Source organism: Pokkaliibacter sp. MBI-7 (assembly GCF_029846635.1).
In the GTDB taxonomy this organism is placed as follows: Bacteria; Pseudomonadota; Gammaproteobacteria; order Pseudomonadales; family Balneatricaceae; genus Pokkaliibacter.
The window spans coordinates 4,033,358-4,264,043 of record NZ_JARVTG010000001.1 but is presented as its reverse complement, the minus strand read 5'-3'; the positions used below and the strand labels follow the sequence as shown (position 1 = coordinate 4,264,043).

General features: G+C 55.4%; 202 protein-coding genes, 19 tRNA genes and 2 pseudogenes (2 of these 223 cut by a window edge). 110 read left to right on the top strand and 113 right to left on the bottom strand.

The features are described 5' to 3' along the window. The 4 genes from QCD60_RS18835 to QCD60_RS18820 form a co-directional block, all read right to left on the bottom strand. Positions 1-456, bottom strand: partial view of a hypothetical protein gene (locus QCD60_RS18835; RefSeq protein WP_279787748.1) — the 5' portion only. It extends 423 nt beyond the left edge of the window; 456 of the gene's 879 nt are visible here — the first part of the coding sequence; its start codon is at positions 454-456; the stop codon falls past the left edge of the window. A 353-nt stretch (positions 457-809) separates the two neighbouring features. After that, positions 810-1,862, bottom strand: coding sequence for a DUF4340 domain-containing protein (locus QCD60_RS18830; RefSeq protein WP_279787747.1), 1,053 nt, complete (start codon positions 1,860-1,862; stop codon positions 810-812). Then, positions 1,859-4,765 (bottom strand): Gldg family protein, encoded by a 2,907-nt coding sequence (locus QCD60_RS18825; protein ID WP_279787746.1) that lies wholly within the window; start codon positions 4,763-4,765, stop codon positions 1,859-1,861. The genes QCD60_RS18830 and QCD60_RS18825 overlap by 4 nt, the downstream gene beginning before the upstream one ends. After that, positions 4,755-5,717: an ABC transporter ATP-binding protein gene (locus tag QCD60_RS18820; RefSeq protein WP_279787745.1), complete on the bottom strand. Its 963-nt coding sequence runs from the start codon at positions 5,715-5,717 to the stop codon at positions 4,755-4,757. The genes QCD60_RS18825 and QCD60_RS18820 overlap by 11 nt, the downstream gene beginning before the upstream one ends. 359 nt (positions 5,718-6,076) lie before the next feature. On the opposite strand from QCD60_RS18820, the gene QCD60_RS18815 reads away from it, so the two are divergent. Further along, positions 6,077-6,451, top strand: a complete 375-nt coding sequence (locus tag QCD60_RS18815; protein ID WP_279787744.1) for a hypothetical protein — start codon at positions 6,077-6,079, stop codon at positions 6,449-6,451. 101 nt (positions 6,452-6,552) lie between these two features. Then, the gene (locus QCD60_RS18810) at positions 6,553-7,080 is read left to right on the top strand and encodes a DUF411 domain-containing protein (protein WP_279787743.1); all 528 of its coding nucleotides are present in this window, start codon (positions 6,553-6,555) and stop codon (positions 7,078-7,080) included. Between the two features lie 79 nt (positions 7,081-7,159). On the opposite strand, the gene QCD60_RS18805 is transcribed toward QCD60_RS18810, so the two are convergent. From QCD60_RS18805 to QCD60_RS18795, 3 genes are all read right to left on the bottom strand, one after another. Continuing rightward, the gene (locus tag QCD60_RS18805) at positions 7,160-7,792 is read right to left on the bottom strand and encodes a LysE family transporter (protein ID WP_279787742.1); all 633 of its coding nucleotides are present in this window, start codon (positions 7,790-7,792) and stop codon (positions 7,160-7,162) included. 261 nt (positions 7,793-8,053) lie between these two features. Continuing rightward, on the bottom strand, positions 8,054-9,133 hold the full coding sequence (locus QCD60_RS18800; RefSeq protein WP_104156273.1) for a tartrate dehydrogenase: 1,080 nt from the start codon (positions 9,131-9,133) through the stop codon (positions 8,054-8,056). Between the two features lie 153 nt (positions 9,134-9,286). Next, positions 9,287-10,009, bottom strand: a complete 723-nt coding sequence (locus tag QCD60_RS18795) for a GntR family transcriptional regulator (RefSeq protein WP_104156274.1) — start codon at positions 10,007-10,009, stop codon at positions 9,287-9,289. Positions 10,010-10,266: 257 nt separating this feature from the next. Here QCD60_RS18795 and QCD60_RS18790 point away from each other — a divergent pair, with 257 nt between their 5' ends. Together QCD60_RS18790 and QCD60_RS18785 are read left to right on the top strand one after the other, a co-directional pair. Further along, positions 10,267-11,334 carry an aromatic ring-hydroxylating dioxygenase subunit alpha gene (locus tag QCD60_RS18790; RefSeq protein ID WP_279787741.1) on the top strand — a complete coding sequence of 356 codons (1,068 nt, stop codon included), beginning with the start codon at positions 10,267-10,269 and terminating at the stop codon, positions 11,332-11,334. Positions 11,335-11,345: 11 nt separating this feature from the next. Further along, the gene (locus QCD60_RS18785) at positions 11,346-12,299 is read left to right on the top strand and encodes a PDR/VanB family oxidoreductase (protein WP_279787740.1); all 954 of its coding nucleotides are present in this window, start codon (positions 11,346-11,348) and stop codon (positions 12,297-12,299) included. A 116-nt stretch (positions 12,300-12,415) separates the two neighbouring features. Here the strand turns inward: QCD60_RS18785 and QCD60_RS18780 are convergent, their stop codons facing one another. Next, positions 12,416-13,996, bottom strand: a complete 1,581-nt coding sequence (locus QCD60_RS18780) for a tetratricopeptide repeat protein (protein ID WP_279787739.1) — start codon at positions 13,994-13,996, stop codon at positions 12,416-12,418. Positions 13,997-14,219: 223 nt separating this feature from the next. Between QCD60_RS18780 and QCD60_RS18775 the strand changes: the two genes are divergently transcribed. Continuing rightward, entirely contained in the window at positions 14,220-15,143 is a 924-nt protein-coding gene (locus QCD60_RS18775; RefSeq protein ID WP_279787738.1) for a histone deacetylase family protein, read from the top strand. An 82-nt stretch (positions 15,144-15,225) separates the two neighbouring features. Here the strand turns inward: QCD60_RS18775 and thiI are convergent, their stop codons facing one another. From thiI to QCD60_RS18705, 14 genes are all read right to left on the bottom strand, one after another. Next, the gene (thiI, locus tag QCD60_RS18770) at positions 15,226-16,689 is read right to left on the bottom strand and encodes a tRNA uracil 4-sulfurtransferase ThiI (protein ID WP_279787737.1); all 1,464 of its coding nucleotides are present in this window, start codon (positions 16,687-16,689) and stop codon (positions 15,226-15,228) included. A gap of 173 nt (positions 16,690-16,862) precedes the next feature. Beyond that, a tRNA-Arg gene (locus QCD60_RS18765) sits at positions 16,863-16,939 on the bottom strand. Positions 16,940-16,982: 43 nt separating this feature from the next. After that, a tRNA-Arg gene (locus tag QCD60_RS18760) sits at positions 16,983-17,059 on the bottom strand. 42 nt (positions 17,060-17,101) lie between these two features. Then, positions 17,102-17,178, bottom strand: a tRNA-Arg gene (locus QCD60_RS18755). A gap of 26 nt (positions 17,179-17,204) precedes the next feature. Beyond that, a tRNA-Arg gene (locus tag QCD60_RS18750) sits at positions 17,205-17,281 on the bottom strand. Between the two features lie 27 nt (positions 17,282-17,308). Further along, positions 17,309-17,385, bottom strand: a tRNA-Arg gene (locus tag QCD60_RS18745). Between the two features lie 49 nt (positions 17,386-17,434). Continuing rightward, positions 17,435-17,511: transfer RNA gene (locus QCD60_RS18740), tRNA-Arg, on the bottom strand. Between the two features lie 6 nt (positions 17,512-17,517). Continuing rightward, positions 17,518-17,607 (bottom strand) — tRNA-Ser (locus QCD60_RS18735). Between the two features lie 50 nt (positions 17,608-17,657). Next, positions 17,658-17,855, bottom strand: coding sequence for a carbon storage regulator CsrA (gene csrA, locus QCD60_RS18730; RefSeq protein ID WP_104156280.1), 198 nt, complete (start codon positions 17,853-17,855; stop codon positions 17,658-17,660). A 214-nt stretch (positions 17,856-18,069) separates the two neighbouring features. Further along, complete coding sequence (locus tag QCD60_RS18725; protein ID WP_279787736.1) at positions 18,070-19,305, bottom strand: aspartate kinase; 1,236 nt, start codon at positions 19,303-19,305, stop codon at positions 18,070-18,072. A 74-nt stretch (positions 19,306-19,379) separates the two neighbouring features. Further along, the gene (gene alaS / locus QCD60_RS18720; protein ID WP_279787735.1) at positions 19,380-22,013 is read right to left on the bottom strand and encodes an alanine--tRNA ligase; all 2,634 of its coding nucleotides are present in this window, start codon (positions 22,011-22,013) and stop codon (positions 19,380-19,382) included. Positions 22,014-22,234: 221 nt separating this feature from the next. Further along, the gene (locus QCD60_RS18715; RefSeq protein ID WP_279787734.1) at positions 22,235-22,747 is read right to left on the bottom strand and encodes a regulatory protein RecX; all 513 of its coding nucleotides are present in this window, start codon (positions 22,745-22,747) and stop codon (positions 22,235-22,237) included. Between the two features lie 2 nt (positions 22,748-22,749). Beyond that, positions 22,750-23,787, bottom strand: coding sequence for a recombinase RecA (gene recA / locus QCD60_RS18710; protein WP_279787733.1), 1,038 nt, complete (start codon positions 23,785-23,787; stop codon positions 22,750-22,752). Between the two features lie 88 nt (positions 23,788-23,875). Then, positions 23,876-24,376, bottom strand: a complete 501-nt coding sequence (locus QCD60_RS18705; RefSeq protein ID WP_279787732.1) for a CinA family protein — start codon at positions 24,374-24,376, stop codon at positions 23,876-23,878. A gap of 190 nt (positions 24,377-24,566) precedes the next feature. Here QCD60_RS18705 and mutS point away from each other — a divergent pair, with 190 nt between their 5' ends. Together mutS and fdxA are read left to right on the top strand one after the other, a co-directional pair. Then, positions 24,567-27,152 (top strand): DNA mismatch repair protein MutS, encoded by a 2,586-nt coding sequence (gene mutS, locus QCD60_RS18700; RefSeq protein ID WP_279787731.1) that lies wholly within the window; start codon positions 24,567-24,569, stop codon positions 27,150-27,152. A 42-nt stretch (positions 27,153-27,194) separates the two neighbouring features. Further along, a complete protein-coding gene (gene fdxA / locus QCD60_RS18695; RefSeq protein ID WP_279787730.1) occupies positions 27,195-27,518 on the top strand; it encodes a ferredoxin FdxA in 324 nt (107 codons plus the stop codon). 132 nt (positions 27,519-27,650) lie between these two features. On the opposite strand, the gene rpoS is transcribed toward fdxA, so the two are convergent. From rpoS to rpsB, 25 genes are all read right to left on the bottom strand, one after another. Continuing rightward, positions 27,651-28,625, bottom strand: a complete 975-nt coding sequence (rpoS, locus tag QCD60_RS18690) for an RNA polymerase sigma factor RpoS (RefSeq protein ID WP_279787729.1) — start codon at positions 28,623-28,625, stop codon at positions 27,651-27,653. A gap of 87 nt (positions 28,626-28,712) precedes the next feature. After that, positions 28,713-29,567 (bottom strand): peptidoglycan DD-metalloendopeptidase family protein, encoded by an 855-nt coding sequence (locus tag QCD60_RS18685; protein ID WP_279787728.1) that lies wholly within the window; start codon positions 29,565-29,567, stop codon positions 28,713-28,715. Then, complete coding sequence (locus QCD60_RS18680) at positions 29,567-30,493, bottom strand: DUF368 domain-containing protein (RefSeq protein ID WP_279787727.1); 927 nt, start codon at positions 30,491-30,493, stop codon at positions 29,567-29,569. The genes QCD60_RS18685 and QCD60_RS18680 overlap by 1 nt, the downstream gene beginning before the upstream one ends. A 26-nt stretch (positions 30,494-30,519) precedes the next feature. Next, positions 30,520-31,155, bottom strand: coding sequence for a protein-L-isoaspartate(D-aspartate) O-methyltransferase (locus QCD60_RS18675; RefSeq protein WP_279787946.1), 636 nt, complete (start codon positions 31,153-31,155; stop codon positions 30,520-30,522). A gap of 108 nt (positions 31,156-31,263) precedes the next feature. Next, on the bottom strand, positions 31,264-32,301 hold the full coding sequence (locus tag QCD60_RS18670) for a tRNA pseudouridine(13) synthase TruD (RefSeq protein WP_279787726.1): 1,038 nt from the start codon (positions 32,299-32,301) through the stop codon (positions 31,264-31,266). Beyond that, the gene (ftsB, locus tag QCD60_RS18665) at positions 32,298-32,582 is read right to left on the bottom strand and encodes a cell division protein FtsB (protein WP_104156291.1); all 285 of its coding nucleotides are present in this window, start codon (positions 32,580-32,582) and stop codon (positions 32,298-32,300) included. The genes QCD60_RS18670 and ftsB overlap by 4 nt, the downstream gene beginning before the upstream one ends. 209 nt (positions 32,583-32,791) lie before the next feature. Beyond that, a complete protein-coding gene (eno, locus tag QCD60_RS18660; protein WP_279787725.1) occupies positions 32,792-34,087 on the bottom strand; it encodes a phosphopyruvate hydratase in 1,296 nt (431 codons plus the stop codon). A gap of 137 nt (positions 34,088-34,224) precedes the next feature. After that, the gene (locus QCD60_RS18655; RefSeq protein ID WP_279787724.1) at positions 34,225-35,853 is read right to left on the bottom strand and encodes a CTP synthase; all 1,629 of its coding nucleotides are present in this window, start codon (positions 35,851-35,853) and stop codon (positions 34,225-34,227) included. Between the two features lie 169 nt (positions 35,854-36,022). Continuing rightward, positions 36,023-37,375 carry a tRNA lysidine(34) synthetase TilS gene (gene tilS, locus QCD60_RS18650; protein ID WP_279787723.1) on the bottom strand — a complete coding sequence of 451 codons (1,353 nt, stop codon included), beginning with the start codon at positions 37,373-37,375 and terminating at the stop codon, positions 36,023-36,025. 13 nt (positions 37,376-37,388) lie between these two features. Further along, the gene (locus QCD60_RS18645) at positions 37,389-38,342 is read right to left on the bottom strand and encodes an acetyl-CoA carboxylase carboxyltransferase subunit alpha (RefSeq protein ID WP_279787722.1); all 954 of its coding nucleotides are present in this window, start codon (positions 38,340-38,342) and stop codon (positions 37,389-37,391) included. 106 nt (positions 38,343-38,448) lie between these two features. Next, on the bottom strand, positions 38,449-41,937 hold the full coding sequence (dnaE, locus tag QCD60_RS18640; RefSeq protein WP_279787721.1) for a DNA polymerase III subunit alpha: 3,489 nt from the start codon (positions 41,935-41,937) through the stop codon (positions 38,449-38,451). Between the two features lie 75 nt (positions 41,938-42,012). Next, positions 42,013-42,612, bottom strand: a complete 600-nt coding sequence (gene rnhB / locus QCD60_RS18635) for a ribonuclease HII (protein WP_279787720.1) — start codon at positions 42,610-42,612, stop codon at positions 42,013-42,015. Continuing rightward, complete coding sequence (gene lpxB / locus QCD60_RS18630) at positions 42,603-43,757, bottom strand: lipid-A-disaccharide synthase (RefSeq protein WP_279787719.1); 1,155 nt, start codon at positions 43,755-43,757, stop codon at positions 42,603-42,605. The genes rnhB and lpxB overlap by 10 nt, the downstream gene beginning before the upstream one ends. Next, positions 43,757-44,527: an acyl-ACP--UDP-N-acetylglucosamine O-acyltransferase gene (gene lpxA / locus QCD60_RS18625; protein ID WP_104156299.1), complete on the bottom strand. Its 771-nt coding sequence runs from the start codon at positions 44,525-44,527 to the stop codon at positions 43,757-43,759. The genes lpxB and lpxA overlap by 1 nt, the downstream gene beginning before the upstream one ends. Positions 44,528-44,529: 2 nt before the next feature. After that, on the bottom strand, positions 44,530-44,988 hold the full coding sequence (gene fabZ / locus QCD60_RS18620; protein ID WP_104156300.1) for a 3-hydroxyacyl-ACP dehydratase FabZ: 459 nt from the start codon (positions 44,986-44,988) through the stop codon (positions 44,530-44,532). Then, positions 44,975-46,036: a UDP-3-O-(3-hydroxymyristoyl)glucosamine N-acyltransferase gene (lpxD, locus tag QCD60_RS18615; protein WP_347950212.1), complete on the bottom strand. Its 1,062-nt coding sequence runs from the start codon at positions 46,034-46,036 to the stop codon at positions 44,975-44,977. The genes fabZ and lpxD overlap by 14 nt, the downstream gene beginning before the upstream one ends. A gap of 12 nt (positions 46,037-46,048) precedes the next feature. Next, positions 46,049-46,555: an OmpH family outer membrane protein gene (locus QCD60_RS18610; RefSeq protein WP_279787718.1), complete on the bottom strand. Its 507-nt coding sequence runs from the start codon at positions 46,553-46,555 to the stop codon at positions 46,049-46,051. Positions 46,556-46,572: 17 nt separating this feature from the next. After that, a complete protein-coding gene (gene bamA, locus QCD60_RS18605) occupies positions 46,573-48,933 on the bottom strand; it encodes an outer membrane protein assembly factor BamA (protein WP_279787717.1) in 2,361 nt (786 codons plus the stop codon). 41 nt (positions 48,934-48,974) lie between these two features. Then, positions 48,975-50,321 (bottom strand): RIP metalloprotease RseP, encoded by a 1,347-nt coding sequence (rseP, locus tag QCD60_RS18600; protein ID WP_279787716.1) that lies wholly within the window; start codon positions 50,319-50,321, stop codon positions 48,975-48,977. Positions 50,322-50,469: 148 nt separating this feature from the next. Further along, the gene (locus tag QCD60_RS18595; RefSeq protein ID WP_279787715.1) at positions 50,470-51,273 is read right to left on the bottom strand and encodes a phosphatidate cytidylyltransferase; all 804 of its coding nucleotides are present in this window, start codon (positions 51,271-51,273) and stop codon (positions 50,470-50,472) included. Next, positions 51,266-52,033: an isoprenyl transferase gene (locus QCD60_RS18590; RefSeq protein ID WP_279787714.1), complete on the bottom strand. Its 768-nt coding sequence runs from the start codon at positions 52,031-52,033 to the stop codon at positions 51,266-51,268. Before QCD60_RS18590 ends, QCD60_RS18595 begins: the two co-directional genes overlap by 8 nt. 57 nt (positions 52,034-52,090) lie before the next feature. Then, positions 52,091-52,648 carry a ribosome recycling factor gene (frr, locus tag QCD60_RS18585; protein WP_279787713.1) on the bottom strand — a complete coding sequence of 186 codons (558 nt, stop codon included), beginning with the start codon at positions 52,646-52,648 and terminating at the stop codon, positions 52,091-52,093. Positions 52,649-52,666: 18 nt separating this feature from the next. Next, positions 52,667-53,401, bottom strand: coding sequence for a UMP kinase (gene pyrH, locus QCD60_RS18580; RefSeq protein WP_279787712.1), 735 nt, complete (start codon positions 53,399-53,401; stop codon positions 52,667-52,669). 87 nt (positions 53,402-53,488) lie between these two features. Further along, entirely contained in the window at positions 53,489-54,349 is an 861-nt protein-coding gene (tsf, locus tag QCD60_RS18575; protein ID WP_279787711.1) for a translation elongation factor Ts, read from the bottom strand. A gap of 94 nt (positions 54,350-54,443) precedes the next feature. Beyond that, positions 54,444-55,190 carry a 30S ribosomal protein S2 gene (rpsB, locus tag QCD60_RS18570; RefSeq protein WP_104156310.1) on the bottom strand — a complete coding sequence of 249 codons (747 nt, stop codon included), beginning with the start codon at positions 55,188-55,190 and terminating at the stop codon, positions 54,444-54,446. A gap of 324 nt (positions 55,191-55,514) precedes the next feature. Between rpsB and map the strand changes: the two genes are divergently transcribed. From map to dapD, 5 genes are read left to right on the top strand one after another with little or no spacing between them, the layout of a single operon-like run. Continuing rightward, on the top strand, positions 55,515-56,288 hold the full coding sequence (gene map / locus QCD60_RS18565) for a type I methionyl aminopeptidase (protein ID WP_110185777.1): 774 nt from the start codon (positions 55,515-55,517) through the stop codon (positions 56,286-56,288). A gap of 19 nt (positions 56,289-56,307) precedes the next feature. Beyond that, positions 56,308-59,004, top strand: a complete 2,697-nt coding sequence (locus QCD60_RS18560; protein WP_279787710.1) for a [protein-PII] uridylyltransferase — start codon at positions 56,308-56,310, stop codon at positions 59,002-59,004. Between the two features lie 5 nt (positions 59,005-59,009). Continuing rightward, a complete protein-coding gene (dapC, locus tag QCD60_RS18555; RefSeq protein ID WP_279787944.1) occupies positions 59,010-60,212 on the top strand; it encodes a succinyldiaminopimelate transaminase in 1,203 nt (400 codons plus the stop codon). Positions 60,213-60,258: 46 nt separating this feature from the next. After that, complete coding sequence (locus QCD60_RS18550; RefSeq protein ID WP_279787709.1) at positions 60,259-60,603, top strand: ArsC family reductase; 345 nt, start codon at positions 60,259-60,261, stop codon at positions 60,601-60,603. 60 nt (positions 60,604-60,663) lie between these two features. Then, entirely contained in the window at positions 60,664-61,701 is a 1,038-nt protein-coding gene (gene dapD, locus QCD60_RS18545; RefSeq protein WP_279787708.1) for a 2,3,4,5-tetrahydropyridine-2,6-dicarboxylate N-succinyltransferase, read from the top strand. Between the two features lie 46 nt (positions 61,702-61,747). Here dapD and QCD60_RS18540 read toward each other — a convergent pair. Beyond that, a pseudogene (locus QCD60_RS18540) lies at positions 61,748-62,738 on the bottom strand (transposase domain-containing protein). 237 nt (positions 62,739-62,975) lie between these two features. On the opposite strand from QCD60_RS18540, the gene QCD60_RS18535 reads away from it, so the two are divergent. From QCD60_RS18535 to QCD60_RS18515, 5 genes are all read left to right on the top strand, one after another. Continuing rightward, on the top strand, positions 62,976-64,568 hold the full coding sequence (locus tag QCD60_RS18535; RefSeq protein ID WP_279787707.1) for a methyl-accepting chemotaxis protein: 1,593 nt from the start codon (positions 62,976-62,978) through the stop codon (positions 64,566-64,568). 86 nt (positions 64,569-64,654) lie between these two features. Then, positions 64,655-65,431, top strand: a complete 777-nt coding sequence (locus QCD60_RS18530) for an ATP-binding protein (RefSeq protein ID WP_279787706.1) — start codon at positions 64,655-64,657, stop codon at positions 65,429-65,431. Positions 65,432-65,434: 3 nt separating this feature from the next. Then, on the top strand, positions 65,435-66,571 hold the full coding sequence (dapE, locus tag QCD60_RS18525) for a succinyl-diaminopimelate desuccinylase (protein WP_279787705.1): 1,137 nt from the start codon (positions 65,435-65,437) through the stop codon (positions 66,569-66,571). A 1-nt stretch (position 66,572) separates the two neighbouring features. Continuing rightward, positions 66,573-66,839, top strand: coding sequence for a hypothetical protein (locus QCD60_RS18520; protein WP_279787704.1), 267 nt, complete (start codon positions 66,573-66,575; stop codon positions 66,837-66,839). 1 nt (position 66,840) lies between these two features. Further along, entirely contained in the window at positions 66,841-67,206 is a 366-nt protein-coding gene (locus QCD60_RS18515; RefSeq protein ID WP_279787703.1) for a hypothetical protein, read from the top strand. 112 nt (positions 67,207-67,318) lie between these two features. Here QCD60_RS18515 and QCD60_RS18510 read toward each other — a convergent pair whose 3' ends face one another. Further along, positions 67,319-67,753 (bottom strand): DUF3010 family protein, encoded by a 435-nt coding sequence (locus QCD60_RS18510; protein ID WP_110185786.1) that lies wholly within the window; start codon positions 67,751-67,753, stop codon positions 67,319-67,321. 314 nt (positions 67,754-68,067) lie between these two features. Here QCD60_RS18510 and QCD60_RS18505 point away from each other — a divergent pair, with 314 nt between their 5' ends. Then, complete coding sequence (locus QCD60_RS18505) at positions 68,068-68,499, top strand: acyl-CoA thioesterase (protein WP_279787702.1); 432 nt, start codon at positions 68,068-68,070, stop codon at positions 68,497-68,499. A gap of 81 nt (positions 68,500-68,580) precedes the next feature. On the opposite strand, the gene QCD60_RS18500 is transcribed toward QCD60_RS18505, so the two are convergent. Then, a complete protein-coding gene (locus tag QCD60_RS18500) occupies positions 68,581-69,690 on the bottom strand; it encodes an AraC family transcriptional regulator (RefSeq protein WP_104156322.1) in 1,110 nt (369 codons plus the stop codon). Positions 69,691-69,730: 40 nt separating this feature from the next. Further along, on the bottom strand, positions 69,731-70,771 hold the full coding sequence (gene rsmC / locus QCD60_RS18495; protein ID WP_279787701.1) for a 16S rRNA (guanine(1207)-N(2))-methyltransferase RsmC: 1,041 nt from the start codon (positions 70,769-70,771) through the stop codon (positions 69,731-69,733). Between the two features lie 470 nt (positions 70,772-71,241). Here rsmC and QCD60_RS18490 point away from each other — a divergent pair, with 470 nt between their 5' ends. The 5 genes from QCD60_RS18490 (at position 71,242) to QCD60_RS18470 (ending at position 76,005) form a co-directional block, all read left to right on the top strand. Continuing rightward, positions 71,242-71,646, top strand: a complete 405-nt coding sequence (locus QCD60_RS18490) for an EF-hand domain-containing protein (RefSeq protein WP_279787700.1) — start codon at positions 71,242-71,244, stop codon at positions 71,644-71,646. Between the two features lie 573 nt (positions 71,647-72,219). Beyond that, on the top strand, positions 72,220-72,438 hold the full coding sequence (locus QCD60_RS18485; RefSeq protein ID WP_110185792.1) for an EF-hand domain-containing protein: 219 nt from the start codon (positions 72,220-72,222) through the stop codon (positions 72,436-72,438). Between the two features lie 263 nt (positions 72,439-72,701). Continuing rightward, positions 72,702-73,997 carry a HAMP domain-containing sensor histidine kinase gene (locus QCD60_RS18480; RefSeq protein WP_279787699.1) on the top strand — a complete coding sequence of 432 codons (1,296 nt, stop codon included), beginning with the start codon at positions 72,702-72,704 and terminating at the stop codon, positions 73,995-73,997. Between the two features lie 59 nt (positions 73,998-74,056). Continuing rightward, entirely contained in the window at positions 74,057-74,599 is a 543-nt protein-coding gene (locus tag QCD60_RS18475; protein ID WP_279787698.1) for a hypothetical protein, read from the top strand. Positions 74,600-74,640: 41 nt separating this feature from the next. After that, the gene (locus tag QCD60_RS18470) at positions 74,641-76,005 is read left to right on the top strand and encodes a sigma 54-interacting transcriptional regulator (RefSeq protein ID WP_279787697.1); all 1,365 of its coding nucleotides are present in this window, start codon (positions 74,641-74,643) and stop codon (positions 76,003-76,005) included. Positions 76,006-76,069: 64 nt separating this feature from the next. Here the strand turns inward: QCD60_RS18470 and QCD60_RS18465 are convergent, their stop codons facing one another. Further along, complete coding sequence (locus QCD60_RS18465) at positions 76,070-76,936, bottom strand: MurR/RpiR family transcriptional regulator (RefSeq protein WP_110185796.1); 867 nt, start codon at positions 76,934-76,936, stop codon at positions 76,070-76,072. 345 nt (positions 76,937-77,281) lie between these two features. On the opposite strand from QCD60_RS18465, the gene zwf reads away from it, so the two are divergent. From zwf to eda, 3 genes are read left to right on the top strand one after another with little or no spacing between them, the layout of a single operon-like run. Continuing rightward, a complete protein-coding gene (gene zwf, locus QCD60_RS18460) occupies positions 77,282-78,757 on the top strand; it encodes a glucose-6-phosphate dehydrogenase (RefSeq protein WP_279787696.1) in 1,476 nt (491 codons plus the stop codon). Beyond that, on the top strand, positions 78,750-79,439 hold the full coding sequence (gene pgl / locus QCD60_RS18455; protein ID WP_279787695.1) for a 6-phosphogluconolactonase: 690 nt from the start codon (positions 78,750-78,752) through the stop codon (positions 79,437-79,439). Before zwf ends, pgl begins: the two co-directional genes overlap by 8 nt. Before the next feature lie 37 nt (positions 79,440-79,476). After that, complete coding sequence (eda, locus tag QCD60_RS18450; protein ID WP_279787694.1) at positions 79,477-80,136, top strand: bifunctional 4-hydroxy-2-oxoglutarate aldolase/2-dehydro-3-deoxy-phosphogluconate aldolase; 660 nt, start codon at positions 79,477-79,479, stop codon at positions 80,134-80,136. 95 nt (positions 80,137-80,231) lie between these two features. Here eda and eutC read toward each other — a convergent pair whose 3' ends face one another. The 9 genes from eutC to QCD60_RS18405 all read right to left on the bottom strand — a co-directional run bounded on the left by eutC (position 80,232) and on the right by QCD60_RS18405 (position 83,620). Then, positions 80,232-81,089 carry an ethanolamine ammonia-lyase subunit EutC gene (gene eutC / locus QCD60_RS18445; RefSeq protein ID WP_279787693.1) on the bottom strand — a complete coding sequence of 286 codons (858 nt, stop codon included), beginning with the start codon at positions 81,087-81,089 and terminating at the stop codon, positions 80,232-80,234. A 47-nt stretch (positions 81,090-81,136) separates the two neighbouring features. Further along, positions 81,137-82,519 carry an ethanolamine ammonia-lyase subunit EutB gene (locus tag QCD60_RS18440; protein WP_279787692.1) on the bottom strand — a complete coding sequence of 461 codons (1,383 nt, stop codon included), beginning with the start codon at positions 82,517-82,519 and terminating at the stop codon, positions 81,137-81,139. Positions 82,520-82,925: 406 nt separating this feature from the next. Next, positions 82,926-83,001, bottom strand: a tRNA-Lys gene (locus QCD60_RS18435). 33 nt (positions 83,002-83,034) lie between these two features. Beyond that, a tRNA-Ser gene (locus QCD60_RS18430) sits at positions 83,035-83,122 on the bottom strand. Positions 83,123-83,177: 55 nt separating this feature from the next. Continuing rightward, positions 83,178-83,253, bottom strand: a tRNA-Lys gene (locus tag QCD60_RS18425). Between the two features lie 17 nt (positions 83,254-83,270). Further along, positions 83,271-83,346, bottom strand: a tRNA-Lys gene (locus QCD60_RS18420). Positions 83,347-83,372: 26 nt separating this feature from the next. Further along, a tRNA-Lys gene (locus QCD60_RS18415) sits at positions 83,373-83,448 on the bottom strand. A gap of 1 nt (position 83,449) precedes the next feature. After that, positions 83,450-83,525, bottom strand: a tRNA-Asn gene (locus QCD60_RS18410). A 7-nt stretch (positions 83,526-83,532) separates the two neighbouring features. After that, positions 83,533-83,620, bottom strand: a tRNA-Ser gene (locus QCD60_RS18405). A 342-nt stretch (positions 83,621-83,962) separates the two neighbouring features. On the opposite strand from QCD60_RS18405, the gene QCD60_RS18400 reads away from it, so the two are divergent. From QCD60_RS18400 to QCD60_RS18375, 6 genes are all read left to right on the top strand, one after another. Next, positions 83,963-84,379: a PaaI family thioesterase gene (locus QCD60_RS18400; protein WP_279787691.1), complete on the top strand. Its 417-nt coding sequence runs from the start codon at positions 83,963-83,965 to the stop codon at positions 84,377-84,379. Positions 84,380-84,534: 155 nt separating this feature from the next. Beyond that, positions 84,535-84,894, top strand: a complete 360-nt coding sequence (locus QCD60_RS18395) for a DUF2470 domain-containing protein (protein WP_279787690.1) — start codon at positions 84,535-84,537, stop codon at positions 84,892-84,894. Between the two features lie 228 nt (positions 84,895-85,122). After that, the gene (locus QCD60_RS18390; protein ID WP_279787689.1) at positions 85,123-86,145 is read left to right on the top strand and encodes a nucleoid-associated protein; all 1,023 of its coding nucleotides are present in this window, start codon (positions 85,123-85,125) and stop codon (positions 86,143-86,145) included. A 103-nt stretch (positions 86,146-86,248) separates the two neighbouring features. Continuing rightward, positions 86,249-86,758 carry a histidine phosphatase family protein gene (locus QCD60_RS18385; protein WP_279787688.1) on the top strand — a complete coding sequence of 170 codons (510 nt, stop codon included), beginning with the start codon at positions 86,249-86,251 and terminating at the stop codon, positions 86,756-86,758. Positions 86,759-86,846: 88 nt separating this feature from the next. Continuing rightward, on the top strand, positions 86,847-87,611 hold the full coding sequence (locus tag QCD60_RS18380; RefSeq protein WP_279787687.1) for a sulfite exporter TauE/SafE family protein: 765 nt from the start codon (positions 86,847-86,849) through the stop codon (positions 87,609-87,611). Next, positions 87,602-88,582 (top strand): AEC family transporter, encoded by a 981-nt coding sequence (locus tag QCD60_RS18375; protein ID WP_279787686.1) that lies wholly within the window; start codon positions 87,602-87,604, stop codon positions 88,580-88,582. The genes QCD60_RS18380 and QCD60_RS18375 overlap by 10 nt, the downstream gene beginning before the upstream one ends. 76 nt (positions 88,583-88,658) lie before the next feature. On the opposite strand, the gene QCD60_RS18370 is transcribed toward QCD60_RS18375, so the two are convergent. Further along, positions 88,659-88,892, bottom strand: a complete 234-nt coding sequence (locus tag QCD60_RS18370) for a hypothetical protein (protein ID WP_133251215.1) — start codon at positions 88,890-88,892, stop codon at positions 88,659-88,661. A gap of 298 nt (positions 88,893-89,190) precedes the next feature. On the opposite strand from QCD60_RS18370, the gene rarD reads away from it, so the two are divergent. Both rarD and QCD60_RS18360 read left to right on the top strand, forming a co-directional pair. Next, positions 89,191-90,099: an EamA family transporter RarD gene (gene rarD / locus QCD60_RS18365; protein WP_279787685.1), complete on the top strand. Its 909-nt coding sequence runs from the start codon at positions 89,191-89,193 to the stop codon at positions 90,097-90,099. 33 nt (positions 90,100-90,132) lie between these two features. Beyond that, positions 90,133-90,762: a hypothetical protein gene (locus QCD60_RS18360; RefSeq protein WP_279787684.1), complete on the top strand. Its 630-nt coding sequence runs from the start codon at positions 90,133-90,135 to the stop codon at positions 90,760-90,762. A 110-nt stretch (positions 90,763-90,872) separates the two neighbouring features. Here QCD60_RS18360 and QCD60_RS18355 read toward each other — a convergent pair whose 3' ends face one another. Genes QCD60_RS18355 through hemA form a run of 5 tightly spaced genes read right to left on the bottom strand, consistent with a single transcriptional unit; the run spans position 90,873 to position 95,365 of the window. Then, the gene (locus QCD60_RS18355) at positions 90,873-91,316 is read right to left on the bottom strand and encodes a CoA-binding protein (RefSeq protein WP_279787683.1); all 444 of its coding nucleotides are present in this window, start codon (positions 91,314-91,316) and stop codon (positions 90,873-90,875) included. Between the two features lie 39 nt (positions 91,317-91,355). Beyond that, a complete protein-coding gene (locus QCD60_RS18350; RefSeq protein ID WP_347950211.1) occupies positions 91,356-92,126 on the bottom strand; it encodes a molybdopterin-synthase adenylyltransferase MoeB in 771 nt (256 codons plus the stop codon). Between the two features lies 1 nt (position 92,127). Beyond that, complete coding sequence (gene prmC / locus QCD60_RS18345) at positions 92,128-92,988, bottom strand: peptide chain release factor N(5)-glutamine methyltransferase (protein ID WP_279787942.1); 861 nt, start codon at positions 92,986-92,988, stop codon at positions 92,128-92,130. 8 nt (positions 92,989-92,996) lie between these two features. Then, positions 92,997-94,085, bottom strand: a complete 1,089-nt coding sequence (prfA, locus tag QCD60_RS18340) for a peptide chain release factor 1 (RefSeq protein ID WP_279787941.1) — start codon at positions 94,083-94,085, stop codon at positions 92,997-92,999. An 11-nt stretch (positions 94,086-94,096) separates the two neighbouring features. Further along, positions 94,097-95,365, bottom strand: a complete 1,269-nt coding sequence (gene hemA / locus QCD60_RS18335; protein WP_110189831.1) for a glutamyl-tRNA reductase — start codon at positions 95,363-95,365, stop codon at positions 94,097-94,099. 545 nt (positions 95,366-95,910) lie between these two features. Here hemA and QCD60_RS18330 point away from each other — a divergent pair. The 15 genes from QCD60_RS18330 (at position 95,911) to QCD60_RS18260 (ending at position 106,710) form a co-directional block, all read left to right on the top strand. Further along, positions 95,911-97,446, top strand: a complete 1,536-nt coding sequence (locus tag QCD60_RS18330; protein ID WP_279787682.1) for a tetratricopeptide repeat protein — start codon at positions 95,911-95,913, stop codon at positions 97,444-97,446. Beyond that, positions 97,433-98,038 (top strand): lipoprotein insertase outer membrane protein LolB, encoded by a 606-nt coding sequence (gene lolB / locus QCD60_RS18325; protein WP_279787681.1) that lies wholly within the window; start codon positions 97,433-97,435, stop codon positions 98,036-98,038. The genes QCD60_RS18330 and lolB overlap by 14 nt, the downstream gene beginning before the upstream one ends. A gap of 315 nt (positions 98,039-98,353) precedes the next feature. Then, positions 98,354-99,295 carry a ribose-phosphate pyrophosphokinase gene (locus QCD60_RS18320; protein ID WP_104156392.1) on the top strand — a complete coding sequence of 314 codons (942 nt, stop codon included), beginning with the start codon at positions 98,354-98,356 and terminating at the stop codon, positions 99,293-99,295. Between the two features lie 95 nt (positions 99,296-99,390). Then, on the top strand, positions 99,391-99,972 hold the full coding sequence (locus tag QCD60_RS18315) for a 50S ribosomal protein L25/general stress protein Ctc (RefSeq protein WP_104156348.1): 582 nt from the start codon (positions 99,391-99,393) through the stop codon (positions 99,970-99,972). 14 nt (positions 99,973-99,986) lie between these two features. Continuing rightward, positions 99,987-100,574 (top strand): aminoacyl-tRNA hydrolase, encoded by a 588-nt coding sequence (gene pth, locus QCD60_RS18310; RefSeq protein ID WP_279787680.1) that lies wholly within the window; start codon positions 99,987-99,989, stop codon positions 100,572-100,574. Positions 100,575-100,654: 80 nt separating this feature from the next. Continuing rightward, on the top strand, positions 100,655-101,755 hold the full coding sequence (gene ychF, locus QCD60_RS18305; protein ID WP_279787679.1) for a redox-regulated ATPase YchF: 1,101 nt from the start codon (positions 100,655-100,657) through the stop codon (positions 101,753-101,755). A gap of 235 nt (positions 101,756-101,990) precedes the next feature. Then, a complete protein-coding gene (gene pstS, locus QCD60_RS18300) occupies positions 101,991-103,043 on the top strand; it encodes a phosphate ABC transporter substrate-binding protein PstS (RefSeq protein WP_279787678.1) in 1,053 nt (350 codons plus the stop codon). 168 nt (positions 103,044-103,211) lie between these two features. After that, positions 103,212-104,147: a phosphate ABC transporter permease subunit PstC gene (pstC, locus tag QCD60_RS18295; RefSeq protein ID WP_279787677.1), complete on the top strand. Its 936-nt coding sequence runs from the start codon at positions 103,212-103,214 to the stop codon at positions 104,145-104,147. Continuing rightward, positions 104,144-104,977 carry a phosphate ABC transporter permease PstA gene (pstA, locus tag QCD60_RS18290; RefSeq protein ID WP_104156353.1) on the top strand — a complete coding sequence of 278 codons (834 nt, stop codon included), beginning with the start codon at positions 104,144-104,146 and terminating at the stop codon, positions 104,975-104,977. Before pstC ends, pstA begins: the two co-directional genes overlap by 4 nt. 2 nt (positions 104,978-104,979) lie before the next feature. Further along, on the top strand, positions 104,980-105,789 hold the full coding sequence (pstB, locus tag QCD60_RS18285; RefSeq protein ID WP_243410261.1) for a phosphate ABC transporter ATP-binding protein PstB: 810 nt from the start codon (positions 104,980-104,982) through the stop codon (positions 105,787-105,789). Between the two features lie 455 nt (positions 105,790-106,244). Further along, positions 106,245-106,319: transfer RNA gene (locus QCD60_RS18280), tRNA-Gln, on the top strand. A gap of 4 nt (positions 106,320-106,323) precedes the next feature. Then, a tRNA-Met gene (locus QCD60_RS18275) sits at positions 106,324-106,400 on the top strand. A gap of 35 nt (positions 106,401-106,435) precedes the next feature. After that, a tRNA-Gln gene (locus tag QCD60_RS18270) sits at positions 106,436-106,510 on the top strand. 5 nt (positions 106,511-106,515) lie between these two features. Beyond that, positions 106,516-106,592 (top strand) — tRNA-Met (locus tag QCD60_RS18265). A 43-nt stretch (positions 106,593-106,635) separates the two neighbouring features. Next, a tRNA-Gln gene (locus QCD60_RS18260) sits at positions 106,636-106,710 on the top strand. Between the two features lie 158 nt (positions 106,711-106,868). On the opposite strand, the gene QCD60_RS18255 is transcribed toward QCD60_RS18260, so the two are convergent. Continuing rightward, positions 106,869-107,192, bottom strand: a complete 324-nt coding sequence (locus tag QCD60_RS18255; protein ID WP_279787676.1) for a DUF1820 family protein — start codon at positions 107,190-107,192, stop codon at positions 106,869-106,871. A 251-nt stretch (positions 107,193-107,443) separates the two neighbouring features. On the opposite strand from QCD60_RS18255, the gene miaB reads away from it, so the two are divergent. From miaB to QCD60_RS18205, 10 genes are all read left to right on the top strand, one after another. Beyond that, positions 107,444-108,793 (top strand): tRNA (N6-isopentenyl adenosine(37)-C2)-methylthiotransferase MiaB, encoded by a 1,350-nt coding sequence (gene miaB, locus QCD60_RS18250; protein ID WP_279787675.1) that lies wholly within the window; start codon positions 107,444-107,446, stop codon positions 108,791-108,793. Between the two features lie 77 nt (positions 108,794-108,870). Further along, a complete protein-coding gene (locus QCD60_RS18245) occupies positions 108,871-109,899 on the top strand; it encodes a PhoH family protein (RefSeq protein WP_279787674.1) in 1,029 nt (342 codons plus the stop codon). Continuing rightward, entirely contained in the window at positions 109,896-110,369 is a 474-nt protein-coding gene (gene ybeY, locus QCD60_RS18240; RefSeq protein WP_279787673.1) for an rRNA maturation RNase YbeY, read from the top strand. The genes QCD60_RS18245 and ybeY overlap by 4 nt, the downstream gene beginning before the upstream one ends. 11 nt (positions 110,370-110,380) lie before the next feature. Further along, on the top strand, positions 110,381-111,226 hold the full coding sequence (locus QCD60_RS18235) for a transporter associated domain-containing protein (protein ID WP_104156357.1): 846 nt from the start codon (positions 110,381-110,383) through the stop codon (positions 111,224-111,226). Positions 111,227-111,333: 107 nt separating this feature from the next. After that, a complete protein-coding gene (lnt, locus tag QCD60_RS18230; protein WP_279787672.1) occupies positions 111,334-112,875 on the top strand; it encodes an apolipoprotein N-acyltransferase in 1,542 nt (513 codons plus the stop codon). Between the two features lie 222 nt (positions 112,876-113,097). After that, positions 113,098-114,828 (top strand): transporter substrate-binding domain-containing protein, encoded by a 1,731-nt coding sequence (locus QCD60_RS18225; RefSeq protein ID WP_279787671.1) that lies wholly within the window; start codon positions 113,098-113,100, stop codon positions 114,826-114,828. Beyond that, positions 114,825-116,252, top strand: a complete 1,428-nt coding sequence (locus QCD60_RS18220) for a sigma-54 dependent transcriptional regulator (RefSeq protein WP_279787670.1) — start codon at positions 114,825-114,827, stop codon at positions 116,250-116,252. Before QCD60_RS18225 ends, QCD60_RS18220 begins: the two co-directional genes overlap by 4 nt. A 334-nt stretch (positions 116,253-116,586) precedes the next feature. After that, positions 116,587-117,867, top strand: coding sequence for a dicarboxylate/amino acid:cation symporter (locus tag QCD60_RS18215; RefSeq protein WP_279787669.1), 1,281 nt, complete (start codon positions 116,587-116,589; stop codon positions 117,865-117,867). Positions 117,868-118,292: 425 nt separating this feature from the next. Next, positions 118,293-119,705 (top strand): mannose-1-phosphate guanylyltransferase/mannose-6-phosphate isomerase, encoded by a 1,413-nt coding sequence (locus QCD60_RS18210; protein WP_279787668.1) that lies wholly within the window; start codon positions 118,293-118,295, stop codon positions 119,703-119,705. A 387-nt stretch (positions 119,706-120,092) separates the two neighbouring features. Beyond that, a complete protein-coding gene (locus tag QCD60_RS18205; protein WP_279787667.1) occupies positions 120,093-121,148 on the top strand; it encodes a GGDEF domain-containing protein in 1,056 nt (351 codons plus the stop codon). 88 nt (positions 121,149-121,236) lie between these two features. Here QCD60_RS18205 and QCD60_RS18200 read toward each other — a convergent pair whose 3' ends face one another. From QCD60_RS18200 to QCD60_RS18190, 3 genes are all read right to left on the bottom strand, one after another. After that, on the bottom strand, positions 121,237-121,542 hold the full coding sequence (locus QCD60_RS18200; protein WP_279787666.1) for a hypothetical protein: 306 nt from the start codon (positions 121,540-121,542) through the stop codon (positions 121,237-121,239). Continuing rightward, positions 121,511-121,801: a methyl-accepting chemotaxis protein gene (locus tag QCD60_RS18195; protein ID WP_279787665.1), complete on the bottom strand. Its 291-nt coding sequence runs from the start codon at positions 121,799-121,801 to the stop codon at positions 121,511-121,513. Before QCD60_RS18195 ends, QCD60_RS18200 begins: the two co-directional genes overlap by 32 nt. 78 nt (positions 121,802-121,879) lie before the next feature. Then, complete coding sequence (locus tag QCD60_RS18190; RefSeq protein WP_279787664.1) at positions 121,880-122,791, bottom strand: AraC family transcriptional regulator; 912 nt, start codon at positions 122,789-122,791, stop codon at positions 121,880-121,882. Positions 122,792-123,284: 493 nt separating this feature from the next. On the opposite strand from QCD60_RS18190, the gene QCD60_RS18185 reads away from it, so the two are divergent. The 10 genes from QCD60_RS18185 to QCD60_RS18140 all read left to right on the top strand — a co-directional run bounded on the left by QCD60_RS18185 (position 123,285) and on the right by QCD60_RS18140 (position 134,105). After that, positions 123,285-124,565: a sugar ABC transporter substrate-binding protein gene (locus QCD60_RS18185; protein WP_279787940.1), complete on the top strand. Its 1,281-nt coding sequence runs from the start codon at positions 123,285-123,287 to the stop codon at positions 124,563-124,565. 459 nt (positions 124,566-125,024) lie between these two features. Further along, positions 125,025-125,834 (top strand): sugar ABC transporter permease, encoded by an 810-nt coding sequence (locus QCD60_RS18180; RefSeq protein ID WP_279787939.1) that lies wholly within the window; start codon positions 125,025-125,027, stop codon positions 125,832-125,834. Positions 125,835-125,853: 19 nt separating this feature from the next. Continuing rightward, on the top strand, positions 125,854-126,684 hold the full coding sequence (locus QCD60_RS18175) for a carbohydrate ABC transporter permease (RefSeq protein ID WP_347950230.1): 831 nt from the start codon (positions 125,854-125,856) through the stop codon (positions 126,682-126,684). Positions 126,685-126,694: 10 nt separating this feature from the next. Then, positions 126,695-127,798: a sn-glycerol-3-phosphate ABC transporter ATP-binding protein UgpC gene (gene ugpC, locus QCD60_RS18170; RefSeq protein ID WP_279787663.1), complete on the top strand. Its 1,104-nt coding sequence runs from the start codon at positions 126,695-126,697 to the stop codon at positions 127,796-127,798. A 148-nt stretch (positions 127,799-127,946) separates the two neighbouring features. Continuing rightward, complete coding sequence (locus tag QCD60_RS18165) at positions 127,947-129,419, top strand: mannitol dehydrogenase family protein (RefSeq protein ID WP_279787662.1); 1,473 nt, start codon at positions 127,947-127,949, stop codon at positions 129,417-129,419. Positions 129,420-129,715: 296 nt separating this feature from the next. Beyond that, complete coding sequence (locus QCD60_RS18160) at positions 129,716-130,369, top strand: HAD family phosphatase (RefSeq protein WP_279787661.1); 654 nt, start codon at positions 129,716-129,718, stop codon at positions 130,367-130,369. Positions 130,370-130,508: 139 nt separating this feature from the next. Next, positions 130,509-131,468, top strand: coding sequence for a transaldolase (gene tal, locus QCD60_RS18155; protein ID WP_279787660.1), 960 nt, complete (start codon positions 130,509-130,511; stop codon positions 131,466-131,468). Between the two features lie 83 nt (positions 131,469-131,551). Next, a complete protein-coding gene (gene xylB, locus QCD60_RS18150; protein WP_279787659.1) occupies positions 131,552-133,027 on the top strand; it encodes a xylulokinase in 1,476 nt (491 codons plus the stop codon). A 525-nt stretch (positions 133,028-133,552) separates the two neighbouring features. Continuing rightward, on the top strand, positions 133,553-133,696 hold the full coding sequence (locus QCD60_RS18145) for an entericidin A/B family lipoprotein (RefSeq protein WP_279787658.1): 144 nt from the start codon (positions 133,553-133,555) through the stop codon (positions 133,694-133,696). 274 nt (positions 133,697-133,970) lie between these two features. Next, positions 133,971-134,105 carry an entericidin A/B family lipoprotein gene (locus QCD60_RS18140; RefSeq protein WP_324768304.1) on the top strand — a complete coding sequence of 45 codons (135 nt, stop codon included), beginning with the start codon at positions 133,971-133,973 and terminating at the stop codon, positions 134,103-134,105. 74 nt (positions 134,106-134,179) lie between these two features. Here QCD60_RS18140 and QCD60_RS18135 read toward each other — a convergent pair whose 3' ends face one another. Both QCD60_RS18135 and QCD60_RS18130 read right to left on the bottom strand, forming a co-directional pair. After that, positions 134,180-134,749, bottom strand: a complete 570-nt coding sequence (locus tag QCD60_RS18135; protein WP_279787657.1) for a glutathione S-transferase N-terminal domain-containing protein — start codon at positions 134,747-134,749, stop codon at positions 134,180-134,182. A 113-nt stretch (positions 134,750-134,862) separates the two neighbouring features. Continuing rightward, on the bottom strand, positions 134,863-137,334 hold the full coding sequence (locus tag QCD60_RS18130) for a methyl-accepting chemotaxis protein (RefSeq protein WP_279787656.1): 2,472 nt from the start codon (positions 137,332-137,334) through the stop codon (positions 134,863-134,865). 515 nt (positions 137,335-137,849) lie between these two features. Here QCD60_RS18130 and QCD60_RS18125 point away from each other — a divergent pair. Then, complete coding sequence (locus tag QCD60_RS18125; RefSeq protein WP_279787655.1) at positions 137,850-138,785, top strand: LysR family transcriptional regulator; 936 nt, start codon at positions 137,850-137,852, stop codon at positions 138,783-138,785. A gap of 242 nt (positions 138,786-139,027) precedes the next feature. Here the strand turns inward: QCD60_RS18125 and QCD60_RS18120 are convergent, their stop codons facing one another. Beyond that, the gene (locus tag QCD60_RS18120; protein WP_279787654.1) at positions 139,028-139,306 is read right to left on the bottom strand and encodes a hypothetical protein; all 279 of its coding nucleotides are present in this window, start codon (positions 139,304-139,306) and stop codon (positions 139,028-139,030) included. A 189-nt stretch (positions 139,307-139,495) separates the two neighbouring features. Here QCD60_RS18120 and QCD60_RS18115 point away from each other — a divergent pair, with 189 nt between their 5' ends. The 5 genes from QCD60_RS18115 to QCD60_RS18095 all read left to right on the top strand — a co-directional run bounded on the left by QCD60_RS18115 (position 139,496) and on the right by QCD60_RS18095 (position 145,473). Then, positions 139,496-140,494, top strand: a complete 999-nt coding sequence (locus tag QCD60_RS18115) for a TRAP transporter substrate-binding protein (protein WP_279787653.1) — start codon at positions 139,496-139,498, stop codon at positions 140,492-140,494. Between the two features lie 134 nt (positions 140,495-140,628). After that, positions 140,629-141,186: a TRAP transporter small permease gene (locus tag QCD60_RS18110; RefSeq protein WP_279787652.1), complete on the top strand. Its 558-nt coding sequence runs from the start codon at positions 140,629-140,631 to the stop codon at positions 141,184-141,186. 1 nt (position 141,187) lies between these two features. Then, complete coding sequence (locus QCD60_RS18105; protein WP_279787651.1) at positions 141,188-142,483, top strand: TRAP transporter large permease subunit; 1,296 nt, start codon at positions 141,188-141,190, stop codon at positions 142,481-142,483. A 40-nt stretch (positions 142,484-142,523) separates the two neighbouring features. Continuing rightward, the gene (locus tag QCD60_RS18100; protein WP_279787650.1) at positions 142,524-143,339 is read left to right on the top strand and encodes a putative hydro-lyase; all 816 of its coding nucleotides are present in this window, start codon (positions 142,524-142,526) and stop codon (positions 143,337-143,339) included. Positions 143,340-143,592: 253 nt separating this feature from the next. Then, the gene (locus QCD60_RS18095) at positions 143,593-145,473 is read left to right on the top strand and encodes a methyl-accepting chemotaxis protein (RefSeq protein WP_279787649.1); all 1,881 of its coding nucleotides are present in this window, start codon (positions 143,593-143,595) and stop codon (positions 145,471-145,473) included. 16 nt (positions 145,474-145,489) lie between these two features. Here QCD60_RS18095 and QCD60_RS18090 read toward each other — a convergent pair whose 3' ends face one another. Next, positions 145,490-146,584 (bottom strand): NAD-dependent epimerase/dehydratase family protein, encoded by a 1,095-nt coding sequence (locus QCD60_RS18090; RefSeq protein ID WP_279787648.1) that lies wholly within the window; start codon positions 146,582-146,584, stop codon positions 145,490-145,492. Between the two features lie 171 nt (positions 146,585-146,755). Between QCD60_RS18090 and QCD60_RS18085 the strand changes: the two genes are divergently transcribed. Then, a complete protein-coding gene (locus QCD60_RS18085; RefSeq protein ID WP_279787647.1) occupies positions 146,756-147,658 on the top strand; it encodes a LysR family transcriptional regulator in 903 nt (300 codons plus the stop codon). Here the strand turns inward: QCD60_RS18085 and QCD60_RS18080 are convergent. Further along, entirely contained in the window at positions 147,643-151,308 is a 3,666-nt protein-coding gene (locus QCD60_RS18080) for a hydantoinase B/oxoprolinase family protein (protein WP_279787646.1), read from the bottom strand. The genes QCD60_RS18085 and QCD60_RS18080 overlap by 16 nt on opposite strands. Before the next feature lie 165 nt (positions 151,309-151,473). Between QCD60_RS18080 and QCD60_RS18075 the strand changes: the two genes are divergently transcribed. Together QCD60_RS18075 and QCD60_RS18070 are read left to right on the top strand one after the other, a co-directional pair. After that, entirely contained in the window at positions 151,474-152,406 is a 933-nt protein-coding gene (locus QCD60_RS18075; RefSeq protein WP_279787645.1) for a LysR family transcriptional regulator, read from the top strand. A gap of 398 nt (positions 152,407-152,804) precedes the next feature. Beyond that, positions 152,805-153,245 carry a GNAT family N-acetyltransferase gene (locus QCD60_RS18070; RefSeq protein ID WP_279787644.1) on the top strand — a complete coding sequence of 147 codons (441 nt, stop codon included), beginning with the start codon at positions 152,805-152,807 and terminating at the stop codon, positions 153,243-153,245. 318 nt (positions 153,246-153,563) lie between these two features. Here QCD60_RS18070 and QCD60_RS18065 read toward each other — a convergent pair whose 3' ends face one another. Further along, positions 153,564-154,640, bottom strand: a complete 1,077-nt coding sequence (locus tag QCD60_RS18065; protein ID WP_279787643.1) for a TIGR04552 family protein — start codon at positions 154,638-154,640, stop codon at positions 153,564-153,566. Between the two features lie 253 nt (positions 154,641-154,893). On the opposite strand from QCD60_RS18065, the gene QCD60_RS18060 reads away from it, so the two are divergent. Continuing rightward, positions 154,894-156,006, top strand: a complete 1,113-nt coding sequence (locus QCD60_RS18060) for an MltA domain-containing protein (protein ID WP_279787642.1) — start codon at positions 154,894-154,896, stop codon at positions 156,004-156,006. 8 nt (positions 156,007-156,014) lie between these two features. Further along, positions 156,015-156,125, top strand: a pseudogene (locus QCD60_RS18055) (Txe/YoeB family addiction module toxin); the annotation flags it as partial. A 39-nt stretch (positions 156,126-156,164) separates the two neighbouring features. Here the strand turns inward: QCD60_RS18055 and QCD60_RS18050 are convergent. Next, positions 156,165-156,545 carry a VOC family protein gene (locus QCD60_RS18050; RefSeq protein WP_279787641.1) on the bottom strand — a complete coding sequence of 127 codons (381 nt, stop codon included), beginning with the start codon at positions 156,543-156,545 and terminating at the stop codon, positions 156,165-156,167. Positions 156,546-156,610: 65 nt separating this feature from the next. Continuing rightward, positions 156,611-158,074 carry a patatin-like phospholipase family protein gene (locus QCD60_RS18045; RefSeq protein ID WP_279787640.1) on the bottom strand — a complete coding sequence of 488 codons (1,464 nt, stop codon included), beginning with the start codon at positions 158,072-158,074 and terminating at the stop codon, positions 156,611-156,613. 543 nt (positions 158,075-158,617) lie between these two features. Here QCD60_RS18045 and eat point away from each other — a divergent pair. Both eat and QCD60_RS18035 read left to right on the top strand, forming a co-directional pair. Next, complete coding sequence (gene eat / locus QCD60_RS18040) at positions 158,618-159,988, top strand: ethanolamine permease (RefSeq protein WP_279787639.1); 1,371 nt, start codon at positions 158,618-158,620, stop codon at positions 159,986-159,988. 235 nt (positions 159,989-160,223) lie between these two features. Further along, the gene (locus tag QCD60_RS18035) at positions 160,224-162,191 is read left to right on the top strand and encodes a RecQ family ATP-dependent DNA helicase (protein ID WP_279787638.1); all 1,968 of its coding nucleotides are present in this window, start codon (positions 160,224-160,226) and stop codon (positions 162,189-162,191) included. Positions 162,192-162,213: 22 nt separating this feature from the next. On the opposite strand, the gene grxB is transcribed toward QCD60_RS18035, so the two are convergent. Then, entirely contained in the window at positions 162,214-162,864 is a 651-nt protein-coding gene (gene grxB, locus QCD60_RS18030) for a glutaredoxin 2 (protein WP_279787637.1), read from the bottom strand. A gap of 368 nt (positions 162,865-163,232) precedes the next feature. On the opposite strand from grxB, the gene QCD60_RS18025 reads away from it, so the two are divergent. Then, positions 163,233-164,351, top strand: a complete 1,119-nt coding sequence (locus QCD60_RS18025) for a 5-methyltetrahydropteroyltriglutamate--homocysteine S-methyltransferase (RefSeq protein WP_104151689.1) — start codon at positions 163,233-163,235, stop codon at positions 164,349-164,351. 131 nt (positions 164,352-164,482) lie between these two features. Here QCD60_RS18025 and QCD60_RS18020 read toward each other — a convergent pair whose 3' ends face one another. The 3 genes from QCD60_RS18020 to QCD60_RS18010 form a co-directional block, all read right to left on the bottom strand. Further along, positions 164,483-165,760, bottom strand: a complete 1,278-nt coding sequence (locus QCD60_RS18020; protein WP_279787636.1) for an MFS transporter — start codon at positions 165,758-165,760, stop codon at positions 164,483-164,485. Between the two features lie 544 nt (positions 165,761-166,304). Further along, positions 166,305-166,955 (bottom strand): gamma subclass chorismate mutase AroQ, encoded by a 651-nt coding sequence (gene aroQ / locus QCD60_RS18015; protein ID WP_279787635.1) that lies wholly within the window; start codon positions 166,953-166,955, stop codon positions 166,305-166,307. A 134-nt stretch (positions 166,956-167,089) separates the two neighbouring features. Continuing rightward, a complete protein-coding gene (locus QCD60_RS18010) occupies positions 167,090-168,505 on the bottom strand; it encodes a PLP-dependent aminotransferase family protein (protein ID WP_279787634.1) in 1,416 nt (471 codons plus the stop codon). A 584-nt stretch (positions 168,506-169,089) separates the two neighbouring features. Between QCD60_RS18010 and QCD60_RS18005 the strand changes: the two genes are divergently transcribed. Together QCD60_RS18005 and QCD60_RS18000 are read left to right on the top strand one after the other, a co-directional pair. After that, positions 169,090-170,097 (top strand): 1-aminocyclopropane-1-carboxylate deaminase, encoded by a 1,008-nt coding sequence (locus QCD60_RS18005; RefSeq protein WP_279787633.1) that lies wholly within the window; start codon positions 169,090-169,092, stop codon positions 170,095-170,097. 126 nt (positions 170,098-170,223) lie between these two features. Beyond that, positions 170,224-170,982 carry a hypothetical protein gene (locus tag QCD60_RS18000; RefSeq protein WP_279787632.1) on the top strand — a complete coding sequence of 253 codons (759 nt, stop codon included), beginning with the start codon at positions 170,224-170,226 and terminating at the stop codon, positions 170,980-170,982. 85 nt (positions 170,983-171,067) lie between these two features. On the opposite strand, the gene QCD60_RS17995 is transcribed toward QCD60_RS18000, so the two are convergent. The 3 genes from QCD60_RS17995 to QCD60_RS17985 all read right to left on the bottom strand — a co-directional run bounded on the left by QCD60_RS17995 (position 171,068) and on the right by QCD60_RS17985 (position 174,329). Next, positions 171,068-172,318, bottom strand: a complete 1,251-nt coding sequence (locus QCD60_RS17995) for an FAD-dependent oxidoreductase (protein ID WP_279787631.1) — start codon at positions 172,316-172,318, stop codon at positions 171,068-171,070. 109 nt (positions 172,319-172,427) lie between these two features. Next, positions 172,428-172,781 carry a RidA family protein gene (locus QCD60_RS17990; protein WP_279787630.1) on the bottom strand — a complete coding sequence of 118 codons (354 nt, stop codon included), beginning with the start codon at positions 172,779-172,781 and terminating at the stop codon, positions 172,428-172,430. A gap of 48 nt (positions 172,782-172,829) precedes the next feature. Then, entirely contained in the window at positions 172,830-174,329 is a 1,500-nt protein-coding gene (locus QCD60_RS17985) for an amidase family protein (protein ID WP_279787629.1), read from the bottom strand. A gap of 186 nt (positions 174,330-174,515) precedes the next feature. Here QCD60_RS17985 and QCD60_RS17980 point away from each other — a divergent pair, with 186 nt between their 5' ends. After that, the gene (locus QCD60_RS17980) at positions 174,516-175,427 is read left to right on the top strand and encodes a LysR family transcriptional regulator (protein ID WP_279787628.1); all 912 of its coding nucleotides are present in this window, start codon (positions 174,516-174,518) and stop codon (positions 175,425-175,427) included. 45 nt (positions 175,428-175,472) lie between these two features. Here the strand turns inward: QCD60_RS17980 and QCD60_RS17975 are convergent, their stop codons facing one another. The 9 genes from QCD60_RS17975 to QCD60_RS17935 form a co-directional block, all read right to left on the bottom strand. Next, positions 175,473-177,002, bottom strand: coding sequence for an ABC transporter substrate-binding protein (locus QCD60_RS17975; protein ID WP_279787627.1), 1,530 nt, complete (start codon positions 177,000-177,002; stop codon positions 175,473-175,475). Between the two features lie 138 nt (positions 177,003-177,140). Further along, positions 177,141-177,896 carry an HAD family hydrolase gene (locus QCD60_RS17970; RefSeq protein ID WP_279787626.1) on the bottom strand — a complete coding sequence of 252 codons (756 nt, stop codon included), beginning with the start codon at positions 177,894-177,896 and terminating at the stop codon, positions 177,141-177,143. After that, positions 177,871-178,890 (bottom strand): diphosphomevalonate decarboxylase, encoded by a 1,020-nt coding sequence (mvaD, locus tag QCD60_RS17965; protein ID WP_279787625.1) that lies wholly within the window; start codon positions 178,888-178,890, stop codon positions 177,871-177,873. Before mvaD ends, QCD60_RS17970 begins: the two co-directional genes overlap by 26 nt. Continuing rightward, complete coding sequence (locus QCD60_RS17960) at positions 178,871-179,812, bottom strand: GHMP kinase (protein WP_279787624.1); 942 nt, start codon at positions 179,810-179,812, stop codon at positions 178,871-178,873. Before QCD60_RS17960 ends, mvaD begins: the two co-directional genes overlap by 20 nt. Next, positions 179,796-180,788, bottom strand: a complete 993-nt coding sequence (locus QCD60_RS17955) for a mevalonate kinase (protein ID WP_104151677.1) — start codon at positions 180,786-180,788, stop codon at positions 179,796-179,798. Before QCD60_RS17955 ends, QCD60_RS17960 begins: the two co-directional genes overlap by 17 nt. Then, the gene (locus QCD60_RS17950) at positions 180,785-181,957 is read right to left on the bottom strand and encodes a hydroxymethylglutaryl-CoA synthase (RefSeq protein WP_279787623.1); all 1,173 of its coding nucleotides are present in this window, start codon (positions 181,955-181,957) and stop codon (positions 180,785-180,787) included. The genes QCD60_RS17955 and QCD60_RS17950 overlap by 4 nt, the downstream gene beginning before the upstream one ends. 18 nt (positions 181,958-181,975) lie before the next feature. Next, positions 181,976-182,998 (bottom strand): type 2 isopentenyl-diphosphate Delta-isomerase, encoded by a 1,023-nt coding sequence (fni, locus tag QCD60_RS17945; protein ID WP_279787622.1) that lies wholly within the window; start codon positions 182,996-182,998, stop codon positions 181,976-181,978. Further along, on the bottom strand, positions 182,995-184,035 hold the full coding sequence (locus QCD60_RS17940; RefSeq protein WP_279787621.1) for a hydroxymethylglutaryl-CoA reductase: 1,041 nt from the start codon (positions 184,033-184,035) through the stop codon (positions 182,995-182,997). The genes fni and QCD60_RS17940 overlap by 4 nt, the downstream gene beginning before the upstream one ends. 159 nt (positions 184,036-184,194) lie before the next feature. Further along, entirely contained in the window at positions 184,195-184,539 is a 345-nt protein-coding gene (locus QCD60_RS17935) for a tryptophan synthase subunit beta like protein (RefSeq protein WP_279787620.1), read from the bottom strand. A gap of 683 nt (positions 184,540-185,222) precedes the next feature. Here QCD60_RS17935 and QCD60_RS17930 point away from each other — a divergent pair. The 4 genes from QCD60_RS17930 to QCD60_RS17915 all read left to right on the top strand — a co-directional run bounded on the left by QCD60_RS17930 (position 185,223) and on the right by QCD60_RS17915 (position 191,226). Then, positions 185,223-186,569 carry a L,D-transpeptidase family protein gene (locus QCD60_RS17930; protein WP_279787619.1) on the top strand — a complete coding sequence of 449 codons (1,347 nt, stop codon included), beginning with the start codon at positions 185,223-185,225 and terminating at the stop codon, positions 186,567-186,569. Further along, complete coding sequence (locus tag QCD60_RS17925; RefSeq protein WP_279787618.1) at positions 186,566-188,065, top strand: M14/M99 family metallopeptidase; 1,500 nt, start codon at positions 186,566-186,568, stop codon at positions 188,063-188,065. The genes QCD60_RS17930 and QCD60_RS17925 overlap by 4 nt, the downstream gene beginning before the upstream one ends. Before the next feature lie 241 nt (positions 188,066-188,306). Continuing rightward, positions 188,307-189,326 carry a Fe(3+) ABC transporter substrate-binding protein gene (locus QCD60_RS17920; RefSeq protein WP_279787617.1) on the top strand — a complete coding sequence of 340 codons (1,020 nt, stop codon included), beginning with the start codon at positions 188,307-188,309 and terminating at the stop codon, positions 189,324-189,326. Positions 189,327-189,555: 229 nt separating this feature from the next. Continuing rightward, on the top strand, positions 189,556-191,226 hold the full coding sequence (locus tag QCD60_RS17915; protein WP_279787616.1) for an iron ABC transporter permease: 1,671 nt from the start codon (positions 189,556-189,558) through the stop codon (positions 191,224-191,226). A 117-nt stretch (positions 191,227-191,343) separates the two neighbouring features. Here QCD60_RS17915 and QCD60_RS17910 read toward each other — a convergent pair whose 3' ends face one another. Together QCD60_RS17910 and ampD are read right to left on the bottom strand one after the other, a co-directional pair. Continuing rightward, positions 191,344-192,384 (bottom strand): ABC transporter ATP-binding protein, encoded by a 1,041-nt coding sequence (locus tag QCD60_RS17910; protein WP_279787937.1) that lies wholly within the window; start codon positions 192,382-192,384, stop codon positions 191,344-191,346. A 72-nt stretch (positions 192,385-192,456) separates the two neighbouring features. Next, positions 192,457-193,029: a 1,6-anhydro-N-acetylmuramyl-L-alanine amidase AmpD gene (ampD, locus tag QCD60_RS17905; protein ID WP_279787615.1), complete on the bottom strand. Its 573-nt coding sequence runs from the start codon at positions 193,027-193,029 to the stop codon at positions 192,457-192,459. Positions 193,030-193,266: 237 nt separating this feature from the next. On the opposite strand from ampD, the gene nadC reads away from it, so the two are divergent. From nadC to QCD60_RS17885, 4 genes are all read left to right on the top strand, one after another. Continuing rightward, entirely contained in the window at positions 193,267-194,109 is an 843-nt protein-coding gene (gene nadC / locus QCD60_RS17900) for a carboxylating nicotinate-nucleotide diphosphorylase (RefSeq protein ID WP_279787614.1), read from the top strand. A gap of 274 nt (positions 194,110-194,383) precedes the next feature. Next, on the top strand, positions 194,384-195,640 hold the full coding sequence (locus QCD60_RS17895; protein ID WP_279787613.1) for an acetate kinase: 1,257 nt from the start codon (positions 194,384-194,386) through the stop codon (positions 195,638-195,640). Next, positions 195,637-197,778: a phosphate acetyltransferase gene (gene pta, locus QCD60_RS17890; protein ID WP_279787612.1), complete on the top strand. Its 2,142-nt coding sequence runs from the start codon at positions 195,637-195,639 to the stop codon at positions 197,776-197,778. Before QCD60_RS17895 ends, pta begins: the two co-directional genes overlap by 4 nt. Before the next feature lie 355 nt (positions 197,779-198,133). Continuing rightward, the gene (locus QCD60_RS17885; protein ID WP_104151662.1) at positions 198,134-198,490 is read left to right on the top strand and encodes a phasin family protein; all 357 of its coding nucleotides are present in this window, start codon (positions 198,134-198,136) and stop codon (positions 198,488-198,490) included. A gap of 537 nt (positions 198,491-199,027) precedes the next feature. Here the strand turns inward: QCD60_RS17885 and QCD60_RS17880 are convergent. The 7 genes from QCD60_RS17880 to QCD60_RS17850 all read right to left on the bottom strand — a co-directional run bounded on the left by QCD60_RS17880 (position 199,028) and on the right by QCD60_RS17850 (position 207,418). Continuing rightward, positions 199,028-200,251 carry a M20 family metallopeptidase gene (locus tag QCD60_RS17880; RefSeq protein ID WP_279787611.1) on the bottom strand — a complete coding sequence of 408 codons (1,224 nt, stop codon included), beginning with the start codon at positions 200,249-200,251 and terminating at the stop codon, positions 199,028-199,030. Positions 200,252-200,397: 146 nt separating this feature from the next. Beyond that, positions 200,398-201,819: a M20 family metallopeptidase gene (locus QCD60_RS17875; RefSeq protein ID WP_279787610.1), complete on the bottom strand. Its 1,422-nt coding sequence runs from the start codon at positions 201,817-201,819 to the stop codon at positions 200,398-200,400. A gap of 135 nt (positions 201,820-201,954) precedes the next feature. Continuing rightward, positions 201,955-202,788 (bottom strand): ATP-binding cassette domain-containing protein, encoded by an 834-nt coding sequence (locus QCD60_RS17870; protein WP_279787609.1) that lies wholly within the window; start codon positions 202,786-202,788, stop codon positions 201,955-201,957. Then, entirely contained in the window at positions 202,788-203,780 is a 993-nt protein-coding gene (locus QCD60_RS17865; RefSeq protein WP_279787608.1) for an ABC transporter ATP-binding protein, read from the bottom strand. The genes QCD60_RS17870 and QCD60_RS17865 overlap by 1 nt, the downstream gene beginning before the upstream one ends. 27 nt (positions 203,781-203,807) lie before the next feature. Further along, complete coding sequence (locus QCD60_RS17860) at positions 203,808-204,716, bottom strand: ABC transporter permease (RefSeq protein ID WP_279787607.1); 909 nt, start codon at positions 204,714-204,716, stop codon at positions 203,808-203,810. Between the two features lie 11 nt (positions 204,717-204,727). Further along, positions 204,728-205,645 (bottom strand): ABC transporter permease, encoded by a 918-nt coding sequence (locus QCD60_RS17855; protein WP_279787606.1) that lies wholly within the window; start codon positions 205,643-205,645, stop codon positions 204,728-204,730. 222 nt (positions 205,646-205,867) lie between these two features. Further along, entirely contained in the window at positions 205,868-207,418 is a 1,551-nt protein-coding gene (locus QCD60_RS17850; protein ID WP_279787605.1) for an ABC transporter substrate-binding protein, read from the bottom strand. Positions 207,419-207,619: 201 nt separating this feature from the next. Between QCD60_RS17850 and QCD60_RS17845 the strand changes: the two genes are divergently transcribed. The 9 genes from QCD60_RS17845 (at position 207,620) to madM (ending at position 216,963) form a co-directional block, all read left to right on the top strand. After that, positions 207,620-208,546 carry a LysR family transcriptional regulator gene (locus tag QCD60_RS17845; protein ID WP_279787604.1) on the top strand — a complete coding sequence of 309 codons (927 nt, stop codon included), beginning with the start codon at positions 207,620-207,622 and terminating at the stop codon, positions 208,544-208,546. Between the two features lie 788 nt (positions 208,547-209,334). Next, positions 209,335-210,996, top strand: coding sequence for a malonate decarboxylase subunit alpha (mdcA, locus tag QCD60_RS17840; protein ID WP_279787603.1), 1,662 nt, complete (start codon positions 209,335-209,337; stop codon positions 210,994-210,996). Positions 210,997-211,008: 12 nt separating this feature from the next. Next, on the top strand, positions 211,009-211,911 hold the full coding sequence (locus QCD60_RS17835; protein WP_279787602.1) for a triphosphoribosyl-dephospho-CoA synthase: 903 nt from the start codon (positions 211,009-211,011) through the stop codon (positions 211,909-211,911). After that, a complete protein-coding gene (gene mdcC / locus QCD60_RS17830) occupies positions 211,911-212,228 on the top strand; it encodes a malonate decarboxylase acyl carrier protein (RefSeq protein ID WP_279787601.1) in 318 nt (105 codons plus the stop codon). The genes QCD60_RS17835 and mdcC overlap by 1 nt, the downstream gene beginning before the upstream one ends. Beyond that, positions 212,221-213,930: a biotin-independent malonate decarboxylase subunit beta gene (locus QCD60_RS17825; protein WP_279787600.1), complete on the top strand. Its 1,710-nt coding sequence runs from the start codon at positions 212,221-212,223 to the stop codon at positions 213,928-213,930. The genes mdcC and QCD60_RS17825 overlap by 8 nt, the downstream gene beginning before the upstream one ends. Further along, positions 213,930-214,700: a malonate decarboxylase holo-ACP synthase gene (locus QCD60_RS17820; RefSeq protein WP_279787599.1), complete on the top strand. Its 771-nt coding sequence runs from the start codon at positions 213,930-213,932 to the stop codon at positions 214,698-214,700. The genes QCD60_RS17825 and QCD60_RS17820 overlap by 1 nt, the downstream gene beginning before the upstream one ends. Next, positions 214,694-215,599, top strand: coding sequence for a malonate decarboxylase subunit epsilon (locus tag QCD60_RS17815; protein WP_279787598.1), 906 nt, complete (start codon positions 214,694-214,696; stop codon positions 215,597-215,599). Before QCD60_RS17820 ends, QCD60_RS17815 begins: the two co-directional genes overlap by 7 nt. A 185-nt stretch (positions 215,600-215,784) precedes the next feature. Continuing rightward, entirely contained in the window at positions 215,785-216,189 is a 405-nt protein-coding gene (madL, locus tag QCD60_RS17810; protein ID WP_104151644.1) for a malonate transporter subunit MadL, read from the top strand. Between the two features lie 9 nt (positions 216,190-216,198). Next, the gene (gene madM, locus QCD60_RS17805) at positions 216,199-216,963 is read left to right on the top strand and encodes a malonate transporter subunit MadM (protein ID WP_279787597.1); all 765 of its coding nucleotides are present in this window, start codon (positions 216,199-216,201) and stop codon (positions 216,961-216,963) included. A gap of 154 nt (positions 216,964-217,117) precedes the next feature. Here madM and QCD60_RS17800 read toward each other — a convergent pair whose 3' ends face one another. After that, positions 217,118-218,032: a DUF1444 family protein gene (locus QCD60_RS17800; RefSeq protein ID WP_279787596.1), complete on the bottom strand. Its 915-nt coding sequence runs from the start codon at positions 218,030-218,032 to the stop codon at positions 217,118-217,120. Here QCD60_RS17800 and QCD60_RS17795 point away from each other — a divergent pair. Further along, positions 218,031-219,281 carry an IS4 family transposase gene (locus QCD60_RS17795; RefSeq protein WP_279782765.1) on the top strand — a complete coding sequence of 417 codons (1,251 nt, stop codon included), beginning with the start codon at positions 218,031-218,033 and terminating at the stop codon, positions 219,279-219,281. The genes QCD60_RS17800 and QCD60_RS17795 overlap by 2 nt on opposite strands. 210 nt (positions 219,282-219,491) lie before the next feature. Here the strand turns inward: QCD60_RS17795 and QCD60_RS17790 are convergent, their stop codons facing one another. Beyond that, complete coding sequence (locus QCD60_RS17790; RefSeq protein ID WP_279787595.1) at positions 219,492-219,944, bottom strand: GNAT family N-acetyltransferase; 453 nt, start codon at positions 219,942-219,944, stop codon at positions 219,492-219,494. 81 nt (positions 219,945-220,025) lie between these two features. Continuing rightward, positions 220,026-220,955: a LysR family transcriptional regulator gene (locus QCD60_RS17785; RefSeq protein ID WP_279787594.1), complete on the bottom strand. Its 930-nt coding sequence runs from the start codon at positions 220,953-220,955 to the stop codon at positions 220,026-220,028. A gap of 129 nt (positions 220,956-221,084) precedes the next feature. On the opposite strand from QCD60_RS17785, the gene QCD60_RS17780 reads away from it, so the two are divergent. The 3 genes from QCD60_RS17780 (at position 221,085) to QCD60_RS17770 (ending at position 222,550) form a co-directional block, all read left to right on the top strand. After that, the gene (locus QCD60_RS17780; protein WP_104156534.1) at positions 221,085-221,360 is read left to right on the top strand and encodes a DUF1778 domain-containing protein; all 276 of its coding nucleotides are present in this window, start codon (positions 221,085-221,087) and stop codon (positions 221,358-221,360) included. Continuing rightward, on the top strand, positions 221,357-221,854 hold the full coding sequence (locus tag QCD60_RS17775; protein ID WP_279787593.1) for a GNAT family N-acetyltransferase: 498 nt from the start codon (positions 221,357-221,359) through the stop codon (positions 221,852-221,854). Before QCD60_RS17780 ends, QCD60_RS17775 begins: the two co-directional genes overlap by 4 nt. A 150-nt stretch (positions 221,855-222,004) precedes the next feature. Next, positions 222,005-222,550, top strand: a complete 546-nt coding sequence (locus QCD60_RS17770) for a redoxin domain-containing protein (RefSeq protein ID WP_279787592.1) — start codon at positions 222,005-222,007, stop codon at positions 222,548-222,550. A gap of 80 nt (positions 222,551-222,630) precedes the next feature. Here QCD60_RS17770 and QCD60_RS17765 read toward each other — a convergent pair whose 3' ends face one another. From QCD60_RS17765 to QCD60_RS17750, 4 genes are all read right to left on the bottom strand, one after another. Beyond that, complete coding sequence (locus QCD60_RS17765) at positions 222,631-224,238, bottom strand: inorganic phosphate transporter (RefSeq protein ID WP_279787591.1); 1,608 nt, start codon at positions 224,236-224,238, stop codon at positions 222,631-222,633. Positions 224,239-224,356: 118 nt separating this feature from the next. Next, complete coding sequence (locus QCD60_RS17760) at positions 224,357-224,773, bottom strand: hypothetical protein (RefSeq protein WP_279787590.1); 417 nt, start codon at positions 224,771-224,773, stop codon at positions 224,357-224,359. Continuing rightward, a complete protein-coding gene (locus tag QCD60_RS17755) occupies positions 224,773-225,801 on the bottom strand; it encodes a DUF2157 domain-containing protein (RefSeq protein ID WP_279787589.1) in 1,029 nt (342 codons plus the stop codon). Before QCD60_RS17755 ends, QCD60_RS17760 begins: the two co-directional genes overlap by 1 nt. Before the next feature lie 70 nt (positions 225,802-225,871). Next, a complete protein-coding gene (locus tag QCD60_RS17750; protein ID WP_279787588.1) occupies positions 225,872-226,411 on the bottom strand; it encodes an MOSC domain-containing protein in 540 nt (179 codons plus the stop codon). Positions 226,412-226,597: 186 nt separating this feature from the next. Between QCD60_RS17750 and QCD60_RS17745 the strand changes: the two genes are divergently transcribed. Beyond that, entirely contained in the window at positions 226,598-227,038 is a 441-nt protein-coding gene (locus tag QCD60_RS17745) for a VOC family protein (protein WP_279787587.1), read from the top strand. A gap of 18 nt (positions 227,039-227,056) precedes the next feature. Here the strand turns inward: QCD60_RS17745 and QCD60_RS17740 are convergent, their stop codons facing one another. Continuing rightward, complete coding sequence (locus QCD60_RS17740; RefSeq protein WP_279787586.1) at positions 227,057-227,965, bottom strand: LysR family transcriptional regulator; 909 nt, start codon at positions 227,963-227,965, stop codon at positions 227,057-227,059. A gap of 232 nt (positions 227,966-228,197) precedes the next feature. On the opposite strand from QCD60_RS17740, the gene QCD60_RS17735 reads away from it, so the two are divergent. Further along, on the top strand, positions 228,198-228,956 hold the full coding sequence (locus tag QCD60_RS17735) for an SDR family oxidoreductase (protein WP_104156726.1): 759 nt from the start codon (positions 228,198-228,200) through the stop codon (positions 228,954-228,956). 173 nt (positions 228,957-229,129) lie between these two features. Further along, entirely contained in the window at positions 229,130-230,386 is a 1,257-nt protein-coding gene (locus QCD60_RS17730; RefSeq protein WP_279787585.1) for an MFS transporter, read from the top strand. Between the two features lie 26 nt (positions 230,387-230,412). On the opposite strand, the gene QCD60_RS17725 is transcribed toward QCD60_RS17730, so the two are convergent. Then, positions 230,413-230,686, bottom strand: the final stretch of a protein-coding gene (locus QCD60_RS17725) for a winged helix-turn-helix domain-containing protein (RefSeq protein WP_279787584.1). It continues 398 nt past the right edge of the window; the window shows 274 of its 672 coding nt (coding positions 399-672); its start codon lies off the right edge, out of view; it ends in the stop codon at positions 230,413-230,415.

Here is a 230,686-nt window from a genome sequence, read left to right as displayed (position 1 = left end):
CAGATTGCCAAGCCTTCCTAAAGAAACCAGAAGTTTTTGTATCGGGATAACTTCCTCTGAGAACAACTTTTTGCGACGGATTGCGTTTGATAAATATGGTATTTGGAAAGCCAGAGAACTTACCAGTTCATTTCCGAAGCTAAGCTTTTTCCTATGAACAGCAATCCTTAACGCTACGTCAATGCCTGATATTGATTCAATTAATTTTGAGTCGGAAACTAGATCTCTTACTCTCTCGAACAGCTGCTTGTCTATAGGTCTTAGAAACGATTGAAATTCATGTATCTTCGGCTCGAAGCTTCTTAGATGTGGTGCGGCTTTTTCATAACTCTCCCATTTTGAAACTTTTTTCATTCCAAAGGTTAGGATTTCATCTTCCCGTGCGGCGAACTCGGTAAAAAACTCTTCTAGTGAGTCAACGTCCTCTTTAAATGTATCAAGATCTGAATAGTTCACGGATGTTCCTTGATCGTTTAAAAGTAGGTTAATGAGGTCTACGACCTCATGACAATTATTAAAAGGTATACCTTTTAACAAACCTTATCTAAAAAAACAGCAACGTAAAATTCTGATTTTAAAAGAAAAGGTAAATCAACCAACGCAAAAGCGATTCACTAAAAAGGTATTTTTATCAACAACTGGCCATCCAAAAGGTATACCTTCTTCCAGATTTTTCAAGGATGAGGCGCTCGACATGGTGATACCTCCCCATAAGGCATTCAAAACAGATATAAAACAAAGCCCCGCTACATTGCTGTAGCGGGGCTTTGTGGTTTTAGCGTCAGTTAAACGCTGGACCGATCACATCATCAATTAGCGCTCTGGGTCGCGGCTCCACTGTCAGGTGAGGTGACTGCCGGAGCAGCGGGAGCCAAAGCGGCAGGCGCAGCAGGTGTGGCTGCTGCCGTTGCCGTACCGCTGCTGTCCGTCGCTGCGGCGGCGTTGGCTGGCGCGGCCTTTTCCAGCTTGCTCAGGTCTGGCTGTTTGAGCAGATTTGCCGGATAGGTGCTGACCTTGAACCACTGCGGCATATCATCGCGGCGGGCATACCAGTCATCCCCACTGGGGCGGAACTGGTAGTGATAGGCCTTGTCTTTCACCGCTAGCGTGGCGACAAAGCCGTCTTTGGACTGGCTCAGGGTCGCAGCCAGTTTGTCATCCGCCAGCCCGATCACCATCAGCTCTTTCAGCTCGTTAACCAGCTCGTCCACCTTGGGATTGTCGAGGCTGACAGTGGGCTGATCGGTCACCTGCCAGTTGCCCTTGAGGAACTCAAGATTCAGCCCCGGCAGCGTCACCATGGTCGGCTGCGCGGTGACTTTCAGCAGGCTTTTATCCAGCCAGTCGTGGGCATCCGCCGGCGCCTGATAGGCATTGAAGCTGATGTTCATGATGTCTTTATCGCCCTCACGGCGGCCGTAGATCTGGCCGTAATGGGGCGAGGTGCCAAGGTACACCACGGCCTCGTCGGTATCGCCTTTCTTCAGCTCGACCTTACGCTCGAAGCCTTTTTCCGCCACTTTGAAACGGGTTGCCGCTTCGTCGGTGGTGGCTGAGGGCCAGGCGGGCTTCTCCGACACCAGAGTGTCGATCACTTCCTGTATCTGATGCTCATCAGCGGGCAGGTTCAGCTCCTTGACGGTCCAGTGTTTGTCTTTCAGCAGCAGATGGGTGCTCTGCTTGCCATCACTGACCACCAGCTGATCAATATCAGCCGCTTTGAAACTGAGCCAGGGCTTGTTGCCTGCGGCGTTGCTGTCTGGCCAGTAGCTGGCCACGACCAGCCCGGCCTGCACCAGCATGACCAGTGCCAGCCCCGGGACCAGCAGACTTCTTTTCGATGAAGAGGCGGTCTGTTTCATGCTTTTCCTCCCAGCAGCAGGGCCTGATGGCGTGCCAGACGACGACGGCTGCGCACCCGAACGATGGCGAAGATGATCACAACACCCGCCAGCGCCAGGAAGTAGTTGAAGTATTCCAGCTCCTGACGACCGGTATCATCCATCGCGGGCAGTGTGTGGCTGTACTGGCTGCGGGCGCGAATGGCCATCAGGCCGTCTTCTTCCACGCTCCAGTCGACGGCGTTCTGCATGGCATCCACCGAGTTCATGTAGGTGCTGCCGTTGGCGGAGCCGAGCAGCTGCATGACCTGATCATCAAGCAGATGGTTGGAGGCGAAGACGATCAGGCGGGCCGACTCGGGCGAGCGGGCAATAATGCCGCTGAACACCGGTTTGTCCTGCTTGCCCTTGCCGTCTTTGCTGGCTGTGTCAGCTGGCGTAGCGGCGGCAGGTTTGGCGGCAGCGGCCTTGTCATCCTGCTTCAGCAGCGGGTTGTCCTTGTCGGCATAGTAGGAATCGAAGCTGCCGGTGATGGCCACCGCCAGATCTTCGCTGCTGCGCTTGCCTTCCGGTGTGAAGGGAATCGCCTGTCCGCCCTGCACCCGTGGCAATACCTGGGTTTTGTCAGACAGCCAGGATTCCGCCGAGCTGTGCGCCAGCACCGCCACCTTGCGGCTCTGGTTGAGCTTGCTGTCGATACTGATCGGCGATGCCCAGGGGAAGGTCAGCTGTGGCAGGCCTTCGGTGACGGGCACTTTGGCGTCCATGGCACCGGGGCGTACATCGACGAAGTAGGGATAGTTCATCATCACCCATTCCTGCACCTGCATACCACCCAGATCACGGTTGACCGGCATGGGGAACGGCGAGTTATGGGGGTCCATTACCAGACTGGGTTGAATGGTGACGCCATAGTGCTTCAGCCAGTCTTCCAGACCGGAAGTATGTTTGCTGGCTTTCAGGCCGTTCTGGTCGATGCTGATCTCATAGGGTGAGGTGGCCAGCATCACGGTGCCGCCCTTCATCAGGTACTGGTCGATGGCGAAACGCTGCTTGTCGGTCAGGCTGTCAGGCGCCATCACCAGCAGGGATTCTGCTTCGCTCGGTACGATGCCGTCTTTGAGGTCGGTGGGGATGACGTTGTAGTTTTCACTCAGGTGGCTCTGCAGCTGTTCAAAGCTCAGCCCCTGCCCGGTCATCGGGTTCATCGGGGGGGTGACCAGCGCCACGCTGTGCATCAGGCCGCTGCCGAAGTGTTTCACACCCGCTTCCAGCATCTGTTTGATGCCCTGATCGTTGAGGTTTTCCGGCAGCTGTAGCGGCATGCCCTGCTTGCCGTCATCCAGCGTCAGGTAGAAGTAGAACGGCGTGGTATTGAGCAGGCTGGCCATCATCGGCTTGAAGCCCCACTGCTGTTCCATCTTCTTCGCCACCGACGGGTCAGAGTTGGGGTCTACCCAGTGGATGTTGAGCTTGCCATCGGCCTTTTTGCTGGCGTCCTGCAGCTGCTTCTGCAGATCGGCTTTGAAGCCCGCCAGTTCTTTCGGCAGGGCGTTATCCGCGGAGACATAAGCGGTCAGATTCAGCGCATGCGGCAGGCTGGAATACAGGTCGCCCTTGGTCTGATAGGCAAACAGCACACGCTTGATGGCGCGGGTGATGTCGTACTCAGGGTTACGCAGCTGCACCTGAATATCGCCCTGGCCCTGCTTGATGTCGATCAGATCCTTGTAGCTCAGGGTCTGGAACTCGCCACCGTAGCTCACCACCAGATTGAAGTAGGCATTCACCACCGAGGCCTGATAACGCCCGGACACCTGGAAAGGCACCGGCTTGATGCCGTACTGGCTGGCCGCATCATTGGCTGCCTGCTGATCTTCGGTGGGATCGATCTCCACCACTTTGACCTTGCCCTTACCGGCAATCTGATACTCGTTCAGCAGGTCTTTAATCTGCGGCACCAGCGGCGCCAGCAGCGGATGGGTGTTCTTGCTGAAGTAGGCTTTGATAATCAGCGGCTCGTGCAGGCGTGACAGGTAGTCATAGCTGGCTTTGCCAAGGGAGAAACGCTGGCCCTGAGTGACGTCAAGACGCAGTGAGGTCAGCGGTGCCATCCAGATATTCACCAGCAGCAGGTTGATCACCACCAGCGCCGTACCGCGACGCCACAGCGCATGATGCTGGTAGCTGCCAGTTGCCGCCCAGCGCTCGCGCTCCAGCCCCCACAGGTTGAGGCCGAGGAAAATCACGATCAGGCTCAGGTAGTAATACAGATCACGGGCATCCAGCACCCCACGGGCAATGGACTCGAACCGTGAGCCGGTGCCGATGGCTTTGAAGATGCTCGCCAGCGGCTCGCCCACCCAGTCGGTCAGGGTTGGGGTGCCGATCAGATACAGCACGCCGCCAATCAACGCGGTCAGCATCAGGCTGACGATCTGGTTCTGGGTGTGGGCACTGATAAACAGACCCAGCGCCAGATACGTACCGCCCAGCAGCAGCGTCGCCAGATAGGCCGCCCATACCGGGCCCCAGTCGATGGGCGAGAGCATGTTGACGGTCAGGGGCAGCGGCAGGGTCAGCACCAGTGCCAGCGCCAGCAACAGCAGGCAGGCAAAGAACTTGCCCAGCACAAACTGCCAGTTGGCCACCGGCAGGGTATGCACAAACTCGAGGGTGCCGGTGCGCCGCTCCTCACTCCACATGCGCATGGTCAGAGCTGCCGACAGGAAGATCAGCAGGACCGGCATCCACTCAAACAGCGGCCGCACATCAGCGAGATTGCGGGCAAAGAAGGCTTCGCCCCAGAAGAACACAAACAGGGTGACCGCAGCGAACGCGGCCAGAAACAGATAGGCAATCGGCGAGGCGAAGAACTGCATCAGCTCCTTGCGCACGATGGCCCGAATCGCATTAGGCTGCATGGCTGACCTCCTCCGTCTTGTTCACTTCACGGAACAGGCTTTCCAGATCACGACGCTCGGGCGTCAGGCCGTAAAGAGCCGCACCCTGCTCTACCAGCCGTTGCGCCACCTGCGCCGCCAGCCCTTCAGCCTGCGATATGGGACTGTGATGCGTACCGGCAAAAGGCAGACGATAGCGGTGATGACCATTGCTCTCGCCCAGATGCTGATCAGCGGCAAACTGCACGCCGTTCAGCTGTTGCTGCTGCCACTGGGCCGGGGCCATGGAGGTAGTCACCAGCAGGGCTGTCGACTGGTGCAGATGAGACAACTGTTCATCGAGTATCAGCTCACCCCGGCGCATCATCAGCACCCGATCACAGATGGCTTCGACTTCCTGCATGATGTGGGTCGACAGCACCACGGTGGCATTCTTCGCCAGATTTTTCAGCAGATGGCGCATGGCCTGCGTCTGCTGGGGGTCGAGGCCGTTGGTGGGCTCATCCAGAATCAGTAATTTGGGGTTGTGCAGAATGGCCTGCGCCACGCCGACGCGCTGTTTGTATCCGCGCGACAGGGTGTGAATGGGAGAAAGGACCTTGTCTTCCAGCTCGGTATCCCTGATCGCCCGGCGCACGGCGGCGATGGCATCCGCCCCTTCAAGGTGGCGCAGACGCGCGGCATAGAGCAGGTAATCAGCGACGGTCAGATCAGGGTAGACCGGCAGGTTTTCCGGCAGGTAACCGATCTGCGCCTTGGCCTGATCGGGGGCGTCATCAAAGGCCTGCTGATTGAACCAGATCTGGCCATCGGAGGGTTCCAGATAGCCGGTGATCATCTTCATGATGGTGGTTTTCCCGGCTCCGTTATGGCCCAGCAAACCAACGATTTCCCCATGACCTATTTGGAACGACACATCGTTGACCGCGACAAAATCGCCGTACCGACGTGACAGGTGCTCGACCTTTATCACCACAAAACTCCTTATGACTGAGGCTGTCGGCCTGACTGCCACTGTCGATCTGATGACAGCAGTGCGGCCAACTCGTATTTGTTGTTGATCTCTGGTCTGCCTGCATTACCCGAACAGAGGGTGGCAGCAGGCGTTCACGCTGGCTTTAGAGAGTGGCCGAAAGGTGCAGTTCCGCAGGGGCAACAGACTGAAAAAAAGGTCAAGAAGCGTCATCAAACTGCGGTGCGAATGGGCACAGAAGGAGGATTTTTGCGCAGCGAATGGGGACAAATCATGATCTGGCACAACCCTCGGTAATAGACCTCAGCGCAAGGGTTGGCTAGATTAGCGGCTGGCGTTTTCAGACAGCAGGACTCCCGGTGAAAGCAGTCTTACGGACATTATTCAGATCAACATGGCTGGTCAGCCTGTGCCTGATGCTGGCGTTTGTGCTTGCTTTCCCCCTGCCCCAGACGGCAGCTATGCAGAATATGACGCTGCACGTCGTCAGCACGGGCTGCCCGAACCAGGCAGACTGCCATCCGGCACCCTGTACCTCCGCCGACAGCCGCACGCTGCCGTGCAGTCAGATGCCATTAATGACGGACTGCTGCGCTCACGGTTTGGTGGCGCTGCCCGTGCTGTGGCAAACCGCCAGCCCGCCCCCCGACAGCCCTCCCAAACCGCGTTACCACGAAGGCACAGTGTCACTGATACTGGCGGTGCCGCAACGGCCACCCACTTTTACTTCCTGATTAAACGCACTTGCTCGGCCCCATGACTTTGTTTACCGCACAGGTACAGGTGACATTCACCATGCCTCACTGCATCGTCATTTTTTGATCAGGAAATTGTTATGTCACTTCACAAACTGTCCGCTCTGACCTCCGCCGCCGCACGCCGCACACTGCAGCGCCTTGCCGTGATCACGCTTACCAGCCTGCCGGTAGTGGCCTGGGCTGAAGCCGTCCAGCTTGAGGTATTTAAAGATCCCCAGTGCGGGTGCTGTCAGGCGTGGCTGAAACACATGCAGGGTTTCAGCGCTGCCAACAGCCCGCTCACCTTTGCAGTCACGGTGAATGGATCAGCCGATCTTTATGCCACCAAAGACAAGCTGGCGATTCCGCCCAAACTGCGCTCATGCCATACCGCGGTCGAGACAGACAGCGGCTATGTGTTTGAAGGCCATGTGCCGGCGCCGGTCATGGCGCGCTTTCTGGCGGAAAAGCCCGATGCCAGAGGGCTGGCTGTGCCCGGTATGCCGCTGGGTAGTCCGGGAATGGAAATGGGTGAGCGCTTTCAGCCCTATTCGGTTTATCTGCTGAAGAACGATGGCACCGCGGAGGTGTATGCCCGGATCGAGACGGCGGCACAGCAGTACTGATGTAGCGCAGCACGCCGTAGCGTACTGACGTGACCAGCAAAGACCGCAGGAAGCGGTCTTTGCTGAATGCAGGCAGTACTCAGCGGCTGCTGATAAGATGGAGGCCGAAGCCGAGGAAGATGGTACCGGCACCCCGCTCGATCCAGCGCTTGCCGCGCAGGTAAGCACGGGCAAAACGGGGTGAAGAGAACAGCGTTACCACCAGCGCGTACCAACTCAGGCTGATACTGACCATCAGCGCGATGGCAATGGCGCCCAGACTGAGTGACGGATGTGGCGGCAGTACAGAAGCAAACAAACTGCTAACGAAGATGGCCGATTTAGGGTTGGCCATATTGGTCAGCAACCCGCGCACTGCGTTCTCCCGCATTCCCGGTGTGATTGCAGGCGCATCCTCCACCAGCACCATCTTCACGGGATTCACACTGGCTTTGATCATGCGCCAGCCCATGTACAGCAGGTACACGCCGCCCCCCACCTTCAGCGCAACAAATAGCCAGGGCACGGCGACAAACAACAGCGTAACGCCGAGAAAGCCGGCCATCCCCCAGATCAGCGTCCCTGTTGCGATGCCCAGCACCACCGCAAGGGCCTGCTTTTTACCCTGTGCGGCACTGGTGTGAGCCACTACCAGAAAATTAGGACCGGGAGTTATCACTGCAATACTCCACAGGGTGATCACCCCGATCAACACCGTCAACAGGCTGCTCATAAGGACACCAGCGCAAGATAAAGGGAGGAAGGTTGAGCACCGAAGTATAGAGGGAGCTGGCGGTACGGGGCGGATATTTTACCTGAGAGCCGATATTTCAGCTCAGCGAGCCTGTTCGCTGTCTGAGGAACATCCAACATGCAGCCCATCTGTTAGTGGTGGCACAGGTATCCAGACAACACTGGATACCCGGCACATCGACATCGGCTACAAGCGGCGTACGTTGCTCATACACCTGCCGGAAACCCGACTACGCTACTTTCAGATACGCTCGGCGATAGCTTTGCCTACGCTGGTGGTGTCGGCGTCACCACCCATATCGGGCGTACGCGGGCCTTCCACCAGCACCGCTTCGATGGCCTCAATGATGACGTCATGGGCCTGACGGTAACGCTCATCACCATTACCGATAAAGTCCAGCATCATCGCTCCTGACCAGATCATGGCGATAGGGTTGGCGATATTTTTGCCGTAGATATCAGGTGCAGAACCGTGCACAGGCTCAAACAGAGAAGGCAGATTGCGCTCCGGGTTGAGGTTGGCAGAAGCCGCGATACCGATGGTGCCTGCCACTGCCGGGCCCAGATCAGACAGGATGTCACCAAACAGGTTGGAAGCCACCACCACATCAAAGCGCTCGGGGCTGAGGACAAAACGCGCCGCCAGAATATCAACGTGATAGCTGTCCTGACGTACCTCGGGATACTGACCCGCCATGGCGGCAACGCGCTCATCCCAGTAAGGCATGCTGATGGCCATGCCATTGGATTTGGTCGCAGAGGTCAGGTGTTTCTTCGGACGGCTCTGGGCCAGCTCGAAGGCATACTTGAGAATGCGGTCAACCCCTTTGCGGGTGAAGGTGGACTGCTGAATAACGAACTCACGGTCCGTGCCTTCAAACATGCGACCACCGACGTTGGAATATTCGCCTTCGGTGTTTTCACGCACTACATAAAAGTCGATGTCTTCCGGCTTACGATTAGCCAGCGGGCAGGGCACGCCGGGCAGCAGACGCACAGGACGCAGGTTAACGTACTGATCGAAGCCGCGGCGGAACTTCAGCAACGAATCCCACAGGGAGATATTGTCAGGCACCACGTCCGGCCAGCCCACCGCACCGAAGTAGATGGCATCAAAACCGCGTAGCTGCTCGAACCAGTCATCGGGCAACATCTTGCCGTGAGCCAGATAGTAGTCCGCGCAGGCCCAGTCGAAGTGGCTCCACTGCAGCTGAATGTCAAAGCGTGCGGCGACCTTGTCCAGTACGCGCAGCCCTTCGGGCATCACTTCCTTACCGATACCGTCACCGGCAATCACCGCGATCTTGTGCACCTTGCTCATGGATTTACCCCTGATGAATGACTGCGAACGGCTGGTGTCAGCATCGCTGCACTCTCTTCCAGCCAAGTGGCCGCATCATAGAGCAAAGTATCTGAGCGCCACACCCGTGCAGCGCTTATGTGGTCATAAATGACAATTATTGGATCCAATTATTTATTTTTGTTCTTCGCGCTGAATGACCTTGATGCTGTCTGCCATTCCCGCCGTAGACGCAAATACTTCGGCATAACGCAGCGTGGCGTTGGCATGTTCGCGCATGATCGCCTCCGCTCTTGCCCCCTGACGACTGAGCAGCGCATCAAATACCGCATGATGCTGCATATGGGCAAAGTTAAAACGCCGGAATTCCCGACGCATATCATTGCTGTCCACTGCCAGCGCACTGACCGAGGCAAAAGGCAGATGTTCGTTACGCGCCAGCGCCATGGAAACAGCCGGGTTACCGCTGGCCTCAATGATCTGCTGGTGAAAGCGCAGGTTCAGATCGTGGTAGACATCCAGATCCTCCTCGGTGACATAACCTTTTTCAAACAGCTGATCACCGTCATCCAGACATTGTCGCAATACCGCCACCGATTCAGCAGACAACCCGCGCTCCGCGGCCTGCCGTGCAGCCAGCCCTTCCAGCACACCGCGCACTTCAACCGCACCGGCAATACTTTCCGGGCTGATTTCGCGCACGGTATAGCCACGCGCCCCTGCCTTGACCAGCAGCCCTTCCTGCTCCAGCGTCCGAAAGGCAATACGTACAGGCATACGTGATACGCCCAGCGCCTCGGCGGTGGGAATCTCCGCCACACGCTCACCTGCGGCCAACTCGCCCGAAGCAATCATCTTGCGCAGCGTAATCAGTGCATGCTGACCGGCCTTGCTCATCCTCTTTCTCCCTTCACTGCAGCCATCCGGCACCAACACCGACGGCCTGTAAGCCATAGCAGATGCGCCGCAGTGTAGCACAGCCATTGCCGGCATCCGGGGCACGGATAGGCAGGTTACAACGCCCGCCCTTTATCCGCGCACGCCCACAGCGAACATCTTTTGCACAAAAAACATTTGACGCCAGCCGGGTTACAGCCATAAATTGGATCCAATAAAACCTTAAGCATAACTATAACAATCCGAGGATCACCGTGATGTTCCCCAAAAATACCTGGTATGTTGCCTGCACCCCCGATGAAGTGACCGATAAACCCCTTGGTCGCACCATCTGTAATGAAGCTATCGTTTTCTATCGTGGCCATGAAGGCAAAATCGCTGCCGTTGAGGATTTCTGCCCGCACCGCGGCGCACCGCTGTCACTCGGCTTTGTACGTGATGGTGAGCTGGTGTGCGGTTACCACGGCCTGGTGATGGGCTGCGATGGCCACACCCAGTCGATGCCCGGCCAGCGCGTCAGAGGCTTCCCCTGCAACAAGGTCTATGCCGTCGAAGAGCGTTATGGATTCATCTGGGTGTGGCCCGGCGAGGCAGCACAGGCTGACCCGGCGCTCATCCCTCATCTTGAATGGGCCGTCAGTCCGCAGTGGGCTTATGGTGGCGGGCTGTACCACATCAATTGCGACTATCGCCTGATGATCGACAACCTGATGGACCTGACCCATGAAACCTATGTGCATGCCTCCAGCATCGGTCAGAAAGAGATCGACGAAGCCCCGGTCAGCACCAAGGTAGAGGGTGAAATGGTCGTGACCAGCCGCTACATGGAAAACATCATGGCGCCGCCCTTCTGGCGTGCCGCTCTGCGTGGCAACGGGCTGGCTGACGATGTACCGGTCGACCGCTGGCAGATCTGCCGCTTCACCCCGCCCAGCCATGTTCTGATTGAAGTCGGTGTGGCTCATGCCGGTAACGGCGGCTACGAAGCCGATGCCAGCTTCAAGGCCAGCAGCATTGTGGTGGACTTCATCACGCCGGAAACGGAGACCTCCATCTGGTACTTCTGGGGTATGGCCCGCAACTTCAGACCCGAAGATCAGCAGCTGACCGATACCATCCGTGAAGGTCAGGGCAAGATTTTTGCCGAAGATCTGGAGATGCTGGAGCGCCAGCAGCAAAACCTGCTGCGCCACCCCGAACGTAATCTGCTCAAGCTCAATATTGATGCAGGCGGTGTACAGTCACGCAAGATCATCGACCGCTGGCTGGCTGCTGAGCAGAGCGCACTGATTGCTACCGATAAAGTCGCCGCAGGTCAGGTTTGAGGAGCAGCATCATGATCGATGTACGCGTGAGCCTCTGTGCCGACGAGGCAGCGGATATTCGCCGCTTTCAGCTGGAGCCTATCAACAGCACTGCCCTGCCCGCCTTTACTGCAGGCGCCCATATCGATGTTCACCTTCCCAATGGTCTGATCAGGCAGTATTCACTGTGCAATGCTGACAGTGAATACCATCGCTATGTTATTGGCGTACTCAACGACCCCGCTTCGCGTGGCGGCTCCAAAGCCATGCATGAGCTGATCAACCAGGGTGATGTGATCCGTATCAGCGAGCCACGCAATCTGTTCCCGCTGGCCGGACAGGGCAAACGCCATCTGCTGTTTGCTGGCGGCATTGGCATCACGCCTCTGCTGAGCATGGCTGAGCACCTGCACCGCCATGATCAGCCGTTTGAACTGCATTATTGCGCGCGTAGCAGTGAGCGCATGGCTTTCCGGCAGCAGCTGCAGGAGGCCGACTTTGCCAGCCGGGTGTATCTGCATTTTGATGATGGCGATGCGCAACAAAGGCTGGATGCGGCACGATTACTTGCCACACCCGATACTGACACCCACCTGTATGTCTGCGGCCCGGGCGGCTTTATGGAGCATGTGCTGAGCACCGCGCGCCAGCAGGGCTGGCTGGAAAGTCAGCTGCATCGTGAGTACTTTGCAGCCACTCCGGTTGATCACGATGCCGATGGCAGTTTTGAGGTGGAGCTGCAAAGCAGCGGCGTGGTCTATCAGATTCCGGCAGAGCACAGCATCGTGCAGGTGCTGGAAGCGGCAGGTGTTGATGTAGCGGTGTCCTGCGAACAGGGCATCTGTGGCACCTGCCTGACCCGCGTACTGTCTGGAGAGCCTGATCACCGGGATATGTTTATGACCGATGAAGAGCATGCAGCTAATGACCAGATGACGATTTGCTGTTCACGCTCGCGCAGTTCACGACTGGTACTGGACTTGTAACAAACGGGCTGAGCGACAGAAAAAAAGTCAGCCTGCTATTTCAAACTCACACCCTTGCCAGATATTTGCCCAAGCCGGATATCTGGCCTTTTCACCTCTCTGCAGTTATCGGGGTGCTAGACCACTTCCCACAACAACTCACCGAGCGAACCCGGGGGATATTCTTCCAGCTGCAAATCAGCCACCTGTTTGAGATAGTCCAGCCGCTCCTGCTGACTGGCTTCGAGACGTGATTTCTCGACAGTCCGCAAGAACTGTCTGGCCATCTGCAGTCGCTTGTCACGCTGGTAGGAGGAGTCGCGTATGGCTTCCAGATACAGCTGCGCCGCATTGAGCAGCGCGTCAGTATGATCAGGCTGCTCACGCAGAATCTGAGTGAAATACTGCATCGCCTTACCTAGCTGACCACTCTCGTAGGCATGGCAGCCATGCTGCAGATAGGTATCGATCCTTGGGTTGGTGAGCAAAATAGCTGGATCAGAAGGGACGTTCTGCAGCCAGCGCATGGGAGTTTCGCCTGGCTGCTTCCACACGTCGAGCTGATCCAGCTGCACACCCTGTTCGTCCGCCAGCACCCGTGCTTCATCATGGAACTTTTCTGCCAGCTTGGGCTGTCTGGCACCCTGATAGAAGTTGCCACGCATAAAAGCGGATTCGGCAGGCAGCAGAGGATCTTTTGGAAAGAAGCGGCTGGCCTTTTTCAGCGCAAGATCAACTTCTTTCTCTACCTCCTGCCAGCCCGCAAGGCCAGCCTCGACCTTACAGCGCCCGACATCAACCAGCTGTAGAAACGGCCCTTTGGACTCATAAACCGACCCTTTGCCCAGATTGATGGCCTTGTTCAGGGCAGGCTCAGCAATTTCCCACTCCTGCCCCAGATAGGCACAATAACCAAGGCGCTGATAACGCAACACGTTGTAAGGGCTGAGTGTGGTGGTTTGCTGCAGAATATAGCGAGCCTTGAAGTAGTCCCCTCGCGCCATTTCGATTTTGATGACCATGTCGTACGCCGCTAGCAGCAGCGGGTTCTGACAAATCAGCTCACCCAGTATCTCCAGCGCCTGATCGTACTCGCGTTCCTGCGACAGGCAGAAGGCCTGCATAATGACCGCCTCACGACGATGATACTGGGTATACACCCGCGAAAAGACCCGGGCAGCCTGAAAGTACCGCCGATGCGCCATCAGGATCCGCCCCTTTAGCAACTGGGCCGCACAGTAATAGGGATTGGCAGGCTCGAAGTGATCACAGAGATTGAGTGCCTCTTTGACATTCTGCACCCGCAACTGATGCCAGATCGGCTTCAGTGCAATCTGACGCGCATCCAGGGCGTCCAGACGGCGCTTGAGATCCTGCGCTGAGAAAGGTTTGGTGAGGATATCGTCGGGATAGTTATCGATAGCATGGACAATCAGGTCACGGGAAGTATCACTGACCAGTAGTACCCATGCCGTACTTTCCGGCAGGATTCCCTGATAACGCGCCTCTTCCAGCAACTGAATGCCCGTAACTTTGTCGCTGTCATTGTGACTGATAATGATGAAGTCGTAAGGCTGATGCTGAATATGACTGAGCAGAGCGGCGGTCGGGGCCAGTGTTTCCAGATGGTCGATACCCAGGCTGCGTAACATGCTCTTCATGGTAAAGCGCATATTGCCGCTGCTATCGACAAACAACACCTTTTTCTTATCCAGCATCAAGTCAGCCCTATTTGTGGTCTACATCCTTACCGGTCGCCATTTACCGCGGCAGACATCAGTCAATCTGCCACACCATATCGGCGGCAAACGGCAGGACTTTGATAAAAGCAGCACCCTGCTTTCATTACTCCGCATTTGCCTGCCGGCACTGTGCGACTTAATGGCTAAGGTACGCCGTAGCAAGTTTCGCTAAACTGGCAAAAAAAACAGGGCACGCCCAATGAGCACTGCGTTTATCAGCCATACCGACTGCGAGCTGCACGACCTCGGCCCAGACCATCCAGAGAGCCCAATCAGGCTGAAAGCCATCATGCATCAGCTTAATCGCTCCGGTCTGCTTGGCCAGCTGCAAACTCATAATGCCGTTCATGTTCTGCCAGAGCAGATATTGCTGGCACATACACCACTACATGTACGCCGTCTGGAACTGAAACTGCCGCAGGAGGGTGTGGTCTGGACCGACGATGACACTGCGCTGTGCCCAAAATCCCTGCATGCAGCAAGTTTAGCCGCAGGTGCCAGTATCTTGGCAACAAACCGAGTACTGTCTGGCAAAAATCGCAACGCTTTTTGCGCCATCCGCCCACCTGGGCATCATGCGGAGCACAATCTGGCGATGGGCTTCTGCTTCTACAACAACATTGCCATCGCTGCACTGCATGCCCTGCAGCACGAAGGCATAAACCGGGTAGCTATCGTTGATTTCGATGTGCATCAGGGCAACGGTACCGTCGATATCTTTAAAGACAATCCAGCCGTGCTGTTTTGCTCCACCTTCCAGCACCCTTTTTATCCGGGTCGTTATAACGATCTTGAGCGCGCGAATATCATCAATTGCCCCCTCCCCGCCTTTGCCGATGGCGAAGCGTTTCGTCGCACCTTTTCAGAAAAGTGCCTGCCCGCTCTGGAGGCTCACGCTCCTGACATGATCTTTATCTCGGCAGGCTTTGATGCGCACTGGAATGACCCGATGGCGGATATGCGCCTGAATGAAGAGGACTATCTGTGGATCACTCGTCAGCTGGTAGCACTGGCTGACAGGTATAGTAAAGGGCGCATCGTGTCGATTCTGGAAGGCGGCTACAACCCAACAGCACTGGCCTATTCGGTGCAGGCCCATCTGGAAGGGCTGCTCGGCGGCTAATAGACGTCAGAAAGCAGGCATACACTCAGCAGAAACGAAAACGGGAAGCCTGAGCCTCCCGTTCTAATTACAGGCAATCGTATTACTTGCTGCCGTAAACCCCTACGTTGACATGGCCTGCATCGTGTAAATACAGCGCATGCAGCTTGCTCATAACACCGCGGTCACAATAGAGCAGGTACTGCTGCTCCTGATCCAGCTCAGGGAAGCGCGTACTGAGCTGATAGAATGGAATATGCACCACCTCAGCATCCAGTGTCAGCGGAGACTTCTCCTGCTCCGTCGGATGGCGAATATCGATCACCACCGCATCTTCTTTTGCCTCGAACTGATCCAGTTCAGCCTGAGGTTTTAGATCCTTCAGCACCTGATCAATCTTTAGCACCTGAGAACGTTCGATTGCCCGGCGGATCACTTCCATATCCAGCTTGGCTTCTTCCTCCAGCACCTTGTCAGGACGCGCCTTAACAGTGGGCCGGTCAGAAATGACACCGCAGTACTCCGGCATGGAAGCTGCCATATCAAAGGTGCCAATAGCCTTGGCCTGATTGATGATATCCTGCTTGTCAGACACGATCAGCGGACGCACCACCAGACGCTCACTGGCATTGTCGATGATATTGAGGTTAGTTAGGGTCTGACTGGACACCTGCGCAATGCTCTCGCCAGTGACCAGCGTGTTAACGTGCAAACGAGAAGCCACACGGTTACCGGCCCGCATCATCATTCGCTTGAGAATAACCCCCATCAGCGAATGATTGACTTTGGTCAGAATCTCGGCCACCACCTCATCAAAGGGAACAGAGACAAAGTAAACCTTGGCCACGGAACCGTATTGCTTCCAGATATGATGCGCAATCTGCCGCACACCGATCTCATGTGCTGAGCCGCCAAGATTGAAGAAGCAGAAGTGCGTTTTGCAGCCACGCTTCATGGTCAGATAGGTTGCCACAGCAGAATCGAAGCCACCGGACATCAGCGACACCACATCTTCCTGTGACCCTAGTGGGTAGCCGCCCATGCCAGGCTCACGCTCGGTCTCGATAAAGACCTTCTGGTGGCGCACTTCCAGACGCACCTGTACGTCAGGACAGCGCAAATCAACAGAACGCGCCTCGGTTAACTGCATCAGCGCACCACCCAGATGCCGCTCCCAGTCCAGCGAGGAGAAATCATGCTGACCCACGCGACGCACTCGCATGGCGAAGCTCTTCCCTTTCAGACGCTCACTGTTTGCAGCCACCAGATGAGGAATAATCTCCTCGGCGGTGGTCAGCGGGAACTCCAGCACCTGCTGGAAATAGGCAATACCGGGATTACGACGCAGGATGTCCCGCGCGTCCTCAGCAGTGATGGCCGGGTTGTGAATCAGTATCTCAATATAGTCCCAGTGACTGAGCACTTCCGTCCCGGCACCTTGAGCGACCTGCTCGCCAAGATCCTTGAACTGAATACGCAGATTGGAAGCCAGACGCTTACAGAAACGCTGACGTACAGAGCGACTTTTGATGGTGATTTCAGGGAACAGCTTGACGATGAACTTCATGGTATCGAGGCAGTATCTGGTTAAAAAAGCGGCACATTGTATCAGGCTTGGACGTACCTGACAGCCCAAATTAACAAGTTCAAAGGATAACCAAAAAAACCTGCCAAGGCTTAACCGCACAACATCTAATACAGTTCAAAAACAAGAAAAATAAGGAGGGCACAAAAGAGGAGTGGCGCGCTCGAGAGGATTCGAACCTCTGACCGCCTGGTTCGTAGCCAGGTACTCTATCCAGCTGAGCTACGAGCGCGCAACGTATAACGATGTATAACAGACAGATCAAGATGATGAAGTGGCGCGCTCGAGAGGATTCGAACCTCTGACCGCCTGGTTCGTAGCCAGGTACTCTATCCAGCTGAGCTACGAGCGCACAACGATATCACATTGATGTAACACTACACATTCACACTGTTGGCGCGCTCGAGAGGATTCGAACCTCTGACCGCCTGGTTCGTAGCCAGGTACTCTATCCAGCTGAGCTACGAGCGCGCTGCAGTGTAAAACATTTTCAGTTATGGCGCGCTCGAGAGGATTCGAACCTCTGACCGCCTGGTTCGTAGCCAGGTACTCTATCCAGCTGAGCTACGAGCGCAACACGATAACTGAGACTTGCTTGAGATGGCGCGCTCGAGAGGATTCGAACCTCTGACCGCCTGGTTCGTAGCCAGGTACTCTATCCAGCTGAGCTACGAGCGCTTCAAACTCAAACAAAAAAGGTTTGCTTAACTTCTGCAAACCTTGCACATGGCGCGCCCGAGAGGATTCGAACCTCTGACCGCCTGGTTCGTAGCCAGGTACTCTATCCAGCTGAGCTACGGGCGCTTTGTGTGGCGGAGAGTGAGGGATTCGAACCCTCGATAGAGTTTCCCCTATACACCCTTAGCAGGGGTGCGCCTTCAGCCACTCGGCCAACTCTCCAAACAACGCGGCGAATATTACCGCATTGATTTTAAAAAGAAAAGAAATTTTTACGATTCAGAGGAGCCAGATTCCTGATCCTGTTTTTCTTTCTGAATACGTTGATAAATCTCTTCTCGATGAACAGACACATCCTTAGGTGCATTGACGCCAATGCGCACTTGGTTGCCTTTTACGCCCAAAACGGTAACGGTGACATCATCACCAACCATCAGGGTCTCACCTACGCGACGGGTAAGAATCAGCATCTCCGTTCTCCTTACTTGTTTCCTCTGCCATGCGGCTTAGCTCCAGCTCCCGCATTGATTAGACTTAGCTATCGATCCAGACAACTTCAAGCCTAGATGCGGGCATGGAATTGTATGCAGGCCACGCTGACACTGTGAAGTAAAAAACCCCACATTTTTGTAGTGCAGCGTTAACCTGCGTAACGAAAATGCTGACTCGTGATAACAAAAAGTATTATTCAGCGATGGTGTCGACTTTATCCAGCTCAAAGGCTGAGTGCAGTGCGCGAACCGCCAACTCCAGATACTTCTCGGCGATAACAACCGAGACCTTGATTTCAGAGGTGGAAATCATCTGGATATTGATCCCTTCATGAGCCAGTGCAGCAAACATCTTGCTGGCCACACCTGCATGAGAGCGCATACCTACGCCGACAATAGATACTTTAGCGATCTTGTTGTTACCGCTCACTTCTCGAGCACCCAATTCAGCACAAATACGCTGCAGGATGTCTTTGGTCTTGTCGAAGTCGTTGCGGTGAACAGTAAAGGTGAAATCGGTGGTCTGATCGGCAGCCACGTTCTGCACGATCATGTCGACTTCAATATTGGCATCGCTCACGGGCCCAAGAATCTTGTAGGCCACACCGGGGATATCAGGCACACCCAGAACAGTCAACTTGGCCTCATCACGGTTAAAGGCAATACCGGAAATGATAGGCTTTTCCACAGTGTCTTCTTCCTCTAAGGTAATCAGGGTGCCAGGGCCATCCGCAAAACTGGAAAGCACACGTAGCGGTACATTGTATTTGCCGGCGAACTCAACGGAACGAATCTGCAGCACTTTCGAGCCGAGACTGGCCATTTCCAGCATTTCTTCGAAGGTAATCTTGTCCAGACGACGGGCCGTATCCACCACACGAGGGTCGGTTGTATATACACCGTCAACATCAGTATATATCTGACACTCATCAGCCTTGAGCGCAGCAGCCAGAGCAACACCGGTAGTATCTGAACCACCACGCCCAAGCGTGGTAATACTGCCGTTGTCGTCCACACCCTGAAAGCCAGCAACGATGACGACTCGACCTTCCGCCAGATCCTGACGAATGCGCTGATCATCAATATGCTGGATTCGCGCCTTGCCATAGGCACTGTCGGTGCGGATTGAAACCTGGGCGCCGGTGTAGGAGCGGGCAGGCACACCACGCTTCTCCAACGCAATAGCCAGCAAGCCAATAGTGACCTGCTCGCCGGTCGACATAATCACATCCATCTCGCGAGAACTGGGCTCGTCGGTAATCGACTTGGCCAGCTGAATCAGACGGTTGGTTTCACCAGACATGGCCGAGACAACGATAACCAGATCATGTCCCTGCTCACGGAATCCTTTTACCTTTTCGGCAACTGCCTCGATGCGCTCCACTGAGCCCACCGAAGTGCCGCCGTACTTCTGCACATACAATGCCATTTTTTTAGTTTTCCCCAACAGGAATGGCCGGAATAAATTCCGGCCTTTTCTTCACAGTTCTAGCAATCGCAACCTCAAAGCTGCGATTCAATCCATTGGGCCGCGTCAATCAGCGCCGCTGGCAAGGCATCAATCTGAGTACCACCACCCTGAGCCATGTCAGGACGGCCACCACCTTTACCTCCAACCTGCTCAGCAACGCGGCGAATCAGGTCGCCAGCTTTAACCTTTGCGGTCAACTCCTTGGTCACCCCAGCTACCAGACTGACCTTGTCATCTTCAACGACAGCCAGCAGCACCACTCCATTACCCAATTTATTTTTCAGCTGGTCCAGCAGATCGCGCAGGGATTTGGACTCGACGCCTTCAACCTGGGTAACCAGCACTTTGGCGCCCTTGATTTCACGTACACTGTCCAGCAGCTCATTCCCTGCGTTCGCAGCCAGACGACGTTTGAGTTGATCCAACTCACGCTCAAGCTGACGATTGCGCTCAACCAGGGCTTCAACCTTATCCAGCACAGCGTCACGGCTACCTTTCAGCATTGAACCCAGTCTGCGCAGAGTTTCTTCACCTTCCTCCACGTAACTAAGGGCTTCTTCACCAGTGACAGCTTCAATACGGCGTACACCTGCAGCAACACCGCCCTCCGACAGAATACGGAAAACAGCGATGTCACCTGTACGTTTGACGTGCGTACCGCCACATAGCTCAAGAGAGAATTGCTCCTCACCTTCACCCATGCTGACAACCCGAACCTCGTCATCGTATTTCTCACCAAACAAGGCCATCGCACCCGCGGCTTTTGCCTCATCGATGTTCATCAGGCGAGTCTGCACTTCTGCGTTGGCACGCACCTCAGCGTTAACCAAATCCTCGATACGACGCAGCTCTTCAGGCTTGACCGCTTCAAAGTGACTGAAGTCAAAGCGCAAGCGGTCAGGAGCAACCAGAGAACCTTTCTGCTGCACATGCTCACCCAGCACTTTGCGCAGAGCGGAGTGCATCAGGTGTGTCGCGGAGTGATTCAGCGCTACAGCCTGACGACGTGCTGCATTGACATGGGTAACAACCTTGCCGCCTACAGCCAGACGCCCTTCGACCAGCACACCATGATGAAGGAAGAGTTTGCCTTCCTTGGTCGTATCCTTGACCTCAAAACGGCCATTTGACCAGGCCAGATAGCCAGCATCACCTACTTGACCGCCGGACTCGGCGTAGAAAGCGGTGTTATCCAGCACCACAACGCCGGACATTCCTGGCTCCAGTGCATCAACGGTTTCGCCGACTGCCAGCAAGGTCACCACATTGCCTTCATCAACCAGCTGGGTATAACCATTGAAATGCGTTTCACCTTCCAGCTTCAGCGCCTGATTATAGTCAACACCAAACTGACTGGCGGCACGAGCGCGCTCACGCTGAGCCTCCATTTGCTGCTCGAAGCCATCCATATCCAGATCGTAACCACGCTCACGGGCAACATCCGCAGTCAGGTCAACAGGGAAACCATAGGTGTCATACAGACGGAAAATAGTTTCGCCCGGAATAACTGCGCCTTCCAGTCCCTCGATGGCCTGTTCAAGTAAGCGCATACCCTGGTCTAGCGTCTTGGCAAACTGCTGCTCTTCCTTGAAGATCAGCTGTTCAACATGAGCCTGCGCCTTGGCAAGCTCCGGATAGGCAGAGCCCATTTCCGCAACCAAAGGCGCAACCAGCTTATGGAAGAAAGGCTCAACGGCACCGAGCTTGTGTCCGTGACGGATAGCCCGTCGCATGATACGGCGCAACACATAACCGCGACCTTCGTTGGAGGGCACAACACCATCAACAATCAGGAAGGAACAAGATCGGATATGATCTGCAATCACTTTCAATGAGTGACTCTTGGTGTCCGTAGTACCTGTTACCTGCTCGACAGCAGCCAGAAGGTTCTGGAACAGGTCAATCTCGTAGTTTGAGTGAACATGCTGCATAACGGCAGAAACACGTTCCAGACCCATGCCAGTGTCTACGGATGGGCGAGGCAATGGATGCATCACCCCATCAGCAGTACGGTTGTACTGCATGAATACCACGTTCCAGATCTCAATGTAGCGATCACCATCTTCCTCGGGGCTGCCGGGAGGGCCGCCAGCCACATCAGGGCCATGATCATAGAAAATCTCAGTGCAAGGGCCGCATGGACCAGTGTCTCCCATCGCCCAGAAATTATCTGAAGCATAGGCAGCGCCCTTGTTGTCACCAATACGTACAATCCGCTCGACGGGAACACCGACCTGCTTGGACCAGATCTCATACGCCTCGTCGTCACTGGCATAGACTGTTACCCAAAGCTTTTCCTTGGGCAGATTCATCCATTCAGGGGCAGTCAGAAACTCCCAGGCAAAATGAATGGCGTCCTGTTTGAAATAGTCACCAAAGCTGAAGTTACCCAGCATCTCAAAGAAGGTATGGTGACGCGCGGTGTAGCCTACGTTTTCCAGATCATTGTGCTTTCCACCAGCACGTACGCAGCGTTGCGAAGTGGTGGCACGAGAGTATGAACGGGGATCAGTACCCAGGAACACGTCCTTAAACTGAACCATACCCGCGTTGGTAAACAACAAAGTAGGGTCATTAGCGGGAATAAGTGAACTGCTAGGGACAATTTCATGCCCCTTACTCTTGAAATACTCAAGAAATGCTTGGCGGATTTCTGCGCTCTTCATATATCTGCCTAAAAGAGAAACATCGGCTATCAGTGATCAGCCAGCATCATGACGGCGTTGAGGCCGCCTCACCATCCTGCTTTGGTTGGCCTAGTGCGCTGGGCGGTACTTAGCGGGTTAGTATATCGAGGTAGATCAGGATTAAAACAGCTGGAGCGGAAATAGGGGGAGTTTTTAAAAACGGTGCTAAACAGGGCCAGATATGAGCATAAGCATATTACTCACTCATCCCACTCGTTGATTTTTAGTGCCTGTAACGCTTGCTGCTGCGTAAAGCCACGATAGAGCAGAAAGCGTAACTGCCTGGCCTTTTCTTTAGGTGTATCAGGTAACGCGTCACCAAAGCGACGTGACCTTACTTGCCGGGCTTGAGCAAACCAGTCCAGCTCATCTTCCACTTCATGTAAGGCATCGGTAGAGAGCACTTTGTGCTTCAGATCGGCCTTGATACGTTGCGGCCCCTGGCCTTTGGCAATGCCCACCCTGACCGTCGATGCAGATACCCGGTCGTCATTGAGATAACCGAGCTCCTCTAGCCGAGTCAGCACCGCCGCAATCTGCTCCGCGTGTTTCTGAACATCTTCTTCATGGCCGAAGCTTTCTGAAGAAGTATCTTGATGTTCACGCAAGGGTTTACGGAGAAAACTCTGTAGCCGCCGCTGCAACTCGGCGCGACTATAGTCACGCCGAGACAGCAGAGAAACAGCTTTTTCCAGCAAAGAAGAGGATTGCACAATCACGCTTCGTCTTCAGCACTTACCTCAAAATCAGCAGCTGCATTATTAGGCACGTTCAGCAGACGCTCGCGCAACAGCGCTTCCAGTTCCTGTGCAATTTGAGGGTTGTCTTCCAGGTACTTGCACGCATTGGCCTTACCCTGCCCGATCTTATTGCCCTGGTAGGCATACCATGCGCCGGACTTCTCAACCAATCCCTGCTGCACACCAAGATCGACAACCTCACCCATACGATAAATGCCTTTGCCGTACAGAATCTGGAAATCTGCCTGGCGGAACGGTGGTGAAACTTTGTTCTTAACGATTTTTACCCGGGTTTCGTTGCCTACAACTTCATCGCCTTGCTTGATAGACCCCGTACGGCGAATATCCAGACGCACAGAGGCATAGAACTTCAAGGCGTTACCGCCTGTTGTAGTCTCAGGGTTACCGAACATAACACCAATTTTCATACGAATCTGGTTGATGAACACCACCAGGCAGTTAGCGTTCTTGATGTTTCCGGTGATTTTACGCAGCGCCTGAGACATCAGACGTGCCTGCAGCCCCATGTGAGAGTCACCCATTTCACCTTCAATCTCAGCCTTGGGCACCAAGGCTGCGACAGAGTCAATGATGATCACATCAACTGCGTTAGAGCGAACCAGCATGTCAGCAATTTCAAGTGCCTGCTCACCTGTATCAGGCTGGGAAACCAACAGATCATCAACGTTTACGCCAAGCTTTTCTGCATAGATAGGATCAAGCGCATGCTCAGCATCGATAAAAGCACAGGTCTTGCCCTGACGTTGAGCCTGAGCAATGACAGACAGCGTCAGCGTAGTCTTACCAGAGCTTTCAGGACCGTATATTTCGACAATACGACCATACGGCAAGCCACCAATCCCCAGTGCAATATCCAGCCCCAGCGATCCTGTGGAAACTGCAGGGATCGCCTCACGTGGCTGATCGCCCATACGCATAATGGCACCTTTGCCGAATTGGCGCTCGATCTGTCCCAACGCCGCCGTCAGTGCACGCTGCTTGTTCTCGTTCATTACGTTTTCACCCGGAAAGTACTGTATATATAGTCAGCATTATTCCACACTTTTCTCAAAGCGCAAGCCAGAATTCTCTTCCCTGACATCACTCCCCATCCAAATGCTCTACCAGAACACGTAACGCGATTTCTACCGTTTGCCGACGCACCTGCCGTCGATCACCAGGGAACATATAAACCTCAGCCCAGTGCTGCTCACCATCAGCCCATGCAATCCACACCGTACCCACAGGCTTTTCATCACTACCGCCATCAGGCCCTGCAACACCACTGACAGCAACAGCATAACGCGCACCACTGCGCACCTGCGCGCCTTTGACCATAGCCAACACGGTCTGTTCACTGACAGCTCCCTCATGCTCCAGTACCGCTGAAGGAACAGCCAGAAGCTGCTCCTTAGCCGCATTGGCATACGTTACCCACCCAAAGCCAAACCAGCGTGAACTACCGGGCAGCTCCGTCATGGCTTGAGCAATACCACCACCGGTACATGATTCTGCCGTAGCCACAAAAGCCCCCTGCGCTAAAAGCCGTAACGCTAACTGCTCAACCAATAGCTCGGTTGGTGAATGCTGAGAACATGACATAGCGCCTACTCCTGTCCTTACTTGGTTATGCCTGAACATGGCGTAATCTCGCTTAAAAACAAGGAGGAACAGACACTTACCCTGATTGCCTCAGGATCAAAGTAGAGGTCAGCAGTTCATTTAAGTAGAATCTCGCTGTTCGACATTTCCCTTTTTGGGTATCCACCAGAGACAACAGCCTGCTAAGACTATGACTGCACAGAACTCTACAGCTCAGCACACACCCATGATGCAGCAATATTTACGCATAAAAGCAGAGCACCCTAATGAACTGCTGTTTTATCGCATGGGTGACTTCTATGAGCTGTTTTACGATGATGCCCGCCGCGCAGCCAGGTTGTTGGACATCACGTTAACCGCTCGCGGCCAGTCCGCTGGCGAGCCTATTCCAATGGCAGGCATTCCCTACCATGCCGCTGAAGGCTACGTCGCACGCCTGGTACGTATGGGCCAATCCGTTGTGATCTGCGAACAGGTAGGCGACCCGGCCACCAGCAAAGGGCCTGTAGAGCGCCAGGTTGCTCGTATTGTTACCCCAGGCACTCTTTCCGACGAAGCCTTTCTGGAAGATCGCCGCGACAATTTATTGGTAGCAGTGTTCAGCCACGATGGCCGGTATGGTATCGCCGTGCTGGATGTGAGCAGTGGTCGTTTCAGTGTCATCGAGGTCACTGGAGAGGAGGCACTGCAAGGGGAAATGGAGCGCATCAATCCCGCAGAGCTACTCTTGTCTGAGGATCAAAGCTGGCCAGAGTGGCTGAGCAAAAGGCGTGGCGTGCGTAAAATGCCGCCATGGCACTTCGAGCTTGATACAGCTTTACGTCTGCTCAACACCCAGTTTGGCACTCGAAACCTGGAGGGCTTTGGCTGTGCTGACCTCACTCTGGCTCTCGCCGCAGCGGGTTGCCTGCTGCAGTACGCCCGGGACACCCAGCGAACCGCCCTCCCTCATATTCGCGCCATTTCCTCTGAAAACCGTGAAGACAGTGTCATTCTGGATGCATCGACGCGGAAAAATCTGGAGCTGGAGCGCAATCTTAACGGTGGCAACGAGAACACCTTAGCAAGCATTATTGATCAATGCTGCACACCGATGGGAAGCCGCATGCTACGGCGCTGGCTACATCGGCCATTACGGGACCTTGGCCGCCTGACAGCGAGACAAGAGTCTATCCAACTACTGTTGGATACTTGTTTATGGCAGGCAACCCAGGACACTCTGCGCCCGATTGGTGACATGGAGCGCATTCTGGCAAGGGTCGCATTACGCAGCGCCCGCCCACGCGATCTTGAAAAGCTCAAGATGAGCCTCGCGCAACTGCCGATATTGCAGCATGAACTTTCTCAGGTGGAGAGCGGACTGCTGCATCAACTGGCGTCCGCCATTGGCACCTTCCCTGATCTGGAGAAGCTGCTGCAGCAAGCCGTCATTGAAAATCCGCCAGTCGTCATCCGTGATGGCGGTGTCATAGCCCCGGGTTTTGACAGTGAGCTGGATGAGCTACGTGCACTGAGTGAACACGCCGGTGATTTTCTGCTCAAATTGGAACAGCAAGAGCGTGATCGCACCGGCATCAATACCTTAAAGGTGGGTTATAACCGAGTTCATGGATATTACATCGAGATTGGCCGTTCACAGTCGGATAATGTTCCAGCCAACTACATCCGTCGTCAGACGCTGAAAAACGCCGAGCGCTTTATCACACCCGAGCTAAAAGCATTTGAAGACAAGGCCCTCAGTGCCCGCAGCCGCGCGCTGGCCAGAGAGAAGGACCTCTACGACCAGCTGCTGGAGACGCTGAATGAGGATCTGGGCCAGCTGCAGGATGCGGCAATGTCACTGGCCGAGCTGGACACCCTGACCAATCTGGCTGAGCGCGCTGAAAGCCTGAATTACTGCCGCCCAAACCTCAGTCATGACAGTAGCCTGCACATCGTTGCTGGTCGTCATCCGGTAGTGGAGAGCGTGTCCTCAACGCCCTTTGTCGCCAATGATCTACGCTTGGATGAACAACGGCGAATGCTGATCATCACCGGCCCCAATATGGGCGGTAAGTCTACCTATATGCGCCAGACTGCCCTGATTGTACTTCTCTCCCACATTGGCAGTTTCGTTCCGGCGCAGCAGGCTGAGATTGGTCTTGTTGACCGGATATTCACCCGCATGGGTTCATCGGATGATCTGGCAGGTGGCCGTTCTACCTTCATGGTGGAAATGACAGAAACAGCGAACATTCTCCACAACGCAACTCGTTCCAGCCTGGTACTGATGGATGAGGTTGGCCGTGGCACAAGCACCTTCGATGGTTTGTCTCTGGCCTGGGCAGCAGCAGAGTGGCTGGCAAGCCGTCAGGTACTCACCCTCTTTGCCACGCACTATTTTGAGCTAACCGCCATGGCTGATGACTTCGAGCATGTTGCCAATGTGCACTTAACTGCAACCGAACACCATGACAGCATCATCTTTCTGCACAGCGTGCAGGAAGGTCCAGCTAGCCAGAGCTACGGCATTCAGGTCGCCAAACTGGCTGGGGTACCAGAGCCCGTCATTCGTCAGGCCAGAGAAAAGCTACTGGCTCTTGAAGGCTTGCAAAAACCGACATTGATCAGCATGACTCCAACGAAAGCTGCTAATCATCCGCTACAGGGCGACATGTTCGCAGCCCTGCCAAGCATAGTGGAAGATGCTATTTCCAAGCTGGATCCTGATGCCTTGACACCTCGTCAGGCACTGGAGCAGCTATACCAATTAAAGGCCCTACTAACCTCAGGTTAGCCACTAGAAGGCCAGATTACTGAACCGTTAGCGAGACTGACCATGACCTATGTCGTCACAGAGAACTGCATCAAGTGCAAATACACGGACTGCGTTGATGTCTGTCCAGTAGATTGTTTCTATGAAGGGCCCAACTTTCTGGTAATACATCCTGATGAATGTATTGACTGCGGCCTGTGTGAACCTGAGTGCCCTGCAGATGCTATTTTTTCTGAAGATGATCTGCCGAAAGACCAGCTCGCCTTTGTCGATCTCAATGCCGAGCTGGCAGAGGTCTGGCCAAATATCTCTGCTCAGAAAGAGCCCCTGGCAGATGCCGATGAATGGAAAGGGAAACCTGGAAAGCTTGACTTACTTGAACGCTGAGAATGTCGATAGCTGACAGTCAGCGATTAGCAATAAAGACGGTTGTCTGGCACAAAAATCTCGACAAGCATTCCTGCGCATTTAAGTAAAAAAGAAGGCCGCATAAGCGGCCTCCTGTTTACTCATATGGCTTCAGGCGAACAGATCGTCTCCGTGCAGCCCCTGACGCTCAACGATATCTCGTAGCCGTCGTAGTGCCTCAACTTGAATCTGGCGTACCCTCTCACGGGTAAGACCAATCTCTTTACCCACCTCTTCCAGAGTACTCATTTCATAGCCACGAAGCCCGAATCGACGTGCTAATACTTCACTTTGCTTTTCAGGCAACAGCGACAACCACGTTTCGATAGAACCATGCAGGTCTTTCTGCTGTAACCACGACTCAGGATCAGCAGCCTCCTGATCGGCCAGTGTATCCAACAGGGGCTTATCTGAGTCAGGCGCCATGGTAGAGTCTACTGACGTGACTTTCTCATTCCAGCCCAGCATACGCTCCACATCCTCAACAGGCTTGTCGAGATGCACCGCAATCTCTTCGGCTGTGGGTTCATGATCTAACTGATGAGCCAGTTCACGGGCAGTACGCAGATAGATGTTGAGTTCTTTCACGACGTGGATAGGCAGACGTATTGTGCGGGTCTGATTCATGATCGCCCGTTCTATCGTCTGGCGAATCCACCAGGTTGCATAGGTAGAGAAGCGGAATCCACGCTCTGGATCAAACTTTTCGACAGCCCTGATTAACCCCAGATTGCCCTCTTCAATAAGATCCAGCAATGTCAGGCCACGGTTCAGATAACGTCGGGCAATCTTCACGACAAGACGCAAGTTGCTCTCGATCATGCGCTTTCGCGAAGCTTCACACCCACGCAGTGCTTTGCGGGAGAAAAATACCTCCTGCTCAGCGGTCAGCAAGGGCGCAAAACCAATTTCGTTCAGGTATAGCTGAGTAGCATCGAGTTGCTTCTTGCTACTACGAGAAGTACTGAGCTCCGGGGGTAAACCCAACCCAGTGTACTCTTCTCCGCTATCCACATCGTCCGTCAGCGCTTCCAGCTCCATTTCCTGGACATCTAATATGTCCATTTCCAGATCTTTCTCGATCATCGGCTGCCACCTTGGAGTTGTTATTATTGGCCCCTGAGCATCAGGATGGATAGCGAAAGACTAACAGCTGTAGAAAAAATAGCCAGCCTAACGTTTGGGCAAGTAACTCAGTGGATTCACCGGTTGCCCATCCTGCCTGATTTCAAAATAAAGCATGCCTGACTTAGCTTCTGACTGCCCCATTTCAGCAATCACATCACCACGTTTGACCTTCTGCTGTTCACGCACAAGGATCTTCTGGTTATGTGCATACGCGCTCAGGAACTCCTGATTATGATTGATAATTACCAGATTGACGTACCCTCTGAGCCCGTTACCCGCGTACACAACCACCCCATCTGCAGCGGCACGCACCGGACTCCCCGCAATTCCTGCAATATTTATACCCTTGTCGCTATTACGATTTTGTGAAAAGGTGCTGACCACCTTACCAGACACAGGCCATTGCCACGTGAGACCGCTCTTGCTGGTCGCGGTTGGACGATCATCACCGGCAGCCACGCTGATGGCACGTGAGGGTGACGTTTTACTGCTACCGACCGTACTTCCCTTGCTACTTTTCTCCACATCTTTGCTACTACTGGTTGATCCTGAAATACCTGTGGAGGTTGAGGCTAGTGGCCGAACAGTAGTGCTTTGTACTCGACTGCCTGACTCTGCACTCACCAGCGTTGACCTGTTCAACTGTAACGTCTGTCCAGGATAGATAGTGTACGGTGCCGGTATGCTGTTCTGACGTGCCAGCTCCTTGTAATCACGACCATAGCGATAGGCGATTGAGTACAGAGTCTCGCCTGTCTTGACCACATGTTTACCGGCAACATCACCCGCATGAGCACGGGCAGAAAGATCGCTGACTGGTGCATATTTGCTGTTGCTAGAGCAGCCTGCAAGCAGCATCAACATCACCAGTACCAAACCTCTTATTGCTATGTTAGACATCAACCACGCGCCTCCTGAACAGAAGCGGCTCTGGACAATCCCAAAACAACCATCACTCCCAGCAACATCAGAGCCAGCACCGCAAACGTCATCGGGGCCTGGCCCGTCAACCCTTGATAAGAGTGAGGCAATACACTGTCTTGTAATAAAGGCACAGACTGACCATGACTATCGAGCCGATAGGCCCGGGTAATCTTCCATGGCCACACTTTCCCTAACGAACCCACCATAAAGCCCGTCAAAATCGCCAGAGTCATTGCACGATAATGTTGCAAGCACCAGCTGAGCACACGTGAAAAGCCCATTAATCCGGTAACGCAACCACAGACAAAGATTAAGAGCGTCGAGAACTGGAGCTGTTTAACCGCCGACAGGACGGGTTGATAGAGTCCTAAAATAAGCAATATGAAACTGCCAGAAATGCCGGGCAGGATCATCGCGCAGATGGCTATCGCACCACCAATAAACAAATTGAACGAGGTTGGAGGCATAGAAAATGCAAAACCCTGAGTTAATATCCAGCCCAGCAGTACACCCAGCACGAGACTCAAAAGTGTGTCAGTACGCCAACGCTCAACTTGACGCGCAATTAGCAGGCAAGATGCCATGACCAGACCAAAGAAAAAGCCCCAGATCAATAGAGGATAAAATTCGAGCAACCAGCTAATACCTTTGGCCAGAGTCAGAATACTGGTCAGTATTCCCGCTAGCAGTACTGCCAGAAATGAACCATTCGCTTCTCGCCAGGTGACCAGCACCCCTTTGCGAAATAGTGAGAAAAACAGACGCGGATGGATATTGCGAATGGTCAGCAGTAACTCTTCATAGATACCGGAAATAAAGGCAATCGTTCCACCAGAAACACCGGGAACAACATCTGCCGCCCCCATAGCCATGCCCTTGAGAAAAAGAAAAATACGTTCCATAAAAGGGATTCATTCCATTAGATCAATTAGCGTAGACGGCCCTTGAGCAGAGGCACAAATCGAACAGGTTCCAGCATTTCTTCATGATATTGGTCTTGCTGACGACGGATACGCCGCAGTGACTGCGCCTCCTGCCCTCCAACCGGAATAACCAGTACGCCACCTTCCGCCAGTTGAGCCAGAAGCTCGTACGGTACCTGCTCAGCGGCGGCAGTCACCAGAATTGCATCGTAGGGGCCTTTTTCTGGCCATCCGACTGTACCGTCCGAGTAACGAGGAAATACATTATAAACTTTCAACTGTTGCAGACGCTTGCGGGTCCGCTCATGCAAGGGGCGGATGCGCTCAAGAGTGTATACATGTTCTGCCAGAGCGGCCAACACGGCACTCTGATAGCCTGACCCGGTTCCGACTTCCAGCACCCTTTCCATTCTTCTGGCCCCCAGAATAAGCTCTGTCATTCTGGCGACCACATAAGGCTGGGATAAAGTCTGCTGATAGCCAATTGGCAGTGCGGTATCTTCATAGGCACGATGTGCCAAAGCCTCATCGACAAAAAGGTGCCGTGGGATGCGAAGCATCACATCTAACACCTCCTGGTCGCTTATCCCCTGCTCCAGCAAGCGAGCAATCATTCGCTCGCGAGTTCTGGCAGAGGTCATACCAATACCATCCAACTGGAAATCAGTCACTCCTACTCCTGAATACAGATCATTGGGCCCAACTACAGACATCTTTGACAGCATTCATACCGAGAACGCTAGTGAAAATTATCCAGCATCCGACTGAGCATGCACAACGCACAATTCACGTATCACCGAGGTAGCAAAACCACCACGGGGCAAGCTGAAAGACAGACTCAGGCGGTCATCCCTCAGATCAGACTGGACGTTAACCGGACGCAACTGTAGCGCTCGTCGCTCATGGTGAAGACCGAAAGACTCAAGACCGGTACACCAGGCTAGCCATGGCGATATGACGTCCTGCTCAAATGACTCACAGACACTGCGGCATCCGTATCCCTTACCCCATAGCGGCCCCGTCGGCCCCACTTGTCCCATTGCACACGCACTCAGCAACCCCTCACTGACCTGCTCGACAATAGAGACCGTATTGTTCGCCTGATCATAAACAGCCTCACCCGACAACAGCGTAGTCCAGGAGCCAGCAGCTATGCGCTCGCTCAGTACCTGATTAAAAATAAAACTCCGCGCTGTAGATAGAAACAACCCGCGCTTATAAGGTGATAATCGATCCAGCTCCCCCGCAAATAACCGCTCAACCATCTGCAGGTTATAGCCCTCTCGCCCAAAGCGCTGCTCACCAAAATAATTCGGAACACCTTCAAGGCCAATGCGTTGCAAGCGCTCTGCTAAGGAGCCCACCTCACCTCTCAACTGATGCAGGTGAATCTCAAAATGATTGCGTAGATGCATCCCACGTTTCAGCTTACGACTGTGACGCACACAGCGCAGGATACGCATGTTCTCGTGCTGAAAGCCTGCTATATCTGGCATGCTTTTGCCAGGCAGATGAAGACTGAACCACTGACTAGTCCGAGCATTACGATCCTTCATGCCTGAATAGCTGACAGCACGCAGCGGCAACTTGAGCCACTTGGCTAATACTCGTGCAGCATCATCTGTATTGAGTTCCCGTTTTTCAACCCAGACATAAAGGTGTTCGCCCTGCCCTTCAGGCTCAAACCCCAGCTCCTCAATAACTACAAAGTCCTCAGGAGAAACTTTAAGCTGCCCCTGCACTGCTGGCATCGATACGGCATAGCGCCAATCAGGTAACAAACTCATGGCTGCTTTTCTGGCTCCAACAACAAATAATAGGTCTCACCTTCCCGAATCATGCCCAACTCACTGCGTGCCCGCTCTTCAATGGCAGCCATACCTTGTTTGAGATCATCCACTTCAGCTTCGAGTAAATTGTTACGATGTTCCAAACGCTCGTTAAGTTGCCGCTGCTGCTGTATAGAGTCTTTCAGAGCCCAGAGGTCCGGCAAACTCCCCTCTCCCCACCAGAGTCGATATTGCAATCCTGCACAGAGCAGCAACAGGACAAGTACCAGACGCTTCATTTGTTTCGCTTCCCACTGTGTTCATTAGCGCTACGAACACCTCATGCTGCCCTTTATCCAAGCCTGAACAAAGAAGCAGGACAAAATAAAGCCTTATGCTAACCAACCCCCAACCTTCAGGGAAGTAAGTTCCCACTGTCAAGTTGCAGGTAACCGTTTTGAGAAAGCAAAAAAGGGGAGCTGAGCTCCCCTTTTTAATTCAATCAGGCTTATGCCTGACCTTTGATCTCTGAACGACCGCGATAAACAGCTTTGTCGCCCAGTTCTTCCTCGATACGCAGAAGACGGTTGTACTTGGATACACGATCAGAACGGCACAAAGAACCTGTCTTGATCTGCCCGGCAGCGGTACCCACTGCCAGATCAGCAATAGTGGTGTCTTCAGTCTCACCTGAACGGTGAGAGATTACTGCGGTATATCCAGCCTCTTTGGCCATTTTGATCGCATCAAGCGTTTCAGACAGCGAACCGATCTGGTTGAACTTGATCAGAATGGAGTTGCCGATACTCTTCTCAATGCCTTCTTTCAGGATCTTGGTATTGGTTACAAACAGGTCATCACCAACCAACTGAACGCGGGTACCAATCTGTTGGGTCAGAATCGCCCAACCTGCCCAGTCAGACTCATCCAGACCGTCTTCGATAGAAACGATAGGATATTTCTGCGACAGATCATCCAGATAGTTCACGAAGCCCGCAGAATCAAAGGTCTTACCTTCGCCAGAAAGCTGATACTGACCATCTTTATAGAACTCAGAAGAAGCACAGTCCAGCGCCAGGGTGATGTTGTCACCCAGCTGATACCCAGCGCGGGCCACCGCCTCCTGAATGACAACCAGCGCTTCTTCGTTGGAACCCAGATTAGGCGCAAATCCACCCTCATCACCGACCGCAGTATTCAGGCCGCGCTCAGACAAGACCTTTTTCAGGTTATGGAAAATCTCTGCACCGTAGCGCAGTGCTTCAGCAAAGCTTGGAGCGCCTACAGGCTGTACCATGAACTCCTGAATGTCCACGTTGTTGTCAGCATGTTCTCCACCATTGAGGATGTTCATCATAGGTACAGGCATGGAGTACACACCAGGGGTACCGTTAATATCGGCGATATGCTGATACAGCGGGATATTCCTGGCGGCAGCCGCTGCTTTGGCACATGCCAGAGAAACAGCCAGAATAGCATTGGCGCCAAGGCGGGCTTTGTTCTCGGTCCCATCAAGGGCCAGCATGATGTTATCGATTTCACGCTGATTCACCGCATCCTTGCCCAGCAAGGCTGCGCGAATTTCAGTGTTGATACCCTTCACTGCGGTAAGAACACCTTTGCCTAGATAACGGCTCTTATCGCCATCACGCAGCTCAAGCGCTTCGCGCGAACCAGTCGATGCGCCAGAAGGGGCACAGGCACTGCCAACAGTGCCACAGGACAGAATTACATCCGCTTCGACAGTGGGATTGCCGCGGGAATCCAAAACTTCACGTGCTTTGATATCGACGATTTGAGTCATACCAATCTCTGCTCCCTGTTAAAAGGTGGCTGATAAAATCCGGGGGATGCTCACTCTATGAGTTCCCGGCAAAGTTGTCGAACCAGTCCGATACAGCCTGCCCCAGAGGTTATACCTCTGGGGAGCCCGTTAGTATTTTATTGTTTGTCCGAATAGTCCACCGCGGCCTGGATGAAACCTGTAAACAGCGGATGACCATCGCGAGGAGTAGAGGTGAACTCAGGGTGGAATTGGCAGGCCACAAACCAGGGATGATCAGGCACTTCAACCACTTCGACCAACGCGCCATCCATTGAGCGACCGGAAATGGTCAGACCTGCATTGGTCAAACGACCCAGATAGTTATTGTTAAATTCGTAACGATGACGGTGACGTTCACTAATGACATCGCTACCGTAGCATTTGTAAGCCTGAGTACCTTCAAGTAGACGGCACTCCTGACCACCCAGGCGCATGGTGCCGCCCAGATCAGAGCCCTCGTCACGCATCTCGACTGAACCGTCTTCTGCGACCCATTCAGTAATCAAAGCAACAACGGGATGTGGCCCTTTGGGTTTGAATTCAGTGCTGTTGGCGCCTTCCAGCTTGGCAACGTTACGGGCAAACTCGATAACCGCTACCTGCATTCCCAGACAGATACCTAGGTAGGGTATACGGTTTTCGCGGGCAAACTGCACAGTACGAATCTTCCCTTCCACACCACGCTCACCGAAACCACCAGGAACCAGGATCGCAGATACGCCTTCCAGACAGGTGGTGCCTTCACGCTCCACCTGTTCAGAGTCGATATATTTGATGGTAACTTTAGTATTCGCATGCAATCCAGCGTGCTTGATCGCCTCGATCAGGGACTTGTATGCGTCCAGCAGATCCATGTACTTCCCAACCATAGCGATGGTGACCTGATGAGCTGGGTTTTGTTCACGATCCACCACCCAATCCCATTCACGCAGATCTGCTTCACCACAGCCCAGGCGGAACTTATCAACCACGATTTGATCAAGCTTCTGCTCATGCAGCATGCGCGGGATAGCATAAATACTGTTGGCATCAGGCAGACTGATAACAGCACGCTCTTCGACGTTGGTGAACAGAGCGATCTTGCGGCGCTCGGGTGCTTGAATAGTCACCTCAGAACGGCACACCAGAATATCCGGCTGAATACCGATTGAGCGCAATTCTTTCACCGAATGCTGAGTCGGTTTCGTCTTAGTTTCGCCTGCGGTGGCGATATAAGGCACTAGGGTCAGGTGCATGAAAAGTGCTCGTTCGCTACCCAGTTCCACACGCAGTTGGCGAACGGCTTCCAAAAATGGCAGAGACTCGATATCACCGACAGTGCCACCAATTTCCACCAGCGCTACGTCGGCACCTTCGGCACCATCAATAACCCGGCGTTTGATTTCATCGGTAATGTGAGGAATAACCTGAACGGTCCCCCCCAGATAGTCGCCGCGACGTTCCTTACGCAATACGTGCTCGTAAACACGCCCTGTCGTGAAGTTGTTCCGTTGCGTCATATGGGTACGGATAAAACGCTCATAGTGACCAAGATCCAAGTCAGTTTCCGCACCGTCGTCGGTGACAAATACTTCACCGTGCTGGAAGGGGCTCATGGTACCTGGATCCACGTTGATGTATGGGTCCAGTTTGAGCATGGTCACCTTGAGACCTCGAGCTTCTAGAATCGCGGCCAAAGAGGCAGAGGCAATGCCTTTCCCCAATGAGGACACGACGCCGCCCGTGACGAAAATATAGCGCGTCATTGAAAACCTGTACGTTTCTGCGTTGTGGGAATAGAGAGGTGACGATGATGTCATCAAGATGGGACGTCAGGATAACAGAACTGCCTCATCCCAACAATGGCAGAATCCCGTCAGACTGAAGCACAATCGAGATGGCCAGCATCTTTATGGTGCAAATATAGACTGCGACTCAGGTGTGTTCACGCTGCCACGTTAACCACCAGCCGCACTCGTCCGCCTGAGCGACCCACCCCTGAGCAGGATGCGTTGCCACTGCCACCAGCTCATCGTCACAATACAGCAAAGGTATCAGCGCTCTTTCCCAGGGAGGAATACCACGCCCCTGCATATAGTGCTTCAGGCTCACCTTGTGCGTGGCGCCTGACGGTTGCCACGACTCCCCCCCCTGACGAAAACGAACTTCCCAGCTCGCCTGAGGATCAGCACGTACACCACGGCCCTTTACATCACTCACAATCAACTCGCCGTAGGGTAAAGGTGTTCTTGCTTGCAGCACACAACTTTGCGGAAGAGACAGATTTTCCAGCCACTCGGGAACGAAATACAGCCGCTGCCGATATCGACGCAATTGCCAGCCTTCCCAGCTCAGCTGCGGCTGTCGATCATCAGCGGCATCAACAAACTGTGACAACTTCGCTTTGACAGAGACAGGGGGCGGCAAAGCACCACGGTCCAAAAACCAACAGCGCAGCACATTAAACTGTCTGGACTGACTCAACTCAGCCCATGCAGGCAGCGCCAACGACAAATCAGCCGCTAGCCAGCCACACTGACGCATATCCAACTCCGCCAGTTCCTGCAGTAAGGATGAAGCCTCATCACAGGCTTCTATCGATCGCCGTAAACGAGCATTCAAAGATGGCCAGCGCTGCGTCAAACGAGGCATAACCTGATGACGCAGATAATTACGGTCATATACTTCTGAAGCATTGCTCGGATCTTCTATGGGCTCCAGTTGCCACTGACAGGCATACTCTTCAAGCTGCCGGCGCTCAATATGCAACATCGGCCGCACCCAATACACCCCATCACTAGCACGTACCTCAGCCATCGCAGCCAACCCCGTCGGGCCACTACCACGCATCAGTCTCAGCATAAGGGTTTCACTTTGGTCATCGGCATGCTGCCCTAACAACAGCACGTCACCCGAGTTGGCGTGAGCACTAAAAGCAGCATAGCGTGCATGACGAGCACCGGCCTCAACGTTTGCTGTGGGCAAAACAGCTATGCGAAAAGCGCGATAGATAAAACCATAGCTAGCGGCCAAGCGAGCCACCTGAGCCTGCCAAGCGTTAGCCCCTGCCTGCAGACCGTGATTAACATGCCAGACCTCGACCGGGCAAGGTAGGCCACCACTGCTGGCAAGGCGCCAGGTTAGATGCAGCAACACCTGTGAATCCAGGCCACCGCTAACTGCTATGACCAACCTGCGAGGGGCCAGATGCTTTAGCCCCACCAGAAGCCCTTGAGGTTCCACAGTCTGCCAAGATGAAAAAAGCCGGGCAGACCCGGCTTTTTTCATGGAGATAAGAAGATTATTCGAAAGAGCCAAAATTCATCAGCCGCTCATAGCGCTGCTCCAGCAGCTCTTCCTGCGTCAGCCCCCGCAGCTCGCCCAAGGTTTCCTGCAAGGCCAGCTTGAGATTAGCTGCCATCAGACGAGGATTACGGTGACTGCCACCCAGTGGCTCATCAATCAAGCGGTCAACGAAACCCAACTCCTGAAGACGACCCGCAGTCATCCCCATTGCCTTAGCGGCTTCCGACGCCTTCTCTGCACTTTTCCACAGGATAGAAGCACAGCCTTCAGGAGAAATAACTGAATAGACAGAATATTCCAGCATCAGCAGGCGGTCACACACACCAATAGCCAGAGCGCCACCAGAGCCCCCCTCACCAATAACAGTAGAAATGATTGGGGTATTGAGACGCGACATCACCGCAAGATTGAAGGCGATGGCCTCACTCTGCCCACGCTCTTCTGCGTCAATACCAGGCCAGGCTCCGGGAGTGTCGATAAAGGTCAGGATGGGCAGATTAAACCGTTCAGCCATTTCCATCAGACGCAATGCTTTGCGGTATCCTTCAGGGCGAGGCATACCGAAGTTGCGACGTACTTTCTCACGAACGTCACGACCTTTCTGTTGGCCAATAATCATAACCGGCTCATCGTCCAATCGTGCAATGCCACCAACAATCGCAGCATCGTCAGCGAAGTGACGGTCACCATGCAGCTCATCAAAATCAGTAAAAATGTTCTTGATGTAGTCCAGCGTGTAAGGACGTAGAGGATGCCGTGATAACTGGGTTATCTGCCAGTCACTCAGGTTGGAAAATACCTGCTCTGTCAGGCTGGCGCTCTTTTCTTCCAGCTTGGCAATCTCTTCTGTGATGTTGAAGTCATTGCTGCTGCTCACCAGACGCAGTTCGTCGATTTTAGCCTGAAGATCAGCAATAGGCTGTTCAAAATCCAGATAGTTTGGGTTCATTACTCGTTTCCGCTAATGCAGCCAGCCCCTTGGGGCGTCAATAATGGCTGCCTACCATACGCTTTTCTTGCCTGGGAGTCGAGACACCCCGACCCGTTCAAAATTTTCAACGATAGACCAGTTTTACTGACTGTTTACCCAGCTGAGACGTCAGGGATAACAGCAGTTCATCCGCTACTTTTACTCGCCAGCTCTCACCACAAACCACAAAGGCCTCAGCTTCCTGCTGCTTGTAATGGATACGAATCTGGTTGCCTTCCTGATCCCGATAGGGAGCAAGCATGGCTTGAATCGCTTGTATCTCACGAGCCTGCAGTCCTTCACAGGACAGCTTGAGCTCAAGATGCTTGGCATGTCGGGCCCGTGCCTCCTCGATAGAGAGCAAACGCTTGGCACGAACACGCAAACCGCCACTGAAGTCATCCTGACTGACATCACCTTCAATCAGAATGACAGCATCCTTACCTAACACTTCACGATGCTGATGATAGAGTTCACCAAACACCGATACCTCTACCCTGCCAGTACGGTCATCCAATGTAACAAACGCAAGGGTTTCCCCCTTTTTGCTTTTCATTGTTCGAACCCCTACCACCAGCCCGGCAAGCAACTGACTTTCACGACTGGGTTTCAGGTCTGCCAGGCGCACTTTGACCATGCCTTTGAGTTCATGCTCATAAGCATCAATAGGATGTCCTGTTACGAATAGCCCCAACGTATCTTTTTCACCATTCAGGCGTTCCTTGTCGGGCCACTCCTCCAATGACAAATAGCTGGAGTACAGGGTGTTGTGATCATTGGCAGCAATCACATCACCAAAAAGATCAAACACACCACTGTCAGAGTTACGTGCCTGCTGATCAGCAGCCTGCAGAGCATCACCAATGGCAGCCCACAATACCGCTCTGCTCGGACCAAGTTTGTCCAGCGCGCCAGAGCGAATCAACGCCTCAAGTACTCGCTTATTAAGTTTCTTCGCGCCGACCCGCTCACAGAAATCAAACAGGTCAGTGAAAGCCCCGCCACTCCGGCGCGCCTCCACAATAGCTTCGATAGGTCCTTCCCCCACCCCTTTTATCGCACCCAATCCGTAGACGACCTCACCCTTGTCATTCACGGTAAACATGAAGTCGGAAGCATTCACGTCGGGCAACACCAACGCCAGCTTCATGTTGCGGCATTCCTCTATGAGAATGACGACCTTATCCAGGTTATGCATATCCGCAGACAACACTGCGGCCATGAAAGGTGCGGGGTAATGACGCTTTAACCAGGCAGTCTGGTAGGACACCAGAGCGTATGCTGCAGAGTGAGATTTGTTAAAGCCGTAGCCAGCAAACTTTTCTACAAGATCGAAGATGTTACCCGCCAGATCCAGGCTTATATTATTGCTGGCACAACCATCAAGAAATACCGAGCGCTGCTTGGCCATTTCTTCCGGCTTTTTCTTACCCATCGCACGACGCAGAAGATCCGCACCACCCAGCGTGTACCCCGCCATCACCTGCGGGATCTGCATCACCTGCTCCTGATAGAGGATGATGCCGTACGTAGGCTCAAGTACGGGTTTGAGCGACTCCAGCTGGTAGTCCGGATGGGGCCAGGCCAGCTCTGCCCGCCCATGCTTACGGTTGATGAAGTCATCCACCATGCCAGACTGCAGAGGACCCGGGCGGAACAACGCCACCAGGGCGATGATATCTTCAAAGCAGCTGGGGAGCAGACGCTTGATCAGCTCCTTCATCCCTCGCGACTCCAGCTGGAATACTGCCGTGGTATCACCTCGCTGCATCAGCTTGTAGGTTTCGCCGTCTTCTAGATCGATACGGGCAATATCCAGAGGTGCCTTGCCCTGCTTGGCATGGATGGCATTGATTGTCTCCAATGCCCAGTTGATGATGGTCAGCGTACGCAGACCAAGAAAGTCAAACTTGACCAGTCCCGCCTCCTCAACATCGCCTTTGTCATATTGAGTGACGAGCCCAGAACCATCAGCTTCACAGTAAAGCGGGGCAAAATCCGACAACTTGGTGGGCGCTATAACCACCCCACCCGCATGCTTACCAACATTTCGGGTAATACCTTCCAGTTTGTAAGCCATTTCCATGATTTCTTGCGCTTCTTCGTCACCATTAACAAAGTCACGCAGCGCTTCCTCTTGCTCCCAAGCCTTTTTCAGGGTCATCCCCACCTCGAAAGGAATGAGCTTGGACAGCTTATCGCCAAGGCTAAAAGGCCGCCCCTGCACACGAGCAACATCTCGCACCACCGCTTTGGCTGCCATTGTACCGAAGGTAATAATCTGCGATACCGCGTTACGCCCATAACGGTTAGCAACGTAGTCGATAACCCGGTCTCGATTATCCATACAGAAATCGATATCGAAGTCAGGCATGGAGACACGTTCGGGATTGAGAAAACGTTCGAACAGCAGATCATATTTCAAAGGATCAAGATCGGTAATTTTCAATGCATAGGCAACCAGCGACCCTGCACCCGAACCACGACCTGGCCCAACCGGAATACCGTTGTCCTTACCCCATTGAATAAAGTCCATAACAATCAGAAAGTAACCGGGAAAGCCCATCTGATTGATGGTATTAAGCTCAAAATCCAGCCGTTCGACGTAAAGCTGCTTTTTCTGTGCATACTCTGGGTCATTGGCATCCAACAGACTCTGAAGACGCCATTCCAGACCTTCGTGAGAAATACGCGAGAAAAAGGAGTTAATGGTCTCCCCTTCAGGAATCGGGTAGTCCGGCAGGAAGTAAGTGCCGAGTTGAATATCGATATTACATCGACGAGCAATGGCCACACTGTTCTCCAACGCCTCAGGCAAATCAGCGAACAACTCGGCCATTTCATCTGCACTGCGCAGATATTGTTGTTGTGAATACAACTTTGGTCGCCGCGGGTCGGCCAGCGTCATACTCTGGTTGATACTGACGCGCGCTTCATGCGCCTCAAAGTCATCTTCCTTGATAAATACCACATCATTGGTCGCCACTAACGGCACCTGGAATTTCTCAGCCAGCGCCACACAGGCGTGCAAGCAATTTTCCTCGCCCTTACGTCCGGTACGCTGCACTTCGAGATAAAAACGGTCAGCAAATACACCTAACCAGAACTGCAACATGCGCTCCGCATCAGCCTGCTTGCCAGCATTCAAGGCGATACCGATTTCGCCGTATGCACCTGCCGATAACGCAATCAGACCCGCATTCTTCTCTGCCAGCCATTCGCGCTTGACTATGGCAATCCCATTCTGCTGATTAAGCTGGAAGCTCTGAGAAATCAACTCCAACAGATTGGCGTAACCCTGCTTATTCTGGATCAATAACAGCATACGAGCAGGAGGTTCACCCGCTACCTCAGCCTCAAGCCAAATATCACAACCACAAATCGGCTTGATTCCCGCCCCTTTGGCAGCTTTGTAGAATTTGACGAAAGCGCAGCCATTGGAGCGATCAGTCAAGGCAACAGCAGGCATCCCCTTGTCCCTGGAGGCATTGACCAGATCCTTGACCCTGACCAAACCATCAACAAGGGAAAATTCTGAGTGAACACGCAGATGCACAAATGCCGGTGTAGTCATGACTAGCCTTGATTATGTTCTGAGTAAAAGAAAGAGAGTATATCGCTGAAACAGTGCGGCAGGCCTAAATGGCCTCTACGGCAGCGTATCCGACAAGAGTTTTTTCACGGGAGCAAAGCTGCGCCGATGTAAAGCCGTAGGGCCGAGGGCTCTTAACGCTTGCAAATGACTGACTGTGGGGTAGCCTTTATGCTGTTCTAGCCCATAGCCAGGGTAGGTTACTGCCCACTCTTTCATAGCTCGGTCACGACTGACTTTTGCCAGAATAGAGGCAGCACTGATCGCTTCGACCTTAGCATCACCACCGACGACAGCCTCACAGGGAATATTCAGTTGAGGGCAGCGATTACCATCAACTATGACATAGTCAGGCTTGATGTGCAGAGCGGCAATTGCACGCTGCATGGCAAGCATAGTGGCATTGAGAATATTCAGCTCATCAATTTCTGCAACCGATGCAGAAGCGATAGCGTAGCTTAACGCGTCGGCACAAATCTGCTCATAAAGCCGCTCACGTCGCCCTTCACTCAGTTTCTTTGAGTCCGCCAGACCGGCAATTGGCTTGTTGGGATCAAGAATAACGGCGGCGGTCACTACATCACCAAATAAAGGACCACGCCCCACCTCATCAACACCAGCCACTAAACCACCAGCAAAGATCATGCTCATCTGCATAGCGTGCCTCTCTCGATCATTAACCTCTCGATCGTGTCTGCAGCGGTCTCCCCCCCGCCTGCTCGCAGCAGATGATGCAAGGCGGTGAACTCCTCTCTCAGCGGGCCAGAGGAAGGCTCTCTGAGCATGGGCAAAAGCTGTTGAGCGATGCGATCAGGCGTTACTTCATCCTGAATCAACTCAGGCACCAGACGTTTACCGGCCAGCAGATTAGGCAAACCGATGTGTGCAACCTTGACCATTCTGCGCGCAATACAATAAGTCAGAGCAGCCAGACGGTAGGCAATGACCATAGGTCGTTTATAAAGGGCAGCCTCCAGAGTCACTGTCCCGGATGCCACCAGAAGGGCATTGGATGCAGCCATGCACTGAGAGGCCTGCGCCGTCGCACAGATCCACTCGTCAGGGAAGCCAATGGCGCGCAGCTCTGCCTCGCGTTTCTCATTGGCAGGCACCAATACCACTTGCAACTCCGGCAGTTGTTCCTGGCAGAGCCTGGCAGCTTGAATAAAGGTCTCACCCAAACGCTTGACTTCACCACCACGGCTGCCTGGCAATACACCTAATACAGGTCGTTCAACACTCAACCCAAGCAAAGCACGAGACGATGCCTGATCCACAGTCAAGGGAATCTGCTCTGCCAAAGGATGGCCCACATAGGTAACGGGAATATCTGAACGCTTGTAAAAATCAGCCTCGAAAGGCAGAAGTGTCAGCATGTGATCAACAGCCTTGGCAATTTTCTTCAGCCGCCACTGTTTCCATGCCCACACTGAAGGGCTTACATAATGAACAGTGAGAATTCCTGCCTGACGCAGCACAACCTCTAAACCGAGATTAAAGTCAGGTGCATCGATACCCACAAAGACGTCTGGCGGATTTGCCTGCCAATGGTCGCGTAAGCGATTGCGCGCCCGAATCAGACTAAAAAGATGTGGCAAAACCTCAATCAGCCCCATGACACTCAGAGCTTCCTGAGGATAGAGGCTTTTAAGACCCGCACTGAGCATTCGCGGACCACCGATACCTTCGAACTCGGCATCAGGAAAGCGCTTGATAAGAGCTGACATCAAGTCAGCTCCGAGAATATCACCCGATAACTCGCCCGCCAGAATTGCAACGCGCAAAGGTCGAGAAACCGACATCAACGGGCAATGCCACGACTTGCTTGTTGCAATGAATCCAGCAGTAGCTGTATTTCAGGACAGTCAGCTGTCATTGACTGCAACTCGTCCATGGCCTTATCGAGTGTATTACCTTGACGATAGATAATTTTGTAAGCCTTGCGCAGAGTCTTCAGCGCTTCGTCCGAAAACTTACGCCGCTTCAAGCCTTCCACATTTATGCCATGAGGCTGCAACGGATTTCCGCTCGCCATGACATAAGCAGGCACATCTTTCAGTACCAGTGAGCAACCACCAATCATGGCATGGGCGCCAATGCTACAGAACTGATGCACTCCCGCCATTCCGCCCAGGATCGCCCAGTCACCGACCTTCACATGCCCCGCAAGCCCCACCGTGTTAGCCAGGATAATATTGCTTCCTAACCGACAATCATGAGCTACATGCACGTAAGCCATCAAAAGATTGTCATTTCCCAGCTCGGTCAGGCCTTCATCCTGAACGGTACCACGATGCAGCGTGCATCCCTCGCGGATGACATTGCGGTCACCGATGATCAATCGAGTTGGTTCACCCCGATACTTCTTGTCCTGGCACTCCTCACCAACGGACGAGAATTGAAAGATCTTGTTATCCTTACCGATGTGACACGGCCCCTTGATAACAACATGTGAGTGAATAACTGTACCTGAGTCTATGGTGACATCAGGTCCGATATAAGACCAAGGACCGACCTCCACATCGGAAGCCAGCTGTGCCTTTGGATCAACGATGGCTTGAGGGTGAATCAAAATCAGACTTCCCTTACCGCGCAAGTAATAACAGTAGAAGCAACTTCTTTGCCTTCTACCAGTGCAAAACACTCAAACTTCCAGATATTACGCTTCACCGATAACACTGAAGCATTGAGTTCCAGACGATCCCCTGGCACCACCGGTCTCTTCAAACGCAGCTTTTCGGTTCCGACAAAATAATAGATCGCACCATCCTCAGGCCGTTTATCAATCATTTTGAAACCGAGAATACCGGCCGCCTGAGCCATCGCTTCAATAATCAGCACCCCAGGCATGATGGGATGATCTGGAAAATGGCCATTAAAGAAAGGCTCATTGATGGTTACATTCTTATAGGCGCTAATGCGGCTACCAACAAGTTCACCATCTTCAGAGGGAATAATTTCAACCACTCTATCCACCAAAAGGAAGGGATAGCGATGGGGGAGAAACTCCCGAATCTCGTTAATTTCCATCATCGAGTGAACCTTTATCTTCAGAATTAGAATGCAGCTTTTTTTCCAGCTGCTTAACCCGCTTGGCAATATCATCCAGATTACGGAACCGCGCTACGTTCTTGCGCCATTGCGCATTTGTAGTCAATGCAGTACCGGAGGAATACACGCCAGGCTCACGTATCGATGCACTGACAAGGCTCATCCCGGTGATATGAACGTTATCACCAATTTCCAGATGCCCTGCGACACCCACTCCACCACCCAGGGTACAGTGCTTTCCAATAATGGCACTGCCTGCTATGCCAACACATCCGGCGATGGCAGTGAAGTCACCAATCTGAACGTTGTGCGCAACCTGGACCTGATTGTCAACCTTGACACCATTACCCAACCGCGTCGGCTCGAGAGCACCGCTATCAATAGTGGTATTGGCGCCAATTTCTACATCATCGCCAATTTCAACACCGCCCAGTTGAGCAATCTTGATCCAACGTCCCTGATGGGGTGCAAAGCCAAAACCATCAGAACCGATGACTGCACCACTGTGAACGAGAACTCCATTACCCAGTCTTACATTGGAATAAAGAGTGACTCGTGCCATCAGATGGCACCCATCACCAATGATGCTGGCAGTCCCCACGAAGCATCCTGCCCCGATGATGGTGTTCGCACCAACCACCACAGCTTCACCAATAACAACGTTAGCGCCTATCGATGTGCTAGGGTCAATACTTGCACTGCTAGCAATCACCGCACTGGGATGAATACCGGCAGGAGGATTAACATCCGTGACAAACCAGTGAGAAATACGTGCATAACCAAGGTAAGGATTGGCCAGAACCAGTGCATTAGTTGGACATTTTCCTAACAAATCCTGTCCAATAATGACGGCACCAGCATGAGTATCCTGCAAATCTTTGGCGTATTTGGAGTTAGCTAGAAAGCTGAGCTGGTCGGCTTTAGCGTTACGGAGAGTAGCCAGCCCCCGAATAGGGAGCTGGCTGTCACCATGAAGATCAGCCCCAAGATGGCTGGCGATCTCACCAAGAGTGAATGTTTTTGAAATCAAACGCAGGTCCCGTTATTTGGACTTATTCAGCAGATCAACCAAGGTCTTAGTCATGTCTGCATCAGGCGCAACATAGACAGTGCCCTGCTTGTTAAGAATGACCTTGATATTCTTCTGATCAATCATCTGACGAATGAGTTTATCCAGCAAAGCCCGGTTATTATCCAAAAACTCCTGCTGGCGATCTGCTCGGCCGGACTGAACCTTTTGCTGCAGAAAGCGATACTCAGAGACCTTATCCTGCAACGACTGCTCCGTTTTGCGGCGGTCAGTGTCTTTCATCACTGAACCATCCTTCTGCAGCTGCTGCTGACCAGACTGAATATCACGAGCCAATCTTTCCAAGCGTCCTTCGCTATCAGAAAACTCTTTATCCAACCCTTTCATGAATGTCTTGGCGCGCTCGGAACTGAACAATGCCTGAGGCACGTCCAGTACAACCACATCAATTGCATGCGCAACAGATGCCAGAGACAGACCCATACCTACGAGCATGGCACTCGCCCAGGTCTTCATCATTTCACTCCTTTAAAAAATCAGAATGTTTGCCCCAGAGAGAACTGGAAGCTTTGCTTACGGTCACCGTCTTGCGCATTCAATGGCTGGGCAATGACAAATGACAGAGGTGCAAATCGCGTGAGCCACACAACCCCAACACCTGTTGAGTAACGAATATCGCCCAGATCAATATTCCTGCTGCAGCTGGAATCAATGCTGCGATCGCACTTCGTATCGTAGACGTTACCTGCATCAAGGAAGAACAGACTACGGATAGAGCTCTTATCTTCAAAGTAAGGAACAGGGAAAATGAACTCTGCGGTACCAGCCACTTTCACGTTACCGCCTACAGCATTACTGCTGGTATCGGAGCCATCACATGGAGAATCCGTTCCCTCGATACATGGGGTACCCTTGGGTCCAACAGATCCGGTCTTGAAACCACGCAATGAGCTGATACCGCCTAGATAGTAGTTCTCATAGAATGGCAGCTTGGTCTCTCCACCATAACCATCACCGTAGCCCAAGTTGGTGCCCAAGTGTACGGCATAGCCTTTCTGACCGATGGGCCAATAAATGTCGCCCTTGTAGCCAAGTTTGTAATAGTCGAGCGTACTACCCGGCAAAGCCACATCGAGACCAGCACGCTGGTAAGTACCATCTGTAGGCATCAGGGTGTTGTTCAGGCGGTTACGATTCCAGGCGACGCTGCCCAAGAATTCGTTATAGCTGTCACCGTAATTATCCACGTACTTGATAATTTCACGGATCGGAGAAGAGCCAAGATCAATACCTACTTTTTCATAGCCAATGGTGCCAGAAATATTGGAGTCTTCATCCAGAGGATAACCCAGTGTCATATTGGCACCGATCTTACTCATCTGGTAGTCACTGACATCTTCTTGGTCATAATCAGTTTTACGATAGTAAACACTGAAGCCTCGCGACACGCCATCGACCGTATAGTAGGGATCCAGATAGTCGATACTGTAGTCAGTGCGCACAGAAGAACGGGTCAAAGAGAAGCTTACTTGATTACCTGAGCCCAGGAAATTTTTCTGTGATACGTCAAAGCCAAAGATAAGCCCTTCACCCTGCGCAAAACCAACAGAGGCTGACAGAGATCCTGATGCCTGTTCTACCACAGAATAGTTCAGGTCAACCTGATCTGAAGTATTGGGCACGGGCGCCATATCAAGGTTAACTTCAGAGAAGTAACCAAGGCGTTCCAGGCGCTTCTTCGACTTATCAACCAGATCAGTATTGACCGGGGCCGCTTCCATTTGCCGCATTTCACGACGCAGCACTTCGTCAGCCGTCACGGTGTTACCTGTGAAGTTGATACGTCTTACATAAGTGCGAGTTTGTGGATCAATGAAATAAGTGACATCGACCGTTTTGCTATCGTCATGAACTACCGGCACAGGGTTAACGTTTGCGAATGCAAAACCATCATGCCCCAAACGGCCCTTCAAACGATCCACATCTTCAGTAATGGTTTTCCGGGAGAACAACTCACCGGACTTAACCTCTACCTGCTGCTCCAGCTCAGCCTGCCCCAGGCTCAGGTCCCCCTCGAGTGACACCTTGCCAATGTTGTACTGCTCACCTTCACTGACATTAATTGTGATAAACACACTCTTTTTGTCAGGACTAATAGAGACCTGTGTAGATTCGATATTGAAATTTACAAAGCCACGATCCTGATAGTAGGAACGTAAGCGCTCCAGGTCGCCTGAAAGCTTCTCCCTTGAGTACTTATCATCATCAGTAAAAAAGGACAGCCAGTTACTGGTGCTCAACTGAAACTGCTTAAACAGTTCATCCTTACTAAAGTGTTTGTTTCCCACGATATTGATGTGAGAAATCTTCGAGACGCTACCTTCCTTGATCTTGATATTAATTTTGACACGGTTATTGGGAGCATCTTCAACGGAAGCGGTTACCTTCGCCCCATATCGACCTTGAGCAAGATACTGCCGCTCTAATTCAGCCTGAATTCTGTCCAGCGTTGCACGCTGAAAAATTTCACCTTCTGCCAGGCCCTGTTTCTTCAGACCATCCTTCAATGCATCTGTCTTGAGGACCTTGTTACCTTCTATATCGAGCAAACTGATGGCTGGACGCTCTTTGACGGATACGAAAAGAACGTTGTTTTGACGTGATATATCAACATCCTGATAGTTGCCAGTAGCAAAGAGACTGCGGATCGCAGAAGCCACCCGGCTATCATCTATCGTGTCACCGATGCTGATGCCCATAGCAGAAAAAACGTTGCCCGGGGCGAGGCGCTGCAGCCCTTCGAGCTTGATGTCTTGAACTTTGAATGTGTCAGCCCACAACGCTGTAGACACCCCTAAACAGGCGCCGAAAACCAAAGTGTGTACTAGTCGCTTCATGCTAATCCAGGGCTTCATTGCTCAATTAAATGAGCGCCATATTACAAACGCATCAAATCATTGTACAGAGCCAGCAACATGACGCCGCCGAGCACCACCATACCAAAGCGTAAAGAAATCATCTGCACGGTGTCAGATACAGGCTTACCCTTAACCATTTCTGCCAGAAAAAACAGCAGATGACCGCCATCCAGCATAGGAATTGGCAACAGGTTTAGTACACCAAGACTAATACTCAGATAGGCGAGGAAGGAAACAAAACTCTCCAGCCCTGACGATGCAGATGCACCCGCAACCTTAGCGATAGTAATCGGCCCACCAAGACTTTCTACGGACATCAAGCCTGAAACCAGCTTTCCTACTGATGCAACCATCAGACTGACCATTTCTGACGTTTTGTGAAACGCTTCAGTAAATGCATCCACGACACCGTAATGAATGGTTCGCTTTATCGCATCAGGCCAGACAGGAACCTGTGGAGCAGCTCCAATGTAACCAATCACCCTACCATCGACGTCACTGTTCTTGCTATGAGGTGTCAATATCAAACCGAGCTGCTGTACACCTCTCATCAGGGCGACTTGCATCGACTGGTCAGGATGCCTCTGCACGATATCCACCCATTGGCTCCAGCTGGACACAGCCTCACCATCAACACTCAGAATTTTGTCTCCTACCTTCAGGCCTGCTAACTCAGCAGCTTGCCCCGGCACCACTTCGCCAATAACAGAGTCCCAATGTGGTCGCCAAGGTAACATACCGATACCATTTAACAGATCCGGCTCAGCCTCTTTTGCCAGCCATTGTTCAATAGGCAGCTGATAGTGAATACTCTTGCCATCGTTCGTTTTCACATCCAGAGCTACGCTGGTAGTTTCCCCTATCAGCGCAGCTAACCGGGTATTTACCTCTTCCCAGCTTCTGACAGCATGCCCATCAATAGCAGTTATTTCTGCATTTACTGGCACCTGTACCAACGCTGCAGGCGAACCCGAAACCACCTCTCCAATCACTGGCACAATGGTCTGAACACCGACAACGAACAGCCACCAATACACCAGTACCGCAAAGATGATATTGATCAATGGACCGGCAGCCACAATGGCGAAGCGCTGATAAACACTCTTGGTGTTGAAGGCTAGCGAACGCTCGGACTCCGCAACCTCTCCTTCACGCTCATCCAGCATACGCACATAACCACCCAGAGGAATGGCAGCGATACAGAACTCAGTACCATGACGATCATGCCAGCTAAACAAAGGCTTTCCGAACCCGACTGAAAAGCGCAGCACTCTGACTCCGCAGCGACGAGCAACCCAGAAGTGTCCATATTCGTGAATTGTCACCAGGATACCCAAGGTGACTATCAGGGCGATCAGATTCGTCATCGCTCAACCTCTAAGAACCATTACCTACCAGACAGATTTGAGCACCCAATACTGCAACTGGGCGAAAACCGACGAAAAACATCAAAAAACCATCCACCGGACTACATTGAGGTGAGAAAAGCTTCAAGCTTACCTGTGCAGTAAAAGATCAAACCCACCCAAGTGTCCAGATGGCAAAGACATAGCATGGCAAAGCAGCACACAAACTATCAATGCGATCCAGAATACCGCCATGACCAGGCAGCAACTTGCCGCTGTCTTTCACTCCCGCTGCTCGTTTGCACATGCTTTCAAGCAGATCGCCCAGTATAGATACCAGCACAATCGGCATACTCAGCACCCACAATGAAGCAAAAGACAGAGGCAATACAGACAAGGAAGAAAATACGGCAGCTAGCAGACTAACTGTCAGAAAAGCACCGGCAGCGCCCTCAAGGGTCTTACCGGGGCTAACCTGAGGTGCGAGCTTGGTCTTCCCGAAACGTTTCCCGGCAAGATAAGCGCCGGTATCAGCCCCCCAAACCAAAAACAACAAATAGACCAGCCAGGAAGCAAAATTGGCTACCGCATTAAGCCAGACCATAGCCACCCATAGAGGAACAAGCACCCACCAACCGATCAAGGCCATGGATCGCCTGGTATGCCAGCTTTGGGCTTGCGGATAACGAACAACCCAGTAAGCCGCAATCAACCAGAACAATACACCGGGGAGCAACAACCATACTTGTACACTCGACAACAGACTGAGCAGAACAAGGCTCCCGCCAATCGCCGCTATGTAAACACAACGGTCGCGCAAATCGCGCATACCCGCCAAAGAACTCCACTCCCAGGCACCGAGCACAACAACCAAACCGGTGAATAACTGAAAGCTCAAGCCATGTAGAAAAAACAATCCCCAGAAGACGATTGGGATCAGACACAACGCAGTAATTAAACGAGTCTTAAACACCTTTCATGGCCTCTACTTGCTCAGTAGTATGGCCAAAGCGTCGCTGGCGCCCAGAGAAGTCAGCAACCGCTTCCAGCAGTTGTTTCTCACGAAAGTCAGGCCAGAGCGTTGGTGTAAAGTAGAATTCCGTATAAGCCATTTGCCACAACAAAAAGTTGCTGATGCGCTTTTCACCACCCGTACGAATGCACAGATCCGGGGCTGGCAGATCCCCCAAGCTCACAGCTGAGTTAAAAATATCTTCTGATATATCGTCACACGCCAACTCGCCAGCCTGAACCTGAGCGACTAACTTCTTGCATGCATTAACGACATCCCATTGACCGCCATAGTTGGCAGCCACAGCAAGAACCAGCCCAGTGTTATTGCAGGTTAATGCTTCTGCGCTATCAATTAGCTTGTTAAGCTGCACACCCAAGCGCTCACGCTCACCTACAACTCTGAGCCTGACATTACTCTTGTGTAACTTTTTAACCTCACGCTCAAGCACATACACAAAGAGTGACATTAACGCATTGACTTCATCTTCTGGCCGTCGCCAGTTTTCACTGCTAAAAGCAAACAGCGTCAGCACTTCGATGCCATGCTTGATGCAGGTATCAATGACTGCACGGACTGACTTTACTCCTGCCTTATGACCTGCCACTCCCGGCAGAAAGCGTTTTTTTGCCCAACGATTGTTTCCATCCATGATTATGGCTACATGACGAGGGACTGTACTCAGGGCAACTTCCTTAGACATAGAGAATACGACACTCATGCACTGCATCGTTTGCAGCGTTATGGGTTTGGGGCCAAGCGAACTCGGCCCTCACCATCAGATCGCCATCAGATCCGCTTCTTTCGACTCGAGATGCTTATCAACATCAGCAATGTATTTGTCGGTCACTTTCTGGATAGCTTCCTCAGCACGACGCTGATCGTCTTCGGAGATTTCTTTCTCCTTGAGCAGATCCTTGATCATACCATTGGCATCACGACGCACATTACGTATGGCGACACGTGCATTCTCTGCTTCCTGACGCGCCTGCTTGATGTAAGTCTTGCGCGTCTCTTCAGTCAATGGAGGCATAGGCACACGAATAACGTCACCCGAAGTATTCGGATTGAGCCCCAAATCAGAACGATAGATCGCCTTCTCGATTTCCGGGACCAGCTTTTTCTCCCATGGGGAAATCAGAAGGGTACGGGCATCTTCAACAATGACGTTAGCCACCTGGCTCAACGGGGTATCAACACCGTAGTAACTTACTCGTACCACATCCAGAATCGCTGGCGTTGCACGGCCAGTACGAATCTTGTTGAACTGGCCTTCTAACGACTCGATGCTTTTCTGCATGCGCTGCTCAGCATCGCGCTTGATATCTTCAATCATTATGGTCTCCCGACTTGGTTAACGCGCCACACTGATAAGGGTACCCTCAGGCCCCCCAGTCACAATGCCAGCCAACGCTCCAGGCTTGTTCATGTTAAATACCCGAACAGGCATGTTGTGATCGCGCGTCAAACAGATAGCTGTAAGATCCATCACGCCTAACTGACGTTCAAGAACTTCATCATAGGTGAGAAAATCGTATTTGGTAGCGGCTGGGTCTTTTACCGGGTCAGCTGTATAGACACCATCAACCTTGGTTGCCTTTAGTACCACATCTGCTTCAATTTCAATACCACGCAAACAGGCGGCAGAGTCGGTGGTAAAAAACGGATTGCCTGTGCCCGCAGCAAAGATAACCACATCCCCCTGCTTGAGAGCACGAATAGCACCACGGCGATCATAATGATCGACCACACCGCTCATAGGAATAGCAGACATGACTCGGGTAGCTATATTTGAACGCTCCAGAGCGTCGCGCAGAGCCAGAGCATTCATCACTGTTGCCAGCATCCCCATATGATCACCGGTCACACGATCCATTCCGGCAGCATCTAATGCCGCACCACGGAACAAGTTCCCGCCACCTACCACTAATCCTACCTGAACGCCGATCCCGATTAACTGGCCCACTTCCAGCGCCATGCGATTAAGCACTTTAGGATCAATACCAAAGCTCTCATCCCCCATCAGGGCTTCTCCGGAAAGCTTCAGCAGAATACGTTTATATTTGGCTTGATTCTTTTCGGTGGCCATAAGGTCGAGCTCCAGAATACAGATATGTGGTATACACCATATAGACAAAACCGCCGACAACAGTCGGCGGTTTAAACAGAAGCTGAATTACTTCTTCAGCTGTTCAGCAACTTCCTGAGCGAAGTCTTTCTTTTCGACCTCGATACCGTCGCCTACTTCGAAACGCACAAAAGACACCACTTCAGCGCCAGCCTGTTTGGCCAGATCACCCACGGTGACTTCTGGGTTCTTAACGAAAGGCTGGTTGATCAGACTGCTTTCAGCCAAGAACTTCTGAATACGGCCCTGCACCATTTTCTCAATGATTTCTGCAGGTTTGCCAGACTCCTGAGCCTGAGCGGTAAAGATTTCTTTCTCTTTCTCGATCAGCTCTTGAGGCATATCAGCAGGTTTGACGACCTGAGGGTTGGAAGCAGCAACATGCATTGCTACGTCTTTTGCCAGCTCAGAGTTACCGCCTTTCAGTGCAACCAGAACAGCGATACGGTTGTTGCTGTGAACATAGCTGCCAACCACATCAGATGCTACCTGTGCTGCGCGGCGCACACTGATGTTTTCGCCAATTTTCTGAACCAGAGCAGAACGATCGCTTTCCAGTTCACCTTCCATCAGCGCAGCCACATCAATCTGCTTGTCACTGAAGGCTTTGCCCACAACCTTGGCTGCGAAGGCAGCGAAGTTGTCATCGCGAGCAACAAAGTCAGTCTCAGAGTTAACTTCAACCACTACAGCGTAAGTGTTGTCATCAGACTGTTTAACTACAACCACACCGTCAGCAGCAGTACGACCGGCTTTCTTGGCCGCTTTCAGGGAGCTGGACTTGCGCAGGTTGTCGATTGCCAGATCGATGTCGCCATTGGCCTCTACCAGTGCAGCCTTGCACTCCATCATGCCCAGGCCAGTGCGCTCACGCAGTTCTTTCACCAGAGAAGCAGAAATAGCTGCCATGTCGGATATCCTCTTAAAATGATCTTGAACGGGTATCAGCTTTCAAAAAAGGGGAGCACTGCTCCCCTTCTTTAACGTCAACTCAGTGAATTACTTACTGAGCTGCCGCTTCTGCGTCTTCGCTGACTTCAACGAATTCGCCTTTGTCGCCATCGGCGTTCTGCGCTACAGCTTCCAGTACGCTATCAGCCATTGACTTAGCGTAGATTTCAATTGCACGCAGGGCGTCATCGTTACCCGGAATTACGTAGTCAACGCCAGCAGGATCACTGTTGGTATCAACAACACCAATTACAGGGATACCCAGCTTGTTAGCTTCCAGAACGGCATTGCGCTCGTGCTCAACGTCGATAACGAACAGGGCATCAGGCAGACCACCCATATCCTTGATACCACCGATAGACAGCTCAAGCTTGTCCATCTCACGGGTACGCATCAGGACTTCTTTCTTGGTCAGCTTGTCGAAAGTACCGTCCTGTTTCTGTGCTTCAAGTTCACGGAAACGACGAATGGACTGACGGATGGTCTTGTAGTTGGTGAGCATGCCGCCCAACCAACGATGGTTTACGTAAGGCATACCGGCGCGGGTAGCTTCCTGCTTGATAACTTCAGCAGCTGCACGCTTGGTACCAACGAACAGGATCTTGTTCTTTTTACCAGCCATTTTGGCAACAACATCCAGCGCATCATTCAGCATGGGCAAAGTATGCTCCAGGTTGATGATATGGATCTTGTTGCGAGCCCCGTAGATGTATTTGCCCATCTTGGGGTTCCAGTAGCGAGTCTGGTGACCGAAGTGTACACCTGCTTTCAGCAGGTCGCGCATGGTAACTTTTGCCATGATTTTTCCTTTAGATGTTAGGGTTAGGCCTCCATGTACCCCAGTCTCCGACCCTTTTCAGGGCACCCTCGGATGCTGTGTCGGCACATGTGTGATTTAACACTGTTGATGTTTAAAATTGCTCCCGCAACATATGCATATCGGGGGTAGCCACTTTAAGCGCCGGTGTTATACCACAAAACCCTGTCCAGCAAAAGTTACACGGCAATTTTTCCCGTTGCTGCAATCTGTGTACAATGGCCAACGTCCTTAACTCCCTGCCCGATAGCCGCAGAATGCCATCGACACTGGGGAGTCTTTCGCTATGGAGCCAGACCCAGCCTCATGACTGTCAAGATTAAAACCCCGGAAGAAATCACCAAGATGCGTGTTGCCGGCCGCCTGGCCGCAGAAGTTCTGGAAATGATAGAACCCCACGTTCAGCCCGGAGTAACGACGGATGAATTAAACCGTATCTGTCATGACTATATTGTGAATGAGCAACAGGCAATTCCGGCTCCACTGAATTACCATGGCTTCCCCAAATCCATCTGCACCTCTGTGAACCATGTTGTGTGCCATGGCATCCCCAATGACAAACCCTTGAAGCAGGGTGACATCATTAATATCGATATTACTGTCATTAAAGATGGATACCACGGCGATACCAGTGCGATGTTTCACGTCGGCAAACCTATACCACACGCTCAGCGCCTGACTGATATCACCAAGGAATGTCTGTATATCGGCATTCGTTTGGTCAAACCCGGCGCACGTCTGGGCGATATTGGCCATGCCATTCAGCAGTACGCTGAAAGCAATCATTATTCCGTGGTACGAGAATACTGTGGCCACGGCATCGGGGCTGAATTCCACGAAGACCCACAGGTACTGCATTACGGCAAGCAAGGCACCGGGGTCGAGCTCAAGCCCGGGATGATCTTTACCATTGAGCCAATGATTAATGCTGGAAAGCGTCATGTGAAGCTGTCAAAAAAGGACGGCTGGACGGTAGAAACCGTTGACCGCCGTTTGTCTGCACAGTGGGAGCACACCCTGCTGGTGACAGATACTGGCGTGGAAATTCTGACCCTGCGCAAGGATGAAACCGGCATCTAAGCCTTTTTGGGAGACAACTATGGCTCTGCCTGTGGACAGTTATCCAGACGATACTGAGCTTTTCGATGTCGCTGCTTTCCGTGAGGATCTGGGACGTACCCGTCACAGTATTCCTCTGTTTAAGAAAGCCATTGAGCACGCTAAATCAACGCTGGACCACCGTTTTCGCGAACACCACAACATTCGTCGCCTGATCAACGGCAGAGCCTGGTTCATGGATCAGTTGTTACGCCAGGCATGGGCCTGGCATCAACTGCCTGAAGACGATGATATCAGCCTGGTGGCTGTCGGTGGTTACGGTCGGGGCGAATTACACCCCTGCTCCGATATTGACCTGCTGGTGCTGATGGACGATGAGCTGGATGCCAGCAAGTATGAAGAGTCCCTTGCCGCCTTTCTGACCTTTCTATGGGATATCAAGCTGGCAGTAGGAAGTAGCGTGCGCACCGTGTCCGAATGCTACAAACAGGCCAGAGATGATCTGACCATTGCGACCAACCTGCTTGAAGCCCGCACACTGATTGGCCCTGCAAGTCTCAGGGTAGAAATGCAGGAGAAGGTTACCTCTGAGGATGCATGGTCATCGCGAGCCTTTTTCAAGGCCAAGTGCGAAGAGCAACGGGCTCGCTACGAAAAGACCCAGCAAACTGGCTACAATCTGGAGCCGAATATCAAAAACTCCCCCGGTGGTTTGAGAGATATCCAGACTATTGGCTGGGTAGTCAAGCGACACTACGGCGCCGAGTCCCTGAGTGAGCTGGTCAGCCATGGCTTTCTGACGGTGAAGGAGCTTGAGAGCATCAACCAGGGCCTGGAGTATTTGTGGACTGTTCGCTATGCCCTGCACATGTTTACCGGTCGGGAGGAAGACCGCCTGCTGTTCGACTATCAACAGACGCTGGCGACCTTTTTCGGTTATGAGAATGCACCCGGCTCACTGGCCATTGAGCAGTTCATGTGCAAGTACTATCGAGTTGCAGGCTACTTCGCCGAACTGAATGACCTGTTGTTACAGCATTTTGAAGAAACTATCCTCACGCAGGAAGCAGAAGATACCGTCATCCCCCTCAACAACCGCTTCCAGATTCGTAATCAGTACCTCGAAGTTACCCACGACAAGATATTCCAGTATTACCCCTTTGCCATGATGGAGCTGTTTGTCTTGCGCGCCCAGCATCCGGAAGTGCAGGGAGTGCGAGCAGCGACCATTCGTCTACTGCGCCAGCACCGTCATCTCATCGATGACAAGTTCCGTGCCGACATCCGCAATACCAGCCTGTTCATGGAGCTATTACGCAGTCAGGAAGGCGTCTCCACGGAACTCAATCGCATGCGCCGCTATGGTATACTGGGCCGCTATATTCCCTCCTTTAACGATATTATCGGACGCATGCAGCACGACCTGTTCCATGTCTACACGGTCGATGCTCACACCATGAAAGTGCTACTGATGATGCGGCAGTTCCGCCATCCAGAGGTAGCAGACCGCTTCCCCATCGTATCCAGCCTGATTCACAAACTACCCAAGATTGAATTGCTCTATCTGGCCGGACTTTTTCACGACATAGGCAAAGGCCGGGGCGGCGATCACTCGGAACTGGGAGCACAGGATGCACTGGCCTTCTGTCGTCGCCACAAGCTGCCCAAGTGGGACACCGCTCTGGTTGTCTGGCTGGTCCGCCATCACCTGCTGATGTCGATGACTGCACAGCGTCGCGACATTTCCGACCCGGAAGTGATCAAGCATTTCGCCATGCAGGTACGCGACCCCATCTATCTGGACTACCTTTTTGTACTGACCGTGGCTGACATTAATGCCACCAACCCTAATCTCTGGAATTCCTGGCGGGCCGCGTTACTACGCCAGCTGTTCTCCGATGCCAAGCACATGCTGCGCAAGGGGCTGGATGAGCCGATCAATATTTCTGAGCTGATTGAAGACATCCAGAAAGATGCAATGGAGGGACTGCAACAGCAGGGGCTGGATGAAGTCGCCGTCAATCGTCTGTGGCGTTTACTGCCCAATGAGTACTTCGTAAGGGAAAGTGTACGCGACATCATCTGGCACACAGAGGCCATCCTCAATCATCTGGACCAGACCCGGCCACTGATCCTCATTCGCGAAACCACCAGCCGTGCCCATGAAGGCGGCACGCAGATATTTATCTACACCCTGGATCAGGATGACCTCTTTGCTGCGACCACTGCAGCACTATCGCAACTGAATCTCAACATTCACGATGCACGCATCATCACTTCGCGCGATGGCTTCAGTCTGGATACCTTTATTGTCCTGAATGAGGACAACCAGTCTCTGGGCCATGCTCCCCAGCGTATCAGCCAGATCAGAAGCTATCTGGAAGAAGTACTGTCAGCACCTGATGAGTTCCCTGACATCGTCCGCAAGCGTGTGCCACGGCAGTTCAAACATTTCACCATGCCGACCCAGGTGCACATCAGCGATGATGCCAACAACAAGCGGACGGTGCTGGAGGTCATATCTCCTGACCGCCCAGGCCTGCTGGCTACCCTCGGTAAAATTTTCTACGACTTCGACGTATTTGTGCAGACCGCTAAGATCGCCAGCATGGGCGAACGTGTAGAAGACGTATTTTTTATTACCACGCAGGAAGGCAAGCCGCTGGAAGACCCCACACAGCGCGATGCCCTGCGCGCAGCCATCTGTCAACAACTCGATGAACTGGCCCAGATCTGAACATGATGAATCCCCATCTCCAAGACCTTCAGCCTTATCCCTTTGAGCGCCTGGCAGCGCTCAAGGCCGGAACGACACCGCCCACTCACCTGCGTCATATCGCACTGTCCATCGGTGAGCCCAAACACGCCGCACCGGCGATGGTTGAGCAGGCCATGATTGATGCCATTAGCGGGCTGTCTGTCTACCCTACTACCAAGGGGCTTCCAGAACTGCGCCAGGCCATTGCCAGCTGGCTGCAACGTCGCTTCAAGCTGACTGAAGGCAGTCTGGACGCTGAACGTCATATTCTGCCCGTCAACGGCACGCGGGAAGCGCTGTTTGCCTTTGCCCAGGCATGCATTGACAGCAGCCAGCCTGAGCCACTGGTACTCAGTCCCAATCCTTTCTACCAAATCTATGAAGGTGCAGCGTTCCTGGCTGGGGCAAAACCTTACTTCCTTAACTGCACCGCAAAAAACCAGTATAACCCCGATTACGACGCCATTCCTGCAGAAATCTGGCAGCGTTGTCAGCTGCTGTTTCTCTGCACACCAGGCAACCCCACTGGCGCAGTAATGAAGCTGGAAGACTTCGCCCGCGTGCTGGAGCTGGCTGATCAGTATGATTTTGTCATCGCCTCGGATGAGTGCTATTCGGAAATTTACTTCGATGAGCAGCAGCCTCCGATGGGGTTACTGGAAGCCTGCGCCAAACTGGGCCGTCACGACTACAGCCGCTGTGCCGTTTTTCACAGTTTGTCCAAACGCTCCAATCTGCCAGGACTACGCTCCGGTTTCGTCGCCGGAGATGCCGAACTGATGACAGCTTTCCTTCGATACCGCACCTATCACGGCTGTGCAATGCCGGTGCAAGTGCAGCAGGCCAGCATCGCTGCCTGGGATGATGAGCTGCATGTCGAACAGAATCGCGACCTCTACCGCCACAAATTTGACGCAGTGCTGGATATTCTCGGCGACGTGATAACAGTCAGTCGCCCAGACGCAGGATTCTACCTGTGGCCGCAGGTAGCCGGTGGGGATGATGAAGCTTTTGCACGCGACCTGTTCAACGAGCAGCATGTCACTGTCCTGCCTGGCCGCTATCTGTCTCGCGAAGCAGATGGTATACCCGGCGCAGGCCACGTACGTATGGCACTGGTGGCTACACTGGAAGAATGCGTGGAAGCGGCGCAGCGTATCCGCCGTTTTGTTGAGTCACGCATCTAAAAAAATAGCCAGCCACTGACCAAATGTCATGACACAGGACTTACCGATGATCACCCTGTACGGGATCAAAAACTGCGACACCATCAAGAAGGCTCGCAAATGGCTGGAAGCCCGGCAGCTGGACTATCGCTTTCATGATTACCGGGTGGATGGCCTGACCCAGGAACAACTGACAAGCTGGTGTGATGAGCTGGGATGGCAAGCGCTGCTAAACACTCGTGGCACGACCTGGCGTGGACTCAGTGACGAACAGAAAAGCGATATGGATAGCCAACGGGCGATTGCACTGATGCTGGAACAGCCTGCATTAATCAAACGCCCTCTGCTGGATACGGGCAGCAGCCGTCACCTCGGATTCAAAGAAGCAGACTACGCTCAGTGGCTGGGCTGAGTCAGCCCTCACTGAAGCCTTACCGTTTTTAATCACAATGACAGATATAGGAGATACACCATGAGCACATCCCACCTCGCCCTTGGGATTGGTATCGGCAGCCAGTCTCAGGCAGGAGCCTGGCTGGAAGTGTTCTACCCCTATCCCCTGCTGAATCCCACCGCTGCACTGGTGGATGTATTCAAGCACCAGCTGGGATACGAGGGTGGCAATCAGGTGATTGCTCTGGATAAGGACAGCATTCCAGCCCTGGCGACTGCCCTGACCCAGGCAGAATATGAGCAGATGGCGGAACTGCTGGCCATCAGCCAGGACTCAGAACAGCCACTGGTAGTCACTATTCTGGAAAGCGATACAGCCCCTGCCAGCCTGGCTGAGGTGTACCTGAAGCTGCATTTACTGTCGAACCGTCTGGTCAAACCACACCAGCTGAATCTGACTGGCATGTTTGGCCTGCTGCCCAACGTTGCCTGGACCAACCAGGGTCCGATCGCTCTGGACGAGCTGAATGCTCGTCGCTTGCAGGCGCGTCTGAAAGGTGAATGGCTGACGGTAGTCTCCGTCGACAAATTCCCGCGCATGGCAGATTACGTCGTCCCTGCTGGCGTTCGTATCGGTGATGCAGACCGTATTCGTCTGGGCGCACATCTGGGCGAGGGTACGACCGTGATGCATGAAGGCTTTGTCAATTTCAATGCAGGCACTCTCGGCACCAGCATGGTCGAAGGCCGTATTTCTGCAGGGGTGGTCGTTGGCAAAGGCTCAGATCTGGGTGGCGGCTGCTCCACCATGGGCACCCTGTCCGGTGGTAACAATGTGGTGATCTCTGTCGGTGAAAACTGCCTGCTGGGCGCCAATGCCGGCCTGGGCATCCCACTGGGTGATCGCTGCACTCTGGAAGCCGGCCTGTATCTGACCGGTGGCTCGAAAGTCACTCTGCTGGATGACCAGGGCCAGGAAGTCAAAACCATCAAGGCGTCTGAGCTGGCAGGGCAATCTGACCTGCTGTTCCGTCGCAACTCACAAACCGGCCGCATCGAGTGCAAGACCAACAAGTCAGCCATTGAGCTGAATGAAGCGCTGCACGCACACAACTGATCGGTATAACAGACGCACGAAACGGGGCCAGACGGCCTAATGCCAGTCAGTTAAGCTGACTGGCATTTTTATTTCTGGTCGGATACTTGGACGGCTTGGGCTTGACCACCCGTGGATAACTGCGATCCTCACGCCGATGAGGCAGGACGTAGTGCATGACCAAAGCCTGTAGTTCAGCCAGATGGCGAGGGATGCTGCCTGGATGCTTCAAAGAGACCCGTTCAAGAAGCCCAGGATCGCCCAGGCGCAAGCGGTGAAACTCATTTCGCAGGGGTAGATGCCAGGGCAGTGGCGACTCATTTCCAGCATGTGATAACGCAGCAGGTTGTACCCCAGCAGTACGCCCCACAGTTCTTGTTCAATCATCTCCGGCGTCTTACTGCGCAGTGTGTAGTGACCCGCGAGCATGCCTTGCTTCATTTCTCGATAGCCCAATTCGATTTCCCAACGCTGGCTGTACAGATCCACGATGTCGTCGGGCGGGAAGCGCAGAGGATCGATCATCGAGGTCAGTACCTGCCGCATTTTGCCCTTGATGGTCTTGCCCTATAGCGTGTCTGGCAGCTCGGGCCATTGTTTGCGCGCCTGCGGCGTGATCTTTAGCGAGACGATGGCATCTTGACGGCCTAACTTGCGCAGCACCTCGTATTGAGCCCCTCCTTGCGCAGCAGCAGGAGCCAATGGCGCTGGCATGCCAGCGTTGTTGAGTCAGGAAAAAGACTTCTCGCACCGCAGCTGTCCAAGCGCTGGCGACCTTGCACGATGGCACTGGGCGCTACCCATGGCCTCTTGCCCAGGCAGCATGATGTCCATGCGACTCGCGGCATCCCAGGCTGTCATCCGGCGAAACAACGCCATGGCGATCACGCACCCGATCATGGTTTCAAGAGGGAGGCGTCGTTTACGCAAAGTCGCCACTCCCGCCGTTTCCAGTGCGGTGCTGATCCGCTCTGGATCAAGCAGCGCCCCAGCTCGTCAAGGAAGTGAGTAGCAGAAGCCGCTTCGTGAGTCAGTGCCAGGGCGCAGGAAAGTCGCATAAAAAATCCGATGCTCAAAACAAGCATCGGATTTTCGCTTCAGGGCGCAGGAGGTCAAGCTGTAGGGCTTAACTGACTGGCATTAGCCAGACGGCCCCGTTTTTCTTTTCTCTTCAACTCAACACTTACCCGGCATCACAATGCCCGCCCTAGGTCTACTTTACAGTTTCTGCCATCTCTTTTAAGTTCACCCCTTAGTGAACTCCATTCACAAAAACAACAATGAGATCGCTCTAGATGAAACTGGCACATAAGGTAGGTATTAGTTACTTGCTCATCGGTCTGGCCCTGCTCACTGCCTGCGGTATCGGCATTTGGGTAGGCAAATCACTCAGTCAGGCGCTGGATTACGTTACTGGCCCTGCTCGCGACCATGCTGACCACCTCACTCAGGGCAGCCTCTCCATTCAACGGCAGACAATTGCTCTCTATCGACTGCTGCTCGAACCTGATGACCCCGACGCACTGCAACAGCTGAAGGAGGCCAGCGACAGTGCAGAGCAGGCATTGAATGCGGTCTTTGCCAACGGCTTTCTCAGTCCGGATAAGGCCAAGCAACTGGATACGCTGCTGACCACTTACCGCCACTCCCGAGATAGCTGGCTTGATCAGCGCTTTATGGGCGCCGTGGCTGATGGATTATTCAACGATCTGAGCGACCAGTCCCTGCATCTGCTAGGCGCACTCAATGCACTGCAACAGGACAGCCAGGCAAAGGTAAATACCTACACATCCACCCTGCCGGGCATCAAAACTCTCAGCCAATCGATTCTCTGGGGTAGCCTTCTGGCAGGTATCGCCATCATCCTGCTGAGTTACTGGTTTGTCACCTCCTCGGTAGTAAGACCGGTATTACTGACCACCAGGGAGCTACAAAAGCTCAATACTGACGATGCCGACCTCACCATTGCCCTGGCGCCCAAGAGTAAGGATGAGATCGGTCAGCTGGCCCTGGCTTTCAATGGCTTCGTCAGCCGCATACACCAGCTGGTGAGCCATATGCAGACCACCATGGCCGAGGTGATAAGCGCGAACAGTGAAGTCAACGAGCACAGCGTACAGACTCAGCAGCGGCTACATGAACAACATGCCTCCATCGCCGATACGGCCCATGCCGTCGTTGAAATGAGTCAGGGTATCGAGCAGATCGCTAACAATACCGGTCAGGCTTCCGCAGCCGCAGACAGTGTCCGCACTGCGGCACGTCACGCCGAAAACCTCACGCGACAGACGATTGTCACGATGCGCGAACTCGAAGGCGAAATCGAGACTGGCGAAAGTGTCAGTCAGCAGCTATCCAGGGAAGGAGACAGCATCCGCTCCGTCCTTGATGTCATTCGTGGTATTGCCGAACAAACCAATCTGCTGGCACTGAATGCAGCCATTGAAGCGGCCAGAGCCGGAGAGTCCGGACGAGGCTTTGCGGTCGTGGCCGATGAAGTACGCACCCTTGCCAGCCGGACTGGGGATTCAACACAAGAGATCGAAGACATCATTCAGCGTTTGATAAAAGGTATGGAGGATACTCGTACCGCCATGGAACGCAGCCGCAGCTGGGCACAAAAGGGTGTTAACAACGTGGATGATGGTGCTGGTGGATTAGGTGACATTTTGTCCAATGTGGAAAGCATTCATAGTATGAATGTGCAAATTGCCAGTGCGACCGACCAGCAGAATCAGGTCAGTCAGGCCATCAGCCAACGCCTGAGCCATATCCGTCAGTTATCAGAGCAAACTCAGGTCATGATGGAAGCCGCGCGCCATAAAGAGCAGACCGTCACCCAGAAACTGCGAGCGCTGGGAAGTGAACTCAATCAGTTTGTGACCTAGGACGCTGCATTCAAACCGACTGGTAGGCCAAGCGGCTGGCCTACCTCGGTTCAGCTCAGTATGATGGGGCACTGAAGGAGAGCCCCATGTCATTCGTCAACTGGAAAACTACCTACGCGGCTGTATGGCGCGTCCATACTCATCAGTTGCGGCCCATCAGTCGGCTCGATCCTGTTCGTCTGACGTCCTTGCTTGGTGTGGAACGTCAGAAGCAGGCACTTCTGAGCAATACTCAGCACTTTCTGCAAGGAAAGCCCAGTAACCATACGCTGCTATGGGGTTCCAGAGGGACCGGAAAATCTTCACTTATCAAAGCGTTACTTAACGAACTGGCCCCACAGGGGCTCAGAGTCGTGCAGGTCGACAAAGAGGACTTACTGTGGCTGCCGGAAATTCTTGATCTGCTGGAAGCCGAACCCTATCGCTTCATCATTTTCTGCGACGACATGTCATTTGAAGAAGGTGAAGTGGGCTACAAGCCACTGAAATCCATATTGGAAGGCGGACTGGAACTCCCTCCTGAGCACGTGCGCATCTATGCCACCTCCAACCGACGTCACTTGTTACCTGAACACATGTCAGACAATCAACAGACTCAGGTCGTGGATGGAGAGATCCACTACGCCGATGCGGTTGAAGACAAGATGGCCCTTTCAGACCGATTTGGCTTGTGGCTGTCCTTTTACCCAGCCAGCTGGGACACCTACTTCACCATGGTTGATCAGCTGTTTGGGGACGTTAACGCTGACCGATCAGCGCTGCACCAGACAGCCCGCCTGTTTGCAATGGGGCGAGCCAGCCACAGTGGACGCACCGCCAAGCAGTTCTATCAACATTACCTCGCCACTCTGCAAGATAGTTGAGCAATGACCACACTCTCCCCCACTTTAACCCTGGCTGCCGAGCTGATTCGCCGCCCCTCCGTGACACCTGAAGACTTTGGCTGTCAGGAGCTGATGATTGAGCGCCTGCAGGCGCTGGGCTTTCAGATCGAACGTCTGCGTTTTGAAGATACCGATAACTTCTGGGCCCGCCGTGGCACGGAAGGCCCTCTACTGTGCTTTGCTGGCCATACCGATGTTGTTCCTACCGGCCCACTGGAAAAGTGGGACAGCCCACCTTTCGAGCCCAGCTTCCGGGATGGCTATCTGTATGGCCGTGGTGCTGCCGATATGAAAGGCAGCCTGGCAGCCATGATCACGGCTGTTGAACGCTTTATCGATCACCATCCTGACCACAAAGGCTCTATTGCATTCCTGATCACCAGCGATGAGGAAGGCCCCTTTATCAATGGCACGGTGCGAGTGATAGAAACCCTCGAAGCACGTCAGGAAAAGATCACCTGGTGTATAGTCGGAGAGCCATCCAGTACAGAGAAGGTGGGTGACATCATTAAGAATGGCCGTCGCGGCTCTATCAGTGGCCATCTCCAGGTCAAGGGGATTCAGGGGCATGTTGCCTACCCGCACTTGGTGGACAATCCCATTCACAAAGCCGCGCCTGCACTAGCTGAACTGGCACAGACCCAATGGGATAATGGCAATGCCTTCTTCCCTCCCACCAGTTTCCAGATTTCCAACATTCATGCTGGTACAGGCGCTACCAACGTGGTGCCCGGTGAAGTAGACGCCCAGTTTAACTTTCGCTTTTCCACTGAGAGCACAGCAGAACAGCTGCAACAGCGCACCGAGGCAGTGCTGAACAAACACGGTCTGGATTACCAGTTAAAGTGGACCTTGAGTGGCCACCCCTTCCTGACAGCCGAGGGTGATCTGGTTGCCGCCTGTGTCGAAAGCATCAAAGCCGTTGCAGGCTATGACACTGAGCTATCCACTTCAGGCGGTACCTCTGACGGCCGTTTCATAGCACCAACAGGCGCTCAGGTTGTCGAGCTCGGCCCGGTCAATGCCACCATTCACAAGATCAATGAATGTGTTCGCAGCAAGGACCTCGATACGCTGTCTGACCTGTATGAGAATATTATGGCGCGGCTTTTAAGCTGATATGACCATACTGGCTTCCTGGCTCGACACCATCAGGGCACGCAGTGAACAGCCATTGCGCTACCTGATCAGAATGCTGGTCGGAGCCCTGCTATTCTTTCCCGGGGTCGCAATTCATATCGTGGCCCCCTGGTTCCACCTGCCACCTCAGACAGAGTACTGGGTGGGCACGGTGGGCATTGCCGCTGCAGTCATCGGAGGGCTGATCGCTTTGAGTGGCTACCTGATGATTTTGCTGATTTGGCTAGTACGTTTTCTGGACACCTGATATGCCCCGACATCCTGACATAGAAATCTATGTAAAAAATGCCTCCGTTGAGAGCATCCGCTCCTGGCTGGAACAGTGCTTTGGCGAGCTGCCACCGTTTAAGAAACGTGGTGACAGTCAGCACACCAAGGTTCAGGGCATTCCGATCACTGTTGTAGAGCGGGCAGCCGGCAAGGAGTTCACCAGCATTTGGTTTGACTCGGCAGCCACTCCCTGGGAAACCGACCTGGATTGCGCCAAAGAAGCCAGCAAGGTGCTGTCTTGCCAGGTGCGCTGTATTCGCAGTGGCTGGGAAGAGCAGCAAGATCCAGATGAATGGTGGAAGGTGGATGATGATGAAGTCACAGCCATCCTCTGGAAAGGCTGATCGACGAGTTATCCCCACTTAGGGTTGATAGTCTTGTGGAAAAGCTCAGGAAAAAGCCTGAAAGCCACGTGGCATCAGGCTTTCCACTGCTGACCGAGAAATACTCAATGTATTACTCGGTACCTGCCAGCTGCTTATTCAGCCAGGTATAGGCAGCAAGAAATGCTTCTTTTTGAAAGCGCTTGACCCCAATATCCTGTTCATTTACCGGAAAGCGACTTAAAACACTCTTGATGTCGCTGGGTTCTAACAGCGTTGAGTTCAAATTTTCAATCAGCTGAATAGCCGTTTCCATTTTAAAGGTCGCCCCCTCTCCAGCAAAACGCCCCTTGTGTGGACGACTGATCATGGCGACATGATCGACCTTGTAATCCTCAATCAGCTTGGCAAAGGTGAACTGGAAATGACGGATCCCCTCAGCGTTGGCATCATCTTTGAGCGTGATCCGATTGGTACGGCAGGGCAACCAGTGAAACAGTCCACGATCACGCTCCAGCAGTGCCACAATGGCCTCACCACCTTTAAACTCAACTCCACAAACGCGCATAAGCACCTCTTCCAGAATAAGGCGTTCATTCTACTGATATCCGCCTCAGACCTCACCTGCACTGCCATCTTATCCACAGAAAATCTGGACAACTCTGTGCACAAGACAGTAATAGCGAGCAGAACATCTAGATTCCGGTTGTTCTGCAAGGCAGGAATACTTTAGTCTAAGCCGCGCAAAATCGGGCTAATGCAGCACCCTGAGCAGCATCTGTACAGACACGTTGTCTGAGTGCTGCTTTTTCAACCATCTTCAAGCCTGACAATACGATGCATCACTACCACCCCGAATCGTCCTATAAACATAAGGTAAGAATGATGGTTACGCCTCACTACATGATCACCACAAGCGTACGCGACTATGAATGTGACATGCAGGGCATAGTGAACAACGCCGTTTATCAGAACTATATGGAGCACTGCCGCCATGAGTTCATCAAACAAATAGGTTTAGACTTCGCAGAACTGACCCGAGCTGGTATTCATGTTGTTGTTGCTCGTGCCGAGCTGGACTATCTGGCCCCGCTTAGCAGTGGAGACGAGTTCACGGTTGCACTCAGGGTTGCGCGCCAGGGCAGGATTCGAGTCATCTTCGAGCAAGCAATTCATCGTACGTCTGACAATAAACTAATGGTAAAAGGCCGCTTCACCTGTGCAGCCATGACAGCCAATGGACGCCCCTGCAGAGACACCACGCTGCTGACTCCTCTGCTAGCCATCGCGGACGATGCAACTGATGCCAGCTAGTCTCCCGCACAGCAAAAAGGGCGCATGAGCGCCCCTTTTTTCTTAGTCCGGCTTACTGAACGCAGATCTCAAACAACTACATCAGGACATCGCTTCCATCACATCAACCTGCTGTCCACGAGCAGGAGTCCATTTGCGTCTTAACTCCCGCGGACTCATATCCATCCATGCCCGCGTAAAGCGGCTCAGACCATTCTGACTTTGAAATCCTAACTGGCTGCTCACCTTGATAAGAGGGATGTCCGGATTGGTGAATAACACTCTGGCACGATGGCGGCGCACGTTTTCCAGCAAATCCTGAAACAACAGGTCTTCTTCTGACAACTTGCGCTGCAATGAACGGGGACTCATGTACAGCTGCGCTGCTACATACTCCAGAGTCACTTTCTTCTGCCCCAAGCCTTTGGCAATGATTAGCTTAACCTTCTGCCCCAGCGCCACGGGTGAGGAGTCAGAAATGAACCGCCGGAGCTCTTCACCCTGCCCTTCAATGTAGGAATACAGTGGCTTGGTCGCCTCCTCCACGCTGTAGCGCAGCGCAATCCGAAAACCATCGGCGACAACAGGAGCTGCAAAAAACTCCTCATAGCGAGGGAACATGGCCTTATTGTAATGGACGACCTGAACAGGCTTGATGGGTGAAGCAGTTACAAACCGGCTCAGGGTTACGATGGTAGACAGATTAGCGTCCACCAACGCGGTGGATATGCTGTCAAAGTCCTGATTAGGCACCAAGCCAATTTCTACATAGTCGGCGGTCTGCTCGATCGCAACCTCACCCAGATTACAAATACGATGAAAATTATCACCATAGGCCTGTAATGCCTTGAGCAGGTTGGACTGAGATAACACTTCCAATGACAGACTATTGAAGCTCATGGGGTGAAGATGGAGCCCCACCAACAGGCCGAAGTCAGGATGAGTCTTTTCTACTTCCTTGCATAACAGCCTCAACCGTTCAGCATCCATCACTGCGGTTGGGCAACTGAGATCCTCTTCTTTCAGTTGGAAACGAGCAAAGAGTTCACTGGCATTTATTCCCAGGCTTAACAGTGTTCTGAATACACATGCAACCCAGGCTGAATTCACATATTCACGCATAGTTATTTGCCTAACTGTAAAATTCATCTTAGGCCAAATGTTGAGCCTTTCCTGGCGACCAGCCTCGTTACTTGATATCCCATTGTTCATCCCTGAACGCTGTCTAACACCGCAACATTGGCGTTAACTGTTACCCCCTGGCTGAATACACCTTGAACTTCGTTGTTTCAGCCACAACGGCAACACGCTTGAACTGCTCCTGCAACCATCCTTCATAGGGAAGATGCGCGTTGGCGACCACTTCAAGCCAGCCGTCATACACGATCTTTTTTCGAGCCTGCGCAATCAGCTCGGTCACTGCACGATAATCCGTCTTGATTCCCGTGTGAAACGGCGGATTACTCAGTACCACCTTGAATCGCCCTTCGATATCCGACCACGCATTACTCGGATACACCAGCGCTTCTATGCCATTTTGAGCCAGTGTGCGCCTGGCGCTTTCCAATGCCAAGGCACTCACATCAATTAATTCGATGTCCAGCTGCGGATTTCGTCGTTTTGCAACTGCCCCAATAATGCCTGCTCCGCAGCCAAAGTCCAGAACACGACCTTGCTCTGGCAACTTCATATTCGGCAGTAATAACGCTGTACCCTCGTCTAATTCACCAAGACTGAATACGCCCGGTAGACTTACAACCTGCAATTCGGTGTCGTCCAGGACAACACTTGAATAATGCAACCAACTCTCGATATCAAAAACAGGAAACGCCCGATCCACTGTTACTCTGTATAGAGTACAGCGTCGCGCGTTGTCCAGTTTACTTAGTTCGATTTCATGGTCCTCAAGGAGAATCTTGGCCGCACTTTTCACGCCTTCCTGATGTTCTCCCACGATCCAGAGCTGCCGTCCGGCATCCATGTGACTTAACAGCATGCTCAATAGCATACGTGCCAGCTCTTTTGACTTGGGCCAGTACAACAAAACATCAGCATTGTCTGGCAGCTCATTAGCAACAGCAGCAAAATGGCTTTGAAAGCCTGCCTGCTGCAATTCGCTATGAACGCGAAAATCCTGCGAGAAAAAATGCAGAACCGTATCTGCGCTCCATGGTTGCCATACTCCTATCTCTGGAGCATTGACCACCAGCAGTGATGATGACGCTTCGAATACAGAAAGATTGCGAGAGATAACCTGGCTCACGGGCAACCAGGTACTTGCAGCTGAGTTCATTCAGTTTCCTGTCAACGGGGATAGCTTAATTGACAGCTGGTGACGTCCATCAAAATAACCTCACCCGCTGCCTGAGCAGTATAACGGCGATACCTTGCATGTGCTGAATTTATGACTAGTCGCTTTTAGCTGCGTGTCGCCAATTAATGACACTTTAAATGGCTGAAACTACTGGTCGTCGCAAATCAGCAACAACGGCAAAACCTTGTCGTTGTTGCTACGGACTGAAATCATCAGCATCCCTCAGTTAAAGATGTCTCTATTTAGCGACACTTTCATACCTATCCAGGGGGAAAATTTCCCTCTTCTCTTAACTCACACGAAAAAAATCAACTAAACCATTGTTTTTAAATGATTTTTAAAAAGATGGCACGGGGTTTGATATATACTCTGTGACGCAACCGCAAATGCGGTGCTGGGCAAGAAGGCTTCATCCTAAACCGACTGCCACAGCCACCCCGGAAGTCTTCTTGTCCAGCAGCGTCACACATTCTGCGATCATGCCTGTTGTCGAGCACTTATACGAAAGTAGCTCCAGCTCTGAGCGAGCTGGCAAGAGCGTGACAAGCAATGAACATTTGAAAGAACGTGAGAACCGCGCCATGACACGCACAGGTATTTATACAGGTGTTGGTATCCATTTGGTGGTCTTGGTCGCACTGCTGCTTCTGTTAATACCGTTTCGTCAGTCAGATGCCAGCACTGTGATTGAGGATCTCTTTGACCAGCTGGATAGCAATTATGATGAACAGTTACAACCTGCAGAGGCTGCACAGCTGCCGGGTCTGAAAGCAGCGTTCTCACAACTGGACAAAAACAACAGTAAAACGCTGGACCTTAGTGAGTTTAAGCAACTCAAGCAGCTTCGGTCTTGAGCACATAAGTGTTTTGACAATTCATCCAGCCAGGGTTGGCTGGAGAGTCAAATGATCCCACAGGATTGTGGGACCAGGCAGGAAGCTCAACAAGGATGATACCTGACCTACGATTGTTGAGGACGCCAACAGGGAGAGACAAGCTCATCGTAGTGCTAACGTATTTGCTACGTCTGGATGCAGGATGCAGAGCCTCTGCATGAGGTGAGGAAAAGGACAGGCATTTCCAATAAAGGAGCTCAAAGCAATGGATTGCCGGCACTGGTTTTTGTCAGGGAAGCAAAGCCAGTTGCAAGCAGGAGGTGATAGTCATCCAACATCACCAGCAGTTCACGGACGAACAGGTCAGGATGACCGCGTCAAGGATGTAGAGATCCAAGAAGGATCAGACCAGCCGCTATGGACAGAGGCTGGTTGGCATCTCCAGCAAGGTGTCCGGCCGCAATGCGTATTGCTTTCCCCTTCAGGATGAAAATGCATTACGTATGGCCGGGTTGCCTTTTTGTCATGTATTACGACTCCTGAAGGTCGTGACAGAAAGCAGTAGAACCTCAGCGAAAGGACCCTGCACAGATGAAGAAAATCAGTCTGCTAGCCTTGTGTCTGGTGGTTTCCGGTACGGCTAATGCCCTTGGAAACGAGGCATTCAATCAGGTCGATGAAGACCAGAACGGAACCATCAGTGTCAGCGAGGCCCAAATCAACGAAGCCCTCAGCCTCCAATTCGCCGAGCTGGATGTGAATCAAGACGGTGTTTTGAGTGCTGAAGAGTTTGCAAATTTTCAAAGTTAAGACCGCTTCGTACTCCTTACGGGTATGAGCCACGATCTTAACTGAACATTGTTATTTTCATCATGCTGACTAAGCTAAGGCATCCTCCCCGCCTCCTCACAGTGAGCTTTCGCCCCTCGATGCCTGCCACGTCCACTGTTAGCCGTCACTGGCGCCCGAGAACACTACTCCAGCTCGTGTTGCTGGGTTTTGTACTGGTTACAGCACCTCTCCTGTACCTGATCTATGAAACCACCCACTCATTAGACACTGTTGCCAGTCGGATGCAGCAGTACAGTCAGGAAGCACTGTCGACGACTCAAAGGGGTCAACAACTGGTCAGCCTCTCCATCGAACTGGAGCGCACGGCACGACAGTTCCAGGTCGTCCGAGCCGACAGCCTGCACACCTTGTTTTCACAACAACTGGACCGTTTCAGAAACTTGCTGGAGCTACAACATCAGCAGGCAGATATTGGTGGCTTGTACCAGGAGCTGGAACAACTGCTTGTCCCATTGCCTGACCTTGTGAGTGGCCAGGATACTGCCAACGAGCTTGATACTGTCTTGACCCAGATTGATAACAAGACTGAACAGCTACGCGACAGCGTGGATAAACTGGTTAATCAGCGTCTCGATGAGCTTAACCACTTTAATGAAGACACCCGGACTCACCTGTTGCTTTCCTCAACCCTTCTGCTCGCTCTCAGTCTGGTGCTGATGATCATGAGTGGTCTGGTCATTACCCGCCCCGTTCGCCGTCTGGAGAAAATGATCACACTGCTGGGAGAAGGTAAGGCCCTTCCTTCCAATCGGATTGGAGGCCCGGCAGAGCTGGCTAATCTTGGCGGCAAACTGCACTGGCTGGATCAACAACTTGCATCCCTCGAACAGCAGAAAAAGCAATTTCTGCGGCACATGTCACACGAACTCAAAACGCCGCTTGCCAGCCTGCGTGAAGGCGCTGATCTATTGGGGGAAGGTGTACTGGGAGAGCTCAACACCTCGCAGCAAGAGGTTGTGGAGCTGATGCAATATAACAGCCAGCAACTACAGCGTCTGATAGAGCAACTGCTGGACTACAACATGCTCCATCAGAATTTGCCAATGGCAGTGAGTGCGTGTGAACTGCCCACTCTCATCAAGGAAGTAGTCACACTGCATCAGCTGAGCGTGCAACAGAAGCAGATCCACCTGCAAACCCAGGGCGATGCTCTGAGCTGGCCAGCCGACCGGCACAAGTTGCAACGCTGCCTCGACAATCTGATTTCCAATGCCATCAACTATGGCGCACGGGAAGGTCAGATATTGGTTGCCTGGCAAACAATCAACAACCGGCTGATCATTGACGTCGCCAATACCGGTCAGGCCATAGTTGCTGCGGAACGAGCTCGTATCTTTGAACCCTTCTATCAGGGACAGTCTCAACGTCTGGGGCCGTTGAAAGGCTCTGGAATCGGTTTGAGTGTCGCCAGAGACTGCATAGAAGCCCATGGCGGCAGTCTTACCTTGCACGACCTCCATGGCTTTGATGTATGCTTCCGTATCGAACTGCCAGAGTCTGAACACCTCGCGGTGTAATCTTCCTGACCGGCCCTGCGGCCGCTCCTCTCGGACTCAGCCCAGCAATGGACTAGACCATGATTAACAAAGCCATCCCTCTGGTACTGAGCATACTTGTGCTTGGTGGGTGCCAGACCATGCAACAAAAAACGGCCAGTAGTGGTAGTGGCTGTCGATTAAGCGGCGCTGGGAGCAGCTGTGCAGCACAGGAAGTACAGCAACTGCTGCACATTCAGCGCCAGCTCAATGTAATGACATATGTCGAAAGAGAGCGCTGGTTAAAGAAACAGGGCCAGAAACAGCCCTGGCCAGCGCCTGTACTGGCGGTTGTTGCCTACACGTCAACGGATGCTACGCTGGAACAGCGGCAAAAGGTCGCTGGTCTGATGCAAAAGCTGCCCCCGAATCTGAGCTATGACAGCCGCAGCCTGCTGAATCTGATGAGCGAGAGTAATCAGCAGCAGCTTGCATTGATCAGAATGCTGCAAAAGAGCCAGAAAAATAATGATCAGCTGCAAAGCCAGATATCGGACCTTGAAGGCAAGATCAAAGCCCTTACTGCAATCGAGGAAAAACTGGCTCCCAATGAAGCCGTTGGCAGTGGCAATACCAAGCCCTGACAGCCCGCGCCATAACCCTACTTAATTTCGACACTTAACTCATGAGCCTGAACGGACCAATACTTCTCGTCGACGACGACCCCAGCCTGCTTAAGCTGCTCACAATGCGCCTTAATGCCAGTGGCTACGAGGTGATCAGCACCGAGCACCCTACGGAGGTCATGGGGCTGATTGAAAGCCGCCATCCACAGGTGGTAATTTCCGATCTGAAGATGGATGAGATGGATGGCCTGACCCTGTTTGGCCATATTCAAAAACGCCACCCCACGCTTCCCGTAATATTATTGACCGCCCATGGTTCCATTCCAGAGGCTGTCAGTGCAACCCAGCAAGGCGTATTCAGCTTCCTGACCAAACCCATTGATAAGAACGCCCTGCTGGAAACCCTTGAGAAAGCCTGCTCCCATTACAGCACCCCCGACGCCAGCGAAACCTGGCGCGCAGCCATCATCACACAAAGTCCACTGATGGAAACACTGCTGGAGCAGGCAAAACGGGTAGCAGAGGCAGATGTCAGTATTTTGGTCAGTGGCGCCAGCGGCACCGGAAAGGAGTTGATGGCGCAAGCCATTCATCTGGCCAGCCCCCGCAACAAGAAACCCTTCATCGCGATCAACTGCGGTGCCTTACCTGAACAATTGCTGGAGTCGGAGCTCTTCGGCCACGTGAAGGGCGCCTTTACTGGTGCCGTTACCCATCATGAAGGGCTGTTTCAGGCCGCTCATGGTGGCACGCTTTTTCTGGATGAAATAGGCGACATGCCCTATCCGCTGCAGGTCAAACTGCTTCGCGCCCTGCAGGAACGGCAAATCCGCCCGCTGGGCAGCACCAAGGCCGTCGATATAGACGTCCGCATAGTGTCTGCCACTCATCGCAACCTCAAGGCAGCCATTGAAGCCAAGGAGTTTCGCGAAGACCTGTTCTATCGGCTCAATGTCGTCAATCTGCGTCTGCCATCACTACGTGAGCGAGCAGAGGACATCCCGTTACTTGCACGCTACCTGCTGCAACGAGCAGCCAGCGGCCACAGAAGTTACGTCAAAGGCTTCTCTCCCGACGCCCTGGCCCTGTTGAGCTGTGCCTCCTGGCCCGGCAACGTACGGCAGCTGGTCAATGTCGTTGAACAGTGCGTCGCCCTGACCTCTACACCGATGATTACCGAGGGGCTGGTTTCTCAGGCGTTAGCCGAACAGGCCGAGAGTTTTCCTTCATTCATTGAGGCAAGAAATCAGTTCGAGCGTAACTATCTCATCAAAGTGCTGAAGCTGACCGAAGGCTCGGCCAGCCAGGCTGCCAAAATTGCACAACGCAATCGCACGGACTTCTACAAACTACTGGCACGTCATGATCTGGAGCCTGCCGACTTCAAGCCGGGCGGAAGCCAGCATCAGCCATTGCCGGACTAGTCAGGGAAGCAGAAAACAAGGAACATCAGCCCTTGCGGTTACCAAGGGCTGAGAGCAGGAGGAATTAGTCTTCGCTGGGATAGCGAGTATCTTTCAAACTGTCTTTGATCTTCTTCAGATGGGCATGGAAATCAACACCACGGCGGAGTATCACCCCTGTAGAAAGTACGTCCAGCATCGCCAGATGCACGATGCGAGAACTCATCGGCATATAGATATCGGTGTTCTCATCCGGTGAAACCGGTAACGACAGGGTACACTGCTTGGCCAAGGGAGAGTCAGGCGTGGTAATCCCCAGCACCGTTGCACCTGTTTCACGCGCAATCTGGGCGATCTCTACCAGCTCACGAGTACGCCCTGTATAGGAAATGATGACGATCATATCCCCACGATGAGCCGCAGAAGACACCATGCGCATCATCAGAACATCGTCATAGGCGGAAACAGGAATGTTGAAACGGAAGAATTTATGCTGTGCATCATATGCCACAGGACCAGATGCTCCCAGACCAAAGAACATGATCTGCTTGGCCTGGATCAGGTAATCCACCGCCTTATTGATCATGGTTGGGTCCAGCCGCTGTCGGGTATGCTCAAGCGCCTGTACGGTGGCTGCGAAGATTTTGTTGACATACTCTTCCGGCCCGTCTTCCGATTCTACATTCTGCCCGACATAAGGCGTGCCACTGGCCAGGCTTTGCGCCAGTTGCAACTTGAAATCGGGGAATCCTTTGGCGCTGAAACTACGACAGAAGCGGTTTACCGTTGGCTCGCTGACACCCGCCGCCTGTGCCAGTGTGGCAATGCTGGCACGCGTCGCTGACTGCGGATCTTTGAGTATGACTTCAGCTACCTTACGCTCGGAGCGATTCAGAGACTCCAATCTGGATCGGATGGCTTCCAGCAGATTGGAAAAGTACGGGGAGTGCATGCTTGGCTTTACCTGCAGACAAGTGTTGAACGGCCTGTACCACTAACTCTGTACCACGAAGGAACTTGATACACAGCAATTCAAACCTATTCAGTAAAGTTGATGAGTTGAAACCCCGCAATTGCTGAATCGATTCTTCTTGCTGACAAGTACCCGCAGAGGACAACGAAATGACACAAAACTGCAAGGATAATACTCGCTGAAACAGTTTTTGACCACTTGGGGCAAGCGTCAAGTCTGGCTTTCAAATGTTTTTTTAGTAAAATTACTAAACTATTTTTGAAATACAGGCTTGGAAAGCGCTATCAGCCCGTTTATAAGCTAAAAATTACTACTTGGTGCCATATGACAGTGAACAGCCAACACGCCTGCAACCTAGCCCTTTTTGGTGCCATGGGAGATCTTTCCCGGCGCAAACTTCTCAAAGCACTTTATTATCTGGATCGCGCGAACCTGCTTCACGCCGATACCCGCATCATTGGCCTGGCCCGCAATCCACTGGATGATCAGGGCTTCAAAGAGGTCGCCATAGAAAACCTCCAGCGCTTCATCCCTACCAGTGAACTGGACGATACCATCCTGCAGCGCTTTGTCGCCCGCCTCAGCTACATAGCGTTAGATATGACCGAAATTACCGGCTATCAGCTGCTGGCTGACCACATTGCCGCTGACAGCAAGCCCATGGTTGCCTATATGGCCACACCACCCAGTGTGTTTGGTGATATCTGTGCCAACCTGGACAAGGTCGGCCTTGGTCAGCTCCCCAATCGTATCGTTCTGGAGAAGCCGCTGGGCAAGGATCTCGCATCCTCACAGGAAATCAATGACAAGGTTGCTGAGCACTTCAAAGAGCAGCAGATCTACCGCATCGATCATTACCTGGGCAAAGAAACCGTACAGAACCTGATTGCCCTGCGCTTTGCCAACAACCTGTTTGGCTCGCAGTGGAACCAGAATCATATCGACCATGTACAAATCACCGTGGCGGAAGAGGTCGGGGTTGAAGGTCGCTGGAGCTACTACGACAAATCCGGCCAGATGCGCGATATGATCCAGAACCATCTGCTTCAGCTGCTCTGCCTGATTGCCATGGATCCGCCCTACGATCTGTCAGCTGACAGCATCCGCGACGAAAAACTGAAAGTACTACGCGCACTCAAACCCATGACTGGCGAGCGACTGTCGCAAAACTCCGTGCGCGGCCAATACGTAGCAGGCACCCAGCATGGCAAAGCCGTTCCTGGCTATCTGGAAGAAGAAGGCGCCAATCTGCAGTCCACCACCGAGACCTTCGTTGCCCTGAAAGCCGAAATAGGCAACTGGCGCTGGGCTGGCGTCCCCTTCTACCTGCGTACGGGCAAGCGCATGCCCTCCAAGGTATCGGAAATCATCATCCAATTCCGCCAGCAGCCGCACTATATCTTTGCCCCCGACCAACGCAACATCGCCAGCAACAAACTGATCATCCGCCTGCAACCGGATGAAGGCATGACACTGCAGATTGCCACCAAGGATCAGGGCCTCGACAAAGGCATGCGCTTACGCAGTGGCCCACTGGAACTGAACTTCTCTGAAGCCTTCAAGCAGGATCGTATCCCTGATGCCTATGAACGCTTGCTACTGGAAGTCATGCTGGGCAACCAGTCCCTGTTCGTGCGACGCGATGAAGTTGAATACGCCTGGCGCTGGGTTGATCAGATCATTCAGGGTTGGGAAAACTCCAACGAGCCGCCGAAAAAATATCAGGCAGGCACCTGGGGGCCCGTGTCTTCCATTGCCCTGATCAGCCGTGATGGCCGGAGCTGGAACGAAGATGCGTAATTACTTTGCCAACCGTTTTCATGAGTTCAATGATGGCGAAGCGCTGGCAACAACCCTGAGCCATCGCATAGCTCAGGAACTCAGCAACAGCAGCACTCCAAGCCTGGCAGTCTCAGGCGGGCGTACTCCCACCAGAATGTTTCAGGCATTGGCAGAACAAGAATGCTGCTGGCCTGACACACTGGTGACTCTGGTGGATGAGCGCTGGGTCAACGAACAGCATGCTGATAGCAATGGTGCGCTGGTACGTCGCCATCTACTGCAACAGCAGGCTGCTGCAACCACCTTTCTTCCGCTGTATCAGAGTGGTGAACAGGTCAGCGCTCAGGCCGCTATTGAAGAAACGCTCAAGCAACTGCCCGCGACACTGGATGTAGCAGTACTCGGCATGGGCAATGACGGACATACCGCCTCGTTGTTTCCCGAGGCAGAGCAGCTGGCAGCAGCGATGGATATGCAACAATCTGCCCGCAGCCTGTTTGTTCAGCCCCCCACAGCCCCTCATTTGCGACTAACCCTGAGCCGGGCCTACCTGAGTGCCAGCAAGACACTGATATTGCACATCCAGGGTGAAGACAAGCTTGCCACGCTACAACAGGCTCTGGCAGAAGGTGACGAGATGGCCATGCCCATTCGCGCCTTTTTGCCCCTCCCCCAATTGGAAATCTACTGGTGTCCCTGAGGACCCCTCGTAGCCACCCTAACAAACACAGGAAGCCATGATGACCACTCAGACTACCAGTACCATCAGCCAGCAGATCGACTCGCTGTGCGCGCGCAACCCTATCATCCCGGTAATTGTCGTTGAACAGGCTGAGCAGATTCTGCCCCTGGCTCGCGCCCTTCAGGCGGGAGGCATTACAATTCTTGAGATCACACTGCGCTCAGATGCAGCGCTGGACGCCATTGCACTAGCCAAGAGCGAACTGGAAGGAATTACTGTCGGGGCAGGCACCGTCGTCAATGAAAAGCAGATGGATCAGGTTCTGGCAGCAGGAGCTGAGTTTATTGTGACACCTGGCCTATCCGTGGACCTGCTGAAAAGCGCCAAAAGCCGCAATGTGCCCTTCCTGCCCGGCGTAGCCACCGTGTCGGAAATCATCATGGGTCTGGATGCAGGCTTTGACCGCTTCAAGTTCTTCCCTGCTGAAGCAGCCGGTGGCCTGCCCTTTATCAAATCCCTGCATGGCCCATTTTCACAAGTGCGCTTCTGCCCGACCGGCGGCATTGGCCTGCACAACTACCTGGACTACCTCAAGCAGCCCAACATCATGGCAGTAGGTGGCAGCTGGGTTGTACCGAATGACGCCGTCAAACATGGCAACTGGGAACGTATTACTGAAATCACTCGTTCGTCACTAGTACCACTGCAGAAGTAAGAACCTTACTACTGCCTCACAACACTCAGGCCCTGCATATGGGTCTGAGTGCTTTTCAGCGAACCTGAAAATAACGCCCCTCCCTGACCCAGCAACTATTCCTTTGGCAACAGGAAATTCCTGTTTACAGAGGTCAGTATTTGAGCAGGCTCCACCTCGCTCTCGTCTTTCAATTGCACTCCCGACAATCCGCGACGATTCGCTTCCAGCAACAAATACATCAATTTCCCACAAGCCTGCTCATAGCTCAGACCCGCAGGACGAATATTAGAAATGCAGTTACGCGCAGCATCTGTCAGCCCGACCTTTGGCGCATAGGTAAAGTAGATACCCAGACTATCTGGCGAGCTCAGACCAGGGCGCTCACCAACCAAAAGCACCACCGTTCTGGCTCGCAGCACTTCCGCCACCTCATCCCCAACAGCCACTCTGCCCTGTTGCACCAGAACAACCGGCGCCAGGGTCAATCCGGATTGATCAAAGGCCGCAGCCAGACGGGAAACCATGGCAGCACTGTGCGCCTGAACAGCCTGAGACGACAGACCATCAACAATCACGATAGCCACATCCCATAGCCGCTCATCAGCCCCCAATACACCCTCATCGACACCTTCAGCGATCAGGGCGGCCGCAACTCGCTGCTCCAGCACACTGACCGATTCAGCATTCAACCTTCTTCCCCAGTCAGGCCGTTGCAGATACACCAGACGATTGTGAGCCCTGCTCTGCACCTGCAGCGATTCAAGCCCTGCTGAGGCTAACTGCCTCTGAAGTAACGCCATATCTAACGGCAGATGCACCGCATCTCGCGCTCGCGCATGATCAAGCTGAAACGCCAGTAATGCAGCGGTCGGCACACTGGTTCCAGCACGCCCAAGCGCAATGCGCGCATCAGTAAACTGACGCAAGTTAGACCACGCATTAACCACGACGGATGATTCCTGCTCACTCATTCAAGCCACTACCCTTTATAACCAATGCATTCCATCAAAACTGACCGTTATTGAACCTGGAGATGAGCAAAGGCAGCAGGTAACTGCACCCCACTCAACAGGCGGCCACGGTCATCAAAAATGCCGTTTCGCATCAACCAGGACTCGAACTCAGGAGCCGGACGCAACCCCAGCACTTGCCGTACGTAGAGGGCATCATGAAAAGAGGTAGTCTGATAGTTCAGCATGATGTCATCAGAGCCAGGTATGCCCATGATGTAGTTGATACCTGCCACTCCCAGCTGAGTCAGCAACATGTCCATGTCGTCCTGATCCGCTTCTGCATGATTGGTGTAGCAAATATCACACCCCATCGGCAGCCCCAGCAGCTTGCCGCAAAAATGGTCTTCCAACCCGGCGCGTATAATCTGCTTGCCGTTGTACAGATATTCAGGACCAATAAATCCAACCACAGTATTGACCAGTAATGGCCTGAACTGACGTGCCACAGCATAAGCACGCACCTCGCAGGTTTGCTGATCAACGCCGTGATAAGCATTGGCAGACAGTGCACTCCCCTGACCGGTCTCGAAATACATCAGGTTGTCGCCAATCGCACCTCTCTTCAATGACAACCCGGCTTCGTAAGCCTCCTGCAAAATACTCAGGCTCACACCAAAGCTGGCATTCGCCGCCTCGGTACCAGCGATGGATTGAAATATCAGATCTACTGGGGCTCCTCGGTTTATCGCTTCAATGTGAGTGGTTACATGGGTCAACACACAGGATTGTGTGGGAATGCGGTAGTGCTGAATGACCTCATCCAGCATGCACATAAGGCGCGTCACAGCCTGATAGTTATCCGTGGCAGGATTGATACCGATGACCGCATCACCATTGCCATACAACAGGCCATCCAGCAGCGTAGCAGCCACACCAGAGGGATCATCAGTCGGGTGATTCGGCTGCAGCCGGGTGGACATACGCCCTTTAAGACCAATCGTGTTGCGAAACCGAGTTACCACTTCACACTTGCGCGCGACCAGAATCAAATCCTGTACACGCATGATCTTGCTAACTGCCGCCACCATCTCAGGTGTTAAACCTGGCGCCAGCGCATTCAAAACATGAGAATCTGCGGCATCGGATAGCAACCAGTCACGGAAGCCACCGACGGTAAGGTGCGCCACCCTGGCAAAAGCCCCCGCATCATGACTATCGATAATGAGCCGCGTGACCTCATCTTCTTCATAGCCAATCACCGTTTCATGCAGAAAGGTTTTCAGCGGCACATCCGCCAGCGCCCATTGCGCAGCTGCTCGCTCCTGAGCATTCTCTGCAGCCAGCCCTGCCAGGACGTCACCAGAGCGCAGCGGAGTTGCCTTTGCCAGCAGAGTTCTGAGATCCGCAAAACGATATCTCATTGAACCTAAATCCAGCTGATACGCCATACCCCTGCCTCGACTTAGTTTGAAAACCAGGTACAAAACGCACCTGATAGCGACTGAAGCCTTTCAATCTCTATGCCATAGGGGAATAAAACACGCAGTGACAGGAAAACACTCTCAGCAAACTACACGGAGGAAATAACAGGAGGTACAAATCACGATTCTGTAGATGCGTGAGCACAATAGGGACACCAAACAGGCCGGTAGCGGAGACATAACAGAAGAGAGCAGGCATTCAATACAGGAGAATGCCCCATTTAGCCCAACAAAACGTTTTAAGCAATGCACAGAGAAGAAACGGCGCAGACTGTGATGCACCATAAAGACTCAATTGCGAGCATGCGAAAAAATTCAGATGGCAGTAGAGGAGAATATATAAGAGATGAAATACAGCTTGGTGAGTAGCAAATGGTGGGTCGTGCAGGACTCGAACCTGCGACCAATTGGTTAAAAGCCAACTGCTCTACCAACTGAGCTAACGACCCATCTAAGAAACACCTGAAGGTGCTATTTGGTGCTGGCGGAGGAAGTGAGATTCGAACTCACGGAGCTGTTACACTCGGCGGTTTTCAAGACCGCTGCCTTAAACCACTCGGCCATCCCTCCCCGTCCACTGATCGAGTTTTCACTAAGGCAAACGGCCTTGTTACTTGCTCTTGCATGGTGGGTCGTGCAGGACTCGAACCTGCGACCAATTGGTTAAAAGCCAACTGCTCTACCAACTGAGCTAACGACCCTAAACGAGGGTTCATGATGGTGGGTCGTGCAGGACTCGAACCTGCGACCAATTGGTTAAAAGCCAACTGCTCTACCAACTGAGCTAACGACCCATGCATGCATGAGAAAAAATAAAAAATGGTGGGTCGTGCAGGACTCGAACCTGCGACCAATTGGTTAAAAGCCAACTGCTCTACCAACTGAGCTAACGACCCATGGCTCCCCGAGCTGGACTCGAACCAGCGACCAACGGATTAACAGTCCGCTGCTCTACCGACTGAGCTATCAGGGAACATCGGTGGCGGAGGAAGTGAGATTCGAACTCACGGTGGGTCTCCCCACGGCGGTTTTCAAGACCGCTGCCTTAAACCACTCGGCCATCCCTCCGTTTCGACGGCGCACATAATAATGATTTGACCGGCTGAGTCAATACTAAATATATGTTTTTGCGAATCTTTGAGACTCACAGCCACACACTTCAGATACCGCACCGCAATAAGTGCAGGGACTTCAACAGCCATCACATCTCATGTGACATCTCAAGCGAGTAGGAAAATCTAGCTGATTCATCACCAAGTGCAAGTCTTTTCTTCCCGGCAGCACCCACTCGACAATAGTCGTCTTTCCGCTACGGCAGATCACTCACTAATGTGTATAAACAATAACGGCGTAAGCAGCCCACTCTATGAGTGCTGAACACTCGCAATAACAATAAATGGAAATCACATCATGCTGCACTGGGCATCTGCTGAAGAGCTGAACCAATACTTACTGGCTTTATTCGATCATCCGTATGGCGACGTTATAGCACTCACGCATCACCACGCCACGATGAAAATGCGGACAGATCATCGCCACACACGTCCTGGTAACACTGTTTCAGGACCAACCCTGATGGGACTGGCGGATGTTGCTTTTTATGCCGCATTACTGGGCGCTATTGGACCCGCTCCATTAGCAGTAACCACCAGTCTGAATATCAACTTCATGCGCAAGGCTGATGCAGGCAGCGCTATCATTGCTGACGCAAAGTTGTTCAAGCTGGGCAAGCGTCTGGCCGTAGGTGAAGTACTTCTGCGCAATGAAGATCAACAGGAGTTGATCGCCCATGTCACGACCACCTATGCAATCCCTCCAAACCGCTGAGACACACAACACACGACAACCACCAACTTTTTTACCTGAACCTTTTGTGGTAGAAAACAGCACCACATTATTAGTGCTGAAAATGGGTCAGCACGCACCAGTTGGCATAAGCCGGATCCAATAAGGGATGCCCCATGACAAGGATGACTAACTAAATGATGAACATATCAACTTCACTCAGCACTGCGCTCAGCCAAAGTATCGTGGAGCACATGAACAAGGATCACAAACAAGCGCTGGCTGACTATGTGAGGGCATATAGTGAATATCAGACCTTTGATGATGTAGAGATGGTGGCGATACACACCCGCCATATTGATCTTGAGATAGTCACGGGAGAAGGCAAAGTAGCAGTGGCCATTCCCCTCCCCGAAAGTGCCAATGATGTGAGCAACGCCCGGCAGGCGTTGGTCATTCTGGCTCACGAGTCACGACGCACTCTCGCTAAACGTGCACAGACCAAGCAAGAAGCTGACGTCTCATCCTCTGCACTTGAGCAGGATAACAACAGTTAAAAGCCGCCCAACACACATGCCGGGAGCAACGCTCTCGGCTGCACAACCTCCTGCCATGCATTTAAAACGCCCAATCGATACAAAACCCTCTCTCAAAAAGCTGCACAGCGCTACGCGCTTCGATTATTCTTTCGCTCTAGCTCCATCGTCTCAGTGCAGTAGAGATCGAGCACAGCGCTCGAATAATGATCTATAGTTGTTACCCCATCTCAAGCTCAGGATCTCACCTTGGCCGTACGTCACCTGACATTACACGCATTCCAAAAACCCGAAGAGGGCGAAACCCAGCTCATGCCGCGTCAGGATGCAATAGCCTCCTCACCCTCGGTAGAAACACTGGTGACAGAACTTAATCGCCAGTTACTTGCCAAGGCTGGCCGGCACTATGGTTGTTTTCAGAAGGACAGCGAACTTTACCCTTTTTCGCGCTGGCTCAAAGAACACCAGCAGGGTGGTCTGGAGTTTATGAAGCTGACCTATCAGGCGCTCAGCTTGTTCAAACGGGAGCTGGATCAGTCTGACCTCAGCGTACAAGGCTATCTGCTATTTGCTTTTTATGAGCAACCTACCTCTGAACACTTTCTAATCGCCCTGCTTCACAATGCAGATGCAATGGCCATTAATGATGAACTGGAGATCACTCCAGCTCATTATTTAGACCTGTCCAAGGTTCATCTGGCAGCCAGCATTGACCTCACCGCCTGGAATGAAGACTCCCAGCGTTATATCTGCTTCACTCAAGGAAAGTCACAACGCCGACTGGCAGAGCATTTTGGCCATTTTGTTGGCTGCCTTCCGTCAGTTGACCGCTCAGAACAAACCGAAACCCTGCTGGAGCAGGTAGCACAGTTCAGCCAGCAATTACCCGCAGAGCAGCAACTGGCCTGCAGAGAGGCCGTATATGAATACTGCATTGAGCAGGAAAAACTGGCAGAACCGGTACGCCTGAACGAACTGGCTAAGGTCATCAAACCAGAAGCACCAGATAGCTTCACTGACTTTGCCCAAAGTCAACCCCTGCCCCTGCCGGATGAAATTCTGCCGGAGAAGTCGACCCTGAAGCAGCTAGTGCGCTTTCATGGCCGCAGCATGGATTTGCAACTCAGCTTTTCAGCGTCGCGACTGGGCAAAGACATTGAGTACAAGGCCGATACCGACACCCTGATCATTCAGGGGCTGCCCGAATCTATCAAAGCGCAACTGCGACGTTATGCGTTAAATGAGTCAGCACCCGCAGGCGACAACGACTGAGACGGTGGTGGATGATACAGGAGGCTCCACATTGCCTTCCTGTATCACTCCTATTCACTTTGCCATATCCATCCATTTCTAAGCATCAGCAAGAGGCAGCACCATGAAGTTGTTGACCCTAATGCGTCACGCCAAATCCAGTTGGGATGAAGCTGGTTTACCAGATCACCTGCGCCCACTGAATAAACGTGGTCGACGTGATGCACCAACGATGGCGGCTCGACTATCAAGCTATGGCATCCGGCCCGATCTGCTGTTGAGCAGCGACGCCGTGCGCTGCCAGATGACGCTGGAATCACTGCTGGACCATTTGCCATGGGCGGGCATTGCACTGACTCAGGAGCACCGCCTTTATGAATGCAGTGGTGAAGATATTCTCGATGTGCTGAGTGAACAGAGTGACGAAGCAAAACATATTTTCGTGCTTGGCCATAACCCCGGCCTGCAACAGGCCTTTGAACAACTTAGCGAACATCGAGCTGAGAAGTTCCCTACCAGTGCTGTCATCAGCCTGACCTTGTATATCGAGCAATGGCACAAAATCCGCACCGGGTGTGGAGAGGTCACCCTCTATGACGCCCCCAAATTAGCGCTGCCTACGATCATTCAATAAAAGATGCAAACCCGAACACTGTCTTAACCAGAGCCTGGGCTCGCACTTATTCTTTGACCAAACAAGTTGTCGGCGGGCTCTTATATTCATGATCAATCAAGTGCTTACAGATCCGTTCTTTTACTATTGCGCCGTTCCCGCCGTCATCATTTTTGGCATTGCCAAGGGAGGGTTTGGTGGCACGTTGTCTATTATTGCCGTACCACTGATATCCATCGCAGTAACGCCCGCTCAGGCTGCCGCCATAATGCTGCCCATCCTCTGTGTGATGGATCTGATGGCAGTGAAGGCCTACTGGCGCGAATGGCATACGGCCAACCTGCGTATACTCCTACCCGCCTCTCTGGCAGGAATCCTGTTGGGCACTGTTACATTCAGCTATCTGAGCGAAGCACACATACGTATTCTGATTGGCACTATTGCACTCAGCTTTGTTGCACACCACTGGCTGAAACAACAAAACAAAGATGCACTGCCAGTCAATGCCTGGAAGGGGCGCCTGTGGGGATGTATTGCAGGATTCACCAGCTTTGGCATTCATGCAGGAGGACCACCACTGAGCGTTTATCTGCTACCGCAACGCCTGCCTCCCCGTCAGTACATGAGTACATCATCCATCTTTTTTATTTTTACCAACTATATCAAGGTACTGGCGTTTCTCTGGCTAGGTCAGCTCAATGCCACTAACCTTGCGACCTCCCTGATACTCTTACCCTTGGCCCCCGTTGGCATCTGGCTTGGCTACTGGCTGCTCAACAAAATCAGTCAGGCAGTGTTCTACCGAATCATCTTCTATTTTCTTTTTGCTACGGGTATCAAGCTAATCTACGAAGGAATGCTGCATTGGCCATAATTCCCGCTTCAGCCAACGGCGACTCTCTGTATTGGAGCACCCTGCTGTTTACCGGCAAGATGGTCGCCCCTATTTTCATTCTGGTGTTTATTGGCGCCCTGCTAAAGCGTATCCGCGTCATTGATGAGAGCTTTATCAATACCGCATCCAGACTGGTATTTATGCTGTGTCTGCCCATTCTAGTCTTTTTCAGCATCAGCCAGACTGACATCAAAGCGGTTTTCAACCCCGCCACACTCGCCTTCTCTGGCATATCAGTCACACTTACATTTCTCGCTCTCACAGGATGGAGTCGCTGGAAAAACTATCCGCCAGAAGACCACGGCGCCTTTGTACAAGGTGGCTTTCGTAGTAACTACGGCATTATCGGCTTGGCCATGAGCCACAATCTCTTTGGCCAGTCGGGGCTGGGACAGGCATCCGTTGTTCTGGCTCTGGTTATCCCACTGTTTAACATTCTTTCCATCGTAGCCTTGTCGTCATCACAGAATGGCGTACAGCAATGGCGGCATACTGCACTCCACATCCTGAAGAACCCATTAATCATTGCCACCTTACTCGCCCTACCCTGTTCGGCTATGGGGTGGAGCCCTCCAGAGGTAATCAGCCAGACAGGCCACGCGCTGGGCAGCATGACACTCCCACTTGCACTACTGACGATTGGCGCCTCGCTGAATCTCAGGGATCTTCGCTCCTCATCGCGCCTGACCCTGTACGCTTCTGCAGCGAAGTTAATCTGGATGCCACTGGTGTTTACACCTTTAGCCTGGGCTGCAGGTTTCGATGGAGAGGCAGTGGCTATACTGTTCATCATGCTGGGATGCCCAACTGCAGCAGCAAGCTTTGTTATGGCGAAAAGCATGGGGGCCAATGCCAAGATGGCAGCCAGTATCATCCTGGTCACCACACTGGGCTCGATTATTAGCCTGAGTAGTGGAATCTATCTACTGAGATTGTGGGGACTTATCTAGCGGATCTGAATACAAGACTGATACAGGCGGGAGATCAAGGAGAGAGGGGATTAACACCTGCTCGCTGAACTGGCGCTCAGGCGGCCAGTTCAGAAAGAGACTTATCGAGAGCTTCGACTGCTTTTAACTCAAGAGCGTTGAGACGCAGGGTATCGTTACACTTGCTGATCTTGTAACGGCGCTCCAGGCGTTCGATGACTCCCAGATAATCACGATCCTGGTCGCCCAGACGAGACTCCAGATGAAGCAGACGAACACGGTGGCTAATTTCCATCGCATGATGGAGAGGGGATTTCAATTCTTGCAACATAAACACCTCCAAGTGTCTGTAGTTTTACTGTCCCTGGTCCCATTTCAAACCAAAGGGACGAAATCGACTATATCATAGGCTTTCAGGCTGTCGACAACATTTATGAGATTGACCCATTAGAAAAACTGTACGCTCAGACCACGTTCCACAGTTAACGTAACGTTATCCGATGAAGCTAATGTGACAGGACGCACCGTTCTATTTGATCCGGCAGACCCACATTGCAGCGTCTCTTATAGTAGTCCGTACGTGCACATCCTCCCTTGTAAGGCCAGCGCCTCTCAACAACGAGACCAACATGAATAATGACCTACGCCAGGGCCACCTGTTTGCTTTAGCTGCCTTTGGTATCTGGGGCACCTTTCCCATTTTTTTCAAACATATGAGCACCGTCCCGGCGTGGGAGATACTGGCTTATCGCATTAGCTGGTCCATGGTACTGCTGGTCGCATTTTTAGGTCTTACCCGACAGCTCAGCTCCGTCTTCGGCATCGTATTTAACTTGTCGCAGAGTCGCTGGCTGTTCTGTTCTGCATCTTTGATAGCCGTCAACTGGGTAACATTCATCTGGGCAGTCAACGATGCCCGTATTCTCGAAACCAGTCTGGGGTATTTCTTTACCCCTATCGTTAACATTCTTATCGGGCTGATTTTTTTCAAAGAAAAACTACGGGCCTTGCAGTGGTTAGCCGTACTACTTGCTACCTTGGGGGTGGGGTATCAGGTCGCCATGCTCGGCCACTTACCATGGATATCCTTGACGCTGGCACTGAGCTTTGGATTTTATGGCGCCATTCGCAAGCAGACGACGGTGAGTGCGATAAATGGTCTGACCATTGAAACACTACTCCTCTGCCCTTTTGCCCTTGCCTATCTGGGCTGGTTAGCGCTGGAAGACAACCTCAGCTTCAGCATGAGCACACCTGCGCTAGACCTGCTGCTGATCTCGACCGGCCTGGTCACCATACTGCCGCTCATTTGGTTTGCGGCAGCCGCCCGCAGACTTCCTATGACAACCATTGGCTTCTGGCAATACACAACTCCGACGATCACCATGCAACTGGCTATATGGCTGTACGATGAGCCTTTTGATCAGCACAAGCTGATACCATTTCTGTTTATCTGGACTGGCCTGGTGATCTTTTCTTTTGATTCTGTGAGCTTTAGCCGTAAGCAGCGTCAATGGCAAGCTCAAACAGCGCGCTGATCATTCTTCGTAATACACAGTGATTAACACCCAATGAAATGGCCCTGGCAGAAAAACTTTGAACTGTCCCCGTTTATTCAGGCGCTTGTGGAGGACAACACAGAGCATGCCAGCAAGCAGTGGCAGCGCTTACCTTCCCCATTCGAGCTGGTAACGGATGATCAAAGTGCAGCAGAACTGATTTTTGTAGAGGGAGCCCTCCAGTGTGCAGCGTTATTGCTACACAGCCACGTTCCCAACGTGGATCAAGGCAATCAACTGGCGACCTCTGCTCTGTGTGCGAAGCGACACCGTGTCGAACTGGTTACGCTATTACTAAAGCACACGTTTGACCTGGAGCTGACCCCTGATGGCCAGCCATGGCCATTAGCCTGCCTGACAATGGCTCCTGCAACTGATCATATGTTGCTGCTAAATCGTCTGCAGCAATATGGAATTGACTTGAATGTTCGTACCAAGGCAGGCGACACCCTGCTGGACCTCGCTATCAAGTCGGCACGCCCCGAACTGGTCAGGCACCTGATTGATAGTGGTATGACTGCCGATGCCATTGGTAAATGGGTAGATAGAGAGTCACTGACATCTGAACAGCAGTCGACACTACAATTGGCGCGTCGCTGCCTGGAGGACTTGCGTATTCGCAAACTGATGCTGGGAAGGTAAAGAGCGAGGCTCGCTGACGACAAGCACACAGACAAGATGCGCCTGCAGGCTCCTGCCTGGCATTACTCCACACCATGCCAGTCAGGAGTCTGTAACATCAGCACAGAAAACTAGTAGACACCCAAGCGCAGGCGCTCATATTCAATCTTGGGGCAGCGATCCATGATGACACGCAACCCCTCTTCCTCAGCCCGGGATGCTGCCCCCTGATTGACCACGCCGAGCTGCATCCACACGACGCGGGCATTCGCTGCGATAGCTTCATCTACCACCTCAGCTACCGCCTCCGAACGACGGAACACATCCACCATATCAATAGGCTCTGTAATATCCTGCAAAGAAGCGACGACTGGCTCACCAAGAATAGATCTGCCCGCCTCATTGGGATTCACCGGGATCACCCTGTAACCTTTGTGCAGCAGATATTTCATCACTTGATGGCTTGGTCGCTCGGGATTAGAACTGGCTCCCACCACTGCAACGACGTTTACTTCTTCCAGAATGTCGCGAATAAAATCGTCGTCGTATTTCAGGTCGTTAAGCGCGCCCGTCATGGGGTCTCTCTCCTGTGATCACACGCTTGGTTAAAATTATCAGGCGCCAGCTTCAGCGCAGACGGGGCAATGTGGATCCCGCCTTAATGCCAAAGAACGCCATTGCATGGTAAACGCATCAAGAACGAGCAGACGCCCCCTCAAAGAGGTCCCGCCCCCAACAATAAGCTTCAGAGCCTCCATGGCCTGAGTACAACCTATCATTCCCACCAGTGGTGCTGCGACACCGCTGTCAGAACAGGTGAGTTGCTCATCATCACCTGCCTTGTACAAACATTGATAGCAAGGACTTCCCGCTTTTGCCAGGAAAACGCTAACCTGCCCTTCCCAGCGGATCGCTGCACCCGAAACAAGCGGTTTTCCTGCAGCAACACAAGCCCGATTGAGCGCAAAACGAGTCGTAAAGTTATCCGAGCAGTCAATCACCACATCCACCTTATCAACCCACTGTGCCATCTCCGCCGGCTCCAGACGCTGCTGCAGCGCTGTAACTACTACTTCAGGATTCAGCCGGAGCAATGCCCGGCGGGCGGATGCCACCTTGGCCAAACCAAGACTGTCCTCACCATGCAGCACCTGTCGCTGTAAATTACTGGCCTCGACAACGTCATCATCTACCAGCACCAGCTCACCAACACCCGCTGCCGCCAGATATTGCGCTGCGGGGCATCCAAGCCCCCCCAACCCTACTATCAGCACCTTGGAAGATAGCAGCCGCTCCTGCCCTTCCAGATCAATACCTGGCAGCATGATATGCCGGCTATAACGCAGTAGTTGCTTATCAGACAATTCCATCAGCTCTTTTCCCACATCAGCTGGAGCCTGTGCTGACCACCACAGATTGCTCGCCACACCAGCGACCACCGGTCACCCGGTCATTGCCGCCCAGATCCTGCCAGCTTTGCACCGAAGAAAAACCTTTCTGCCGTAACAGAATCTGCACAGATTCAGCTTGCTGCCAGCCATGCTCCAGCAGTATCCAGCCGCCATCGGTCAAATAACCGGGCGCACGATCAACAATACAGGTTATATCAGCAAGCCCCCGATCAGCCGCTACCAACGCCGAATGTGGCTCAAAACGTACATCGCCTTGCAACAGGTGAGGGTCATTACTATCGATATAAGGAGGATTACTGACGATAAGATCAAAGGCGCCACTCACTTGGGCATACCAGTGGCTGAGCAGAAAGGCCACGTTCAGCTGTAAGCTCATGGCATTTTTCCGTGCCAGGGCCACCGCTTCAGGAAGCCGATCAACACCCGTCACCTGCCAGCCCGGCCGTTCCGAAGCCAGAGCCAGAGCAATAGCGCCAGTGCCTGTTCCCAGATCAAGAACCCGAGCTTGCGTGGCTGACAGTTGCGACAGAGCAACCTCCACCAGCGTCTCGGTATCAGGACGTGGAATCAAGGTCGAAGGCTCAACGCTGAGAGGCAGTGACCAGAACTCCCTTACTCCCATGATATACGCCACAGGCTCGCCGTACTGGCGGCGTTCGACAGCCCTCTGGTACTGCGACCACTGCGTATCCGACAACTGCAGATCATCAAACGCACGCAAATAAGCACGATTGCGTCCCAACACCCAGGCCAACAGCACCTCAGCATCGGCCTGAGGGCTTTCACCTTCGCTCAGAGCCACTCTGGCCCACCTGAGTGCATCAGCAATGTTCAACGTACTGTTCAACTCTGCTCAGCCAGACTGGCTAACAGTTCCGCCTGATACTCATGCAGCAAAGGCTCAATAACGGAATCCATTTGCCCTCCCACAATCTCATCCAGACGATAGAGCGTGAGGTTGATGCGATGATCTGTAACCCGCCCCTGCGGGTAGTTGTAGGTACGGATACGTTCCGAACGATCACCGCTACCTACCAGACTTTTACGCTGATCAGCCTGCTCGCTGGCCTGCTTGTCGACCGCCGACTGTTTAAGGCGGGCCGCCAGCAAGGCCATCGCTTTGGCACGGTTTTTATGCTGTGAGCGCTCATCCTGACATTCGACTACCACGCCCGAAGGGATGTGGGTTATACGTATAGCAGATTCCGTCTTGTTAACGTGCTGCCCACCCGCTCCGGACGCGCGGTAGGTATCAACACGCAGGTCGGCAGGGTTAATCTCGATATCCCCTACCGCATCCACTTCTGGAAGAATCGCAACCGTGCAGGCAGAGGTGTGAATACGTCCTTGTGATTCTGTAGCAGGTACACGCTGTACGCGGTGGGCCCCAGACTCAAACTTCAGACGTCCATAGACATTCTGGCCAGCAATTCGAGAGATGACCTCTTTGTAACCACCATGCTCACCATCGCTGGCACTAACGATTTCAATCTGCCAGCCCTGCGTTTCCGCATAACGGGAATACATGCGAAAAAGATCGCCCGCAAAAATTGCCGCCTCGTCGCCACCGGTTCCTGCACGTACTTCAAGGAAGATGTTATGTGTATCGTTCGGGTCCTTGGGCAACAGCAACGTTTGCAGCTCACCTTCCAGACCTTCGATATTGGCTTTGGCGCCTTTCAGCTCTTCCTCTGCCAACTCACGCATGTCAGCATCCGCATCCTTGAGCATCGCCTCGGCTTCGCGAGCATCGCTCTGCACCTGCTGGTAGCGACCAAAGGCCTGGGCCAACTCTTCCAGTTCAGCATATTCACGCGAGTAGTTACGAAACTTCTGCTGGTCAGCAATGACACTGGCTTCACTGAGCAGTGCAGCAAGCTCTTCATAACGTTCAACCAGACCTTCCAATCTGGCCAAAATAGAGGGTTTCAACATAGGAGGGATCAATCATCCGCTTGAGAGTTGGACAGGCCGTAAAGTCGACGAGCCTGCACCAGTAAATCGGTTCGGCCTTCAGCGCTGGCTTTTTTCAGCTCAACGCTAGGCGTATGGATAAGTTTATTTGTCAGCCCGCGTGCCAGATGCCGCAAAACATCTTCTGCATTCTGTCCGCGCTGCAGCTGGCGCAGCGCCTTCTCTATTTCCTGATCACGCACCACTTCAGCCTGCTGACGGATATCCATCAACGTCTGCACAGCATCACGTGCGCGCAACTGCTCGATAAAATGCTCAATACCCTGAGCGATCAGCAGCTCCGCCTCTTCTGCAGCGCTCTGACGTGCTTTTACTCCTTCATCAATGACTTGCTGCAAATCATCGACGGTATACAGATAGACATCTTCCAGCTCGCCGACCTCGGGTTCAATGTCCCGAGGGACAGCAATGTCCACCATAAACATCGGATTGTAACGGCGCTTCTTCAATGCACGCTCTACCGCCCCCTTCCCAAGAACAGGTAAAGGACTGGCCGTTGAGGCAATCACAATATCAGCTTCGTGCAGGTACTCGGCCAGCTCCGCGAGGGGGATAGCACGACCATCCAGCTCTGCGGCAAGAGCCTGACCACGACTTAAGGTTCGATTGGCGACGGTAAGTTGAGTCACTCCGGCCTCACGCAGGTGCCGACCAACCAGTTCGATGGTTTCTCCGGCACCGATGAGCAGTGCCCGGGTATCAGCCAGATCAGCAAAAATGCGCTGAGCGAGGCTAACAGCGGCATAGGCAACCGAGACGGGATTTTTACCGATATCCGTCTGAGTACGTACCTGCTTGGCCATGTTGAAGGAGTGCTGGAACCAGCGGTTCATCTGCGCACCAAGACAACCGGTACGCTGGGCAGCAGAGAACGCGTCTTTCAGCTGTCCGAGAATTTGTGGCTCGCCCAAAATAAGCGAATCCAATCCACAGGCTACTCGCATCATGTGACGAACAGCTTCTCGATCCCAGTGAATGTATGCATTCTTCATCAGCTGTTCGACGCTGACGTCGTGATAGCGGGCCAGCCACTCAAGCACTGTCCGCCCTTCATGCAGCGGCGCCACACCATAGACTTCAGTGCGGTTGCAGGTAGACAAAATGGCTACTTCACTGAGCGCACCGTCTTTGCGTGCGCGTACCAGCGCCTCATCCAGCTCATCAGGAGAGAATGCCAGTTTTTCACGGACGTCTACCGGGGCAGTTTTGTGATTAATGCCGAGAGCCAATAACGCCATAGATTGCTGCATAACGAAGGTACGCCACTCAGAATGCTTCGTGATCCGGATCGATGACTGCACCAGAATCAACTACAACTTGCTCACCCACAGTGAGCGTTTGTGCCAAGTTGTGCCGCCGGTGAGCCGGTTTCACAAGTATGGCGCAATAGCACAGCGGTTGCCGTGAATTAAATCAACGATATGAATAGATACTTTCTATCTATCTGCCGGATACTGACCTGACAGATCAGCCCTCGTCCGTCACCAAGACACATAAAGAAACAGACCGGTAACAGCCGACGCGTGATTTCCCTTGTGAGCCTGCCAGCGATAACGCAATATACAGGAAACCTCGCCCGCCAAGGGCTGCCTATTGTAACCAACCCGCCTTATTCACAACAGACTCCATGCCAAGATCAGCTTATTTAATAGCCTGCCTGCTGAGTATTCTAAGTGGCTGTGCAGTGAAAACCAGCGCGCCTCAGTCGGCAGCTCCGGCAAATAAAGCAGATGATATCGCTGCGACCTCCCCTATATATCCGCTCTTGCTAGCTGAATTTGCGGTGCAACGCGACCAGCCCGACCTGGCATACCGGCAATATCAACTACTGGCAGAAAAGTATCGCACCCCGGAACTCGCTGAGCAGGCCAGCTACCTCGCTCAATATCTGGGAAACGCAGAAGATCTTTCCAAGTCGGCGCAGCTTTGGCACGACATAAACCCCGACTCTCGCGTTGCCAGTAATTTACTGCTAGATAGCCTGTTCCAGACCAAACAGTACGCTGAAGTATTCTCCACACTCAACAAGTTCGACTGGCGCAGCAACAATGCAATGTACTCATTGTTACTTGGCCGTGTCGAACAGCTGGACCAAGGGGACATTGAAGCCTTTGCTCAGGCCTTGCGCCCACAACTGCAACAGCACCCGCGCAACCCGTTCTACCACCTGAGTACCGCCCTGATTGCCCGGTATCAGTTGCGCTGGCAAGGTGCAGAGGATGAAGTCAATGAAGCCCTGCATCTAGCTCCCTCGCTACAACAAGCGATCGTACTCAAGGCAGACTTACTGTTTCGCCAGCGAAAGTTCACTGAAACCACCCGTTTTCTGAGCCAGGCCAATAAGGCACATCCTTCACCTCAACTACAGGACATGCTGGCTCGCGCCTACCTTGCCGACAACAAGGCCAAGAAGGCATTGCCTGTACTGCAATCCCTGATCAAGGAGCAGCCAGACAATCTCGAGGCACGGTTCACGCTTGGCCGTACCCAGATTCAGCTGGCGCGCTATAAAGACGCCCAGAACAGTTTTCTGGAGCTATGGGACATGGCACCTAACCGTTCGCCTGTGGCCTTCTATCTTGGCTACCTCGCCGAACTGCAAAAGGATCAGGACAGCGCCATCGATTACTACCAGCAGGTGACGCGTGGCGATGAACTCATTACCGCCCAGAGTCGACTGATTGTGCTGCTGAGTGGCAATGGGCAGGATGATCAGATTCCTGCCATGTTGAAGCAGGCACGCAAGAACAATCCTGATCAGGCAGCCCAGCTGTTCGAGTTAGAGGCTGAGTGGCAATCTAAAAAGCTGGATTATGCAGCTGCACGCCAGGCGTATGACGAAGCACTCAAGCTTGACCCAAACAATCCACAGCTGCTGTATAACCGTGCAATGCTCGGGGACAAAGATGGCAATCTGGAGGCAATGATTGCTGACCTCGAGGCGCTGATTGCCCTTGAGCCAGACAATGCACAAATCCTGAATGCACTGGGCTACACCCTTACCGACCGCACCGCACGCCATAATGAAGCTTTACAGCTACTGTTGAAGGCTCATACCTTGCAACCCGATGACCCAGCCATTCTCGACAGTCTGGGGTGGGTCTATTACAACCTGCAACGCTACGATGAAGCCGAAGATTACCTGACCAAAGCCTACGGAGCCTTCCCCGACCCCGAAGTGGCCTACCACTATGGTGCTGCACTGTGGCAACAGAGCAAGCCCGATCAGGCACTGCGCATCTGGCGCAAGGCACTGCGCAGCAAGCCTGACTACTCCCCGATCCGCGACATCATGGAGCAATACGGTGTCCAGCCTTAATCCCAACGCTGTCAAATATCTCGGCATTGTTACTCTGGCGCTACTCCTCAGCGCCTGTGCCAGCACCAGCCGACTGAGCTTTCAGCCAGAACCCAGTACCGCCTGGCGCCAATCTCTCAATCAGATGGACAGCTGGCAACTGGAAGGCAAGGCAGGATTAAAAAGCAAGGAAAGCTACAACACCCTGACCGTCAACTGGACGGAACAGGGTGACTCCTATCAGGTCAAAATGACAGGCCCCATGGGTCAGGGCCAACTGAGTCTGGAAGGCACCCCTCAACAGATACTGCTAACCACCCCGCAAGGACGCTATGTGTCGGATGATCCCCAGGCGCTACTACGCCAGCATACAGGCTGGCCGATCCCGCTGACTCAGCTGACTTACTGGATCAAGGGCACCCCTGCACCAGGCAAAGTCAAAGGTTCACTGTACGATGAACAAGGTCGCCTGCTCAGCCTTGAACAAGCCGGATGGCGGCTTGACTATCTGGAGTTCCAGCAACAGGGGCAGGCTTGGCTGCCACGCAAGCTCACCGTCAAACGGGATGATCTGGAACTTAAACTGGTTATCAAACAATGGCAGGTAAACTGAATAATTCCGGCTGATCAATTGACAATCACACCCCCTTTATGGACAATTTCCGCGCCTTTTTATAGGGGGTATGGCCACGCGACGTTCAACACAGAACGGTCGAGAGCAGCCAGACTGCTGTGGACAGGGGTGAAGTGAACTCCAGCTGCTTGCGGCTAGTTAATCAAAGAGTGCGCCTCACGGTCAGACATTTCTTGTCGAGCAGCACTGCTCACAAAGATAACGTACTGACAGTAAGTTCAGTCAATTATGAGAACCACTCCACCCATGAACGGGCCAAGGTATCCAACATCCTGCCAGCGTGAAGGTATCAGCGTGTCAAAACTAATGGTCTTTACCGGGAACGCCCATCCGGAACTTGCCCGCAAGGTCGTCGATCAGTTGTGCTTGCCTCTGGGCGATGCCGATGTCGGCCAATTCAGTGACGGCGAAATAGCGGTCCAGATCAACGAGAACGTTCGCGGCAAGGATTGCTTTATCATCCAGCCCACCTGCGCCCCTACCAACGATAACTTGATGGAACTGGTGATGATGACTGACGCACTGCGTCGTGCATCAGCTCAGCGTATCACTGCTGTTGTTCCTTATTTCGGCTATGCCCGTCAGGATCGTCGCCCTCGCTCAGCTCGTGTACCTATCAGTGCTAAAGCCGTTGCAGACATTCTCTCCGGCGTGGGTGTAGATCGCGTTCTGACCGTTGACCTGCATGCCGAGCAGATTCAGGGCTTCTTCGATATTCCTGTTGATAACGTATTCGGCTCTCCCGTACTGATTGAACACATCCAGCGTCAAAATTACGAAAACGCTATTGTCGTTTCTCCTGACGTAGGTGGCGTAGTGCGTGCCCGTGCAGTTGCCAAACAGCTGGATTGTGATCTGGCCATCATCGACAAACGCCGCGAGAAGGCTAACGTTTCACAGGTCATGCACATCATCGGTGACGTAAAAGACCGTACCTGCATCCTTGTTGATGACATGTGCGACACAGCAGGCACCCTTTGCAAGGCAGCTGCGGCCCTTAAAGAGCACGGCGCGCACAAGGTCATTGCTTACGCTACTCACCCTGTGCTGTCTGGCCCGGCCATCGATAACATCAACAACTCTGTACTGGACAAACTGGTTGTCACCGACACCATTCCTCTGACTAAAGCCGCGTCCAGCAGCAAAAAAATTGAACAGCTGACGCTGTCGCACATCCTTGCCGAGGCAGTGCGCCGCGTTTGCAATGAAGAATCCATCAGCGCCATGTTTCGTTGATTCAACCAACAGGCGCTGATTTCGCCCGCAAGGGCAAACAACAGCCAGGCACTGGTCGCGGTCGTCTGGCTGTTTAATTTTATGTTGAGGTAAAAATGAGCAACTACGTACTGAATGCAAAAGCACGCGAAGTAGCAGGAAAGGGTGCGAGCCGCCGCCTGCGTCGCCTGGACGACACTGTTCCTGCCATCGTTTACGGCGGTTCAGCTGAGCCCACCAGCCTGACCATCGACCATGATGAGCTGCTGCACCTGACCGAAGACAACCAGTTCTTCAGCAGCATCATCAACCTGAACGTTGATGGCAAGGAAGAGCGCGTGATCATCAAGGATCTGCAACGTCACCCTGCCAAGCCTGTACTGCTGCACGCTGACTTCCAGCGCGTTACCAACGGCCGTACCATCACCATCAAAGTACCTGTTCGCTTCGAAAACGAAGCTGCCAGCCCAGCTTCCAAAGTAGGCGGCAAGGTATTCACTCTGGTGAGCGAAGTTAAGGTTGTTTGCAAACCTGAAAACCTGCCCGAGTTCGTAACTGTTGACCTGAGCAACGTTGAACTGGGTCAGAACCTGTACCTGTCTGACATCACCTGCCCTGAAGGTGTTGAAGTGGCTGCCCTGCGTCTGGGTAAAGACCACAACCAGGCTGTTGCTCGTGTTGTTGCCAAGCGTAAGTAAGCGCTGAATCAGCAATGAGTGACAAGGTTCAACTTATTGTCGGGCTGGGTAATCCCGGTGCGCAGTATGACAGAACCAGGCACAATGCTGGCGCCGACCTTGTGTCGGCGCTTGCGTCTTTATGCCATGCAGAAATGCGCCACGAATCCCGCTTTCACGGCCAATACGCCAAAGCCAACTGGCAGGGGCAGTCCCTACACCTGTTGATCCCAACCACTTTCATGAACTTGAGTGGACAAGCCGTACAGGCGCTCTGCTCTTTTTATAAGCTACCGCCAGAAGCGGTACTGGTTGTTCATGATGAGCTGGATATACCACCCGGTCAGGCGCGCTTCAAAAAAGGTGGCGGCCACGGTGGTCATAATGGTCTGAAAGATATTATTAGCCGCTTCGGTGGCAATCGGGAATTTCATCGTTTACGCATCGGCATTGGCCACCCCGGCCATGCAGGCATGGTTGCCGGTTTCGTACTGACCAAAGCCCCCCAAGCAGAGCAACAGCTGATAGAGCAGGCCAGCGATGCTGCCCTCTCTGCCTTGCCATTGGCCCTTAGCGGCGACTGGTCTAAGGCCATGAATCAGCTTCACGCATTCAAACCCTAGGGGCATCCCCGAATCAGCTAGCTATCTGGCTGGCCCATTCTGGGATACTCCTGATGTAAATGAGATAACAGGAACGCATTATGGGATTTAACTGTGGCATCGTCGGCCTGCCCAATGTCGGCAAGTCAACCCTGTTCAACGCCCTGACCAAATCAGGCATCGCAGCGGAAAACTTCCCGTTCTGCACCATTGAACCGAACTCAGGCATTGTCCCCATGCCTGACCCCCGCCTCGATGCGCTGGCCGCCATTGTCAATCCACAACGCATTCTGCCTACCACCATGGAGTTTGTAGACATTGCGGGCCTCGTTGCGGGCGCGTCCAAAGGTGAAGGCCTGGGTAACAAGTTTCTGGCCAACATTCGCGAAACCGATGCCATCGCCCACGTAGTACGCTGCTTTGAAGATGACAACGTGATCCACGTTGCCAACAGCGTTGACCCCAAGCGCGATATCGAGATTATCGACCTTGAGCTGATCTTGGCCGACCTCGACAGCTGTGAAAAACAGCTACAGCGCGTAGTGCGCGCTGCCAAGGGCAATGACAAAGAGGCTCTGGCCCAGAAGGCTCTGCTGGAAAAGCTGATCCCTCACTTCAACGAGGGCAAACCTGCCCGCAGCCTGCTGAAAAATTTGAGCGATGACGAAAAGCGTCTGGCAAAAACCTTTCATCTGCTGACGACCAAGCCGGTGATGTACATCGCCAACGTTGCCGAAGATGGCTTTGAAGATAACCCGCTGCTTGACGTGGTACGCGCCATTGCAGAAGAGGAAGGCGCTGTCGTGGTCCCGGTCTGCAACAAAATCGAAGCCGAAATTGCTGAGCTGGATGACATCGAAGAAATGCAGATGTTCCTTGAGAGCATGGGCATGGAAGAGCCGGGGCTGAACCGCGTCATTCGTGCAGGTTATGCTCTTCTCAACCTGCAGACTTACTTCACTGCCGGCGTTAAGGAAGTACGCGCCTGGACCGTCAAAGTAGGTGCGACCGCCCCGCAGGCGGCTGGCGTCATTCATACTGACTTCGAAAAAGGCTTTATCCGTGCCGAAGTCGTGGGCTATGACGACTTTGTCCAGTTTAAAGGCGAGCAGGGGGCCAAAGAGGCCGGCAAATGGCGCCTTGAAGGCAAGGAATACATCGTCAAAGATGGCGATGTAATGCATTTCCGCTTCAACGTCTGATCCTTCCCAGAGCCATACCTTTCTTACAAAGCCGCGAATTTCGCGGCTTTGTAGCATCCAGACTTCCCGCAAGCCTCCCCTTCTCCCTTTACGTCCACCAGGCCAACCCCACAAACTTTTTTGTGTGACAGCCAGTGTCATATTGCCGTCACATTTCCGCGTTAACTTAAGCGCACTCCAGAGAGAGATGAACTTCCAGTTCGCTTTAAACCCAATCCAACCAAGGTGACGGCAGATGAACAAACTCCTCAATGGCTTACTGCTGGCTAGCACTGTAGTAATCGCCCCGATGTCCTACGCTAAAGTAGATACCATCAACGGTGCAGGCGCTACTTTCCCCTATCCGGTATATGCCAAGTGGGCTGAGGCTTACAACAAGGCCGAGGGAGTCAAACTGAACTACCAGTCCATCGGTTCTGGTGGCGGTATCAAACAGATCAAAGCTAAAACCGTAGATTTCGGCGCTAGCGATGCTCCTCTGACCAAAGAAGAACTGGATCAAGCTGGTCTGGCTCAGTTCCCTGCAGTAATGGGCGCCATCGTTGCTGTAATCAACGTTAAAGGCATCGAAGCTGGTCAACTGAAGCTGAGCGGTCAGCTACTAGCTGATATCTACTCCGGCAAAGTCAAAATGTGGGACGACGCTGCTATCGCCTCTCTGAACGAAGGCGTCAAGCTTCCTCACATGCCTATCTACACCGTGCACCGCTCTGACGGTTCAGGTACCACTTTCAACTTCACCGACTATCTGGCTCGCGTAAGCCCTGAGTGGCAGAAAAACGTTGGCGTAGGTAAAGAAGTAGCCTGGCCGAAAGAAGCTCAGCAACTGGGCGGCAAAGGTAACGAAGGTGTTGCCAACTTCGTAAGCCGTACTCCTGGCTCAATCGGTTACGTTGAATTTGCCTATGCAAAATCCAACAACCTGACTTACACCCAGATGGAAAACAAAGCTGGCAAATTTGTTAAGCCTGAAATGGCTGCGTTCCAGGCCGCTGCTGCTAACGCTGACTGGACCAACGCTCCTGGCTTCCACCTGATCCTGAACGATCAGCCTGGTGATGCTTCCTGGCCAATGACTGCTGCCACTTTCATTCTGGTTTACAAGCAGCAGGATGATGCAGCCAAAGGCGACGCAGTACTGAAGTTCTTCGACTGGAGCTTCGCTAACGGTGACCAGGCTGCTGAAGCGCTGGACTACATCCCCATGCCTGACAGCGTCGTCAAGATGATCGAAGACATGTGGAGAAACGACGTCAAGGACACCCAGGGAATGGCTGTTTACAAGTAATGACGTTGAGACGGCTGGGTAGCACGGCTTGACCTTGCCACCCAGCAACTATCGGGAACAGCTGTCAGCACCCTGAAAAGTGCCTGGTGGCGTTCCCTTTACGCGTTTAACTGACAGCAAGAAGTGCCCCAGGCAACGGAGCTGTAAAGACTACAGGTGAACTATCCAATGTCTACGCTGGTAATGAAATCGAGATGGCACAGCGATACGCTGTTTCAACGTGCCTGCTGGTCCAGCGCGATACTGATCGGCGTCCTGCTGGTATCCATCCTGATATCCCTGCTGCATGGTGCCTGGCCTGCACTGGAAAAATTTGGCTTCGGTTTTTTGCTCAGTACTGAGTGGAACCCTATTACCAGCGAATACGGCGCCGCTAATGCCCTGTACGGCACTCTGGTTTCTTCCTTTATTGCTATTCTTCTGGCTCTGCCTTTGAGCCTGGCCATTGGCGTATTCCTCACTGAACTGGCTCCTGCGTGGATGTCACACTCAGTCGCTGCCGCTATTGAATTGCTCGCAGCAGTACCCAGTATCATTTACGGTATGTGGGGCCTGTTTGTCTTCGCCCCCTGGTTTTCAGAACATTTCCAGTTGTGGGCACTCGATGCCTTTTCAGAGGTTCCTGTACTGGGCCTGCTTTTCAGTGGTCCTCCCATGGGTGTAGGTCTGCTGACCTCCGGCATCATTCTGGCTTTCATGATTCTGCCTATTCTTACCGCATTGATTAAAGAAGCCCTCTCCACCATCCCTAACGTCATGCGCGAAGCCAGCTACGGCATTGGTGCCAACCGTTGGGAAGTCACCTTCTTCGTACTACTTCCTGCCGTCCGCAGCGCCATCTTTGGTGCAGTTATTCTGGCTCTCGGCCGCGCCCTGGGCGAAACCATGGCAGTTACCTTTGTGATTGGTGGCGCCCAGGATATGAACACCTCACTGTTTATGCCTGCCACATCGGTATCCGCCACCATTGCCGAACAGTTCAACGAAGCCACCAATGACATGCATATCTCTTCACTGCTGGCACTCGGTCTGCTGTTGTTTGTTATCACTTTCGCAGTCATGGCGGTCGCCCGCATCCTGATGCGCAAGAGGAAGCTGTCATGAGACTAAGACGTAAAATCACCAACATGGTGTTTCAGCTGGCATGCATGTTCGCCACCATCATTGGCCTCAGCGTACTGGTTGCGATCCTTTACACTCTGGTCAGCAAAGGGCTGGCCGGAATGCAGTGGTCTCTCTTTACCGAAATCACTCCCGGACCCGGTAGTGAAGGTGGCCTGGCCAACGCCATGCTGGGCAGTCTGATCATGACCGGTATGGGCATTCTGATTGCGGCCCCTATCGGTGTCATGGGCGGCACCTGGCTGGCAGAGTACGGTGCCAACAGCAAGGTTGCCTCCACCATTCGCTTCCTCAACGGCATGCTGATGAGCGCTCCCTCCATCCTGATCGGCTTGTTTGTCTATGAGATGGTTGTGATCAATATGGGCCACTTTTCCGGCTGGGCCGGTGCCATCGCACTAGCCATCATTGCCTTGCCCGTCATTATCAGCACCACAGAAGAAATGCTGAAGCTGGTACCCACCAGCCTGCGTGAAGCGGGCAGCGGCCTGGGTGCCCCGAAATGGAAAGTCGTTACTCTACTGGGCTATCGCGCTATCAGCACCGGTCTTGTAACCGGCATTCTGCTGGCCATCGCCCGCATCAGCGGCGAGACTGCCCCGCTGCTGTTCACCTCAATGAATAACAGCTTTATGAGCCTTGATCCCAACCAACCAATGGCAAACCTGCCGGTGACGATTTACCAGTTTGCCATGAGCCCGGACGAGACGTGGAACCAGCTTGCCTGGTCAGGTGCTCTGTTAATCACCCTGACCATACTCGCCCTGAACCTCTCTTCCCGTCTGCTGCCCCGCCTGGCAAAAAGGAGATAACAATGAGCCACGTTGCTTACATGAACCCTGCTGAAGTTGTTGAGACCGATTCACTGACTCGCCGTATGGACGTTCAGGGTCTGAACTTTTATTACAACCGCGGCGCTCAGGCATTGCGTGATGTAAACCTGCCCATCTACAAGAATCGTGTTACCGCCATGATCGGACCATCAGGCTGCGGCAAGTCCACCCTGCTGCGCTGCATGAATCGCATCTATCAGCTGTACTCCGGCCAGTTCGCCGAAGGCAAGATCATGCTGGACACAACCAACATTCTTGATGGCTCCATGGATATCAACGAACTGCGTTCCAAGGTCGGGATGGTGTTCCAGAAGCCCACGCCTTTCCCCATGAGCATCTATGACAATATCGCCTTCGGTGTGAAGCTGTATGACAAATTGTCTAAGCGCCAGATGGATGAGCGGGTAGAGAAAGCCCTGCGCCAGGCACACCTATGGGAAGAGGTGAAAGAAAAGCTGCATCAGGACGCCAGCAGCCTGTCAGGTGGCCAGCAGCAGCGCCTGTGCATCGCCCGCACCGTGGCCCTGCAACCTGAAGTTATCCTGATGGATGAACCCACCTCAGCACTGGACCCCATTGCGACTCAGGCTATTGAACAGCTGATCGAGCAGCTGCGAAATGACTATACGATCGTTATCGTCACTCACAACATGCAGCAGGCTGCACGCATCTCCGACTACACCGCCTTTATGTATCTGGGTGAGCTGGTGGAGTTTGATGAAACCCACAACATTTTCAGCAACGCCCGTGAGCAACGTACCCGTGACTACATTGCCGGATCATTCGGCTAAGTTGCACTGACGCACTCACTCCCCTCAATGGCCGCATCAGAGTCCTTCTATGCGGCCATGTTATTTTTGGACTGGCCTCTTTGGTGCACGCCAAATTTTATCAGCGTCTCTCAGCCCTGTTTTGAGAGCGCATGTCCGTTATAAGTTCATGCTGTAGAACCTCTCCGACACAAAACCACCGCCATCCTTCACCCACTCAAACCATCAGGTATACACCGACCCGATGAACAACAGCTCGGGGCAATCTATTGAATTACTTGCCATTTCTCTCTGGCGAGAGGTTGACAACAGATAAAGGAACAGGAATAATTCGCGACCTCGAAACACGAGACAGCAACAACAAGCATCATCATTGAAGTAGATTCTTGTTCCAGCAGTCACGAGTGATGCAGAAAACAGATAAATCCTAGACTTTGATTTTTCTAAACTTTCTGTATAATGCGAGTCGCTTTTGAAGGGGTGTCGCCAAGTGGTAAGGCAACGGGTTTTGATCCCGTCATTCGTAGGTTCGAGTCCTTCCACCCCTGCCATGATGGCTATGTAGCTCAGTTGGTTAGAGCGGAGCATTCATAATGCTTAGGTCGTTGGTTCGAATCCGACCATAGCTACCATTACAAAAGCAGTATTGTATTAGAGATGTCCAAGTAGGGGTGTCGCCAAGCGGTAAGGCAACGGGTTTTGATCCCGTCATTCGTAGGTTCGAGTCCTTCCACCCCTGCCATAAATGGCTATGTAGCTCAGTAGGTTAGAGCGGAGCATTCATAATGCTTAGGTCGTTGGTTCGAATCCGACCATAGCTACCATGGACAGCAATATAATACGTCACTATAGTAAAGGCCCTGTTGCAGGGGTGTCGCCAAGTGGTAAGGCAACGGATTCTGATTCCGTCATCCGTAGGTTCGAGTCCTTCCACCCCTGCCAACCTTTATCCCATCTGATAGAACTCTTCTTTGCCTTCCTGAATTACCTACCTATCCATCCAAGCCCTTAGCCAAGTTTCCTAATTTATTAGAATAACGAATAACTGCGTCATGCAGCAAAGGGCAGCAAGTCTTTACCGCCCAATCCACGCTTTAACATCAATCTGATTTACTGGGAAAAGGCATGCCGGGAAACGCTGTAACACTGCCCTTGCTATCACGCATTTTGGCCACTCCCTCTTTTTGCACTTCATCGATCCGAATAATGGAATGCATGGGAATGTAGCTTCGCTTTACCTCACCAAACTCTGCCTTGAGCTTCTCCTCTGCCGGATCTACAAGCATCTGGCTTCGCTCTCCAAAGATAAAGCTCTCAATCTCGATAAATCCCCAAAGATCACTCTGCCCGACACTGCGAGCAAAGACTTCGTATATCTTGTCCTGATTCTGAAAGATAACCTTGTAGATCCTGTCTTTTGTCATACCTGCCACAAGCAATCAAAGGGCTGAAGAGGAAAGCTGCCTGATACCAGGCCAGCCCCGCATTATAGCCAGACAGATCCGGCAAAACAGCCAAGCTACACCTGCCTGTCTGGCTGAGGTATAATCTGCCGATTTTCGGAGCCGCCCCACCCCGCTATTACAGTACGATACGTGCTGACCTGGGTGCTGCTTAATCCCGGCCCAAGGCTGCTCTTAAACCGTATTACCCTGTCGAGGGTTTCAGGTAATCCATGTCCAAAAAGGTTTTTATCCAGACACACGGCTGTCAGATGAATGAGTACGACTCTTCCCGCATGCTAGACCTGCTGCGAGAGAGTCATCAGATGGAAGTCACCGACAATCCCGAAGAAGCGGACCTGTTGCTTCTCAATACCTGCTCCATTCGCGAAAAGGCGCAGGATAAGGTTTTCCATCAACTGGGTCGCTGGCGCAAGCTGAAAGAAAAGAACCCCGAATTGCGTATTGGTGTTGGTGGCTGTGTCGCCAGTCAGGAAGGCCAGGCTATTCGCGATCGCGCGCCTTTCGTCGATATCGTCTTTGGCCCCCAAACCCTGCACCGCTTGCCGGAAATGGTAGATGCCACTGTGCAGTACCATATGCCACAGGTAGATATCAGCTTCCCCGAGATTGAAAAATTCGACCGTCTGCCCGCCCCCAAAGTGGAAGGTGCCGAAGCGTTTGTTTCCATCATGGAAGGCTGCAGCAAATACTGCACATTCTGCGTCGTCCCCTACACCCGTGGTGAAGAGGTCAGTCGCCCGGTACAGGACGTACTGGCTGAGATCATTCATCTGGCCGAACAGGGTGTGCGCGAGGTCAACTTGCTGGGTCAGAACGTTAATGCCTATCGCGGTGCAACTGCGGATGGCGACACTGCCGATCTGGCCGAGCTGCTGCATTACGTCGCTGCCATTGATGGAATTGACCGCATACGCTACACCACCTCCCATCCAGTGGAGTTTTCCGAGTCCCTGATCGAGGCTTACGAAACCATCCCCGAGCTGGTCAGCCATCTGCATCTGCCCGTTCAGAGCGGTTCTGATCGCATTCTGGCATTGATGAAACGTGGCCACACTGCACTGGAGTACAAATCCAAGCTGCGTCGCCTGAAAAAGATTCGCCCGGACATCAGCTTCTCCTCAGACTTTATTGTTGGCTTCCCCGGTGAAACAGAAGCTGACTTTGAAGCCACCATGAAGCTGATCCAGGATATCGGCTTTGACCTGTCATACAGCTTCGTTTATAGCCGCCGTCCCGGCACACCGGCATCTGACTATGCCGACGATGTCCCTGAAGAAGTAAAGAAACAGCGCCTGCTTATTTTGCAGCAACGCATCATCCAGCAGACCATGGACATTTCCCGCAAGATGGTGGGCAGTGTGCAGCGTATTCTGGTCAACGGCTACAGCAGAAAAGACCCAGGCCAGATGCAGGGCCGCACCGAGAACAACCGGGTGGTCAACTTTAACTGCACTAACCCTGACCAGATTGGCAAGTTTGCTAACATACGTATCGAACAGGCCCTGCCTAACTCTCTACGCGGAGTCCTGGTTGATTCAGAGCTCGATACGCTTCATTAAACGGTCATACTGCATCTCACTGAACCGGCTGCAATCATGATTGCAGCCCCCTCAATCGCCATCGAGGACTACCCCTTTTGACTACTGAGCTACGCGCCACTATCGCCTTCGACCTCAGTCCTGAACATCCCGAATACCTGGCTAACTTCAGCGGCCAATTCGATGAGCACCTCAAGCTGATCGAAAAACGCCTGGGGATCTCCATCCACAATCGCGCCTATCACTTCGAGCTGAGCGGTGAACCTCGTGCTCTCCATGCTGCAGAAAAAATGATGCAGCAGATGTATCGCGAAGCGGCCAACGATATCGTCATCACCCCTGATATGGTTCATCTGTTCCTGCAGGAAAGCGGCATTGAAACAGCGAGTTACTCCGACAAGGATGCTGCTGACGACGAAGGTGAAGTCTTCATCCGCCTGCGCAAAATGCTGATCAAGCCCCGTGGTATCAATCAGCAGGAATACGTGCGCTGCATTCGCCGCAATGACATCAACTTTGGCATTGGCCCTGCGGGTACCGGCAAAACCTATCTGGCCGTAGCCTGTGCGGTTGATGCACTGGAACGAGAAGAAATCAGCCGTATCCTGCTGGTACGTCCTGCCGTCGAAGCAGGCGAAAAGCTCGGCTTCCTGCCCGGTGATCTGTCACAGAAAATCGACCCTTATCTGCGCCCGCTGTATGACGCGCTGTACGAAATGCTGGGTTTTGAGAAAGTAGCCAAGCTGATCGAGCGCAACGTCATTGAAGTGGCACCTCTGGCCTATATGCGTGGTCGTACCCTGAACCACTCATTCGTCATTCTGGACGAAAGTCAGAACACCACCCGTGAGCAGATGAAGATGTTCCTGACCCGTATTGGTTTTGGCTCCACCGCGGTCATCACCGGTGACATCACCCAGGTTGACCTGCCCAAGGGCACACCTTCAGGTCTGCGCCATGTACTGGATGTACTGGATGAGGTGGACGGTATTTCCATCACCCGCTTCGTCTCCAAAGACGTAGTGCGCCACCCGCTGGTACAACGCATCGTCGAAGCCTACGACAAGTGGGAAAAGAACAATGTCACCGAAAATAAATGGCCAGCCAGCGAGAGCAAACGGGTATGAACGCCATTCTCGATATCCAGCGCGAAACCACCAGCCTGCAGCTGCCTGCCGATGACGACCTCCAGCTCTGGGCAGACAATGTACTGGCCTCGCAGCCTGAGCCCCTTGAGCTGACCATTCGTATTGTTGATGACGAAGAGAGTCGTAATCTGAACTTCACCTATCGGGGGAAAGATAAGCCCACTAATGTCTTATCTTTCCCGTTTGAAGCACCGCCAGAAGTTGAGTTATCTTTACTCGGCGATTTGGTGATCTGTGCTCAGGTAGTGGCTGATGAAGCGGAGGAACAGCACAAGCCGCTGTTCCACCACTGGGCACATATGGTCACCCACGGGATTCTGCATCTGCTGGGATATGACCACATTGAAGATGACGATGCAGAAGAAATGGAAGGGCTGGAGCGCACCCTGCTGGCCAAGCTGGGCATTCCTGATCCCTATGCCGATGACCATGGCATTTTGGATAACTGACGAGAACCTCTATGCAAGAAGATCGATCGGAGAGTAGTAAGTCCTGGCTGGAACGTCTGGCGCAAGCCTTTTCAGATGACGGTCCCCAGGACAGAAAAGAACTCCTCGAAGTGTTACGCAACGCCTGCCGTGAACAGATTCTTGATCACGATGCGTTGCAGATTATTGAAGGCGCCATGCGCGTAGGCGACCTTCAGGTGCGGGAAATCATGATTCCCCGCTCGCAGATCTCTTTCGTCGAAATCGACGAGCATTGGCGCAGCTTCCTCCCGCGTATTATTGAGACGGCCCACTCCCGCTACCCGGTGATTGGCGAAAGCGTCAACGACATCAAAGGCATTCTGCTGGCGAAAGATTTGCTCAAATGTCTGCTGGAAGATGGCGGTCTGGATGGGCTGGACATGAACAGCATCCTGCGCCCGGTTACCGTTATTCCCGAAAGCAAGCGTCTGAATGTGCTGCTCAAAGAGTTTCAGGATAGCCATCACCACATGGTCATCATCGTTGACGAATACGGTGGTACGGCAGGTCTGGTGACCATTGAAGACGTACTGGAGCAGATCGTCGGTGACATCGAAGACGAACACGACGCCGATGACCCCGAAGAGGTCCATATCAAGTCGATGGGCAACTCGCAGTTTCTGGTGCGCGCCCTGACACCAATCGAAGACTTCAACGACTTTTTCAAGACCGAACTGGAAGACGATGAGTACGATACCATCGGTGGCATCATCACCCAGCTGTTTGGTCGTCTGCCACGCCGGGATGAAGCGGTGGAAATGGCAGGTTTCAACTTCAAGGTCTTGAGCGCAGATAATCGCCGTATCCGATTGCTACAGGTCACCCCTGTTCGCTGACAGACAGGCGCTTTATCATACGCTGCTCAACCAGAGGCCGGAATTCCGGCCTTTCGACTGTCTGACACATCCACTTTATTTCTTTTCAACCACAGAGTGCCCCGGCGATGTCGCTCCATCAGTCTCCATCAGAAACTCGCTCCGCCAGCCCTGATCTGTCCAGTTTCTGGGGCAGCCTACTGGCCCTGATTGCTGGCGCCGTCTATCCGCTGGCATTTGCGCCATTAAACTGGTGGCCAATCGCCCCTTTGGCTGTGGCCGCATTTTACCTGTGCATGCAGCACAGCCAGACAGCCAGACAGGCTATGTGGCGCGGCTGGTTATTCGGCTTTGGCCTGTTCGGCGTTGGCACCTCCTGGGTCTGGATCAGCATGCACCGCTACGGAGATACCTCCGTTGCCTTAGCCACCCTGCTGACGGCCCTGTTTTGTGCTGCACTGGCCCTGTTCTTTGTTATTCAGGCGGCGCTGCATCACCGTATCGCCAGGAACCCACTATGGGCCTATCTGGGCTTTCCTGCCGTCTGGGTGGTGGGTGAGCTGATACGCACTTATCTGCTGACCGGTTTCCCCTGGCTGCTGCTGGGTTACAGCGGCCTGGATACGCTCTGGCAGGGCTGGTCTCCGGTGCTTGGCGTCTATGGCATAAGCGCCCTCTTTGCACTGGCTGGTGTCGGTCTTGCCAAGCTGATTCAGCCTGAAGACAGCGATCGTCGCCTGCCAGCCATTCTGGTCATCGTTATTCCCGCTCTGCTTGGGCTGCTGCTGTTTACCCTGCAATGGACCCAACCCACCACTCAGGCGCCACTCAAGGTGATGCTGGTGCAGGGCAATATTGAGCAGAACGCCAAGTGGCACCCTGACTCGGCCATGCCGACCATCGAACGCTATGAAACCATGACCCAGAAAGCCTGGTCTGGTCCGGCACTGGTGGTGTGGCCAGAGACGGCGATCCCTGCCCTGCTGAATGATGCCTACAGCGTGATGACACCTTTCGCCGATGATCTCTATCAACGTCAGTCGGCCCTGATCTCCGGAGTCATGACCCGTGTCGAGAAAGAAGGCACGCGCAGCTATCACAACAGTCTGGTGGTACTGGGCGATGGCCTTGGGCTCTATCACAAGCGACATCTGGTGCCTTTCGGTGAATATGTGCCTCTTGAATCAGTATTACGTGGCCTGATCGCCTTCTTTGACCTGCCCATGTCACAATTTAGCAAAGGCGATCTGAACCAGCCGGAACTGACGGCCATGGGCCACAAGATCAGTGCCAGCATCTGCTATGAGGTGGCCTACCCAGATCTGATGCGCCGCAGTGTAGGCGATGCGGATATGTTACTGACGGTCAGCAATGACACCTGGTTTGGTGGTTCGTTTGCCCGTTACCAGCATTTGCAGATGGTACAGATGCGTGCGCTGGAGGTTGGCCGTCCCATGGTGCGAGCCACTAACGATGGGATGACGGCCGTTATCGATCATCAGGGACGCATTACTCAGCAGCTGGAGCCTTTCCGTGCTGGCGTGCTGACCGAAGAGGTACAGGGTTATGAAGGTCAGACCCCCTATATGCGTTGGGGTGACTGGCCACTGATCATACTGTCGGTACTGCTGACACTGGCAGGTATGCTGGTGCGCCGTCGGCAGGCGTAATAGGCGGTCACACTGAGTGACCCGCCAAGAAAATCATGGGACCGTTGTGGTCCCTTTTTATATCCCGTCGCAGCAGGCCTGCACTGGATAACAGCGGAGGACTCCGAAGTACTGTCGCTTCATCGCAGCAGCCGCAACCATTCCCACCACATCGCCACTCAGCAGTGTATAGTGTGACCACTCCCTGACTTTGCACCGACAGCCTGCATCGAGATTATTTGCGTGCCCGCTCCCCGTTCCGCTTCTTCCCCTGCTACCGTCATTCGCAGGTTGCGACCGACCCTGCTTTTCCTGCTATGTCTGTTGTCCTGGTTGCCTGCCAACAGTAATGCTGCCCGCAACGATACCCAGATCATCGTCATCGGCGGTGACTACGACTACCCACCCTATGAGTTCCTGAACGATCAGGGCGAACCTGATGGCTATAATGTCGAACTGGCTCACGCCATTGCCGATGTGATGGGCATTCGTGTCCGTATTGAGCTGGGGGAATGGGACAAAATGCGTGACGCCCTGCTGGATGGTCGCATTGATGCGCTGGAAGGAATCTCGATCTCGCCTCAGCGCGAGCAGCGTTTCAGCTTTGCCCCACCCCATGCCATCATTCATCAGTCCATCTTTGCCCGCAAAGGGGCACCCGATATCGACAGCATCGAAGAGCTACGCGGCAAGGAAGTCATAGTACAAAAAGGGGGGGTTATGGATGACTACCTCCATACCCACAACATCGGTGCGTTTATCATCCCGGTTGCCACCCATGCCGGCGCCCTGCGTATGCTGGCTTCAGGCAAAGGTGACTACGCGCTGGTAGCCAATGTCCCCGCGCTGTACCTCAGCAAGCAACTGGGCTTAAGCAACATCGTCCAGGTAGCACGCCCCTTTCAGGCTCAGCAGTACGGCTTTGCTGTGCGCAAGGGCAATGAGGAAATGCTGGCTGTCTTCAGTGAAGGACTGGCTATCCTGAAGAACACCGGAAGACAGCAGGAAATCTACAACCGCTGGCTGGGGCCTCTGGAGGCTCCCGGTATTGCCTGGAAACGCTGGGGCCAGGGGGCAGCCATCGTTTCATGCGTGCTGCTGCTGATTCTCGGCGGCACCGTCATCTGGAACCGCATGCTGCGCAGGCAAGTGGATAAGCGCAGTGCCGAACTGCGGCAACACCAGCAGCAACTGATTCAGGCGGATAAGCTCAAGTCACTGGGTGTACTGGTTTCGGGTGTAGCCCATGAAATCAACAACCCCAGTGCCCTGCTGTTACTCAATATCCCCATTCTGCGTGACGCCTGGCAGGATGCCGAAGAGCTACTGGAACAGCACTACGCTGAACACGGCGACTATCTGCTGGCAGGTTTGCCGTATTCACGCATGCGCGACGAAGTTCCGCTGCTGCTGAAAAACATGGCCGACAGCGCCGAGCGTATCAAACGCATCGTCGATGATCTCAAGGACTTTGCCCGTCTAGATCCTCAGCAGTTACAACCGGTGGATATTAATACCATGGTAGCGACTGCCATCCGGCTGGCCGATACGACTCTGCGCCGTTCTACTCAGGTATTTGAGGTTCAGTACGATCCTGATCTTCCCTCCATTCAGGGCAGTGAACAACGACTGGAGCAAGTAGTTATCAACCTGATTCTCAACGCCTGTCAGGCCCTGACTGATCGCCATCAGGCAGTCAGCGTCAGTACCCGACTCGCCAGCGATGGTCAGCAGGTACAGATCTGGATCAACGATCAGGGCCGCGGTATCGCCGCCGAGCATCTGCCGCAGCTGACTGATCCCTTTTTCACCACCAAACGAGAACAGGGTGGCACTGGCCTTGGCCTGTCGGTATCCAGCGGTATTGTTCAGGCCCATGGCGGCAGCCTGAGTTTTACTTCCACTCCGGGTCAGGGCACACAGGTGTGCCTGAGCCTGCCGATTCCCACTCACGCAACGGAGGCCGCCGCATGACTGCAACACCCCACCCAGGCTTCAGCATTTTGCTGGTTGATGACGAGCCGGCCTTTTTGCACAGTCTGAGCCTGACACTGGAACGCCAGGGCATCACCAACCTGTTGCGCTGTGACGACAGCCGTCAGGTCAGCACTCTGATGCAGCACCAGCACATCGGGCTGGTCATTCTCGACCTGACCATGCCACATCTGTCTGGGCGCGAGGTGCTGAGCTGGTTACGGGAAGAGTATCCGGAGGTCAATGTCATCATCCTCAGCGGCCTCAATCAGGTGGAAACCGCCGTGGATTGCCTGCGTATGGGTGCCTTTGACTATTTCGTCAAAACCGCCGAGCAGGACCGTCTGCTGGAAGGCATCAAGCGCGCCATCCAGATGCAGGAACTACGGCAGGAAAATCAGGCCCTGCGGCAAGTGGTCTTGCACGACACCCTGCAGCAACCTGAGTGCTTTGAGTCCATTATCACTACCCATCCCAGTATGTGGGCGGTGTTTCAATATCTGGAATCGGTCGCACGCAGTCGTCAGCCCATTCTGATCAGTGGCGAAAGCGGTGTCGGCAAGGAGCTGATCGCACGTGCCGCCCATGCCGTCAGCCAGCGTCGTGGGCCACTGGTAACGGTCAATGTGGCAGGTCTGGATGACAACGTGTTTGCTGACACACTCTTTGGTCATCAGCGTGGTGCCTTTACCGGGGCAGACAAGGCCCGTCCCGGACTGGTGGAACAGGCGGCAGAAGGCACGTTGTTTCTTGACGAAATTGGTGATCTCAGCCCCGCCTCACAGGTCAAGCTGCTGCGCCTGCTGCAGGAAGGAGAATACTATCCGCTCGGTAGCGACCGTGCCAAACAGTGCCGGGCGCGGGTGATCGTCGCCACCCATCAGGATCTGTCCGCCCGTCAGTCTGAAGGACGTTTCCGTAAGGATCTGTACTATCGACTGCGCACCCATCAGGTTCATATTCCGCCGCTGCGGGAGCGGCGCGAAGACATCCCGCTGTTACTGGAACACTTCCTCACTCTGGCGGCCGATGACCTGGGCCGCAATGCACCAGCGCTGCCGCAGACGCTGGCGACCCTGCTGCAGGGCTACAGTTTCCCGGGAAATATCCGTGAACTGCGCGCCATGGTCTATGACGCCATCAGTCAGAATCGCAATGCGACGCTGGAGCTGGATACCTTCCTGCAGGCCATGGGCGTCGAACCTTCACCGCTGATCGCCCCCGTCACACTACGCAAGACCGCGGTGTATTTCGACCCGGATCAGCCATTGCCATCACTACAGGGAATTACTGACCTGCTGGTAGAGGAGGCAATGCAACGGGCCAACCGCAACCAGTCTCTCGCCGCAAGGCTGATTGGCGTCTCCCAGCCCGCCCTCAGTAAACGGCTGAAAAAGCAGCGGGACGGTGACGGTGACGCCTGAACTCCCCCACTTTCACAACCTATAACCAGCGTTATAGCTATAACGCTGGTTATAACCCCGCACATTCCCGTGATAACAGGGGTTATGACCCGCCGCCACTACCTACCTGAACACGCCCCCCTTTATTGGCTATAACCAAAGTTATATTTCCAGCTTAAAGAAATAAAAATAAATTCAATAAATTCAATAAGTTATATAAATACAACCTTGGCATTGGCCTTGCTCTAAGAGATCACCTGCTGTTCGCCAGTGGCTGCGGTTCGTCCGCACTGACAAACCCATCGGCGGACCGTCAAGATGCCCATCTGATAACAATTAAGAGAGATGAGACCTCATGAGTGATGTGATGCACGCCTCTGCCCTGGTGGACAAACCCTCCATGGCGCTCTGGAAAAAAATCGTCATCGGCATGGTGGCCGGTATGATCCTCGGTGTATTCCTGGGCCCTCAGGCTGAATACCTCAAACCCATTGGCACCCTGTTCATTTCAGCTATCAAGATGCTGATTGTGCCGCTGGTGTTCTGCTCTCTGGTGGTTGGCGTCACCTCCATGAAAGACAGCCGCAAAATGGGCCGTGTCAGCCTCAAGGCTTTCACCATTTATCTGCTGACCACCGCCGTCGCTGTTGCGATAGGTCTGGTACTGGGTGCAGTATTTGAGCCCGGAAGCGGTATCCATATGACCGCCAGTGCCGCCGCACAGGAAGCCAAAGCTGCACCAAAACTGGTGGATATCGTGCTTGGTCTGATTCCCACCAATCCGGTGGAATCACTGTCTTCAGGCAATATTTTGCAGATCATCGTATTTGCCATTGGTCTGGGTTTCTCTCTCAACCTGATCGGCGAACACGGTGAACCCGTCGTCAAGGTATTCAATGGTTTCGCTGAAGCCATGTATAAGCTCACCGAGCTGGTGATGAAGTTTGCTCCCTACGGCGTATTCGCCCTGATGGCCTGGGTAGCTGGAAAATACGGCATCGACGTACTGCTGCCTCTGATCAAGGTGATCGCCGTGGTCTATGTTGGCTGTCTGCTGCAGATGCTGCTGGTATACACCGGTGCCATCACCTTTATTGCCCGCCTGAATCCACTGCCTTTCCTGAAAGGCATTCTGGATGCCCAGACCATCGCCTTCACCAGCACCAGTAGCTCAGGCACCCTACCAGTCAGCATGCGTGCCGCCGAGGAGAAGCTGGGTGTGTCCAAGGGAATTGCCGGTTTTGTATTGCCCATGGGCGCCACCATCAACATGGACGGCACAGCAATCTATCAGGGCGTAACAGCACTATTTATTGCTCAGGCCTATGGTATCGACCTGTCCATGAGTGACTACATCACCATCATTCTGACCGCCACGCTGGCTTCCATCGGCACCGCCGGTGTGCCAGGTGCAGGCCTGATCATGCTGTCACTGGTGCTGTCTACTGTAGGTCTGCCACTGGAAGGTCTGGCTATCGTTGCCGGTATCGATCGTATTCTGGATATGGCACGTACGCTGGTAAACGTCACTGGCGACCTGATGGTGTCAGTGCTGGTCGGCAAGAGTGAAAAAGAGCTGGACGAAACCGTCTACTACGGTCAGTCAGAAAACCAGGCTCAACGCACCAGCCGCTAGTCTCCTGTGCACAAGGCAGTGACCTTAAACCACTGCCACAGTTTTTCGGCCCCGATTCGCCCATCCCTCTCCGATGGCGTGGATCGGGGCCGAATCTATTTCTACAAATAGCTTGCTCAAACTACGGATGTGATCGTTACGCTTTGCACTCTGTTTCTGGGCAACATGCAAAGAGTTTGTCTCCGAACCCACCGAGCCGCTAAGCTGCTGGCTCCAGAGTGGCTATTAAAGCCAGCCACGCGAGAATGGATCTTGTACAAGTCATGACAGGCAGATTTACTTGGTCACTGATGCTACTAGCCAAATACGTCATAATTTTTCGCTGATCACTCAAGTACGTTCCAGCTTGTGGACTAAAGCAGTTGTGAACAACACATTGTGATCTGAAGACCTTGATATCAGCCATCACCTATAGAGATTTTTCTATGATTATTCCCGTCGTTATGGCTGGGGGCTCCGGAACTCGCTTATGGCCACTTTCGCGAGCACTCCATCCCAAGCAATTTCTAGCTCTTCATGAGCAGGAAACGATGCTTCAGGCAACCATAAAGCGCTCAGAGCCTCTTTCCAGCTGCTCGCCTATTGTCATTTGCAATGAAAACCACCGTTTCATCGTCGCGGAGCAACTGAGACAGCTAGGTAAGCAGGGCGTAATTCTGCTGGAACCAGCAGGACGAAATACCGCACCAGCTATTGCCATTGCCGCTATACATGCAGTCAAAAACCAGAAAGATACCGATCCATTGCTTCTGGTTCTGGCAGCCGACCACGTTATTCAGGATGAAAAAGCCTATACCGAAGCAATACTGTCAGCGCTGCCGTTAGCCAATAACGATCAGCTGGTCACCTTTGGTATCGTGCCCACCGAGCCACATACTGGCTACGGATATATCAAGGGCGGACAAGCCACCGAGCTGAATACTGGCTATAAGGTTGATCGCTTTGTCGAGAAACCCGACGCAGAAACTGCTCAAGCGTACCTTGCCTCTGGTGAGTATTACTGGAATAGCGGTATGTTTCTGTTCAAGGCCAGTATCTATCTGGCAGAGCTCCAGCGTCACCGCCCGGATATTTATCAGGCCTGTATCAATGCCTGTTCAGCGACGACTACGGATCTGGACTTTATTCGCTTGGACAATGAGGCTTTTATGGCTTGTCCGGATGACTCCGTCGACTACGCCGTAATGGAAAGGACAGACAAAGCCGTTGTAGTCCCGATGAATGCTGGATGGAGTGATGTCGGCTCCTGGTCTGCACTGTGGGATATAGGTAACAAGGATCCTCAAGGCAATGTCGTACGTGGTGATGTACTAACTGAAGCCTGTCACAACAGCTTTCTCTTCAGTGAAGATAAACTGATTGCCGCCATCGGCATTGAAGACATTGTAGTGGTGGATACCCCTGATGCCGTCATGGTTGCCCACAAGTCCCAGGTTCAGGACGTGAAGAAAGTCGTCGCAAAGCTGCAGAAGCAGCAGCGTTCCGAAGGCACCATTCATCGAAAGGTATACCGCCCCTGGGGAAGCTACGACTCCATTGATACGGGTGCACGGTTTCAGGTTAAACGGATCGTGGTCAAACCTTCCGCCAAACTGTCTGTGCAGATGCATCACCATCGTGCAGAACATTGGATTGTCGTCTCTGGCACTGCCAAAGTGACAATAAACAGCCACGAGACGTTACTCACAGAAAACCAATCCATATACATCCCCCTCGGGGCTGTGCATGCACTGGAGAACCCCGGCAAGATTCCGCTGGAGCTAATCGAAGTTCAGTCAGGCAGCTACCTTGGCGAAGACGATATTGTTCGTTTTGAAGATAAATATGGCAGGGCATAACGGCCATCATCCCTCTATGGGCACAGTCAATGTGCCCATATTCCTTCTCGCTCCATAACCGAGAGCAGTCGACAGCGGTTTTACCCGGCTATGAGCAGCAACTTGCCGGGGAGTCCACCCCACTGCTCCGCGATATCAGCTTTGCGCCAATAATGGCCACAATTGCTCTGGGTATTCACTCCACAGTGGATTTCAACTTACAAATCCCAGCCAATGCAGCTACATTCCTTACTATTCTTGCGTTGTCCTGGGTGGCGTTGTACACCCGGGCGGGAGATAGTCGGTTGGCAACCCGCACTGCCGAAGAACAGTCTCGCTGACGGCCTGGGAGCCTGTATTCGCTCACCACTGCCACAGCAGAGATGCAGTGAATCAAGAGTAGAGAACGTGCCCCCTCATTTGTCCAAGATTACTCTGAGTAATGACGCCGCTGAGATTGATCACCTGCGTCGTGCCTACACCCTGATGTTTGTCAGCTACATCGCGGCAGCCATTATTTTTGTCTACGGCGTCCGTCATATCTATGACCAGCAGATGCTGCTGGCAGGCATCCTGATTTGCAGTGCGCTGGCCTTCCTGCTCAACATCGTCGTGTTTCACCTTAGCCGCCGCATAGACCGTGCCTGTCTGGTACAGAGCGTGCTGGTGTCAGTCTTCGTACTGGTACTGGTATATCAGGGCGGCTTTCGCAATACCGCGCTGTACTGGGTCTATCCGTTCCCGATCATTCAGTTTGCATTACTGGGTGCGCGCCGCGGCGCCTTACTCAATCTCGGCCTGACGCTGGTACTCGCACTGTTTCTCAAATTTCCGGAATGGACTATCGCCAAATATCGACCGGAAGAGACCAGTCGCTTTATCTCCTCCATGCTGACCGTGATCTGTGTCGGCTGGATCAGCGAATACTTCCGCGCCCGCAGCCATCACAAGATGACCGCGTTACAACGCGATCAGCAAACGCTGGCCTATACCGATTCGCTTACTGGCTTGCTGAATCGCCGCTATATCGATGTCGACCTGCCTGCACAACTGCAGGACAATCCGGATAATTACTTCCCGATGACGGTAGTGATGCTGGATATCGACCACTTCAAAGAGGTCAATGACAGCTTTGGCCATGATGCTGGCGACGGTGTGCTCCGTACGGTCAGTCAGCTGTTACGGACCGGTACACGGTCGGAAGATATGGTTGCCCGTTATGGAGGCGAAGAGTTTATTTTCTTTATGCCTCATACCCAGCTTAATGACGGGCTCAAGCGTGCCGAGTTTCTGCGTCAGCAGCTGGCTCAGCAAGCCTTCGCCCTTGGCTCTGTAGCACGCCACATCACAGCCAGTTTCGGCGTGGCAACCTGCCACTCCCCATCCAATCTCAAGTCCACCATTCAGATGGCAGACAAGAATCTCTACGAAGCCAAGCGAGCCGGGCGCAACTGTGTTCGATGAGTGGCCAGCTTCTTTTCCTGGCAGGCAGCAGCACTTGCTTGTTGTGATGGGTGCGGCTGCCCTGAAGGCATAACCAGACCGCCTCCTGTTAAGCTACTTTTCGCTGCATTTCCTTACTGACCTGAAAACTGCCAGACAGCTGATGCAATCGTGAAGCCGTGACCTTCACCTGATCTGAACTGGCATGCAGTGAGCGAATGGCCTTGCCCATGGACTGCGTCGCCTGTGCTACCTGCTGCGCCTGACGTCCATGTTCCTTACTGTTGACGCTCATCTGCTGAATGATGACGAACATCTGCTCGACGGACTGATACAGATGGCAGTTATCCGCCGACCCTGTCTCCGCCAGTTGCAGCTGCCGGTCAACGTCTTCCACGTCCGTGCTCGCCGGCACGCGCCGCCTCAATGGCGGCGTTTAGCGCCAGCAGATTGGTCTGGCTGGTGATATCACTGATCAGAGACACCATCCCGGCAATTTCCGCCGCCCGGCTGTTCAGCGCCTGCACGCTATTGGCGGAGTTTTGCACGATGTCGCGAATCTGCTGGGTGCCGTTGCTGACGGTATCGAACTGCTGACGTGCCTGTTTCACCACTTCTTCCATGCTCTGCTTCATTTGCGTGGCGGTCACTGCAGCGGTATCGATTGCGTTCATCACGACAGCGGAGATAGCACCATTCAAGTACGGTGACTGATGAGAAAATCACAACCGTAGCGAGACTACCTGAGGGGCTCAGGAAACATGGCTCCACTTGTCGGAACCGCGCTCATAGGCTTCCCGCCGGTAATCTGACGGGGTCATGCCCTTGCTGGCGAAGAAGCGCCGGTTGAAGTTGGAGATATTGTTGAAGCCAGCTTCAAAACAGATATCCGTGATCGCCGTATCACTGCGACTCAACAGCTCACAGGCTTTGCTGATGCGCAGGCTGGTGACGAACTCGATAAAGCGCCGCCCGGTCGCCTGACGGAAGAACTTGGAAAAGTAGGTAGGCTTCATGCTGACATGGTCGGCAACCTCTTCTAGGGTCACATTGCGCATGTAGTGATCAAAGATATAGTTCACCGCCAGATTCAGCCGCTGAATGTTCTTCTCCCCGGTGACCAGCAGATAGTCGTTACTCGACAGCAGGTGGTATTCCCCGGTGTCCGCCAGCAGCTCCAGCAGAATGAAAAACAGTGAAAGCCGCGTCACGCCCTGACTTTCAGCTATCCGATAAATCAGTTGTTTGGCCTCGCTGACCGTGTTCTTGCCGTAAAACTCGATACCGTACTGCGCTCTTTCCAGAAGCGGAGTAAAGCTGTGCATTTCCGGGAAGGCACCTTGCGCGGTGGCAATCAGCTCATCGGTAAAATTCACCACCCGGTCGCGCCTGTCGACCTGTTCGCCCTCTTCCACCTGACTGATCCAGTTATGGGGCAAATTCGGCCCAGTGAGGATCAGATTGCCGGGGTAAAAGTTACCGATGTAGTCACCGACAAATACCTTGCCGGAACTGGCGGTAATCAGGTGCAGCTCATATTCCCTGTGGTAATGCCAGCGCACCAGGGGATGAGGAAAGCCATGTTCACGATACAGCACCCGGCTGGCTCGCTGCTCATCGATCAGCTCATAGGAGGGATCAGCTGCACGGAGGGGATGGGGCATAGATTCAACCTCAGCAATACCGCAGTGGTACATGCTCTTCATGTTGTTCTTGTTGTCGCTCCACACTACCGCTGAGCCTTCATCACAACCAATACTTTTGTGCCTCTGACCTCTACTTTTTTGCAGAAGCAAAAAACGGTGATATGACCACTTTTATCCCACAGGTTTCAACACATAGCCGATAACCTGTTGTTATTCATAAAAATTAACCCGAAAACTGCAGAAACGCCTGCAACCATCAGTGCAAAAAAGTATCAATAATTGGTGGATTAGTTATTTGTTTTCGTACAGGTCAACGGCTGTAATACACAGGCCAACACTCTCCTGGCACTCGCTGACAGCGCAACACTGCGGCGACACCAACAGGTAAAACAACGATAAAAACAACACTGGCTCAGAGCACTGCTCTCAGGGTCGGTTGAGGAGTGAAACTCGTATGAAAGCTAACAGCCTGAAACTGCATCCGCTTTTTGCTGCCCTGATTTCCGGCGGCATGCTGATGGCCGCGCAACATGCATCTGCCGCCACCACCATTACCATCGGCACCGTCAACAACGGTGACATGGTGCGTATGCAGGGTCTGTCAAAGGAATTTGAAACGGCTCATCCAGACATCAAGCTGGACTGGGTCGTTCTGGAAGAAAACGTACTGCGCCAGCGTCTGACCACCGACATTGCCACCAAGGGTGGTCAGTTCGACGTGGTGACCATCGGTATGTACGAAACCGGTCTGTGGGGTAAGAAAGGCTGGCTGACGCCCATCACTGATCTGCCCAAAGACTATGACGTCGACGATATCTTCCCGTCCGTACGCGATGGTCTGTCAGTCGACAACAACCTCTATGCCCTGCCCTTCTATGCGGAAAGCTCCATGACCTATTACCGCGCTGACCTGTTCAAGGAAGCTGGCCTGAGCATGCCCGAGCAGCCCACCTGGGATCAGATCAAGGGCTTTGCCGAGAAACTCAGCCACCCGGATAAAGAGCAGTACGGCATCTGTCTGCGTGGCAAGGCAGGCTGGGGTGAGAACATGGCGCTGTTCACCACCATGGTCAACAGCTTCGGTGGTCGCTGGTTCGATGAGCAGTGGAAGCCCGAGTTCACCACCGCGCCCGAGTGGAAAGAAGCCCTGAGCTTCTATGTTGATCTGCTGGGCAAATACGGCCCACCCGGTGCTTCAACCAACGGTTTCAACGAAAACCTGGCACTGTTCAACAGTGGCAAATGCGCCATGTGGGTTGATGCGACCGTCGCTGGCTCCTTCGTGACCGATAAGTCTCAGAGCAAGGTATCTGACAACGTGGGCTTTGCCTTTGCCCCTCATCAGACCACCGATAAAGGTTCACACTGGCTGTGGGCCTGGTCGCTGGGTATCCCTGCCTCCTCGAAGAAAGTCGATGCGGCCAAAACCTTTATTGAGTGGGCAACCTCCAAAGGCTACAGCAGTCTGGTCGCTAGCAAGGAAGGTATTGCCAATATTCCTCCCGGCACCCGCTTCTCCACCTACAGTGCAGAATACAAAGCCGCTGCGCCTTTTGCCCAGCTGACCCTGGACTCCATGCAGAGCGCCGACCCCATGGACTCCTCTGCCAAGCCGATTCCCTATGTCGGTGTTCAGTACGTCACCATTCCTGAGTTCCAGGCCATTGGTACCCAGGTTGGCAAGCTGGTCTCCGGTGCGTTGGCAGGTCAGATGAGCATTGACAAGGTACTGGAAGATGCCCAGACCTCGGTCAGCCGTGACATGAAACGCGCAGGTTACATCAAGGACTGATGCGGGCCAGCCCCGGGTGAATACCGGTAGCCGCCATCCATCAGCAGGCAACGCGAAGCGGTGAGCAGACCCCTCACCTAGCCCGTGATCAATCACTGACAGCCATGCATTCGTCAGGCTGACCGCTTCGCCAACACCGGCTGCCCTGCTGCCGGTTTCACGTGGCCGGGGGAGGTAACTCCCCCAGGCTTTCAGACAATAAAAGACGCCCCTGCCATCCTGCCCGACGCGCCATCACCGACCTCCGCGCCATGCGCCCAGTCAGCGATGACACCGTCACAGCCCCGGCAGCCAGACGTCAGAATAATGATAAGAGTCAGGTCTATGAATACTACCAGTCTGGACTCCAGAACGACGCAGCAGCCCGAAGACAAGGCCCGTCAGGGCGGTGTCTCCCGCTACGAAAACCGGCTGCGCCTGGCTACGGTCTCTCCTTCGGTACTCTTGCTGCTGGTCTGGATGATCGTGCCGCTGGCGATGACCATCTACTTCTCCACCATTCGCTACAACTTGCTCTATCCCGGTGAAAACGACTTTGTCGGCCTGGAAAACTTCTATTACTTCATCACCGACGCGGGCTTTCTCGCCGGTGCCGCCAACACCCTGATTCTGGTCGGCAGCGTATTGCTGATCAGCGTGGTGCTGGGCGTACTGATTTCAGTTCTGGTGGATATTGACTTCTGGGGGCGCGGCCTGGTCCGCGTCATGTTGATATCCCCGTTTTTTATCATGCCAACCGTCAGCGCGCTGGTCTGGAAGAACCTGCTGCTGCACCCGGTGTCCGGTATTTTCGCGGCGATCTGGCGCTTCTTCGGTGCCACGCCGGTGGACTGGTTCACTCACTATCCGATGCTCTCCATCATCATGATCGTGTCGTGGCAGTGGCTGCCCTTCGCCATCCTGATCCTGATGACTGCCATGCAGTCACTGGATCAGGAACAGAAAGATGCCGCCCGTCTGGACGGTGCCGGCCCGCTGGCGATCTTCTGGCACATCACGCTGCCTCACCTGTCACGGCCTATCGCCGTCGTGGTGATGATCGAGACCATCTTCCTGCTGTCGGTATTTGCCGAAATCTACACCACCACCAGCGGTGGCCCGGGCTATGAAACCACTAACCTGGCCTACCTGATCTACAACCAGGCGCTGCTGCAGTTTGACGTCGGTATGGCCTCTGCCGGTGGTCTGATTGCCGTGGTGATTGCCAATATCGCTGCCTTCGTGCTGATCCGACTGATCGGCAAGAACCTGACCGACAAAGCCAGCTAAAGGAGGGACGATCATGATGCTGACGCTGAAACAAACCCGTCAATTACGTACCTTCCTGCTCGGCCTGCTGGCCTGGGCAGTAGGTCTGATGATGTTCTTCCCGATTTTCTGGATGATCCTCACCAGCTTCAAAACCGAACTGGCCGCTTTCGCCTCGCCACCTGAGCTGATCTTCACTCCGACGCTGGAGAACTACGTCGAGATCCAGCAGCGCAGTGGCTACTTCAGCTTTGCCTGGAACTCCGTTGTGGTGTCGTTCGGCTCAACCATTATCGGCATGCTGATCGCGGTGCCTGCCGCTTACTCTATGGCCTTCTATGAGAGCAAGCGCACCAAGAGCACCCTGCTGTGGATGCTGTCGACCAAGATGCTGCCGCCGGTCGGGGTACTGATGCCCATTTACCTGCTGTGCAAGAACACCGGCCTGCTCGATACCCGCACCGCGCTGGTGATCATCTATACCCTGATCAACCTGCCAATCATGGTGTGGATGGTGTACTCCTTCTTCAAGGAGATTCCCAAGGACATTCTTGAAGCAGCTCGTCTGGACGGTGCCACACCGCTGCAGGAAATCAGCCGCGTACTGCTGCCCATCAGCAAAGGCGGTCTGGCCTCCACCATGCTGCTGTCGCTGATCCTCAGCTGGAACGAAGCTTTCTGGTCACTCAATCTCACCGCCTCCAAGGCTGCACCCCTGACAGCACTGATTGCCTCGTACTCCAGCCCCGAAGGGTTGTTCTGGGCCAAGCTGTCCGCCGTCTCCACCCTGGCCTGCGCACCGATCCTGATCATCGGCTGGCTGAGTCAGAAACAACTTGTCCGCGGCCTGTCTTTCGGCGCAGTGAAGTAAGGAATTCATCATGGCAGATCTGAAAATAAGAAAACTGAGAAAAGTCTTCGACGGCCTGGAAATCATCAAAGGCGTCGATCTGGACATCAACGATCACGAATTTGTGGTGTTTGTCGGCCCGTCCGGCTGCGGCAAATCGACCCTGCTGCGGTTGATCGCCGGGCTGGAAGAGGTCACCAGCGGCACTATCTCCCTTGATGGTCGCGACATTACCGACGTCACCCCGGCCAAGCGTGATCTGGCCATGGTGTTCCAGACCTACGCGCTCTACCCCCACATGTCAGTGCGCAAGAACATGTCGTTTGCGCTGGATCTGGCGGGCATCGACAAGAGTGAAGTGGAAGCCAAGGTACAGGATGCCGCCCGCATTCTCGAGCTGGGCCATCTGCTGGAACGCAAGCCCAAGGCGTTGTCTGGCGGTCAGCGTCAGCGCGTCGCCATTGGCCGCGCCATTGTGCGCAACCCCAAGGTGTTCCTGTTTGACGAGCCACTGTCCAACCTGGATGCCGCCCTGCGTGTGCAGATGCGTCTGGAGCTGGCACGTCTGCACCATGACCTCAATGCCACCATGATTTACGTCACCCATGACCAGGTCGAAGCCATGACCCTGGCCGACAAGGTGGTGGTACTCAACGGCGGTCGTATTGAGCAGGTCGGCTCCCCCATGGAGCTGTATCACAACCCGGTCAACCAGTTCGTCGCAGGCTTTATTGGCACACCAAAGATGGGCTTCCTCGACGCCCGGGTGATGAGCACAGACAGCCAGTCAGTCACCATCGAGCTGGCTGCAGGCACGCGCTTGCAGCTGCCCATCAGCGGTGCTCGCGTCAGCGCTGGCAACAAGGTGACGCTGGGTATTCGCCCTGAGCATATCGAAGTGGTCAAAGCCAGCGACAGCGCCTTCCAGGTTGAGATGGATGTCACCGAGCATCTGGGCAGCGACACATTCTGCTACGTGCGCACCAGCTCAGGTGAAACGCTCACCGTGCGCGCTCCCGGCGACTTCACCGGTGAGTTCGGCCAGCGCGTCGGTCTGGCACTGGATCTCAACCACTGTCATCTGTTTGACGAAAGTGGCCTGACCATCCCGAAACTGAATCAGCGCGCCGCCTGACCTGAAGGCGGCTGGCCACCCCAACCGCCGGTACCTAACCCGTTTCCAGCAGCCACCTCCTGACCGGCATAACGGCAGGGGTGGCAGCCGCTCGTATTCAGATTCAACGCAGCACTGCTGCATGAACCGCTATGACAGGATTTGCATCATGAAACTCAACGCAGCCAATCTGCAGCAACTGCCCGCCAGCGTCGGCCAGCCTGGCTATGTACGCGATGACATTCGTCAGGGAATCGTTCACGTCGGCGTCGGCGGCTTCCACCGCGCCCATCAGGCCGTCTATACCGACCTGCTGCTGAAGCAGGGTAAAGCCCGTGACTGGGGCATCTGCGGTGTCGGCCTGCGTCCGGAAGACCGGGGTATGCGCGATGCGCTGGCCAGTCAGGACTACCTTTACACCATGGTCGAACTGGGTGACAGCGATGACACCGAGATCAAGGTGATCGGTGCCATTCAGGACTTCATTCTGGCCCCGGAACAGCCTGAACAGCTGCACGCCAGACTGGTGGATGCCGACACCCGTATTGTCTCCCTGACCATTACCGAAGGCGGTTACTGCGTTGATGACAGCACCGGCGAGTTCAATGCCGGACTGCCGCAGATTCAGCATGATCTGGCTAACCCAGACACCCCCGCCACTATCTTCGGCTATCTGGCCAAAGCCCTGCGCCAGCGTCGTGATCAGGGCATTCCCCCCTTTACCATCATGAGCTGCGACAACCTGCCACATAATGGCGATGTCACCCGCAAGGCCGTGATTACCTTTACCCGCCTGCTGGATGCCGAGCTGGCTGACTGGATCAATGCCAATGTGGCTTTCCCCAATGCCATGGTTGACCGCATCACGCCGATGACCAGTGCAGAACACCGCCAGCAGCTGCAGGATAAAACCGGTGTCGACGATGCCTGGCCCGTAGTCTGCGAACCCTTTATTCAGTGGGTACTGGAAGACAGCTTCTGCAATGGCCGGCCGCAGTGGGAGGAAGTCGGAGTGCAGTTCACTGATGACGTAACGCCCTATGAGCACATGAAACTGAAACTGCTCAACGGCAGCCATCTGGCGCTGACCTACCTCGGCTATGTGCAGGGCTATCAGTTTGTGCATGAAGCCATGCTTGACCCGCTGATCGAAAAGTTTGTCCGTGACTTCATGGATATCGACGTGACCCCTCAACTGGCGCCTGTTCCCGGCATCAATCTGACGGACTACAAACAAACCCTGATCGACCGTTTCTCTAACCGCGCCATCTGCGACCAGCTGGCACGTACCTGTTCCGACGGCTCGGCCAAATTCCCCAAATACATCATGCTGACCGTCAATCAGCTGCTGCAGGAAGGTAAACCGCTGGACCGTGTGGCACTGATCATCGCCAGCTGGGCGTGGTATCTGAAAGGAGTCAATGAGCGTGGCGAAAGCTATCGTATCCCTGATCCCCGTGCTGACTTTATGCAACAGCAGGTGCAGGACGACGCCAGCCTGACCCAGCGTTTTCTCGGTGTGGAAGATATCTTTGGCAAGGCACCGCTGGCTTCAGCGGAGTTTGTCGCCGCGTTTGAGCGGGCACTGAACAGCCTGCGTGAAAAAGGCGTACAGGCCACCCTGCGCGACTATGTCGCCTGATAAAACCACATCCTTCAGGGTGCAGGTTAGCAGCACTTCGCTGCTCATCTGCCCCCTGAGCGGTTATCCATTTTCACTTTGGCGTTATCAATTTCGCTCTCACCGGCACACTGGATACACTCCGACAACAGCCTGATCAGCCCGTTCCCGGATATTTTCATGTAGCATAGGCACCTTAAACTTTAGTCTTGCAGACTGTCTGACAGCCTGCGGATGCCTGCTGGCAACGCCAAGCCACTTGGTGATGCCAGTCAGAGCCTAGCTGCACGCCCATCTGGAACATAAAGGATCTGAGGATGTTTGCGATTTTTGATATGGACGGCCTGCTTATCGACTCCGAGCCACACTGGCTGGCGGTCGAGCAGTCAGTGGTGAAGCGTCACTACGGGCTGAACATAGACGACGATACCTTTCGCTCCATGCAGGGCATGAGCACCCTCAATATCGGCCAGCGCCTGAGTGAGCTCTACCCCACCGCCTTTATCGAGCCGGAAGTATTCGTCAAACAGATTCTCGACAATATGCGCCCTCGTCTGCCGCAAGTGCAGCTGATGCGCGGTGCCCGCGAGATGATGAACTATGTGGCAGATCGTGGCTTCTCCATCGCCATCGCCTCGTCATCACCGCTGGAGTTTATTCAGGAAATTGTGCGCCAGAACCGATTTGCCGTTGATGTACTGGTTTCAGGTTATGAAGTTCCTCACTCCAAGCCCGATCCCGCCGTATTCCTGCTGGCTGCCGAGCGCCTGCGCGCTAAGCCCGAGCAGTGCCTGGTCTGGGAAGATTCGGTCAATGGCGTGAAGGCAGGTAAAGCGGCAGGAATGACCGTGGTTGCCATTCCCGACCCCCATACCCCCTGGCCAGAGGCATTCAGTATTGCTGATTACAAACACGACTCGCTGTACGCCAGCCTGACTGCGCTGAAAAGCAACGCCTATACTCTCGGCTGAGAAACCTTATTACTCAGCCGGGACGGGCCACTCTGAGAGCCGGATAACCCTCAGGCTCTCAGATCGTCAACACGCGTTCATGTCAGCAGTTGTCGTACGGTGAATCCCCTTCTCCGACCTGTTGAGGACATGCCGCCCCATGACATCTCTGCTTGCACAATTGAAAGCCCACACCGTAGTGGTGGCCGATACCGGCGAACTCAGTGCCATCCAGCGTTTCCAGCCCGAAGATGCCACCACCAACCCCTCCCTGATTCTCAAAGCCATTGCCGCCGGTCAGTACCCGGAATTGCTGAGCGCTGCCATCGCGCAGGCCAGACAGTTGAGCGATGACCTACACCAGCAGCTCCAGCTGGCCAGCGACCGGCTGGTGGTTGCCATGGGTGTTGAGATTCTCAGGCACGTCCCCGGCCGGGTCTCCACCGAAGTCCCCGCACGGCTGTCTTTTGATACCGCCGCCACCCTGAGCAAAGCCCGTGAACTGTGTCAGCTGTATCAGCAGGCTGGCATCCCCCGCGAGCGCATCCTGATCAAGATCGCCTCCACCTGGGAAGGCATTCAGGCCGCGCGGGTGCTGGAGCAGGAAGGCATCCAGTGCAACCTGACGCTGATCTTCAACTTTGCTCAGGCCCGCGCCTGCGCCGAAGCCGGGGTATTCCTTATTTCTCCTTTTGTCGGCCGCATTCTGGACTGGCACGTTAAGCAGCAGCCACACCAGCACTTCCCCCCCACCACCGAGCCAGGTGTCGAGTCCGTCAAAGCCATCTACCAGTTCTTCAAAAAACATGACTATCGCACCGTGGTAATGGGCGCCAGCTTCCGCAATGCAGGTGAGATCCTCGCCCTGAGTGGCTGCGACCGTCTGACCATCAGTCCGACACTGCTGGAAGAACTGGCCGCACAACAGGGTCAGGTGCCGCGGGCACTGCAGGACAGCGGTGAACGCGCGCCGCGTCCGGTGGCACTGGATGAGGCCAGCTTCCGCTGGCAGATGAATGAAGATGCCATGGCCACCGAAAAACTGGCCGAAGGTATCCGCGTGTTCCATCAGGATCAGTGCAAGCTCGACGCCCTGTTGCGTCAGGCCCTGCTGAACTAGCAGTCGCCGGGACAGGCAGTATTGGCCCCTGTCGGCTCTGCCGCGGGGGCTCGGCATACACAGACAGAATAAGAAGGCAGGCTATGTATCTCGGAATTGATTGCGGTACTCAGGGTACCAAGGTAGTGGTGCTGGACGCCGAACAGGGCGTATTGCTAGGCGAAGGCTACAGCCCCCATGAGCTGATCAGCCTCAATAATGGCCGGCGCGAACAGCACCCCCAGTGGTGGACTGAGGCACTGGTCAGGGCCTACGGGCAGGCCATCGCTCAGGCAGGTATCAACCCACGGCAGATTGCCGGTATCGGTGTCTCCGGCCAGCAGCATGGGCTGGTCACCCTCGACAGCCACGGCGAGATACTGCGCCCGGCCAAACTCTGGTGCGATACCGAAAGTACCGCAGAGAACAACGAGCTGCTGGACTATCTGGGCGGTGCCGACGCCGCTCTGCAACGCCTGGGGCTGGTGATCGCGCCCGGCTATACCGTCTCTAAGCTGCTGTGGATGAAACGTCACTTCGCCGATGAGTTCAGCCGTATCGCTCATATCCTGCTCCCCCATGACTACCTCAACTACTGGCTGACAGGCACGTTTTGTGCGGAATACGGCGACGCCTCAGGCTCGGGTTACTTCGATATCCGTCAGCGTAACTGGGATACGGCGATCCTCGATCACATCGACGGTGACGGCCACCTGCGCGCCGCTCTGCCAGCGCTGATTGAATCCCATCAACCGGCGGGCGTGGTCAGAGCGGAAGTCGCCGAACTGCTGGGGCTTGGCACAGGCGTGGTGGTATCCAGTGGTGGCGGTGACAACATGATGGGCGCCATCGGTACCGGCAATATCCGTCAGGGCATCATCACCATGAGTCTGGGGACGTCCGGCACCGTCTATGCCCATAGCGACAAGGCACTGGTCAGCCCCAATGCGGGCGTGGCGGCGTTCTGCTCATCAGCCGGTGGCTGGCTGCCGCTGATCTGCACCATGAACCTGACCAGTGCCAGCAGTGCAGTACAGAAGCTGTTCCAGCTGGATATTGCCGGCTTCAACGATTGCCTGCAGCAGGCGCCTGTCGGCGCTGAGGGCATCATCATGCTGCCCTTCCTCAATGGCGAGCGCGTCCCCGCCCTGCCGCAGGCCAGCGCCAGCCTCCTTGGCCTCAACAGCCTCAATCTGACGCAGGCCAACCTGTGCCGGGCGGTGGTAGAAGGCACCACCTTCGGTCTGCGCTACGGGCTGGACCTGCTGCGTGATGCCGGCCTGCAGGGCGATACCATTCGTCTGATTGGTGGCGGAGCCAAAAGTGCACTGTGGCGCCAGATCGTCGCCGATACCATGAATGCCCGTGTGGTCTGTCCGGTGATTGGTGAAGCCGCAGCACTGGGCGGCGCCATTCAGGCGGCCTGGTGTGTCAGCGGTGAAAGCCTGACGGCCCTGACCGAGCGTTGCGTACAGGTGGATGACAGCAGTGAGAAGCTGCCCGTTGCCACCGATGTCGCAGCCAGCGAAGAGGTCTATCAGCGCTATCGACAGGCCTTACAGCAATTGCACGGCGTGTAATCGGGACGGCTTGATTGCGTGATGGAAAGGTGTGGTGCAGAAGGTGCAGTTCGTATCTCACCACACCCTACGGCAGGCCGATATATACCGGGAAAAGCACCATGCACCCGATCAACAACGTAGGGTGCGCTGAACGAAGTGAACCGCACCTGAACCACACCTTTGCCCCCCCTCCCCCTCGAAAAGCCCCTTATCACACGCTACCTAGCAGACCTCACGCCGTTAGCAAGCACTGACTGCAACCAGAATTTGCAGAGCCTTTCGGATCTTTTTCCATGTTTTACAGCTCAGGGGGCTACGCTTGTGTTTTCCCCATCACAGACCGAAATACAGAGTTAACGATGCGTGTCGTGCTGGCGTTTCTCCCGCTGTCAGCTTCTCCCATAGTCATTGCGCCGTGAGGACGATCACCAAGCGATGACAGCGAGCCGCAGGACAGGCATCACACCAAGAATCCTCTTGGCCGGTGGCTAACCGCTAACAGCCACCTTAGCAAGAGCACACTAACGAACAAGGAACAGTACGATGAAAAAACTAATGGCTCTGATGATGACTCTGATGCTGGGTTTTGGCCTGGCGGGTTGTAACACCATCTCTGGTGCCGGCAAGGACATAGAGAAAGGCGGCGAAGCGATTCATAACTCCGCCGAAGATAATAAAACCTACTAAACGGTCATTGAGCGGTGGCCTGACCACCGCCACAAGGTCGCCTCCTGAACGCATCGCCCGGCTTGTGCCGGGCGTTGTTGTTTCTGCCCGCTTTAACAATCTCGCCGCCGGTCCTGAGCAACTAAATCCCTGCACAAAGGTCATATTCAAGTAAGCCGCGGTGGCAGAGTTGTTCTGTTTCATCCGCCCTGCCTATAATCGGCCATCACCCGATACAACGGCAGACGGCGCTACCGTCTGGTTGTTTAGCACCAAGAAATAGGAATCTGCACCGATGATGAGAAAAGGCCTGCTGGTAATGATGACGCTGTTGCTAGGTTTAAGCCTGTCCGGTTGTAACACCATGAGCGGGATCGGCAAGGATATTCAGAAAGGCGGTCAGGCCATCGAGAAAGCAGCAAAAAGCTGATCGGCCAGAACGTAGAAACAAAAATGCCAGTGTGAGTTCACACTGGCATTTTTTATTGCTGACCCATCCCGCACTCAGCGCGGGCTGGTCGCCTGTACATCGGCGCGCTGATAGGCCTGCTCCACAAAGCCCAGCAGGGCCGGGTAAGGGCTGAGATCAGCCACTTCGCGGAACAACGTCCAGTCCAGCATGCACAGCAGGCAGATCGCCGGGTAATTCCACTGAGCAAACTGACCAGCGATCACCTGCCGCTCAAGCTCGGTCAGGGTCGAGGCAATGCGCTCATGCTGCAGATTGAACACCAGCACATCCTGATGGGTATCCAGCCCGGAGCGGTTACCGGCCTGGAACAGCAGAATCAGCGAATCATTAACCGTTTCCACCAGCGTAATCTGGTTTTCTTCATCCCAGCTCAGTGCAGGCAGCCCCAGCTTGCTGCTGATATAGCGGGAAATAATGCGTGAATCATAGATGGTCTGCTCGCCATCCTGCAGCAGCGGGATTTTCAGCGCCGGATTAGCCCTGCGCAGGGCGTCACGCCCTTCGGCATAGATATTCAGGTCGACGAACTCAAACAGGGTATCCGCCAGCAGTAAACGTGAACGACGCACATAGGGGGAAGTCGAAGAACCGATCAGTTTCATTACCATGCTCCGCAGCAGGATTGACCAACCTCAGGCCCTGCTCACCATGCTCGCTCCCGGACAGGCGGGAGCAGGCACTTTCTGAGCAGGCAGAGCATACCCTTTGTACGCCCTCAGGCCGTCGATTTAGCCTTCCCCTTCTGCCGGCTGTCAACGCTTGCCTTCTTCGCTTTATTCGCTGCGGCTACCCGCTTGGCCTCTTCCTCTTCGGCACGCAGCTTGTTGCGGCGCTGGGTTGACCAGTTGTCGTCGGTCACTTTGAAGCGTTTGATCAAATCCATCAGCTTGTCGCCGAGCTTCTTCACGTCCTGACCAACGGTGCTGGCCTGTGCACTTCGCAGCTGCGAGCTTTCGAAGCTGGCATTCATCTGCTCGTATCGGTCGGTCACCTGCACAAAATTGTGCTGCTGCTGCTCGATGGCCTGGCCGATGCGATCCACCCGCTCGGAGATCAGATACATCGCCTCCGTCACCGAGCGCAGCTTGGCGGTGGCTTCATCCACCTGCGCGTTGGATTTGTCGGCGTTGGCCTTACCGCTCTCCATCAGCGTGACCACCGAGCGGGTACCGGTCTGAATCGCCGTTACCATCTCCGTGACCTCGTTGGTGGACTGACGGGTTTTCGAGGCCAGTGAGCGTACTTCGTCCGCCACCACAGCGAAGCCGCGGCCTGCTTCACCTGCCCGTGCAGCCTCAATGGCCGCGTTGAGTGCCAGCAGGTTGGTCTGCTCGGCGATGCCGTTAATCACGTCGATCACCGTGGCAATGCGGTCGGTATCACCTTTCAGACTGGCGATGGCCTGCACCGCCTGCTCGATATTGCCGGACAGACTGGCCATGGCGCGCGAGACGTCGCCCACCACCTTCTGACTGGCCTCTACCACCTGATTACCCGCTGACGTCGCCTCACTGATACCGCTCAGTTCAGTATCTACTGTGCGGGTGGACTCATTGGTCTCCAGCAGGCAGTGATTTACCGCTTCAGCCTGCTGTTTCTGCTCATGGGTCGCGTCAACCAGATGGGTGTTCACATCGGCCAGATCCTGAGAAATCGGCACCAGACGCACCACCGATTTGAGTACAGAGGAAAAGGTATTGTCGATGTGGGTGATAAAGTCATTGATCCCCTGCGAAAGCTGCGCAATTTCATCACGGCCTTTAACTGGCAGACGCTGGGTCAGATCGCCCTCGCCCTGCGCAATGTCGTTGACAGTATCAATCATCAGCTTCAGCGGACGGGTCATGACGCCGGCAAACAGCCAGCCCATAAGAGTGCCGGCCGCCAGTGCACAGAGGCAGGCAATCACAGCATCCAGCAGAATGGTGTGGCGCAGCGCTGCGATGGGTGCAAAAGCCTCACTTTCATCAATCTCACTCATGATGACCCAGTTCAGCCCATTCAGGTTCAGGGATTTGTAGGCTGACAAGACCGGCACACCGCGATAGTCAGGGAAGATATCAAAGCCGCTGTTACCGCCGAGAGCCTCGTTAACACCTTTGGTATTCACCGTCTGCAAACCGATGGTTGTGTTTTTCTGATCCAGCTCATCGAGGGTCGAGGCCGCGGTGCCCAGACTGCGCATGGTGTTGAGATAGCCCGATTTGTCTTCAATGAGGAAACGTCCGTCACTGCGCATCAGTTTGTCCGGGCCGACCAGATAGGTTTCGCCTGAATCGCCAAGGCCAGTGGTTTTCCACTCATGGTTGTGGGTCATAACCGCATTGATACGGTCAACCGGCAGCTGGAAAATCAGCACGCCTACCAGCGTCTTGCCGTCATAAATGGGAGAGGAGGCAAAGGCGGCAGGCGCATTGTAGGAAGGCAGATAAGGCTTGAAGTCAGACATGTAGAACTTGTCTTTGTCACCCAGCGCCATCGCGCCCTTGAACGCCTCGCCCAGCCCGGTACTGGCGTAGGGGCCGGTTTTCAGGTTAGTGGTGAAGTCCAGCTCCTTGAAAACGGTGTAAACCACATCACCCGCCGGGTTAACCAGAAAAATGTCGTAATAGCCAAAATGCTGCTGATAGGCGTGAATAGCGGGGTGGTATTTGCTGTGCAGCTGAGCATAGGGGTTGTCTTCAGCAGGCTTGTCCATGCCGTCTTTCTGCCCCAGAGGCGCAGGGTTATTGCTGATAAAGAGGTACTGCAGCGGCACACTCTGCTGGGCGGTTTGCTGCAGAATGGCATCCGGATTGGCACTGTGGCCCTCGTTCATGCCTTTGAATTTGGCATCAAACTGCTGCTGGTAGTACTGCTGCACACTGTTGGTGCGCTTGCTCATTTCATCGGCAGACAAGGATTTATTGTAGTCAGTGAAGGCAGCACTCAGCTCCTTCATGGCCTCAACGATCATCAGATTGCCTGAATAGGTGACCACCTGATCATCAATATTCCTGAAGTAGTTCTCGATGGACTGTGCCGTGGCATCACGCACCGCGGTCAGTTTCTGCTGAGCAGCGTCTCGCAGCGCTCTGGCCCCCTGATCGAGAGCAATGCTGCTGAGTACGATACTGACGATCAGAGTGGGTACAAAAGCGAGAAAGGTGCCCAGTAACCCGACCTTGCCGCGAATAGAGAGTCTCATCCAAACGTTCCCCATAGATGTCCACCGACGCCTGGAGCCGAAGGCTTGCAAATTCATGGCCAACACGCCATTGCCTCCAGCATCTGAATCCACACTATAGCCATGATGTTGAACAAAAAAACCATCGCCCGGGAGTGGTGGTTCAGAGGTTCGACGATCTGACGCCTTCTGTCGTTAGACGTTGGTATATCACACCCGCATCACCCGCCCGGCTGCCTCCAGCCATAGCTCGGCGAACGCTGGCACAGGATGGGGGAGACTGCCTTTCACAGTGCACCAGGCGCTGCATTCAAACCGCTCTCAGTTCGTACAACGCAATGAGATTCGTGCCGCATTAAAGGTATAGACGCAGCCTGCTGGAAGCTCCACTTTTTACCATCAATTCAGCCGCCGGATAGTGATCTGCACCGGCCCGATAGCAGTTAGCCATGCAGCCCGGCAACATCAGCGGCTTCACCTCATCGCTGCAAAGGCAGTACAGTCTGCTAACAGATCAACCATGAGACAGTACCGCGATGAACTTCAAACGGCTGGAAACCTTTGTCTGGGTTGCCACTCTGGGCAGCTTCCGCAAAGCGGCAGAACGTCAGTACACCACCCAGCCTGCGATTTCCTCCCGTATTCAGGCGCTGGAAGAAGAGCTGGGGGTAAAACTGTTCGAGCGCGACGGCGGCCCGGGTCCGGTCGCGCTGACAGCCAAGGGCAAGGAGCTGCTGCCCTACGCGGAAAAGCTGATCTTCATGGCCGACCAGTTCCAGCAGCGTGCCAATCAGTCAGCGGCCTTCAGCGGCAATCTGCGTCTGGGGGTATCGGAGACCATCGTCCACACCTGGCTGCCAGACTTCCTCAAACAGTTGCATCAGGAGTTCCCCGAGCTGGATGTGGAAATCACCGTCGATGTCACCAGCACCCTGCGCGGCGCTCTCCTCGACCATTCCCTTGATCTGGCCTTTCTGATGGGGCCTATTTCCGCGCCGGGCATCAGCAATCACGATCTCAGCACCTTTCCGCTGGAATGGGTTGCCAGCCCTGTCCTTGAGCTGCCCGACCGTACCCTGCAACTGGAGGAGCTGGTGCGCTGGCCGATCATCACCTACGCCCGCAATACCAGACCCTATGCCGAGATCAATCAGAAGTTCCGTGAGCTGGATGATCAGCCCGCGCGCTTCTTTTCCTCCTCATCCCTCGCTGCCTGCCGTCGCCTGACGCTGGATGGTGTCGGCATTTCCACCCTGCCGCAGGTGCTGGTGGCCGATGAGCTGCAGTCAGGCAGTCTAAAACGCCTGTCTGCCGTGTGGACGCCCAGCGCCCTGCATTTCACCGCCTCTTACCGCAGTGACCCGTACAATCCGATTGCCGAAGTCGCCACTGAACGCGCCGTTGCCCAGGCCACCCAGTTCGCCCTGCAGGCTGCCCTGCCCGTCCCCGCTGCCAGCCAGACAGGCCGATAAAAAAATTTTATCGGCTTAGGAAAAAAATGGTGATTAGACAATTTTTGCCACGACGCTAATTTATAGAAAACGCAATAAGCCGCAAAAGCCCAATGCGAATAGCCATAAAAACCCCATAACATGAACAATACAAAGAAATAAAAAACAGAATAAAAAGCTGATCAAACTCATATCGATTCAATATCGATAATAAATAAGCGCAGCAATAACATTGACTGCCGGCCATTATAATTGATCAGCCATCATGCCCACCCGAAGGGGAAAAATAACAATTTACAAATAACAGCAAGGTTATCTGCCATCTTGCCTGCACTATCACCGCTGTATCTGCACCCACCGGCTGCCTCTGCCATGCCCGGTGCCGCTACTGCATGCTGATACTCAGGCATAAGCAGGCCATTGCGCCCCACACCACCCATTACAGGTGGTGACGTCACCAATAAAAAACCGGTCGGTATTGGCGTTGCATCAATACCGGCAAATAAAACATCGAGGGCAAGACATGAATCACTCCAATCCATTGGTCCGTATTTTTATCCATTGCAAAAGCCGTTTTATAAAAAATAAAAGCCCTTCTCTCAATAGTGCCTGACAACCTATGCCATTTCGCCTTGTGCAAAAAATTCCACAAAACGAAAAAAAACCTGCCCGATTTTTCACATATCGCGGCACAGGTGGTTTTGCCACCGCAGTATTGAGGAAAGAGCAAAATGAAACACGCATTGGTAAACGTACTGGGTAAGCACCTGCTGGCGTTGTCTGTCGCCGCCACCCTGAGCTACAGCGTCAGCAGTCAGGCTGCTGACAGCTGGGATATGGCCCTGGCTTACCCGGCCTCCAGCTATCAGACGCAGATGGCCGAAAGCTTCGCTAAAGAAGTCGGTGATAAAACCTCAGGTCAGCTCACCATTGCCACCCATCCCAACGGCTCCCTGTTCGGCGGTGGCGAAATCTTCAGTGCCGTGCGACGCGGTCTGGCTCCCATCGGCGAACGCATCATCTCCGCCCTCGGCAATGAAGACCCACTGTTTGAAGTGGATGCCCTGCCGTTCGTCGCCAGCAGTTTCGACGCCTCATGGAAGCTGTATCAGGCCTCCAAACCCCGCCTTGAACAAGTGCTCGATAACAAAGGTCTGAAGCTGCTGTACTGCATCCCCTGGCCACCTCAGGGTCTGTACATGAAAAAGCCCATCAACAGCATCGATGACATGAAGGGCGTGCGCTTTCGTACCTACAACCCGATGACCAACAAGCTGGCCGCGATGATGGGAGCCGCACCCACTCAGGTGGAAGTGGCGGAAGTGGCGCAGGCCTTCGCCACCGGCGTGGCCGACAGCATGCTGTCGTCTGCGGCAACCGGCATCGACACCAAACTGTGGGAATACGTGGGCTACTGGTATGACGTCAAAGCCTGGCTGCCCAAAAACATGGTGTTCGTGAACAAGAAGGTCTGGGACAAGCTGCCTGCTGACACTCAGTCTGCGGTGCTGCAGGCCGCTGCTGACACCGAAAAAGCCGGCTGGGACAAGGCCCGTCAGCTGACCGCGCAGTATCAGCAGGAGCTGCAGACCAACGGGATGCAGGTAGTTACCCCATCCCCCGAGCTGGAACAGGGCTTTGAGCACATCGGTAAGGAGCTGCTGGATGACTGGCTGAAACGCTCCGGGCCGGATGGTCAGGCCGTGATCGACGCTTATCAGAAGATGTAGACCCCACCGTCACGGCAGACATCACCACCGTGACGGCCGCCGTACCGCTGTCATATTGACGGGCGTCGTAACTGTCTGAGAACGGGTGTGGCCACAGGCCACCCCGTGCATAGCAACGTCAGGAGAAACAGACCATGCGCTGGCTGTGTCGGGTTCAGTCCCTTCTTGAATATCTTTATCGTGGCAGCGGTGTCCTCGCTGCCCTTTGTCTGGTGGCCATGGCCCTGTGCGTCGTCGCCAGCATCACTGCCCGCCTGCTTAATCTCTACATCGGTGGCATCACCGAGTATTCCTCTTATCTGATGGGCGCCTGTAACTGTCTGGGGCTGGCGTACGCCTTCCGTAACAACGCCCATATTCGCGTCACGCTGGTGGTGGAGCGCTGCCCCGCCCATCTGCGCCATCTGATCGAAAGCGGCTGTCTGCTGTTTGCCAGTGCAGCCGCCAGCTATCTGGCCTGGTACATGGCGGAGCTGTCTTATATGTCATGGGAGTTTGGCGAAGTCAGTGAAGGCGGTGATCAGCTGCCCCTGTGGATACCGCAGGCGGTGACTGCCGTCGGCGCCCTGATGCTGGCCATCAGCGTCATTCACAGCACCGTGGAACAGCTGCTTGAGCAATGGCTCGGCCTGCGTCTGCCCGGTCACGACACCCGACAAGACGGCGAGCTGTCGCTCGCGCACGGAGGCTGACATGAACGAAGCCCTGCTGACCGGCGTGTTTCTGCTGGCCCTGTTCTTCCTGCTCGGCTCCAGTGTCTGGGTTGCCTTCAGCCTGCTCGGCTGCGCCGTGGTGGGTATGGAGATGTTCACTCATCGCCCGGTGGGCGAATCCATGGCCATGACCATCTGGGGGGTGAACTCTTCCTGGACCCTGACCTCGCTGCCGCTGTTTGTGTGGATGGGCGAAATCCTGTTCCGCTCCAAACTGTCAGAATCCCTGTTCAAGGGCCTGACGCCACTGATGAGTCGTCTACCCGGCGGGCTGCTGCACGTCAACGTCGCCGGGTCGGCCATTTTTGCAGCAATCTGTGGTTCATCCGCCGCCACCGCCGTCACAGTGGGCAAGATGTCGATCCCCGAGCTGCGCCGCCGCAATTATCCCGAGCACATGATCGTCGGCACGCTGGCCGGCGCGGGGACGCTGGGCCTGCTGATTCCACCGTCGATCACCCTGATCATCTATGGCGTGACCGTTAACGAGTCCATCGCCAAGCTGTTTATGGCCGGCGTGCTGCCGGGGCTGATGCTGGCGGCGCTGTTCATGGGCTATGTGGCCCTGGTGGCATGGCTCAAGGGTGATCAGAGTGAACGTGAGCAGAGGGTCTACAGCCTGAAAGACAAGCTTAAGGGCGGCGTCCAGCTGCTGCCGGTGTTCAGCCTGATTCTGGTGGTCATCGGTTCGATCTACAGCGGTGTGGCCACCGCCACCGAATCGGCGGTGCTGGGGGTAGCCGGTTCCCTGCTGATGGCCGGGCTGCAGGGCAGCCTCAGCTGGGACAGTTTCCGTCAGTCGCTGATGGGGGCAGTGCGTACCAGCTGCATGATCGCCTTTATCCTGATGGGCTCAAGTTTTCTGTCGCTGGCCATGGGCTTTACCGGCCTGCCGAAAAATCTGGCGGAAATCATCGCCAGCTGGCACCTGTCGCCGCTGATGCTGATCGTCATTCTGACTCTGTTCTATATCGTCATGGGCTGCTTTCTGGACGGTATTTCGTCCATCGTCCTGACCATGGCGGTGATTGAGCCGCTGGTACGTCAGGCCGGTTTTGACATGATCTGGTTTGGTGTCTATCTGATGCTGGTAGTGGAAATGGCACAGATCACCCCGCCAGTGGGCTTCAACCTTTTTGTACTGCAGGGCATGACCGGCCACGACATGGGATTTATCGCCCGTGCGGCCTTCCCCATGTTTTTGCTGATGATTCTGGCCGTCGTTCTGCTGGTCTGGTTTCCGGGCATCGCCACCGTGCTGCCTGCGGCCATGTAGCGGCCTGCTGCCCGATTAACATCACCATTGAGTAAACACCATGAGCCATCTCAACGACTCCGCTGCTGCCCCCGCCGCCCTGCTCAGTTCACAGCAACTGCGCCAGCGCTGCCGCAGCGGTGAACACCAGATCACCACCAGCGGTTATGCGCTGGGCTATGCGCAGGCCAATCTGGTGATCCTGCCGCAGCAGTACGCCAGTGACTTCCTGCGCTTTTGCCAGCTCAACCAGAAAGCCTGTCCGCTGCTGTACGTCAGTGAACCGGGGCAAACCGATGCACCACCGCTGGGCCGTGATATCGATATCCGTCGTGACACCCCGCGCTACCGCCTGTATGAACAGGGCGAATGCCGGCGCGAGCTGACCGACATCAGTGAACTGTGGCGCGATGATCTGGTGACCTTCTACATCGGCTGTTCCTTCTCCTTCGAGGAAGAGCTGATCAGCGCCGGTGTACCGGTGCGCCATATCGATCATCAGCGCAATGTGCCGATGTACCTGACCAACCGGCCGCTGCAGGGGGCAGGCCCGTTTCAGGGCAACATGGTGGTGTCGATGCGCGGTTTCAGCCCGGCCAATGCCATCCGTGCCGTACAGATCACCAGCCAGATGCCCAAAGTCCACGGTGCGCCGGTGCATCTCAGCGCCCCAGAGCAGCTGGGCATTGCCAACCTGCAGCAGCCCGAATTCGGCGATGCACCGGTGCTGGAAGACGGCGACATCCCGGTGTTCTGGGCCTGCGGTGTCAGCCCGCAGGCCGCACTGATGAATGCCCGCCTGCCCTTCGCCATCACCCACAGCCCGGGGCACATGCTGGTGACGGATCTGCCCAACAGCCAGCTGCGTTTTGGCTGAACGTTGCACGCGCAACGTTGAAAGACTGAAGCGCATCGCAGACGGGTAATCACCGTCTGCGACCCGATTGTTAACATGCCAGATACACAAGACACAAAAACGAAACACAAAACTGAAATAGCGTTCCGGTGATTTACAAGTCGCTTAGGAAGTCTACTTGGCTTACCTCCTGTGTTCGTGTATCACCTGATGGATTATTCGTCGCTTCATTTCCCGCTGATGCACTACCTGATGATCTCATTGAGGAGCTAACGTGTTCGCTTTGTCCTGGAAGCAGAAATTCTGGCTGCTGATAACCATTACACTGACCGGGCTGGTACTGATTTCCGCCTCCGGTTTCTGGGGCCTGAGCAAGGTGTCCAGTTCCTATGAAGAGCGTTACAAGGCCAAGGGCTACGCCAGCGATGCCCAGCAGCTGTCGAACCAGTGGATGCATCTGGTCAATCAGGCCACCGCGCTGACCAGCGACAACATGGCCGACTACCAGAGCCGCCTCAACAGCCTGAAAGACACCGCCGTGGCACTCGCCAGCCATGCCAGCGACCTCAATGATCAGGCTGTCGCCAGACAGGCCAGCGATATTGCCAGCAGCGTCAGTGACTATGCCGATCTGCGCTCACAGTGGCTGAGCACCCGCCAGCAACTGGGGATGACCCCCTTCGAAGGCCAGCGTAAGGCACTGGATCAGGCCGCGGGCGGACTGCAGCAAATGTCACTGAGTATCATCAAGCCCTACATCGATGAAGCGGTCTCCAACCAGCGTGACTATATCTCGACCATGAGCCCGGCCTATGCCGAGAAAGTCGAGAAGGCACTCAACGACCTGCACGATCAGATCAAGAAGCTGAGCTGGGAAGACACCAAGATCGGAGAAGGCTACAACGCCTACAAAAGTGCGTTCGACCAGGCCGATACCACCATCAAGGCCATTGTCGTTCTGGAAGAGCAGCTGACGGCCAGGGGTGACAAACTGCTGGCCGACATCGAGCAGCAGAACAACGATCTGGAACAGGGCATCATCAACCGCACCTCCACTCAGGCCGTTAACGCCCGTCAGTCGGCGTACTGGCAGATGGGTATCATCTCAGCGGTGGTGGGTCTGATCATTCTGCTCGCCCTCAGCCAGATTTCCCGCACGCTGGTGCGCCAGCTGAACAACGTCATTACCCAGCTCAGCGAGGTGGCCGCCGGTAACCTGACGGCCAACCTCAAGCTCAGCAGCAACAACCGTGATGAGTTCACCCAGCTTGGCAGCGCGTCCAACCGCATGACGCAAGATATCGCCGGGGTGATCCGTCAGGTGATTGATGGCAATGAGGAGCTGATGCGCCTGCATGATCACCTGAGCCATGCCATGCAGCAACTGGCGGAAAACAGCCAGCAGGTTGAAGCCCAGACCGAACAGGCCGCCTCGGCCACCCAGCAGATTTCTGCCACCGTCAACGAAGTGGCACAACGCACCTCTGACGTCAGTCAGGCTACCCAGCAGGCCACCCAGTCGGCCCGCTCCGGCTCTGAAGTCATCGTCAGCAGCGTTGATTCCATGCGCCAGCTGTCGCAGCTGATTCAGCACACCAACCAGCAGGTCGGTCTGCTCGGCCAGTCCAGCGGCAAGGTCATCGGTATTGTCGACGTGATCAACAGTCTGGCGGACCAGACCAACCTGCTGGCACTCAATGCGGCCATTGAAGCCGCACGGGCCGGTGAGGCCGGGCGCGGTTTCTCGGTGGTAGCCGATGAAGTGCGTTCGCTGGCGCAGAAGACCATGGATGCCACCAGCAACATCGACAGCATCATCAAGGAGTTCAACAGCCAGACCAAAGAAATGGCACGGCTGATGGAAAACGGCCTGACGCTGGCGGCAGAGGGTGAGCAGAATGCCGGACAGGTGGCACAGGCCATCGGTGACATCACCCGCTCCATTGAAACCCTGGCGACCGAAATGGATCAGGTGGTCGTCGCGGTTGAAGAAATCTCCGCCACTACCGAAGACATCGCGGGCAAGATGGAACACATCCATATCCATACCAGTGAAACCAAGACCCTGCGCACTAATCTGGATGAACACACCCGCAATCTGGAGCGTCAGGCCAGTACCATGCAGGCCACGTCGCAACGCTTCCGTCTGGCCTGATCCGCCTCCGTGCAGGTCATACCGTCCCCGTCGCCTCCCGGCGGGGATGTTCGATACAGCCCAGCCCCTCCAGGGTGACTGCCATCGCCTGTTGCAACGGTGTATGGGGCTCAGCCCCCAGCTCCGCCAGCAGCCGGTCATTAGGCATCCGCACCGCCTGCTGCCACAAATGCCGCATCTCATACAGATCGCGCATACGCCTGACAAAAGGCGATGCCAGCCGCAGCACCCACCAGGGGAACGCCTGCACCGGTAACGCAGGCTGACCACTGACCGCTCTGACCGCGTTAAGCAGTTGCATACCGTCCTGATCCCAGTGGCCCTGCATATGAAAGCAGGCAAACGGCGGCAGCACCGCTTCTCGCTCCAGCAATGCCGTCATAGTGGCCGCAACATCCGGCAGATAGGCCCACTGATGGCCCACTCCCGGGTCAGTCAGACGCCACAGTCGCCGGACAGGTTTACCAGCCTGCAGAATCCCCTGAGCAAACCAGCTGCTGTGGCTGCGGGCGCCAAAGAAATCACCCGCTCTGACAATCAGCACCCGACAGTCACCGCGTTCGGCAGCGGCCTGCAGACGCCGCTCCATTTCCACCCGGATAGCCCCCTTGGCAGTGCGCGGTGCCACGGGCGTCCCTTCATCCAGCACACGGCACCCCTCTGCCTGCTGCAGCGGCAGGCCGAAGTTGTAGATAGTGCCGGGCAACAGCACGCGGGCGTTAACTGCGCGGGCCGCCTGCAGGGTGCTGTCCAGCATCGGCAGCACCCATTTGTCCCAGTCGCGGTAGCCCGGCGGATTGACCATGTGAGCAATCACCTGCACCTGAGCCGCTGCTGCCAGCACGGCGTTGCTATCCATGGCATCGCCGGCAATCCATTCCACTGCACTGGCATCCGCCACGGTCGCCAGCCACTGCGGCGCGTGCCGGCTGAAGGCACGTACCCGCCAGCCGGCCTGCAGCAGCGCCAGACACAGCTCACTGCCTACCCCGCCGGCGGCACCGATCACCAGTGCGGTTCGGCGGCTCTGGCCGAGCGTCGCGTCACGCTGAACAGGGTTGGCGGCCCGCTGCGGCGGGATGAAAGGAGAAGAATCGCTGGCAGTGATCATGGGATAGCCCTCGCGCTGGTTACTCTGGGCCACCACTGTAAGACGGCAGATGCACATTAAAAATTGCCGAAAAACCTTCATCTGCTATACAGAAATGTTTAATCAACCCAGATGTGGCTGTGCCACACTTCAGCCTGCCCGTGATCCTTGTTGTGTTTTATCCGGATAGCCATGACCGAACCCGACCCCGACTGGAACCATTACCGCAGCTTTCTCAGTGTGCTGGAGCACGGCTCGCTGTCGGCGTCGGCCCGTGCGCTGGGGCTGACCCAGCCGACACTGGGCCGGCATATCGATGAACTGCAAAAACGCCTCGGGCTGGTGCTGTTTACCCGCTCCAGCAGTGGCCTGATCCCCACCGCGGCGGCACTGACGCTGCGCCCCCATGCCGAAGCGCTGCGCTCGGCCACGGCAGCCATCGCCCGCGCAGCCACCGGCATAGGTGATGGCATACGCGGCGTGGTGAGGATTACCGCCAGTGAAGTCATCGGCGTAGAAGTGCTGCCGCCGATCCTGACCCGCCTGCGTCAGCAGCACCCTGACCTGCAACTGGAACTGGTTCTGAGCAATCAGTTGCAGAACCTGCTGCAACGGGATGCCGATATTGCCGTGAGAATGGTGGCCCCGACGCAGGAAGCGCTGATCGCCCGGCGTATCGGCCAGATTTCGCTGGGCCTGCATGCCCATCGCGACTATCTGCACCGCATGGGCACGCCCGCCTCAATCAGTGAGATGAAGCCACCCCATGTGCTGATTGGCTTCGATACCCTGACGGAATATTTGCGCGGGCTGCTCAGGCAGTATCCGCAGATTGATCCGCAGCAGTTCAGCTTTCGCTGCGACAGTGACGTGGCTCAGCTGGCGATGATTCGGGCCGGGTTTGGTATCGGCTTCTGTCAGATCGGCATTGCCCGCCGTGATCCGTTGTTACAGCGGCTGGATGCCGGGTTTGAGGTGCCGCTGGACACCTGGGTGGCGATGCATGAAAACCTGCGCGACAACCTCGCCTGCCGCCTGACCTTTGAGGCGCTGGCGGCAGGGTTGCATCAGTACATCAGTCAGACCGCGCCATAGCCGCCACCTCCCGGCGTCTCGATCACAAAGACATCACCGGCCTGCAGCTCCACTGAGTCGGCGTGACGCAACCGCGTCACCCGGCCATCCGCACGCTCCACCCAGTTACGCCCGGACGCCCCTGCCGCTCCGCCGGCCATCCCGAAGGGCTGGGTGCTGCGGTTGTTGGACAGAATCGAGGCGGTCATTGGCTGCAGAAAGCGGATGCGCCGGGTTCCGCCGTCACCACCGCACCAGCGCCCCTTACCGCCGGAGTTTGGCCGGATGGCAAAGCTCTCCAGCCGTACCGGATAACGCCACTCCAGAATTTCCGGATCGGTCAGCCGTGAGTTGGTCATATGGGCCTGCACCACGCTGCAGCCGCTGAAACCCTCACCCGCACCCGTGCCCCCGGCGAGGGTTTCATAGTACTGATACTGGCTGTTGCCGAAGGTGAAGTTATTCATGGTGATCTGGCTGGCGGCCATAATCCCCAGCGCACCGTAGAGTGCATTGGTGACACACATGGAGGTTTCGACATTGCCGGCCACCACGGCTGCCGGATAGCAGGGGTTGAGCATTGATCCTGCAGGGATGATAACCTCCAGCGGCTTCATGCAGCCGGCATTGAGCGGGATGTCGTCTTTCACCAGAGTGCGGAACACGTACAGCACCGCCGCCATGGCAATGGCCCGCGGCGCATTGTAGTTGCTCGGCAGCTGTGCCGAGGTGCCGGTGAAGTCGATCACCGCACTGCGGGCTGTCTGATCAACACGAATGGCCACCTGAATCTGCGCACCGTTATCCAGCGTCAGGGTGTAACTGCCGTCCTTCAGCGCACTGATGACCCGGCGTACCGCTTCTTCGGCGTTGTTCTGTACGTGGTCCATATAGGCCCGCACCACCGCCAGCCCGAACTCCTCGACCATGCGCCCCAGCTCCTGCACGCCCTTTTCATTGGCGGCAATCTGTGCGCGCAAATCCGCCATGTTCTGCGCCGGGTTACGTGACGGATACGGGCCGGACTGCAACAGTTCGACCGTTTCCTGCTCGCGCAGGCGCCCGGCTTCCACCAGTTTCCAGTTACTGATGCGCACCCCTTCCTCATCAATGCTGACCGAGGTCGGCGGCACCGAACCGGGGGTGATCCCGCCGACATCAGCATGATGGCCACGGGAACCGACATAGAACAGGATCTCGTCGCCATGGCGGTCAAACACCGGGGTGACGACCGTAATGTCCGGCAGGTGGGTACCGCCCTGATAAGGATCATTGAGGGCGTAGACATCACCTGCACGCATCAGCCCGTGATTCTCGCGAATGATGGTCTTGATCGATTCGCCCATGGAGCCCAGATGCACCGGCATATGCGGCGCATTAGCAATGAGGTTGCCAGCGGCATCAAAGATGGCACAGGAGAAGTCCAGCCGTTCCTTGATATTGACCGAGAAGGCGGTGTTCTGCAGGCGCAGCCCCATCTGTTCGGCGATGCTCATGAACAGGTTATTGAAGATCTCCAGCATCACCGGATCCGCATCCGTGCCCATCGCCTGACGTTTGGGCAGCGGCTGCACACGCCGCAGCAGCAGATGGTTGTGCTTCGTCACTTCGGCCTGCCAGCCCGCCTCGACAATGGTGGTCGTCACCGGCTCGGCGATAATGGCCGGGCCGTCGATCCGATCACCGGGGCGCATGTCCTCCCGTCGATACAGCCCGGTGCTGTGCCAGGCTCCGGCACTGAACATCTGCACCTGATCATGGGCCTGTAATCCCCCTGCCCGCTCAGGCAGCTGGTCAAAGTGCTCCACCGGCGCATCAGACAGCCCCAGCACTTCGACAGAAAGCGCCTCGGCAATCAGCGCTTTGTCGGGCATCAGGAAGGCATAACGCTGACGATAGGCCTGCTCGAACTGTGCAGTCATCTGTTCCAACGTGCCGAAACTGACCTGCAGCGCATTGTCAGTGCCGGCGTAGCGCAAGTGCACATGGCGGACTTCTTCCAGCCGCCCGGCACTGACTCCCTGCCGCTGCAACTCGCTGCGACCATCGGCAGCCAGCCGGTCAAGCTGATGGGCCATATCCTCCAGCGCCGCTGCGGTCAGCGCCACCTCCAGCGCCTGCTCGCGGATCACACTCTGGTTCGCCAGCCCCATGCCATAGGCTGACAGCACCCCGGCCAGCGGATGGGCAAACACACGGCTCATACCGAGGGTATCTGCCACCAGACAGGCGTGCTGGCCACCGGCGCCACCAAAGGTCGTGAGCACATAGCGCGTGACATCATGGCCACGCTGCACGGATATCTGCTTGATGGCGTTGGCCATGCTGCCAACCGCAATCTGCAGGAAGCCTTCGGCCACCTGCTCAGCACTCTGGCGTTTGCCTGTCGCACGAAAAACCTCATCAGCCAGCGCACTGAAACGCTCCACCACCACCTCACGGTCCAGCGGCAGATCAGCCTGCGGGCCAAACACCCTGGGGAAGTACGCCGGCTGAATCTTGCCCAGCATGACGTTGCAGTCCGTCACTGCCAGTGGCCCGCCACGACGATAGCTGGCCGGCCCCGGATTGGCCCCGGCCGACTCCGGGCCCACACGATAACGGGCACCATCAAACTGCAGCACCGAGCCACCACCGGCAGCCACCGTATGGATGCTCATCATCGGCGCCCGCATGCGCACCCCGGCCACCTGCGTTTCAAACTCGCGCTCATATTCACCGGCATAGTGCGACACATCGGTCGAGGTACCGCCCATATCAAAGCCGATGATGCGCTCGAAGCCGGCCAGTTCGCCGGTTCGCACCATGCCCACGATGCCCCCGGCTGGGCCGGACAGAATGGCATCCTTGCCCTGAAAACGATGGGCATCGGTCAGGCCGCCACTGGACTGCATAAACTGCAGATTGACGCCCGGCATCTCCGCCGCCACCTGCTCCACATAGCGACGCAGAATCGGCGACAGATAGGCATCCACTACCGTGGTGTCACCACGCGATACCAGCTTCATCAGCGGGCTGGCCTGATGCGAGGTGCTGATCTGGGTAAAGCCCACTTCCCGCGCCAGATCAGCGATCAGCTGCTCATGATCGGCATAGCGATAGCCATGCATCAGCACGATGGCGATGGCCCGGTAGCCCTCGGCATAGGCGGCATGCAGATCGGCCAGCGTTCGCTCGCTGTTGAGCGGGGTGACAGGTTCACCGTGGGCGCCCACCCGCTCCTGCACTTCGACCACCTTGTGATACAGCCGCTCGGGCAGCAGTACCTCCAGATCAAACAGCCGGGGCCGGTTCTGATAGGCAATGCGCAGCGCATCGGCAAAGCCTTCGGTGATAAACAGCACGGTCTTCTCGCCCTTACGCTCAAGCAGCGCGTTGGTGGCCACCGTAGTGCCCATCTTCACCGCTTCCACCTGCTCAGGGGTGATCGGCTGGCCGGGTTGCAGCCCCAGCAGATAGCGGATGCCCGCCACCGCCGCATCACGGTACTGCTCGGGGTTTTCCGACAACAGCTTGTGCGTCACCAGCGTGTTATCCGGGCGGCGGGCGACGATATCGGTAAAGGTGCCACCGCGGTCGATCCAGAACTGCCAGCGGCCTGAGCCCACGGCACCAGCGGGTTGTTGAGATGCAGCGGCAACAGCGGAAATATCAGCCTGCAGAGTCGTCATCACGGTTCACCTGTTCGCAATCAGGAAGGGGTGCCCTGCCAGCGATCAGGCGCTGTAGCGGCACGGTCACTGACACCCTATTACGAATAAAAAATGAACGTTAACGAGATTTTATAGCCACCCTTGTTTATATTTCCTTAACACAAATTACCCGCTGGTTGCGTCATGAATACCCGCTTTCTGGAAACCTTTGTCACCCTGGCCGAGCTGCGCAACTATCGCGCCACCGCCCGCGCCCTGCATGCCACGGCAGCGGCCATTTCACAGCGGATCAGGGGGCTGGAAGACGAACTGCGCACTGAGCTGATTGACCGCAGCAGCAAGGAGTTCCGCCTGACTGCACAGGGTGAATACCTGCTGGGCCATGCCCGTACCGTGCTCCATGCAGTGGCCTCACTGAAAGCCGCCGCCCAGCAGGACAACCCGGTACAGGGGCAGCTGCGGCTGGGGGTAATCGAGACGGTCGTTCACAGCTGGCTGGCGGGGGCGATGAGTCTGCTGGCGGAGCGCTATCCGGCACTGGAGGTGGCGCTGACGGTGGATGTCAGCCGCGTACTGCATCAGCGCCTGCTGGAGGGCGACGTGGATATGATTGTGCGGGTCGACAGCGTCGAGCACAGTGATTTGCAGACCACCGCGCTGGCACTCTACCCGGTACGCTGGATTGCCCGTCACGATCTGTTCGACAGTCGCGATGGCCTGATCCGGCAGGTACTGGCACGCCCCATTCTGACCTTTGAACGCGGTACCGCTCCCCAGCGCGCACTGGAAGACACCCTGCTACGACTGAGCCAGCAGGAAAACCTGCCCTTCAGTCAGGTGCGGATGACCTGCTCACCCTCGGTGGCAGCCATGGTACAGCTGGTGAGGGATGGTTACGGCGTCGCGGCCATTCCCGCTCTGTTTGTGCAGCAGGCGCTCAGCAGCGGCGAGTTTGTCGAGCTGGCGCTGGCGGCACCACTGCCCCCCATTATTGTCAGCCTGTGCCATCGCCATGATGCCGACCTCCGGGTGATTTCCGCCGTACAGACCCTGCGTGACAGCTGCCGCGCCTATGCCGAACGGGTGAATCCACAGTGGATGGAGTGGTTGGGGTGAGCTGCAAATACAACATCAATCTTACCTGCCAGGTATAAGCGCCACTGCCTGCCTGATACGCGCCTTTTAGCCGATGTGTTAAGGGAACAGGAAACAGGGTGAAGACTCTCCAGCCCGCTAAAGCCAGCTTGCAGCAACAAGCATGATGGGGCTTTTCTAACAGGCTGTTGAAAAACGTTATCGAGGCAGCCGAGACAAGGAAATACCCCGAGGGCACAAGAAACAGGCGAAAAAGCGGAGTTTAGTGGACTAAATGAGCATTTTGAGCCTGTTTTTGACGCGGTATTCGGCAACGCAGATAGATTTTCAACGACCTGCTAAGAGGTGACAACATTACCTGTACCACCGAATTCAGGCTTAATATCAAATCACCTTATTTCACAGGCAGCTGTATCAATATGCAAATTAGAAAAGCCACCACGTCAGATATAAAACTTCTTGCCGAGTTGATGATGCAGTTCAATGCTGAAGAATCCATCATCAATAGTCCCAGCCAGGTATCAGCAGCCATTTCAAGCGCTTTCCTTCACCCGGAATTGGTGAGCTCGTATATCGCGCACAGTGCCGGCACAACGATTGGTTATATTAATGTTACTTACACCTATAGCTTTGAATTTATGGGCATTGAGGTAGCTATTGATGAGATTTTTATTCTGCCACAACACCGCAGATCAGGAGCCGCTTCCAGATTAATATCTCAAATCGAGTCCGAGGCTAAAAAGCTGGGTGCAGTCGTTATAAGCGGTGATATTGCAGATAACAAACCATGGCTAAAAAGCTTCTATGTACGAAACGGCTTTTCGATGGCTGCTTATCGTCCCTATTACAAAGCGTTGTAAAAACCATGTACCTTTCTGGTCTTCTTTTTCCTCGCTAAATAGCGACTACTGCTCAATTGGATGCAACAGATATTCAAATTCCTGGAGGTTGATAGCTCTTTTACTCCAATAATTAAGCATTTAAATGCCAGAGAATGCACACCTATGCTTGCAGAGACTAAACAGCGTCTGGACAATCATTTCGAAGCAACCGTCGCCGCCACTAATGCGCTTGCAGGAAGAGACCTTGGGTTGGACTAAGCCTGTTGAGACAACGCTCTGTCCGTGAGGCTCGTTCCCGATACTGAACAGGAACGAGCATCTCTGTGAACCGTGATGTCAGTGGCTGACATCCACCGTCGGAAAATGCCCGAACAGGCGCTGCCTGACCCGGCCCATCTGCCGGGCTTCGTAGGCATCGTGGGTGGCTGCCCCCTGCCCGGTGGCCTCCAGTGAATTAGCATCCAAAACCTGAATTTCATAGGGATAGATACACCGCCGACCGCTGGGCATACGCAAGATCAACCGCTCAACGAATTTGAACATGCGGAAAGTGCGGTCACTGAAAGGATTATCCCGGCTACCCTCCTGCCCCAACGACTCGCTGGCGGATTCGACGATATAGGATGAGCTGATGCCGTACAGACGGTGGATTTCATCCAGCTCCGCCAGTGAGTTGCGGGTGCGCTCCGGCAGCTGGTTGGCGAGCATGATGATGGCACGGCTGCGCAGAAACTGGATCAGCAGCACGGCAGAGAAAATATCGTGCGTCACCAGCCGCACTCCCAGCCGGTCAAACACTTCCGAGGCCAGATTGCCCGGCTTGTGCAGCAGTTTGGTCATGATCCGCTCAAAGGACTTTTCCTCCTTGATGCGAAACTCCACCAGCGGAATCTTGCAGCGTTCGTCACCAATCCATTGCTGCCCCTGTTGCTCAAACAGGAACGGCAGATAGCGTGAACGTATGCTGTCCAGAGCAAACCGATGGGCTTCCTGATCTTCACTGAACAAGGCATGGGTGGCACAGTGCATCACCTTGAGCAGTACACAAGGCCAGTTTGGCCAGGGGTGATTGCCCGGACGGGAAGCCTCCACCAGCAGGGTTTCGATCGGCATGGAACGATAGGGCTCCGGCACCCGCTCAAGGTGATGCCAGGGTAATACCCATTCATCAAGGTAATTAATGGCGCGCTCATGGATCAGCATCATCCATTGACGGTCTTCCTGCGTGTCGCTGTTAAAGCCATAAGCAGACAGAAAACGCACAGCAGCATCGGTATCCGCCAGCTGCAGCTGACGCAGATCCACCACTGAACGGCCACCTATCAGGGGCTCAAGCATTTCCCAGGGAATTTCCAGCTCCGCTGCACTGCTCAAGCGCGGAACCCATTCGGGTCCTGAATCCCGTTTTGCCATCTGAACTGTCCATTGTGATGAGTTTGCTGGTGGCAGTATCGATACCCCTACTTTCCACCAGTCCATTGCTAACCATGGTAGCCCGCCTCTGATCAGTCAAGCATTTGTCGGCTTGAACCCTCCGGCAAAGCTCGTCATAGTGCTCGGGCCCGTTCTCAGTTACGCCACATTTATCCCCTGTTTCAGGGTCGACATTGACGGGCTGGCGTATTTTTCGAGCAACCAATTGAGCAACACGTCTTCAGGGTCCGTTATGCCTTTCAGCCTGCCCGGCATCGTTATGGGTCTTGTTCAACTGTTTATCGCCCCCAGTGCCCATAGCCTGCCTTCCACACTGCCCGGTATCAGCCGGGACAACCTGCCTCTGGCGGTGCAAACCTATCTGCACAGCTGCGATAAATACCGCGAACGTGGCAATGGCAAACCTCTGGGCGTTGCAGGTGACCGCCAGTTTTCCGGTCAGCAGTTCCAGCTGTATCAGCAGTCCTGCCAGCGCGCCCATGAGCTGATGAACAAACGGGCCAGCCACAAGGAGTGGCTGACCTGGCTGGATCAGTACTTCGTGGCCATCCCCATGCAGTCGAGCCAGCGCCATCCGATGCTGACGGCGTATTACGAGCCCAGCCTTCCCATCAGCAAGAAGCCAACCAGCACCCTGAACTGGCCTATTTACGCCCTGCCTGCCCAATGGTCGTCTGGGCAGAGCCCTGACCGTCAGGCCATTGAAAGTGGCAAGGTGGCGCAACTGCGCAGTCAGGTGCTGTATTACACCGACCGCTGGTCAGCCTTTGTGCTGCAGGTACAGGGTAGCGGTACCGGCGTACTGGCCAACGGTGACGAAGTGCGTTTTGTCTACGCGGGCACCAACAACATGCCCTATACCTCCATCGGCAAGGTACTGGTGGATCGTGGCGAGATCAGTAAGGAAGAGATTTCCATGCAGACCATCAAGGCCTGGATGGCAACGCACACCCAGCCTGAGCAGGACGATGTGTACTGGCGCAACAAGCGCATGGTGTTTTTCTCTGTCGGCAAAGACCCGCAAGGAGTAAAGCGGGTCGGCCCTCCCGGCGCCATGAACCTGACGGCAGGCCTGACGCCCTATCGCAGCGCCGCCCTCGACTGGCAGCACTTTATCCCCGGTCTGCCAGTGTTTGTCAGCGGCACGCTGGGCAATGGCAAGAAGGTGCAGCAACTGGTGATCGGCCAGGACCGTGGTGCCGCCATCACCTCTAATGTGCGCATGGATCTGTTTATCGGTGCAGGCAATGATGCCGAGGAAATCGCCGGGCTGACTCAGGATGATCAGGTACAGCTGTGGCGACTGGAACTGCGCACGGACTATCCCAGCAAGAGCAAGCGCTAACGGGGTAAGAGCATGGCCTCGCAGGCTACTGGTCGAGGCGTATCAACGATGAACATCGCCTTGTCTACAAGGTGACAGAAGATAGCCTGCTTATTGCTCAGCTGCGTTATCACTACTGACAACAAGGGCCACCGCTGTACCGTGGGCCCTTTCCCATCTCATGCGGCCTTCTGCCGGAACTGAATAATATTGCCCTCCGGGTCCCAGCCATCCAGCACCCGAAAGTCTCCAAATCGCCATTCGGCCTGAACTGGCTTAGCTCCGCCTCCTGTTGCTACCGCTGCCTCTCTGACCCGTTGCAGGTCATCAACAATAAATATCGGTTTGATGGCCACATCCTGTCGCGGCAGCGGCTCATGAACAACGGGCAGCGCCCGGGTTAGCGGGGTGGAAAGCACCACCACCTCCATGCCGGGGGCAATGACTATCCAATAGTCGTCGTGCTGCTCGCTGATCTGTCCTGCCAGTACCGCCTGATAGAAGCGGCTCACGCCTGACAGGTCTCGCGCATAAACCACCAGTGCATTTATCAAGCTCACAGGGACTCCCTCCGGTTACCATCGTGTTGCCCTGACAAAGACGAACAGCAAAGGCGGATCTTTGGTTACCCCCCTGAATGCCCCGCTACCCTGAAACAATCCACTTCGACAAGACCGGATTTGACCTTATGGCAGCTGGCACTTTTCTGTCTGGGGCGCAGGCTTTTCCATGGGGCATGCTCCAGTGCGGCACGCATATCACGCAGCCCGGCAGCCCGGCGATCTGCAATGGAGGTACGGCTGAATTCGGCATCACTGCTGGCAATCTCATCGGCCCCCGGACAGTAGGTGATATGGACGATATCCAGTGAGTGACCAAACTTCAGATAGCGCGCCAGATGCACCGGGACCTCATGAGGGACACCCGCCTGTTGCAGGCTCCTGCACATATTCAGCTCGTGAGTGACGCGTGTAATTTCCGCCGCACTGCGGCTGGCGTACTGAATCTGTTTCTGCCGCCAGCTGACCTCATCCATGGTGGTCGGTGCCGCGCCTTCTGCACTCCACAGATCAACCATAAAAACCAGCAACGGCCGGTCTGGCAGATTTTTCAGGATGGCCTCCAGTGGTGTGTTGGAAACACAACCGCCATCCCAGTACCACTGGCCCTCGATCTCTACCGCCGGGAAGCCAGGTGGCAGGGAACCACTGGCCAGCACATGCTGCGGGGTGATCTCCTGCTGCCAGTTATTGAAGAACGTCAGCTCCCCGGTGGTGACATTGGTCGCCCCCAGACTGAGCAGCACGCCTTCTTCCAGCGCACAGGCAGGTGTGGCGTCATCGCTGTCAGTCAGCGCTGGCTCGGGCGTCAGAAAGTGCTGATTGATCAATTCAAAATTGCTGAGGGCCTGCAGGGTTTCCAGCAACGGTGCCGTATCGTAAAACCCGGCCTGACTGGCTGTCAGATCATTCAGGAGCCAGGGGTTGGGAAAGCGTGGCGTGAAGAAGTTAGGCTGGCCGAAACAGATGGCCTGCAAAGCACTCAGGGTATTGAAATAACGTTGTACAGCCAGCGGCGCATGACGCATCTGCCCGGCAGAATAGATGTCCGGACGCGAAATGGCCTCCCACAGCGCGTCCAGCTGGCGTAACCGCAACTCAGGAGGATTACCCGCAAGAATGGCCGCATTCACTGCGCCAATGGAAATGCCACTGATCCAGTCCGGCTGGATGCCGGCCTCCTCCAGCGCCTGAAAGGCACCAATATGATAGGCACCCAGCGCCCCACCACCCTGCAGCACCAGCGCCACCATGGGTTTTTCCCCAAAACAGGTCGCTGTAATCTGCTGCAGAGCGCTGGGCTCAGCCGTACCGGGCGACGCTACCGGCGGGGCTGGATGGCCTGCATTGTTATCAGCCACGCTTGTAGCAGGAGCACTTGGCTTAGCTCGGGCGGTGGTTTTCCTGCTGCGGCGCGTAGGTGCCAGCGGTGCAGATCCAGAGGCATCAGGAGCAGCGGCTTCATTCACCGGAATTGCGGAGGAAAGGAGGTATTGGGGTGCTGCGGCATTACTGTCGGCTGTGGCCATGGCGCTCTCCCATGAGGGTATGAACTCTTTAGCTTGGTCAGGGCGAGCCGTATTTCAAGCGCCTGCCAGACACAATTTTTCGCAGTGCAGCATTATTGTTTCTGTATCAAGGCTCTAGCGCGCTAGAACGTTATGCTCTAAAACGGGCAGCAAGACGCTGCTTTCACCTTCCGCTTTACCCCCTCGTGTGACCACTTATACACCTGCCGTTAACAGCCACAGCCTGCGGCAGCTGGTGCCTGAACCAGTCATCACTCATCGCTGTGCTTCCTGCGCCCGCCGGCTAAAACAGGGCGTGCAATGAAGGCAAAGAGCTAACAGCTGGCACTATCATTTTTTCTAATAGTAACGTTTTACCCAAAACGAAACTGTTTGCGCCATGGAAAAGCCCGGCGGTATACCTTGACCTCGCTTTACTCACCACCCGACAGACTGACTTCTGTCATTGCAGCAAGAGAGACGATAACCAACAAAAAAGAGGCTCTGGCTACCCACCTGCTGGTTGCTATCGCCGGGCCAATACTATTGAGAGAGGGGACATTGATGAGCGTGCAACAGCTAAAGCCCACCCTGGGTACTCTGCACCTCTGGGGGATTGCCGTCGGTCTGGTCATATCCGGCGAATATTTCGGCTGGAGTTATGGTTGGGGCGTCGCGGGCACCCTGGGCTTTCTGGTCACCGCGGTGCTGGTGGCTGTCATGTACACCTGCTTTATCTTCAGTTTCACCGAACTGACCACAGCCATTCCCCATGCGGGTGGCCCCTTTGCCTACAGCCGCCGTGCCTACGGTGAGAAAGGCGGGCTGATTGCCGGTCTTGCCACTCTGATCGAATTTGTCTTCGCTCCACCCGCTATCGCACTGGCTATCGGTGCCTATCTAAATGTGCAGTTTCCCGGCCTTGATCCCAAAACCGCCGCAGTGGGCGCCTATGTCGTCTTTATGACGCTGAATATCCTCGGTGTGCAGCTGGCCGCAACGTTTGAACTACTGGTCACCATTCTGGCGGTACTGGAACTGCTGGTTTTTATGGGCGTCGTAGCGCCCGGCTTCAGTTTCAGTAATTTTGTACTGAATGGCTGGGCCGGCTCAGAAAGCTTCGGCATGCCTGCCGTCTCCGGCATCTTCGCTGCGATCCCCTTTGCCATCTGGTTCTTCCTTGCCATTGAAGGGGCCGCCATGGCTGCCGAAGAGGCTAAAGACCCCAAACGCACCATTCCCAAAGCCTATGTCACCGGCATCCTGACGCTGGTGGTGCTGGCCATGGGCGTCATGATCATGGCAGGCGGTGCCGGTGACTGGAGCGCGCTGTCCAACATCAACGACCCGTTGCCGCAGGCGATGAAAATGGTGGTAGGTGAAAACTCCGGCTGGCTGCATATGCTGGTCTGGATCGGCCTGTTCGGTCTGGTGGCGTCTTTCCACGGCATCATCCTTGGCTATTCCCGCCAGTTCTTCGCGCTGGCCCGTGCCGGTTACCTGCCTGCCAGTCTGGCCAAACTGTCACGCTTTCAGACGCCGCACCGCGCCATTATCGCTGGTGGCATCATTGGTATCGCGGCCATCTACAGTGATGGTCTGATCAACCTGCAGGGCATGAGCCTGACCGCCGCGATGATCACCATGGCCGTGTTCGGCGCCATCGTCATGTACATCATGAGCATGCTGAGCCTGTTCAAGCTGCGCCGTACCGAACCGCATCTGGAGCGCACCTTCATGGCGCCCGGTTTCCCGGTCGTGCCGGGTATCGCGCTGGTGCTGTCGGTCATCTGTCTGATCGCCATGGCCTGGTTCAACGCCATCATCGGATTGATCTTCCTGGTGTTCATGGCCGTCGGTTACTGCTACTTCCAGCTGACCGCCCATCATCGCGCCAATGCCGAAGAAGACGCGCTGCTGACAGGCTCTAACTGAACATGAATTCTTTGCGATACAGCTTTACACCACGCAAAGGTGAACCCCTGCTACACTGACGTCGCAGTACCCGCTCGCTGCGTACATCCTTCCCGGAGATGTACGCAGCGAGCACCCTCCTCCCAGCCCCCCTTAACACCCGCACCCCTTTTCGCCCCGCTACCGGCAAACGGCATCTACCGGGGTTGTGATAAAGTCTCTCCCTTCTTGATACCGACCCATAAGGAAGGACGCCGTGTCTCAATCGCAGCCACTCACAGGCCTGGAACAACAACTACAGCAGTATTTTGGGTTTGCTGAGTTTCGTCAGGGCCAGCGCGAGGTGATCAGCGCCGTTGCCGAAGGGCATTCCGCCATGGCGATCTTCCCGACCGGCTCCGGAAAATCCCTGTGCTATCAGCTGGCGGCACTGCAGCTCCCTCATCTGACCCTGGTGGTATCTCCCCTGCTGGCGCTGATTCAGGACCAGCTGGAATTCCTGCAGCAGAAAGGCATTGCGGCGGCCTCCATCGATTCCAGCCAGAGCCGGGACGCCACGTCACACACCATGGAGGAGGTACGTCAGGGCAAGATCAAAATCCTGATGATCTCGGTTGAACGCCTGAAGAATGAACGCTTCCGTCGCTTTATCAGTCAGGTGCCGCTGTCACTGCTGGTGGTGGATGAGGCGCACTGTATTTCCGAATGGGGCCATAATTTCCGCCCGGATTATCTCAAGCTGCCGGAGTATCAGCGCCAGCTGGCTATTCCTCAGGCTCTGCTGCTGACGGCCACTGCCACGCCTGCCGTGATCGAAGACATGGCCAGTAAATTTGCCATTCGCCCTGAGCATATCCAGGTGACCGGCTTCTACCGCGCCAATCTGCACCTGCATATCCGCCCGGTCAACAGCGCTCAGCGTGATCAGGCCCTGCTGGCGGTGCTGCACAAGACGCCTGAGTCCGCTGCCGTGGTCTACGTCACCCTGCAGCAGACGGCTGAACGGGTCGCCGGCTTTTTGCAGGCGCAGGGTCTCGCTGCCGAGGCGTATCACGCCGGGCTCGGTAATGAGTTACGCCAGCTGATTCAGCAGCGTTTTATGGATGGGCGCAGCCGTATCATCGTCGCCACCATCGCCTTTGGGATGGGGATCGACAAGGGCGATATTCGTCAGGTGGTGCACTACGATTTGCCCAAATCGGTGGAAAACTACAGTCAGGAAATCGGCCGTGCCGGGCGTGATGGTCAGCCTTCACTCTGTACGCTGCTGGGCAGCCGCGAAGAGCTGCAGGTGCTGGAAAACTTCGTCTATGGCGATACTCCACAGGTCGACGGCATCCGCTCGGTATTGCAGACCATCGCCACCGAAGCGGAGCAGCAGGTGTGGGAAACCACCCTCTACCGTTTGTCCGAGCGCAGCAATATTCGCCAGCTGCCGCTGAAAACGCTGTTGGTTTATCTCGAACTGCGTGGCGTGATCCAGCCGCTGTACAGCTACTTTGCGGATTACCGCTTCCAGTTGCAGGAAGACAAGGACCGCCTGCTGGCCCGCTTCAACCCTGAACGCCAGCAATTCATCCAGACACTGTTTGAGCACGCGAAGCTGGGGCGCAGCTGGTACAGCCTGGATTTCGACAGTTTCAATCAGGCTCATCCCGGCCAGCGGCAGCGGCTGGTTGCCGCACTGGAATATATGGATGAGAGAGGCTGGCTGACACTGGAAGCCAAGCAGATGACCGAAGCCTATCGCGTGCTGCCCCACCCCGGTCTGGCCCATGACGACGCCATAACGACGCTGGCGCAACAACTGTCAGAACAGTTTCAGCTCAAAGAAAACAAGGAAATTGACCGGATAACCGGGATGATCGGGCTGTTTGAAAGCGACCATTGCATCAGTCAGCGTCTGGCCAGTTACTTTGGTGACCAGCAGGCACCGCAGCACTGTGGCCACTGCTCCGTGTGCCATGGTCGTGTGGCACAACTGCCCGAGCCTGTGGCGCTGCCGCCCTTGCAGCCTGAACAGCTGAGCAGCGCCCTGACCGATCTGCAGAGCAAGATGAACACCACTGCAGACCGCCACACGCTGGCCTGTTTTCTCTGTGGCATCAGCCTGCCAGCCCTGACCAAACTGCGGGCCAACCGCCTGATGGGCTATGGCAGCCTGCAGGAGTACGGCTTCGCCGCCGTGCGCCAGCAGCTGGCCAGTCTGGAAAAGGGCGAATAAGGCCAAGCGACCGAATGCAGTGTCAGATTGCGATGGCGTAATACAGCTCGGTCCGGGTCAGCGCGGCTATCTCCTGCAGATAGTCGCGCACCTGCTGGGGGATCTGCAGATCCTGCACCAGCGTGAGATTACGCAGAGTGGGGTAAATCATCACATCGTCCCAGCCCAGGGTGTCACCGTTCTCCGAAGGCAGTGACAGATGCGGCAGGCTGGCCAGCATGGTTTCCACTCGCTGCTTATGCAATGCGGTATCGGCCATCGCGGTGGCAAAGGACTGCTCGATCATCGGCTCTTTATTGCGCTGAAAATAATCGCGGGCAGACTGCGTAGCAAACTCCGGCAGACCAGCCTGAATATTGCGAGGGAACAGCAGGCAGCTGATGGAACGCTGCACACTGCTGATCACGGCGGTGATGCTCTGATAGTCAGTAGGGGCTCGCATCAGCTTCACACCGGATCCAATTTCATCCAGCTTCTTGGCAATATCCAGGCTTTCCCCCATCGCCTGATCATCCCACGCCAGAATAGGTACCATCTTCTTGCCAATCAGCTGATGGCAGCTCGCCTCATCATCATTGAGCAAGGGCACGATCTGCAGATCGACATCCTTATAGCCTGCCACCATGGCTGCACGAACACAGAACGGACAGTGGTCGTAGACATATAACTTCATCAAAACAGCGCTCCCCAGTATTTATCCCTTTGCAGCACAACAAAGACCTTATTCACGCTCTTAGAAGCGGTGGTCAGACAAGACAAACAGGTTTCCGATATTGCACTGCAAAATAGCCGACGTTCAAGGTTATGTCGTTGTGCCGGGCAAAATACAACAGCCACGGCGGGAAACAAAATCACTCAGGCCTCGCAACACCGGCTGACTGCGCACCGCCTCACCTCTGTATTAATTTTCTTCACTTTAAAACTGAAGAGAAGGCATTGGATCCAAACACAAACATTCCCTTACTATGCGCCCAGCATTCTACTAATCAGCATGCAGTCGACCCGTCGACCTGCTGCATGCCACTCATAAGGATCCGTGTCATGGCCAAGTTCACCCTGCCCTACCGTGCCGAGCAAGTCGGCAGTCTGTTACGTCCGCAGGCACTGCAGGATGCCCGTCAGGCTTTCGCGCAAGGCAAGCTGGATATCGCCGCCCTGCGCAGCGTAGAGAATCTGGAGATCGCCAAGATTGTCAGAAAGCAGGAAGAGATCGGCCTGAAGAGCATCAGCGATGGCGAGTTCCGCCGTACCTACTTCCATCTGGATTTTCTGCAGCAGCTGGACGGTGTCAGCGTGACCGGCAACATCGCCGCCAACCCCAGTGCCAAACGCAGTGATGACGGCTTCACCCCGCCAAAACTGAGCGTGACCGGCAAGTTACGCCATGCGCGCAACATCGAAGTGGACAACTTTACTTTCCTGCAGAGCCAAATCCGGCAGGGCACCGCCAAGGTCGCCATGCCCTCCCCCACCATGGTGCATTTCCGCGGTGGTCGGGCAGCCATCGACATCGCCTCCTACCCTGACCTTGATCCCTTCTTTGAGGATCTGGCGCAGTGCTATCGCGATGAGCTGAATGCGCTGTATCAGGCAGGTTGCCGCTATGTGCAGCTGGATGACACCAACCTGGCCTATCTGTGCGACCCCAAGATGCGCGCTGCTGCTGAACAACGGGGTGAAGACCTGAGCCAGCTGCCGCACCGTTACGCCGAACTGATCAACGCCGCCATCAGCCAGCGCCCCGCCGACATGGTGGTAGGCATTCATCTGTGCCGCGGTAACTTCCGCAGCACCTGGTTTGCCGAAGGCGGCTACGATGCCGTTGCCGAAGTGCTGTTCAATGAGCTGGACGTCAACACCTACTTCCTGGAGTACGACGACGAACGCTCAGGCGATTTCTCACCACTGCGCTTCGTCCCCGACAACAAGTCGGTGGTACTCGGCGTGGTGTCCAGCAAGATTGCCCAGCTGGAAGATCAGGGCTTTATCATCAACCGCATTCAGGATGCCGCCCGCTACATGCCGCTGGACAACCTGTGCCTGAGCCCACAGTGCGGCTTCTCAAGCACCTGCCACGGCAATGATCTGAGCGAACAGCAGCAATGGGACAAACTCAGGCTGGTGGTGGATGTCGCCCGCGAAGTCTGGGGTGACCGCTAGGAGTGTGTGCAGGGTTTTGCGTTATCCGTCGCGGTCTGACTGAGCGCGCGACACCGCAATCCGTTCAGAATGCAAAAAGGCCAGCATGGTAATGCTGGCCTTTTTACTGGCGGCGACTTATCCGCTACGCGCTATTTGGCCACCATTCCCGCAGCCATGGCTTCAGCCTCTGCGCTGGTGCTGTCCTCTGCGGCCTTCTGCAAGCGACGGCTGACCCAGATCGATGTCAGCAGGCTGAGTATCCCGGCACCGATCATCACCGGACGGTTGCCCAGATGCTCCATCAGCGTACCCAGCATCAGGCTGCCTACCGAGGCACCGCCCATCACAATGGCTCCCCACAGGCTGACTACCCGGCCACGAAAGGCACGGTCAACGGTCATCTGAATCAGGGTCTGGGAGCCAATACCGGCCATGGTGCTGAAAAACGCCAGGCCGGCAATGACCAGCAAACCGTAGTGAAAGTTCTGATAGCTGCCCATCAGGATCACCACGATGGCGGTGATGATCGAACCCCAGCGGGTCGCGGCCAGCATGGTATTGCGCTGCTTCAGACCAGACAGCCACACACCGGAGATAACCGCAGCAATACCAGCTGATGAGGTCAGCATCGCCAGCTCGGATACTCCCTGATTGAACCAGCTCTGTACCAGTGCTGGCAGCAGCTCCAGAAACGCACGGGCAAACACGGTAGTAAATAATGTGACCAGCAACAGGCACAGGATGAACTCGTTGCTGCGGGCATAGTTCAGGCCGGAGCGGAACTCGCTGAGCACCCCTTCCTTCTTCTTGCTCTTGCGGCTGTCATCGGAGGCTCGGGCAGAGGCGTTCAGTTTGGCCCGCATCAACAGCAGCGGCATCGGCAGATAGAACGCTGCCGTCACCGCAAAGGCAGTAGCGTTACCCCAGTGGTTGATGATGATTCCGGCCAGCGCCGGGCCGATAAAGCGCGAGGTATTGAAGATGATGGAGTTGGATGCGACGGCCCGTTGCAGGTATTTGGGGTTGAACACCAGATCAGAGACCAGCGCCAGCCGCATCGGCTGATAAACGCTGGTGGTCAGGCCCAGCAACAGGGCAAACCCCAACAGCAGATAGGGATCATGCCAGCCGCGGGCGATCATCAGCGCCATGGCGGCAGACAAAAGCGAATTCCAGAAATTGAGACTGATGACGCCTGCACGCAGGTTGATGCGATCCGCCAGCACCCCGAAGAAAGGCCCGAAGATCACCGTGGGGAAGAACATGAAGAAGGCAATCATGCCTACCCAGGTTTCAGAGTGAGTGGATGACCACGCCATCCACCCCAGTGTCAGCCGCTGAATCCATACCCCCTGGGTAGAGAACAGCGACCCCAGCATATAGCGCAGCAGGGTGCGTTCGCGGAAAAACTCGTTGGATTTAAACAAGATAGCCACCTGAAAGAAAAGCTCCCCGCCCGCAGTGTCAAACGATAGAAAACTCGGCATGGATGGTGGTGGAATCAGCAGCCCGCTCCGGAATCTGCTCACCTGATTGTGAACTCGCTCCAGAAAGCCACCTTACACCGCCAGTGACCGAACACCATTGCGACAGGGGTACAGCACATGGATCAGGACATTGTGAGCAGCTATTTTCATTCGATTATCGTGCACTACTCACCCATTAATCTATCAATCGATTGATTAAATGGCATTAAACTGTAAAAACGCCGCCAATGCCAGTGAGAATAATTAACAAATTATGTAAGGAGGATTAGGGACTGGCCCGAGCAAACGCAAGCAGACACCAGACGAGAGAAGGATGGCGGTACACCGCATCAGGATACTGGCAGGAATAAACGGAACATTGAAAACAGAACATTGAAAACAGAACATTGAAAACAGAACATTGAAAACAGAACATTGAAAACAGAACATTGAGAAAAGAGCATTGAGAACGGCTCAGGCGTCCGTTCTCTGCCTGATCATAGACTCAGGGCTGTCGGCAGATATCGCCAAACGCCCGCACCAGCGCCATGCTGTGCAGATCATCGAAATCACTGTCGTTAGCCTGAAAGGCAATGGCTTCATGCAGCTTCACCGCGCAATCCCCCTGCTTCAGCTCCGCCTCTGCCGCACCGAAGATGCTCAGAATCTGCTGGTTGATACGGGTGATGTCCTGTCGGATGGTCTCCAGATCATCCGCTGGGCCGACCAGATCCGGCGTCACAGCATACGTATCGAGCAGGTTGTACTGCACCAGCTGGTTGGCTTCTATCTGCGCACTGAAAAACGCCTTCACCTTTTGCGGCTCAAGGGCATACTGCTTTGACTCTTCAACCAGCGCCTGCAACTGCTGCTGAATACGCTGCGGGTCTTCCACCGCCTTCCCCGTATGAAACTTGCTCACGGCCACGGCATCAGCCAGTGCCAGCCGCTCACTGCTCAGCCGCACCAGATTGGCCAGCCCGCTATTGCTAGAAACAGGACGAGAGCTGCCGGACGCTGCCGGAGTGGCCGCATCGGTACTGCCCGCAAGTGCCCTGTGGCCTCCACCGAGGCAAATCAGCATGGTCAGCAACACCATGCTCAACCGGCTTTTTGTTGCGGCCTGCCGACCGCCGATGACGTTCACTTTATCCATGCTTACCTTCTCGCCAGCCCGAATTTGTCAGTCTGCTATCTGTGCTGAGGCTTGTAGCTGACCTCAAGCACTGCACAAAGATTCCGTCTTCACCCACGTTGCTGCTGCAGTATTACTGCTTCCTGCGAACGTGTTCACGATCTGCTGACAGATGCTCCCGCCTTCTGCCCGGGTTGTGCCAGCCAGTCGAACAGCTTCGGGCAGTTATAGGCCACATTGAGCCGAATCCACGGGCTGACATCGCGTGTGACAAAGGCTTTGCCGGGGGCCACCCACAGCCCGGCCCGGGCGGCATGCTGCGCCAGCTCAAGGGAATCCGACCAGTCCGGGTGGCGGGTCCAGATAAACATGCCGTCACCGCTGTCGCTGCTGTCCTCATCACTGCCCCAGCATTGCCAGCCATGGCGCAGTAGCACCTCGCGCAGCTCCCGCCGCCCGTCAAACAGGCGGGTACGCAGGCGATCAATGTGCTTCTTGTAATTGCCTCGCGACAGGCTGTGATAGACCACCTTCTCGACAAACTCGGAACCGGTAATGGACTCCAGCAGCTTGATCTTGCTCAGCCGCGCCATGATGTCAGCAGAGGCGGCAATAAAGCCGACACGCAAATCCGCCGACACCGTCTTGCTGAAGCCACTGACGTAAATCACCTTGTCGAGCTGATCCAGCGTCGCCAGACGAATCAGTGCCGGATCGGCAAGATCGCCGTAGATATCGTCTTCAATCAGGAACATACCGGCCTTCTCGGCAGCCGACACCAGCCGAAAGGCCTTGCCGGGGCTGATACTGCTGCCGGTGGGATTATGCAGGATGGACTGCAGGAAGAACGCCTTGGGGTGATGCTGCTCAATGGCCTCCTGCAACTGCTGCAGGTCCGGTCCGTCAGGCTGCCGTTCGATGGCGATCACCTGCATGCCGGCCAGCCGCAGCAAACCGATCAGGTTGTAGTAACTGGGCGCCTCCACCAGGACGGTATCGCCGGGCGACAACAAGGCCCGGATCAGGTAGTTGAGTGCTTCAGTAACACCGCGGGTCAGCACCAGCTGTTCCTGACGCACACTGATCTGCATGGCTTCCAGCTTCAGCTGCACCAGTTCAAGCAGCGGCTGAAAGCCACGTTCGAGGCCATAGCTGTAGACATTGGTGGCGGGCAGTGAGGCGACCGTCTTGATGTGCTGACTGAGCTCCAGCTCCTCCAGCCAGTCAGGCGGCAGGGTGCCACTGCCGCATTTGACCAGATCATTGCGATCCAGCAGACCGCGGATCAGCAGGGCGACATCCAGTACATCATCGGTGGGGAAACTGCTGCTGTTACGCACCGTCTGCGGTGTGCGACAGACATAGAAGCCCGATCCCTGACGGGCTTCCAGCACGCCCATGGCCTCCAGCCGCTCGTAGACGGCCGTCATGGCATAACGACTGAGACCACAGCGATCAGCTGCAGCGCGAATAGATTCCATACGATAACCACGAGGCAGATTGCGCTGCTCAATCTGCTGGCGAAAGACCTCTACCCATTTGTCGATATCTGCCATGGCCAGCTCTGCCATTGTCCTCTCCTGTCAGCACGTGCCCGGCTCCGCCTTGCTGCACGCTGGTGCGTTCCTCTGCTGGCAGACAGTCACCCGCCCGCCTTCAGACAGTTATCACCGCAAAACAGACACCCTGTCTGCAATTTCAGACAGTTCTGCAAGGTAGGTGCCAGATTGTCCTGAGCAGAAAGTCCGCGTGGGGATATTGTCTAGCAGGTCGTTGAAAATCTATCTGCGTTGCCGAATACCGCGTCAAAAACAGGCTCAAAATGCTCATTTAGTTCACTAAACTCCGCTTTTTCGCCTGTTTTTTCCTTGTCTCGGCTGCCTCGATGACGTTTTTCAACAGCCTGCTAGGAGACTTTCGGACTTAACTGATCGTAGCGAGGGGAAGCCCGTTTTGAGGCAGTTTATGGCGCGCTCTTGAGGGCAATAGTGGTTCTATTGGCCGAAAGAGAGCGTAAAAAATGACCAAAATCGGCTTTCCCGCAGTAGATCATAGTTAAGTCCGGCAGGCTCCAATCATCGGCCAGTGACGCGCGGCACTGGGAGAAGCACTTGAAGCTAATAACGCTGCCTCCGGCAGTCTGAAGGATGACATCATGAATCTGAGCAAATTCGAACGTTTCCCCCTGATGCACGGCAAGTCACCCATTCACCCGCTGAAGCGTCTGACTCAGCATCTGGGTGGCGCTGAAATCTGGGCCAAACGTGAAGACGTCAACAGCGGCCTGGCCTACGGCGGTAACAAGACCCGCAAACTGGAATACTTTCTGCCGGAAGCCATCCGTCAGGGTTGCGATACGCTGGTATCCATCGGCGGCGTGCAGTCCAACCATACCCGTCAGGTCGCTGCGGCCGCCGCTCTTGCCGGTCTGAAGTGTGTGGTGGTGCAGGAGCGCTGGGTCGACTGGCCTGACAGCGTCTACGACCGGGTCGGCAACATCCTGCTGAGCCGCATCATGGGTGCAGAAGTGATCCTCGATCAGTCCGGTTTCGATATCGGTATCCGTGACAGCTGGAAACGCGCTCTGGAGCTGGTGGAATCACGCGGCGGCAAACCTTACGCCATTCCTGCCGGTGGCTCTGACCATCCCTTCGGTGGGTTAGGTTTCGCCAACTTCGCCGAAGAAGTGGCCGAACAGGAAAAAGAACTGGGCATTTTCTTTGACCATATCGTCGTCTGCAGCGTCACCGGTAGCACTCAGGGCGGCATGATCGCCGGTTTCGCCGGTCAGGATCGCCCCCGCAGGGTGATTGGTATTGATGCCTCTGCCAAGCCCGATGCCACACGTGCTGCCATTCTGAAAATCGCCCGTATGACGGCCGAGCAGATCGAGCTGGGCCGTGACCTGACCGACGCCGATGTCATTCTGGAAACCGCCTACGGTGGCCCGGTCTATGGTCAGCCTAACGAAGGCACACTGGAGGCCATCAAGCTGGCAGGCCGTCTGGAAGGCATGCTGACTGACCCCGTGTATGAAGGTAAGTCCATGCACGGCATGATCGACATGGTACAGAGCGGTGCCATTCCGAAAGATGCCAAAGTGCTGTACGTCCACCTTGGCGGTGCTCCCGCGCTGAACGCCTACAGCTCCCTGTTTTCCTGAGCGGCACTCATTCTGAGTGGCGTCTCTTCTCAGTGGCAAAGCAGATGCCGTGAGAAGTGAAACAATGCGAGAAGCCTGAGGGCTTCTCGCCATTTGCCTTTCCCTCGACCACAACAGGAACACAGCATGGCATCACATCGACAGGACGCGAGCCTGCGCATGGGTCTGCGCTTTGACCCCTTCCTTCTCTGGCTGCAACAGGATGTACTGCGACCGCATCAGCTGAAAGAAATGCTGGATCAGGCACGACAGCAGCAGGTCGCCTATCTCAGTTGCGACAGCCACTTTCTGCCCGTGCTCAGGCAGCTGTATGAGCAAGACCCGGACCTCTTCACCCACCTGCCACTGCAACTACGCTATCTCTCCACCAGCCTGCCCGCTGCAGACAGTGCCTCCCTCGCGGAAGCCAGCTTCCACCCCGACACCCTGCCTGTGACCGCCGTTGTCAGCCCTGCACTGCAGACACTCCCCATCTCACCTGAGTTACCCCGCGACATAGCCTGGATTCAGCCGCTGACTTCAATCGATGCCGTGCTGCATCCTGCCGCGCAGGGCGGGCTATATACACTGGCCGCCATCAGCACCATGAGCAGTGAACAGCAGACACGCTACAGCCAGCAGCTCAACCGCCTGGGCGAACGCTGCCACGCCCTGCAGCAAAGCCTGACGGTACTGGTGAACGGTCTCAATCATGACAGCCTGCCCAGCCTGTTCAGCCCCTATATCGATCAGGTCGAACTGGACGAGCATGCGGCTTTTGATCTGCTGGAAAAGGGCTTCGCCGAACAGCTCAAACAGTGCCGCTACATGCTCAATGAAGTGGCCTACTGCCGGCCATCACGACCAGAACAGCAAGCGCTGGAGCCGCTGATCATGTACTTCTGACACGTCAGCAATGCCCTGATCAATAACAAGAAAACGCAAAGACTGTCAGGCCCGCACAAGCGAACCTGACTGGAAAGACAGCACCTCAGAACGAGCGTGCCGGTGAAAAAGGCTGCATATCGATCGCTGCAGGCTCCCCGCTCATCATCGCCGCCAGTAACATGCCCGTGGCAGGGCCCAGGGTAAAACCCTGATGGCCATGACCAAATGCACACCACATGCCGTCAACACCCGGTACCGCACCGATCACTGGCTTCATATCCGGCATACAGGGCCGCGCGCCCTTCCAGGGTTGTGGGTCCACCCGCTCGCCGATGGCAAACGTCTGCCGCGCTACGGCCTCTGCCGCTTCCAGCTGCGCATAGGACGCCGGCTCATCCAGCAGCGCCAGTTCAGCCCCCGTTGTCAGCCGTATCCCCTGTTTCATCGGTGCCATCAGATAGCCACGCTCGGCATCCAGTACCCAGTGCGTTTGCTGTGGCCCGCTTTCACGATAACGATAATGCATGTGGTAACCGCGTTTGACGAACAGCGGTGGCGCGTAGCCAAACCGCGACGTCAGCCGGGTCGACCAGGGGCCAAGACAGACCACCACTTCAGTAGCAAGATGATCATCAAGCTGCTCGTCACGAATATGCCAGTGCGGCCCCTGCCGGGTCAGGGTCGCCGCATCACCACGCAGAATACGGCCGCCCAGCTGCTCGAATAATGCCGCATAGGCTTTCACCAGATCACCGGGGCTGCGGATAGTCCACGGATCCGTCCAGTGAATGCCGCCCGCGTGACTGTCTGCCAGTGTCGGCTCCAGCTGCGCCAGCTCCTTGCCTGTCAGCTTGCGATGACTGACGCCTTCTGCCCGCACCGCCTCGGCGGTCGCAAACGCCTCGTCCCGTGCCTGTTCAGTCCGGTAAAGAAACACCAGCCCCTGCTCACCCAGCAGTCCATCTGCACCGGCCGCCTCAATAAGGTCACCGTGACTGTCCAGTGACAGCGCAATGATGGAGGCATAGTCACGGGCAATTTTCTGATACCGGGCCGGTGCCGAGTGGCGGTAGTACTGCAGTAGCGGGCCCATGCTTTGCAGCACCGACAGGGGGCGATAGCGAATATCCAGACGCTGGTTGCCCATAGCGCTGAACAGGGTCGGCCAGTCTCGGGGGAAAGCATACGGCCGGACGGCCTCGCGCTGAATCACCCCGGCGTTGCCGTAGGAGGTTTCCTCACCCGGCGCTTTGCGATCAATCACTACGACAGACCTGCCCCGACGCTGCAAATGGATGGCGGTACAGATACCGACCATCCCGGCGCCCAGCACGATGACATCACTATTCACCATCCACTGCTCCTTGCTGCACTGCCTGACCGCGCGCCGCCCCATGCTGCGCCGATCCTCATCAGATCACCATACTTAACAGTGACACCTGAACGCCACTGTCATTCAGAAGTCAAACCGGCAGTCGGGCGATAACGGTAATCTCCATCTTCACCTTATCCACCATCAGCCCGGCGCATACGGTGGTGCGCACCGGCAACGGATCACTGAACCACGGTGCATAAGCCTGATTGAACTCGGCGAAATAGCTGCGGTCCGTCAGGTAGACCGTGCAGGACACCACATCCGTCATCGACAGCCCCTGCGTCTGCAGGGTGTCACGTACCCGGCCAAGCATCACGTTCACCTGTTCGGTCACGCTCTCAGGCACCTCACCGTCAGGCAGAAAAGGCAGCTCACCAGCAAGCAGGGCAAAACCGTTCTCAATACGCACTTTGGAAAAAGGCAGTTTAGCGGGCACAGACATAGGCTATTCCTTGATCAGTCAGGAGTGAAATACCACCTCGGCACTGCATCAGCAGCCCACAGGCAAATAGAAATCTGCCATGGAAGCGATGGCAGGTGCCTGTTTCAACGCGTCAATATCCGCACACGGGCGCGCCGTTGCCGGATCAGCGGCCAGATGTTGCTCCAGTGCATTAGCCATGCGCAGCAGTGCCACATCACCGCCACGCGGGCCGATGATCTGCAAGCCAAAGGGCATCCCGCGCGCGTCACAGCCAACCGGCAGGGAGATGGAGGGCAGCCCTGCCAGGGTTGAAGCATAGGCCATGGCCAGCCAGTGGTAGTAGGTACGGGTAGGCTGGCCGTTGATTTCTTTGGGATAGAGCTCCGTCCAGCGGCGCGGGCTGATGGTCACGGCCGGTGCAATGACGAAATCATACTGGAGAAAGAACTGCTGCCAGCGACGAAACAGCTGGGTCTGCAGTTCCAGCCCCTCGGCGATGTCCTGAGCGCTGTATTGCAGCCCTTCTTCGACGTTGAGGCGGACGTTTTCTCCGACCTGCCGTGGATCCTGCTCATAGAGTTTGCGGGTAGCGGTGAGGAACATCAGCGAGCGCAGCTTTTCAAAAGCCTCATCGGAGCCGGTACAGTCGGGCGTAGCGTCATCGGCCTGCCGGAATACGGAGCGAAAACGCGCCGTCTTGGCGGTGAAGGTATCTCGCACCAGATGCTCGACCGGGGCGAAGCCGAAGTCGGCAGTACAGGCCACCCGCAGCTGACACAGATCCAGAGCCTTGAGAGGGGAAAACTCTTCCGCCTGCCGCATCTGTCGGCCATGCACCGTCGCGGTGATCGGATCAACCGGCTCTTCCCCCTTGATGACCGACAGCATCAGCGCGGCATCCTCGACGGTACGCGCCATCGGCCCGAGGGTCGATAGCTGAGACCAGCCAATACTACGCTTTTCTGACGGCACCAGCCCGGGAGTGGGACGGAAGCCCACGATACCGCAGAAGGCCGCCGGGTTACGCAAGGAGCCACCCGTGTCGGAGCCAGTTGCCAGCGGCACCATGCCACAGGCCAGTGCCGCGGCGGAGCCACCGGAAGAGCCCGCCGCCGAACGGCTGGGGTCAAAGGGGTTGCCAGTGGTGCCGTACACCGCGTTACGCGAATTGCCTCCGGCGCCCCACTCCGGCACGTTGGTTTTGCCAATGATATTGGCCCCGGCAGCACGCAGTACCGCCACCAGACGTTCATCCTGCCGGGCAATATTGTCCTTACGGGCCAGGCTGCCAAAGGTCGTCGGCAATCCAGCGGCATCCACCATGTCCTTCACCGCCAGAGGCAGTCCGAACAACGCGCCCAGCGGCTCGCCCTGCATGACTTGCCGCTCCTGCTGTCTGGCCACTTGCCGGGCCGTCTCCAGATCCGTGGCCACCATGGCATTGACGGCAGGATTGACTGCCTCAATACGCTCAATACAGCTTTCGGTCAGTTCAACAGGGGAAACGACTTTTCTGGCCATCAGGCTGCGTACTGCAGTGGCCGACAAATCGCAAAGCGCCGTCATGAGCTATCTCCTGGCTATGGGCATGGATGCCAGCAGCACCGCAAGCAGGATGATCCTCGCCCTGACACGATGCCTGACAATTGCATCTTAGGGAGTGGCAAACCATACTTCCATTTCAACTTTATCAGCGAATCGTTGCTAAAAACGCAAAGTGAACAGGCGTTTCAAAGCCACTCTGGAGGCGCTATGAGTGCTCGAATTCTGCAGGACACCGCCATTCGTTACTTCCTGGAGGTGGTGCGCTGTGGCTCCATCAGCGAAGCGGCTACCCGGCTCAATGTCACGGCCTCAGCCATCAGCCGCCAGATCAGTGGCCTGGAAAGCGCGCTGGATACCGTGCTGTTCGAGCGTCGCAGCCGGGGCATGGAACCCAGCGCCGCAGGCGAGCTGCTGGCCGCCTATGCCTTTCGCAATCAGCTGGAAACCGAACGTGTACACAATGAGATTCAGGCACTTAACGGCCTGGGTCGTGGTGAGGTGCGCATTGCCTGCACGGCCGGTTTTGCGGTTGATCTGGTACCCCGTGCCATCAACCAGTTTCGCCAGCAGTACCCGGGCATCTCCTTCCAGCTCGATGTCGTTATCGCCCGTGAAGTGAGCCGGCGACTGATCGAAGCCGAAGCCGACATTGGCCTGACCTTCTCCCAGGCACCTGAGCCTCATCTGAATGTCGAGTACCGTCTGAATGCGCCCATCATGGCGATCATGCATCAGACGCATCCACTGGCAGACAAACACAGCCTGATGCTGTCGCAGCTCAGTGGTTACCCTCTCGGCCTGCCATCACGCAATATTCTGATGCGTACCGTGCTGGACGCCGGATTCAGCCGCAAGGGGCTGCCGATGAATATTGCCTTCACCACCAGCTCCATTGTGGCACTGCTGGCCTTTGCCCAGGCGCAGGACTGTATTGTCTTCTCCACCGAGCCACTGGTGCGCAGCTATCTGGCAGCCAATCAGATGGTTGCCGTACCGATCAAGGACAGAGACATGAACTCGCTGAATATAGAGCTGCATACTCTGGCGGGGCGCAATCTGCCCAGAGCCGTCGCAGTCTTTATGGAGCAGCTGAAGGCTCTGCTGACGGAGGAACAATAAGGTTCAGTCAGGCGGGGTCAGAAGGTACTCACCATCAGCTGGCGGCTACTTCCACGATGCCTCATAGAAGCGCGGCAGTTCATCCGGATAGGCAGTAAAGTTGAGATCACTGCTGAAGGCATAGTTCGTGGAATAGGTGACCAGCGGTGCCCAGTACGCCTGCTCTGTAATGCGCTGGATAGCCTTGCTGTAGTTTTCCTGCCGTACCTTGTCGTCCATGCTGGTATCTGCCGTGCTGAGCCAGCTGAGCAGGTCAGCATCTTTGGCGATGTCGTCCGCACCGCCCTTGAAGAAGGCACTGATGATCGCCGACACATCATTGATGGCACCGGAGCCCCAGCTCTGGAACGCCAGGGGTACCTTGCCAGCGCGCTGATCATTACGCAGGGCAGCGAAGGTTTCAAAATGCAGGCGGGCGCGAATACCTACCTTGCGCAGATCTCCAATGACCGCCTCCACCAGATCACGATCACGATAGGCATAGATTTCGGTATCAAAACCGTCGGCGTAGCCCGCCTGCTGCAATAATGACCGTGCTTTCTCGGGGTCATAGGCGTACTGCACCGCGGCATTGAGATCACAGCCAAACTGGGAGGGATAACAGGGTGCATACAAAGCGCGGCTGCCACCACGCACCAGCTCCCGGGCCATCCCGTCACGGTTGATGGCATAGTCGACGGCCTGACGTACCCGCAGGTCTTTGAAAGGCGAATCCGCTGCGGAAGTGCCCTGGCTGTCCATGGCCAGATAGCCGATACGCATGGTTTCGCCGCCGGTCACCGTGAGGTTAGGCATCGCCTGCATGGACTCGGCCTGATCAGAGGGTACCCGCCAGATCCAGTCCACGGCGCCCGTCATCAGCTGTGCTATGCGTGTGTCAGCATCGGGGATGACGACAAACTCTATCTTGCTGATGGCGGGTTTGGGTATCGGACTGTCAGCGAAGTAATGGTCATTGCGCTGCAGATGCACGCCCTGCCCGCTGATCACCTTAGTAATGACATAGGGGCCTGTACCGACAGGCGCCTTACTGAACCCTTCAAGACCGACTTGTTTGAAGTATCTGGCCGGAAAAATAGGTGTCGGCCCGGCCAGATATTCAAAGGCAGCGGGGAACGGCTTTTTCAGTACGATGCGTACGCTGTAGTCATCCACCTTTTCAACATGGTCCATCCAGTCGGTATTCTGCCGGGAAACCGCTTTGGACTCAGGCGAGAGGATGTAGTTGAAGGTAAACACCACATCATCAGCACTGAAGCCATCGCCATTGTGAAAGCTCACACCACGACGCAGATGTATCAGCAGATGAGTACTGTCCTCCCACGACCAGTCTGTCGCCAGCATTGGCTGATACTGACCACTGCGCGGGTCGCGATAGATCAGCGTGTCCCAGGCCAGACGCCCCAGCACAACGCCCTCACGTAACCCGGTGTGATAGGGGCTGATATTTTCCGGCTCGCTGTCCGAAGCAAACACCAGCGTATCGTTGTCTTTGCTGGCCTCGGCCGCATGGGAAAACACCAGAACAGTGGAAGCCAGAGTCAGAGGTACAGCAACACGAGCGAGCAAAGCCATAGACCGATATCCTCCTGCAACAAGAGCGAGCAAAAGCGTTGATCTGTCCAAGCTAAGCCATCACAAGCGTTGCGACAATGGCAAATTCAGCAAGTAATGGTTGCAGAAAGCGCAAACCGGGAGATGATGCTGACAGGCTCAGACCTGAGCCAGCACTGACCGTAAATAGCCGATATGGGGCCAGATTTCATCGCACCAGGGGGCCAGCTCAGCCGCGCTGCTGGCGCCACTGAGCACGCCGATGACACGCCCTGCCCCTGCCGCACGGCCCATTTGCAGGTCTTTCGGATGATCGCCAATCACCGCGATCCGGGCAGCGTCCAGCTGCCAGCGTTGCAGACAGGCATGCACCATGGCCGGATCAGGCTTGGCAGCCAGCCCCTGATCTGAACCGATAACAGGCGTGATCCACGGCGCTATCCCCAGCGCCTTCACCGCGGCGTCACCATAGTGCTGTGAGTCAGACGTCACCAGCGCCAGCGCCAGCTTGCGCCCGCTCAGCCAGCGGCAGAGTGCGGGCAAATCACAGGGCGTACGCAGGTGTTGCAAGTAATGCTCAGCAAACACCGGCGCGACCCACCCTTCCAGCACATCCACCTGATGAACACCCAGAACACTGCCCCACAGACGCAGAATTGTCTCGGGGTCACTGTGTACCAGTGGCGAGTCAGGGTTCAGCCGTTGTCCGTCAGTAAAACCACTGATCCCGAGTAACTGCGCAAAGGTTGCGTCCTGCCCTGCAGCCAGTGGCGCCTGACGCGCCAGCTCACGCAGGGCCAGATGATAGAGCGGTATCCAGGTAGGGTAAAAATCTACCAGGGTACCGTCCTTGTCGAAGATGATGCCTTTAATCTGTGCCCAGGGCACATCAGCCTTGCAGGGGGTCAGGACCATGCCAGGGATCAACAACCGTCATGGTGGGGAAACAGGCGCGCACAGCCTCAATGCTGTGCTGCTGGAACAGCAGTTTGATGTTGGGGCCGGCATCCATAGTGAAATACACCTCAATACCCTGCGCCCGGCACTGCCAGACCTGCTGCATGGCCTCAATACTGGCGGGCTGCCAGTACAACAGCGGTGGCCAGGAGGCAATCATGGTGGCATGCATGGACAGAGCGTTGTGCTCTGCCGTCTCACCCAGCAAGGTGAAATTCTGTGCGGCAATAGCCTGGCGTAAGGTCTGCAAATCACGGGCAGCCTGCTGTGGCCATTTCTCATAGAGCAGACAGCTGTCGGTAGTACGGGTCATCCCCGCACGGGAGTCGACGCTTTTCTCGGCAGTGGTAATTTCCACCACGCCGATACGCAGGTCGGGCCACGGTTCAGACAGTACCTCGGCAAAGCTGTCACTGCCGTCGTCCAGCTCACCTTTATGCCATTGGGCAAAACCGCAGAACAGCGAACGTGATGCACTGCCGCTGCCCATCCGCGCGATACGAGACAGGCTGCGGCCTTCGCGAGGAATCGCATAGATGCCCGCCAGCGCCAGCGTCAGAGCCGCAAACCCGGAGGCTGATGATGCCAGCCCGGCTGCAGTAGGAATATTGTTGTGGGTGGTCACCCGAAAACGGGCAGGTGCCAGTGAGCGGAACAGATCGATAAATTGCGATACCTTGCGAACAAAGCGGCTGTCGCCATCTAGCTGCTGACCGTTAAGCCAGACTTCATCACATGGAGCATCGATCACCTGCAGCCGGGTACGGGTGCCAAGCTCTCCCAGACTGATGGACAGCGAGCTGTTGACCGGCAGATTCAGGGCGGCCTGACGCTTGCCCCAGTATTTGCACAGGGCGATATTGCTCGGCGCAAAGGCCTCTGCCTGAGCCTGGAGTGCAGGAGTGCATTCGGGCAGATACAGACGCAGGGCATCAGCAGGCGACAAACTCAATTTCCACTCCTCGGTCACTCATGGCTACATCAATTACTTCATAAGGCAACTGCTCTGGCGCGACCTTACCCAGAGCCAGAATGCAGTCCCCCAGACCCGAGCCGGAAATCTTCGCCGCCAGTACTCCGTCCATGCTACGCAGGCGATAGACGATATCCGCCAGACTTGCATCACAGACTCCCAGCGCATCCAGTAAGCCATGCTGCATGTTCAGACAACGGGCAAACCCGGGGAGATCCGACGCCTCCAGCGCGACCATGGCCTGTTCGGCACAGTCACCCATCAGCTGGTAGAGACTGTCATACAGTGAGGGGGTATCCTCCGCCGCAGCCGCAATATGGCGTATGACCACCGGAGTCGGTGTCTTGTAGCCCGCATAGACCAGCGCAATGGGCCATAAACCGGGAAGTGGGATTACTTCGCGCTGTGCCATACGATAGGCAATCAGTCCACCGTACACACTGGTTGCCAGATCCGTACCCGAGCCACGGCCCTGAACGGCCAGTACGGTTTCATGGGCGGTAGCCAGCAGAATTCGGCGGTCGAGACTGGCGTGACCGGCGTGCCAGGCCATCAGTGCCGCCACCAGCGCGACGGTTACGGCGGCGGAAGAGCCAAGGCCAACGGCATGACTGAACTCGGAAACAATGGTCAGCTCGAAGCCAGACTGCGGCTGCATCAGCGTGATGACCTTGAGCACAAAGCTCAGATTGGGGTGGTCTTCCAGCTGATCCAGATCACTGTGATATTCCGCCAGCGCAGAATGGATAATGACCTGCCGGTCTGCACGAGGTTGCAGCTCAAGATGGATACGCTTATCCACCGCCACCCCCAGAGCCCACTGACCATGCAATACGGCATGTTCCCCCATCACCATCAGGTTACCGGGGGCAGAGGTACGAATCTTATTCCAGGCGTACACCGTCGTGCTCACCAGTGATCGTTGTGCATTTGAAACCATGTCTGGCCGCCAGCTCGGTGGGGTTCACACCGCGCACCAGCACGACGCCCGCATTGTCACCACGGATACTGCCTGCGCCACAGACCTTGGCCGCACCGCCCAGCGCTTCAATCTCGGCGATAAAGCCATCGATCAGTTTCGGCACCACACCAATCTTGACCAGCAGCCGGTGATTCTCGCGAATAGCAGCCTGCAGGTACGCTTCGTTCTGCTCTGCCAGCGCCGCCGTCATACTGCGGGTGACCTCAGCAAAATCCTGCCAGACAGGCGATGTGGCAAAACGCTCACGCACTCTGGCCACGCACTCACCGGTGGAACAGGCGGCCTTACCGGTAAACACCACCCACCAGTCAGCATCCAGCGGTGCACTGGGCATGACTTTGCCATCAATCAGGCGAATCACGCCGCCGGTCACCACAGCAGATGCATCCATGGCACTGCCACGGCCGTGTTGCAGACGTTCTATAAATTTGACCAGTGCGATCAGCGCATCATTGTCTTCAAAGGGTTCGCCGAAGAACTCCCCTGCAGCCTTGCATGCCGCCGCGATGGTTGCAGCAGACGAGCCCAAACCACTGCTGACCGGGATATCGGACTCCAGCCACAGCTCAACGCCGCTGCGAGCATCAGGTTGCAGCCACTGCGCCATGGTATAGAAGAACAGCTCGCGGCCTGACTCCATAATCTCGTCAACGCGAATCTCACCTTCCATAAAGGCATCGTGCAGCTCGTCCAGCTCTTCCTGCAGCTCCAGCGTCTCTGCCACGGTCAGCTCGGTGGTTTCGCCATCGGCATGCAGGCGCACGACCGGAGAGTCGACTTTAGCCAGTCGTACTCGGGCACGGGGAGAGACGGCGGCTACCAGAGCAGGTGCCCCGTAGACTGCTGAGTGATCACCACTGACGATGACTTTCGCGGGGGCACTGGCCTGAATCATGATGCTGTTTTTTCGTAGATACGCTTGTGCTGACTGATGGCAGCCAGACGGAAAGGACCGGTAGTTTCAGCGGCAATTGCATGCTCGCCGCCATCAACCGGATTGGGGTAGTCATACAGGCGACGGTAAGTGGCGTAATCCACTGACTGACGACGGGCAAGCAAAGTCTGGTGATAGTCTTTGTGCAGATGAGCCTGATAGCCCGGCTGTACCACACCAGAGAACAGCTCTGCCACGCAACCCGAGCCATAGCTGAAGAAGCCGACACGCTGACCGGACAGGTCATGCTGTGCATTTTCCAGCAGGGACGTCAGGCCGATATAGATGGAGGCGGTGTAGCTGTTACCGATACTGCGGTTGTAGCTCAGGGTATCGGCAATCTGGGCTTCGGCTTCTGCCGTGGACAAACTGGCACCAACCTGTTTCAGCAAATGGCTGTGGGCCTTTTGTGCCATTCGGGTAAAAGGCTGGTGATAGCAAAAATAGTTGAACTCAGAGAACGCATGGCCGCCCTGCTGCTGATAATCCAGCCAGGCGTGCTTCAGTGACTTCAGGTAGACCTTGGTGGAGTACTTGCCATCTACCAGCGCCGTCCCACGATAGTTGGGACGCCAGAAGTCCATCACATCTTCGGTGTAGAGCCCGGATACCGGCTCCACTTCCATGATTTTAGGATCGGCGCTGATCAGCATCGCCACGGCACCACAGCCCTGCGTCGGCTCACCGGACGAATCGAGATCATAACGGGCGATGTCGGAGGCAATCACCAGCACCTTCTGCTGTGGCTGACGGGCAACCAGAGCACAGGCCATCTGGATGGCGGAGGTAGCGCTGTAACATGCCTGTTTCAACTCTACAACACGGCAGGCAGGGTCCAGCTCCAGCAGGCGATGCACATAGACGCCAGCGGATTTGGACTGATCGATACCACTTTCACTGGCAAACAGCAGGGTACGGATGGCGCTTTTGTCCTGACCTTCCACTACCGGGAGAGCCGCAGCAGCTGCCATAGTAACGATGTCCTCGTCTGGCGCAGCCATGCTCATCTGCTCTTGCCCGATACCAGCATAGAACTTCTCTACATCTATCTGGTGCACCTCAGCCAATACCTGCAAGTCCAGGTAATAACTGGCGGTGTAGAAACAAATATCTTCAATGCCAACCTTCATATAGAGACTCAGTTCCTGTTACCTGCGCCAAAGCAAGGCATCATTTAGGTGGAGCTGTTCGACACGGGTTACCCCCAGCAAGAACATCGCGGTGGTGAACTCCTGCTTAACCCCTTCTATCACGGCAATCACGGCCTCGGCAGACTCCATGGCAGGCTTCAGCAAGGGCGCAGCCAGGCCACACAGAGAGCCGCCGAGTATAACAGACTTGATCATGTCCAAACCGTTACGCAGCCCACCGCTGGCGATAAATGTCGCTCTTTCCTGATATGGACGGGCCCATTCCAGCGCCACCGGCGTCGGGATACCCCAGTCCTGCATCCGCAGGCCAAGATCGCCACGGCCACGTCGATGATGCTCAATGCGACTCCAGGACGTGCCACCGCTACCGGCAAGATCGAAATAACGAATACCTGCAGCCAGCCCCAGTTCGATATCGGCTGGCGTCATACCACAGCCGACCTCTTTCAGAATCAGCGGCGTGGCCAGCTCAGCCTGCAAAGCAGCGATCTTGGCAGCGAGCCCTTTAAAGTTGCGGTCGCCTTCAGGCTGTACAGATTCCTGCAGCGGGTTCAGGTGCAAGAATAGACCATCCGCCTGCATGATGTTGATAGCACTTTGTGCTTCCTCCAGCCCAAAACCATAGTTGAGCTGAACGGCACCGAGATTCCCCAGCAGCACCGTAGTAGGTGCCCACTGGCGCAAAGCAAAGCTGTTGCAGGATTCGGGATGGGTGAACATCACCCGCTGGGAACCAACGCCCATGGCGACACCCGTTGCTTCGGCAGCCTGCGCCAGATTGCGGTTGACCCGCAGCACCAGCTCGTGATCGCCCCCCGTCATGGACGAGATCAGCAGGGGAAAGGACAGACGTTTGCCAAGAAAGCTCACGCCAGGATCAACCTCAGCGTAGTCAATTTCCGGCAGGGCGCGATGCATCAGGTGCCAGGAGGCAAAATGGTCTCCCTGACGATCAGTGTCAGGGTCTTCTTCAATTACGCGGATGTGCTCTATCTTGCGATCATTGGTCGAGTTACTCATCCGCGCTCCAGCTGAATATGCGCTTCCATCAACTCGCCAGGATTGGTTTGAGCCGCCAGCAGTGACAATTCACCGCACAGTACAGTGGCGGCACAGATGACAGCCAGACGACGGGCATTGGCACCAGCCTCACGGGACTCACGGCAGCCCAGTCGGGTCAGATTGTCTTCAACAAAATCCAGCCCCTTGCCATTGCCCACGGAACCGACGATCAGGTTGGGCAGGGTACAGGAAAAATACAGATCACCATTACGCACTTCGGCGTGGGTCATCCCCTGCGAACCTTCAACGATGTTGGCTGCATCCTGCCCAGTGGCCAGATAGAAAGCCAACAGCATATTGGCGTAGTGCGCATTGGCACTGCGCAGCCCTCCCGCCAGCATGGTGCCGATCAGGTTCTTTTTGATATTGAGATCAACCACTTTCTCCGGCGTGGTTTTCAGCCGACGCTCACAGATGTCACGGGGGATCAGAATTTCGGTGATGACGTTCTTACCACGACCAAGAATGCCATTCACGGCAGTGGGCTTCTTATCTGAGCAGAAATTACCGGAAATGGAGCTGTAACTGAGCTGTGGGTAGCTCTGCAGGATCCAGCGCATCAGATGATCAGCGGCGTTGGTCACCATATTGTGACCGGAGGCGTCGCCCGTGGTGAACTCCAGGCGGACGAATAACAGGTTCCCCAGAATCTGATGACGCACATCAATCAGGCGGGCAAAGCGACTGCTGGTGGATACCACTGCCTGCATTTCGTCACGACGACTATTGAGGCTGGTAATGGCGCTCAGTGCGGCTCCGGCATCGGCGGCTTCCAGCAGGATGGAGCGAGACATACGCTCATCGACAAGCGTGGCCTTGATACCGCCTTCACACAGCATGGAAACGCGGGCACCACGACCAACAGAGGGCCAAAGGGGAGATTCATAGGTTGCCAGGGGCACTGAGACCTCTGCATCCATGATATTGCCACTGATTCTGATAGGCCCCACCCAACGCATTGGGACAGGCGCGGTTGTAATCTTGTGCGCTTTCATCGGAGGTGTTTTTGGCTCGAAAAAGGGAAGCAAACAACGCATTTCCCTTTCAAAATCTGCATGAAAGACCACTACGCCAGTGGTGACGGGGCCAGAGGTGAGGCGATTGTAGCGACGCCCCAAGGCAATTGCAATTCAGCCCGGACGCGTGCTGGAAGGCTATAACGGCAGAGGATCATCCTCGTCGTCAGTACCCAGAATAGTGTTGCGATGCTTCAAAACCTGACGCACCCGCTTACGCCCAACCAGTTTTTTCTGGGCCTCAACCGGAAGGTCGGTAAACATCAGTATGCCCTTATCGATCAGCAGATCGATCACATCCTCAAGGACGCGCTGCAGCTCCAAGTCAGACTGGCGCATATAGGCAAAGGTGCGACCGTTATCCTGAAACAGAAACTGTTGCAGGTCCTGATCATCGGGCTCAAGAAACTCGTGAGCTTGCGGCTGCTCCACCGCGTACACTGCGATGATCTGCCCATCGGCATTTCGTTCAACATAGGGCATGGATGAATTCCTTGATATCCGTGTCAATAAAACAGGGTACACCTTAACGTTGCAGCATACTGGGCTTCGTTCATCGCCACCGGCGGCGGCAGACGCTCACAGAGCAGACACCCGGACAACGTCCGCTAGAGTATATGCCCTACGCTGTCACGCGCCAAACTCACCCTTTTCACGTCCGCTAACTGTCGGTCTGCTGGCAGGCAAAGTCCACATCGATTAGCAGGGATAATAATAGCAGCACCTGCTCCCACACACCTGTTCGTATAAAAATGTGGAGATGCTCGGCAGCGTTTGCAGCAATATACGGCCACAGGTAGAATGCCGCAGATTGAGTTTTTGAAACAATACGAATTGGTTCTAAATAAAGCGTTGCCTCAGGGTACGCTTAACCACCCCAGGCGATCAGATCAACCGTTGCTACTCTGGATCAGGTGGTGGATGGAGCACCAACCGACGAGTGCTTTCTCAGGGTATCTCTGCACACTTTGTCTTCATCTGGCTGTCAGTGTCTTAGCGCTGAGTGCTGTAAAACTATTGTCCTCGCACCCTGAATTCAGCTTTTCCGCAGGGGCAGCAAGCTCACCAGATGAAGCAGGTTACCAGTCCCCTTAACTCAGCTGCCGTCGTGCTGTTGCTTCAGTTAGTGCCTTCATTATTCCTGACATGTGGAAGCAATACTGTCCATGGACCAAGCAGCCAAGATCAGATATCGCCGCGAGCGTTTGTCGGTACCCTTGAAAAAGCAGGGCAGATTGCTGCTTGCAGTGCTGACGACCGCGCTGACACTCAGCACAGCCAGCCATGCCGACGAGCCTACAGCAGAAGATAAGAAATTAGCTTCGCTGCTGCCTGCTCATTTATTCAGCCGGGATGCCGAGCCCACCACCTCCATTCTGATCGATAAGCAGCGCAAGAATGCCTATCTGGTACACATGGAGAATGATGTACCCCACGTAGTGAGAGAAATTACTCACCTGCAATTCGGTCAGCAGGACGGCGATAAGCAGAGCGAAGGCGACCTGAAAACGCCAGAAGGGGTTTACCGTATCGAGAAGTTCATTCCCGATTCACAGCTGGCTCCCGTCTATGGCAGCGGCGCCTTCCCGCTGGATTACCCCAACCCGCTGGATCGTATTGAAGGCCGTAATGGCAGCGGCATCTGGCTGCACGGTCGTGACGATAACGATCCGAGCAAAGTCGCCACGCGTGGCTGTGTAGCGTTCCAGAACAAGGAAATCCGCGAACTGGAACCCGTACTCAAACCAGGCACCAATATCATCATCAGTCCCAAGACTGAGTTCATGACACCTGCCGCCTATGAGGCTAAGAAGGCCAGTCTGTTCAAACAGCTGGATGCCTTCTTCAATGACTGGAACAACGCCGATATCACCTCACTGGCCAAAATTCTTCACCCCACCTTCCACGATGCCAACGGCCTCAACCGGGACGCCTGGGTAGCAAAGAAGAAGACCCTGGCAGCGGCTTATCCCGAGCGCGATATCAAGATCAGCAATATCTATGCTTTCAAAGAAGACGGCAAGCAGGTGGTATTCGACTTCAATCAGAGTTACTGCGCAGCCAACCTGTTTTCCTACGACCACAAGCGCCTGTTCTTCAAGCCTGAGGGAGACAAACTGAGTCTGGTGGCCGAGGACAGCATCGCCCTGCCCATCCAGCCTATTCTGACGGCAGAGGCAACCCGCTTCGTTGACCAGTGGATCGACACCTGGAGCAAAAACGAAATTTTCCAATATCTGGCGCTCTATAACTCAGAGTTCACCTACGATGGCGGCAAAAAACTGGCCGACTGGCAGGTATACAAAAGTGGCATTTTTGCCCAGCGTCCCGAGCAGAAGATCAGCTATTCCAATCTGCAGATTGCCCCGGTCAAGGGCGACCTCTACCGAGTCACCTTTAAGCAGAACTACCAGAGCGACAGCTACACTGACGTGGGTATCAAGACACTGATGCTGAGCGGCTGTCCCGGCGACTTCAGTATTGTTTCCGAGTCCTGGACTGCATTGAAATGAAAAAAATAATTAGTCTTGCCCTGAGTCTGGTGGCAACGCTCAGCTGCGCCTGTGCGGCGCAAGCTGACACCCGCCCAAGCAGCAGCCACGAAGTGTTTTTCGCAGGCTCTGATTACGAACTGAATGTCTACTACGTCAAAGGTCGGCAGGATGGTAAAACCCTGCTGCTGATCGGCGGGATACAGGGTGATGAGCCGGGTGGCTATCTGTCCGCCGACCTCTACCCTGATCTGGTGCTGGAGAAAGGCAACCTGATCGTCGTTCCCCGCGCCAACCTGAAATCCATCATCCTGGGTGACCGTGGCCCTGATGGTGATATGAACCGTCAGTTCCATGACAACGCCAAAGTCGGCCCGATGTATCAGGTAGTTGGCAAGCTCAAGGAACTGATGTCTCAGGCCGACCTGTTTCTGCACCTGCATGACGGCTGGGGCTATCACTCACCGGTCTATGTAGACAGCCTCCGTAACCCCAATCGCTATGGGCAGTCACTGATTGCTGACAGCGCCAACTTCACCTGTGATGACGGCTCCGTCCTGCCATTACAGGAAATGGCAGACAGCGTGCTGGGCGAAGTAAACAGCAGGATCAGCAACGAGCAGCATCACCTGCATTTCTTCAATACCCGCACTGCCGATCCGGATACGCCTTATTCAGAGATGCGTAAAACAGCAACCTACTACGCACTGCGCAAGGAATGCCTGCCTGCTTTTGGCGTTGAAGCATCGAAAAATCTGCCCTCACTGGAAGACAAGATTCTCTATCACAATCTGGTAATCAACGCCTTTATGGAACGCCTGGGTATTGTCGCAGAAGCCCCACGTATTCTTATTCCGACTTCGGGGCTGCACTACACCGAGGTGATGGTCAATGGCGTGCCGCACATGCTGAAAGACAAGGATACCCTGACTATCCGCCGTAATGATGAGGTTCAGGTGGTGGATATCGGCACCGACTACAAGCGCGGCGTCACCATGGATCTGCTGGGCTATGGCAACCTCAATGACTTCAAGCAAAGCTTCAGGGTTGGCAAAGACACCCAGATGGTATTCCGCAAGGAAGGCCAGAAGTTTGGCAGCATTGATATCAAAGCCCTGAGCGACGAGCAGTATGCGCGCTATGCTGACAAACAAAAGCAGGAGCAGCATGACCATCGCCAAAACGTCACCCGTGTCTTCGTGGTCGCGGTCAATGACAAACATCACGTTCTGCTCAGTGGCGATACGCTCAAACTGGCACCGGCTGACCGGCTGGAACTGATCAGTAGCTTCGGTGATGGCAGCAATGATGAAGCAGTCACACTCAACTTCCGCGGCTGGGTACCGGAAACCCCCAGCAAAATGCCCAATGATGATCGTGGCTATCTGATTGAGCCAGACAAGTCACGGCTGCTCCGTCAATACTCGGAGCATGGTGAAGGCAAGCGTTACGCGGTGGTCGCCACTGACAGCCGTGGTAACCCGGTGGGTGAAATCTGGGTGCAGTTGAGCCAGTAACCTGGCTCTCATCATCATCCCAACATTACAGGAGCTCAGGCTCCTGTAATGTTTTCCAGCGAACGCATCGAGACATAGACACTTGTCCACTCAGGCACACCCTCAAAAATTGCACAAAAAGTGCAAAAAATATTGACTCATTTTTTACGTTCAATGAGACTGATTCGCGTTTTATTCTGAGTTCACCCTGGCATCTCCTCGCAATGACCTGTTGTTGGGCAGATGCAGTCCGGAGAGAGTCATGTTTAAACCGTCAGTCTTGTTGTTAACGGTTGCCGCCTTCACCACCTCAGTCAACGCGGCAGAAGAAGTGAATGTTTACTCCTATCGCGCGCCCTTTCTGATTCAACCGATGTTTGATCAGTTCACCCAGGAAACCGGGGTCAAGGTCAATGTGGTCTACGCTGACAAAGGCCTGCTGGAACGCCTGCAGAATGAGGGTCAGAACAGCCCGGCCGATCTGATCATGACGGTAGATATTGGTGTAGTACACGATGTCAAAACCCGTGGTCTGAGCCAGCCGGTGGCCAGTGAGCTGCTGGAGCAGAATATTCCCCAGCACTTTCAGGACCCGGACAATCACTGGTTTGCACTGACGTCGCGTGCCCGCCTGATTTATGCATCCAAAGACCGCGTTCAGCAGGGTGAAATAACGTCCTACGAGCAGCTGGCCGATCCCAAATGGCAGGGCCGCATCTGTACCCGCAGCGGTAAACATAACTACAACCTGGGCCTGATCGGCTCGATGATCAGCCATCATGGCGAGGCTGAAGCGGAGCAATGGCTAACAGGTGTCAAAGCCAATCTTGCGCGCCGCCCTGAAGGGAACGACCGGGCACAGATTCGCGCTATTGCGGAAGGACAGTGCGATCTGGCCATTGGCAATTCCTACTACTTCTTCAAGATGCTGAACAATCAGGAGAACCCTGAAGAGATCGAGTGGGCCAGGCAGGTAACTCCGATTGCGCCCAATCAGCAGGATCGCGGTACCCATATGAATATCTCCGGCATCTCCCTGGCCAAGTATGCCCCGCACAAGGACAACGCCATCAAACTGATGGAGTTCCTCAGTCAGGACGAGGCCCAGCATATGTATGCCGACCTGAATCAGGAGTTTCCGGTCAAGGCAGGCGTGCAGCGCTCCGAACTGCTGCAAAGTTACCTGGGCGACTTCAAACAGGATGAACTGCCGCTGGTGAAGATTGCCGAGACCCGTGAAGCGGCCAGCAAGCTGGTCGACAAGGTTGGCTTCGATAACTAAGCAGGATCAATCAACCCACAGCGGAAGTGGATAACACACTGGCAGATGAGGTCTCCCCCCTTGGCCTTGCATCTCTTGTTCTTAGCCAGTGACTGGCCCGATGGGCTGATATTCAAGTCACCGAAAGCGGCATGCTGCTTTCGGTTTTTATTTTCTGCCGCAGCAGATCCTGAGCAAAACCCTGCCAGCGATCTTGAGCCCTGACGTGGCAATGCAGAGAATCCCAAACATGGCATTCCTCTCCTACTCCAGACAACGCAGTATCAATGGCCAGGGTTGGCTATTGAGTGCTTCTGTGGCCGCCATTATGGTCGCCCTGCCGCTGCTGTCGATTTTCTGGCTGGCACTGTTTCCCACTGACAATATCTGGCCCCACCTGCTCTCCACTGTCCTGCCCAATTATGTGATCACCACCCTCACACTGATGCTGGGAGTAGGCGTACTGGCGGGGTCCATCGGCATTGTCAGTGCCTGGCTGATCAGCACCTACCACTTTCCCGGACGCCGCGTTTTCGAGTGGGCACTGCTCTTACCCATGGCGGTACCGGCCTATGTGATCGCCTATGTCTATACCGACCTGCTGGAATACTCAGGACCACTGCAGGCATGGCTACGGGAGCTGTTCAGCTGGAAGACACCGCGCGATTACTGGTTTCCTCCTATTCGCAGTCTGGGTGGCGCCATCTGGATGCTGGGGCTGGTGCTCTATCCCTATGTTTACCTGCTGGCCAGAGCCAGCTTTCTTGAGCAGGCGGCCACCGTGAAGGATGCTGCACGGACGCTGGGCTGCACGCCATTACAGGCATTTCTGCGTGTGTCGTTACCCATGGCCCGCCCGGCCATTGCGGTCGGTCTGTCACTGGTGATGATGGAGACCCTCAACGACTTTGGTACCGTCGATTTCTTTGCGGTCAAAACACTCACGGCAGGCATCTACGATACCTGGCTGAACATGGGCAATCTGGGTGGTGCGGCACAGCTTGCCGCCTTGATGCTGATCTTCGTAGTCGTACTGATCGTCATGGAAAAGCAGGGACGTTCACGGCAGCGCCAGTTTCAGCAGGGGGATCGCTTCAAGGCGATCCAGCTACACCGGTTACGCGGATTCAGAGCCGCACTGGCCTGGATCTCCTGTGCGGTGCCCGTGCTCGCAGGCTTCATCGTGCCCCTGCTGGACCTGGCACGTTACGCCTGGCGGCATGCTGAGCAAAGCTGGAGCCCGGACTTTCTCCGGCTGGCCTGGAACAGTCTGGCGCTGGCGCTGGCCGCAGCCGTGCTCTGCACCGTGCTGGGCCTGTTACTGGCCTACGCCAAGCGTCTGTACAGAAGTCGCCTGCTGAGCAGCATGACGCAGGCAGCCACGCTGGGTTATGCCATGCCCAGTGCGGTACTGGCCATCGGTATCATCATTCCCTTCGCCGCGTTCGATAACACGCTGGATGGCTGGCTGCGCAACAGTCTCGGCATCTCCTCCGGCCTGCTGCTCAGTGGCACCCTCTTTACCCTGCTGTTTGCCTATAGCGTGCGCTTTCTGGCTATTTCTGCAGGCTCTGTGGAATCCAGTCTGGGCAAGGTGACACCGTCCATGGACATGGCCTGCCGCTCGATGGGCTATAACGCCAGCCAGACGCTGGTGAAGGTACATCTGCCGCTGATACGCGGCGGCTTGCTGACCGCCGTACTGGTAGTGTTTGTCGACTGCATGAAGGAACTGCCGACCACACTGGTACTGCGCCCTTTCAATTTCGACACACTGGCCATTCATGTCTATCAGTATGCCTCGGATGAACGCCTGCCAGAGGCGTCGCTGGCAGCGCTGCTGATCGTACTGGTGGGGATTATTCCGGTCATTCTGCTGAGCCGCACGATCACGGCAACCCGCCGCTATCGCATCCAATAGCGGCGGCTATACCTGACGCGGCTGAAAAACATACAGCCCCCGTAAAACATAAAAGACGCACTCTGCGTCTTTTATGTTGGTGATATGTTGCTGACGGCCTGAACAGGCACAGACCAGTCAGGCAGCGGCAAAGGTCACCGGCCGGGGCGGCTGCAGACTGACAGTAACCACCTCTCCCACCTGCAGATCAATATGGCTGTCGACAGCCGATGACACTAGGCGCCCACTCGACAGCTGCAGCGTATAAAGGGTGGTTGTGCCGAGGAACTCCTTGGCCAGAATCTGTGCCTGAGCCCCTTCAGCGTCAGCAGGGACAATTTCATGAGGACGCACAAACAGCTGCACCTCATCACCGTCCTGCCACTGACTGCAGGTCAGCAGCACATTTCCCACATCGGTACAGAGCACACCATCACGCACGGTGCCGGGAATAAACTCGCCCTTGCCGACAAAGGCCGCTACTCGCGGGCTGCTGGGAGAATAATAGAGGTTGTAGGGAGAATCCCACTGATGCAGACGACCTTCCGCCAGCACACCGACCTTGTCGGAGAAGGCAAAGGCTTCTTCCTGATCGTGGGTCACGAGTACCGCGGGAATACCCTGCTGTTTGAGAATCTCCCGCACTTCGCGGGCCAGATGACGACGCAGATCGGTATCCAGATTGGAGAACGGTTCATCCATCAGCAACAGATCAGGCTTCGGGGCCAGCGCACGGGCCAGTGCCACACGCTGCTGCTGACCACCGGAAAGTTCGTGGGGATAGCGCTGCCCCTTCCCTTCCAGCTGCACCAGACTTAACAGCTCGCTGACCCGGGTATCAACGTCCTTACGGCTTAAGCCCTTCAGACCGAAGGCTATGTTCTGCGCGACGGTCAGATGCGGAAACAGCGCATAGTCCTGAAATACCATGCCGATGCGACGCTGTTCCGGTGGCAGATGCACACCTGCAGCAGATAGCACCCGCCCATAGAGTTCAATTTCTCCACCATCGACGGCATTGAACCCCGCCAGCGCCCGCAACACGGTGGTCTTGCCGCAACCGCTGGGGCCAAGCAGGCAGGCGATTTCCCCCTCATGCAGATGAAAGCTGACCTCGCTGACTACCGGCTGCCCATCATAGCGGCACTGCAGGCCCTTCACTTCCAGCACTTTATCCATCACGGTTGGCGTTCTCACTCTGATCTGGTCGCAGCCAAGTATAAAAGCCAACCATTCTCGTTAGCAAAAGCGTCACGCTTTTGTTGAAGCCGGAAGTAAAGCCCGATAGTGCGTCCAGTCAAAATAAGGGCCAGGATCCGTTTTGCGGCCAGGGGCAATATCGCTGTGGCCAGTAATGCGCTCTGCACTGATCTGCGGATAGGCTCGCTGAATCGCCTCCGTGACCGCAGCCAGCTGCTGATACTGCACGGTGGTGAAGGGCTCGAAGTCAGAGCCTTCCATCTCGATACCAATGGAGAAATCATTACAGCCTTCACGTCCGGCAAAACAGGACACACCGGCGTGCCAGGCGCGCTGACCGAAACCGACGAACTGCACCAGTTCGCCATCACGCCGAATCAGCAGATGGGCCGCCACACGCAACGAGGCAATGCCGGCAAAAAACGGGTGCGCATCCTGATCGAGGCAGTTGGTGAATAACTGCTCGATATAGGGGCCGCCAAACTGGCAGGGCGGCAGGCTGATATTGTGGATCACCAGCAGACTGACTTCGTCTGCGGGCCGCTCATTGTGATTGGGCGATGGCACCTTACGTGCCGCATCAAGCCAGCCGTCAGTAATGCTCAGGGGAGTGAATACAGTCATGATCTTCGGCAAAAAGTTCTGTGAATTCAGCCTGAAAGATAAACATCAGGGGCAACTGCGCTTGGGTTTTACCACTAAAGTTCAGTAAAATCCCGCACTCTCGATGTCACACGGCACCCTCGTCCAGCAAATTGCCAGCAAGGTGCCGTAAGGTATATGCCGCATTCGGCAGCATCGTGAATCAGGTCAGCAGAACCTGCAACACACTCATCACCAGCGACTACAAGGCAGAAAATAATGCAGCATCTGGGAATTGAAGACACCGTACGCAATGCACTGGCAGAAGATATAGGTGCTGGCGATATCACGGCGGCGCTGATTCCCGCAGAGCGCATGGCTGCCGCAACGGTGATCTCCCGCGATGAGGCCGTCATCAGTGGCCGGCCGTGGGTGGATGAAGTTTTCCGTCAGGTCGACCCGCAGATCAAAGTGGAATGGTACATCAGCGAAGGTGATCAGGTGTGCCCCAATACCCGCCTGTTCAGTCTGACGGGCCCTGCCCGCTCCTTGCTGACAGCGGAGCGTACCGCCCTGAACTTTCTGCAGACCCTGTCTGCCACTTCCAGCCGCTGCCGCCATTATGCTGATCTGGTAGACCATACCCAGGTGCGTATTCTCGACACCCGCAAAACCCTGCCCGGCCTGCGTCTGGCGCAAAAATACGCGGTGACTCAGGGCGGCTGCTTCAATCATCGCATTGGCCTGTTTGATGCTTTTCTGATTAAGGAAAACCACATCATGGCCTGCGGTGGGATTGCTGAAGCAGTGAGCAAAGCGCGCGAGCTGGCGCCCGGCAAACCGGTAGAAGTCGAGGTGGAAAACCATAACGAACTGCAGCAGGCGCTTGAAGCCGGCGCCGACATCATCATGCTGGATAACTTTACCCTGCAGCAAATGCGCGAGGCGGTAGCCCTGACTGCTGGCCGGGCCAAACTGGAAGCCTCGGGTAACGTGACCGACCTGACGCTGGTGCCCATCGCCGAAACCGGCGTTGATTATATTTCCATTGGCGGCCTGACCAAGGACTGCAAAGCAGTGGACCTCTCCATGCGCTTCAGCAGTGAAATGCCAGCGGTGTAAAGCAACACTCCAAATTGTCATCAGGGCTGAGTAGCGTTTGGCTGTGCAGCCCATAACAAGTACCACTCAGAACATAACAACAGGGCAGCCTCCACTGCCTGACTGGAAAAGTGGCCCATTACCGTGGATGGGCTATGGTTACTCAACGACGTGCCCCTCACGCTTCATAACAACAATAATCCTGAGCTCTGACCTTCCCCGCTCTCAAGACAGCGGTAGCGCAGGCTCGTGGTCGTTATGGGGCAGGAATTCAACTATTCAGTGAAGTGTGCGTATGACATCTACGAACGATGCCTCAATCAACAGTACCCCCGTCAGCAGCGCGGCCAGCTATGTACTGGTCCTCAACTGCGGGAGCTCCTCCCTCAAATTCGCGGTCATCGATGCCAGCACTGGCGGGCAGCCTTTGTCAGGCATGGCCGAACGTCTGGGCAGTGACGATGCTGAAATCGTCTTCAAGCAGAACGGCGCGAAGCAGACACAGGCACTGACGCCCCCTACTCACAAAGCCGCGCTGCAAGCGCTGGTCACGTACCTGCAGGGATATCCGGCGTTGGTGCAGTCGCTGACGGCGATTGGCCACCGTGTAGTTCACGGTGGCGAACATTTCCGTGAAGCCATCCTGATCGACAGCCTGAGTCAGCAGCGTATTGCCGACTGCAGTAACCTGGCCCCGCTGCATAACCCGGCCAACCTGCTGGGGATTGAAGCGGCTCAGGAAGCCTTCCCGCAGCTGCCACAAGTGGCCGTGTTTGATACCGCCTTCCATCAGGAAATGCCGGATTATGCTTACCTCTACCCGCTGCCCTACGAGTACTACCGGGATCTTGGCGTACGCCGCTACGGCTTCCATGGCACCAGCTGCCGCTATGTCACCGCTGAAGCCGCCCGCCTGCTGAACAAACCCGCAGCCGGGCTGAACCTGATCATCGCTCACCTCGGGAATGGCGCCAGCCTGACCGCCGTGAAGCATGGCCACTCGGTTGATACCACCATGGGCCTGACCCCGCTCGAAGGCGTTGTACACGGCACCCGTTGCGGTTCCATTGACCCGGGCATCATTGCCTATCTGGCTCACCGCCTGAACAAAAGCACTGACGAAATCGATGCCATCCTGTGGAAAAAGAGCGGGCTGCTGGGCCTTTCCGGCCTCAGCAATGACTGCCGCACCATCGAAGAAGCCGCGGCAAATGGCCACGAGCAGGCGCAGCTGACACTGGAAATCTATGCCTATCGTCTGGCCAAGGCCGTCGGCGAGCTGATGATTCCCCTTGGCCGCCTTGATGCGCTGGTATTTACCGGTGGCATCGGCGAGAACTCCTCGCTGATCCGTGCCCGCACCCTCGACTGGCTGGGCTTTTTGGGTCTTCAGCTCGACAGCGAGGCCAACGAGCAGTGTATTCGCGGCAAGGCAGGCAGGATCAGTCAGAACGGCCACGCTGCGGCATGGGTTATTCCCACCAATGAAGAACTGATGATTGCCCGTGACAGCGTCGCGCTGGCGACTGCCGCACAAGGAGAGCAAGCATGATCAGAACGCTGATGCTGGTGCCCACAGGTCTGGGCGTTGGCCTCACCACCGCTGCACTGGGACTGTTCCATGCCATGGATCAGCAGGGCATCAAGGTGCATTTCTTCAAGCCCATTGCCCAGCTTCATCCCGGTGACAGTGGCCCTGAGCGCTCCACCCAGATGCTCGCCTCGTCCTGCAAGCACCCTATCGCACCGCCGCTGGAAATTCGTTATATCGAAGGCTTGCTCAGTGAAGACCGCGGCGACGAGCTGCTGGAAGAAATCGTCGGCCGTTTTGAAGACTACCGCCCGGATGACTGCGACGTGGTCATCATCGAAGGGCTGGTGCCGACCCAGAGCCACTACTATTCGACCCGCCTCAACAAGGCCATTGCCAGTGCACTGGATGCCGAGATTGTGCTGGTGGCCGCACCGGGGATTGATACCCCGGCCGAACTGGAAGATCACATTGAGATCACCGCCCGCGCTTACGGTGGCATCGAGCACAAACGGGTGCTGGGCTGTATCGTCAACAAGCTGGGCGCCCCCATTGACCGCGAAGGGCGTACCCGCCCTGACGCCAGCATGGACCGTACCTTCACCCAGAGCATCAGTGCTGAACAGGTGCGTGAACAGAGCACTCTGTTCAGCAACGATTTCCGCCTGCTGGGCACCCTGCCCTGGACACCCGACCTGAGCGCCCCCCGCGCACTGGATATTGCCCGCTATTTCGACGCCATCATCATCAATGAGGGCGCCATGGCCGTGCGCCGTGTCACCCGTATTGCCATGATGGCCCGCAGTGTCGCCAACGTCATTGATGAACTGCGCCCCGGCACGCTGGTGTTCGCCCCCGGTGATCGTGATGACGTAGTGCTGGCCACCTGTCTTGCCGCACTCAACGGGGTAGAAATTGCCGCACTGGTGTTTACCGGTGGCTTCACTCCCGCCCCCTCGGTAATGAGCCTGTGTGAACAGGCCATGCGCAGCGGCCTGCCGATGATGGCTATTTCGACCGGCTCATGGCAGACCGCCATCACCATGCAGCGCTTCAATCAGGAAGTGCCGCTGGACGACGCCGAGCGCATCAACAAGGTCAAGGAAGAAGGCGCACTGCACATCGACCACCAGTGGTTGCAGAGCTTCCGCAGCAGCGACTATGTGCGCCGTCTGTCGCCGCCGGCTTTCCGCTACCAGCTGATCGAGCGCGCCCGTCGCGCCAGCAAGACCATCGTTCTGCCCGAAGGCAACGAGCCACGGACCATCAAGGCTGCGGCCATTTGTGCCGAACGCAAGATCGCCCGCTGCGTACTGCTTGGCAACCCGGAGGAAATCCGCCTGATTGCCCAGCAAAGTGGTGTAGTACTGGGTGAAGGCGTGGCCGTCGTTGACCCCAACAGCGTGCGCAAGGACTACGTGGCACCCATGGTGGAGCTGCGTAAGAGCAAAGGCATGACCGACCTGATTGCCGAAGAGCAGCTGCAGGACAATGTGGTACTGGGCACCATGATGCTGCATCAGGGGACTGTCGACGGGCTGGTCTCAGGCGCCGTGCATACCACTGCCAACACCATCCGCCCGGCGCTACAACTGATTAAAACGGCTCCCGGCTACAGTCTGGTGTCGTCGATCTTCTTTATGTGTTTGCCGGATCAGGTACTGGTATACGGCGACTGTGCCATCAACCCCGACCCCAACGCCGAAGAGCTGGCGATGATCGCCATCCAGAGTGCCGACTCCGCCCGGGCCTTCGGTGTTGAGCCGCGCGTGGCGATGATCAGCTACAGTACGCTCGGCTCCGGCACCGGTGCCGATGTAGACAAGGTTATCACTGCCACCCGAATCGCCCGTGAGCGCCGCCCCGATCTGCTGATCGACGGCCCGCTGCAATACGATGCGGCTGTCATGGAAAACGTCGCGCACAGCAAGGCGCCGGGCAGTACCGTGGCAGGCAAGGCGACGGTGTTCATTTTCCCGGACCTGAATACCGGTAATACCACCTACAAGGCGGTCCAGCGCAGTGCCAACGTCATCAGTATCGGCCCCATGCTGCAAGGCATGCGCAAACCGGTGAACGACTTGTCACGCGGTGCGCTGGTGGAAGATATCGTCTTTACCATCGCCCTGACCGCCATTCAGGCTACCCAGTCGAGCTGATCACAGAGCTTTGCTGCCCAGCAACAAGAAAGCGCCGGTCATGGCGCTTTCTTGTCATTCTGCCCCGGTAAAAAATGCACCTCCCACCACTCTGCCTCCAGCCCCAGATGCTTCATATTTTGCCTTCATCACTCCCGTTATCAGACTGACAACAGGCTGAAACATATGGCATGGCACACTTACCAGCGCATCAATTGCAATAAAATCATAACCTTACTTGTCCCCCCCAAAAGCGACCTGCAGCTGAAACAATTTTCCATATTGCACCGCACAAAATAGCTGTTGACATAATCCCGGTGCTGTTTAAAAATCATCCATATCAACTTTGTGCAGCGCAACATACGAGGAGCGCACTATGTATAAGACAGCCTTCGAAGACATCAAAAAAGTGTATCAGCCCATGATCGAACTGGGCGAAATCGGTAAGAAGACTGCCGAAACCATGCTGAAAGAATATTCCGAATACAGCCGTGAGCTGGTCTCCAGCAGCATCAACCAGGCCAAGCAGCTGGCCTCTGCCAAAGACATCGTGGCGGCTTTTGATGCTCAGGCGGTCTATGCCAAGAACCTGGACAGCAAGTTCGTCAGCAATGCCCAGAAGCAGATGGGCCTGATGCTGGAAGCACGCGATGCCAGCAGCAAAGTGTTCGATGAGCTGAGCGATGCCTACAGCAGCGCCATGAAGAGCTGGATGACCCAGTTCAAGGCCTGATCGCCACACTCATGTTGTAAACCTTTCAGGACTGGAACGTCACGGACGATAGTCTCCATACCCACCACGCAGTGCTGACTGACGTATGCGGCAGGAAACCAGGCATCAGTCAGCGCGGTGGGCACACCTTCAGCGCAAGGCAACTTGTCCGCTGATGCAACTCCGCTTCTTGGCGGCTCACGTTACCTGTCCAATGTTTATCGGGAAGCGAGAACAGGCCTCACTCTTGATATGAGACGGATTGACCGGTTGGTCTGATGGATTCGGTTAAGTCATTGGTGCGAGGTAACAGCACAACCTGACTGTCTCAGCAGGAGCGAGTGCTTGATGTGGGGCGGGTACTTTCAATGGCCATTAACAGCTAATGCGTTCTAACGTTAATTCTTTGTTAACAGTGATCTTTCGTTGTTGGTACGTGCAGTTGGAACTCCCTCACAACTGCGTTGGTGTTTGTAAAGTTGGTTGAGAGTAAGAGCGACTTACTCGCATCTTGGCCCGGCGCCCCCGCCGGGCCTTTTTTTGCCTGAAAAAAGCCTCTCAGCCTGCCCCCAGCATCAGTACCGAACGCGCCACGGCCTGAGCCCGCGGCACAAAGGTATCAAGCAGACAGAATTCCGCATCGGTATGCATTTTCGCGCCAACAGGCCCGGTGCCACACAGCGTCGGTACCCCCATGGATGAGGTAAAGCCTGCATCGGAGCAGCCCCCGGTAAACTCACCATCAACGGCAAATCCGACGATTGCGGCCTGCTGTTTGTACAGCGCCAGCAATTGCTCACTCATGCGCGCCTCAAAGGGTGAAAACTCCGACTTCAGCATCAGGCTGGCGTGGGTGCCCGGCACATGTTCTGCTGCCACAATTGCCTCAATCCGGGCAAAGGCCCGGTCGCGCTGCTCCAGCGTCACAAAGCGCAGATCCAGCTTGGCTGTGGCACTGGCCGCCACAGTATTGGATGACATCCCACCGCTGATCAAACCGACGTTGGTGGTGACACCTGCCTCATAATCCGTCAGCCCGTGCAGGGCGGTAATGATATGCGCCAGCGCACCAATGGCGCTGGCACCATCGGCATGATTGACGCCGGAATGCGCAGCCTTGCCCTGTACCTGGATTTCAAAGCTGGCACCGCCTTTACGGGCCGACACCACATTGCCGCTGATACGCCCCGGCTCCGCATTGAAGACGGCGCGAGCACCTTCGACGACCCGGCGAATGGTATGCCGGCCCTCGGGAGAGCCAATTTCTTCATCGCCGGTGAACAGGGCCACTACCGGAAATGGCAGCATTGCCATCTTCCCCTGCTGCTGCAGCCGGTGAATGGCACGCAATACAAAACAGTTGAGCACCAGCCCGGACTTCATATCTGCCACGCCGGGGCCAAAGGCCTTCATGCCTTCGCGGCTAAAGGGACGCTGTGTCACCGTGCCTTTGGGAAAGACCGTATCGCGATGGCCCATCAGCAGCACCGGCGGCTGACTGCCACTGCCAACCCGCGCCTCCAGCGCATCGCCGTAGGTCTCATTGGCGTGCCAGACGCATTCAATACCGTCCGCCTCCAGCCAGCTCCTGATCAGCGCCCCGGCAGCATTGACGCCATCGCGGTCATAGCTGTTGGAATCGGTATCCACCAGCGCCTGCAGACAGTCGATCATGGCCTGCTCCTGGCTGGCCAGCCAGTCACAGACCTGATCGGCACACTGCGCCAGCAGAGGGTGTACTTCACGCGGCAGAAGGTCACCGGCGGCCACTGCGGATGTCATCTGAATACTCCTTTGCATCGCTGAACGTAAGTGCTGTATCTGACGTCAACACAGGCATCCTGTCGAGTCAGGAATACTGCCCGGTCTCATTACTGCACAGCATTGCCCCTGCAGGCAGGAGACAATGCCATACCGGTATACCCGGTCTATTTGAGCCGCTGCTGGCGGATACCCTCGCCCTGCTCGGCCAGATCCCAGAACAGCCCCGCCATGATCTGCAGCGCCTCCCGGCAGACCGGTGCCAGCACATGCTCGTTAGGCGCATGCTGACTGCACGCAGGGTAAGAGTGCGGCACCCACAGTGTCGGCAGCTCAAGAATATGAGCAAATACATCATTGGGCAGCGAGCCGCCCAGATTCGGCAACAGCACCGGCTTCTTACCGGTACTCTGTGCCAGCGACGCCAGCGCCCAGCGCACCCAGGGATCATCCGGGTCAAGGCGGGTAGCCTCCATCTGCGTCATGCCATGTGCCGCAACCTCCACGTCGCTGAAACCGTGTTGATCCAGATGAGTGCGGATGTGGTCAATGAAATGCTGACTGTCGCTGCCCACCACATAACGAATCTGGCAATGAGCCGTGGCCAGCCCGGGGATCGCATTGACCGGTGCCTCCGGATTGCCCGTCTTACAGGCCAGCATTTCCAGCGTATTCCAGCCAAAAACCCGCTCGGTCGGCGTCAGCCCGGGCTCGCCCCACTGCGGATCGACTTCCGGATCATTGGGGCCGCCGCCGACCTGAATATCCTGCAGGGCATCACGCACTGACTGCGGCAGGCTGTCCGGCAGCAGGCCAGGCACCAGAATACGCCCCTTGCTGTCAACCATAGAGGCCCAGGCATGGGCCAGTCGGGTGCCGGCATTACTCAGCAGCCCGCCCCAGTTACCGGAATGATGACCGCTGTCCCGCAGCTTCACGGTCATATCGAAGTTGAATGAACCACGAGACCCCAGAAAGACCGTCGGATGATCCGCCCCCAGACGTGGCCCGTCAGAGGCGATAAATACATCGGCGCTGAGTTGCTCTTTATAAGCGGCACAGATCGCACCCAAACCCGGAGAGCCGGACTCCTCGCCCATCTCCAGAATGATCTTGACGTTGAAGCCGAGCTTGCCCTGCCGCTGCTCCAGTACCTGCGTCAGCGCGGCCAGATTGATCGTGTGCTGGCCTTTGTTGTCAGCGGTACCACGGCCATACCAGCGGTCGCCCTGCACCACCACCTGCCATGGTGACAGGCCAGCCTTCCACTGGCTGTCATAGCCCCGGACTACATCGCCGTGGCCATAGGTCAGCACCGTCAGCGCGGCGGGGTCTTCAATCCGTTCAGCCAGCAGGAACGGCCAGGCTTTCTCATGCTCCGTGGCCGCTGGGTTGTCCACCAGCCGCCAGCTAAAGCCCAGCGCCTCCAGTTGCGGCACCATGATCTCGTGCAGGTAACGATGCAGTTCAGCAATGTTTTCCGGGTTCTGGCTTTCGCTCTTGATACGCACCCGCTCGTTCAGATCGGCCAGAAAACGACCGTCATCAAAGTAGGCTTCCACGGCCTCAATGGCCTGCTGGCGACTCATGGCAAACTCCTTAGCAGCCCTCGGCGGGCCGTTATTGTTACTGTACGGTGTGCGCCGCAGCGCATTTAGGGCAAAGCTTCCCCAACCCGGTGGACTGCGCCCGCCGGGAGGGTTCAAAACGGCTTCAGGAAATAATCAGGAGGCCTGCGCCCACTGGCTGGTATCAGGCACCTCGGGCAGGCCGAGCCCCGGCTCCGGTGTCAGCACCGATGACAGCAGCGCCCGGGTATAGGGATGCTGCGCATGGTGAAAAATCGCATCGCGATCGCCCTGCTCGACAATCTGGCCGCGGTACATTACCGCCACGCTGTCGACCAGATGCTCCACCACCGCCAGATTGTGACTGATGAACAGGTAGGTCAGCCCCAGCTCCTGCTTGAGATCGAGCAGCAGGTTAAGGATCTGCGCCTGCACCGACACATCCAGCGCCGATGTCGGCTCATCACAGACCAGAATGGCAGGCTTGAGAATCAGTGCCCGGGCAATGGCCACACGCTGGCGCTGGCCACCGGACAGCTGCCCCGGATACTGGCGCAGCAGGCGTTCGGGCAGTCCCACCAGATCACTGATGTCTTTTACCGCTTTGTGCTGACTGGCAGCATCCCCGACGCCGTGCAGCTGCAGCGGCAGGCGAATGATCTGCTCAATGGTCTTGCGCGGATTGAGGGAGGAATACGGGTCCTGAAAGATGGGCTGAATCTGTCGTGCCAGTGCCAGACGGTCACTCAGATCAATGGCCTTGTCATTGATCAGCACATCGCCTTCGCTCGGGGGCAGCAGGCCGAGAATCATCTTCGCCAGCGTACTCTTGCCACAGCCAGACTCGCCCACCAGCCCGAGCGTCTGCCCGGGTGCGATACGCAGCGACACGTTGTTAACCGCCTTGAGTATCGTGGCAGGTTTGAACAGCCCTTTTTTCAGCTGGAAATAGCGCGAAAGGCCACACAGTTCGAGAGCGTAATCAGGCATTACACGGCCTCCTTCCAAGGCTGGGTACTGACCGGGCAGCGCACCTGATGGGCGCCGCCATCGACCGCAATCAGGGCCGGAGAGCTGCGTGAGCAGTCAGTGCTGGCGCGATCACAGCGGTTGCGAAAAGCACAGCCCTGCAGTTCACCAATCAGACTGGGCACCACACCGGGAATCGCCTGCAAATGGCTGCCGGGAGCAGTGCGCCCCGGCACCGGAATGCAGTTCAGCAGGCCCTGGGTATAAGGGTGCACCGGCGAGGTAAACAGCTGCTGAGCACTGGCTGTCTCCACCACCTGACCGGCATACATCACCGCCACCCGGTCGGCAATGCGCGCGACGACGCCCAGATCGTGGGTGATAAAGATCACCGCCGTGCCAAATTCCTGCTGCAGTTCACGAATCATACGCAGGATCTGAGCCTGAATAGTCACGTCCAGCGCGGTGGTTGGCTCATCGGCAATAATCAGGTCCGGCTCGCACATCAGCGCCATGGCGATCATCACCCGCTGGCGCAAGCCACCCGACAGCTGATGCGGATACTGCTCCAGACGCTCGGCGGCGTAAGGCACACCAGCCCGTTCCAGCAGATAGACGGCACGCTCCCGCGCGGCTTTGCGACTGATCTTCTTGTGTTTGAGGATGCCTTCACAGAGCTGATTGCCCAGAGTGTAGGACGGGTTCAGCGAGGTCATCGGCTCCTGAAAGATCATCGACATACGCATACCGCGGATTTCATTACGCTGTGCCTGCGACAGATTCAGCAGATCCGTGCCATCGAAACTCAGGCGGTCTGCCGTGCACTGCGCACGTTTAGGCAGCAGCCCCATCAGTGCCATCGACGTCATCGACTTGCCACAGCCGGACTCGCCGACGATACACAGCATCTCACCGCGATTGACCTGAAAGTCGATGCCACGCACGGCATGCAGCATGCCGTTGGCCGTCGGCAGATCAACCTGCAGGTTCTTCACATCAAGCAATACACTCATGACGTACTCCTCCTCTGCGTGCCAACGTCAGCTGCGGCCTTCCGGGGCGTTCATGTCGCGCAGGCCATCGCCCACCAGATTGATAGCCAGCACCAGAATCATCAGGGCAATACCGGGCACCGCGATTACCCAGGGCTGGAAGAACATATACGCCTTGCCTTCCGACACCATCAGCCCCCATGACGGCAGCGGTGGCTGTACGCCGAGGCCGAGAAAAGACAGCGTGGCTTCCAGCAGGATGGCGTGAGCCATTTCCAGCGTCACCACGACAATCAGCGAGCTGAGGATATTAGGCAGCAGCTCACGCAGCAGAATGTAAGGAGTGGAAGCGCCCAGCACCCGGGCAGAGGCAATGAATTCTGCATCCCGCAGCTGCTGCGTGGTCGAGCGTGCCACCACGGCAAAACGGTCCCACAGCAGCAGCCCCAGCAGAATGATCACTACCTGCAGCGAGCCGCCCACCAGTGAGGCCATCGACAGTGCCACCAGAATCACCGGCAGCGCCAGACGGGTAGTGATGATGTAGCTGATCACCGCATCAACCCGGCCGCCGAAGTAGCCAGCCAGCACGCCCAGCGTGGTGCCAATCAGGCCGGAGATCAGCGCCGCCACCAGCCCGATGGTGAGGGAGATACGGGCACCGTAGAGCAGCCGGCTCAAGTAATCACGCCCCAGCTTGTCGGTGCCGAGAACATGATCCCAGGTGCCCTTGTCGTGCCAGATCGGCGGAATCATGCGCTGGCTGACGTCCTGCGCATAAGGGTCATGGGGGGCCAGCCAAGGTGCAAACACGGCGGCCAGCACAATCAGGCCCAGCACCACCATACCGAGGGTCAGGCCATGGTGGCCAAGCACCCTGTTGAGCATGCGCCGCCACTCAGGGACAGCAGGCAACAGTGAGGTCGCAGGCGACAGGGAGACAGCAGGCTGTGACATGGTCGGTCCTCCTAGCGTACGCGCAGACGCGGATCAAGCATGGCGTTGATCACATCGGCGAGGAATGTCAGGGCGATATAGAACACGGCAATGATCAGCACCACGGCCTGCACCACCGGATAGTCATTACGGGCAATGGCATCCCAGGCCAGCTGACCCAGCCCTTTAAGAGAAAACACCGACTCAATCACCACCGAGCCGCCCAGCATAAAGCCCAGCTCCACCGCCATCAGCGCCACCACCGGGATCACCGCGTTGCGCAGTGCATGTTTGAAAATCACCGTGCGCTCGTTGAGCCCTTTAGCCCGGGCGGTACGGATATAGTCTGAGCCCAGCACTTCCAGCATGCCGGCACGGGTCAGGCGCATCATCGCCGGGGTGGCGTAATAGCCCAGCGCCACGGCAGGCAGAATAAAGTGCTGCCAGGTCGCATTGCCGCCGGCAGGCAACCAGTGCAGATTAACCGCGAAGATGACGATTAGAGCCAGACCGAACCAGAAGCTTGGCATAGCCTGCCCGATAACAGCGATCAGCATTGCCAGCCGGTCAATCCAGGTGTCCTGCTTAATAGCAGCCAGCACGCCCAGCGGGATGGCAATCAGGGTGGCCACGGCCAGCGCAATACCGCCCAGTGTCAGGGTGATCGGCAGGCGCTCACCCACCAGCCCCATAACGGTGTCCTGAAAGTAGTAAGAACGGCCAAAATCGAAGTGCACCGCATCCCACAGCCAGTGCAGATACTGCATGACGATGGGCTGATCGAGCCCGAACTGTTTGCGGATGGCCTCCACCTGCTCAGCGGTGGCCTCAGGACCGGCAATCGACGTTGCCAGATCACCAGAAAGGTGCAGCAGCATAAAGCTGACCACGGATACCGTGAAGGCGACACTCAGCGCCACCAACAATCGACGCACAATAAACGTCAACATAGATTCACTCCTTTACCTGCGGGTGCTGACGCGGCCTTGCGACCACATCAGCGCCTGCAACAGTTTCCTCTTGCCAGAGTGGGGCTGGGTGCCAGTCACCGCACAAGACCACTTCGGCATAACTGCTCAGCAGGTCTTGTGCCATGGGCTGTGCGCAACGGGGGAATCACGCTGACCGCTGGCGGATCATCTGTTACCGCCAGCGGTTAACGGAGCGTCCGCTCAGTTCCAGCTGGCCTCGTAGAAACGTGGCAACTCATCGGGATAAGCCTTGAACTTCAGCTCACTGCTGAAGGCATAGTTGCTGGAGTAGGAGAACATCGGCGCCCAGTAGGCCTCCTTCGTGATGCGGGCGATGGCCTTGCTGTAATTCTCTTTGCGCACCGCCGGGTCGATAGAGGAGTCCGCTGCCGCCAGCCATTGCTGAACCTGTTCGTCCTTCGCCTGATCATCGGCACCGCCGTTGAAGTACACCGAGGTAAAGGCAGACACATCATTCACGGAGAACGAGCCCCAGGTCTGGAAGACGATAGGCGTCTTCCCTGCGCGCTGCTCGGTACGCAGTGCCGCGTAGGTCAGATAATGCAGTTTGGCGGTAATACCGACCTTGCGCAGATCACCGATCATGGCTTCAGCCAGATCGCGCTCGCGGTAGGCGTAAATATCGGTCTCAAAACCATTGGGATAGCCCGCCTCTTTCAGCAGCTCCCGTGCTTTGGCCGGATCATAGGGATACTTCACCGCGGCCTCGGTATCACAACCAAACTGCTGCGGGAAACAGGGGGTATAGAGCGGCTGACTGCCACCACGAATCAGCTCATTAGCCAGCGCATCGCGGTTGATAGCGTAGTTGATGGCCTCGCGCACTTTCACGTTCTTGAACGGTGAATCAGGCGACGAGGTGCCACGGTCATCCAGCGCCAGATAGCCTACCCGCATGGTCTCGCCACTCAGCACACTGATATTGGGCATGCTCTTCATGGAATCGGCCTGATCCGACGGCACCCGCCAGATCCAGTCCACTGCCCCGGTCATCAGCTGGGCGATACGGGTATCCGCATCGGGGATCACTTCAAACTTGAGCTTACCAATGGCCGGTTTACCGATAGGGCTGCCCGCAAAGTAGTTGTCGTACCGCTCAAGATTGACGCCCTGCCCGCTCAGTACCGCCGTAATTTTGTAAGGGCCGGTGCCCACAGGTGCCTTGCTGAACCCTTCAAGGCCCACTTTCTGAAAATACTTGGCGGGATAAATCGGCGTGGGGCCAGCCAGATATTCAAACGCCGCCGGGAACGGCTTCTTCAGCACCAGACGCACGGTGAAATCATCCACCTTCTCCGCGTGGTCAATCCAGTCAGTGTTCTGGCGGGTCACCACCTTGGAATCGGGCGAGGTGACGTAGTTGAAGGTAAACACCACATCATCGGCAGTGAACGGATCACCGTTATGGAAGGTCACGCCCTTGCGCAGATGCAGCAGCAGGTGGGTGGGGTCTTCCCATTGCCAGTCGGTAGCCAGCATCGGCTTGTAGTCGCCCGAAGCAGGATCGCGGTACAGCAGGGTATCCCAGGCCAGATGAGCCAGAATCACCCCTTCACGCAGGTTGTTGTGATAGGGGCTGACGTTCTCGGGCTCGCTGTCAGAAGCATAGACCAGCGTGTCATCGGCCTTGCTGGCCAGCGCCGCGCCAGACAGCACGGTCAGAGAACTGGCCAGCAGGGTGTTGAGTAAAGCAAGACGCGGACGGGACAAGGCAAAGCGTGGCATAGGCATAAGGCATTTCCTTTTTGACCGGATCCAAAAGCAAGCGAAGTACTGCAACTGCTTTTCAACCTATGCCAAGAAAATCATTGCCACAATAATAATATTTGCAACCAGTCATTGCCGAAAAAGCAAAGCTATGGCGTGATAAAGCAAGGTATAAAAAGGCCTGAGTTGCTGCCAGCCCACCCTGTCGGAAGAGCTTAAAATCCCATGAACAAAGCCTCCCAGCTGCAAGACACCGCCATGCGCTACTTCCTTGAAGTAGCCCGCACCGGCTCCATCAGCGAAGCCTCAACCCGCCTCAATGTGGCACCGAGCGCCATCAGCCGGCAAATAGCCAGCCTTGAAGACCTGCTCGGCACCGTACTGTTTGAGCGCCGCCCGCGAGGTATGGTACTCAGTGCAGCCGGAGAATTACTGGCCGCCCATGCCCGTAAAACCGCATTGGAGTCTGACCGGGTAGTCGCTGAGATCAAAGCGCTGGAAGGCCTGCATCGTGGTCATGTCAGAGTGTCGTGCTCGGAGGGGTTTGCCATGGAGTTTTTGCCCTTCAGCATTGCCGACTTTCGCCGCGAACATGAAGGGATCCATTTTCACATCAACGTCAGCGCCCCGGCGGAAGTGTCGCGGCGGGTACGCCATGGTGATGCCGATATCGGCATCACCTTCAGCCTCACCCCGGCCAAAGATATTCACGTTGCCTACCGCCAGCCCTCCCCCATCTACGCGGTGCTGCACCCGCAACATCCGCTGGCCAGACGCAAGACGGTATCACTGGCACAACTGCAGCCCTACCCCATCGCCGTCCCCGAGCAGGACACTACCGTACGCCAGCTGTTTGATATCTGCTGCAGCAACCAGCGCCTGCTGTTTGAGCCGGCACTGGTCAGCAACTACATGGCCGCTCTCAACCGCTTCTCCGCCTTTGACGGCGGCGTGTCACTGGCGGGCGAAATCTCCATGCGCCATATGATCGCCAGTGGTCAGGTCTGCGCCGTGCGTATCCGCGACCGCGGCATGGACGTGCGCAATATCGAAGTGCAAACCTTAAGCGGCCGCACCCTGCCCCACGCCGTCAAAGCCTTTCTGGAATATCTGATTACCCATATGCCGGGGAAGGAGGATGAGGGGAGTTAGGGCATTCCATTACACATAAGTCAGGTCTGTAGTCGCATATCATCCAGAATATCGAAGGCTTTCATGGCCGTACTCAGCACTTGCAAACCTTGCCAGAGCGTTTTAACACCCGGCTCACAATCGCTCTTGCGTCCCGGGAAGCCGCCAAAATTAATGAAAAACAATATAAATCATTGACTTATCGATAATTTTTCGTGGTCGCCGTCCGACTAACCTGCTTATGATGTCCTGTGTCGGACAGCGACCAATAGGGAACTCACTCCTCTGCGGCTGTGTTCCCATGTCTCTTTCTGCTCTGCTTCAGCGATTTATGACCTTTCTGTACTCTGATGAGTTTGCCCAACAGGCGCGTCACCCGGACCACCCCAACGGCTTTTCACGGCAACGTAAATTGCCACTGGCCTCACTGATTGCCCGTATGTTGCGCTCCATGAGCAAAAGTTGCTCAGGCGATCAACCGTGCTTACAGTCACATGGCGTTGAGAGATATTTTGCCTGTGGTACTGACCGGATGCGTGAAAGCCATGCAGCGGTTAGCGGAAGCGACAAAACAGATAGCGCGCTGTACATTTCCCCGACGACCGGGCAAGTCTAAACCCCGACCAAAGGACCGTGGAAGGCCACGTAAACATTTGATTCAAAAGACATGTTGAGGCTTAACTTGGGTGGATTGGCCCTCCCCCCACCATTACCCTCAGAGTAACGATCCATCCTCAAGCTTGATTGATGGCCCTGCTCCACCGGCCTAGGGTGTTGGAAAAAACAATAACCCTGCTTGAGGACACACCATGCACGCCTCCACGGCTTCGCCAGTCAACTGGCAAACCCGGCGTCAGGAGAAGAACCGACGCCTGCAACGCCTCAGCGATCTGGCCAGTGGCCCGATTATCCCCACGGCCGATATTGTCACGGCGCTGGAACGTCTGATTTGCCCCGGTGACCGGGTGGTGCTGGAAGGCAATAACCAGAAGCAGGCGGACTTCCTTTCCCGCTCGCTGGCAGAGGTCAGCCCGGCAGTGGTTAACCATCTGCATATGATCATGCCCAGCGTCGGCCGCCCTGAGCATCTCGACCTGTTCGAGAAAGGCATCGCCCGCAAGCTCGACTTCTCCTTTTCCGGCCCGCAAAGCCTGCGCATCGGCCAGCTGCTGGAAGATGATCTGCTGGAGATCGGCGCCATCCACACTTATATCGAGCTGTATGCCCGCCTGTTTGTTGACCTCAACCCACAGGTGGCGCTGCTGGCAGGCTTCAAGGCGGATCGACAGGGCAATATCTACACCGGCCCGAGCACCGAAGACACCCCGGCACTGGTGGAAGCCACTGCCTTCCGTGATGGCATCGTGATCTTTCAGGTCAACGAGATTGTCGATGATGTGACCGACCTGCCACGGGTCGATGTGCCCGCCTCCTGGGTCGACTTTATTGTGCAGGCAGACAAGCCCTTCTTTATCGAGCCGCTGTTCACCCGTGACCCGCGCCTGATCACTCCGCTGCATGTGCTGATGGGGATGATGGCCATTCGTGGCATCTATGCCCGCCATCAGGTGCAGTCGCTCAACCACGGTATCGGCTTCAATACCGCCGCCATCGAACTGCTGCTACCGACCTACGGCGAGCAGCTGGGGCTGAAAGGCAAGATCTGCCGCCACTGGACGCTCAACCCGCACCCGACGCTGATTCCCGCTATCGAGTCCGGCTGGGTGGAAAGTGTGCACTGCTTCGGCACCGAGCTGGGGATGGAAGACTATATTGCCGCCCGCCCGGATGTGTTCTTCACCGGCCGTGACGGCTCCATGCGTTCCAACCGCGCCTTCTGCCAGCTGGCCGGGCAGTACGCCGTCGATATGTTTATCGGCTCGACCCTGCAGGTGGATGGCGAAGGCCATTCCTCCACCGTCACCCGTGGCCGTCTGGCCGGATTTGGCGGCGCCCCCAACATGGGCCACGACCCCGGCGGCCGCCGCCATGCCTCCAAAGCCTGGCTGGATATGATCACTGACGACTCGCTGCTGAGCAAAGGCCGCAAGCTGGTGGTGCAGATGATGGAAACCTTTCAGGACAGCAACAAGCCCACCTTTGTGCAAGAGCTGGATGCGCTGGCCATGGCCCGTGACTACAAGATGCCACTGGCACCAGTGATGATCTATGCGCAGGACGTCACCCACGTGCTGACCGAAGACGGCATCGCCTATCTGTACAAGGCCAGCAGCTCGGATGAGCGCCGCGCCATGATCGCCGCCGTGGCCGGGATAACGCCCATCGGCCTGCAGCAGGATGCGAAGGAAACCGCCCGACTGCGTGAGGAAGGGTTGGTGGCCTATCCGGAAGATCTGGGGATTCGTCGTGCCGATGCCAGCCGCAATCTGCTGGCGGCCAAAAGCATTGGCGAGCTGCAAAACTGGTCCGGTGGGCTGTATCAGCCGCCCGCCAAATTCCGCAGCTGGTAAGGAGGCAGAGCGATGTCATTCCCCTCATTGCAGCCTGCCAGCAGGCTCACTCCCCCCGACTGCGCCCGGCAACTGGCCGCCAGCGCGCGCTGGGCGCTGGAGCAGGAAGCCCTGCTCAGCCCCAAACCGGCGCTGGTGGATCAGCGTGGTCAGGGCGCGCACAGCGATATGCATCTGCAGCTGATGCTGGATTCGGCACGCTGTCTGGAGCCCTATTTTGCGCAGATGGCCGCCGCCGCTCAGTACAGCGACAACCCACTGCATCTGCGAGCCCGGCTGGGCCTGCTGGGGCGTGAGGCGGAAGCCGCTATGCTGGCTACCACCGGTGGTGTGAATACGCATCGGGGGGCGATCTGGGCACTGGGTCTGCTTACTGCTGCCGCCGCGCAGCACAGCGCCGACGGCCTGATTGCCCGCACTCACAGTGAACACCTGCTGCACAGTGCCGCCCGTCTGGCCCGCTTGCCTGACCCGGCGCTGCTACATCAGCGCCCCGCCAGCAAGGGCAGCACGGCCTGCCAGCGCTATGCCGTCAGCGGCGCACGGGAGCAGGCACAACAGGGCTTCCCGCAGATTCAGCAGCAGGCATTGCCGCAGTTACGCAGCAGCCGTCAGCGTGGTGACAGCGAAACCATTGCCCGCCTCAATGCACTGCTGGCGATCATGACTCATCTCAGTGATACCTGCGTGCTCTCGCGTGCAGGCATGGCCGGGTTGCGTACTCTGCAAACCGGTGCGCAGCAGGTGCTGGCACTGGGTGGCTGTGGCGCACTGGCTGGCCGCCGGGCACTGCTGCAACTGGAACAGCAGCTATTGGCCCTGAACGCTTCCGCCGGAGGCGCCGCTGATCTGCTGGCCGCCACCCTGTTCGTCGACAGTCTCTGTGCAGATAACAACAACGATAAGGAGCAGTGATGGAAAACCTGCATTTTCAACGCCCGGCCAACACAGGCGTCAAACGCCGGGCCCTCGTCGGTTACGTCGGCTCCGGTGATCTGGAAGTGATGATTGAGCCCTGCGCCTGCGCACAGGCCGATATTCATATCCTCACCTCCAGCCCCAGCAGCGAAACGCGCTGGCGTCAGGTGCTGGAGCGCATCGAAGCGGTGCAGCCCCTGCCCGCCATGCGTATGGATATTCACGATTTCGCCGCCACACCCGGTGTGATTCGCCTGCGTATCGAGCAGGCACTGGAGCTGGCCCTGCAGGATCAGGAGGTGAGCCATGGCTGAGCCCGTCGCAACAGGATGGCAACCTGCCAACTTTATCGAACTTAGCGCCCGTGAACGGGTCGCCGCCCTGCTCGACCCCGGCAGTTTTACCGAACTGCTGGACCCCTTCGCCCGGCTGACGTCGCCCTGGTTGCCGAAACAGGGCATCGTCACTCAGTTTGATGACGGCGTAGTGATCGGCAAGGGGCGGCTGAATGGCCAGCCTGCCGTGGTGGCCGCCATCGAAGGGGCATTTCAGGGCGGTAGCCTCGGTGAAGTGGCCGGGGCCAAGATAGCTGGTGCGCTGGAACTGGCAGTGGAGGATAACCGTCAGGGTATTCCCACCTGCGCGGTACTGGTGCTGGAAACCGGCGGAGTACGCCTGCAGGAAGCCAACCTCGGGCTGGCCGCCATTGCCGAGATTCATGCTGCCATCGTAGAACTGCGCCAGTATCAGCCCGTTATCGGCATCATCACCGGCCCGGTCGGCTGCTTCGGCGGCATGGGTATCGCTGCGGGCTTGTGCAGCTATCTGCTGATGACGCGGGAAGGCCGGCTGGGTCTGAACGGCCCGCAGGTCATCGAGCAGGAAGCCGGCGTGGCAGAATACGACTCCCGCGACCGCCCGTTTATCTGGAGCCTGACCGGTGGCGAACAGCGCGTAGCCAGTACGCTGGTGGATGCCTTTGTCAGTGATGACGCTGATGCCGTGCGGGCTGCGACCCTCAGCCTACTGCAACAGGGCCTGCCCGCCAGCCACCGCACTGACCGTGCCGACGCCATGCTGGCCGCTCTGCTGCAACTCGACACCGCCCCCCAGATCAGCGCCCTGCAGGCCCGCACGCTGCTGGCCTTCGCCCTGCAACAGCACGCTTTCGCTGCACCGCAGCCAGAGGCAGGCCACCTGCACTGGGGCAGCAGCCGGGGTGAGCTATGGAGTCAGGCACTGATCGCAGCAACGGACTGGCGCTGCGCCGCCGTGCCCTCGGTGTGCTATGCCGATGGCGAGCTGGGCGGACGTGCCTGTCGTTTTATCCTGATCCGGCCTGACGCCAGCAATCACTTCCCCCGCGCCCGTCAGGGTGAAGTCGGCCTGCTGGAAGGCTGGGCGCTGACCAGTCTGATTGAAGAGACGCAACGGGCTGACGCTGAACTGCCCGTCAAACGCGCACTGATCGCCATCGTCGATGTGCCCAGTCAGGCCTATGGCCGCCGCGAAGAAGCACTGGGCATCCATCAGGCGCTGGCCGCTGCCGCTGCCGCCTATGCCGGAGCACGGCTGGCTGGCCATCCGCTGCTGTCGCTGCTGGTCGGCAAGGCCATGTCGGGCGCCTTCCTCGCCCACGGTTATCAGGCCAACCGCATCTTCGCGCTGGATGACAGCAAGGTACTGATCCACGCCATGGGTAAGGCTTCAGCGGCACGGGTCACCCTGCGCAGTGAAGCCGAACTGGATGAGCTGGCCGCCAGCATTCCGCCGATGGCCTACGACGTACACAGTTTCGCCAGCCTTGGGCTGATCGAAAGGCTGATTCCGGTGCAGCATGCCGACTACCCCGACAAGGCAGATATTGAGCAGGTTCGACAGACGCTGACGCAGGCTTTGCAGCAACTGCCTGCTGATGATCGCCATCTGCAGTGCCGCCTGCAGGGCGAACATCGCGGCGCCTCGCGGGAAGTCAGACAGCGCCTGCACCAGAGCTGGCAGGTGGAGTCACACTGATGCTGCGTGCCGTCTCCGCTGAGCAGCCCGGCACAGCGCAGGATAGTGGCTGGACTGCACATGACCTGCTGTGGGCGGCGCGTTCAGCGCTGCTACCCGCCCCCCAGCCGGGAGCGGAAGGCATCGCCCCTCTGCCAGTGTGGCTGGCACAGGGACAGGGCCCGGTGGTGATTCGCCGGGACCAGCCTCCATCGGCCAACCTGCTGCCCGTCGGGGTACGAGGTGCCAGCAAAGCTGAGCGTTATGCGGCTTACCTGCCGCGTGCGGCGGTGCTGGAGCGCCTGACACCGGAGCAGCTGGTGAGCGAACAGCGCTGGTGCCGACACCCGCTGCGCCTGACGCATCCGGTACTACGTATGCTCGATCAGCTTGCCGGTTGGGCGGCTGAGCTTGGCCTGCGCTGGGGCATTACCGGCAGTCTCGGTTATGAACTGGCCAGTGGACAGCCACTACTGCATGACGACAGTGATCTGGATCTGCTGATCCGCGCGCCTTCGCACATCAGCCCGGCACTGGCGCAAGAGTGGCAGTCGCAGCTGCTCGGCCAGTCGCCACTGTGCCGGGTGGATATTCAGCTGGAAACGCCGCTGGGCGCCATCGCTCTGGCGGAGTGGGCAGCGCAGAGCGACAGCAGGCCGGGCCCGGTATTGCGCCAAGGCATTTTGCTCAAAAGCAATGCTGGCCCGCAGCTGGTGACGGATCCCTGGCAGGCAAGGCTACACGCCTGCCCGGTCGGATCGGCAACGCCCGCAGAGCCAAGCCCATGCTGACGGCATTCACCTTCCCCGGTCAGGGTGCACAGCAATCGGGCATGCTACAGGGCTGGCCTGATCATGGGGTGTTTCATCAGGTGCAGGAGGAGGCAGAAAGCCTGCTGGCGCAGCCCCTCAGCGATCTGGACAGCGCTGAAGCACTGCGGCACAGCCGCAATGTGCAACTGGCACTGCTGATCAGCGGAGTGGCCTGGGCACGCTGGCTGCGTCATCAGGGCATCACGGCCGATTACGTGATGGGCTTGTCCATTGGCGCCTATGCCGCGGCCGTCATCGCTGACAGCCTGAGTTTTGCTGATGCGTTGCAGCTGGTCAGCCTGCGCGGTGAGCTGATGCAGCAGGCCTTTCCACAGGGGTACGGCATGCTGGCACTGGTCGGTGCCAGTCTGGATTGTGTCGAGCGCAGTGTGGCGCAACTGCAGGCCCAGCAGCAGCCCGTCTGGCTGGCCAATCTGAATGCCGGGAACCAGTGGGTACTGGCCGGTCGCACTGACGCCCTGCAGGCCACGGCAACACTGGTGCAGCAGCAGGAAAGCTGCGCCGCCCGCCTGCTGGAGGTCAGCGTGCCGTCGCACTGTCCGCTGCTGCAGGAGCCTGCAGCAGCGTTGCAACAGGCCGTGACCAGAGTCGAGTTCAGCCCGCCGCGCTGCGCCTATATCAGCGCGGCACGGGCCAGAGTTATCCGCAAGGCGGAAGACATTGCTGATGATCTGGCCTGGAATATGGCCCGGCAGGTAAGGTGGCATGCTGCCAGCCAGATGCTGGTGGAGCGTGGCATCGAACGGGTGCTGGAAATGCCGCCGGGCGCCACGCTGACCAGCCTGTTCAGACGTCTGCTGCCACAGGGTCAGTGCCTTGCTGTCAGCAGCCAACATGGCTTTCGGGCGGAGAATTGAAGTGCACTGAAGAGCACTAAAGAGAACTGAGATGTACGGGTATAAGTGGGATAGCCTCCCCCTGACGATGAGGACCACAAAGTAACGAAAACTGCAGTACCGCCTTTTTAATCTGAAAAGGTAAAACAAGACCGTAAACGCGTTCTAACAGGCAATAAAAACAATAGCCAAGCTGGAGACACACCATGATCATTTACGGAGTCGCACTACTGTCCATCTGTACCCTGGCGGGTATCTATATCGGTCAACTGCTCGGTATTGCCATCGGCGTACCGGCCAATGTCGGCGGCGTCGGGATCGCCATGATCCTGCTGATCTTTGCCGGCACCTATCTGCAAAAGCGCGGTTTGATGAACCCTAAGACGGAACAGGGCATCGAGTTCTGGAGCGCGGTGTATATCCCCGTGGTGGTCGCCATGGCGGCCCAGCAGAATGTGTACGGCGCACTGAGCGGCGGCCCGATGGCCATTACCGCCGGGGTAGTGGCCGTCATTGCGGGTTTCGCGCTGGTGCCACTGCTCGACAAAATGGGAAAGCCCGTTGCCACCGCTGACAGCGTCAAAGCCGAATCTGCCACTTCTCAAGCCTAAGGTGCCGCCATGTACGAAGCTCTGCAAAAAGTCATCAGTAGTTACGGTCTGGTCAGCGGCTTTGCCGTCATCGGCGCCACCATGTGGCTGTCCTACTGGATTTCCCAACGCTTTACCCATGGCCGCCTGCACGGCTCAGCCATCGCCATTTTTCTCGGCTTGCTGCTGGCCTACTTCGGTGGCCTGTTTACCGGCGGCAAGAAGGGGCTGGTGGATATTTCGGTCTTGTCCGGGATTGGCCTGATGGGCGGTGCCATGCTGCGTGACTTTGCCATTGTCGCCACGGCCTTCGGCGTCAATGTCGATGAACTGAAACGGGCAGGCGTACCGGGGGTGATCTCGCTGCTGTTTGGCATCGGTTCGTCGTTCATCGCTGGTGTAGTGGTGGCGCTGGCCTTTGGCTATACCGATGCGGTCAGCCTGACCACCATCGGTGCCGGCGCCGTGACCTATATCGTCGGCCCGGTCACGGGAGCGGCCATTGGCGCCAGCTCCGAGGTGATGGCGCTCTCCATCGCGGCCGGTCTGGTCAAAGCCATTCTGGTGATGATCGCCACGCCCTTTGTTGCGCCCTATATTGGCCTTAACAACCCGCGCACCGCTGTTATCTTTGGCGGCCTGATGGGCACGTCCAGCGGCGTCGCCGCAGGCCTTGCCGCTACCGATCCCAAACTGGTGCCTTACGGCTGCCTCACCGCGGCGTTCTACACCGCCCTTGGCTGCCTGCTTGGCCCGTCACTGCTGTTCTTTATCGTCCGCGGCATTGCCGCCTGAGTTACCCGCGCCATAGCGTTTGCCCCGCCTTCACGGCGGGGCTTTTTGGTATGAGTGAAAGTGAGTGTGGATCACCGCAGCCCTGGCTTGGATCTCAGCTGGCCCTATCTCACCTGGATCACTAACGGTTTCCCCAAATACCTAACGCTTTAAATCAGGGGGTATACCGAACCCATTCCCCATCTTTTTTGATGTACCCATAGGGTGAAATGGCATAGCCCATTTCGCTATAAACCCGGGCTGAAATGCCAGCAGCCAGTTGTGTCGCCTGCACGTCACCTGAATCAGTGATCAAAGCGATATTTCTGGCAGGAATGAAGACAACAATGGGCCCTTTGCTATTCACCTGTAAATCTTTCAAATAATCTGAAGCCAATATTAAGGATGCCTCATAGTTTTCATCAGCTTTAAATCGAAATATATGGCCGTTCCCGTTGGTGTCTATTTCGCTGATACTGGCACCTGCTTCTTTATAGTGACGAGCGATATTCTGAGCAGCGACAGACGATATCGTATTTTCTATTTCCAGCTTTTTAACATCATCGGGCGTTACAAGGCGCATATTCTCCGTCGAATTAAACACGTACACCTCATAGAGGTCATCGTTCAACTTTTGGTAGTACATCGGCAGCTCTTCACTATTGTAGCCCGCTTGTTTGAGCTGCTTTTTGACGACTTCAAAGTAGTCAACTGGCTTGATTACAGGAAAAATGCTTTTAACATCTGGCCCGCCATACACTTTCTGCTGCCTTTTTACCGACTCAATCTGGTCACTGAAAACAGCATCTAAATCCCGGTTACCCGATGTATATACTGCGTAGGCATTATCCAGAAACATATCCAGCTCATACCCTCCGATGTTTTTAGCATGTATCCGAAGGTCACCCACAATTTCAAAGCTGGACGCTGGGAGCTGTGCCTTCAATCCACCCAAGTTAATGAAAAAACCAATATAAATCATTGACCTGTCGCTGATTTTGCGAGGTCGCCGTCCGACTAACCTGCTTTTTATCTCCTGTGTCGGACGGCGACCAATAGGGAACTCACTCCTCTGCGGCTGTGTTCCCATGTCTCTTTCTGCTCTGCTTCAGCGATTTATGACCTTTCTGCACTCTGATGCGTTCGCACAAAAGGCGCGTCACCCTGATCACCCCAATGGCTTCTCACGGCAACGCAAATTGCCACTGACCTCACTGGTTGCCTGCATGTTGCGCTCCATGAGTAAACGCGTGCAGGTGGAACTGGATCAGTTCTTTGCCTCCTGCCAGCATCAGCCCGGCCTCTCTCATTGCGTGTCAGAACAGGCCTTCGCCCAGGCGCGCACCAAACTGTCTCACTCCGCCTTTACCGCACTCAATGATCACCTGCTGGCGCTGCTGGAAAGCCACTCTTTGATACCGCGCTGGCGCGGCCTGCGTCTGGTTGCGGCGGATGCCTCGCACCTGAATCTGGCGGTACGGGCCTGCCACCGATCACGTGCGGCCCGCCCACAGCAGCTGGCCTTTGGCCTCTATCTGGTCGAGGCCGAGATGATGCTAGCCGCCACGCTATACTCCCCCCAGGTGGGTGAACGGCAGATGCTGTTTGAGCATCTGGACCGTCTGCGCGCGGATGACCTGCTGTTGCTGGATCGCGGTTACCCCTGCCGCTGGCTGGTGGCGGCATTAAACCAGCGAGGGATCCCGTTCTGCATGCGGGTCGATGCGCTGGGCTATCGCTGTGTCAGGGAGTTCATGTCCTCCGGTCTGAAAGATCAGGACGTGATGTTGCCCGCTCCCAGCCAGCAGGACGCCGCCTCGTATGAATGCCTGCCCACCCCTCAGCCCGTGCGGCTGGTCAAATATCGAACGCCAAAGGGGAAGGTCCATGTGGTGATGACGAACCTGATGGATCGTCAGCGCTTTCCGGCCAGCGTCTTTATGTCGCTGTACCATCAACGCTGGCGTATTGAAGAGGCGTTCAAACGGTTAAAGCACCGGCTGCAGATAGAGCAGGTATCGGGGTTGTCCCAACGAGCGGTCATGCAGGATTTTGCCGCCAAGATCGTCTGTGACAATCTGGAAAGGGTCGTGGTGATGTTCGCAGAACGGCAACATCGGGTCGGTGTTGATCAGGCGACCAACCGTGCTTACGGTCACATGGCGTTGAGAGATATTTTGCCCGTGGTACTGACCGGATGCGTGAAAGCCATGCAGCGGTTAGCGGAAGCGACAAAACAGATAGCGCGCTGTACATTTCCCCGACGACCGGGCACCTCTAAACCCCGACCAAAGGACCGCGGAAAGCCACGTAAGCATTTGATTCAAAAGACATGTTGAGGCTTAACTTGGGTGGATTGGCTGTGCCTTCAGTCTTTTTAGAAGTTGCGAGGAAAACTCATCCTTTGTAATCGATGCAGCAAAGACTGAACTTGATAACAGCAGACTTATGATGGCGACAGCAATCCTATGCATATTGACCTCAATATTGGCTTAATTCACAACTAGCGCTGCATTTTATACATCCCGGCAAATGCAGCAATATCACTGTTATCTCAACAGACGCTGCATAAAAACACTTAGCGGATGATCAGGATAATCACCAAAAGGCGCACAGCGTGAATACCCCTGCCTGCTGTAAAACGCCAGCGCTTCGGTCTGATACGGACCGGTCTCCAGCATCAGTAATGTACAGTCACGATCCAGCGCAGCCGCTTCCAGCATTTCGATAATCTGTCGCGCCGTGCCCTGCCCTCTTGCGGCTGAACGGACATACATCCGTTTGATTTCTCCGTAACCCTGCTGCAACACCACCGCACCACAGCCAATCGCTTCACCTTCATGACTGCGCGCCACGGCGAATATCACGTTGGGCTGCTGCAGGGAGGAGAGATCCAGGGCATAGCGTGCTTCGGGCGGATAGAGTGTGTCCTGATAGGCATCCAGCTCGCTGATCAGGGCGATAACATCGGGTTGACTGGGGGATTCGAGCACAACATGCATGATGGGATTCCATTACCAATGGGAAAGTCAGGCAGCCACTGCTGGCCCCCTGCGCCTCTATCAATAGCCGAAAATGATGGCCTACACACCCTGCTTCTCCTGCAGATACTGCCGGGCATAAGCCCGACACTCGGCGATACAGTGCAGGATGCGTGGATCACGCTCACGGCTGGCCAGACACACCATGGCAATATGCTGCTGCATCCGGCACGGGTCCTTGAGGGGAATCAGCTGAATCTTGTTTTCAAACACTGCCTCTACACGTCCCGGCAACAGGGCATAACCCATCCCGGCGCTGACCATGCTGATCAGCGAGAAAATATCACTGACCTGCATGACCACATTGGGAGTAAACCCGGCCCGCTCAAAGGCACGAAAGCTGTCGGTGTAGGTGGCAAAGCCCTGCGTCAGGGTGACAAAGGTGGCATCTTTCAGCTCCGGCAGGCCAACGCTCTGGCAGTCGGCATAGGGTGACCCCAGCGGCGCGGCGAGAAAGATATCATCACTGAACAGCGGCAGCGCCAGACAGTCAGGCTCGCTGAAATCACGGTCGAGCGACACCAGAATGGCATCCAGCTCCAGCGCACGGAGCTTGCGGAACAACACCTGATTGGAGTCGAGGGTCAGCTCAATATTGAGGTCGCCCTTACGCAGCTTGAGCCCGGCGATCAGCTTGGGCACGGTCGCCAGTGTCAGGGAATACAACGCCCCCAGTTTGAACTGACTGGAGTGAATACCGGCCGTCTCGCGGGTCGCCTTGATAGCTTCCTCCATTGCCGCCAGCACCTGTCGCCCCTGCTCCTCCAGCACGCGGGCACTGGGGAGTGGCGTCAGCAGACGCCCTTCCTGCCGGAACAGCGGGCACTTCAGCCCCTCTTCCAGAGAGTGAATGGCGCGATGAATACTCACCGTACTCATATTCAGCGCCGCGGCCGCCTCCGCCAGGGTGCCGGTCTGCATAAAGGTGAGAAAGACTTCCAGCTTTTTCAGGGTGATCGCGTCATCGAGCATGAGGGATCCTGTTGTTATTTTTAGGCTTCGGTTGATTCAAATGTGCCATTCTGACACATCACTTGACCCCCATACACCAAACGCGCAGACTTTAGCCACGTGACAATTTGGCACACAGGAGACTTTAGTATGGCGACAACTCTGCCTCGTATTACCGCTCGAGTTGATGTGGAAACCCAGGATTTACTGACCAAAGCAGCTGCACTGGTAGGTATGCCCAGTATCAACTCCTTTGTTCTCAGTGCAGCCGTTGAAAAAGCCAAGCAGATTATTGAACGAGAGCAAGTGCTCAAATTATCAGAAAGAGATGCAGAGCTACTCGTGGAAGCACTGGATAAGCCAGCGTCTGCTCACCCCAGACTGAAAGCTGCCTTCGACAACTACGAGGAAAACGACAAGGTATGAGTACCGTTCTACTGGACAAGGACCGCCATGATCGTACTCGCTTCAACTGTGGTGTTGATGCCCTCAATAGTTATCTGAGGATGATGGCTGGCCAACAGGCTCGACGTGATAACAGCAGAACGTTTGTGCTGTCAGATGCTGCCAATGAGAGTCAGATTGTCGGCTTCTATACCCTGACAATGACTCCAATAGATCTTCGCGCATTGCCAGAGGCTCTGCAGAAAAAGCACCACTCTTCCACATCGGCAGGATTGATAGCCAGACTGGCTGTTGACCAGAGATACCGAGGTCAGGGTTGGGGTGAATGGTTGCTGATAGACGCTCTTAAAAAGCTACTGCATGCCAGTGACACGGTGGGTTTTCCTCTGGTGGTGGTAGATGCCAAGGATGGTGCCCGTGATTTCTATACAAAGTATGGCTTCACTGCTTTTCATGATCTGGATTACAAGCTTTTCATTTCAATGGCAGAGATCCGTGCCAGCTTTGCCAGATAGAACCAAGGAAAAAGTGTTCACACTGCACAATCGTCTGTAGACCGACCTTGATCTCCCCCTGCAGCACCAATATGGAGAGCTGATCAGCGCTCTGGTTGCTGACCCCGAGTAACGGCTTTTTCAAGACCAAACGAACCGTAAGGTAACCTCATGTCCGATCTCTACACTATCCCGGTCAACACCATCAAAGGTGAAGCGACAACGCTGGAAAGCTACAAAGGCAAAGTACTGCTGGTAGTGAATGTGGCTTCCAAGTGTGGCCTGACCAAACAGTACGAAGGGCTGGAGAAGCTCTACAAGACCTATCAGGAGCGCGGCTTTGAAGTGCTGGGCTTCCCCGCCAATGACTTCAAGGGACAGGAGCCGGGCACTGACGAGGAAATCCAGCAGTTCTGCACCTCCACCTATGAGGTGACCTTTCCCATGTTCAGCAAGCTGGTGGCCACCGGTGCCGACAAGCATCCACTGTATGCCTATCTGACCAGCACCGAGCCCCATACTGTGGATCGCGAAGCGATGGAAACCATGCTGCGCGGTTATCAGATCGAGCCTACCGCGGCCCCTGAGGTGGTGTGGAATTTCGAGAAGTTCGTGATTGGCCGTGATGGTCATATCGCAGCCCGTCTGGCACCCGGAATCACTCCGGACTCCGCCGCCATCACTGAGGCGGTCGAGGCTGAGCTGGCCAAGGCGTAACCCCCTGAGCCGCCTGGGCTTAGCGTAACTAAAAACACAAAGGGCCGAACTGTTCGGCCCTTTGCTTTCTCAGGGTAAAGTCAGAACGCCGCCTGCAGTCCCAGGAAAATCAGCGCACTGAGCAGCGCCGCTGCAGGCAGGGTGATGATCCAGGCCAGCGCGATAGGTTTCATCAACCCCCAGTTGGTCTGGTGATTGACCAGACCAATACCCAGTACGGCACCGATCAGGATATGGGTGCTGGATACTGGAATGCCGAAGGTAGACGCCAGCAGCACAACAATGGCCGCCCCCAGCTCCGCCGAGAAGCCTGATGCAGGGTGCATCTTGGTCAGGTTATGACCAACGGTGGCGATCACTTCCTTGCCGATAAACCACAACCCGACGATCAGTGCGACACCGAACGTCAGCATCGCCGCAGGAGGGACCGCTGCCTGTGAGCCGACTTCGCCGGTACGCAGCACATCCATGATGGCGGCAAAGGGGCCGATGGCATTGGCAATATCATTGGCGCCGTGGCTGAAGGCAAAGCCCGAAGCGGTAAACACCTGCATCCAGCTGAACAGCAGGAAGGTTGAGGTATCCAGCGACTTGCCCTTGAGTGTGCGGGTGAAGATATACACCACCATCCACACGGCGGCCGCCACCATCAGCATGATCAGCACGTTGTCGATGGTCGACAGGCCCAGATGCATGTTCTTCAGGCCTTTGAAGATCAGCATGGCAGAAATGATCATCGCCCCCAGCGCGGCTACCGCAGGGACGTACATTTCCAGCGCCTGATTGGCGCGCACATCGCCTTTCTGACTTTCCAGCTCATGCTGCTTGCGGTAGTAATCCGTCTCAAACTCGGCCGGGTCGAAGTCATCGTCTTCCCGCGCATGGGCATCCCGCGCCATGGCAGAGGTGTAGGCAATCTGCTGAATCTCGCTCATGCGCTCGAAGGCTTTCTTGTGCTCCTTCTTCAGCTCTTTCTTCTGCAGTTTGATATTTTTCAGCTGCCGGTCAGCATCGTCGTTGTAGTTGAGAATGTGCTTTTTGATCAGGAAGAACAGCGCATAGGCCACTGCGCCGCCCAGCACCGGCGATATCACCCATGACAGAGCGATTGTGCCAATCTTGCCCCACTGCACCAGGGCCAGCGCCGAGTCAGTGCCGCTCAGCAGAATCCCCAGCGTAATGGAGCTGCCGACGATACCGCCGACGATGGAATGGGTCGTGGAAACCGGGTAGCCCTTTTTGGTGGCAAACAGCAGCCACAGTGCAGCGGCCAGCAGGGCCGACATCATGATGTAGACAAACTGCATCGGCGCGATGGTCATCCGCGACAGATCGACGATGCCATCACGAATGGTCTTGGTGACTTCACCCCCAGCAATCATCGCACCGCTGACCTCAAAGATGGCCGCAATCACCAGTGCCTGTTTGATGCTGAGGGTACCGGCGCCGACGCTGGTACCGAAGGAGTTGGCGACATCATTGCCACCAATATTGAACGCCATGAACAGCCCGAACAGACAGGCCAGTACAAAAATCACCGGCGTGTTGTGCTGGGTGTAGTCCAGACCCCAGTTGAGAAAATACAGGGTGGTGATCAGAAACAGCGCGGCAAAGAACCAGCTGATTCTGGAGATTCCACCGATACCTGCTGATGGCATTACGCCCGAGGTGTGATCCATATGTGCCATCTGACTCTCCGTCCTCTGTACCCGGTCATGTGGAGACTTGAGCGTACGAAGGACGGATGACTGACCTGTGACACTTTGATACCAGTTTTCCTACAGTCTTCCCTGCTATGGCAGCTCGCTATAGTTTGCTGGCCAGCAGCTCTCGATGGGCAAGATAGAAGTAGGCCACGGCCCAGAGTGGCCAGCCGTGGAGCAGAATCCGCACACGCAGATTCCCCCCTGAAAGCAGCATCAGGGCGATACAGCTGAATATCAGCAGGCCTGTGCCCACTCTGGCCAGAGACGGTGGCAGCAACACCCGCTGGTGATTAACCGCAAAATACAGCAGCCATAGTGTCGCCAGCCCCATCCAGCCGGTGATAAAGACCACTATCACGGCGAGCGCGGCATACAGTGAAGACTGATGCTCATAGGCATCCAGCTCAAACCCCAGCGCCATCATCGACAGATAAAGTGCCACCAGCGTGCTGGGCACCATCACCACGATGCCGATAAAGCGATGAATACCCCGTTGTAACGGTGAAGAAGGCGTCATCACTGCCGGTGCTCCAGCAGCTCACGCAACGCCATGGGTAACAGCTGGCGCGCATGACGGGTAATAGCATCTTCATGTTTCTGCCAGAGCACACCGAGGTAGATCACCAGCAGACCGATAGCCGTCAGCGCCATGGGGAACAGCCAGCTGTCTTCAAACACATCCTCTGCCAGATGGCCAAGGTACAGGCAGGCACCAATGGCACCGAACACCACGAATACCCGCCGCATCAGCATTACTCCAGCAACGATCATCAGCAGGTTGATGCAGCAGTAAATGAACTTGTTCAGTTCACTGTCGGAATGCTGCAGCGTCATACCGCCCCAAAAAGCCATCACACCAAACAGGTAGATCCAGAACGCATAATCGGCACTAAAGCGTGAACGGATATCCACCCACAGCGCCAGCCCGATCATCAGCAGGCCACAATACAGCGACACCAGCTTGCGCAGCTCCCACGAATAGTCGCCACCGTTAAGCATGGTGGTCAGGTCCATGGACATGTACCAGAGGGTGACCGCAATCGGCATCACCAGAAAAGGATAACGGTAGCGCCACAGCACCATGCACCCCACCGCCAGCGTGCCCAGCTCCATATACAGCCAGTGCCAGCGGATATAGCGATGGTAGTTACGGTAAGGTGAGTCGTCAGGCCAGACTCCCAGTGCCTGCTGCAGGCCATAAATGGCCAGCGGTGTCAGGGCAACAGCGAAGGTGGCGCAAATGCCCGCCGGTATCATCAGCCCCCGGTCAGCAAAATGGCGGGAAAGCCACAGGCCCACTCCGGCATACAGCAGCGAGATAAAGAACACACCCCAGCCACCGAATTCCTCCCAGCCGAGGTTCATAAACAGCGTCATGGCGCCGATGGCAATCATGCCGCCGAGATAATACAGCACATGGGTAAAGTCGAATTGCGGCGTATTGGCATGCTGGCTGCGCCAGAACCCCCATAACCGCTCGGCCTGATCAGCGCTGATAATCTGCTGTTCAACAGCCTGATCCAGTGACTTTCTGGTCAGTTTCATCCGTGTAACTCCTGTTCGGGCAAGCGTTCTTGCTTGCCGCACCATCGGGTATGCTCGCTTCGCAACACTCTCACACTGGCACCAGAGGGGAATAGGGTAACGCAGGCAGGCTAATCGCAATGCTGTCGCCCGCCTGCACTGGCCCGCCATGCAGCACAATGCCCATGACACCGGCGCGCCGGATCAGCTGACCGTGCTCATCCCGATCCAGTACCGCGGCGGTCAGCCCCTGCTGATAGCGGTCAAGCTGAGCACAGGGGTTGCGTAATCCCGTCACCTCGATGCGCACTGTTTCCCCGATTGCCAGCACACTGCCAGTGGGCAGGGCCAGCAGATCAAGGCCCTGAGTGGTGATATTTTCCCCCAGCGTCCCTGCTTCCACGGCGAAACCTCTGCCCTGCAGCTCGTCGATCAGCTCCTGCTGGATCAGATGAACCTGGCGCAAATTAGGCTGACTGGGATCTTTGGCGACGCGGGAGCGGTGCTGCACGGTGACGCCACGATGGGCATCTCCCACTACCCCTTCGCCCTTGATCAGCTCAATCTGACGGGCTGGCTGTTTGGAAAATACGTGCTGTTCTGAACAGCTGACTGCAACTACCTGTGCCATGGAGTTTCCTTTTCCCTGATGTGCGATGGCCTGTTACAGACCATCGTGATAGCTGTCGGCAAGGGTAGCAGGGTCAAGCGCATTTGGCCTGTTCAAAGCGAGAACGCGTTAATGCGTTGAAATCCCCCCTGCGGGGGCCATAAACAGTTCACCGTTCTGCCAGCCAGCTCCATCAGTGAGGTGCCTATGCCCAGCCCGCGGATAACCCATATTGCGCTGCATGTGGTCGATCTTGATGCCTGCGTGTCGTTCTACGCCGACTACTGTGGCATGTACACCATTCACGAGCGGCGCCATGGTGCCAAACAGATTGTCTGGATGGCCGAACCCGGGCGGGAAAGCGATTTTATCTTTGTACTGATGAACGGTGGAGAAGACTTGCAGCTGGCCGGTAATGATTACCGTCATTTTGGCTTTGCCCTCGGCTCCCGCGCCGAGGTGGACAAACTGGCTGCGCGTGCAGAGGCGGCCGGTTGTCTGGTCTGGGCACCCCGTCAAGAGGCATTCCCGGTGGGGTATTACTGTGGCCTGCGCGACCCCAACGGTAACTATGTAGAGTTCAGTTTCGGCCAGCCGCTGGGGCCGGGCGCGGAAGACTTTGAACAGCTGCTGCGGCTGCCGGACTAGCACGGTCAGTACAGGCGGTCACAGCAGTTTGTCATGCATGATCTCTTTTACCCAGTCCATAAAGACACGTACCCGCCGTGGCAAATGGCGGCGATTAGCATAGACGAAAGAGAGCGGCATCGGCGCCAGACGAAATTCAGGCAGCACCTCAATCAATGCGCCAGAGGCAAGGTAGGACTTCACCCCTGTCAGTGGCGTCTGGATGATGCCAAGCCCGGCCAGACAGGCGCTGAGATAGGCTTCAGAGTTATTGACGGTTACCGCACCGGCCATTGGGACATAGCCCGTTTGCTGCGGCAGAGCAGGGTCATGGTATTCAAAGTCATCGGGGCGACCGCCCAGCTCGACCACGTAATGCACCAGCCGGTGCCCGGCCAGATCATCAAGGGTACGAGGAATGCCGAACTGAGCTGCGTATCCGGCACTGACACAATTGATGTTGTAGTACTGGCCGACCGGCACGGCGATCAGATTGCTGTCGCCCAGATGCCCGGCGCGCAACACGCAGTCAAAGCCTTCGCGTACCAGATCGACACGGCGGTCGGTGCTGCACACTTCGATATTCAGAGCCGGATGCTGCTGCAGAAACTCAGACAGTCTGGGCAACACCACATCACGTGCCACCGCCAGTGGCATATCCACCCGCAGCCGCCCCTGCAGTTGTGACTGTTCATGCCGAAACAGCGTGCGCAGGTCATCCATATCCGCCAGCAGATCCTTGCTGCGTTCATAGAACACCTGACCGTCCGGGGTCATGCTGACACGGCGGGTAGTCCGGTGCAGCAGGCGGGTATCGAGCATTTCTTCCAGCTGCTGGATTGCAGTGGAAACGCTGGACTTGGGTAGCCGCAGGCTGTCAGCGGCAGCGGTAAAACTGGCCAGTTCCGCTACCCTTATAAAGATTTGCATGGCATCCAGCTCTTTCATCAGCTCACCCACTGTTCGGACATCGCGAACAGTATAAACACGGATAGCTGATTTATCCGGCCATATACGAAATATAGACTGCCTTTCAACAGATCAGGCTCCCGTCACACATGCCTGCACTCAGGCACAGACAACGAGCCCGTTCTGATCTGCATTGAGCTGCATTCCACTGCGCCAGCGCACCAGCAGCCTTTCACCAGCAGCTCTTCACCAGTAAAAAAGGGAGCACAGCATGAGCAACAAAATCGCAATCGTGACCGGCGGCAGCCGTGGTCTGGGCAGGAACACCGTCATGCATCTGGCCCGCAAAGGGGTGGATGTGATTTTCACCTATCGCAGCCAGCAGGCTGAAGCAGAAGAAGTCGTCGCGGCGGTCGCGGCAGCCGGTGCCCGAGCCGTGGCCCTGCAGCTGGATGTGGCCGTTGCCAGCAGCTTCCCCGCGTTTGCCGCAACGGTAAAACAGACGCTGGCGCAGCACTGGCAGCGCGAGCATTTCGATTTTCTGGTCAACAACGCCGGTATCGGCATTCACGCCAGCTTTATGGAAACCACTGAAGAACAGTTCGATACCCTGATGAATATCCATCTCAAGGGCACCTTCTTCCTGACTCAGGCTCTGCTGCCACTGATGGCAGATGGCGGTCGTATCGTCAACCTGTCTACCGGTCTGGCCCGCTTTGCCCTGCCCGGATACGCCGCCTATGCGGCGATGAAAGGCGGCATCGAAGTGCTGACCCGCTACATGGCCAAGGAACTGGGAGCACGGGGGATTGCCGTCAACGTGGTGGCACCCGGTGCCATCGAGACCGACTTTGGCGGTGGTGTAGTACGCGATAACGAGCAGGTGAACAACTTTGTCGCTTCACAGACAGCCCTCGGCCGAGTTGGCCTGCCCGATGATATTGGCGGCGTGATTGCCTCACTGCTCTCCGACGACAACCGCTGGATCAATGCGCAGAGAATTGAAGCATCAGGCGGTATGTTCCTGTAACCCTTCCTCCGGGTGCAGCGGTCAGCAATGATCGCTGGCTGAGCCGGGCACTCCGTCAGCGGATTGTTCCGGCCCGGCCGACCAACGTTGTTCAATCGTTTGTTTAAATAAAAATCAAGTCGGGTACACTACTGGACCTTTCCCTTCCGCACTACCGCACCCGGATCAACACAGTGGAAACGTCCCTGCTGAAACACCAAGCTTTCATGCGCTTCTGGATTGGCCAGATCGCATCCTCCTTTGCCTTCCAGATGCTCGCCGTGGGCATCGGCTGGCAGATGTACGACCTCACCAACAGCGCCCTGAATCTGGGTCTGGTCGGTCTGGCCCAGTTTCTGCCACAACTGGCGCTGACACTGGTGGCTGGCCATATGGTTGATCAGTACAACCGCCGCATCATCGTGCTGATCTGTCGGCTGGTCATGGCCATCACAGTATCGGTGCTGGTGCTGGGCAATCTCACCCACTCCATCAGTGCCAGCATGATCTATGCCTGTGCCGCAGCACTGGGAGCGACCCGTGCCTTTGAGATGCCCGCCACGCAGGCACTGCTACCCAACCTGATCACGCCTGATCTGCTGTCTCGTGCGGTGGCTCTCATGGCTTCTGCCCGCGAAGCCACTGTGATTGCAGGCCCGGCCCTGGGTGGCCTGATCTACCTGATTGGCCCGACCGCCCTGTATGGCAGCAGTGTGGTGTGCTTCCTGATTTCAGCGGTGTTTCTGCTCAACCTGCAGTATGAGTACAAGACGCCCGCCAAAGCGCCGGTCAGCATGGAATCACTGCTGGGCGGGATGGTCTTTATTCGCCGTAATCCGGTGATCCTCGGCTCCATCTCGCTGGACATGTTTGCCGTACTGCTCGGCGGTGCCACGGCCCTGCTGCCCATCGTTGCCAAAGATATTCTGCACACTGGCCCGTGGGGGCTCGGTCTGCTGCGCTGTGCTCCCGCGCTGGGAGCAGTGATGATGTCCGTGTATCTGGCCCGCCGCCCACTACGACGCAATGTAGGCAAGATCATGTTTGCCGCAGTGGCGGTGTTCGGACTGGCCACCATTGTGTTTGGCCTGTCGACCAACCTGTTCCTGTCACTGCTGGCACTCTGGTTGCTGGGGGCGTCGGATATGATCAGCGTGGTCATCCGTTCCACGCTGGTACAGCTGGAAACCCCAGACGAAATGCGCGGCCGCGTCAGTGCAGCCAACTCCATTTTTATCGGCACCTCCAACCAGCTGGGGGAATTTGAATCCGGCGTGACGGCCGCGTGGCTGGGCGTCGTACCCGCCATCGTCGTCGGAGGGATCGGCACCCTGGCAGTGGTTGCACTGTGGATGAAGCTGTTCCCGTTACTGACCCACCGGCAAACGCTGGACGCAGGCGAAATCACCCGGCTTCCCGGTCAGCCCGCCCGGCAGACCCCTGCTCCCTAATCGCTGCGCCAGCGTGTCTTCACACGCTAGGAGACTTCGAGCACATACCCTCGCTCAGGCGTGCTGTGGATGAGGTGCACTTTATGTGCTTCATCCACTTTCTGCCTTAACTGACGGATCGCCAGCTCCAGCCGTTCTGGCGCACTGTCGGGGCTGGTGTCCTGTAATGCCAGCCCGATGGCCGCCAGCGGCACCGAGCGGCCCTGATGCCGTATCAGCAGTGCCAATAAGCGAAACTCCTGCTCGGTCAGGCTGAGAGGGCAACCGCCACGGCTGGCACACTGGTGGTCAAGATCGACA

Excerpts from the sequence above, each read along its gene's own strand:
- QCD60_RS17850 (WP_279787605.1), bottom strand. The coding sequence starts at position 207,418 with ATGCCTATGCCACGCTTTGCCTTGTCCCGTCCGCGTCTTGCTTTACTC.
- QCD60_RS18110 (WP_279787652.1), top strand. The coding sequence starts at position 140,629 with ATGCGCTGGCTGTGTCGGGTTCAGTCCCTTCTTGAATATCTTTATCGT.
- QCD60_RS17880 (WP_279787611.1), bottom strand. The coding sequence starts at position 200,251 with ATGACATCCGCAGTGGCCGCCGGTGACCTTCTGCCGCGTGAAGTACAC.
- QCD60_RS17990 (WP_279787630.1), bottom strand. The coding sequence starts at position 172,781 with ATGTCTGTGCCCGCTAAACTGCCTTTTTCCAAAGTGCGTATTGAGAAC.
- QCD60_RS18655 (WP_279787724.1), bottom strand. The coding sequence starts at position 35,853 with ATGACGCGCTATATTTTCGTCACGGGCGGCGTCGTGTCCTCATTGGGG.
- QCD60_RS17865 (WP_279787608.1), bottom strand. The coding sequence starts at position 203,780 with ATGAGTGTATTGCTTGATGTGAAGAACCTGCAGGTTGATCTGCCGACG.
- eno (WP_279787725.1), bottom strand. The coding sequence starts at position 34,087 with ATGACTCAAATCGTCGATATCAAAGCACGTGAAGTTTTGGATTCCCGC.
- madM (WP_279787597.1), top strand. The coding sequence starts at position 216,199 with ATGTACGAAGCTCTGCAAAAAGTCATCAGTAGTTACGGTCTGGTCAGC.
- QCD60_RS17845 (WP_279787604.1), top strand. The coding sequence starts at position 207,620 with ATGAACAAAGCCTCCCAGCTGCAAGACACCGCCATGCGCTACTTCCTT.
- QCD60_RS18515 (WP_279787703.1), top strand. The coding sequence starts at position 66,841 with ATGCCCCGACATCCTGACATAGAAATCTATGTAAAAAATGCCTCCGTT.
- QCD60_RS18675 (WP_279787946.1), bottom strand. The coding sequence starts at position 31,155 with ATGACCTCTGCCAGAACTCGCGAGCGAATGATTGCTCGCTTGCTGGAG.
- QCD60_RS17760 (WP_279787590.1), bottom strand. The coding sequence starts at position 224,773 with ATGACGCCTTCTTCACCGTTACAACGGGGTATTCATCGCTTTATCGGC.
- eat (WP_279787639.1), top strand. The coding sequence starts at position 158,618 with ATGAGCGTGCAACAGCTAAAGCCCACCCTGGGTACTCTGCACCTCTGG.
- tsf (WP_279787711.1), bottom strand. The coding sequence starts at position 54,349 with ATGGCAGCTATTTCTGCTTCTCTGGTGAAAGAACTGCGTGAGCGCACT.
- fabZ (WP_104156300.1), bottom strand. The coding sequence starts at position 44,988 with ATGATGGAAATTAACGAGATTCGGGAGTTTCTCCCCCATCGCTATCCC.
- QCD60_RS17935 (WP_279787620.1), bottom strand. The coding sequence starts at position 184,539 with ATGCCCTATGTTGAACGAAATGCCGATGGGCAGATCATCGCAGTGTAC.
- QCD60_RS17765 (WP_279787591.1), bottom strand. The coding sequence starts at position 224,238 with ATGGCACATATGGATCACACCTCGGGCGTAATGCCATCAGCAGGTATC.
- QCD60_RS18215 (WP_279787669.1), top strand. The coding sequence starts at position 116,587 with ATGAGTGATGTGATGCACGCCTCTGCCCTGGTGGACAAACCCTCCATG.
- QCD60_RS18590 (WP_279787714.1), bottom strand. The coding sequence starts at position 52,033 with ATGAGTGTCGTATTCTCTATGTCTAAGGAAGTTGCCCTGAGTACAGTC.
- QCD60_RS17995 (WP_279787631.1), bottom strand. The coding sequence starts at position 172,318 with ATGGTGAATAGTGATGTCATCGTGCTGGGCGCCGGGATGGTCGGTATC.
- ftsB (WP_104156291.1), bottom strand. The coding sequence starts at position 32,582 with ATGAAGCGTCTGGTACTTGTCCTGTTGCTGCTCTGTGCAGGATTGCAA.
- QCD60_RS18165 (WP_279787662.1), top strand. The coding sequence starts at position 127,947 with ATGAAACTCAACGCAGCCAATCTGCAGCAACTGCCCGCCAGCGTCGGC.
- dapC (WP_279787944.1), top strand. The coding sequence starts at position 59,010 with ATGAATCCCCATCTCCAAGACCTTCAGCCTTATCCCTTTGAGCGCCTG.
- QCD60_RS18085 (WP_279787647.1), top strand. The coding sequence starts at position 146,756 with ATGACCGAACCCGACCCCGACTGGAACCATTACCGCAGCTTTCTCAGT.
- QCD60_RS17915 (WP_279787616.1), top strand. The coding sequence starts at position 189,556 with ATGGCATTCCTCTCCTACTCCAGACAACGCAGTATCAATGGCCAGGGT.
- QCD60_RS18645 (WP_279787722.1), bottom strand. The coding sequence starts at position 38,342 with ATGAACCCAAACTATCTGGATTTTGAACAGCCTATTGCTGATCTTCAG.
- dapD (WP_279787708.1), top strand. The coding sequence starts at position 60,664 with ATGAGCACATCCCACCTCGCCCTTGGGATTGGTATCGGCAGCCAGTCT.
- QCD60_RS17940 (WP_279787621.1), bottom strand. The coding sequence starts at position 184,035 with ATGAAAGCGCACAAGATTACAACCGCGCCTGTCCCAATGCGTTGGGTG.
- QCD60_RS18830 (WP_279787747.1), bottom strand. The coding sequence starts at position 1,862 with ATGAAACAGACCGCCTCTTCATCGAAAAGAAGTCTGCTGGTCCCGGGG.
- QCD60_RS18500 (WP_104156322.1), bottom strand. The coding sequence starts at position 69,690 with ATGAACAATGGGATATCAAGTAACGAGGCTGGTCGCCAGGAAAGGCTC.
- QCD60_RS17860 (WP_279787607.1), bottom strand. The coding sequence starts at position 204,716 with ATGTCACAGCCTGCTGTCTCCCTGTCGCCTGCGACCTCACTGTTGCCT.
- QCD60_RS18135 (WP_279787657.1), bottom strand. The coding sequence starts at position 134,749 with ATGAAACTGATCGGTTCTTCGACTTCCCCCTATGTGCGTCGTTCACGT.
- eutC (WP_279787693.1), bottom strand. The coding sequence starts at position 81,089 with ATGAGTGAGCAGGAATCATCCGTCGTGGTTAATGCGTGGTCTAACTTG.
- rnhB (WP_279787720.1), bottom strand. The coding sequence starts at position 42,612 with ATGCAGATGAGCATGATCTTTGCTGGTGGTTTAGTGGCTGGTGTTGAT.
- xylB (WP_279787659.1), top strand. The coding sequence starts at position 131,552 with ATGTATCTCGGAATTGATTGCGGTACTCAGGGTACCAAGGTAGTGGTG.
- miaB (WP_279787675.1), top strand. The coding sequence starts at position 107,444 with ATGTCCAAAAAGGTTTTTATCCAGACACACGGCTGTCAGATGAATGAG.
- pstB (WP_243410261.1), top strand. The coding sequence starts at position 104,980 with ATGAGCCACGTTGCTTACATGAACCCTGCTGAAGTTGTTGAGACCGAT.
- QCD60_RS17855 (WP_279787606.1), bottom strand. The coding sequence starts at position 205,645 with ATGTTGACGTTTATTGTGCGTCGATTGTTGGTGGCGCTGAGTGTCGCC.
- QCD60_RS18810 (WP_279787743.1), top strand. The coding sequence starts at position 6,553 with ATGTCACTTCACAAACTGTCCGCTCTGACCTCCGCCGCCGCACGCCGC.
- QCD60_RS17825 (WP_279787600.1), top strand. The coding sequence starts at position 212,221 with ATGGCTGAGCCCGTCGCAACAGGATGGCAACCTGCCAACTTTATCGAA.
- QCD60_RS17955 (WP_104151677.1), bottom strand. The coding sequence starts at position 180,788 with ATGATTCAGGCCAGTGCCCCCGCGAAAGTCATCGTCAGTGGTGATCAC.
- csrA (WP_104156280.1), bottom strand. The coding sequence starts at position 17,855 with ATGCTGATTCTTACCCGTCGCGTAGGTGAGACCCTGATGGTTGGTGAT.
- rsmC (WP_279787701.1), bottom strand. The coding sequence starts at position 70,771 with ATGAACTCAGCTGCAAGTACCTGGTTGCCCGTGAGCCAGGTTATCTCT.
- QCD60_RS18790 (WP_279787741.1), top strand. The coding sequence starts at position 10,267 with ATGTTCCCCAAAAATACCTGGTATGTTGCCTGCACCCCCGATGAAGTG.
- QCD60_RS18480 (WP_279787699.1), top strand. The coding sequence starts at position 72,702 with ATGCAGCAGTACAGTCAGGAAGCACTGTCGACGACTCAAAGGGGTCAA.
- ugpC (WP_279787663.1), top strand. The coding sequence starts at position 126,695 with ATGGCAGATCTGAAAATAAGAAAACTGAGAAAAGTCTTCGACGGCCTG.
- QCD60_RS18795 (WP_104156274.1), bottom strand. The coding sequence starts at position 10,009 with ATGAGCAAGGCCGGTCAGCATGCACTGATTACGCTGCGCAAGATGATT.
- QCD60_RS18065 (WP_279787643.1), bottom strand. The coding sequence starts at position 154,640 with ATGGCAAAACGGGATTCAGGACCCGAATGGGTTCCGCGCTTGAGCAGT.
- hemA (WP_110189831.1), bottom strand. The coding sequence starts at position 95,365 with ATGGCGTTATTGGCTCTCGGCATTAATCACAAAACTGCCCCGGTAGAC.
- QCD60_RS18130 (WP_279787656.1), bottom strand. The coding sequence starts at position 137,334 with ATGAGACTCTCTATTCGCGGCAAGGTCGGGTTACTGGGCACCTTTCTC.
- rseP (WP_279787716.1), bottom strand. The coding sequence starts at position 50,321 with ATGACGAATCTGATCGCCCTGATAGTCACCTTGGGTATCCTGGTGACA.
- QCD60_RS18025 (WP_104151689.1), top strand. The coding sequence starts at position 163,233 with ATGGCCAAGTTCACCCTGCCCTACCGTGCCGAGCAAGTCGGCAGTCTG.
- pstA (WP_104156353.1), top strand. The coding sequence starts at position 104,144 with ATGAGACTAAGACGTAAAATCACCAACATGGTGTTTCAGCTGGCATGC.
- ybeY (WP_279787673.1), top strand. The coding sequence starts at position 109,896 with ATGAACGCCATTCTCGATATCCAGCGCGAAACCACCAGCCTGCAGCTG.
- QCD60_RS18385 (WP_279787688.1), top strand. The coding sequence starts at position 86,249 with ATGAAGTTGTTGACCCTAATGCGTCACGCCAAATCCAGTTGGGATGAA.
- QCD60_RS18520 (WP_279787704.1), top strand. The coding sequence starts at position 66,573 with ATGACCATACTGGCTTCCTGGCTCGACACCATCAGGGCACGCAGTGAA.
- QCD60_RS17770 (WP_279787592.1), top strand. The coding sequence starts at position 222,005 with ATGTCCGATCTCTACACTATCCCGGTCAACACCATCAAAGGTGAAGCG.
- QCD60_RS18145 (WP_279787658.1), top strand. The coding sequence starts at position 133,553 with ATGAAAAAACTAATGGCTCTGATGATGACTCTGATGCTGGGTTTTGGC.
- QCD60_RS18060 (WP_279787642.1), top strand. The coding sequence starts at position 154,894 with ATGCCTTTCAGCCTGCCCGGCATCGTTATGGGTCTTGTTCAACTGTTT.
- ychF (WP_279787679.1), top strand. The coding sequence starts at position 100,655 with ATGGGATTTAACTGTGGCATCGTCGGCCTGCCCAATGTCGGCAAGTCA.
- QCD60_RS18105 (WP_279787651.1), top strand. The coding sequence starts at position 141,188 with ATGAACGAAGCCCTGCTGACCGGCGTGTTTCTGCTGGCCCTGTTCTTC.
- map (WP_110185777.1), top strand. The coding sequence starts at position 55,515 with ATGACTGTCAAGATTAAAACCCCGGAAGAAATCACCAAGATGCGTGTT.
- grxB (WP_279787637.1), bottom strand. The coding sequence starts at position 162,864 with ATGAAGTTATATGTCTACGACCACTGTCCGTTCTGTGTTCGTGCAGCC.
- QCD60_RS17790 (WP_279787595.1), bottom strand. The coding sequence starts at position 219,944 with ATGCATGTTGTGCTCGAATCCCCCAGTCAACCCGATGTTATCGCCCTG.
- eda (WP_279787694.1), top strand. The coding sequence starts at position 79,477 with ATGATGACCACTCAGACTACCAGTACCATCAGCCAGCAGATCGACTCG.
- QCD60_RS18235 (WP_104156357.1), top strand. The coding sequence starts at position 110,381 with ATGCAAGAAGATCGATCGGAGAGTAGTAAGTCCTGGCTGGAACGTCTG.
- QCD60_RS18125 (WP_279787655.1), top strand. The coding sequence starts at position 137,850 with ATGAACTTCAAACGGCTGGAAACCTTTGTCTGGGTTGCCACTCTGGGC.
- QCD60_RS18465 (WP_110185796.1), bottom strand. The coding sequence starts at position 76,936 with ATGCACTCCCCGTACTTTTCCAATCTGCTGGAAGCCATCCGATCCAGA.
- lnt (WP_279787672.1), top strand. The coding sequence starts at position 111,334 with ATGTCGCTCCATCAGTCTCCATCAGAAACTCGCTCCGCCAGCCCTGAT.
- QCD60_RS17920 (WP_279787617.1), top strand. The coding sequence starts at position 188,307 with ATGTTTAAACCGTCAGTCTTGTTGTTAACGGTTGCCGCCTTCACCACC.
- QCD60_RS18210 (WP_279787668.1), top strand. The coding sequence starts at position 118,293 with ATGATTATTCCCGTCGTTATGGCTGGGGGCTCCGGAACTCGCTTATGG.
- QCD60_RS18560 (WP_279787710.1), top strand. The coding sequence starts at position 56,308 with ATGGCTCTGCCTGTGGACAGTTATCCAGACGATACTGAGCTTTTCGAT.
- QCD60_RS17835 (WP_279787602.1), top strand. The coding sequence starts at position 211,009 with ATGTCATTCCCCTCATTGCAGCCTGCCAGCAGGCTCACTCCCCCCGAC.
- QCD60_RS17815 (WP_279787598.1), top strand. The coding sequence starts at position 214,694 with ATGCTGACGGCATTCACCTTCCCCGGTCAGGGTGCACAGCAATCGGGC.
- QCD60_RS18670 (WP_279787726.1), bottom strand. The coding sequence starts at position 32,301 with ATGAGTTTGTTACCTGATTGGCGCTATGCCGTATCGATGCCAGCAGTG.
- QCD60_RS18220 (WP_279787670.1), top strand. The coding sequence starts at position 114,825 with ATGACTGCAACACCCCACCCAGGCTTCAGCATTTTGCTGGTTGATGAC.
- QCD60_RS18255 (WP_279787676.1), bottom strand. The coding sequence starts at position 107,192 with ATGACAAAAGACAGGATCTACAAGGTTATCTTTCAGAATCAGGACAAG.
- QCD60_RS18355 (WP_279787683.1), bottom strand. The coding sequence starts at position 91,316 with ATGACGGGCGCGCTTAACGACCTGAAATACGACGACGATTTTATTCGC.
- thiI (WP_279787737.1), bottom strand. The coding sequence starts at position 16,689 with ATGAAGTTCATCGTCAAGCTGTTCCCTGAAATCACCATCAAAAGTCGC.
- QCD60_RS18045 (WP_279787640.1), bottom strand. The coding sequence starts at position 158,074 with ATGGCCACAGCCGACAGTAATGCCGCAGCACCCCAATACCTCCTTTCC.
- QCD60_RS17800 (WP_279787596.1), bottom strand. The coding sequence starts at position 218,032 with ATGGGAACACAGCCGCAGAGGAGTGAGTTCCCTATTGGTCGCCGTCCG.
- bamA (WP_279787717.1), bottom strand. The coding sequence starts at position 48,933 with ATGAAGCGACTAGTACACACTTTGGTTTTCGGCGCCTGTTTAGGGGTG.
- QCD60_RS18315 (WP_104156348.1), top strand. The coding sequence starts at position 99,391 with ATGAGCAACTACGTACTGAATGCAAAAGCACGCGAAGTAGCAGGAAAG.
- QCD60_RS18070 (WP_279787644.1), top strand. The coding sequence starts at position 152,805 with ATGCAAATTAGAAAAGCCACCACGTCAGATATAAAACTTCTTGCCGAG.
- alaS (WP_279787735.1), bottom strand. The coding sequence starts at position 22,013 with ATGAAGAGCGCAGAAATCCGCCAAGCATTTCTTGAGTATTTCAAGAGT.
- mutS (WP_279787731.1), top strand. The coding sequence starts at position 24,567 with ATGACTGCACAGAACTCTACAGCTCAGCACACACCCATGATGCAGCAA.
- rpsB (WP_104156310.1), bottom strand. The coding sequence starts at position 55,190 with ATGGCAAAAGTTACCATGCGCGACCTGCTGAAAGCAGGTGTACACTTC.
- QCD60_RS17780 (WP_104156534.1), top strand. The coding sequence starts at position 221,085 with ATGGCGACAACTCTGCCTCGTATTACCGCTCGAGTTGATGTGGAAACC.
- QCD60_RS18805 (WP_279787742.1), bottom strand. The coding sequence starts at position 7,792 with ATGAGCAGCCTGTTGACGGTGTTGATCGGGGTGATCACCCTGTGGAGT.
- dapE (WP_279787705.1), top strand. The coding sequence starts at position 65,435 with ATGACCACACTCTCCCCCACTTTAACCCTGGCTGCCGAGCTGATTCGC.
- QCD60_RS17925 (WP_279787618.1), top strand. The coding sequence starts at position 186,566 with ATGAAAAAAATAATTAGTCTTGCCCTGAGTCTGGTGGCAACGCTCAGC.
- QCD60_RS18195 (WP_279787665.1), bottom strand. The coding sequence starts at position 121,801 with ATGAACGCAATCGATACCGCTGCAGTGACCGCCACGCAAATGAAGCAG.
- dnaE (WP_279787721.1), bottom strand. The coding sequence starts at position 41,937 with ATGACTACACCGGCATTTGTGCATCTGCGTGTTCACTCAGAATTTTCC.
- QCD60_RS18535 (WP_279787707.1), top strand. The coding sequence starts at position 62,976 with ATGAAACTGGCACATAAGGTAGGTATTAGTTACTTGCTCATCGGTCTG.
- QCD60_RS18160 (WP_279787661.1), top strand. The coding sequence starts at position 129,716 with ATGTTTGCGATTTTTGATATGGACGGCCTGCTTATCGACTCCGAGCCA.
- QCD60_RS18180 (WP_279787939.1), top strand. The coding sequence starts at position 125,025 with ATGATCGTGCCGCTGGCGATGACCATCTACTTCTCCACCATTCGCTAC.
- QCD60_RS17775 (WP_279787593.1), top strand. The coding sequence starts at position 221,357 with ATGAGTACCGTTCTACTGGACAAGGACCGCCATGATCGTACTCGCTTC.
- QCD60_RS17875 (WP_279787610.1), bottom strand. The coding sequence starts at position 201,819 with ATGAGTCGCCAGCAGGCCATTGAGGCCGTGGAAGCCTACTTTGATGAC.
- QCD60_RS18115 (WP_279787653.1), top strand. The coding sequence starts at position 139,496 with ATGAAACACGCATTGGTAAACGTACTGGGTAAGCACCTGCTGGCGTTG.
- QCD60_RS17910 (WP_279787937.1), bottom strand. The coding sequence starts at position 192,384 with ATGGATAAAGTGCTGGAAGTGAAGGGCCTGCAGTGCCGCTATGATGGG.
- pyrH (WP_279787712.1), bottom strand. The coding sequence starts at position 53,401 with ATGGCCACCGAAAAGAATCAAGCCAAATATAAACGTATTCTGCTGAAG.
- QCD60_RS17735 (WP_104156726.1), top strand. The coding sequence starts at position 228,198 with ATGAGCAACAAAATCGCAATCGTGACCGGCGGCAGCCGTGGTCTGGGC.
- QCD60_RS17820 (WP_279787599.1), top strand. The coding sequence starts at position 213,930 with ATGCTGCGTGCCGTCTCCGCTGAGCAGCCCGGCACAGCGCAGGATAGT.
- QCD60_RS18010 (WP_279787634.1), bottom strand. The coding sequence starts at position 168,505 with ATGGCAGAGCTGGCCATGGCAGATATCGACAAATGGGTAGAGGTCTTT.
- QCD60_RS17750 (WP_279787588.1), bottom strand. The coding sequence starts at position 226,411 with ATGGCACAGGTAGTTGCAGTCAGCTGTTCAGAACAGCACGTATTTTCC.
- QCD60_RS18550 (WP_279787709.1), top strand. The coding sequence starts at position 60,259 with ATGATCACCCTGTACGGGATCAAAAACTGCGACACCATCAAGAAGGCT.
- QCD60_RS17885 (WP_104151662.1), top strand. The coding sequence starts at position 198,134 with ATGTATAAGACAGCCTTCGAAGACATCAAAAAAGTGTATCAGCCCATG.
- QCD60_RS18395 (WP_279787690.1), top strand. The coding sequence starts at position 84,535 with ATGATGAACATATCAACTTCACTCAGCACTGCGCTCAGCCAAAGTATC.
- QCD60_RS17980 (WP_279787628.1), top strand. The coding sequence starts at position 174,516 with ATGAGTGCTCGAATTCTGCAGGACACCGCCATTCGTTACTTCCTGGAG.
- tal (WP_279787660.1), top strand. The coding sequence starts at position 130,509 with ATGACATCTCTGCTTGCACAATTGAAAGCCCACACCGTAGTGGTGGCC.
- QCD60_RS18800 (WP_104156273.1), bottom strand. The coding sequence starts at position 9,133 with ATGAGCAAGGTGCACAAGATCGCGGTGATTGCCGGTGACGGTATCGGT.
- QCD60_RS18185 (WP_279787940.1), top strand. The coding sequence starts at position 123,285 with ATGCTGATGGCCGCGCAACATGCATCTGCCGCCACCACCATTACCATC.
- QCD60_RS18100 (WP_279787650.1), top strand. The coding sequence starts at position 142,524 with ATGAGCCATCTCAACGACTCCGCTGCTGCCCCCGCCGCCCTGCTCAGT.
- QCD60_RS17740 (WP_279787586.1), bottom strand. The coding sequence starts at position 227,965 with ATGAAAGAGCTGGATGCCATGCAAATCTTTATAAGGGTAGCGGAACTG.
- QCD60_RS17785 (WP_279787594.1), bottom strand. The coding sequence starts at position 220,955 with ATGCTCGATGACGCGATCACCCTGAAAAAGCTGGAAGTCTTTCTCACC.
- QCD60_RS17970 (WP_279787626.1), bottom strand. The coding sequence starts at position 177,896 with ATGGTCCTGACCCCCTGCAAGGCTGATGTGCCCTGGGCACAGATTAAA.
- QCD60_RS18005 (WP_279787633.1), top strand. The coding sequence starts at position 169,090 with ATGAATCTGAGCAAATTCGAACGTTTCCCCCTGATGCACGGCAAGTCA.
- QCD60_RS18075 (WP_279787645.1), top strand. The coding sequence starts at position 151,474 with ATGAATACCCGCTTTCTGGAAACCTTTGTCACCCTGGCCGAGCTGCGC.
- QCD60_RS18475 (WP_279787698.1), top strand. The coding sequence starts at position 74,057 with ATGATTAACAAAGCCATCCCTCTGGTACTGAGCATACTTGTGCTTGGT.
- QCD60_RS18775 (WP_279787738.1), top strand. The coding sequence starts at position 14,220 with ATGAGCACTGCGTTTATCAGCCATACCGACTGCGAGCTGCACGACCTC.
- QCD60_RS17755 (WP_279787589.1), bottom strand. The coding sequence starts at position 225,801 with ATGAAACTGACCAGAAAGTCACTGGATCAGGCTGTTGAACAGCAGATT.
- ampD (WP_279787615.1), bottom strand. The coding sequence starts at position 193,029 with ATGACTGTATTCACTCCCCTGAGCATTACTGACGGCTGGCTTGATGCG.
- QCD60_RS18530 (WP_279787706.1), top strand. The coding sequence starts at position 64,655 with ATGTCATTCGTCAACTGGAAAACTACCTACGCGGCTGTATGGCGCGTC.
- QCD60_RS17950 (WP_279787623.1), bottom strand. The coding sequence starts at position 181,957 with ATGAAGGTTGGCATTGAAGATATTTGTTTCTACACCGCCAGTTATTAC.
- pstS (WP_279787678.1), top strand. The coding sequence starts at position 101,991 with ATGAACAAACTCCTCAATGGCTTACTGCTGGCTAGCACTGTAGTAATC.
- QCD60_RS18785 (WP_279787740.1), top strand. The coding sequence starts at position 11,346 with ATGATCGATGTACGCGTGAGCCTCTGTGCCGACGAGGCAGCGGATATT.
- fni (WP_279787622.1), bottom strand. The coding sequence starts at position 182,998 with ATGAGTAACTCGACCAATGATCGCAAGATAGAGCACATCCGCGTAATT.
- pth (WP_279787680.1), top strand. The coding sequence starts at position 99,987 with ATGAGTGACAAGGTTCAACTTATTGTCGGGCTGGGTAATCCCGGTGCG.
- QCD60_RS18680 (WP_279787727.1), bottom strand. The coding sequence starts at position 30,493 with ATGGAACGTATTTTTCTTTTTCTCAAGGGCATGGCTATGGGGGCGGCA.
- QCD60_RS17930 (WP_279787619.1), top strand. The coding sequence starts at position 185,223 with ATGGACCAAGCAGCCAAGATCAGATATCGCCGCGAGCGTTTGTCGGTA.
- QCD60_RS18610 (WP_279787718.1), bottom strand. The coding sequence starts at position 46,555 with ATGATGAAGACCTGGGCGAGTGCCATGCTCGTAGGTATGGGTCTGTCT.
- QCD60_RS18400 (WP_279787691.1), top strand. The coding sequence starts at position 83,963 with ATGCTGCACTGGGCATCTGCTGAAGAGCTGAACCAATACTTACTGGCT.
- QCD60_RS17975 (WP_279787627.1), bottom strand. The coding sequence starts at position 177,002 with ATGGCTTTGCTCGCTCGTGTTGCTGTACCTCTGACTCTGGCTTCCACT.
- QCD60_RS18780 (WP_279787739.1), bottom strand. The coding sequence starts at position 13,996 with ATGCTGGATAAGAAAAAGGTGTTGTTTGTCGATAGCAGCGGCAATATG.
- lpxB (WP_279787719.1), bottom strand. The coding sequence starts at position 43,757 with ATGTCGGTTTCTCGACCTTTGCGCGTTGCAATTCTGGCGGGCGAGTTA.
- fdxA (WP_279787730.1), top strand. The coding sequence starts at position 27,195 with ATGACCTATGTCGTCACAGAGAACTGCATCAAGTGCAAATACACGGAC.
- QCD60_RS18080 (WP_279787646.1), bottom strand. The coding sequence starts at position 151,308 with ATGACGACTCTGCAGGCTGATATTTCCGCTGTTGCCGCTGCATCTCAA.
- QCD60_RS18510 (WP_110185786.1), bottom strand. The coding sequence starts at position 67,753 with ATGCGCGTTTGTGGAGTTGAGTTTAAAGGTGGTGAGGCCATTGTGGCA.
- QCD60_RS18380 (WP_279787687.1), top strand. The coding sequence starts at position 86,847 with ATGATCAATCAAGTGCTTACAGATCCGTTCTTTTACTATTGCGCCGTT.
- QCD60_RS18360 (WP_279787684.1), top strand. The coding sequence starts at position 90,133 with ATGAAATGGCCCTGGCAGAAAAACTTTGAACTGTCCCCGTTTATTCAG.
- frr (WP_279787713.1), bottom strand. The coding sequence starts at position 52,648 with ATGATTGAAGATATCAAGCGCGATGCTGAGCAGCGCATGCAGAAAAGC.
- pgl (WP_279787695.1), top strand. The coding sequence starts at position 78,750 with ATGCGTAATTACTTTGCCAACCGTTTTCATGAGTTCAATGATGGCGAA.
- madL (WP_104151644.1), top strand. The coding sequence starts at position 215,785 with ATGATCATTTACGGAGTCGCACTACTGTCCATCTGTACCCTGGCGGGT.
- QCD60_RS17895 (WP_279787613.1), top strand. The coding sequence starts at position 194,384 with ATGACATCTACGAACGATGCCTCAATCAACAGTACCCCCGTCAGCAGC.
- QCD60_RS18370 (WP_133251215.1), bottom strand. The coding sequence starts at position 88,892 with ATGTTGCAAGAATTGAAATCCCCTCTCCATCATGCGATGGAAATTAGC.
- QCD60_RS17745 (WP_279787587.1), top strand. The coding sequence starts at position 226,598 with ATGCCCAGCCCGCGGATAACCCATATTGCGCTGCATGTGGTCGATCTT.
- QCD60_RS18705 (WP_279787732.1), bottom strand. The coding sequence starts at position 24,376 with ATGTCATGTTCTCAGCATTCACCAACCGAGCTATTGGTTGAGCAGTTA.
- QCD60_RS18120 (WP_279787654.1), bottom strand. The coding sequence starts at position 139,306 with ATGGATTGGAGTGATTCATGTCTTGCCCTCGATGTTTTATTTGCCGGT.
- QCD60_RS18485 (WP_110185792.1), top strand. The coding sequence starts at position 72,220 with ATGAAGAAAATCAGTCTGCTAGCCTTGTGTCTGGTGGTTTCCGGTACG.
- QCD60_RS18190 (WP_279787664.1), bottom strand. The coding sequence starts at position 122,791 with ATGCCCCATCCCCTCCGTGCAGCTGATCCCTCCTATGAGCTGATCGAT.
- pstC (WP_279787677.1), top strand. The coding sequence starts at position 103,212 with ATGTCTACGCTGGTAATGAAATCGAGATGGCACAGCGATACGCTGTTT.
- nadC (WP_279787614.1), top strand. The coding sequence starts at position 193,267 with ATGCAGCATCTGGGAATTGAAGACACCGTACGCAATGCACTGGCAGAA.
- QCD60_RS18140 (WP_324768304.1), top strand. The coding sequence starts at position 133,971 with ATGATGAGAAAAGGCCTGCTGGTAATGATGACGCTGTTGCTAGGTTTA.
- QCD60_RS18470 (WP_279787697.1), top strand. The coding sequence starts at position 74,641 with ATGAGCCTGAACGGACCAATACTTCTCGTCGACGACGACCCCAGCCTG.
- mdcC (WP_279787601.1), top strand. The coding sequence starts at position 211,911 with ATGGAAAACCTGCATTTTCAACGCCCGGCCAACACAGGCGTCAAACGC.
- zwf (WP_279787696.1), top strand. The coding sequence starts at position 77,282 with ATGACAGTGAACAGCCAACACGCCTGCAACCTAGCCCTTTTTGGTGCC.
- rarD (WP_279787685.1), top strand. The coding sequence starts at position 89,191 with ATGAATAATGACCTACGCCAGGGCCACCTGTTTGCTTTAGCTGCCTTT.
- QCD60_RS17985 (WP_279787629.1), bottom strand. The coding sequence starts at position 174,329 with ATGACGGCGCTTTGCGATTTGTCGGCCACTGCAGTACGCAGCCTGATG.
- pta (WP_279787612.1), top strand. The coding sequence starts at position 195,637 with ATGATCAGAACGCTGATGCTGGTGCCCACAGGTCTGGGCGTTGGCCTC.
- QCD60_RS18090 (WP_279787648.1), bottom strand. The coding sequence starts at position 146,584 with ATGATCACTGCCAGCGATTCTTCTCCTTTCATCCCGCCGCAGCGGGCC.
- QCD60_RS18685 (WP_279787728.1), bottom strand. The coding sequence starts at position 29,567 with ATGTCTAACATAGCAATAAGAGGTTTGGTACTGGTGATGTTGATGCTG.
- QCD60_RS18000 (WP_279787632.1), top strand. The coding sequence starts at position 170,224 with ATGGCATCACATCGACAGGACGCGAGCCTGCGCATGGGTCTGCGCTTT.
- aroQ (WP_279787635.1), bottom strand. The coding sequence starts at position 166,955 with ATGGATAAAGTGAACGTCATCGGCGGTCGGCAGGCCGCAACAAAAAGC.
- QCD60_RS17795 (WP_279782765.1), top strand. The coding sequence starts at position 218,031 with ATGTCTCTTTCTGCTCTGCTTCAGCGATTTATGACCTTTCTGCACTCT.
- QCD60_RS18505 (WP_279787702.1), top strand. The coding sequence starts at position 68,068 with ATGATGGTTACGCCTCACTACATGATCACCACAAGCGTACGCGACTAT.
- recA (WP_279787733.1), bottom strand. The coding sequence starts at position 23,787 with ATGAACGAGAACAAGCAGCGTGCACTGACGGCGGCGTTGGGACAGATC.
- QCD60_RS17870 (WP_279787609.1), bottom strand. The coding sequence starts at position 202,788 with ATGCCTGATTACGCTCTCGAACTGTGTGGCCTTTCGCGCTATTTCCAG.
- mdcA (WP_279787603.1), top strand. The coding sequence starts at position 209,335 with ATGCACGCCTCCACGGCTTCGCCAGTCAACTGGCAAACCCGGCGTCAG.
- QCD60_RS18440 (WP_279787692.1), bottom strand. The coding sequence starts at position 82,519 with ATGGCGTATCAGCTGGATTTAGGTTCAATGAGATATCGTTTTGCGGAT.
- rpoS (WP_279787729.1), bottom strand. The coding sequence starts at position 28,625 with ATGATCGAGAAAGATCTGGAAATGGACATATTAGATGTCCAGGAAATG.
- tilS (WP_279787723.1), bottom strand. The coding sequence starts at position 37,375 with ATGAAAAAAGCCGGGTCTGCCCGGCTTTTTTCATCTTGGCAGACTGTG.
- QCD60_RS18825 (WP_279787746.1), bottom strand. The coding sequence starts at position 4,765 with ATGCAGCCTAATGCGATTCGGGCCATCGTGCGCAAGGAGCTGATGCAG.
- QCD60_RS18725 (WP_279787736.1), bottom strand. The coding sequence starts at position 19,305 with ATGGCATTGTATGTGCAGAAGTACGGCGGCACTTCGGTGGGCTCAGTG.